191 protein-coding genes, 1 tRNA gene, 1 other RNA gene, 3 pseudogenes and 3 riboswitches (2 of these 199 running past the window's edge) are annotated in these 229,374 nt (G+C 68.9%); of the genes and pseudogenes, 73 read left to right on the top strand and 123 right to left on the bottom strand.

Annotation, left to right across the window (positions count from 1 at the left end):
- Positions 1 to 2,344: the 3' portion of an XVIPCD domain-containing protein gene (locus ASD78_RS05455; RefSeq protein WP_056098926.1), read on the top strand. The gene continues 77 nt to the left of window position 1, outside the view; the window shows 2,344 of its 2,421 coding nt (coding positions 78–2,421); the start codon falls outside the window, past its left edge; the stop codon is at positions 2,342 to 2,344.
- Positions 2,345 to 2,550: 206 nt separating this feature from the next.
- Here the strand turns inward: ASD78_RS05455 and ASD78_RS05450 are convergent, their stop codons facing one another.
- On the bottom strand, positions 2,551 to 5,055 hold the full coding sequence (locus tag ASD78_RS05450; protein WP_056098922.1) for a prolyl oligopeptidase family serine peptidase: 2,505 nt from the start codon (positions 5,053 to 5,055) through the stop codon (positions 2,551 to 2,553).
- 157 nt (positions 5,056 to 5,212) lie between these two features.
- Positions 5,213 to 5,292: riboswitch (S-adenosyl-L-homocysteine riboswitch) on the top strand.
- A gap of 68 nt (positions 5,293 to 5,360) precedes the next feature.
- On the opposite strand from ASD78_RS05450, the gene ahcY reads away from it, so the two are divergent.
- Positions 5,361 to 6,791, top strand: a complete 1,431-nt coding sequence (gene ahcY / locus ASD78_RS05445) for an adenosylhomocysteinase (RefSeq protein WP_056098920.1) — start codon at positions 5,361 to 5,363, stop codon at positions 6,789 to 6,791.
- A gap of 285 nt (positions 6,792 to 7,076) precedes the next feature.
- Here the strand turns inward: ahcY and ASD78_RS05440 are convergent, their stop codons facing one another.
- Positions 7,077 to 7,760 carry a GNAT family N-acetyltransferase gene (locus ASD78_RS05440; RefSeq protein WP_055903674.1) on the bottom strand — a complete coding sequence of 228 codons (684 nt, stop codon included), beginning with the start codon at positions 7,758 to 7,760 and terminating at the stop codon, positions 7,077 to 7,079.
- 144 nt (positions 7,761 to 7,904) lie between these two features.
- On the opposite strand from ASD78_RS05440, the gene metF reads away from it, so the two are divergent.
- The 3 genes from metF (at position 7,905) to ASD78_RS05425 (ending at position 10,479) form a co-directional block, all read left to right on the top strand.
- A complete protein-coding gene (gene metF / locus ASD78_RS05435) occupies positions 7,905 to 8,729 on the top strand; it encodes a methylenetetrahydrofolate reductase [NAD(P)H] (RefSeq protein WP_055903677.1) in 825 nt (274 codons plus the stop codon).
- A gap of 90 nt (positions 8,730 to 8,819) precedes the next feature.
- Positions 8,820 to 9,473 carry a hypothetical protein gene (locus ASD78_RS05430; RefSeq protein ID WP_056098917.1) on the top strand — a complete coding sequence of 218 codons (654 nt, stop codon included), beginning with the start codon at positions 8,820 to 8,822 and terminating at the stop codon, positions 9,471 to 9,473.
- 91 nt (positions 9,474 to 9,564) lie between these two features.
- Positions 9,565 to 10,479: a branched-chain amino acid transaminase gene (locus tag ASD78_RS05425; RefSeq protein ID WP_055903682.1), complete on the top strand. Its 915-nt coding sequence runs from the start codon at positions 9,565 to 9,567 to the stop codon at positions 10,477 to 10,479.
- A 114-nt stretch (positions 10,480 to 10,593) separates the two neighbouring features.
- On the opposite strand, the gene ASD78_RS05420 is transcribed toward ASD78_RS05425, so the two are convergent.
- The 6 genes from ASD78_RS05420 to ASD78_RS05395 all read right to left on the bottom strand — a co-directional run bounded on the left by ASD78_RS05420 (position 10,594) and on the right by ASD78_RS05395 (position 16,532).
- Positions 10,594 to 11,943 (bottom strand): HAMP domain-containing sensor histidine kinase, encoded by a 1,350-nt coding sequence (locus tag ASD78_RS05420; protein WP_055903685.1) that lies wholly within the window; start codon positions 11,941 to 11,943, stop codon positions 10,594 to 10,596.
- 4 nt (positions 11,944 to 11,947) lie between these two features.
- Positions 11,948 to 12,628 (bottom strand): response regulator transcription factor, encoded by a 681-nt coding sequence (locus tag ASD78_RS05415; RefSeq protein ID WP_055903688.1) that lies wholly within the window; start codon positions 12,626 to 12,628, stop codon positions 11,948 to 11,950.
- 488 nt (positions 12,629 to 13,116) lie between these two features.
- Complete coding sequence (rimK, locus tag ASD78_RS05410; RefSeq protein WP_055903690.1) at positions 13,117 to 14,025, bottom strand: 30S ribosomal protein S6--L-glutamate ligase; 909 nt, start codon at positions 14,023 to 14,025, stop codon at positions 13,117 to 13,119.
- The gene (locus tag ASD78_RS05405) at positions 14,022 to 14,477 is read right to left on the bottom strand and encodes a RimK/LysX family protein (RefSeq protein WP_055903692.1); all 456 of its coding nucleotides are present in this window, start codon (positions 14,475 to 14,477) and stop codon (positions 14,022 to 14,024) included. Before ASD78_RS05405 ends, rimK begins: the two co-directional genes overlap by 4 nt.
- 75 nt (positions 14,478 to 14,552) lie before the next feature.
- A tRNA-Gly gene (locus tag ASD78_RS05400) sits at positions 14,553 to 14,626 on the bottom strand.
- Between the two features lie 88 nt (positions 14,627 to 14,714).
- Positions 14,715 to 16,532 carry an autotransporter domain-containing esterase gene (locus ASD78_RS05395; protein ID WP_056098912.1) on the bottom strand — a complete coding sequence of 606 codons (1,818 nt, stop codon included), beginning with the start codon at positions 16,530 to 16,532 and terminating at the stop codon, positions 14,715 to 14,717.
- Between the two features lie 215 nt (positions 16,533 to 16,747).
- Between ASD78_RS05395 and thiS the strand changes: the two genes are divergently transcribed.
- The 4 genes from thiS to ASD78_RS05375 all read left to right on the top strand — a co-directional run bounded on the left by thiS (position 16,748) and on the right by ASD78_RS05375 (position 20,781).
- Positions 16,748 to 16,948, top strand: a complete 201-nt coding sequence (gene thiS / locus ASD78_RS05390; RefSeq protein WP_056098909.1) for a sulfur carrier protein ThiS — start codon at positions 16,748 to 16,750, stop codon at positions 16,946 to 16,948.
- A 436-nt stretch (positions 16,949 to 17,384) separates the two neighbouring features.
- Entirely contained in the window at positions 17,385 to 18,179 is a 795-nt protein-coding gene (locus ASD78_RS05385; protein ID WP_056098907.1) for a thiazole synthase, read from the top strand.
- Complete coding sequence (trmB, locus tag ASD78_RS05380) at positions 18,179 to 18,913, top strand: tRNA (guanosine(46)-N7)-methyltransferase TrmB (RefSeq protein WP_055903704.1); 735 nt, start codon at positions 18,179 to 18,181, stop codon at positions 18,911 to 18,913. Before ASD78_RS05385 ends, trmB begins: the two co-directional genes overlap by 1 nt.
- 20 nt (positions 18,914 to 18,933) lie before the next feature.
- Positions 18,934 to 20,781 (top strand): SLC13 family permease, encoded by a 1,848-nt coding sequence (locus tag ASD78_RS05375; RefSeq protein ID WP_056098903.1) that lies wholly within the window; start codon positions 18,934 to 18,936, stop codon positions 20,779 to 20,781.
- 24 nt (positions 20,782 to 20,805) lie between these two features.
- Here the strand turns inward: ASD78_RS05375 and ASD78_RS05370 are convergent, their stop codons facing one another.
- Positions 20,806 to 21,141, bottom strand: a complete 336-nt coding sequence (locus tag ASD78_RS05370; protein WP_200944136.1) for a Rieske 2Fe-2S domain-containing protein — start codon at positions 21,139 to 21,141, stop codon at positions 20,806 to 20,808.
- 103 nt (positions 21,142 to 21,244) lie between these two features.
- Between ASD78_RS05370 and ASD78_RS05365 the strand changes: the two genes are divergently transcribed.
- From ASD78_RS05365 to ASD78_RS21445, 5 genes and pseudogenes are all read left to right on the top strand, one after another.
- Positions 21,245 to 21,556, top strand: coding sequence for a hypothetical protein (locus ASD78_RS05365; RefSeq protein ID WP_055903714.1), 312 nt, complete (start codon positions 21,245 to 21,247; stop codon positions 21,554 to 21,556).
- Positions 21,557 to 21,564: 8 nt separating this feature from the next.
- Positions 21,565 to 22,278, top strand: coding sequence for a fumarylacetoacetate hydrolase family protein (locus ASD78_RS05360; protein ID WP_056098895.1), 714 nt, complete (start codon positions 21,565 to 21,567; stop codon positions 22,276 to 22,278).
- 45 nt (positions 22,279 to 22,323) lie between these two features.
- Positions 22,324 to 22,725 (top strand): large-conductance mechanosensitive channel protein MscL, encoded by a 402-nt coding sequence (gene mscL / locus ASD78_RS05355; RefSeq protein WP_055903724.1) that lies wholly within the window; start codon positions 22,324 to 22,326, stop codon positions 22,723 to 22,725.
- Between the two features lie 483 nt (positions 22,726 to 23,208).
- Complete coding sequence (locus ASD78_RS05350) at positions 23,209 to 24,633, top strand: M28 family peptidase (protein ID WP_056098891.1); 1,425 nt, start codon at positions 23,209 to 23,211, stop codon at positions 24,631 to 24,633.
- A 276-nt stretch (positions 24,634 to 24,909) separates the two neighbouring features.
- A pseudogene (locus ASD78_RS21445) lies at positions 24,910 to 25,143 on the top strand (RebB family R body protein); the annotation flags it as partial.
- A 563-nt stretch (positions 25,144 to 25,706) separates the two neighbouring features.
- Here ASD78_RS21445 and ASD78_RS21440 read toward each other — a convergent pair.
- The 4 genes and pseudogenes from ASD78_RS21440 to ASD78_RS05325 form a co-directional block, all read right to left on the bottom strand.
- A pseudogene (locus tag ASD78_RS21440) lies at positions 25,707 to 26,444 on the bottom strand (TrmH family RNA methyltransferase); the annotation flags it as partial.
- A gap of 517 nt (positions 26,445 to 26,961) precedes the next feature.
- On the bottom strand, positions 26,962 to 27,522 hold the full coding sequence (locus tag ASD78_RS05335) for a GNAT family N-acetyltransferase (RefSeq protein WP_056098888.1): 561 nt from the start codon (positions 27,520 to 27,522) through the stop codon (positions 26,962 to 26,964).
- Positions 27,523 to 27,612: 90 nt separating this feature from the next.
- Positions 27,613 to 30,738 (bottom strand): efflux RND transporter permease subunit, encoded by a 3,126-nt coding sequence (locus tag ASD78_RS05330; protein ID WP_056098886.1) that lies wholly within the window; start codon positions 30,736 to 30,738, stop codon positions 27,613 to 27,615.
- 49 nt (positions 30,739 to 30,787) lie between these two features.
- The gene (locus ASD78_RS05325) at positions 30,788 to 31,885 is read right to left on the bottom strand and encodes an efflux RND transporter periplasmic adaptor subunit (RefSeq protein ID WP_056098883.1); all 1,098 of its coding nucleotides are present in this window, start codon (positions 31,883 to 31,885) and stop codon (positions 30,788 to 30,790) included.
- Between the two features lie 289 nt (positions 31,886 to 32,174).
- Between ASD78_RS05325 and cysK the strand changes: the two genes are divergently transcribed.
- A complete protein-coding gene (gene cysK / locus ASD78_RS05320) occupies positions 32,175 to 33,131 on the top strand; it encodes a cysteine synthase A (protein ID WP_056098879.1) in 957 nt (318 codons plus the stop codon).
- A 373-nt stretch (positions 33,132 to 33,504) separates the two neighbouring features.
- Here cysK and ASD78_RS05315 read toward each other — a convergent pair whose 3' ends face one another.
- The 3 genes from ASD78_RS05315 to ASD78_RS05305 form a co-directional block, all read right to left on the bottom strand.
- Complete coding sequence (locus ASD78_RS05315; RefSeq protein ID WP_055903743.1) at positions 33,505 to 34,035, bottom strand: hypothetical protein; 531 nt, start codon at positions 34,033 to 34,035, stop codon at positions 33,505 to 33,507.
- A 217-nt stretch (positions 34,036 to 34,252) separates the two neighbouring features.
- A complete protein-coding gene (locus tag ASD78_RS05310) occupies positions 34,253 to 35,263 on the bottom strand; it encodes a class I fructose-bisphosphate aldolase (protein WP_055903746.1) in 1,011 nt (336 codons plus the stop codon).
- 222 nt (positions 35,264 to 35,485) lie between these two features.
- Positions 35,486 to 37,342, bottom strand: coding sequence for a hypothetical protein (locus tag ASD78_RS05305; protein WP_056098876.1), 1,857 nt, complete (start codon positions 37,340 to 37,342; stop codon positions 35,486 to 35,488).
- A gap of 138 nt (positions 37,343 to 37,480) precedes the next feature.
- Between ASD78_RS05305 and ASD78_RS05300 the strand changes: the two genes are divergently transcribed.
- Positions 37,481 to 37,921: a hypothetical protein gene (locus ASD78_RS05300; protein ID WP_056098875.1), complete on the top strand. Its 441-nt coding sequence runs from the start codon at positions 37,481 to 37,483 to the stop codon at positions 37,919 to 37,921.
- A 137-nt stretch (positions 37,922 to 38,058) separates the two neighbouring features.
- Here ASD78_RS05300 and pyk read toward each other — a convergent pair whose 3' ends face one another.
- Positions 38,059 to 39,525, bottom strand: a complete 1,467-nt coding sequence (pyk, locus tag ASD78_RS05295) for a pyruvate kinase (protein ID WP_056098871.1) — start codon at positions 39,523 to 39,525, stop codon at positions 38,059 to 38,061.
- 90 nt (positions 39,526 to 39,615) lie between these two features.
- Between pyk and ASD78_RS05290 the strand changes: the two genes are divergently transcribed.
- Positions 39,616 to 40,200, top strand: coding sequence for a GNAT family N-acetyltransferase (locus ASD78_RS05290; protein WP_055903759.1), 585 nt, complete (start codon positions 39,616 to 39,618; stop codon positions 40,198 to 40,200).
- A gap of 299 nt (positions 40,201 to 40,499) precedes the next feature.
- Here the strand turns inward: ASD78_RS05290 and ASD78_RS05285 are convergent, their stop codons facing one another.
- The 5 genes from ASD78_RS05285 to ASD78_RS05265 all read right to left on the bottom strand — a co-directional run bounded on the left by ASD78_RS05285 (position 40,500) and on the right by ASD78_RS05265 (position 47,050).
- Positions 40,500 to 40,730: a DUF6289 family protein gene (locus ASD78_RS05285; protein ID WP_055903762.1), complete on the bottom strand. Its 231-nt coding sequence runs from the start codon at positions 40,728 to 40,730 to the stop codon at positions 40,500 to 40,502.
- 189 nt (positions 40,731 to 40,919) lie between these two features.
- The gene (locus ASD78_RS05280; protein WP_082575438.1) at positions 40,920 to 41,576 is read right to left on the bottom strand and encodes an HAD hydrolase-like protein; all 657 of its coding nucleotides are present in this window, start codon (positions 41,574 to 41,576) and stop codon (positions 40,920 to 40,922) included.
- Positions 41,573 to 42,748 (bottom strand): phosphoglycerate kinase, encoded by a 1,176-nt coding sequence (locus ASD78_RS05275; RefSeq protein WP_056098865.1) that lies wholly within the window; start codon positions 42,746 to 42,748, stop codon positions 41,573 to 41,575. The genes ASD78_RS05280 and ASD78_RS05275 overlap by 4 nt, the downstream gene beginning before the upstream one ends.
- A 166-nt stretch (positions 42,749 to 42,914) precedes the next feature.
- Complete coding sequence (locus ASD78_RS05270; protein WP_082575437.1) at positions 42,915 to 44,297, bottom strand: DUF3999 domain-containing protein; 1,383 nt, start codon at positions 44,295 to 44,297, stop codon at positions 42,915 to 42,917.
- Complete coding sequence (locus tag ASD78_RS05265; RefSeq protein ID WP_056098859.1) at positions 44,294 to 47,050, bottom strand: DUF2339 domain-containing protein; 2,757 nt, start codon at positions 47,048 to 47,050, stop codon at positions 44,294 to 44,296. Before ASD78_RS05265 ends, ASD78_RS05270 begins: the two co-directional genes overlap by 4 nt.
- Positions 47,051 to 47,177: 127 nt before the next feature.
- A riboswitch (cobalamin riboswitch) is annotated at positions 47,178 to 47,468 on the top strand.
- 376 nt (positions 47,469 to 47,844) lie between these two features.
- Between ASD78_RS05265 and ASD78_RS05260 the strand changes: the two genes are divergently transcribed.
- The 3 genes from ASD78_RS05260 (at position 47,845) to ASD78_RS05250 (ending at position 52,046) form a co-directional block, all read left to right on the top strand.
- On the top strand, positions 47,845 to 50,193 hold the full coding sequence (locus ASD78_RS05260) for a ribonucleoside-diphosphate reductase subunit alpha (RefSeq protein ID WP_056099845.1): 2,349 nt from the start codon (positions 47,845 to 47,847) through the stop codon (positions 50,191 to 50,193).
- Between the two features lie 157 nt (positions 50,194 to 50,350).
- Entirely contained in the window at positions 50,351 to 51,367 is a 1,017-nt protein-coding gene (locus ASD78_RS05255) for a ribonucleotide-diphosphate reductase subunit beta (protein ID WP_056098857.1), read from the top strand.
- 304 nt (positions 51,368 to 51,671) lie between these two features.
- Positions 51,672 to 52,046: an acyl-CoA thioesterase gene (locus ASD78_RS05250; protein WP_055903777.1), complete on the top strand. Its 375-nt coding sequence runs from the start codon at positions 51,672 to 51,674 to the stop codon at positions 52,044 to 52,046.
- Positions 52,047 to 52,278: 232 nt separating this feature from the next.
- Here the strand turns inward: ASD78_RS05250 and gap are convergent, their stop codons facing one another.
- Positions 52,279 to 53,283, bottom strand: coding sequence for a type I glyceraldehyde-3-phosphate dehydrogenase (gap, locus tag ASD78_RS05245; protein WP_055903780.1), 1,005 nt, complete (start codon positions 53,281 to 53,283; stop codon positions 52,279 to 52,281).
- Between the two features lie 271 nt (positions 53,284 to 53,554).
- Between gap and ASD78_RS05240 the strand changes: the two genes are divergently transcribed.
- From ASD78_RS05240 to modC, 7 genes are all read left to right on the top strand, one after another.
- Positions 53,555 to 54,181 carry an OmpW family outer membrane protein gene (locus tag ASD78_RS05240; protein ID WP_055903783.1) on the top strand — a complete coding sequence of 209 codons (627 nt, stop codon included), beginning with the start codon at positions 53,555 to 53,557 and terminating at the stop codon, positions 54,179 to 54,181.
- 132 nt (positions 54,182 to 54,313) lie between these two features.
- Positions 54,314 to 55,108 carry a S1/P1 nuclease gene (locus tag ASD78_RS05235; protein WP_055903786.1) on the top strand — a complete coding sequence of 265 codons (795 nt, stop codon included), beginning with the start codon at positions 54,314 to 54,316 and terminating at the stop codon, positions 55,106 to 55,108.
- Positions 55,109 to 55,183: 75 nt separating this feature from the next.
- Positions 55,184 to 56,047: an MBL fold metallo-hydrolase gene (locus ASD78_RS05230; protein WP_055903789.1), complete on the top strand. Its 864-nt coding sequence runs from the start codon at positions 55,184 to 55,186 to the stop codon at positions 56,045 to 56,047.
- Between the two features lie 7 nt (positions 56,048 to 56,054).
- Positions 56,055 to 56,570 carry a hypothetical protein gene (locus tag ASD78_RS05225; protein ID WP_056098854.1) on the top strand — a complete coding sequence of 172 codons (516 nt, stop codon included), beginning with the start codon at positions 56,055 to 56,057 and terminating at the stop codon, positions 56,568 to 56,570.
- Between the two features lie 82 nt (positions 56,571 to 56,652).
- Entirely contained in the window at positions 56,653 to 57,441 is a 789-nt protein-coding gene (gene modA, locus ASD78_RS05220; RefSeq protein ID WP_056098850.1) for a molybdate ABC transporter substrate-binding protein, read from the top strand.
- 13 nt (positions 57,442 to 57,454) lie between these two features.
- On the top strand, positions 57,455 to 58,147 hold the full coding sequence (gene modB, locus ASD78_RS05215; protein WP_055903798.1) for a molybdate ABC transporter permease subunit: 693 nt from the start codon (positions 57,455 to 57,457) through the stop codon (positions 58,145 to 58,147).
- A complete protein-coding gene (gene modC, locus ASD78_RS05210) occupies positions 58,144 to 58,800 on the top strand; it encodes a molybdenum ABC transporter ATP-binding protein (protein WP_056098845.1) in 657 nt (218 codons plus the stop codon). Before modB ends, modC begins: the two co-directional genes overlap by 4 nt.
- 168 nt (positions 58,801 to 58,968) lie before the next feature.
- Here the strand turns inward: modC and ASD78_RS05205 are convergent, their stop codons facing one another.
- Positions 58,969 to 60,462, bottom strand: coding sequence for a TonB family protein (locus tag ASD78_RS05205; protein WP_056098842.1), 1,494 nt, complete (start codon positions 60,460 to 60,462; stop codon positions 58,969 to 58,971).
- Positions 60,449 to 60,820 (bottom strand): BlaI/MecI/CopY family transcriptional regulator, encoded by a 372-nt coding sequence (locus tag ASD78_RS05200; RefSeq protein WP_055903807.1) that lies wholly within the window; start codon positions 60,818 to 60,820, stop codon positions 60,449 to 60,451. The genes ASD78_RS05205 and ASD78_RS05200 overlap by 14 nt, the downstream gene beginning before the upstream one ends.
- 84 nt (positions 60,821 to 60,904) lie before the next feature.
- On the opposite strand from ASD78_RS05200, the gene ASD78_RS05195 reads away from it, so the two are divergent.
- From ASD78_RS05195 to ASD78_RS05185, 3 genes are all read left to right on the top strand, one after another.
- Positions 60,905 to 62,839 carry an acetyl-CoA hydrolase/transferase C-terminal domain-containing protein gene (locus ASD78_RS05195; protein WP_056098839.1) on the top strand — a complete coding sequence of 645 codons (1,935 nt, stop codon included), beginning with the start codon at positions 60,905 to 60,907 and terminating at the stop codon, positions 62,837 to 62,839.
- A gap of 341 nt (positions 62,840 to 63,180) precedes the next feature.
- Complete coding sequence (locus ASD78_RS05190; protein WP_055903811.1) at positions 63,181 to 63,873, top strand: hypothetical protein; 693 nt, start codon at positions 63,181 to 63,183, stop codon at positions 63,871 to 63,873.
- Between the two features lie 227 nt (positions 63,874 to 64,100).
- Positions 64,101 to 65,213 carry a hypothetical protein gene (locus ASD78_RS05185; RefSeq protein WP_056098835.1) on the top strand — a complete coding sequence of 371 codons (1,113 nt, stop codon included), beginning with the start codon at positions 64,101 to 64,103 and terminating at the stop codon, positions 65,211 to 65,213.
- A gap of 140 nt (positions 65,214 to 65,353) precedes the next feature.
- Here ASD78_RS05185 and ASD78_RS05180 read toward each other — a convergent pair whose 3' ends face one another.
- Positions 65,354 to 65,686 carry a hypothetical protein gene (locus ASD78_RS05180; protein ID WP_055903817.1) on the bottom strand — a complete coding sequence of 111 codons (333 nt, stop codon included), beginning with the start codon at positions 65,684 to 65,686 and terminating at the stop codon, positions 65,354 to 65,356.
- 289 nt (positions 65,687 to 65,975) lie between these two features.
- Here ASD78_RS05180 and ASD78_RS05175 point away from each other — a divergent pair, with 289 nt between their 5' ends.
- Positions 65,976 to 66,455 (top strand): hypothetical protein, encoded by a 480-nt coding sequence (locus ASD78_RS05175; protein ID WP_055903820.1) that lies wholly within the window; start codon positions 65,976 to 65,978, stop codon positions 66,453 to 66,455.
- 9 nt (positions 66,456 to 66,464) lie between these two features.
- On the opposite strand, the gene ASD78_RS05170 is transcribed toward ASD78_RS05175, so the two are convergent.
- The 14 genes from ASD78_RS05170 to ASD78_RS05105 form a co-directional block, all read right to left on the bottom strand.
- Entirely contained in the window at positions 66,465 to 68,603 is a 2,139-nt protein-coding gene (locus ASD78_RS05170; protein WP_156087591.1) for a tetratricopeptide repeat protein, read from the bottom strand.
- A 145-nt stretch (positions 68,604 to 68,748) separates the two neighbouring features.
- A complete protein-coding gene (tkt, locus tag ASD78_RS05165) occupies positions 68,749 to 70,746 on the bottom strand; it encodes a transketolase (RefSeq protein WP_056098827.1) in 1,998 nt (665 codons plus the stop codon).
- A gap of 199 nt (positions 70,747 to 70,945) precedes the next feature.
- Positions 70,946 to 72,253, bottom strand: a complete 1,308-nt coding sequence (locus ASD78_RS05160) for a dicarboxylate/amino acid:cation symporter (RefSeq protein ID WP_055904097.1) — start codon at positions 72,251 to 72,253, stop codon at positions 70,946 to 70,948.
- 224 nt (positions 72,254 to 72,477) lie between these two features.
- On the bottom strand, positions 72,478 to 74,193 hold the full coding sequence (locus tag ASD78_RS05155; protein WP_235566446.1) for a BatD family protein: 1,716 nt from the start codon (positions 74,191 to 74,193) through the stop codon (positions 72,478 to 72,480).
- Positions 74,190 to 75,917: a VWA domain-containing protein gene (locus ASD78_RS05150; RefSeq protein ID WP_056098823.1), complete on the bottom strand. Its 1,728-nt coding sequence runs from the start codon at positions 75,915 to 75,917 to the stop codon at positions 74,190 to 74,192. Before ASD78_RS05150 ends, ASD78_RS05155 begins: the two co-directional genes overlap by 4 nt.
- Complete coding sequence (locus ASD78_RS05145) at positions 75,914 to 76,930, bottom strand: VWA domain-containing protein (protein ID WP_055903828.1); 1,017 nt, start codon at positions 76,928 to 76,930, stop codon at positions 75,914 to 75,916. The genes ASD78_RS05150 and ASD78_RS05145 overlap by 4 nt, the downstream gene beginning before the upstream one ends.
- Positions 76,930 to 77,388, bottom strand: coding sequence for a DUF4381 domain-containing protein (locus ASD78_RS21435; RefSeq protein ID WP_056098821.1), 459 nt, complete (start codon positions 77,386 to 77,388; stop codon positions 76,930 to 76,932). The genes ASD78_RS05145 and ASD78_RS21435 overlap by 1 nt, the downstream gene beginning before the upstream one ends.
- A complete protein-coding gene (locus ASD78_RS05135) occupies positions 77,388 to 78,302 on the bottom strand; it encodes a DUF58 domain-containing protein (RefSeq protein ID WP_056098818.1) in 915 nt (304 codons plus the stop codon). The genes ASD78_RS21435 and ASD78_RS05135 overlap by 1 nt, the downstream gene beginning before the upstream one ends.
- Positions 78,303 to 78,354: 52 nt before the next feature.
- Entirely contained in the window at positions 78,355 to 79,350 is a 996-nt protein-coding gene (locus ASD78_RS05130) for a MoxR family ATPase (RefSeq protein ID WP_156087639.1), read from the bottom strand.
- Between the two features lie 200 nt (positions 79,351 to 79,550).
- The gene (locus ASD78_RS05125) at positions 79,551 to 81,551 is read right to left on the bottom strand and encodes a type IV pilus secretin PilQ family protein (RefSeq protein ID WP_056098811.1); all 2,001 of its coding nucleotides are present in this window, start codon (positions 81,549 to 81,551) and stop codon (positions 79,551 to 79,553) included.
- 15 nt (positions 81,552 to 81,566) lie between these two features.
- Complete coding sequence (locus tag ASD78_RS05120) at positions 81,567 to 82,061, bottom strand: pilus assembly protein PilP (protein WP_055903842.1); 495 nt, start codon at positions 82,059 to 82,061, stop codon at positions 81,567 to 81,569.
- A 53-nt stretch (positions 82,062 to 82,114) separates the two neighbouring features.
- Positions 82,115 to 82,831, bottom strand: a complete 717-nt coding sequence (pilO, locus tag ASD78_RS05115; RefSeq protein ID WP_056098808.1) for a type 4a pilus biogenesis protein PilO — start codon at positions 82,829 to 82,831, stop codon at positions 82,115 to 82,117.
- On the bottom strand, positions 82,828 to 83,664 hold the full coding sequence (locus tag ASD78_RS05110) for a PilN domain-containing protein (RefSeq protein ID WP_056098805.1): 837 nt from the start codon (positions 83,662 to 83,664) through the stop codon (positions 82,828 to 82,830). The genes pilO and ASD78_RS05110 overlap by 4 nt, the downstream gene beginning before the upstream one ends.
- Positions 83,664 to 84,722, bottom strand: coding sequence for a pilus assembly protein PilM (locus ASD78_RS05105; protein WP_055903851.1), 1,059 nt, complete (start codon positions 84,720 to 84,722; stop codon positions 83,664 to 83,666). Before ASD78_RS05105 ends, ASD78_RS05110 begins: the two co-directional genes overlap by 1 nt.
- A gap of 229 nt (positions 84,723 to 84,951) precedes the next feature.
- Between ASD78_RS05105 and ASD78_RS05100 the strand changes: the two genes are divergently transcribed.
- Both ASD78_RS05100 and ASD78_RS05095 read left to right on the top strand, forming a co-directional pair.
- Positions 84,952 to 87,483 carry a penicillin-binding protein 1A gene (locus tag ASD78_RS05100; RefSeq protein ID WP_056098801.1) on the top strand — a complete coding sequence of 844 codons (2,532 nt, stop codon included), beginning with the start codon at positions 84,952 to 84,954 and terminating at the stop codon, positions 87,481 to 87,483.
- 210 nt (positions 87,484 to 87,693) lie between these two features.
- Positions 87,694 to 88,353, top strand: a complete 660-nt coding sequence (locus ASD78_RS05095; protein WP_056098799.1) for a hypothetical protein — start codon at positions 87,694 to 87,696, stop codon at positions 88,351 to 88,353.
- Between the two features lie 199 nt (positions 88,354 to 88,552).
- Here ASD78_RS05095 and ASD78_RS05090 read toward each other — a convergent pair whose 3' ends face one another.
- From ASD78_RS05090 to ASD78_RS05055, 8 genes are all read right to left on the bottom strand, one after another.
- Positions 88,553 to 89,887 (bottom strand): citrate synthase, encoded by a 1,335-nt coding sequence (locus ASD78_RS05090; protein ID WP_082559719.1) that lies wholly within the window; start codon positions 89,885 to 89,887, stop codon positions 88,553 to 88,555.
- Positions 89,888 to 90,345: 458 nt separating this feature from the next.
- Entirely contained in the window at positions 90,346 to 90,588 is a 243-nt protein-coding gene (locus tag ASD78_RS05085; RefSeq protein ID WP_055903860.1) for a type B 50S ribosomal protein L31, read from the bottom strand.
- A 70-nt stretch (positions 90,589 to 90,658) separates the two neighbouring features.
- A complete protein-coding gene (locus ASD78_RS05080) occupies positions 90,659 to 91,594 on the bottom strand; it encodes a nucleoside hydrolase (protein ID WP_055903863.1) in 936 nt (311 codons plus the stop codon).
- Positions 91,591 to 92,187 carry a DUF4166 domain-containing protein gene (locus ASD78_RS05075; protein WP_056098796.1) on the bottom strand — a complete coding sequence of 199 codons (597 nt, stop codon included), beginning with the start codon at positions 92,185 to 92,187 and terminating at the stop codon, positions 91,591 to 91,593. Before ASD78_RS05075 ends, ASD78_RS05080 begins: the two co-directional genes overlap by 4 nt.
- A 274-nt stretch (positions 92,188 to 92,461) precedes the next feature.
- Positions 92,462 to 94,579 (bottom strand): ATP-dependent DNA helicase RecG, encoded by a 2,118-nt coding sequence (gene recG / locus ASD78_RS05070; RefSeq protein WP_056098795.1) that lies wholly within the window; start codon positions 94,577 to 94,579, stop codon positions 92,462 to 92,464.
- Positions 94,580 to 94,679: 100 nt separating this feature from the next.
- Positions 94,680 to 97,115, bottom strand: coding sequence for a TonB-dependent receptor (locus ASD78_RS05065; protein ID WP_056098793.1), 2,436 nt, complete (start codon positions 97,113 to 97,115; stop codon positions 94,680 to 94,682).
- A gap of 95 nt (positions 97,116 to 97,210) precedes the next feature.
- Complete coding sequence (locus ASD78_RS05060) at positions 97,211 to 98,359, bottom strand: SO2930 family diheme c-type cytochrome (protein WP_056098791.1); 1,149 nt, start codon at positions 98,357 to 98,359, stop codon at positions 97,211 to 97,213.
- A 3-nt stretch (positions 98,360 to 98,362) separates the two neighbouring features.
- Positions 98,363 to 99,592, bottom strand: a complete 1,230-nt coding sequence (locus tag ASD78_RS05055) for a parallel beta-helix domain-containing protein (RefSeq protein WP_056098789.1) — start codon at positions 99,590 to 99,592, stop codon at positions 98,363 to 98,365.
- Between the two features lie 181 nt (positions 99,593 to 99,773).
- Between ASD78_RS05055 and ASD78_RS05050 the strand changes: the two genes are divergently transcribed.
- A complete protein-coding gene (locus tag ASD78_RS05050) occupies positions 99,774 to 100,844 on the top strand; it encodes an AraC family transcriptional regulator (RefSeq protein ID WP_056098786.1) in 1,071 nt (356 codons plus the stop codon).
- A gap of 21 nt (positions 100,845 to 100,865) precedes the next feature.
- Here ASD78_RS05050 and ASD78_RS05045 read toward each other — a convergent pair whose 3' ends face one another.
- The 5 genes and pseudogenes from ASD78_RS05045 to sucC form a co-directional block, all read right to left on the bottom strand.
- Positions 100,866 to 101,249, bottom strand: coding sequence for a RidA family protein (locus tag ASD78_RS05045; RefSeq protein ID WP_055903883.1), 384 nt, complete (start codon positions 101,247 to 101,249; stop codon positions 100,866 to 100,868).
- Between the two features lie 68 nt (positions 101,250 to 101,317).
- Complete coding sequence (locus tag ASD78_RS05040) at positions 101,318 to 102,955, bottom strand: NAD+ synthase (RefSeq protein ID WP_055903885.1); 1,638 nt, start codon at positions 102,953 to 102,955, stop codon at positions 101,318 to 101,320.
- A 22-nt stretch (positions 102,956 to 102,977) separates the two neighbouring features.
- A pseudogene (locus ASD78_RS05035) lies at positions 102,978 to 103,347 on the bottom strand (endonuclease domain-containing protein).
- A gap of 532 nt (positions 103,348 to 103,879) precedes the next feature.
- Positions 103,880 to 104,755 (bottom strand): succinate--CoA ligase subunit alpha, encoded by an 876-nt coding sequence (gene sucD, locus ASD78_RS05030; protein ID WP_055903891.1) that lies wholly within the window; start codon positions 104,753 to 104,755, stop codon positions 103,880 to 103,882.
- A 12-nt stretch (positions 104,756 to 104,767) separates the two neighbouring features.
- Positions 104,768 to 105,934: an ADP-forming succinate--CoA ligase subunit beta gene (gene sucC, locus ASD78_RS05025; RefSeq protein WP_055903894.1), complete on the bottom strand. Its 1,167-nt coding sequence runs from the start codon at positions 105,932 to 105,934 to the stop codon at positions 104,768 to 104,770.
- A 273-nt stretch (positions 105,935 to 106,207) separates the two neighbouring features.
- On the opposite strand from sucC, the gene ASD78_RS05020 reads away from it, so the two are divergent.
- The 6 genes from ASD78_RS05020 to ASD78_RS04995 all read left to right on the top strand — a co-directional run bounded on the left by ASD78_RS05020 (position 106,208) and on the right by ASD78_RS04995 (position 113,922).
- Complete coding sequence (locus ASD78_RS05020; RefSeq protein WP_055903897.1) at positions 106,208 to 107,824, top strand: ATP-binding protein; 1,617 nt, start codon at positions 106,208 to 106,210, stop codon at positions 107,822 to 107,824.
- 65 nt (positions 107,825 to 107,889) lie between these two features.
- Positions 107,890 to 109,287 carry a sigma-54 dependent transcriptional regulator gene (locus ASD78_RS05015; protein WP_056098784.1) on the top strand — a complete coding sequence of 466 codons (1,398 nt, stop codon included), beginning with the start codon at positions 107,890 to 107,892 and terminating at the stop codon, positions 109,285 to 109,287.
- A 410-nt stretch (positions 109,288 to 109,697) separates the two neighbouring features.
- Complete coding sequence (locus tag ASD78_RS05010; protein WP_056098781.1) at positions 109,698 to 110,126, top strand: pilin; 429 nt, start codon at positions 109,698 to 109,700, stop codon at positions 110,124 to 110,126.
- A 183-nt stretch (positions 110,127 to 110,309) separates the two neighbouring features.
- Positions 110,310 to 110,726 (top strand): pilin, encoded by a 417-nt coding sequence (locus tag ASD78_RS05005; protein ID WP_056098779.1) that lies wholly within the window; start codon positions 110,310 to 110,312, stop codon positions 110,724 to 110,726.
- 83 nt (positions 110,727 to 110,809) lie between these two features.
- Positions 110,810 to 112,747: a hypothetical protein gene (locus tag ASD78_RS05000; protein WP_056098777.1), complete on the top strand. Its 1,938-nt coding sequence runs from the start codon at positions 110,810 to 110,812 to the stop codon at positions 112,745 to 112,747.
- The gene (locus ASD78_RS04995) at positions 112,744 to 113,922 is read left to right on the top strand and encodes a DegT/DnrJ/EryC1/StrS family aminotransferase (RefSeq protein ID WP_056098775.1); all 1,179 of its coding nucleotides are present in this window, start codon (positions 112,744 to 112,746) and stop codon (positions 113,920 to 113,922) included. Before ASD78_RS05000 ends, ASD78_RS04995 begins: the two co-directional genes overlap by 4 nt.
- 16 nt (positions 113,923 to 113,938) lie before the next feature.
- Here ASD78_RS04995 and ASD78_RS04990 read toward each other — a convergent pair whose 3' ends face one another.
- The 4 genes from ASD78_RS04990 to ASD78_RS04980 all read right to left on the bottom strand — a co-directional run bounded on the left by ASD78_RS04990 (position 113,939) and on the right by ASD78_RS04980 (position 117,630).
- The gene (locus ASD78_RS04990) at positions 113,939 to 114,454 is read right to left on the bottom strand and encodes a DapH/DapD/GlmU-related protein (RefSeq protein ID WP_056098773.1); all 516 of its coding nucleotides are present in this window, start codon (positions 114,452 to 114,454) and stop codon (positions 113,939 to 113,941) included.
- Positions 114,447 to 115,322, bottom strand: coding sequence for a hypothetical protein (locus tag ASD78_RS04985; RefSeq protein WP_056098772.1), 876 nt, complete (start codon positions 115,320 to 115,322; stop codon positions 114,447 to 114,449). Before ASD78_RS04985 ends, ASD78_RS04990 begins: the two co-directional genes overlap by 8 nt.
- A gap of 61 nt (positions 115,323 to 115,383) precedes the next feature.
- The gene (locus ASD78_RS19825; protein WP_343123533.1) at positions 115,384 to 116,070 is read right to left on the bottom strand and encodes a glycosyltransferase; all 687 of its coding nucleotides are present in this window, start codon (positions 116,068 to 116,070) and stop codon (positions 115,384 to 115,386) included.
- A gap of 699 nt (positions 116,071 to 116,769) precedes the next feature.
- The gene (locus ASD78_RS04980) at positions 116,770 to 117,630 is read right to left on the bottom strand and encodes a glycosyltransferase family 2 protein (RefSeq protein WP_056098769.1); all 861 of its coding nucleotides are present in this window, start codon (positions 117,628 to 117,630) and stop codon (positions 116,770 to 116,772) included.
- Between the two features lie 139 nt (positions 117,631 to 117,769).
- Here ASD78_RS04980 and pilB point away from each other — a divergent pair, with 139 nt between their 5' ends.
- The 4 genes from pilB to coaE are packed head-to-tail and all read left to right on the top strand — an operon-like array spanning position 117,770 to position 122,262.
- Positions 117,770 to 119,497 (top strand): type IV-A pilus assembly ATPase PilB, encoded by a 1,728-nt coding sequence (gene pilB, locus ASD78_RS04975; RefSeq protein WP_056098766.1) that lies wholly within the window; start codon positions 117,770 to 117,772, stop codon positions 119,495 to 119,497.
- A 3-nt stretch (positions 119,498 to 119,500) separates the two neighbouring features.
- Complete coding sequence (locus ASD78_RS04970) at positions 119,501 to 120,757, top strand: type II secretion system F family protein (RefSeq protein ID WP_056098764.1); 1,257 nt, start codon at positions 119,501 to 119,503, stop codon at positions 120,755 to 120,757.
- Positions 120,758 to 120,781: 24 nt separating this feature from the next.
- On the top strand, positions 120,782 to 121,645 hold the full coding sequence (locus ASD78_RS04965) for an A24 family peptidase (RefSeq protein ID WP_055908578.1): 864 nt from the start codon (positions 120,782 to 120,784) through the stop codon (positions 121,643 to 121,645).
- 5 nt (positions 121,646 to 121,650) lie between these two features.
- Entirely contained in the window at positions 121,651 to 122,262 is a 612-nt protein-coding gene (gene coaE / locus ASD78_RS04960; RefSeq protein ID WP_056098763.1) for a dephospho-CoA kinase, read from the top strand.
- A gap of 108 nt (positions 122,263 to 122,370) precedes the next feature.
- On the opposite strand, the gene ASD78_RS04955 is transcribed toward coaE, so the two are convergent.
- From ASD78_RS04955 to ASD78_RS04945, 3 genes are all read right to left on the bottom strand, one after another.
- On the bottom strand, positions 122,371 to 123,342 hold the full coding sequence (locus tag ASD78_RS04955) for a Nudix family hydrolase (RefSeq protein ID WP_056099838.1): 972 nt from the start codon (positions 123,340 to 123,342) through the stop codon (positions 122,371 to 122,373).
- A 117-nt stretch (positions 123,343 to 123,459) separates the two neighbouring features.
- Entirely contained in the window at positions 123,460 to 126,180 is a 2,721-nt protein-coding gene (gene secA / locus ASD78_RS04950) for a preprotein translocase subunit SecA (protein WP_056098761.1), read from the bottom strand.
- A gap of 373 nt (positions 126,181 to 126,553) precedes the next feature.
- Entirely contained in the window at positions 126,554 to 127,465 is a 912-nt protein-coding gene (locus ASD78_RS04945; RefSeq protein WP_055908585.1) for a M23 family metallopeptidase, read from the bottom strand.
- A 7-nt stretch (positions 127,466 to 127,472) separates the two neighbouring features.
- Here ASD78_RS04945 and ASD78_RS19820 point away from each other — a divergent pair, with 7 nt between their 5' ends.
- Positions 127,473 to 127,922 (top strand): DUF721 domain-containing protein, encoded by a 450-nt coding sequence (locus ASD78_RS19820; protein WP_156087587.1) that lies wholly within the window; start codon positions 127,473 to 127,475, stop codon positions 127,920 to 127,922.
- Between the two features lie 231 nt (positions 127,923 to 128,153).
- On the opposite strand, the gene lpxC is transcribed toward ASD78_RS19820, so the two are convergent.
- The 16 genes from lpxC to rnpB form a co-directional block, all read right to left on the bottom strand.
- Complete coding sequence (gene lpxC / locus ASD78_RS04940; RefSeq protein WP_055908588.1) at positions 128,154 to 129,062, bottom strand: UDP-3-O-acyl-N-acetylglucosamine deacetylase; 909 nt, start codon at positions 129,060 to 129,062, stop codon at positions 128,154 to 128,156.
- A gap of 377 nt (positions 129,063 to 129,439) precedes the next feature.
- Positions 129,440 to 130,663: a cell division protein FtsZ gene (ftsZ, locus tag ASD78_RS04935; protein WP_055908591.1), complete on the bottom strand. Its 1,224-nt coding sequence runs from the start codon at positions 130,661 to 130,663 to the stop codon at positions 129,440 to 129,442.
- Positions 130,664 to 130,844: 181 nt separating this feature from the next.
- The gene (gene ftsA, locus ASD78_RS04930; protein ID WP_055908594.1) at positions 130,845 to 132,083 is read right to left on the bottom strand and encodes a cell division protein FtsA; all 1,239 of its coding nucleotides are present in this window, start codon (positions 132,081 to 132,083) and stop codon (positions 130,845 to 130,847) included.
- The gene (locus tag ASD78_RS04925; protein WP_082575432.1) at positions 132,080 to 132,835 is read right to left on the bottom strand and encodes a cell division protein FtsQ/DivIB; all 756 of its coding nucleotides are present in this window, start codon (positions 132,833 to 132,835) and stop codon (positions 132,080 to 132,082) included. The genes ftsA and ASD78_RS04925 overlap by 4 nt, the downstream gene beginning before the upstream one ends.
- A complete protein-coding gene (locus ASD78_RS04920; protein ID WP_055908597.1) occupies positions 132,832 to 133,827 on the bottom strand; it encodes a D-alanine--D-alanine ligase in 996 nt (331 codons plus the stop codon). The genes ASD78_RS04925 and ASD78_RS04920 overlap by 4 nt, the downstream gene beginning before the upstream one ends.
- Positions 133,824 to 135,257: a UDP-N-acetylmuramate--L-alanine ligase gene (gene murC / locus ASD78_RS04915; RefSeq protein WP_055909367.1), complete on the bottom strand. Its 1,434-nt coding sequence runs from the start codon at positions 135,255 to 135,257 to the stop codon at positions 133,824 to 133,826. The genes ASD78_RS04920 and murC overlap by 4 nt, the downstream gene beginning before the upstream one ends.
- 8 nt (positions 135,258 to 135,265) lie before the next feature.
- Positions 135,266 to 136,381, bottom strand: a complete 1,116-nt coding sequence (murG, locus tag ASD78_RS04910; RefSeq protein WP_056098758.1) for an undecaprenyldiphospho-muramoylpentapeptide beta-N-acetylglucosaminyltransferase — start codon at positions 136,379 to 136,381, stop codon at positions 135,266 to 135,268.
- Positions 136,378 to 137,679 (bottom strand): putative lipid II flippase FtsW, encoded by a 1,302-nt coding sequence (gene ftsW / locus ASD78_RS04905; protein ID WP_055908601.1) that lies wholly within the window; start codon positions 137,677 to 137,679, stop codon positions 136,378 to 136,380. Before ftsW ends, murG begins: the two co-directional genes overlap by 4 nt.
- The gene (gene mraY / locus ASD78_RS04900; RefSeq protein ID WP_055908605.1) at positions 137,679 to 138,764 is read right to left on the bottom strand and encodes a phospho-N-acetylmuramoyl-pentapeptide-transferase; all 1,086 of its coding nucleotides are present in this window, start codon (positions 138,762 to 138,764) and stop codon (positions 137,679 to 137,681) included. The genes ftsW and mraY overlap by 1 nt, the downstream gene beginning before the upstream one ends.
- Positions 138,754 to 140,160, bottom strand: a complete 1,407-nt coding sequence (gene murF / locus ASD78_RS04895; protein ID WP_056098756.1) for a UDP-N-acetylmuramoyl-tripeptide--D-alanyl-D-alanine ligase — start codon at positions 140,158 to 140,160, stop codon at positions 138,754 to 138,756. The genes mraY and murF overlap by 11 nt, the downstream gene beginning before the upstream one ends.
- Positions 140,157 to 141,617 (bottom strand): UDP-N-acetylmuramoyl-L-alanyl-D-glutamate--2,6-diaminopimelate ligase, encoded by a 1,461-nt coding sequence (locus ASD78_RS04890; RefSeq protein WP_056099834.1) that lies wholly within the window; start codon positions 141,615 to 141,617, stop codon positions 140,157 to 140,159. Before ASD78_RS04890 ends, murF begins: the two co-directional genes overlap by 4 nt.
- A gap of 17 nt (positions 141,618 to 141,634) precedes the next feature.
- On the bottom strand, positions 141,635 to 143,581 hold the full coding sequence (locus tag ASD78_RS04885) for a penicillin-binding protein 2 (RefSeq protein WP_082575431.1): 1,947 nt from the start codon (positions 143,579 to 143,581) through the stop codon (positions 141,635 to 141,637).
- Positions 143,578 to 143,844 carry a cell division protein FtsL gene (gene ftsL / locus ASD78_RS04880; RefSeq protein WP_055908611.1) on the bottom strand — a complete coding sequence of 89 codons (267 nt, stop codon included), beginning with the start codon at positions 143,842 to 143,844 and terminating at the stop codon, positions 143,578 to 143,580. The genes ASD78_RS04885 and ftsL overlap by 4 nt, the downstream gene beginning before the upstream one ends.
- Positions 143,841 to 144,782, bottom strand: coding sequence for a 16S rRNA (cytosine(1402)-N(4))-methyltransferase RsmH (rsmH, locus tag ASD78_RS04875; protein ID WP_056098754.1), 942 nt, complete (start codon positions 144,780 to 144,782; stop codon positions 143,841 to 143,843). The genes ftsL and rsmH overlap by 4 nt, the downstream gene beginning before the upstream one ends.
- 11 nt (positions 144,783 to 144,793) lie before the next feature.
- A complete protein-coding gene (gene mraZ / locus ASD78_RS04870; protein ID WP_055908618.1) occupies positions 144,794 to 145,240 on the bottom strand; it encodes a division/cell wall cluster transcriptional repressor MraZ in 447 nt (148 codons plus the stop codon).
- Positions 145,241 to 146,027: 787 nt separating this feature from the next.
- An RNA gene (gene rnpB / locus ASD78_RS07860) (RNase P RNA component class A) lies at positions 146,028 to 146,388 on the bottom strand.
- A 91-nt stretch (positions 146,389 to 146,479) separates the two neighbouring features.
- Between rnpB and ASD78_RS04865 the strand changes: the two genes are divergently transcribed.
- Positions 146,480 to 146,818: a hypothetical protein gene (locus ASD78_RS04865; RefSeq protein ID WP_056098752.1), complete on the top strand. Its 339-nt coding sequence runs from the start codon at positions 146,480 to 146,482 to the stop codon at positions 146,816 to 146,818.
- A gap of 12 nt (positions 146,819 to 146,830) precedes the next feature.
- On the opposite strand, the gene rsmI is transcribed toward ASD78_RS04865, so the two are convergent.
- Positions 146,831 to 147,655 (bottom strand): 16S rRNA (cytidine(1402)-2'-O)-methyltransferase, encoded by an 825-nt coding sequence (gene rsmI, locus ASD78_RS04860; protein ID WP_056098750.1) that lies wholly within the window; start codon positions 147,653 to 147,655, stop codon positions 146,831 to 146,833.
- A gap of 76 nt (positions 147,656 to 147,731) precedes the next feature.
- Between rsmI and ASD78_RS04855 the strand changes: the two genes are divergently transcribed.
- From ASD78_RS04855 to ASD78_RS04840, 4 genes are read left to right on the top strand one after another with little or no spacing between them, the layout of a single operon-like run.
- Positions 147,732 to 149,180 carry a penicillin-binding protein activator gene (locus ASD78_RS04855; RefSeq protein ID WP_235566443.1) on the top strand — a complete coding sequence of 483 codons (1,449 nt, stop codon included), beginning with the start codon at positions 147,732 to 147,734 and terminating at the stop codon, positions 149,178 to 149,180.
- A 14-nt stretch (positions 149,181 to 149,194) separates the two neighbouring features.
- Entirely contained in the window at positions 149,195 to 149,587 is a 393-nt protein-coding gene (locus ASD78_RS04850) for a YraN family protein (protein WP_056098748.1), read from the top strand.
- 7 nt (positions 149,588 to 149,594) lie between these two features.
- Entirely contained in the window at positions 149,595 to 150,146 is a 552-nt protein-coding gene (locus ASD78_RS04845; protein ID WP_056098746.1) for a metal-dependent hydrolase, read from the top strand.
- Positions 150,143 to 151,525: an FAD-linked oxidase C-terminal domain-containing protein gene (locus tag ASD78_RS04840; RefSeq protein WP_056098743.1), complete on the top strand. Its 1,383-nt coding sequence runs from the start codon at positions 150,143 to 150,145 to the stop codon at positions 151,523 to 151,525. The genes ASD78_RS04845 and ASD78_RS04840 overlap by 4 nt, the downstream gene beginning before the upstream one ends.
- Positions 151,526 to 151,784: 259 nt before the next feature.
- Here the strand turns inward: ASD78_RS04840 and thiL are convergent, their stop codons facing one another.
- From thiL to glyA, 12 genes are all read right to left on the bottom strand, one after another.
- Complete coding sequence (thiL, locus tag ASD78_RS04835; RefSeq protein WP_056098741.1) at positions 151,785 to 152,732, bottom strand: thiamine-phosphate kinase; 948 nt, start codon at positions 152,730 to 152,732, stop codon at positions 151,785 to 151,787.
- 17 nt (positions 152,733 to 152,749) lie between these two features.
- Positions 152,750 to 153,211 carry a transcription antitermination factor NusB gene (nusB, locus tag ASD78_RS04830; protein WP_055908641.1) on the bottom strand — a complete coding sequence of 154 codons (462 nt, stop codon included), beginning with the start codon at positions 153,209 to 153,211 and terminating at the stop codon, positions 152,750 to 152,752.
- The gene (gene ribH / locus ASD78_RS04825; protein WP_056098739.1) at positions 153,208 to 153,705 is read right to left on the bottom strand and encodes a 6,7-dimethyl-8-ribityllumazine synthase; all 498 of its coding nucleotides are present in this window, start codon (positions 153,703 to 153,705) and stop codon (positions 153,208 to 153,210) included. The genes nusB and ribH overlap by 4 nt, the downstream gene beginning before the upstream one ends.
- A 129-nt stretch (positions 153,706 to 153,834) precedes the next feature.
- On the bottom strand, positions 153,835 to 154,968 hold the full coding sequence (ribB, locus tag ASD78_RS04820; RefSeq protein WP_056098737.1) for a 3,4-dihydroxy-2-butanone-4-phosphate synthase: 1,134 nt from the start codon (positions 154,966 to 154,968) through the stop codon (positions 153,835 to 153,837).
- Complete coding sequence (locus tag ASD78_RS04815; protein WP_056098735.1) at positions 154,965 to 155,573, bottom strand: riboflavin synthase; 609 nt, start codon at positions 155,571 to 155,573, stop codon at positions 154,965 to 154,967. The genes ribB and ASD78_RS04815 overlap by 4 nt, the downstream gene beginning before the upstream one ends.
- Positions 155,574 to 155,704: 131 nt before the next feature.
- A riboswitch (FMN riboswitch) is annotated at positions 155,705 to 155,863 on the bottom strand.
- Positions 155,864 to 156,301: 438 nt separating this feature from the next.
- Positions 156,302 to 157,063 (bottom strand): class I SAM-dependent methyltransferase, encoded by a 762-nt coding sequence (locus ASD78_RS04810; protein WP_056098733.1) that lies wholly within the window; start codon positions 157,061 to 157,063, stop codon positions 156,302 to 156,304.
- 10 nt (positions 157,064 to 157,073) lie between these two features.
- Positions 157,074 to 158,174, bottom strand: coding sequence for a bifunctional diaminohydroxyphosphoribosylaminopyrimidine deaminase/5-amino-6-(5-phosphoribosylamino)uracil reductase RibD (ribD, locus tag ASD78_RS04805; RefSeq protein ID WP_056098731.1), 1,101 nt, complete (start codon positions 158,172 to 158,174; stop codon positions 157,074 to 157,076).
- Positions 158,171 to 159,091: a hypothetical protein gene (locus ASD78_RS04800; protein ID WP_162250128.1), complete on the bottom strand. Its 921-nt coding sequence runs from the start codon at positions 159,089 to 159,091 to the stop codon at positions 158,171 to 158,173. The genes ribD and ASD78_RS04800 overlap by 4 nt, the downstream gene beginning before the upstream one ends.
- A gap of 18 nt (positions 159,092 to 159,109) precedes the next feature.
- On the bottom strand, positions 159,110 to 160,309 hold the full coding sequence (locus ASD78_RS04795; protein ID WP_056098727.1) for a hypothetical protein: 1,200 nt from the start codon (positions 160,307 to 160,309) through the stop codon (positions 159,110 to 159,112).
- A 44-nt stretch (positions 160,310 to 160,353) separates the two neighbouring features.
- The gene (nrdR, locus tag ASD78_RS04790) at positions 160,354 to 160,872 is read right to left on the bottom strand and encodes a transcriptional regulator NrdR (protein WP_055908665.1); all 519 of its coding nucleotides are present in this window, start codon (positions 160,870 to 160,872) and stop codon (positions 160,354 to 160,356) included.
- Between the two features lie 52 nt (positions 160,873 to 160,924).
- The gene (locus ASD78_RS04785; protein WP_056098726.1) at positions 160,925 to 161,587 is read right to left on the bottom strand and encodes a TonB family protein; all 663 of its coding nucleotides are present in this window, start codon (positions 161,585 to 161,587) and stop codon (positions 160,925 to 160,927) included.
- Positions 161,580 to 162,833: a serine hydroxymethyltransferase gene (gene glyA / locus ASD78_RS04780; protein WP_055908671.1), complete on the bottom strand. Its 1,254-nt coding sequence runs from the start codon at positions 162,831 to 162,833 to the stop codon at positions 161,580 to 161,582. The genes ASD78_RS04785 and glyA overlap by 8 nt, the downstream gene beginning before the upstream one ends.
- A gap of 210 nt (positions 162,834 to 163,043) precedes the next feature.
- Here glyA and lpxO point away from each other — a divergent pair, with 210 nt between their 5' ends.
- From lpxO to ASD78_RS04760, 4 genes are all read left to right on the top strand, one after another.
- Positions 163,044 to 163,946, top strand: coding sequence for a lipid A hydroxylase LpxO (lpxO, locus tag ASD78_RS04775; protein WP_056099823.1), 903 nt, complete (start codon positions 163,044 to 163,046; stop codon positions 163,944 to 163,946).
- 311 nt (positions 163,947 to 164,257) lie between these two features.
- On the top strand, positions 164,258 to 165,919 hold the full coding sequence (ettA, locus tag ASD78_RS04770; RefSeq protein WP_055908674.1) for an energy-dependent translational throttle protein EttA: 1,662 nt from the start codon (positions 164,258 to 164,260) through the stop codon (positions 165,917 to 165,919).
- Between the two features lie 64 nt (positions 165,920 to 165,983).
- Positions 165,984 to 166,796: an orotidine-5'-phosphate decarboxylase gene (gene pyrF, locus ASD78_RS04765; protein WP_056098724.1), complete on the top strand. Its 813-nt coding sequence runs from the start codon at positions 165,984 to 165,986 to the stop codon at positions 166,794 to 166,796.
- Between the two features lie 97 nt (positions 166,797 to 166,893).
- Positions 166,894 to 167,850 (top strand): MBL fold metallo-hydrolase, encoded by a 957-nt coding sequence (locus tag ASD78_RS04760; RefSeq protein ID WP_056098723.1) that lies wholly within the window; start codon positions 166,894 to 166,896, stop codon positions 167,848 to 167,850.
- Between the two features lie 19 nt (positions 167,851 to 167,869).
- Here ASD78_RS04760 and ASD78_RS04755 read toward each other — a convergent pair whose 3' ends face one another.
- From ASD78_RS04755 to xerD, 19 genes are all read right to left on the bottom strand, one after another.
- Positions 167,870 to 168,754, bottom strand: coding sequence for a glycosyltransferase family 2 protein (locus tag ASD78_RS04755; protein WP_055908684.1), 885 nt, complete (start codon positions 168,752 to 168,754; stop codon positions 167,870 to 167,872).
- Positions 168,738 to 169,574 carry a glycosyltransferase family 2 protein gene (locus tag ASD78_RS04750; RefSeq protein ID WP_055908689.1) on the bottom strand — a complete coding sequence of 279 codons (837 nt, stop codon included), beginning with the start codon at positions 169,572 to 169,574 and terminating at the stop codon, positions 168,738 to 168,740. The genes ASD78_RS04755 and ASD78_RS04750 overlap by 17 nt, the downstream gene beginning before the upstream one ends.
- 52 nt (positions 169,575 to 169,626) lie before the next feature.
- Positions 169,627 to 171,843 carry a type II secretion system secretin GspD gene (gene gspD / locus ASD78_RS04745; protein ID WP_056098721.1) on the bottom strand — a complete coding sequence of 739 codons (2,217 nt, stop codon included), beginning with the start codon at positions 171,841 to 171,843 and terminating at the stop codon, positions 169,627 to 169,629.
- Between the two features lie 10 nt (positions 171,844 to 171,853).
- The gene (locus ASD78_RS04740) at positions 171,854 to 172,675 is read right to left on the bottom strand and encodes a hypothetical protein (RefSeq protein WP_055908695.1); all 822 of its coding nucleotides are present in this window, start codon (positions 172,673 to 172,675) and stop codon (positions 171,854 to 171,856) included.
- Positions 172,665 to 173,333 carry a type II secretion system protein GspM gene (gene gspM, locus ASD78_RS04735; protein WP_235566442.1) on the bottom strand — a complete coding sequence of 223 codons (669 nt, stop codon included), beginning with the start codon at positions 173,331 to 173,333 and terminating at the stop codon, positions 172,665 to 172,667. Before gspM ends, ASD78_RS04740 begins: the two co-directional genes overlap by 11 nt.
- Complete coding sequence (locus ASD78_RS04730; protein ID WP_056099818.1) at positions 173,323 to 174,450, bottom strand: PilN domain-containing protein; 1,128 nt, start codon at positions 174,448 to 174,450, stop codon at positions 173,323 to 173,325. The genes gspM and ASD78_RS04730 overlap by 11 nt, the downstream gene beginning before the upstream one ends.
- Positions 174,451 to 174,521: 71 nt before the next feature.
- The gene (locus ASD78_RS04725; protein WP_055908698.1) at positions 174,522 to 175,436 is read right to left on the bottom strand and encodes a type II secretion system protein GspK; all 915 of its coding nucleotides are present in this window, start codon (positions 175,434 to 175,436) and stop codon (positions 174,522 to 174,524) included.
- Positions 175,433 to 176,107 carry a general secretion pathway protein GspJ gene (locus ASD78_RS04720; RefSeq protein WP_055908700.1) on the bottom strand — a complete coding sequence of 225 codons (675 nt, stop codon included), beginning with the start codon at positions 176,105 to 176,107 and terminating at the stop codon, positions 175,433 to 175,435. The genes ASD78_RS04725 and ASD78_RS04720 overlap by 4 nt, the downstream gene beginning before the upstream one ends.
- Positions 176,104 to 176,565 carry a prepilin-type N-terminal cleavage/methylation domain-containing protein gene (locus ASD78_RS04715; protein ID WP_056098719.1) on the bottom strand — a complete coding sequence of 154 codons (462 nt, stop codon included), beginning with the start codon at positions 176,563 to 176,565 and terminating at the stop codon, positions 176,104 to 176,106. Before ASD78_RS04715 ends, ASD78_RS04720 begins: the two co-directional genes overlap by 4 nt.
- The gene (locus ASD78_RS04710) at positions 176,562 to 177,095 is read right to left on the bottom strand and encodes a GspH/FimT family pseudopilin (protein ID WP_056098717.1); all 534 of its coding nucleotides are present in this window, start codon (positions 177,093 to 177,095) and stop codon (positions 176,562 to 176,564) included. The genes ASD78_RS04715 and ASD78_RS04710 overlap by 4 nt, the downstream gene beginning before the upstream one ends.
- Before the next feature lie 7 nt (positions 177,096 to 177,102).
- Complete coding sequence (gspG, locus tag ASD78_RS04705; protein WP_055909387.1) at positions 177,103 to 177,534, bottom strand: type II secretion system major pseudopilin GspG; 432 nt, start codon at positions 177,532 to 177,534, stop codon at positions 177,103 to 177,105.
- A gap of 267 nt (positions 177,535 to 177,801) precedes the next feature.
- On the bottom strand, positions 177,802 to 179,019 hold the full coding sequence (locus ASD78_RS04700) for a type II secretion system F family protein (RefSeq protein WP_055908708.1): 1,218 nt from the start codon (positions 179,017 to 179,019) through the stop codon (positions 177,802 to 177,804).
- 7 nt (positions 179,020 to 179,026) lie between these two features.
- Positions 179,027 to 179,491 carry a hypothetical protein gene (locus ASD78_RS04695; RefSeq protein WP_156087585.1) on the bottom strand — a complete coding sequence of 155 codons (465 nt, stop codon included), beginning with the start codon at positions 179,489 to 179,491 and terminating at the stop codon, positions 179,027 to 179,029.
- 41 nt (positions 179,492 to 179,532) lie between these two features.
- Positions 179,533 to 181,284 (bottom strand): type II secretion system ATPase GspE, encoded by a 1,752-nt coding sequence (gene gspE, locus ASD78_RS04690; protein WP_082575429.1) that lies wholly within the window; start codon positions 181,282 to 181,284, stop codon positions 179,533 to 179,535.
- Between the two features lie 179 nt (positions 181,285 to 181,463).
- Positions 181,464 to 184,667 (bottom strand): Ig-like domain-containing protein, encoded by a 3,204-nt coding sequence (locus ASD78_RS04685; RefSeq protein ID WP_056098714.1) that lies wholly within the window; start codon positions 184,665 to 184,667, stop codon positions 181,464 to 181,466.
- Positions 184,668 to 184,822: 155 nt separating this feature from the next.
- Positions 184,823 to 187,609 carry an RHS repeat domain-containing protein gene (locus ASD78_RS04680; RefSeq protein WP_162250127.1) on the bottom strand — a complete coding sequence of 929 codons (2,787 nt, stop codon included), beginning with the start codon at positions 187,607 to 187,609 and terminating at the stop codon, positions 184,823 to 184,825.
- Positions 187,610 to 188,010: 401 nt separating this feature from the next.
- Positions 188,011 to 191,985, bottom strand: a complete 3,975-nt coding sequence (gene purL / locus ASD78_RS04675) for a phosphoribosylformylglycinamidine synthase (RefSeq protein ID WP_056098711.1) — start codon at positions 191,983 to 191,985, stop codon at positions 188,011 to 188,013.
- 187 nt (positions 191,986 to 192,172) lie between these two features.
- Complete coding sequence (locus ASD78_RS04670; protein ID WP_056098707.1) at positions 192,173 to 193,048, bottom strand: DsbC family protein; 876 nt, start codon at positions 193,046 to 193,048, stop codon at positions 192,173 to 192,175.
- A 444-nt stretch (positions 193,049 to 193,492) separates the two neighbouring features.
- Positions 193,493 to 194,464 carry a site-specific tyrosine recombinase XerD gene (gene xerD, locus ASD78_RS04665; protein WP_056099813.1) on the bottom strand — a complete coding sequence of 324 codons (972 nt, stop codon included), beginning with the start codon at positions 194,462 to 194,464 and terminating at the stop codon, positions 193,493 to 193,495.
- 119 nt (positions 194,465 to 194,583) lie between these two features.
- Between xerD and ASD78_RS04660 the strand changes: the two genes are divergently transcribed.
- Positions 194,584 to 195,063 (top strand): RDD family protein, encoded by a 480-nt coding sequence (locus ASD78_RS04660; RefSeq protein WP_056098705.1) that lies wholly within the window; start codon positions 194,584 to 194,586, stop codon positions 195,061 to 195,063.
- Between the two features lie 658 nt (positions 195,064 to 195,721).
- Here ASD78_RS04660 and lptG read toward each other — a convergent pair.
- Complete coding sequence (gene lptG / locus ASD78_RS04655) at positions 195,722 to 196,825, bottom strand: LPS export ABC transporter permease LptG (protein ID WP_056098703.1); 1,104 nt, start codon at positions 196,823 to 196,825, stop codon at positions 195,722 to 195,724.
- Positions 196,822 to 197,907, bottom strand: coding sequence for an LPS export ABC transporter permease LptF (lptF, locus tag ASD78_RS04650; protein ID WP_056098701.1), 1,086 nt, complete (start codon positions 197,905 to 197,907; stop codon positions 196,822 to 196,824). Before lptF ends, lptG begins: the two co-directional genes overlap by 4 nt.
- 162 nt (positions 197,908 to 198,069) lie before the next feature.
- Between lptF and ASD78_RS04645 the strand changes: the two genes are divergently transcribed.
- From ASD78_RS04645 to ASD78_RS04635, 3 genes are all read left to right on the top strand, one after another.
- Complete coding sequence (locus ASD78_RS04645; RefSeq protein ID WP_055908733.1) at positions 198,070 to 199,539, top strand: leucyl aminopeptidase; 1,470 nt, start codon at positions 198,070 to 198,072, stop codon at positions 199,537 to 199,539.
- 20 nt (positions 199,540 to 199,559) lie between these two features.
- Positions 199,560 to 199,985 carry a DNA polymerase III subunit chi gene (locus tag ASD78_RS04640; protein ID WP_055908736.1) on the top strand — a complete coding sequence of 142 codons (426 nt, stop codon included), beginning with the start codon at positions 199,560 to 199,562 and terminating at the stop codon, positions 199,983 to 199,985.
- A gap of 105 nt (positions 199,986 to 200,090) precedes the next feature.
- Complete coding sequence (locus ASD78_RS04635; RefSeq protein ID WP_056098699.1) at positions 200,091 to 203,138, top strand: valine--tRNA ligase; 3,048 nt, start codon at positions 200,091 to 200,093, stop codon at positions 203,136 to 203,138.
- A 168-nt stretch (positions 203,139 to 203,306) separates the two neighbouring features.
- Here the strand turns inward: ASD78_RS04635 and rimI are convergent, their stop codons facing one another.
- From rimI to pssA, 3 genes are read right to left on the bottom strand one after another with little or no spacing between them, the layout of a single operon-like run.
- Complete coding sequence (gene rimI, locus ASD78_RS04630; protein ID WP_055908744.1) at positions 203,307 to 203,792, bottom strand: ribosomal protein S18-alanine N-acetyltransferase; 486 nt, start codon at positions 203,790 to 203,792, stop codon at positions 203,307 to 203,309.
- On the bottom strand, positions 203,789 to 204,193 hold the full coding sequence (locus tag ASD78_RS04625) for a hypothetical protein (protein WP_056098696.1): 405 nt from the start codon (positions 204,191 to 204,193) through the stop codon (positions 203,789 to 203,791). Before ASD78_RS04625 ends, rimI begins: the two co-directional genes overlap by 4 nt.
- Positions 204,190 to 204,981: a CDP-diacylglycerol--serine O-phosphatidyltransferase gene (gene pssA, locus ASD78_RS04620; protein WP_056098694.1), complete on the bottom strand. Its 792-nt coding sequence runs from the start codon at positions 204,979 to 204,981 to the stop codon at positions 204,190 to 204,192. Before pssA ends, ASD78_RS04625 begins: the two co-directional genes overlap by 4 nt.
- Positions 204,982 to 205,090: 109 nt before the next feature.
- On the opposite strand from pssA, the gene ASD78_RS04615 reads away from it, so the two are divergent.
- The 4 genes from ASD78_RS04615 to ASD78_RS04600 all read left to right on the top strand — a co-directional run bounded on the left by ASD78_RS04615 (position 205,091) and on the right by ASD78_RS04600 (position 208,103).
- Positions 205,091 to 205,522 (top strand): DUF4124 domain-containing protein, encoded by a 432-nt coding sequence (locus tag ASD78_RS04615; protein ID WP_055908756.1) that lies wholly within the window; start codon positions 205,091 to 205,093, stop codon positions 205,520 to 205,522.
- Positions 205,523 to 205,529: 7 nt separating this feature from the next.
- On the top strand, positions 205,530 to 205,808 hold the full coding sequence (locus tag ASD78_RS04610; RefSeq protein ID WP_056098693.1) for a DUF4124 domain-containing protein: 279 nt from the start codon (positions 205,530 to 205,532) through the stop codon (positions 205,806 to 205,808).
- Positions 205,809 to 205,878: 70 nt separating this feature from the next.
- Positions 205,879 to 207,597, top strand: coding sequence for a proline--tRNA ligase (locus ASD78_RS04605; protein WP_056099809.1), 1,719 nt, complete (start codon positions 205,879 to 205,881; stop codon positions 207,595 to 207,597).
- Between the two features lie 131 nt (positions 207,598 to 207,728).
- Positions 207,729 to 208,103 carry an H-NS histone family protein gene (locus ASD78_RS04600; protein WP_082559901.1) on the top strand — a complete coding sequence of 125 codons (375 nt, stop codon included), beginning with the start codon at positions 207,729 to 207,731 and terminating at the stop codon, positions 208,101 to 208,103.
- A 167-nt stretch (positions 208,104 to 208,270) separates the two neighbouring features.
- Here the strand turns inward: ASD78_RS04600 and ASD78_RS04595 are convergent, their stop codons facing one another.
- Positions 208,271 to 209,542: a threonine/serine exporter family protein gene (locus ASD78_RS04595; RefSeq protein ID WP_055908764.1), complete on the bottom strand. Its 1,272-nt coding sequence runs from the start codon at positions 209,540 to 209,542 to the stop codon at positions 208,271 to 208,273.
- A 101-nt stretch (positions 209,543 to 209,643) separates the two neighbouring features.
- On the opposite strand from ASD78_RS04595, the gene ASD78_RS04590 reads away from it, so the two are divergent.
- The 5 genes from ASD78_RS04590 to ASD78_RS04570 all read left to right on the top strand — a co-directional run bounded on the left by ASD78_RS04590 (position 209,644) and on the right by ASD78_RS04570 (position 214,127).
- Positions 209,644 to 210,762, top strand: a complete 1,119-nt coding sequence (locus ASD78_RS04590) for an MlaE family lipid ABC transporter permease subunit (protein WP_056098691.1) — start codon at positions 209,644 to 209,646, stop codon at positions 210,760 to 210,762.
- On the top strand, positions 210,759 to 211,580 hold the full coding sequence (locus ASD78_RS04585; protein ID WP_235565901.1) for an ABC transporter ATP-binding protein: 822 nt from the start codon (positions 210,759 to 210,761) through the stop codon (positions 211,578 to 211,580). The genes ASD78_RS04590 and ASD78_RS04585 overlap by 4 nt, the downstream gene beginning before the upstream one ends.
- A gap of 27 nt (positions 211,581 to 211,607) precedes the next feature.
- Positions 211,608 to 212,345, top strand: a complete 738-nt coding sequence (locus ASD78_RS21780) for a CPBP family glutamic-type intramembrane protease (RefSeq protein ID WP_200944126.1) — start codon at positions 211,608 to 211,610, stop codon at positions 212,343 to 212,345.
- Positions 212,346 to 212,526: 181 nt separating this feature from the next.
- Positions 212,527 to 213,453, top strand: a complete 927-nt coding sequence (locus ASD78_RS04575; protein WP_056098689.1) for an MlaD family protein — start codon at positions 212,527 to 212,529, stop codon at positions 213,451 to 213,453.
- Complete coding sequence (locus tag ASD78_RS04570; protein WP_056098687.1) at positions 213,450 to 214,127, top strand: ABC-type transport auxiliary lipoprotein family protein; 678 nt, start codon at positions 213,450 to 213,452, stop codon at positions 214,125 to 214,127. Before ASD78_RS04575 ends, ASD78_RS04570 begins: the two co-directional genes overlap by 4 nt.
- Positions 214,128 to 214,134: 7 nt before the next feature.
- Here the strand turns inward: ASD78_RS04570 and ASD78_RS04565 are convergent, their stop codons facing one another.
- Positions 214,135 to 214,932 carry a 4'-phosphopantetheinyl transferase superfamily protein gene (locus ASD78_RS04565; RefSeq protein ID WP_056098685.1) on the bottom strand — a complete coding sequence of 266 codons (798 nt, stop codon included), beginning with the start codon at positions 214,930 to 214,932 and terminating at the stop codon, positions 214,135 to 214,137.
- Positions 214,933 to 215,062: 130 nt separating this feature from the next.
- On the opposite strand from ASD78_RS04565, the gene ASD78_RS04560 reads away from it, so the two are divergent.
- Complete coding sequence (locus ASD78_RS04560; protein ID WP_055908780.1) at positions 215,063 to 216,709, top strand: electron transfer flavoprotein-ubiquinone oxidoreductase; 1,647 nt, start codon at positions 215,063 to 215,065, stop codon at positions 216,707 to 216,709.
- 12 nt (positions 216,710 to 216,721) lie between these two features.
- Positions 216,722 to 217,363, top strand: a complete 642-nt coding sequence (locus ASD78_RS04555) for a hypothetical protein (protein ID WP_056098683.1) — start codon at positions 216,722 to 216,724, stop codon at positions 217,361 to 217,363.
- 43 nt (positions 217,364 to 217,406) lie between these two features.
- Here the strand turns inward: ASD78_RS04555 and ASD78_RS20540 are convergent, their stop codons facing one another.
- The 4 genes from ASD78_RS20540 to ASD78_RS04540 are packed head-to-tail and all read right to left on the bottom strand — an operon-like array spanning position 217,407 to position 220,046.
- The gene (locus ASD78_RS20540) at positions 217,407 to 217,568 is read right to left on the bottom strand and encodes a hypothetical protein (protein ID WP_156087582.1); all 162 of its coding nucleotides are present in this window, start codon (positions 217,566 to 217,568) and stop codon (positions 217,407 to 217,409) included.
- 35 nt (positions 217,569 to 217,603) lie between these two features.
- Positions 217,604 to 218,578 (bottom strand): UDP-glucose 4-epimerase GalE, encoded by a 975-nt coding sequence (galE, locus tag ASD78_RS04550; RefSeq protein ID WP_156087581.1) that lies wholly within the window; start codon positions 218,576 to 218,578, stop codon positions 217,604 to 217,606.
- A 39-nt stretch (positions 218,579 to 218,617) separates the two neighbouring features.
- Positions 218,618 to 219,253, bottom strand: coding sequence for a CoA transferase subunit B (locus ASD78_RS04545; protein WP_055908787.1), 636 nt, complete (start codon positions 219,251 to 219,253; stop codon positions 218,618 to 218,620).
- Between the two features lie 55 nt (positions 219,254 to 219,308).
- Positions 219,309 to 220,046 (bottom strand): CoA transferase subunit A, encoded by a 738-nt coding sequence (locus tag ASD78_RS04540; protein WP_056098679.1) that lies wholly within the window; start codon positions 220,044 to 220,046, stop codon positions 219,309 to 219,311.
- 116 nt (positions 220,047 to 220,162) lie between these two features.
- On the opposite strand from ASD78_RS04540, the gene ASD78_RS04535 reads away from it, so the two are divergent.
- Positions 220,163 to 221,071, top strand: a complete 909-nt coding sequence (locus tag ASD78_RS04535; RefSeq protein WP_056098677.1) for a hypothetical protein — start codon at positions 220,163 to 220,165, stop codon at positions 221,069 to 221,071.
- Positions 221,072 to 221,105: 34 nt separating this feature from the next.
- Here the strand turns inward: ASD78_RS04535 and ASD78_RS04530 are convergent, their stop codons facing one another.
- Positions 221,106 to 222,518, bottom strand: a complete 1,413-nt coding sequence (locus tag ASD78_RS04530) for a mannose-1-phosphate guanylyltransferase/mannose-6-phosphate isomerase (protein ID WP_056098675.1) — start codon at positions 222,516 to 222,518, stop codon at positions 221,106 to 221,108.
- A gap of 134 nt (positions 222,519 to 222,652) precedes the next feature.
- Between ASD78_RS04530 and ASD78_RS04525 the strand changes: the two genes are divergently transcribed.
- The 3 genes from ASD78_RS04525 (at position 222,653) to ASD78_RS04515 (ending at position 225,325) form a co-directional block, all read left to right on the top strand.
- A complete protein-coding gene (locus ASD78_RS04525) occupies positions 222,653 to 223,453 on the top strand; it encodes a D-hexose-6-phosphate mutarotase (protein ID WP_056098674.1) in 801 nt (266 codons plus the stop codon).
- Between the two features lie 187 nt (positions 223,454 to 223,640).
- Positions 223,641 to 224,387 (top strand): electron transfer flavoprotein subunit beta/FixA family protein, encoded by a 747-nt coding sequence (locus ASD78_RS04520; RefSeq protein WP_056098672.1) that lies wholly within the window; start codon positions 223,641 to 223,643, stop codon positions 224,385 to 224,387.
- The gene (locus ASD78_RS04515) at positions 224,387 to 225,325 is read left to right on the top strand and encodes an electron transfer flavoprotein subunit alpha/FixB family protein (protein WP_056098670.1); all 939 of its coding nucleotides are present in this window, start codon (positions 224,387 to 224,389) and stop codon (positions 225,323 to 225,325) included. Before ASD78_RS04520 ends, ASD78_RS04515 begins: the two co-directional genes overlap by 1 nt.
- A 95-nt stretch (positions 225,326 to 225,420) precedes the next feature.
- Here the strand turns inward: ASD78_RS04515 and ASD78_RS04510 are convergent, their stop codons facing one another.
- The 3 genes from ASD78_RS04510 to ASD78_RS21155 all read right to left on the bottom strand — a co-directional run.
- Positions 225,421 to 227,715 carry a reprolysin-like metallopeptidase gene (locus ASD78_RS04510; RefSeq protein WP_055908812.1) on the bottom strand — a complete coding sequence of 765 codons (2,295 nt, stop codon included), beginning with the start codon at positions 227,713 to 227,715 and terminating at the stop codon, positions 225,421 to 225,423.
- 282 nt (positions 227,716 to 227,997) lie between these two features.
- A complete protein-coding gene (locus ASD78_RS04505) occupies positions 227,998 to 228,969 on the bottom strand; it encodes a phytanoyl-CoA dioxygenase family protein (protein ID WP_056098669.1) in 972 nt (323 codons plus the stop codon).
- A gap of 86 nt (positions 228,970 to 229,055) precedes the next feature.
- Positions 229,056 to 229,374, bottom strand: the 3' portion of a protein-coding gene (locus ASD78_RS21155) for a hypothetical protein (RefSeq protein ID WP_056098667.1). Its footprint extends 293 nt past the window's final position; the window shows 319 of its 612 coding nt (coding positions 294–612); its start codon lies off the right edge, out of view — the gene reads right to left on this strand; its stop codon occupies positions 229,056 to 229,058.

Genomic DNA, 229,374 nt, shown 5'->3' with positions numbered 1-229,374 from the left:
CATCGCTCGCGCCAACGAGTTGCAGCGTACTTATCACGACGACCACATGGCCGCATTGGCCAAGGACGTGTACTGGTCTGCGATGGGGAGCTTGGTTCCAGAAGAAGGCAAGCAGCCACCAGCTGGATGGATTCGCGCCAGCGAGAATCTCGACATGCTGCGCCAGGCTGCACCGAAGCTTGCACGCTTGACTGACAAACAATTGCTCGACTATCTCAAGCCCGACGATTCCGGTTTTCGCGCCGAAATCTATCTGCCCGATCCGAAGATCCTGGGCCCTGGCTACATACCCGTGATCGTACCGAAGGGTTCGGCAGGCGAAGTAATGGGCCCGGACGGCAAGTTGCACGCCACCGGCCCCGAAGACTTCATCGCCAATAATTTTCCGCAGTCCATCGGCTTAGAAGCCGACTACTATGATCGCGCGATGCGGCTGGCGTTCGACATGCAAAGCTACGGCCTCATCGCCGAATACGCCGGCCACTCCCTCGGCGGAGGCACGGCCTCTGCCATGTCGGCCATCACCGGTCGTCCGGCCACCACCTTCAACGCCGCCGGCCTGCACCCGGAAACCGCCGCGCGCTTCGCTCGCGAACATCCCGGAGTGCAGGTCCACGACACCCACCGCACCGTCACCGCCTACCAGATCCGCGGCGAGCTGCTCAACGACGGTGTCCAGCACAATATCGACCGTCTCGACGCCTACCATCGCGCGCAGCTGGCCGGCGTGCTCAAGGAAAGTTGCGATCTGTTGCGGAGCGTGCCCGAGGGCCGGCGGCTGCTGAGTTCCAAGCTCTACGCCATGCTGCCGGAGCACGCCCGTCCCGCGGCCCGCGAGTTCGTCAAGGAACTCGCCGAGGGCGACACCCGCCAGATGCTGCGCGACCTGCCGCTCGCAGCGGGCAAGGTGGTGCCCTTGGACGACGTGAAGGTCTGGAACAACGGCCGTCTGGTCGATCGGGAGCAGCAATTGACGCTCACCGAAATCTCCAACTTCGCCAAGCCGGTGCTCGAAACCGCACACCTCACTTTGCTGGGCGCGCACGCGGGCCGCGAAGTCGGCGAACTGACGGCGACCTCCGGGCGCGCCGCCGCGCACGGCCTGGACGGCGCCGGCAACGTCATGCGCATGTCGAGCGCGAACGCGGCCGATTTCGCCGATGTCGTGTCCCACGTCTCGCACGCGACGGCGCAGGGCAGCGTGCACATCGGCGGCGAGGCCGCGGCGCAGGTACGGCTTGCGGCCGGCCACGCCGAGGCGATCGTCGACACGGCGCAGGGCCAGGCGCAACTGCGTGGCGCGCAAGCGGCGGCGGGCGTGCTGCGCCACATCAGCGGCTTGGACGTGCTGCCCGACAACGTCCAGCGCTGGGCGCACGACCACGCCGACGGCATCGAGCGCGGCGGCGTCGAGGCGCACGCGCGCAATCGCGGCGAAGCCGCACAGGCGCGCGCCGAGGCGACTCAGGATGCGAGCTCGATCCGAGCCGCGGCGTCCGCGCGCGTGGTCGATCTGGAGCGGGTGCAGGCAGTGGTCGAAGATACGCAGCGCTCGGTCATCGCCGGGCCCGGTGCTTCAGCGGACCTGGCCTTGGATGCCGGCGGCCGCACGCTGATCGCGGTGACCGCGCGCGCGCCGATGCTTGGCGCCGGCGCGGGCGCCGCCGCCGGCGGCGCGGCCGGCGTGATGAGCCACCTCAATCCGAGCGACCTGGTGCAGACCGAGCGCTTCGCTCGCGGCGCTTATACGCAGGGCGGAGAAGGCATCACCCGCCACCTGATGACCGAAGCCGTGTTGCCGAGCATGGCCTCGCGCGTGCAAGCGCAGGAACGCGCCGTGCGTGCCGAGTTCCCGCAACTGACCGCGCCGGCGCCGGCGCAGGCGGCTGCCAAGCCGGCGCCGGCGGGTCCGGACAACCCCGGCCATCGCGACCATTCGATGCTGCTGCAGATCCGCGATGGCGTGCGCAAGCTCGATGCGCAGATCGGCAAGCCTTACGACGAAGGCAGCGAGCGGATCAGCCGCGCCTTGCTGGCCGAGTCGAAGGACCCTCGCGGCCGGTACCCGGGTGCGAACGTGTCGGCGTCGGCCAATGCGCTCGGCCGCGTGGATCACGTCGTGGCCGCCAACAACGGCAATATCTTCGCGGTCGAGGGCAAGCTCGACGACCCTGCCCACAAACGCGCGTTCGTTGCGTCGGAACAGGCGCTCAAGACGCCGGTGGAACAGTCCGACCAGAAGCTCGCGGCCGCAAACCAGGCGATCGACCAGGAGCTGGAGCGCCAGCGCACGCAAACGCAACAGCAAGCACACAACCCCAACGATCCTGGAAAGATGCGCTGACCATTCCGCTCGTCATTCCACTAGTCGTTCCGCCAGCCATGCCGCTCACGCAAGCCGCCGTGACGGCTCACCATCCCGCCCACGAACCTTGACGCTGCTTCACCGCGACCTCATCGCCAGCGCACGGCGTACGCGGCGATCCGTGCGGCCGTCCGTCGCCTGCGCCGCAAAGCGAACCGGGCGCCGGGAAGGCGCCCGGTTCTATGTCATTTACGGCTTATCGCGGGCTGGACATTCTTCACATACCGCTCCAGCCAGTCGTTCGACTCGGCCAGCATGTGCAGGATCGACTCGCGCGCGCGGTAGCCGTGCGCTTCGTTCGGCAGCATCACCAAGCGCGCATTGCCGCCCAGGCCCTTGATCGCGGCGTACATGCGTTCGCTCTGGATCGGGTAGGTGCCGGAGTTGTTGTCCTGTTCGCCGTGGATCAGCAGGATCGGATCCTTGATCTTGTCGGCGAAGTTGAACGGCGACATGGTGTCGTAGGTGCCCTGCGCCTGCCAGTAGTTGCGCTCCTCGGCCTGGAAACCGAACGGCGTGAGGGTGCGGTTGTAGGCGCCGCTGCGGGCGATGCCGGCCTTGAACAGCCGCGTATGCGCGAGCAGGTTGGCGGTCATGAAGGCGCCGTAGGAATGACCGCCGATCGCGATCCGTTCGCGGTCGGCGACGCCGCGCCGCACGACTTCGTCCACCGCGGCCTGGGCGCTGGCGGTGAGCTGCTGCAGATAGGTGTCGTTGGGTTCCTTGTCGCCCTCGCCGACGATCGGCATCGAGGGGTCGTCGAGCACGGCGTAGCCCATCGCCAGGAACGCCTGCGGGCCCCAGTAGCCGACCGCGTTGAAGCGGTACGGCGAGTCGGTGACCTGGCTGGCGGCGCTGGCGGATTTGAACTCCTGCGGATAGGCCCACATCAGCAGCGGCAGCGGGCCGTCGCGCTTGGGTTCGTACTTGGGCGGCAGATAGAGCGTGCCGGTAAGTTCGACGCCGTCGGCGCGCTTGTAGCGGATCTGCTCCTTCTTGACGTCCTTGAGCTGCGGCGTGGGATGCGGGAAGCGGGTCAGCGCGGTCGGCGCGGCGTCGGCCCGGGCCAGGTCGCGGATGTAGTAGTTGGTCGGCTCGGTCGGCGATTCGCGCGTGGTGACGGCTCGCGTGCCGGTGTTGTCGAGCAGCGCGCGCGGGTACTCGTAGTACGGCGCCTGCGAGTGGAACAGCCGGGTCTTCTTGCCGTCGGCCAGGTTCAGCTTGTCCACGAACGGACGGTCGCCCTCGGACGAGGCGCCGTCGCCGATCAGGAACACGCTGTCGCCGTCCAGGATCAGGCGCGGATTGCCGGCCGCGTCGCTTTCGGTGGCCGGCGTGCCGGGGTCGTTGTAGCGGTCCTCATAGGAACCTTCGAACACCAACTGCGGCTCGCGACCGACGTCGTCCGGCGCCACGCGCCACTGCTTGGTCTGGCGGGTCTTCCACCAGGACTCGCTGATCAGCGCCAGGTCGCCGCGGCCCCATTCGATGTCGGACACGCGCGTGCCCAGCTGCGCCAGGGTCACCGGCGGCTTCTCGAACGGCGCGGCCTGCATCAGCACCGCGTCGCGGATCGCGACCTGCCTGGCCGGATCGCCGCCGTCCTGCGCCTCGGCCCAGACCAGGGTCGCCGGCGCGTCGCCGCGCCAGCCGATGTTACGCACGCCGGTGGGCACGGCGTCGTTGCCGGTGGGCAGGCCCTCGAACAGCGGCAGCTTGGCGATTTCGTGGACCAGCTTGCCGTCCAACGCCAGCACTTCGATCCGGCGCGGGAAATAGAACGACGGCACCACGTAGGAGAACGGCCGCTCGATCCGCTGCGCGAGCAGCAGCTTGCCGTCCGGCGACGGCGCCAGCGATTGGTAGAGATCCGGCAGCCCGACCTTGGCGAGCTTGCCGGTCAGGTCGATCAGGGCCGGCTGCGAGCGCAGGTAATGCGCGAACAGGCGCGCGTCGTTCTCGTTCTTGAGCAGATCCTGGAAGGTGCGCAGTTGGCGCACTGTGCCGCCGCCCAGGGTCTGCTGGGTGGCCGGGCCGGTCGGGATGCCGTCGGATGCCGGCGGCGCGCCCTGGTTTTCGGGCTGCAATTGCACCAGCAGGCGGCGGCTGTCGGGCATCCAGGTGTAACCGCGGCCGCTGACGGTGTTGAGCGGTTGCGCGATCAGCCGGCGCGCGCTGCGCGCGGCCACATCGACCACCCACAGTTCGTTGGCGCCGGTCTTGGCGTCGATGTGGTTGAACGCGATCTGGCTCTGGTCCGGCGACCAGCTGACGCTGGCCAGGGCCAACGGCTGCGGCAGGCCCTGCAGACGGATGTCCTTGCCGGTCGCGATATCCAGCAGCCACAGATCGGTGCCGAAACTGAACCGGCTCTGCGCGTACGTGCGCGGGTTGATGCGCAGGCCGGCGAGCTTGAGCTCGGGCTGCGCGACCACGTCGATGCCGGGCAGGCTGGGCACCTGCATCATCGCCGCCAGGTCGCGGCGCGGGCTCAGCATCAGCTGCGGCGGGCGCGGGGCGTCGACCAGGGCCTGCAGCGCGGGCGGCGGCAGGCGGTAGCCGCTGTCGGCGGCAGCGGCGGGCTTGGCAGGCGCGGCCGCGAACGCGGCGGCAGGCGCGAGCGACACGCCCGCGATCAGGCTGGCAACCAGGGCCAGGGAAACACAACGAGGCCGTAAGGGCTTCTTCATGGGCGATCCGCTTGCGTAGTGATGGCGGAAACGGCCGCGGCCACGGCGTGGATCCCCTGCCGGCGGCGGTCCGTCGATGAACGGGGCCGGGCCGGAGCCCTCCCCAAGGATCGAGGATAGCGGCTTCCGGCGGCGACTACCGGTACAATTCTGCCGGTTCGCCGAGGGGCGCTGCGACCGCGACGCAAGAGCGCGGCCAGGCTTGGCGGATTCCAAACGTAACGGCGCCCGATGTCCGCGGTCACCGCGCTTTCCGGCCCCATGCCGGTCTCGACGCGGCAGACCCCAAAAATCGGAGCTAAACAATGAACGCTGTAGCCAAGACCTTCTCCACCGACGGCGATTACAAGGTCGCCGACATCTCGCTGGCCGATTGGGGCCGCAAGGAACTCGACATCGCCGAGCATGAAATGCCGGGCCTGATGTCGATCCGCAAGAAGTACGCCGCCTCGCAGTCGCTCAAGGGCGTGCGCGTGACCGGTTCGCTGCACATGACCATCCAGACCGCGGTCCTGATCGAGACCCTGAAGGATCTCGGCGCCGACGTGCGCTGGGCCTCGTGCAACATCTTCTCGACCCAGGACCACGCCGCCGCCGCGATCGCGGCCACCGGCACCCCGGTGTTCGCCTGGAAGGGCGAAACCCTGGAGGAATACTGGGACTGCACGCTCGACGCGCTGACCTTCCCGGGCAACAAGGGCCCGGAGCTGGTCGTCGACGACGGCGGCGACGTGACCCTGCTGATCCACAAGGGCTACGAGCTCGAGAACGGCTCCAAGTGGGTCGACGAGCCGGCGTCCTCGCACGAAGAGCAGATCATCAAGAACCTGCTCAAGCGCGTCGCCAAGGAACGTCCGGGCTTCTGGCATACCGTGGTCAAGGACTGGAAGGGCGTCTCGGAAGAGACCACCACCGGCGTGCACCGCCTGTACCAGCTGGCCGAAGCCGGCACCCTGCTGGTCCCGGCGATCAACGTCAACGACTCGGTCACCAAGTCCAAGTTCGACAACCTGTACGGCTGCCGCGAGTCGCTGGCCGACGGCCTCAAGCGCGCGATGGACGTGATGCTGGCCGGCAAGGTCGCGGTCGTGTGCGGCTACGGCGACGTCGGCAAGGGCTCGGCCCATTCGCTGCGCGCTTACGGCGCCCGCGTCGTGGTCACCGAAATCGACCCGATCAACGCCCTGCAGGCGGCGATGGAAGGCTTCGAGGTCAACACCGTCGAGAGCACCCTCGGCCGCGGCGACATCTACGTCACCACCACCGGCAACAAGGACGTGCTGACGCTCGAGCACATGTCGCAGATGAAGGATCAGGCCATCGTCTGCAACATCGGCCACTTCGACAACGAGATCCAGGTCGATGCGCTGAACGCCTCGGGCGCGACCAAGCTCAACATCAAGCCGCAGGTCGACAAGTACACCCTCAAGAACGGCAACTCGATCTTCCTGCTGGCCGAAGGCCGCCTGGTCAACCTGGGCTGCGCCACCGGCCACCCGAGCTTCGTGATGTCGAACTCGTTCTCGAACCAGACCCTGGCCCAGATCGACCTGTGGGCGAACAAGGACAGCTACGAGCCGAAGGTCTACATCCTGCCGAAGAAGCTGGACGAGGAAGTCGCACGCCTGCACCTGGAAAAGATCGGCGTGAAGCTGACCCGTCTGACCGACGAGCAGGCCGCCTACCTCGGCGTCTCGGCCGACGGTCCGTACAAGCCGGATCACTACCGCTACTGATCGGCGGCGGCCGCCAGGCCGCTGCGATGCAAGACGGGAACGGGCGCTACGGCGCCCGTTTTCTTTTGCGGACGGGCTGCGGCATCGGCGCGATGGCGACGGGCGCACAACAGGTGTGCCCGCCTCCTGTGGGAGCGGCGTGAGCCGCGATTGCGCAAGGTGGCATAGCGGCGCGGTCGCGGCTTACGCCGCTCCTACCCCAAAACCTCGGTCCCGTGGGATGCGGCGATGCACCGGCGCGGCGCATCGTCCGTCGCATCAAGACAATGCGCTGACTATCGCGCCCTACCCGTCCGCGCGACGCAGCGACCAGAACGGTATCTCGCGCCGCAGTCGATAGCCGTTCTGCTCGTACAGGGCGATCGCACGCGGATTCTCCTGGCTCACGTGCAGGAACGGGATCCGCCCGCGCGCATGGTTGTCGTTGGACAGGAACACCAGCAGCCGGCGCGCGTAGCCGCGGCCGTTGAAATCCGGATGCGTGCAGACCGCGCTGATCTCGGTGTACGCATCCGTGCCCATGCGCTCGCCGATCATGGCCGCGAGCCGGCCGTCCTGGTAGATGCCGAAGTAGCGGCCCAGGTCCATGGTGCGCGGGCGGAAATAATGCGGATACACCAGGGCGGTCAGGGCCAGCACGTCCTCGCGCCGGCTCTCATCCAGGGGCACGATTTCCGGGCCTTCGACCGCAGCCACCGGGCGGTCGCAGATCATCTGCGCCAGATCGGCCAGATGGGTCAGCTGCCAGGCCGCGGACACCGTCGGCGCGCGCCCCAGCACCAGCGCGGTATCGCCGGCCGGGACCAGCGCCTGCAGCGCGGTATGTGCCTCCAGGCCGGCCTGCGGCACGCCCAGGAACGGCGCCACCTGCGCCGGATAACGCGCGGCCTGCCCCTCGCGCAAGGCCAGCGGCCGGTGCCGGCTGGCCAGGGATTCCCAGATCGGGTTATCGAGCACTTGTTCGGACATGCGGGGTCACCGTGTGCGCTGAGACGGGTCTAAGGAGCAGGTTTGGGTCGGCGGGCGCGGCGATCAAGGGCTGAACGGATTACGTTTTATTTCATCGCGATGAAGCGATACCATGGACGCCACTCCGTCGCGCGTCCCTCGCCCATGCTGCCGATCAGTTTCGAGTTCTACCCGCCCAAGACCGACGAGCAGCGCGCGCAGCTGGACAAGACCGCGGCCAAGCTCAAGGCGCGCAAGCCGCACTACGTGTCCTGCACCTTCGGCGCCGGCGGCTCGACCCTGAGCTACACCCCGGACACCGTGCGCCACCTGCGCGAAACCCACAGCCTGGACGCCGCGCCGCACCTGTCCTGCGTCGGCGGCACCCGCGCCGAGATCCGCCAGCTGCTGAGCCAGTACCGCGATATCGGCTGCCGCCGCCTGGTCACCCTGCGCGGCGACCTGCCCTCGGGCATGGCCAGCGCCGGCGACCTGCGCTACGCCAACGAACTGGTCGAGTTCATCCGCGCCGAAACCGGCGACCACTTCCACATCGAAGTCGCGGCGTATCCGGAAATGCACCCGCAGGCGCGCGACGCCCACAGCGACCTGGAAAACTTCAAGCGCAAGGTCCGCGCCGGCGCCAACGGCGCGATCACCCAGTACTTCTACAACGCCGACGCCTACTTCCGTTTCGTCGACGACGTGCGCGCGGCCGGGATCGACATTCCGATCGTGCCGGGCATCATGCCGATCGCCAATTTCAGCCAGCTGCGCCGCTTCTCCGACCTGTGCGGCGCCGAAATCCCGCGCTGGATCCAGCAGCGCATGATGGCCTACGGCGACGACGCCGACAGCCTGCGCGAGTTCGGCGCCGACGTGGTCGCGCAGCTGTGCCGGCGCCTGATCGAAGGCGGCGCGCCGGGCCTGCACTTCTACACCCTGAATCTGTCCAAGCCGACGCTGAGCGTGGTCTCGCGCCTGGGTTGATGCGCCGCCGTGCGCGCTACGCGTACGGCGGATGAACGGACTGCGACCTTCGCACTGTCGCCCACCCGGCACCGGCGCTACGCTGCGGCGATGCCTTGGTACGTCCGTTTCTGCGCCCTAGTCCTGCTGCTGATCGCGGCGTCGCTGTGGCCGCGGGCGGCGCAGGCGCAGATCCGGCGCTGCGTCGGAGCGGACGGCGCGGCGGTGTTCACCGACCGTCGCTGCGAGGACATCGGCAGCGTCGACAGCCTGCCGCGCACCCCGGCCGCGGCGGCCGCCGGCGCCAAGGGCGGTTACCGCGGCGGCTGCGCGCGCAACCTGCAGGACCTGGTGTTCCAGATGACCAGCGCGATCGAGAGCCACGACGCCAATCGCCTGGCCGGGGTCTACCACTGGACCGGCATGTCCGACAGCACCGGTTATTCGGTGCTGGAGCGGCTGGACGCGATCGCCCGGCGGCCCCTGGTCGACATCGTGCCGGTGATGTCGACACCGGCCGCGCCGTCTGTCCCGCCATCCGAGCCCGCCTGGGTCGTCGCCAGCGACGATGCGGCGCCGGCCGATGCCGAACCCGGCTCGGAGCTCACCCCCGTCCCGCCCGACCCCGACTACTACCCGCAGACCAGCGTCCGCCGCACCCCAGTGGCGCTGCGCGTCGAGCAGACCCTGTCCAACGGCAGCACGCCCTCGCACACCGTGTTCGGGCTGATCCGGCATTTCGGCTGCTGGTGGATCAAGGGCTGAACCGCCGCGGCCCGAGCGTGCCGGAACGTGCGGATGGGTCCGGTCGCGCCTTCAGGGCACAATAGCGGTTTCTCCCCCCACGGAAGCCGGCATGAACTACCCCGAATGGATCTGGCACAACGGCGCGATCAAGCGCTGGGCCGAAGCCACCACCCATGTGATGTCGCATGCGCTGCATTACGGTTCGTCGGTGTTCGAAGGCATCCGCAGCTACGACACCCCGAACGGGCCGATGATCTTCCGCCTGAGCGAGCACAACACGCGTCTGTTCGCCTCGGCCAAGATCTACGACATGCCGATGCCGTACACGCTGGACCAGGTCAACCGGGCCTGCCGCGACGTGCTCAAGGCCAACGACTACACCACCGACTACCTGCGTCCGGTCGCCTATCGCGGCCTGGGCGGTTTCGGCCTGTCCGCCGACACCCCGACCGACATGGCGGTGGCGACCTGGAAGATGGGTCAGTACCTGGGCGCGAGCGTGCTCGAGCAGGGCATCGACGCCTGCGTGTCGAGCTGGCAGCGCTTCGCTCCGAACACCATTCCGGCCGGCGCCAAGGCCGGCGGCAACTACCTGTCGGGCCAGCTGGTCGCGCGCGAAGCGCGTCGCCTGGGCTTCGGCGAAGGCATCGCCCTGGCCTCGACCGGCCTGCTGTCCGAGGGCGCGGGCGAGAACCTGTTCCTGGTCTTCGACGGCGCCCTGCACACCACCCCGGTCAGCGCCGCCCTGCTCAACGGCATCACCCGCAACACCATCATCACCCTGGCCCGCGACGCCGGCTACACGGTGGTCGAGCGCGACCTGCCGCGCGAATACCTGTACCTGTGCGACGAGCTGTTCATGTGCGGCACCGCCGCCGAGATCACCCCGATCCGTTCGGTCGACGGCCGCCAGGTCGGCGCCGGCAAGCCCGGCCCGGTGACCCAGCACATGCAGGAGCTGTTCTTCGGCCTGTTCAACGGCAAGACGCCGGACAAGTACGGCTGGCTCGAACGCGTCGATTGATCGCGCGGCGCGACCGCGCCGGAGTTTCCCCGCTACGCATGAAGCGGGGAAACAGATTCCATTGCAGGAACGAACCCGCGGCGCCAGCGCACAGCCGGCGCCGCCACGCGGCAGTCAGCCCAGCCGGTTCATCGAGCCGTCGAACCGCAGCGTCGCCACCACGCCCTTGCGCTCGCCCGGCTTGACCCGCACGTCCCAGCCGTAGAGCTCGCACAGCCGGCGCACGATCGACAGACCGATGCCGCCGCCCTGCGAATGGCCGGCGTGGGTGCCGCGGTAACCGCGCTCGAACAGCTTGGCCGCGTCCTCGGCGCTGAGGCCGGGACCGGAATCGATCACTTCCACCCAGGTCGGATGCAGGCGCACGATCACTTCGCCCTGGGTCGTGTACTTGACCGCGTTGCCGATCAGGTTGCCCAGCGCCACCGCGACCGCGGCCTCCGGCGCATCCACGGTCAGGCCGCGTTCGCCTTCCACGCGCAGGTCCAGCGGCTTGCCGGCCAGCTGGGCGCGGTGCGCTTCCAGCAGCTGCTCGGACAGGCGCGCGATGTCGGTCGCGCCGTGGCCGCGTTCGTTGCGCGACAACAGCAGCAAGGCGCTGATCAGATCGGTGCACTGCTGTTCGGCGCGCTGGATGCGGGCCAGGCGGATGCGGGTCTTCTCGTCCAGGTCCGAGCGCGTCAGCAACAGCTCGACCGCGCCCTTGATCACCGCCAGCGGCGTGCGCAGTTCGTGGCTGACGTCGGCGTTGAACTCGCGGTCGCGCTGGACCACGTCGGTCAGGCGCTCGGCGTAGTCGTCCAGGGCCTTGGCCAGCTCGCCGACCTCGTCGTCGGGGAAATGCGTGGCCAGGCCTTCCGGCTGGGAGGCGCGGCCGGACAGGCGCAGGCGCCGCGCCAGTTCCGACACCGGGCTCATCACGCGCGAGGCCGCCCACCAGCCGACCAGCAGCGACAGCAGGGTGAACACCAGCACCGAGCCGTAGATCGCGCGGTTGAACTGCATTTCGCCGCGCGTGGTCGAACTCATGTCGTAGGCGAGGAAGAACCAGGCCTTCGGGGTCTTGCGCACCGCGAGCTTGTAGGCGAACGACTCGCCGTTCTCGTCCTGGCCGCGCAGGCCGTGGATGCCGTCCTTGAGTTCGGACCACTCCGGCCGGTTGAGCCGCACCGAATCGAACTTGTCCTGGGTGTAGACGAACGCGCGGATCTGGTCGACCGCGAATTCAGGATTCTTCGGATCCTTCTCGAACTGCAACGCGAACTGGCTGATGTTGCGGTTCATCACGTCTTCGACCAGCGCGTTCTCGACCCGGGTCCGGGTCCAGTTGGTCGCGAACGCGAACAAGGTCGTCAGCCCGAAGCCGAGCAGGACGAAAGACAGGATGATGCGGCTGCGCAGGCGCCGCCGGTAACGAACCCGTTTCTTGCGCCGTTCGGGCGCGGGCGATTCCCCTGTCGCCACGCGATCAACCGTTCTCGGGGGCCGCGATGCGGTAGCCGATGCCGTGACGGGTCTGGATCAGCGGCGTTTCGAAGGGCTTGTCGACCACCGCACGCAGGCCGTGGATGTGCACGCGCAGGCTGTCGGAGTCCGGCAGCTCTTCGCCCCAGACCCGGGTTTCCAGTTCCTGGCGGGTGACCACCGCCGGCGAGGCTTCCATCAGCGCCTGCAGGATCTTCAGCGCGGTCGGGTTGAGCTGCAGCAGCTTGCCCTGGCGACGCACTTCCAACGTGTCCAGGTTGTATTCCAGATCGGCGGCGTTGAGCACGCGCGTCTGCACGCCACGGCCGCGGCGCGAGAGCGCGTTCAGGCGCACCTCGACTTCCTGCAGCGCGAACGGCTTAATCAGATAGTCGTCGGCGCCGGAATCGAAGCCGGCGAGCTTGTTGTCGAGGCTGTCGCGCGCGGTCAGCATCAGCACCGGGGTCTGCTTGCGCGCTTCGTTGCGCAGCTTGCGGCAGACCTCCAGGCCGTCCAGGCCGGGCAGGTTCAGATCGAGCACGATCGCGTCGAAGTCGTGCACCACCGCCAGGTGCAATCCGGTGATGCCGTCGGCGGCGAAGTCCACGGTATGGCCGCGGTCTTCGAGAAAGTCGCCCAGGTTGGCGGCGATGTCCTGATTGTCTTCGATTACGAGTATGCGCATTGGACCTTCCTGTTTGTGCCTTCGACCCTGCGGTCGCTGCAAGGTTCCTGACTCTGTGGCGGCGACCCGCGGCGGCGATAGTGAAGACGAGGCGGCGTAGTTCATGATTCTGCCAGAGCCCGCGCCATGCGCTTCTCACTCGTTCATGACGGGCCGCACCGGGCAAACAAAGGCCCAAGCGCGGGGCCACCGCGCCTGGGCCAAAAGGGTATTGCCCCGATTACCGTAACCTGCTTCGACCAGATCGCTGACTTGGAAGAGCGGCAGTGCTGCGGTCCGGACACGCTACGCGGAAATCGATTAAACAGCTGTTAAAACGCTTGTTATGTTTTTGTTAACAGCAACTCGAAATCGCAGTTTGTTCAGGTCCACGCTGGCGCCGCTGGCAAAGCCCAGGACGTCCGGCAGGGCCCGATGGCCGACGAATCTGCCGATTGGCGGGCGTTCGCGGCAGATCGTGGCAAATCCTCAAAATGAGCGGTCCGTCACTATTTCTTCGCCGCCGCCCGTCGGGCCGCACGCCGCTTCATGCTGGCGGCGACGTAGGCGATGACCTCGCCGGCCACGTCCACGCCGCTGGCCTCCTCGATCCCCTCCAGGCCGGGCGAGGCGTTGACCTCCAGCACCAGCGGCCCTCGATCGGAGCGGATCAGATCGACGCCGGCCACGCCCAGGCCGAGCACGCGCGCGGCGCGGATCGCCACGTCCTGTTCGGCGAAGCTGGCCTTGACGCCCTTGGCGGTGCCGCCGCGATGCAGGTTGGAGCGGAAGTCGCCCTTCGGCGCCTGCCGCTTCATCGTCGCGACCACCTTGCCGCCGACCACGAAGCAGCGCAGATCGGCACCCTTGGCTTCCTCGATGAACTCCTGCACCAGGAAGTTGGCGTACAGGCCGCGCAGCGCCTCGATCACGCCGCGCGAGGCCGACAGCTTCTCGGTCAGCATCACCCCGGCGCCCTGGGTGCCTTCGTTGAGCTTGATCACGTGCGGCGGCGGGCCGAGCATCGACAGCAGGTCGGCGGTGTCGTCGGGGTTATCGCCGAACACCGTCGCCGGCAGGCCGATGCCCTCGGCGGCGAGCAGCTGGTGGCTGCGCAGCTTGTCGCGCGCGCGCAGGATCGCGTCGGACGAATTCGGGGTGTAGGTGCCCATCAGCTCGAACTGGCGCAGCACCGCCGAACCGTAGCGGGTGATCGAGGCGCCGACGCGCGGGATCACCGCGTGGTAGCCGGAGATCTCACGGCCCTTGTAATGCATCTCGAAACCGTCGGAGGCGATGCGCATGTAGCAGCGCAGCGGGTCCAGCACGCGCACGCTGTGGCCGTGCTGGCGCGCGGCCTCGACCAGGCGCCGGGTCGAATAGAGCTTGGTGTTGCGCGACAGGATCGCGAGCTTCATGGCGAGGGGGTATCCGGAATAGGGGCGGCTTTGCCGTGCAGGAACGAGCGTGCGGGGTCGACCGTGAACACGCGCGCCATCGCGGTGCGCCCGAGCAGCATCGGGAATCGCATGCCGCGACGATCCGTGAGGTTTATTTCAATTTCGCGTTCGACCCCGGCCAGGCGCAGGCCGGTGCGCACGAACAGGCGCTGGGTGCGGTGGCCGCCGGAGTCGGTGACGTCGCGGATATCGTGGATCGGGGCCTGGCATTCGACCGTGCCGGCGCCGACCGCGCCCGGGCTGAACCGGAAGCCGACCCAAGGCGTGCCGGCGTCGCTGAACTGCCATTGCGCGTCGACGTGCAGGGACGAACTGCGCGCGCCGCTGTCGATCTTCGCGCGCAGCGCGGCGACGCCCAGGCCGGGCAACGCCACCCACTCCCGCCAACCGAGCACGATACGAGCTGCCATCGCGTCTCCGCTGCGCCGAGGTCGCCCTCAAGAAAAAACAGCGGCCGTCCGCTGGGACGTGCCGCCGTCTCGATATGGAGCGGGTGATGGGAATCGAACCCACGCTAGCAGCTTGGGAAGCTGCAGTTCTACCATTGAACTACACCCGCATGCGGCGAAGTCTATGCGCGCCCTTGCGGGTTGGCAAACCGCGCGGACCCGTTGCGGGCCCGCGCGGCGTGGTGCCTGCGCCGATGCTTAGAAGCCGGCGCCGATGGTCGCGAACACGGTGGCGTGGTTGCCGCCGGCCTGGCCCACGGTGACGCTGGTGCCGAGGTTGGCGTCGAGCCCGAACAGCTGGGTGCGCGCGCCGATCAGCAAGGTGCCGTAGCTCTGGTCGAAGTCGTGGCCGGGAACCGCGTACGGCGCGGTGCCGGGCATCGACTGCAGGCGCGCGAACACTTCCTTGTCGGCGTCCTCGAACTCGTGGTCGTAGGTCAGGCGGGCGTAGGGCTTGAGGTGGTCGTTGATGGCGTAGCTCACCTGCCAGCCGGCGCTGCCGATCAGCGAGTCGTAGTTCTGATCGCCGTAGGCCAGCGAGGTGGCCAGGGCCGGATCGCTTTCCTTGAAGCCGTCGACGTCGATCTGCTGGGCGGTCACGCCGATCACCGGGCCGTGGCGCAGCGCGCCTTCGCCGAATTCCCAGCCGGCGTTGATCGCGGCGGTCAGGTTGCGGCCGTCGGTGGAGCCGCTGTGGACGCGGCTGGTCGGACCGAGCACGACGCGGCGGTCGGTGTCGTAGTCGACCTTGGTCCAGCTCAGCTGGCCGTTGACCCACGCGTTGGCGCCGTACCAGGCCGCGAAGCCGCCCAGGGTGGCGTCGTTTTGGTCGAACTCGCCGCCGTTGCGGCCCCAGTCCAGGCTCTGTCGGCTGTAGCCGGCGAAGGCGCCGAACACCCAGTCGCCGCGGGTCCAGTCGACGCCGCCGCTCAGGCCGGGACCGGCGCCGTCGTAGCTGTCGCCCTTGCCGTAGCGCTGGAAGTCGCCGCGCGCGTCGGCCCACCAGCGCATGCCGTCGCCCTCGGGCTTGGCGCCCAGGTGATTGGCGACGCGATCGGCGCGCGAGCGGCCGACCATGGCTTCGGAATTGGGCAGCAGCGCGATCTGGCGCGGCGCCTCCAGGATCGACACGGCGTAGTCGCCGAGGATCTTGTGCGCGCGCGAGGACGGATGCACGCCGTCGGCGAAGGCGTAGGTGTCCGGCGCGGTCGGGTCGGCGTAGTTGAGCGGGCTGCAGGTCAGCGAGGACGCCGTGATTTGCGGATTGCAGGCGGTGCCGGTGACGTTGGTGATGCCGTACGGCGCCGGGTTGGACGTGATCTCGCGCAGCAGGTTGAAGGTGTCGAGCGGGATCACCCGGTAGCCGGCCGTGGCCAGGCCGCCGAACAGGGCGGTGTTGTAGGTGCTCGACAGCTGGGTGCCCGCCGCCTGCTGGGCGGCGCCGCCGGCGCGGAACTGCGGGGTCAGGCCCAGGTCGGGGATGGTCGGGACCAGGATGTACTTGGCGCCGGCGTTGGTCAGCGCGCCGACCACGCCGATCTGCGAGGCGACGGCGGTGCCGATGGTGCTGGCCGGGGCGCCGCCGGCGACCGCGAACAGGTCGTTGGCGCCGCCCCAGACGGTGTACAGCGCGCGCGAGTCGGCGCGGCCGCCGTTGGCGGCGAGGTAGCCGGTGACCTGGGTGTTCAGCGACGGGATCGGGCCCAGCGCGCCGCTGGTGTTGGTGCCGGTGCGGGCGCCGCCGACGGCGTAATTGGTGCCGCCCTGGTTGTCGCTGACCGCGTTGGTGCCGTAGTAGTCGGCCAGGTACTCCGACCAGACCAGGCCCGGGTTGGTGGTGAAACGACCGAGCAAGGCGCCGTTCGGGCCCACCGCCTGGATCAGCGCGGGGCGGAAATGGCCGGAGTCGGTCAGGCTGTCGCCGAAGAAGACCGTCTGCGAATAGGTCTGGGCGAAGGCCGGCGCGGTCGCCAGCGCCAGGGCGGCGGCGAGCACGGTGCGAACGGGTTTGATCATGGGATTCCCTGCGAGATCGTGAGTAAGCGTTAGGTATCGGGGCGCAACGTCTGCCGCGGTGCGACAGTACGCCCGCGGATGGCTCGGCATCGAAGCATGCGGCGCTGCGACATACAAGGCGCAGTGCGGCAAAACCCCAGCCCGGCGGCCAGCCTCGGCACAGCGGTCGCAGCCCGCCCTGGCCGAGCGCCGGGCGGCGCGGGACAATAGCCGGCATGGACATCACTCTCAATGGCGAGCCGCGCGCGATCGCGGCCGCGACCACAGTCGCGCAACTGCTGCTGGACGAGGGCCTGGGCGAACGCCGGGTCGCGGTCGAGGTCAACGGCGAAATCGTCCCACGCGGCGCGCATGCCGTGCATGCGCTGGGCGCGGGGGACAAGGTCGAGATCGTGCATGCGCTGGGGGGTGGGTGAGCCCGGACGAGCTTTGCGCGGCACTGCCGCGCAGTCCGGGCGAACGCCCGGCCAGGGATGGCCGGGCCGGACGATCCGAAGCTAAGTAAGTAGCGCCAAGGACGGCAACGCGCAGCTCACCGAAGCGACGCCGGAAACAGCGCAACGCCCCAACCCAGACCTACATCGCCCGCGCAGCCCCCATCGCGGCTCACGCCGCTCCCACATGAAGCGGCAACGCGATCACCCGTGTCGCGCCCGCAGGCCCCGGTCGCGGCTTACGCCGCTCCTACCCCAAAGCCAAGGCCCGCAGGTCGCGGTAAGCCAAAGGCGCAGCGCATCGCCCCGCCCCACCCCTCCGCAAAACCGCGCGGCTGCTACCGCATGCCACCGCCCCCATCGCGGCTCACGCCGCTCCAGCCAGGCATTGGAGGGTGCGATCGGCCATAATTGGGCGATGACTGACACCGCCTTCTCCGATCCGCTGGTCATCGCCGGCAAGTCCTACCGTTCCCGCCTGCTGACCGGCACCGGCAAGTTCAAAGACCTGACCGAAACCCGTCTGGCCAGCGAGGCCGCCGCCGCCGAGATCGTCACCGTCGCGATCCGCCGCACCAACATCGGCCAGAACCCCGGCGAGCCCAGCCTGCTCGACGTGCTGCCGCCGGACCGCTACACCCTGCTGCCCAATACCGCCGGTTGCTACAACGTCGACGACGCGGTGCGCACCTGCCGCCTGGCGCGCGAGCTGCTCGACGGCCACACGCTGGTGAAACTGGAGGTGCTGGGCGACCAGCGCACCCTGTTCCCGGACGTGGTCCAGACCCTGGCCGCGGCCGAGATCCTGGTGCGCGACGGTTTCGACGTGATGGTCTACACCTCCGACGATCCGATCCTGGCCAAGCGCCTGGAAGAGATCGGCTGCGTCGCGGTGATGCCGCTGGCCGCGCCGATCGGCTCGGGCCTGGGCGTGCAGAACAAGTACAACCTGCTGGAAATCGTCGAGAACGCGAAGGTGCCGATCATCGTCGACGCCGGCGTCGGCACCGCCTCGGACGCGGCGATCGCGATGGAGCTGGGTTGCGACGGCGTGCTGATGAACACCGCCATCGCCGGCGCCCGCGATCCGATCCTGATGGCGCATGCGATGAAGCTCGCGGTCGAGGCCGGACGCGCCGCGTTCAAGGCCGGACGCATCCCGCGCAAGCGCTACGCCAGCGCGTCCTCGCCGGTCGACGGTTTGATCGGCTGATGACCGATCCGTTCTCCAGCGACGGCGCCAAGACCCCGCCCAAGCCGTTCACGGTCGAGGAAGGCCGGCGCCAGGTGCGCAGCTTCGTGCTGCGCCAGGGCCGCTTCACCCCGGCCCAGCAGCGCGCCTTCGACGAGCTGTGGCCGCGCTTCGGCATCGACTACCAAGGCGCGCCGCGCGACTACGACGCGATCTTCGGCCGCAGCGCCAAGCGCGTCATGGAAATCGGTTTCGGCAACGGCGACGCCCTGCGTTTCGCGGCCCGGCACGACCGGGACCGCGACCTGATCGGCATCGAGGTCCACGCCCCCGGCGTCGGCCGCCTGTTGAACGCGCTGGCCGAAGACGCCAGCGACCACGTCCGCCTCTATCACCACGACGCGGTCGAGGTGCTCAACAACGAAGTCGCCGACGGCGCGCTGGACGAGATCCGGATCTACTTCCCGGACCCCTGGCACAAGAAGCGCCACAACAAGCGCCGTCTGGTCCAACCCGAGTTCGCGCAGCTGCTGGTGCGCAAGCTCGCCGGCGACGGTCGCTTGCACCTCGCCACCGATTGGCAGGACTATGCCGAACAGATGTGGGACGTTCTGGACGCGACCCAGGGCCTCGCCAACCGCGCCGGAGCGCGCGGCGCGGTGCCCCGTCCGGACTGGCGCCCGCAAACGCATTTCGAGACCCGCGGCCAGAAGCTGGGACACGGCGTCTGGGATCTGCTCTACGACCGCACCTGACGAGCCCTGACCGATCCGGCATGGACACCGCGCTGACGCTCACCACCGACATGAAGCTCGTACTCGGGCTGGTGGGCTTCACGATGGCGATGTTCCTGTTCGAGCGCATCCGCGCCGACGTGGTCGCGCTGGTGGTGCTGGTGTTGCTGGGCCTGTCCGGCCTGGTCGAACCCGACGAGCTGTTCAACGGTTTCTCCGGCAACGCGGTGATCAGCATCATCGCGACCATGATCCTGGGCGCCGGCCTGGACCGCACCGGCGCGCTCAACCGGCTCGCCGGCTGGCTGCTGCGGCGCGCGCACGGCGTCGAACAGCGCCTGCTGCTGCTGACCACCGCGGTCGCCGGCCTCAATTCCTCGTTCATGCAGAACCCGTCGGTGATGGCGCTGTACATGCCGGTCGCCTCGCGCCTGTCCTCGCGCACCGGCCTGTCGCTGCCGCGCCTGCTGCTGCCGATCGCCGCGGCGATCGTGATGGGCGGCGCCCTGACCATGGTCGGCAACTCGCCGCTGATCCTGCTCAACGACTTGCTGCTCAACGCCAACAGCAACCTGCCCTCGGGCGCGGCCACGATCGAACCGCTGAAGATGTTCGCGCCGCTGCCGATCGGCCTGGCCCTGCTGGCCGCCTCGCTGGCGTATTTCCACTTCTTCGGCGACAAGCTGCTCAAGGACGACAGCGACAAGGGCGCGACCCCGGCGCGCACCCAGAGCTACTTCGCCAAGGCCTACGGCATCGAGGGCGATGTCTACGAGCTCACCGTCACCGCCGACAGCCCGCTGGTCGGCATGTCGCTGGGCGAGGCCGAAGCGCTGCGCGGCGCGCCGCTGCTGCTGGCGCTGAAAAGCGACAACGAATCGCGGCTGTCGCCGCCGGCCGATACCCGCATCTGGGTCGGCAGCGTGCTCGGCGCGATGGGATCCAAGCAGCACGTCAGCGACTTCGCCCAGAACCATTTCCTGCGCCTGTCCTCGCGCCTGCGCACCTTCGGCGACCTGTTCAATCCCAGCCGCGCCGGCATCTCCGAAGCGGTGATCCCGGCCACTTCGGGCTACATCGGCAAGACCGCCGGCGACCTGCACCTGCGCAAGCAGGCCGGCCTGAGCCTGCTCGCGGTCAATCGCGACAAGCAGGTGCTGCGCGAGAACGTACGCAACGTGCCGCTGCGCGCCGGCGACATGCTGGTACTGCACAGCATCTGGACCGACCTGGCCGATGTCGCGGCGAGCAAGGACCTGGTCGTCGTTACCGACTACCCCAAGGGCGAGCAGCGTCCGCACAAGCTCAAGCTGGCGCTGACCATCTTCGCCGTGGCCATGCTGCTGGCGCTGTCGTCGCGGCTGCCGGTGTCGATCGCGCTGATGACCGGTGTGGCCGGCATGCTGATCGCCGGCGTCATCAACATCGACGAGGCCTACGCGGCGATCAACTGGAAGACCGTATTCCTGATGGCCTGCCTGATCCCGCTGGGCTGGGCCATGGATTCCAGCGGCGCGGCGGCCTGGATCGCCGGCCACACCATCGAGCGATTGCCCACAGGCACGCCGGTGTGGCTGCTGGAGCTGCTGATCGGCCTGCTGACGACGATCTTTTCCCTGGTGATCAGCCACGTCGGCGCGACCATCGTGGTCGTACCGCTGGCGGTCAACCTGGCCCTGGCCGCGGGCGGCAACCCGACCGCGTTCGCCCTGATCGTGGCGCTGTCGGCGTCCAACAATTTCATGACCGCGTCGAACCCGGTGATCTCGATGATCACCGGCCCGGCCGGTTACACCGGTAAGGAATTGTGGAAGATCGGCGCGCCGCTGTCGCTGATCTACACCCTGATCGCGGTGCTGATGGTCAACCTGCTGTTCTGGGGAAAGTAAGCGCGCGGGAGCAAATCCCTGTCCTCAGGCCAACCAGACCGCCCCATCGCGCACCACCACCGCGATCGGGCGCAGCGCTTCGCCGCGACAGGGGCCGGCCACGCATTCGCCGCCGGCCAGCTCGAAACTGGCGCCATGCGCGGCGCACACCAGCAGCCCGTCCTTGCTCCTGAGGAACTGGCCCGGCGCCCAGTCCAGCCGGCGGCCGGCGTGCGGGCAGATGTTGAGCCAGGCGCGCACGGCGTCGCCGTCGCGGTACAGCAGCAGCGATTCGGCGTCCCCGTCGATGGTCGCCTCGGCCTCGGCAAAGCCGCCGACGGCGATGCGCTCCAATGAAATCAAGGGCTGCGCCGCCGAAATGCCGGCTTCGGCATGGTTTAACGAAGTTCTCACACCCTCGTTCATCGCTGGTCCGATACTCGCCTGCCCGGCCTTGTTGCCGCATTGTGTCACGACGCAAGAAATGTTCGCCCACAGCTTCCGCTTCGACCACCACCAGTTCCAGCAGCGCATGCGCCACGCTTTCGAGCCGCGCAAGCCGCGCCACCGGCTGCTGCGCTTCGCCGTCGGCATCGTCGGCCTGGGACTGCTGGCGCTGCTGGTGATGTTCAGCGTCGTGATCGGCACGGCCATGATCGCCGCCGGCATCGTCTACAAACTGTGGAAGCGCCGCGGCCAGCCGATGGCGGCGCGCGACCCGCGCATCGTCGAAGGCGAGTTCCGCGTCGTCGATGCCGCGCGCGTCGAGCGCGCCGATACCACCCGTCCCCTGTAAGGCCAGCAATGACCGACGTGATCGCGGCCGCGCCGCAGCCCCGTATTCCGGTCCGCGGCGGCGGACAGTTCCCGGTCCGCCGCATTTACTGCGTCGGCCGCAATTTCGCCGAGCATGCGCGCGAAATGGGCGCCGCCGTACCGACCTCCGCCGCCGACCGCGGCAACCCGGTGTTCTTCCTCAAGCCCGCCGACGCGATCGTGCTCGACGAGGCCGTGCCCTACCCGCGCGGCACCGAGGACCTGCACCACGAAGTCGAACTGGTGGTGGCGCTGGGCCGCGACGCGCCCGCCGGCGAACTCGACCCGGCCGACGCCACGGCGCTGATCTTCGGCTACGCGGTCGGCCTGGACCTGACCCGCCGCGACCTGCAGACCGCGGCCAAGGCCAAGGGCCTGCCCTGGGACACCGGCAAGGCCTTCGACCATTCCGCGCCGATCAGCCCGATCGTGCCCGCGGCCGAGGTCGGCGAACTCGGCGCACGCGCGCTCACCCTCGAGGTCAACGGCCAAATCCGCCAACGCGGCTCGCTGGACGACCTGGTGTGGAACGTGCCCGAGATCCTGCACGAGTTGTCGCGGCTGTATGCGCTGCGCGCCGGCGACCTGGTGTTCATGGGCACGCCGGCCGGGGTCGCCGCGCTGCAACCGGGCGACCGCTACCACGCCGTGCTCGAAGGCGTGGCCGAGTTGCACGGCCGTATCGCGCCCGCGACGGTATAGTCGGGCGCCAGGCACCCCCGTGCCGCACTTCCAGGGAGATCCGCCATGGGCATGATCAGCGAGTTCAAGGAATTCATTTCGCGCGGCAACGTCGTCGACCTCGCGGTCGGCGTGGTGATCGGCGCCGCGTTCGGCAAGATCGTCACCGCACTGGTCGACGGCATCGTGATGCCGCTGATCGGCTACGCCAGCGGCGGCGTCAGCGTCAGCGACTGGAAATTCGTGCTCAAGCCCTCGCAGCTGGACGCGGCCGGCAAGGAAGTCGCGGCCGAAGTCGCGGTCAAGTACGGCCTGTTCCTGCAGACGGCGATCGATTTCCTGCTGATCGCGCTGGTGATCTTCCTGGTCCTCAAGGCGTACAACAAGCTGCGCAAGCCCGCCGAAGCCCCGGCCACGCCCGAGGACATCGCGCTGCTGCGCGAGATTCGCGATTCGCTGAAGAAGTAAGCGCTCCTCCGCGAAGAGCCCACGACGGCCGCCCAGTGCGGCCGTTGCGCTTTTTGGAGTCCTGCGTCCCGCTTGGGGTAGTGGCGGCGCCAGCCGCGACCGCGCGGCTCCGGCGCCTGCGAAATCGCGGCTCACGCCGCTCCCACAGCGGAATCGCCGGGCCAATGTGGGAGCGGCGTGAGCCGCGATTGCGAATCCATGGCCATTGCGCGGTCGCGGCTTACGCCGCTCCTACCCCAAAGCGCTCAGGCCCCAAGCCACGAGGCCCGAAGCCACGAAGGCCCGAAATCCCGAAGTCCCGAAGCGAAAGGCGCGGCGCGCGCCGAAACGAAAACGCTGCTTCGGCAAACTTTCGCACCAGCCTCAAGCGCGGCGATAGGCAGCGACAAATAAGGCTCAAGTCCGGCGTGACTTGAGGCATGCAGGCGAAGCGCGCCGGCTTGCTAAGCTCGACGCTTCGTCTTTGCAGCCGGGGAGTTGGGAATGCGTGCACCGTTGTGGGCGGCGATCGTCGCCGTCTTGTCCGTCTCGTCGCTGATCGGTCCGGCCCATGCCGCCGAGCGCGAAACCCGCATTCCGGAAGCTGCGATCGCCAATGCCGCGCAATTGCGCGAGCGCGCGCTGGCCAGCGACCTGGGCTACCGCATCACCGAATCGCTGACCACCGAAGTCGGGCCGCGCCTGGCCGGCAGCGAAGCCGATGCGCGCGCGGTCGCCTGGGCCGAAGCCAAGTTCCGCGAACTCGGCTTCGACAAGGTCTGGCTGGAGCCGGTCAGCTTCCCGAAGTGGGAGCGCCGCAGCGAGCGCGCCGAAGTGCTGGGCGCGCACCGCCAGCCGCTGACCCTGACCGCGCTGGGCGGCAGCCCGGGCGGCACGGTCGAGGCCGAAGTCGTGCGCTTCGCCGATCTGGCCGCGCTCGAAGCCGCGCCGGCCGGCTCGCTGGCCGGCAAGATCGCCTTCGTCGACTACCGCATGCAGCGCGCCCGCGACGGCGCCGGCTACGGCCCCGGCTCGCGCGTACGCAGCCGCGCGCCGTCGGCGGCGATCCGCGCCGGCGCCAGCGCGATGCTGATGCGCTCGGCCGGCACCGACTCGCACCGCGCCCCGCACACCGGCATCACCCGTTTCGACGAAGGCCTGACCCCGATCCCGTCGGCCGCGCTGGCCGCGCCCGACGCCGACCAGCTCGCGCGCCTGGTCGCCAAGGGACCGGTCAAGGTCCGCGTGGCCCTGGACTGCGGCTGGAACGGCCAGGTGAGTTCGCACAACGTGATCGGCGAAATCCGCGGCAGCAAGAAGCCCGACGAGGTCGTGGTGATCGGCGGCCACCTGGATTCCTGGGACCTGGGCACCGGCGCGATCGACGACGGCGCCGGCGTCGGCCTGACCATGGCCGCCGGCAAGCTGATCGGCGAGATGAAACAGCGCCCCGCGCGCAGCATCCGCGTGATCGCCTACGCCAACGAAGAGCAGGGCCTGTACGGCGGCAAGGCCTACGCGGCGGCGCACGCCAATGCGGTCGCCAAGCATCAGATCGGCGCCGAGAGCGACTTCGGCGCCGGCCGCATCTACGCCTACTCCAGCTCGGCGCCCGCGCACGCGCAGGCCGCCGACAAGCAGATCGCCGAAGCGCTGGCGCCGCTGGGCATCGAGCACACGCCGGGCAGCGGCGGCCCGGGGCCGGACATCGGTCCGATCGCCGAGCGCGGCATGGCCTGGGCGCGCCTGGCCCAGGACGGCAGCGACTACTTCGACCTGCACCACACGCCCGACGATACCTTCGACAAGATCGATCCCCAGGCGCTGGCGCAGAACGTCGCGGCCTATGCGGTGTTCGCCTACCTGGCCGCGTCCGCCGACGGCGATTTCGGCAGCCAGCCCAAGGCCGCCGCGGTTCCTGAAGAGTAAGTTCCGAAGAGTAAGTTCCGAGGCGCAAGCTCCAACCACGGGGCGCCGGCTGCGGCCGGCGCTCCCTTGCCGAAGTCGCCGTGCGCGTCGTCGCGCCCTCGCCCGCTGATCGCCCGCGGCGTGCCCTAGCCGAGCCCGTCGTCGCCCCGGCAACGACCGTTCGTCGCTCGCGCCGAATCCATTCGTCGTATCGGTTCACGGCCGCCCCCTGGCGTCGTTGCGCGGCCTTAGACTGATCGCGCAAGGAACGCCCACTCACCGACCAGGAACGCCGCCATGTCCTTCCCGACCGCCGTCAACGACCAGATCACCGACTCCATCACCCAGTCCAACGTCAAAGTCATCGGCGAAGCGCCGGCGTTCGCGATGGGCTCGATCTACCAAAGCATGGCCCGCTCCACCGGCATCCTGTTCGAGAACGCGGTGATGCAGCAACAGCAGATGAACATCCTGCTGCAATCCGCGGCCGCTCAGGGCGCGATCCAGATCTACAGCACGGACACGCAGGCGCCGGACGGCCCGCAACAACTGCAGGCCAAGGCCGAACAAAGCGCGGCCGAACTCAAGAACGCGGTCATGGGCGGCGTCAATCCGCAGATCGTCGACGCGGTGAAACTGAGCCTGCACAGCGTGCTCGACAGCGCCGGCGACTTCTCCTACGCGGTGCGCTGCGCGGCCCAGGCCATGCAGGCCGCGCTGGACGACATGAGCAAGAACTCCCACCACGATGCGCTGGACACGGTGAAACTGGCCGCGACCGCGAGCTGCCTGCGCGCGATGATCGCCGACCCGGACAAGGCCGACGCCTATGCGGTGGTGATGGATGCGATCCGGCGCTTGAGCTGAGCCGCGGCGCCGGCTCGGCGTCTACCTGCGGGGCTGTTCGTCTGAGCTGGGACAACAGCCGCAGCAAATCCCCCAGCGCCCGTTGCGCATACGTTTGCCCCCCTTTTTTAAGGGGGCCAGCGAGCTATCGGCAGTATTGAACTTGCCCACAAGTCCCCTTTGTCGAGAGGACTGGTGGGACTTGGTCTTGCTGTGTTGCGGCGACGCGCCGCCGCCTACGAACGCCCTCAGCCCCGCTTTCGCGCAGCCCACGCCGCCAGGAACACCGCCGTAGCCGAGGCGACGTTGAGGCTTTCGACCGCGCCGCTGCCGGGGATCGACAGGCGCAGGTCGCAGGCCGCGGCCAGTTCGCGATCCATGCCCTCGCCTTCCGCGCCGATCACATAGACCAAGCGCTCCGGCAGCGCGGTCGCGAACAGGTCGCCGCCGCCGTGGACCACGGTCGCGGCCAGCGCGAAGCCGGCGCCGTGCAATTGCGCGATCGCGTTGTCCTCGCGCCCCAGGCGCACCATCGGCACCGCCTCCGCGCCGCCCTCGGCGACGCGCGCGGCGGCGCCGGACAGGGCCAGGGGCGAATGCTTGGGCAGCAGCACCGCCGACACGCCGAAATGCGCGGCGGCGCGCAGGATCGCGCCCAGGTTGTGCGGGTTGCCGACGCCGTCCAGCCACAGCGCGGCCTGCGGACCGGCCGGCAGATCGCGCAGCCAGGTCGACAGCGAGCCGACCTCCTCGCGCAGCACGTCGGCGACCACGCCTTCGTGATGGCTGCTGGCGGCGAGCTTGTCGAGATCGCCCTCCTCGACCACGCGATAACCGACGCGATGGGCGACGCACCAGGCCAGCAAGGGCTGCAGGGCTGGAATGCGCGCTTCGGTCAGATACAGCTTGCGGATCGCCTGCGGACGGCGCGCGAACGCCGCGCGCACCGCGTTGAGTCCGTACAGGCGCAGCTCCAGATCGCGCGCGCGACGCGGCGCGGCCTCGGCCTGCAGCTGCGCTTCGTCCAGGCGCTCGCCGACCTGGTAACCCTGAGCGTCGTCGCGCGGCGGACGCGAAGGCCGCGCATGCTCGCTGCGCGGGTGTTCGCTGCGCGGATGCACGGGGCCGCTGCGCTCGGCGCCGCGCGGCGCCTGCGGTGCGCGCTCGCGCCAGGGCGTGTCGCGGCCGCGCGCGGGCTCGCCGCCGCGGTTGCGATCGTCGTTGCGCGGGTTGCGGTCGTCGCCGCGACCGGCCCAGGGACCGGCGTTGCCCGGTTCGCGCGGGCCACGCTCTGGTGTCGCACGCTCTGGTGTCGCACGCTCTGGTGTCGCACGCTCTGGTGTCGCACGCTCTGGTGTCGCACGCTCGGGTGTCGCACGCTCGGGTCTCGCACGCTCGCCAGGGCGATCGTCGGCGCGTTCGCGGCCGGGCCTGCGTTCGTCGCCTGCGCCTTCGCGCCGCCAGGGATCGCCGCCGCCGGGCGGGCGCGGACCACGGGGAGGATCACGGCGCATCTTGCAGACTCCTTCTCACCTTGGCGAACACACGCAGATCGTGCAGTTCGCCGTACTTGACCACGGCGCAGCGTTGCGCGCCCTCTTCGATAAAACCGTTCTTCAGCAACACCCGCGCCGAGGCCGGATTGCTGTCCAGCACCGTCGCGAACAGGCGGTGCAGGCCGAGTTCGTCCATCACCCAGGGCGCGAACGCGCCGACTACCCGCGTCATCAAGCCGCCGTTCCAGTGCGCGCGGCCCAGCCAATAGCCCAGCTCGGCGCCGTAGCCGCGTTCGCCCTGCCCCGGCCGCACGCCGATGCCGCCGCAGGCACGGCCGCCGACCTCGATGGCGTAGACCGGATCGTCGAAGCTCACCACTTCGCCGGCCAGGAAACGTTCGCCGTCGTCGCGCGTGTACGGGTGCGGGAAGCGGTCGCTGACGCCGCGCGCGACCTGGGCGTCGTCGGCGTGCGCGAGCAGGCTGTCGAGGTCGTCGCCGCGCCACCGGCGCAGGATGTAGCCCGCGCCCGTCGGAGGCGGGCCATGGCGGCTGGAGGCGCGGTTCATGCCGCTAGCCTAATACGCCCGCGCTCCGGCGCAAATCGAAATACGCGACGGCGGCGGCGGGAGCGGCGCAAACCGCTCCCGCGCAGCGGATCAGGCGTGACCGCCGGCCTGCGGGGTCTCGCGCTCCAGCTTCTCCAACTCGTGCGCGACCGCTTCCGGCGACTGGGTGTACTTGGCCAGCAGCACGTAGAACGCGGGCACGATGAACAGCGACAGCAGGGTCGAGAACGACACGCCGAAGATCACCACCACGCCGATGGTCGCGCGGCTGGCCGAGCCCGGACCGCCGGCTAGCACCAGCGGCAGCGCACCGACCACGGTCGCGATCGAGGTCATCAGGATCGGACGCAGGCGCACCGCCGCGGACTCGACGATCGCCTCGTGGATCTTGCGGCCCTCGTCGCGCAACTGGTTGGCGAACTCGACGATCAGGATGCCGTTCTTCGCCGCCAGGCCGACCAGCATGACGATGCCGATCTGGCTGAACAGGTTGAGCGTGCCGCCGGTGACGGCCAGGCCGATCAATGCGCCGAGCACGCCCAAGGGCACGGTCAGCATGATCACGAACGGATGAATGAAGCTCTCGAACTGCGCGGCCAGCACCAGGTACACCACCAGCAGGGCCAGGGCGAAAGTCAGCAGCACCGCGCCGCCGGCAGCCTGGTACTCGCGCGATTCGCCCTTCCAGTCGATCTGGGCCTGGTCCGGCAACTCCTCGCGCACGGCCTGGTTGAGCCAGGTGATGGCCTCGCCCATGCGATAGCCCGGCGTCAGGCCCGCGCTGATCGTGATCGAACGCAGGCGGTTGAAGCGGTTGAGGCTGCCGGGTTCGGCCAGTTCCTGCAGCGTGACCAGGTTCGACAGCGGCACCAGCGCGCCGTCGCGCGCGCGCACCTGGATCGCGGCCAGATCGGCCGGCGAAGCGCGCAGGGCCTTGTCGGACTGCACGATCACGTCGTACTCCTCGCCGTTCTGGACGAAGGTGGTGACGCGGCGCGAACCCATCATGGTTTCCAGCGCGTGGCCGATATCGGTCACGCTGACGCCGAGGTCGGCGGCGCGCTGGCGGTCGATCTCGACCCGCATCTGCGGCCGGGTTTCCTTGTAGTCCGAATCGGCGGAGAAGAAACCGGGGTTCTTCTCGATGCGCGCGAGCAGCTTGTCGCGCCACTGCGCCAGCTCGGTGTACTCGGGACCGCCGAGCACGATCTGGATCGGCTGGCCGCGCGTGCGCACCAGGCCGCCGCCGACTTGCGGCAGCGCGCGCACGCCGGTGAGCTGGCCGAGCTCGGCGCGCAGGCTGTCGGCGACGTCGGCGGTGCTGACGTCGCGCTTGTCCCAGTCCTGCAGGAACACCGCGATGCGGCCGGTGTGCATTTCCTCGCTGGCGCCGAAGCCGCCGGGCACGCGCGGGTTGTAGCGCTGGATGGTCTTGTCCGGGCCGACGTGCGCGGCGACGATCTTCTCGACCTGCTGCACCTGCTTGACCGTGTAATCGAAGCCGGCGCCCTCAGGGCCGAGGATCGAGATCTGGAACGCGCCGCGGTCTTCCGGCGGCGCCAGTTCCGAGGGCACGTAACGGAACAGGCCGTAGCTCAGGCCGATCGCGGCCAACATCAGCATGCCGAACAGCCAGGGGCGCTCGACGCTGCGGTCGAGCCAACGCCGGTAACGGACGCTGACGCCGTCCAGGCGCGCGTTGACCCAACGGTTGATCGGGTTGGACTTCTCGTCCTTGTGCGGGCGTACCAGCTTGGACGACATCATCGGCGTCAGGGTCAGGGCGACGAAGGCCGAGATCGCGACCGCGCCGGCCAGCGCCACCGACAACTCGCGGAACAGGCGCCCGGTGTTGCCTTCCATGAAGCCCACCGGCAGGAACACCGCCACCAGCACCGCGGTCGTCGCGATCACCGCGAACGCGACCTGCTTGGTACCGCGCGCGGCCGCGACCAGTTTGGGTTCGCCCAGGTCGGCGCGGCGCTGGATGTTCTCCAGCACCACGATCGCGTCGTCGACCACCAGGCCGATGCACAGCACCAGCGCGAGCAGGGTCAGCAGGTTGATCGAGAAGCCGAACAGGTACAGCGGAATGAACGCGGCGATCAGGCACACCGGCACCGTCACCGCCGGAATCAGCGCGGCGCGGAAACTGCCCAGGAACAGCCAGATCACGATCAGCACCAGCACGATCGCTTCGGCCAGGGTGTGATAGACGCGCTCCACCGCCGATTCGATGAACACCGTGGTGTCGAAGGCGACGAAGATGTCGGTGCCCTGCGGCAGCGACGGACGGATGGTGTCGGCGGCCTTGCGCACCGCCAGCGCCACGTCGAGGCTGTTCGCGGTCGAGGTCTTGACGATGCCCAGGCCGATGTTGGGTTCGCCGTTGCTGCGGTAGTAGGCGCGGCGTTCGGCCGAGTCGAGCTGGATCTTGGCGACGTCGCCCAGGCGCACCACGTAGCCGTCGGCGCCCTTGCGCAGCGGAATCTGGGCGAAGTCCTCGGGCTTCTGGTAGCTGCGCGCCACGCGCAGGGTGAAGTCGCGCGATTCGGATTCGATCCGGCCGGCCGGCAGCTCGACGTTCTCGGCGCGCAGCGCGGCCTCGACCTCGTTGACGGTGATGTCGCGCGCGGCCAGGGCGTCGCGGTCCAGCCAGATCCGCATCGCGTAGCGCTGCTGGCCGCCGATGCGGACCTGGGCCACGCCGTCCACCGACGACAGGCGATCGACGACGTAGCGCTCCGCGTAGTCGGACAGCTGCAGCGTGTCCATCTGCTTGGAGCTCATGTTGAGCCAGATGATCGGGTCGGCGTCGCTCTCGACCTTCTCGATCTGCGGCGGATCGGCTTCTTCGGGCAGGCGATTGGTAACGCGGCTGACCGCGTCGCGCACATCGTTGGCCGCGGCCTCGATCTCGCGCTGCAGGGTGAACTCGATGCTGATCGAGGCGCGTCCGTTGACGCTGCGCGACTCGATGGTCTCGATGCCCTCGATGCCGGCCAGGGCGTCCTCAAGCACCTGGGTGATGCGGGTTTCGACCACCGCCGCCGAGGCGCCGGGATAGGTCACGTCGACCGAGACGATGGGCGGATCGATCGCCGGCAGTTCGCGCAGGGTCAGGCGCGAGAACGCCATCACGCCCAGGGTGATCAGCAGCAGGCTCATCACGGTGGCGAACACCGGACGGCGGATCGAGAGATCGGACAGATTCATCGTCGCTCAGCCCTGCGCTGCGGCGTTGGCGGACAGCCGATGCGCGCGCTCAGCCATTGGCGCCGTCCTTCGCGGCCGCGGCCGGCTTGTTGCCGCCCTCGGCCACCTTGCTGCCGGCGCGCAGCTTGCCGGTGCCGTCGATCACGACACGGTCGCCGGCCTTCAGGCCTTCGACGATCTCGGCCAGGCCTTCGCGGCGAGTGCCGATCTTGACGTCGGCGCGCTCGACCGTGCTGTCGGGCTTGACCCGATACACGAACGAGTCGTTGCCGACCTGGACCACCGCGATCTCCGGGATCAGCAAGGCCTGGCGCTGCGGGCGTTCCAGGGTGATCTGCACCAGCATGCCCGGCCGCAGCGCGCGGTCGCCGTTGGCGAAGTCGCCGCGCACGGTGATCGCGCGCGTGGCCGGATCGACGCGCGCGTCGACGGTGCTGACCTGGCCTTCGAAGGCGCGGCCCGGATACGCGGCGCTGGTGCCGCTCACGCGCTGGCCGACGGCGATGTTGGCCAGCAGGGTTTCCGGCACTGGGAAATCGACGTAGACGCGCGCGGTGTCGTCCAGGGTCGCGATCGGCGTGCCCGGGGTCACCAGCGAACCCGGGCTGACCTGACGGATGCCGAGCACGCCGCTGAACGGTGCGCGGATCACCCGGTTGTCGAGATCGGCGGCCATCTGCGCCACGCGCGCGCGCGCCGCGTCGCGGGTGGCGCGCTGCGTGTCCAGCGCCGAGCGCGCGATCAACTGCTGCGCGGCCAGTTCGGTCTGGCGCTGGTACAGGCTCTCGGCCTCCTTGGCGGTGGCCTGCGCCTGTTCCAGCGACGCCTGCTGCACCTGTCCGGTCAGGGTGATCAGCGGCGCGCCCGCGGCGACCACGTCGCCGCTGTCGAAATGCACGCGCTGCACGGTCTCGCTGACCTTGGCGGTGACGGTCACCGATTCGCGCGCTTTGACGTTGCCCAGCGCCTGCACGGTGTCGTTCCACGGCCGCAGCGCGGCCGCCTGGATCGTGACCGGCACCGGCCGGTCGCCGCCGCCGCCCTGCTGGCGTTCCTCGCCCTTGCTGCAGGCCGCTACGGCCAGAACGACGACGAGCGCGCAGCTGGCGCGGAAGCAAGCTGCACGGAATCCGGGGGCAAGGCGCATGCGGTTCTCTGAACGGGAAACACGGAAGGGAGACTGGACGCGCGGCCGCGACAGGCGCGCAAAGGCCCAGCCGGGCGATTCTAGCGGCCCTGCGTTAACGTTCGCGTGGGCCATTGGTTGACGCCGCGGGCCTGCGTGGCCGGCCCGCGCCGGCCAGCGCGTGTAAGGTTTGCCGAATGTGGCGGGTCGCGAGCCGGACCCGCATCGGGTCGGAGATCGTCCGCGGCGGTCGCCCGCCCCGTTCGCCTCCCCCATCCTCCTCCCGTCCCCCACTCAGGAGCCGCCGAACATGATTTACGACAGCATTCTCGACACGATAGGCCGCACGCCGATCGTGCGGCTGCATCGCATCGCCCCCGCCCACGTCACCCTGTACGCCAAGGTCGAATCCTTCAATCCCGGCGGCTCGGTCAAGGACCGCCTCGCCATCGCGATCATTCTCGACGCCGAGGCGCGCGGCCTGCTCAAGCCCGGCGACACCGTGATCGAAGCGACCTCCGGCAACACCGGCGTGGCCCTGGCGATGGTCTGCGCCTCGCGCGGTTACCACTTCGTGGCGACGATGTCGGAAACCTTCTCGGTCGAGCGCCGCAAATTGATGCGCGCCTACGGCGCCAAGGTGATCTTGACGCCGGCCGCCGAGCGCGGCAGCGGCATGGTCCGGCGCGCCGAGGAACTGGCCAAACAGCACGGCTGGTTCCTGGCCCGCCAGTTCCAGAATCCGGCCAACCCGGCCTACCACCGCCAGACCACCGCCGCGGAAATCCTGCAGGATTTCGCCGGCCGCAGGCTCGACCATTTCGTCACCGGTTGGGGCACCGGCGGCACCCTGACCGGGGTCGGCGAGATGCTCAAGCTGGCGCGGCCGGAGGTGCGCGTGACCGTGTCCGAACCGGCCGGCGCGGCCCTGCTCAGCGGCAAGGAGTGGCAACCGCACAAGATCCAGGGCTGGACCCCCGACTTCGTGCCGGAAGTGCTCAACCCTCAGGCCGCCGACGCGATCCTGCCGGTCGAGGACATGCTCGCGCGCGACACCGCGCGCCGGCTCGCCGCCGAGGAAGGCGTGTTCGTCGGCATTTCCGCAGGCGCGACCGCGGCCGCGGCGCTGGAAGTCGCCAAGACCGCGGCGCCGGGCGCGGTGATCCTGGCGATGCTGCCCGACACCGGCGAGCGCTATCTCAGCACGCTGCTGTTCGAAGGCGTCAACGAAGGTTCCGACGACGAGTGGCTGGCCGGCCTGTCCTGAGCGCGTGAGCCCGTCGGCCCGCAACCTGCTGCTGTCCAACGCCGCGACCCTGGTCGCAGCGTTGGCGCTGCACTGGAGCGTGGGCAGGCTGCTGTGGACGTACTGGATCCAGAGCGTGATCGTCGGCTACTACGCGCGGCGACGCATGCCGTCGCTGCGCGAGTGCAGCGGGCGACGAGGAAACGTGAGCGCGGGTCGCACTGCACGGATCTGCGCTTCGCGACCCCGCACTTCGCAAACTCGCGCTTCATAGGGTGCGGTGAGCGCAACGAGCCGCATCGATAACGGTGTGCCTCGTGGCCAGATGCGGTTCGCTGCGCTCAGTGCATCCTACGGCGAGGGTTGCGGCCGCCGTTGCGCAGCGACGCAGACGTTACAACCAGCCCGCGTCCCAAACGTAGACGATCAGGGCGAGGGCCACCGCCAGCAGCGCGAACACCACCACTCGGCGGTCGCTGTCGTCGTGCTGCACGGTCGGCGGGCGTACGGTCGCAGCTGTGATCGGGCGGGTCGTAGCGGCATTGCCCGAACGCATCGTCGCCGCGGCCTTCGCATGCCCATGGATGTGCGCTTCGACCCGCTCCTTGGCGGTGCGCAGGTCCATGCCGGACTGGTGCAGAACCTTGATCGCCTCGATGGTCTTGCCCTGCGACAGCGCCAGCAACGCGGCCGCGGGCAGGCCGCCGTGCGCCGATGGCGCCGACCCCGGGCTCGACGCGGGCTTGATCACGCTCGCGCTGGGCAGCGGCCGGCTGTCGCGCCAGGCCTCCACCGCTTCCTTGGCCAGACGCAGCTCGATCTTGCCGTTGCTGTCGCGCACCAGTTTGATCGCCGCGATCAGATCGCCGCGCGCGACCGCCGCAGCGGCCTCGGGGGAAATCGCGACCTTCTTCGACTCGGCCATGCGCGCTGCCTCCTGCATCGACTGCGGTCAGTCTACCCGGCTTTGGCGGGCGGCCGATCTAGCTAAATGGCGTTAGCCGGAGGCCGAAACGCTGCCCTCCCCCCACCCCTCTTCCGCTCGGCGGGAGCGGGGTCGGCTAAGGGCCGGCGCGAACCCCGGAAACGAAAACGCCGGCGCAAGGCCGGCGTTTCCGTTGAGTCGAGTCGTGCTGCGCGATTTACGCGGCCGACTGCCACTGGCCGAGCGCGGCAAGGCCGTTGTCGCGGGCGCGCGCGAACACGGTCTGCTGCGCCGACGCGACGTTGTTGACCAGGTCCTGCGACCACAACTTGAGCGCGGCCGACTGCATGGCGCGGCCGTAGGAGAACGACAGCGGCCACGGATTCGGGCCCATGCGGTTCATCGCATCCAGGTGCGCGGTCGCGTCCTCGTCGGACTGGCCGCCCGAGAGGAACACGATGCCCGGCAGGATCGCCGGCACGGTCGACTTCAGGCACTGCAGGGTCGCCGCGGCGACTTCCTCGACGCTGGCCTGCTCGTCGCTGGTGGTGCCCGGCAGCACCATCGAGGCCTTCAGGATCGTGCCCTCGAGCATCACGCTCTGCTCGTACAGCGCGCCGAACAGCGAACGCAGCACGACCTCGGTGACTTCGAAGCAGGCGTCGATGTCGTGGCTGCCGTCCATGATCACTTCCGGCTCGACCATCGGCACCAGGCCCTGCTCCTGGCAGAGCGCGGCGTAGCGCGCCAGGGCGTGGCTGTTGGCTTCGATGCAGGTGCCCGACGGGATGTCGTCGCCGATGTTGATGACCGCGCGCCACTTGGCGAAGCGGGCGCCGAGCTTGTAGTACTCCTCCAGGCGCGCGCGCAGGCCGTCCAGGCCTTCGGTGACCACTTCGCCCGGGAAGCCGGCGAGCGGCTGCGGGCCCTTGTCGACCTTGATGCCCGGAATGATGCCGTTGTCGGCCATCAGCTTGGTGAACGGCACGCCGGACTTGGTCGACTGGCGGATGGTTTCGTCGTACAGGATCGCGCCAGAGATGTAGTCGCCCAGCTTGGGCGTGCTCAGCAGCAGCTCGCGGTAAGCGCGGCGGTTCTCTTCGCTGTTCTCGATGCCCACGCCGGCGAAGCGCTTGGCGATGGTGTTGTTGGACTCATCGATGGCGATGATGCCCTTGCCCGCGGCGACCATGGCCTGGGCGGTTTCGGCAAGCTGTTCGATGCTCATGGAGATCCTGCGGCAGCGGTGGGAAGCCCACGATTATAGCCGCTGACGGTGAACCTTGCCTTGAGCCTTACCCTGTTCAATCAGTGACTTGCGACGCGTTGCGCGGTAATCGGTTACAGGGAGGCACCTTGTCGATCGATACCGATGCCATGGCCCGAAGAAGGCACTGGAGCGAAATCGTGCCGGAGACGGCGGGCGGCCATGCCGCCCGCCGTCTCGCCTTCAGAACGGGATGCTCTCCGGCCAGTAGCAACCGGTCTGGCGGCAGAACACGTCAGCCGATGCTGACCACGGCTCGCCTTCAACCTTGAGCAGTCCGTAGAACGGCTCCGGGCTGGGGAAGTCGGGATCAAAGCCATGTGCGTCGGCCATGCGGAACCAGATCAGATAGGTCAGCCAAGGTAGCGCAGCCTCGAACTGGCCCGGCTCCGTTTCCACGAGCTTGTGGGTGTGATACAGCGTGTTCTTCATCCACAGCGCCAGCTCTGCCGGATCAGCCTTGGCGCAGGACGGATACTGGCCGGTGACTTCATCCGGCGTACCGGTGCAACGCGTACTCGAGTTGCCAGCCTCGGACAGGATCACCGGCAAAGTGTCGTCGTTATAGCCTTCCAGCACATCGTGAATGGCTTCGTTCTTGGCGACCCAGGTGCTGTCGTCGGCATCGCGAAAGATGTACGGATGCCACGACGCCACATCGAAGTACTGGCGCGCATCCGGCGGACCGCGCCGCCCGCTGGCGATACCTTCGTAGAGGGCTTTGATGAACGTCTTGATCGGCTCAAGGTCGTTATGCCCCAGCGGCGACGGCGGCGGCATCACCGCCTTGGCGGCCGGGTTACCTGCCTTGATTCCACGCCGGGCCGCAAACATGAGGTCCAGGGTGATGTTGACCCGATCCATCTCGGTGAATTCCTCGCGTCTGTCCGAACAAGCGTCAGCCTGGCCTACCAAAGGAGGCGCAAGGACTGTGGGGCCGTTGGTCTCATTGGCGATCTGCCACAGCTCGATCTCCGGGAATTCGCGTGCGATCGTGGTCCAGCTGCGCTCATAGCGGGCAAGGAAGGCCCGATAGGCCGCACTGGGCTGCAGAGGCGTATCGACGCACGGTAAAACCCACGAATTATTTCGCGATGCATGGCCGGTCAGCCATTGCGGGAAGCTATTGTCGACGCCCACCAAGGTGATGTTGGCGTCCCTCAGTCCGTCCACTGCCCGCCGATGCAGACCGAGATAGGGACCGAACGTGTTCTCGTCGACCAGCAGATGGGTATTCAGCATCCACATGCGAAAGACACGGGGCCGGAACCCCTTGGCGACCAGCACTTGCCGGTCGACATCCTCGATCTGCTTCGCCGTGTCGTACGGATACCGACTAATCGCATTCGGCACAATCGGCTCGCCCAGGCCCAGGCTGCCCTTGCCGGCCGCCTGAAGATTCGCATTGCGCGGATTGCCGCAGTAGAAGAATTGATAATCGACATTGGGACTCCCCAATGCCGCGTAGCGAGAGTAACCGGAGGGGCAAATGCGAGCGACGCCGGTCGCGGGGTTCGGGTATTCGACCGCACCGAGGCCGGTCATGCCGCCGAAATCCATGCGCAGACCGCCTTCGACATGCGGCCGGTAGCAATAGAACAAGTTGTTATCGACGCTCGGCGTACCCAAGACCTGCCGGGCCTGGTAGCCGTTCGGGCACTCGTGGGTATGCGTGAAAGGATTAACGAAGTAATAGTAGCCGCGCCAGGGCAACGCGCCCTCTTCCGAGCCATTGGCCAGACCGACCATACCGCCGAAGTCGTACAGCGGCGCGCGACCGGCGACATGCGGTCGCGTACACAGGAACATCGACCAATCCACGTTGCCGGTGCCGAATACTTGCCTGGCGTCGTAACCCGCGGGACAGCTGGCCGCTCCGGTCGCGGGATTGTTGTAGTACTTGACCACCCCGCCCTCCGGGTACAGGCCGAACATGCCGCCGAAATCGTAGGCGTCCTCGTCCGCCGCCCAGGCCGACGCCGAAGCCAGCATCGACGCGGCCAGCGCCGCCCGCCATATCCATTTGAATCGCTTGTTCATTCCAACCCCTGCCTTGATGGTCCAGTCGCCGCGGTCGCATTCGCCCGCCGCGAGCGCCGTTGTAACCCGAGCTCATCGCAACAAGCGAGATGTGCCATCCCGACGGGTGGGGACTGGCCGACCGGGATATATACCGCCGTGGCGACCGAGCGCGACCAACAGCTGATCGGTCTGGCCAGCGACGAAACCCTCGGCGCCGGCACCTGTCATCGCGGGAAAGTGAGTGCGGTCGAGCGCCGTGCGGTCGAGCGCGAGCTGCGCGCCCCGTTGGGCCGGCGGCGCCTGGACCGCGCCGCCGTCGACAAGGCACTGCGCCCTTACGACGCCGAAGAGCGCAGCGGCCTGCGCGTGCAAGCGCTCGCCCTCGCCGGCGGCAAGCGCCTGCTGGTCGCCACCGCCATGGCCGCGGTGCCGCCGCGCAGCCCGGACCAGGCCGATGCGACGCTGGATTCGGTGCTGTTGCTGGAGGCCTCGGGCCCCTCAAATGCTCGATACGGCATCATCGGAGTGGCATCTACTGGCTATGCCACTAATAACTCGCTTGATACACGATGCCGATATGTGGCGCGATGCCGCTGAAAGCACTTTAGTCATGAAACTTTGACGACGACGGTCACGGACGCGAACCCTGTATCGTCAACGACCGATAGAAGAAAGGCCCAGCGTGAGCTGGGCCTTGTGCTGATCGGCCGAGGATGAGGCCGCGACGAACAGGCTTACAGCTCGCCCAGGCCCTCGGCGGAGCCGCCGGCGCCGACCTGGAGCAGGCGCAGGGTGTTGGTGGCGCCGTGCTGTTCCATGGTGTCGCCGCTGGTGAAGATCACCCGTTCCTCGATCGCCAGCTTGCCGGTGTCGAACAGCTGCTTGACCGCGCTGCGGGCGGCGTCGCGCGAGGCCAGGCCGCGGCTGTCGAAGTCGATCGGGTAGACGTCGCGCATCAGGGCCATGCGCCGGCGCGCGCCGGGATGACGCGAGAAGGCGTAGATCGGCGAGTTGGAGCGGAACCGCGACAGGAAGCGCGCGGTGCCGCCGGACTCGGTCAGGGCCACGATCGCGCGCACGCCGATGTGCTCGGACAGGAACATCGCCGCCATCGCGATCGCCTGGTCGGCGCGTTCGAGGTTGCGCGGCGCGGCTTCGAAATCGGTGTCGTGGTCGAACTGGCGCTCGGCGCCCAGGCAGATGCGCGCCATCGCCTCCACCGCCTTGATCGGATAGCGGCCGGCGGCGGACTCCTGCGACAGCATCACCGCGTCGGTACCGTCGATCACGGCGTTGGCGACGTCCAGCACTTCGGCGCGGGTCGGGATCGGGCTGTCGACCATCGACTGCAGCATCTGGGTGGCGGTGATGACCACGCGGTTGCGGGCCAGCGACTCGCGGATGATCTTCTTCTGCAGGCCGGGCAGTTCGGCGTCGCCGATCTCCACGCCCAGGTCGCCGCGCGCGACCATGACCACGTCGCTGGCCTCGACGATCTCGGCGAGGTTCTCGATCGCCTCGGCGCGCTCGATCTTGGACACCAGCGCGGCGTCGCTGCCGGCGGCGCGGGCGATGCGGCGGGCCTCGTTCATGTCTGCGGCGTTGCGGCAGAACGAGACCGCGATGAAGTCGGCGCCGAGTTCGGCGGCGACCGCGATCAGTTCCTTGTCGCGCTCGGTCAGCGCGCCCAGCGACAGGCCGCCGCCCTGCTTGTTCAGGCCCTTGCGGTCCGAGAGCACGCCGTCGTTGAGCACGGTGTTGACGATGCGCTGGCCTTCGACCGCGTCCACGCGCAGCTGCAGCAGGCCGTCGTCGAGCAACAGCACGTCGCCGGCCTTCACGTCGTTGGGCAGACCCAGGTAGCTGACCCCGACTTCGCGCAGGCTGCCCGGCGGCGCGTCGGTGCTGGCGACCAGGTCGAAGCGGTCGCCGGCCTTGAGCAGCACCCGGCCTTCGGCGAAACGCTCGATGCGGATCTTCGGACCCGGCAGGTCGGCGAGGATGCCGACCTCGACGCCGACCCGCTGCGCGGCTTCGCGCACCGCGGTCGCGCGGGCGACCTGCGAGGAGGGATCGCCGTGGGAGAAATTGAGGCGGACCACGTCGACGCCTGCGGTCAGCAGCGCATCGAGCACGCCCGGCGGATCGGTGGCCGGGCCGAGGGTGGCGAGGATCTTGGTGCGACGAGGATTGGCGGACATGGCAGACTGCGGTTCCGTGACTGCGGGCCACGCTAGCACAGCTGCCGCGTCCTTCGATCGGTTTCGCGCCCATGTCCTCTCTTGTCCACGATGAATCTTGTCCACGATGAAACGGTCGAGCGCGACGACCTGCCGCTGCTGCGCGGCGAACGCCTGCGCCTGCGCGGCTTCCGCAGCGACGACCTCGGCGACTTCTTCGCCCTGCACGCCGACCCTGCGGTGATGCGCTACTGGAGTTTCCCGGCCTGGACCCAGCGCCATCAGGCCGAGGACCACCTGGCCCGGGCGATCGCGGCGCGCTCGAACGAAGAGATGCTGTGCTGGGCCGTCGTCGGGCGCGACGACGACCGCCTGATCGGCGCGACCACCTTGTTCGACATCCAGCGCGCCCAGGGCCGGGCCGAGATCGGCTATGCGCTGCGATCCGCGCATTGGAGCCGCGGCTACGCCCAGGAAGCGCTGCGGCTGGTGCTGGACTACGCGTATTCGACCCTATCGCTGCGCCGCATCGAGGCCGATATCGACCCGCGCAACCTGCCCTCGTGCCGGCTGGTGGAACGCCTGGGTTTCCGCCGCGAGGGCCTGCTGCGCGAACGCTGGAACGTCGCCGGCGAATGCCAGGATTCGGCGATCTACGGTCTGCTCGCGCGCGAGTGGCGGTCGCAGACGGATTGAAGGACGCGGGTCGCCGCGCTCATCGCATCCTGCGTTGAAGGGCTTGCGCACCGGAACAGCGCGGCATCGTCGTGGCGCCCACGCTCACGGTGGCGCGGGCGGCACGCGACGCCGCGCACGGAAACGCGCGGCGACGGCTTGCGAACAGCGGTGGAACCGTAGGATGCGATGAGCCATGGGCGAACCGCCTCGCCGCGATGCTTCGCTACGCGGCGCCTGTGTCGGTGATCCGCAGCGATGCGTTTCGCTGCGCTCACCGCATCCTACGTCGGGGAGGCCGATGCGGGACCCTGCTGCGCTCAGTCGCAGATCCAGGTGTTGCGGGTGTAATGGGTGGTGCGGATGCCCCAGGACAGATACTGGCCGCCGCAGTTGGCGGTGGCGCCGCCGACCTCGTTGCCGGCGTCGTCGAAATAGATCACCGAATAAGCCTCGCCGGCGCGTCCGGCGACGGCGGCGCCGGCCAGCAGCAGCCCGAGCAGGGCCGCGGCGATCAGCGTGTTCGACAGCAGAAATCCCTTGCGACGCATGATGCGATCTCCGGTTCGACGCGGTCTCCTGACCGCAACCGGACGCTACCCCCCGCCGCCGCCGCAAACCTTGATCCGGTTCACAGGCGGCCGAGCGGAGGCCGCGAATTGGGCGCAGCGGCACATCCGCACGCGCGCCGGCCGACGTGCGGCGCTTGCGGCGCCGCGCGATGCCGCAGTGCGGCAGCCTCAGGCCGCGAGCAGTGCCGGCAGTTGCTCGGGCGCGTCCACCAGGCGTTGCGCGCCGGCCCGACGCAGTTCCTCTTCGCCGCCGAAGCCCCAGAGCACGCCGATGTTGCGCATGCCGTGGTGGCGCGCGCCTTCGATGTCCATACGCCGATCGCCGATCATCCAGCAGTCCTGCGCGGTCAACGACAGGCGCTGCAGCGCCTCGGCGATCAGCTCGGGCTTGTCGCTGAGACGGCCGTCCAGGGTCGAGCCGATCACGTCTTCGAAACGGTGGCCGAACGGCAGGTGATCGATGATCTTGCGCGCATGCGGCTCGTTCTTGGCGGTCACGATCGCCAGCCGGTGTCCGGCCGCATGCAGCGATTCCACGGTCCGCTCGATTCCGGCGTAGACCTCGTGCTCGGCCCAGCCGTGGGTTTCGAAGCGTTCGCGGTAGTGCTCGACCGCGCGCTCGACCTGCTCGGGCTGCGCGAACAGCGGCCCGAAGCTGGTGCGTAGCGAGGGGCCGATCCAGCGCCGCAGTTCGGCCTGCGGCGGCACCGGATGCTGCATCTGGGTCAGCGCATGGGCGACGCAGCGGGTGATGCCGACCGCCGAGTCGATCAGGGTGCCGTCCAGGTCGAAGAACAGCGTCGGCGCGGCCGTGGCCACGCTCACGCGCCCGCCTGCTTGAGCGCGGCGACCGCCGGCAGTTCCTTGCCTTCGAGGAATTCGAGGAAGGCGCCGCCGCCGGTGGAAATGTAGCTGACGTCGTCGGCGATGCCGTACTTGTCGACCGCGGCCAGGGTGTCGCCGCCGCCGGCGATCGAGAACGCCTTGGACGCCGCGATCGCGCGCGCCAGGGCCTGGGTGCCGTGGCCGAAAGCGTCGAACTCGAACACGCCGACCGGGCCGTTCCAGACCACGGTGCCGGCGTTCTTGATCAGCTCGGCGTAGCGCGCGGCGGTGTCCGGACCGATGTCGAGGATCATGTCGTCGGCGCCCACCGCATCGACGGCCTTGACCGTGGCCGGCGCGTCGGCGGCGAAGGCCGGCGCGACCACCACGTCGGTCGGCACCGGAATGTCGGCGCCGCGCGCCTTGGCGTCGGCCATGATCTGCTTCGCGGTGCCGATCAGGTCGGTTTCGACCAGCGACTTGCCGACGCCGTGGCCGAGCGCGGCGATGAAGGTGTTGGCGATGCCGCCGCCGACGATCAGCTGATCGACCTTGCCGACCAGCGAGGACAGCAATTCCAGCTTGGTCGAGACTTTGGAGCCGGCGACGATCGCCAGCAGCGGACGCGCCGGCTGCTCCAGGGCCTTGGCCAAGGCATCGAGTTCGGCCATCAGCAGCGGGCCGCCGGCGGCGAGCTTGGCGTGGCGGATCGCGCCGTGGGTCGAGGCCTGGGCGCGGTGGGCCGTGCCGAAAGCGTCCATGACGAACACGTCGCACAGCGCGGCGTACTTCTTCGACAGGGCGTCGTCGTCCTTGCCCTCGCCGGGGTTCATGCGGCAGTTCTCGAGCAGGACCAGCTGGCCGGGCTGCACATCGACGCCGTCGACCCAGTCCTTGATCAGCGGCACGTCGATGCCGAGCAACTGCGACAGGCGCGCGGCCACCGGCGCCAGCGAATCGGCTTCGCTCCACACGCCTTCCTTGGGCCGGCCCAGGTGCGAGGTCACCATCACCGCGGCGCCTTTTTCCAGCGCCAGCTTCAGGGTCGGCAGCGCGGCCAGGATGCGTTGTTCGGAGGTGATGCGGCCGGCGTCGATCGGCACATTGAGATCTTCTCGAATCAACACGCGTTTACCGGCGAGATCGAGATCGGTCATGCGGACGATGGACACGGAGGCCTCCTGGGCGCGGACAAAGGGGGAAGGCGGCGGCGCGCGCGGGGCCGACTGCCGGAGCCGGACATTGTAAAGGCCGGCATTTGGGATTCGGGATTTGGGATTCGAAAATGCGAAAGGCCCGCGATGGCGGGCCTTGGTCGCTGCGACGAATCCCGACCGTCTACGCCGCCGGCGGCGCGCTGCCGCGCAGCAAGGCGACGGCGAATCCGGCGACCACCACGGCGCCGACCACCAGCACCGCCCACAGCAGCCAGGTGCGCCAGTTGCGCTCGGGTTCGTCCGGCACCAGCGCAGCGGCGCCGGCCAGGGCCTGCATCGGGCCCAGCGCGGCCTCGGCCGGGCGCCAGGTCGGGCCGCGCTCGGCCTGCAGCGCCAGCATCGTCTGCGGCAGCGGCAGGTCTTCGCGCGCCGTGCGCGCACTACCGGCGACCAGGGCGTAGGGCGGTGTGCCCTGGGCGATGAACACCATCATCTCGGGCTGGTAGCCCAGGCGCAGGCTCGGTTCGCCGGGCACCGCCGCGTCGGCGCTCAAGCGCCAATAGCGGTCGTCGCTGCGCACCGGCAGCGCCCGCGACGAGGAGCGGCCGTCGCTGCCGACGCGGTAGGCGGTCCACGGCGCCAGCCGGCGCTGCCAGGGCGCGTCGGTGCGGTCGCGGCTTTCCAGGTTCCAGCCGACCGCGTAATTGCCGGGCAGCGCGACGTCGATGCGCTGGATCGGAAAGCGGCCGTCGAGTTCGAATTCGAAACGCGCGCCCTTCTCGCCGGCGCGCTCGGCGGCGACCCGGCGGCCCTTGAGCTGGCGCCAGCGCAGCGGCGAGGGATCGGCGCTGGCGTCGAGTTCGGCGCTGACCGCGCGGATCGGCGCGACCGCGTCGGGGTTGGTCGGGCTCAGGCGCAGGTAGCGCGCGCGCAGGCCGTCGGGGTCGAACGCGATCCGGCGCTGCAGCAGGCGGCGGCCGCCCTGCTCCAGATCGACCAGACGTCCGCGCGCGACCACATCCCGCCAATGTTCGAGGTCGTCGCTGGCTTCGACGCGGTAGGTGGCGTCCAACGCGGTGCCCGGCGCCCAGTCCAGTTCCAGCGCGCGGATCGGCGCGCGCAAGGTGCTGGCGTCGATCAGCAAGGCGGTCTGCGGCCCGATCGACGCGCCGCGGCCGATGCCGCGCGCCTCGACCCGGCGCAGGCGGCCGTCGGCTTCGACTTCGCTGACCAACTGCCACTCCTGGGCGCCGCTGGCCGGACGCGCCGGCAAGGCGAACCAGGGCAGGCTGGCGCGGACCGCCGCGCGCGCTTCGCCCGGACCGGGCCGGTACAGCGCGGCCGGCACCGGATTGCCGGCGCCGTCGATCACGTCGACATCGCGCAGGCCGGAGCGGCGCGCATGTTGGTAGACGCTGTCGTCGAGCGCGACCCGGTACGCGCCCGCGCCTTCGCTGCCCAGTTGCAGCGGCCATTGCTGGGCGTAATCGTCGCGCGGCCCGGCGCTCGCCAACGCGGGCAAAAGTACGAGAGCGAACGCAGCGACAGTACGGGCCAGGCTCATGCCGGGATCTCCGGTTGGCGGTCTTCGGCGTCGGCGGCCCGGCTCGGCGGCGCCGGCGCGAGGTAACCGACCAGCGTGCACAGCAAGCCGTATGCGATGAACGAGGCGATGCCGAGCAGGTTGCCCAGGTGGGTGCGGTCGACCAACACCAGCTTGGCCAGCACCACCGCCATCAGCACCGCGCCGGCCAGCCACAAGGCGCGCTGGCCACGGCGCGAACCGATCACCCAGCCGAGCACGCCGAGCAGGCTCCAGACCACGGTCAGGCTGGTCTGAACCAGGCCGGTGCCGAACATCGCGCCATCCCAGGGCACGCCGCCCCAGTGATGGGTCGCGCGCAGGGTGACGACGGTGATCAGGGCGAAGCCGGCGGTCGCCAGCAGCGGCACCCGGCGTGCGCGCAGATCGTCCGGGCCCACCGGCGAGGCCAGCCAGAACGCGAACAGCGCCAGCACCGCGAGCTGGCTCAGATCGAGCGGATTGAGCAGCGGCAGCCACGGCAGCGGCGCGCTCGCGCCGGGCTGGCCGAGGGCGACGATCGCGCCCAGCACCAGCGCGAACAGGAACGTGCCCTGGACCGCGCCGCGCCATTGCCCGAAACGCTCGCTCAGCGGCGCCGCGATCGCGGCCGGACGCCATTGCAGCGCCGCCGCCATCGCCAGGAACGGCAGCGCCAGCGCAGCCCAGGTCCAACCGTCGCCGACCGTGTTGCGGCCGACGAACTCGTGCAGCGACAGGCTGGCCGCGAGCGGCCAGGCCCACAGCCAGGCCGCATGCGCGACACCGAGCTCGCCGCCGGCCCGATCGCGCAGGCAGCGCAAGGCGCGCGCACCGGCGATCGCGTAGACCAGCCAGGCCGCCAGGCCATAGCCGCCGAACGGGTGCAGATGCGCCGACTCCTGCGCGAACGCCAGCGGCAGCGCCGCGGCCAGACCGGCCGCGACCGTCCAGGCCAGCGCGCGCGCCGGCAGACGGCGATAGGTCTCGGCCGCGAGCCAGGCGCTGAGCGCGGCGAACGCGAGCACCGCGTCGGCGCGCACGTCCGACATCAGAAAGCGCTCGATCTCGCCCAGCGCGTTGCCGCACCACCAGCCCAGGCCCCACAGGTAATAGGCCAGGGCGAAGCCGCGCCGCTCGGCGCGGCGATAGCTCCAGGCGCTGGCGAAAGCGGCCAGCGCGATCAGCAAGGCGCCCATGAAACGCGCGTTGAGCAGCGCGGTCAGCGGCTCGGGACCGTCGCTGACGCCGATCGCGAAACCGCCCGCGGCGAACAGCTGCAGGGCGAAGCCGGCCAGCTGCGGCAGGATGCGTTGTTGACGCAACCCCAGCCAGACCAGCGCCGCGCCTTCGACCGCGAACACGCAGGCGGTGCTCTGCGCCGACAGCGCCAGCGGCACCGCCAACGTCGCGAAGCCGACCGCGAGCAGCGCATACGGCGTGGCCAGCGCGGCGAAGTGCTCGCGCCGCTGCAGCCACCACGCCAGCGCCGCGTACAGCGCGGCCAGGCCTAGCGCGCAGAATGCCAGCGGCATGCGCTCGCCTTCGAGCAGGCCGGCCTGCAGCATGAACGCGATCAGCGGCGTGCCGAACACCAGGCAGCCGTCGATCAGGTCGCGCTTGCCGGCCGGACGGCGCCAGGCGTACAGGATCGGAATCAGCAGATAGAAGCCGAAGAACAGCAGCAGGAACGGTTCGGTGGTCGCGTAGTCCTGCGCGCGGTAACTCAGTACGCCCCAAGCGGTGCCGATGCCGAAGGTGAAGACGAAACCGAGCAGGTTGAGCGCGCGCCACGGCCGCCACCAGGCGATCGCGAAGATCGCCGCGTTGAGCACCGCGTAATAGCCGAACAGGGCGACGTGGTTGCCCTGCCCGGTCGAGAGCCAGATCGGCGCCATGAAACCAGCGAGGATGCCGAGCAGGGCCAGCGCGATCGCGTTCTGCCGCACCGCCAGCACGCCGGCGCCGGCGACCAGCACGATGCTCAGCCCGAACGCCGGGCCCGCTTCGATCAGGCCGTACAGCTTGAAGGCCGCGAATACCACCAACAGCAGCACGCCGATCGCGCCGCCCTGCAGACTCAGGGCGAAACTGCGCTTGCGCTCGCGCTGGTACCAGCCGAACACCACTCCGCCCAGCGCGGCCAGGGCGATGCCGGCCAGGCGCAGTTCGATCGGAAAGCGCATCCAGCCCTGATCGGTCGCGTACTTGAGCAGGGCCGCGACGCCGGCGAACAGCACCAGCATGCCGACCTTGACCGGCACGTTGCCTTCGGTGAACCAGCGTTTGACCGCACGCACGAATACGGTGGCCGGATCCGGCGGCGGCGGACGACGCACCGCCGCAGGCGCGGCGCGCGCCGGTGCGGCGGCCTGCGGGCTCGGCGGCGGCGTGTCGAACACCGCGCGCGGTGGCGTCGACGGCAGGGGCGGCGGTGCGACCGGCGGCGGAACCGACGATTCGGGCACAGGCGTCCGTGGCGGCGCAATCGGCGTGGCATCGACGCGACTTTCGGGCACCACGGGTGTGGGCGCGCTGCGCATCAGCTCGTCCAGGGTCGGCTCGGCGGCCATCGCGGCCTCGCGCGCATCGACCGGGGCATCGGCCGCACGGGCGGCTCGCGAGCCGAGCTCGTCGACCCTCGCCTCCAACATCGCGACCCGGCCCTTGAGGCCGGAGATCATCACCAGCGCCGCGATCAGCAGCGCCGGTACCGCCAGCAGCACCAGCACCAGCAACGTCACCAGTCCTGCCATCGCGCCGCGCCCCCTGTCCTTGTCGCCCCGCACGTTAACACCAAGCGCGCCGCTGCGAGGGCGCCGGGATTTTATTTCGAATCTGCTGTCGCTCACCACATATCGTGTTGACGGATCGAAGTACCCCTAATATGTTGTGTCCGTCGGTGCCGATCGCGAGATCGGCTTAATAGGGAAGCCGGTGCGGACCCGTCCTTCTGGACGGCGACAAAGCCGGCGCTGCCCCGCAGCGGTATGGGAAACGAACGTGGTCATTGCACTGGGCGCCCGGCGCCTGGGAAGCGACCACCACTAGGAGGAGCCGAGGAGCGAGTAGAGAGGAGTGAGACGCGGGCCGAGGCCTGCCGACCACCGCTCTTAACTCGCCCCTCGCTCCAAGTCCCGAGCCCGAAGACCTGCCGACAGCCGCGCGTCGCACACCGCGCGGTACCGGCTCAGGAGTCTTCGGGGGAAGGCGGCCGGTGTCGTTCCGCCGCCTCGGTCTTCCGTCGCGGCCGCAGCCCGTCTCGGACTGCGCGACACCCTGTCGTCATCCTCGAACACTTCGCGCCCGCGGGGGCGCACGCCGCAACGCCGACTCCACCCGGTGTTGCGTCCTGCGTCCGCGCACGTCGGCCCTCGAGGGAGGCCGGCGACCCGTGCGCCCACGCATCGGAGCCCCCATGACCGCCACCACCGAAGCGCCCGCCGCAGCGAGCACCTCCTCTTCCGCCCCCTCCCCCACCGAAGCGCCCGCGCGCAAGACCGACGCCGCCCCCGGTTTCGCCCTAACCCCGCCGGCCGCCAACCTCACCATGAGCGTGACCAAGCGCAGCGGACGCCGCGAGCCGGTCGACCTCAACAAGATCGTGCGCGCGGTCACCCGCTGCGGCGAGGACCTCTACGCGGTCGATCCGATGCGCGTGGCCACCCGCACCATCTCCGGCCTCTACGACGGCGCGACCACGCGCGAGCTCGACGAGCTGTCGATCCGCACCGCCGCCCTGCTCACCGCCGAGGAACCCGAGTACGGCCGCCTCGCCGCGCGCCTGCTCAGCAACGTGATCGAAAAGGAAGTCGCCGGCATCGAGATCCATGCGTTCTCGCAGTCGGTCGTGCGCGGCCACGAACTGGGCCTGATCAACGACCGCCTGCTGAGCTTCGTGCAGGCCAACGCGCGCAAGCTCAACGACGCCATCGACCGCAGCCTGGACGCGCGCTTCGACTACTTCGGCCTGCGCACTCTGTACGACCGCTACCTGCTGCGCCACCCGACCGCGCGCACCGTGATCGAAACCCCGCAGCAGTTCTTCCTGCGCATCGCCTGCGCGCTCAGCGAAGACGTCGGCGACGCCCTGGCCCTGTACCGGCGCATGGCCCAGCTCGACTACATCCCGTCCTCGCCGACCCTGTTCAACGCCGGCACCACCCACGAGCAACTGTCGAGCTGCTTCCTGCTCGACTCGCCCGAGGATTCGCTGGAGTCGATCTACAAGCGCTACATGGACGTGGCCAAGCTCAGCAAGTTCAGCGGCGGCATCGGCCTGAGCTACACCCGCATCCGTTCGCGCGGCTCGCTGATCCGTTCCACCAACGGCCTGTCCAACGGCATCGTGCCGTGGCTGAAGACGCTCGACGCCTCGGTGGCCGCGGTCAACCAGGGCGGCAAGCGCAAGGGCGCGGCCTGCGTCTACCTGGAGCCGTGGCATGCCGACGTCGAGGAGTTCCTGGAACTGCGCGACAACACCGGCGACGAAGCGCGCCGCACCCACAACCTCAATCTCGCCAACTGGATTCCCGACGAATTCATGCGCCGGGTCGAGGCCGACGCCGACTGGTCGCTGTTCGATCCGGCCAAGGTGCCGCAGCTGACCGACCTGTGGGGCGAAGCTTTCGAGCAAGCCTATGCCGCGGCCGAAGCCGCCGGCCTGGCGGTCAAGAAGGTCAAGGCGCGCGACATCTACGGCCGCATGATGCGGACCCTGGCGCAGACCGGCAACGGCTGGATGAACTTCAAGGACAAGTCCAACCGAGCCTCCAACCAGACCCTGCGCGACGGCAACGTCATCCACTTGTCCAACCTGTGCACCGAAATCCTCGAGGTCACCTCGCAGGACGAGACCGCGGTGTGCAACCTGGGCTCGATCAACCTCTCCCACCACGTCGAGATGTACGAAGACGGCAAGGGCGCTTTCGATTTCGACAAGCTCGCCGAAACCGTGCGCCTGGCCGTGCGCCAGCTCGACCGCGTGATCGACCTGAACTTCTACCCGATCGAGACCGCGCGCCGCGCCAATCTGAAGTGGCGCCCGGTCGGCCTGGGCTCGATGGGCCTGCAGGACGTGTTCTTCAAGCTGCGCCTAGCGTTCGATTCCGAGGCCGCGCGCAAGCTGTCGCAGGACATCGCCGAGGCGATCTACTTCCACGCCCTGTCGGCCTCGAACGAACTCGCGCTGGAACACGGCCGCCATCCCGGCTTCGACGACACCCGCGCCAGCATCGGCGAGCTGCAGTTCGAAGCCTGGGGCGTGACCCCGTCGCAGCCCGAGCGCTGGGACGCGCTGCGCCAGCGCATCGCCGAACACGGCCTGCGCAACTCGCTGCTGATCGCGATCGCGCCGACCGCGACCATCGCCTCGATCGCCGGCTGCTACGAATGCATCGAGCCGCAGGTGTCCAACCTGTTCAAGCGCGAAACGCTGTCCGGCGACTTCCTGGTGGTCAACAAGTACCTGGTCGAGGAGCTCAAGAAGCTCGGCCTGTGGACGGCGGAGATGCGCGACCGGATCAAGATGGCCGAAGGCTCGATCCAGTCCGTGCACGAAGTGCCCGAGTCGCTGCGCCAGGTCTACCGCACCGCCTGGGAACTGCCGATGCGTTCGCTGATCGACATGGCCGCCGAGCGCGGCGCCTACATCGACCAGAGCCAGTCGCTGAACCTGTTCATCGAAAGCCCGAACATCGGCCAGCTCAGCTCGATGTACATGTACGCCTGGAAGAGGGGCCTGAAGACCACCTACTACCTGCGCTCGCGCCCGGCCACCAAGATCGCCAAGAGCACGGTCAGCGCGCCGGTGGCGGCACCGCCGAAGCCGGAATACACCCCGGACGAAGCGATCGCCTGCTCGCTGGAAAACCCCGAGTCCTGCGAAGCCTGTCAGTAATCCCCACCGCTTCGCTTTAGCCCCTCTCCCGCCTGCGGGAGAGGGGTTGGGGTGAGGGCAGCCCGCTCGCGACTTCACCGCCAGCCAAGCGCCCTCATCCGCCCTCCGGGCACCTTCGCCTGCACGCGGGAGAAGGAAAGCAATTCAAGGAAATCCCATGTCCCTCGCCACGCCCCGCCTGCTCGATCCCGGTTTCGATCTCACCCTGCGGCCGATGCGCTATCCGCATTTCTACGAGATGTACCGCGACGCGATCCGCAACACCTGGACCGTCGAAGAGGTCGACTTCTCGCAGGACGTCAACGACCTCAAGCACAAATTCGGCCCGGCCGAGCGCCATCTGGTCGAGCGCCTGGTCGCGTTCTTCGCCACCGGCGACAGCATCGTCGCCAACAACCTGGTGCTGAATCTCTACCAGCACATCAACGCGCCGGAAGCGCGCATGTACCTGTCGCGGCAGCTGTACGAAGAAGCGCTGCACGTGCAGTTCTACCTGACCCTGCTCGACACCTACCTGCCTGATCCGAATGAGCGCGCCAAGGCCTTCGACGCGGTCGAGAACATTCCTTCGATCCGGGCCAAGGCCGAGTTCTGTTTCCGCTGGATCGATTCGGTGCAGGACCTCAAGCGCATCGAGACCCGCGAGCAGCGCCGCCAGTTCCTGCTCAATCTGATCTGCTTCGCCGGCTGCATCGAAGGCCTGTTCTTCTTCGCCGCCTTCGCCTATGTCTACTATCTGCGTTCGCGCGGCCTGCTCAACGGCCTGGCCTCGGGCACCAACTGGGTGTTCCGCGACGAAAGCTGCCACATGGCCTTCGCCTTCGAAGTCATCCGCACCGCGCGCGAAGAGGAGCCCGACCTGTTCGACGCCGATCTGCGCGCGCAGGTGGTGAAGATGTTCGAGGATGCGGTGGATTGCGAGCTGCAGTTCGCCCAGGACGTGCTGTCCGGCGGCGTGGTCGGCCTGTCGCTGAAGGACATGCGCCAGTACCTGGAGTACTGCGCCGACCAGCGCATGGCGCAGCTCGGCATGCCCAAGCATTTCGGCTCGACCAACCCCTTCGGCTTCATGGACCTGCAGGACGTGCAGGAAGTGACCAACTTCTTCGAACGCCGGGTCTCGGCCTACCAGGTTGGCGTGCAGGGCGAAGTGGCGTTCGACGAGACGTTCTGAGGACATCGAAGTGCGCCTCTCCGCTCAAAGCCCCTCTCCCGCCTGCGGGAGAGGGGTTGGGGTGAGGGATGAGAGCCAAAGGCGCGAATGCCTTTGCTCTCGTTCCCCCTATTGAAGATCAAAAGCCCCCTCACCCTAGCCCTCTCCCGCAAGCGGGAGAGGGAACAGTTCGCCGCGGCGCCACTCTCATCGCTAAAGCCCCTCTCCCGCCTGCGGCGCCCGAAGGGTGTGCAAGGCTGAGAGGGGTTGGGGTGAGGGATGCTGCGACGCCACTCTCGTCGCTTATCTCCAACACACAAGCCCCATGACCGAAGCCCGCATCATCGAAATCGTCTTCCCCGACCACACCAACCACCTCGGCACCCTGTTCGGCGGCCAGGCGCTGGCGTGGATGGACAAGGCCGCGTTCGTCGCCGCCTCGCGCTACGCCCGCCGCACCGTGGTGACCGCGCGCTCGGAGCAGATCGACTTCCATACCGCCGTACCCAAGGGCGCGCTGGTCGAACTGATCGCGCGCGTGGTCTCGGTGGGGCGCACCTCGATGCAGGTCGAGGTCGAGATGCACAGCGAGGACCTGCTCAGCGGCGAGTCGCAGCTGGCCACGCGCGGCCGTTTCACCATGATCGCGCTGGACCGCGAGGGCGTGCCGACGCCGGTGCCGCCGTATCCGGAAGATTGACGCGCCTGCGCCGACCAGCATCTTGGTCGAGATCGGCAGGAACTTGCGCAGGTCGTTGAGCTGCGAATCCAGCTCATGATTCAGCGACGGCCGCGACCTGAGCCGACGACGGCTCTTCCTGCGGGCCGGGGAAGACTCGGGACCGCTACGTGCTCGACCTTCCGAAGAAGACGTCACAAAGAAAAAGCCCCGCAACCGCGGGGCTTTCTCGCATCGCCAGGACCGTCGCGGCTTACTTGCCCGCGACCACCTTGACCATTTCCAGGCACTTGTTCGAGTAGCCCCACTCGTTGTCGTACCAGCTCACCAGCTTGACGAAAGTGCCGTCGAGCGCGATGCCGGCGTCGGCGTCGAAGATCGAAGTACGGGTGTCGCCGCGGAAATCGGTGGCGACCACCTTGTCCTCGGTGTAGCCCAGGATGCCCTTGAGCGCGCCTTCGCTCTGCGCCTTCATTTCGGCGCAGATCTCGGCGTAGGTCGCGTCCTTGACCAGTTCGACGGTCAGGTCGACCACCGAGACGTCCGAGGTCGGCACGCGGAACGACATGCCGGTGAGCTTCTTGTTGAGCTCCGGGATCACCACGCCGACCGCCTTGGCCGCGCCGGTGCTGGACGGGATGATGTTCTCGAGGATGCCGCGGCCGCCGCGCCAGTCCTTGTTGGACGGACCGTCGACGGTCTTCTGGGTGGCGGTGGCGGCGTGCACAGTGGTCATCAGGCCGCGCTTGATGCCCCACTTGTCGTTCAGCACCTTGGCCAGCGGGGCCAGGCAGTTGGTGGTGCACGAAGCGTTGGAGATGATCGCCTCGCCCTTATAGGTCTTGTCGTTGACGCCGTAGACGAACATCGGCGTGTCGTCCTTGGACGGCGCCGACAGCACGACCTTCTTGGCGCCGGCGTCGAGGTGCTTCTGCGCGGTGGCCTTGTCCAGGAACAGGCCGGTCGATTCGATCACCACCTCGGCGCCGACCTCGTCCCACTTGAGGTTGGCCGGATCGCGTTCCTGGGTCAGGCGGATCTTCTGGCCGTTGACGATCAGGGTGTTGCCCTCGACCGCGATCTCGCCCTTGAAGCGGCCGTGGACCGAGTCGTACTGGAGCATGTAGGCCAGGTAGTCCGGCTCGAGCAGGTCGTTGATCGCGACGATCTCGATCTCGCCGCCGAAATTCTGCACCGCCGAGCGCAGCACGTTGCGTCCGATGCGGCCGAAGCCGTTGATGCCTACCTTGATCGCCATTTCTGCAAACTCCTGGGCCCGCAACACGCGGCTGGGATGGGAAACCGCCATTGTAGCAAGCGCGGGCCCGACCCCGGCCCGACGCCGCCCCCGGCCCGGGGCGGCCCAGGCGGGCTGGACGCCGGGGCGGCCTCCGGACGGGCGATATTGCAACCAAAGTCAAGGACGGGCAGGATTCGGCGCACATAAAGTGGGTGGCGATCCATGCGGTAACGCACCGAACTACGCCAAGCCCGATCAAATCAGCTCGATCCAACAGGGGATTCAAGGAATGAACAAGCGTACTTACGGTGGCGCGATCGCCGCCCTGGCCCTGGCCTGCCTGTCGCAATCCGCCCTGGCCCAGTCGGCCGGCACCTGGAGCGTCGGCGTCGGGGTCCACCAGGTCTCGCCGACCTCCGACAACGGCAGCGTCCTGGACGGCGAGTTCGACCTGGAGGTCAGCGAAAGCGTCCAGCCGACGGTGACGCTCGAGTATTTCATCAGCAACGACCTGGGCATCGAGGTGCTGGCCTCGCTCCCGTTCGAGCACGACATCGACATCGTCGACGTCGGCCAGGTCGCCACGACCAAGCAGCTGCCGCCGACGGTCACCCTGCAGTACCACTTCAACAGCCGCGGCATGGTTTCGCCGTTCGTCGGCGCCGGCATCAACTACACCCTGTTCTTCAGCGAGAAGACCAGCGGCGCGCTCGAAGGCACCACGATCAAGCTCAAGGACTCCTGGGGCCCGGCCGCGCACGCGGGCGTGGACTTCATGCTCGGCGAGAGCGGCGCGATCCGGGTCGACGTGCGCTGGATGGACATCGACACCGATGTCGAGGTCGACGGAGTCAAGATCGGCACCGCCCAGATCGATCCGCTGACCTACGGCGTCGCCTACATCTACCGGTTCTGAGCCCGCCGACCAAGGCGGCAGCCCCGGCGTTGCGGCGGTACCGCGGCGCCGGGGCGCGAACCGACAGGAGCGGCACCATTCGTGTGCACTGATTACAGCCGGGAACCCTGCCGTCTCCGGTAAAGTGGCGTCATGATCCGCGCCCTCTCCCTCGCCCTACTTCTGCTGCTGCCGATCGACGCCCTGGCCTGGGGCCCGCTCGGCCACCGCCTGGTCGCGTTGCTGGCCCTGGACGAACTCGATCCGGCCGTGCGCCGCGATATCGACGAACTGCTGGCCGGCGAACCCGACCCGACCCTGCCCGGCGTCGCCAACTGGGCCGACGAACTGCGCGCCAACGACCCCGACCTGGGCAAGAAGAGCGCGAAGTGGCACTACGTCAACATCGCCGAGCACGACTGCGTCTACCAGCCCGAGCGCGACTGCCCCGGCGACGCCTGCGTGGTCGCGGCGATCCGCGACCAGAGCCTGATCCTGGCCGACCGCCACCGTCCGCGTGCCGAACGCCTGCAGGCATTGAAGTTCGTGGTCCATTTCGTCGGCGACGTGCACCAGCCGCTGCATGCCGGCTACGCCCGCGACAAGGGCGGCAACGACGTCCAGGTCAACCTCGGCGGGCGCGGCACCAACCTGCACGCGCTGTGGGACAGCGGCATGCTCAACCGCGCCGGCCTGGACGAGGCCGCCTGGCTGCAACGCCTGCGCGCGCTGCCGCTGGCGGTGGCGCTGTCGGAGCCGCCGCTGCCGCCGGATTCGGCGGGCTGGGCCGAGGCCTCCTGCCGGATCGCGCTGCAACCAGGCTTCTATCCGCCGCGGGCGACGATCGACGACGAATACGTGCAGACTTGGCGACCTGAAGCCGAAGCCCAGCTGCGCCGCGGCGGCACCCGCCTCGCCGCCCTGCTCAACGCCGCACTCAAGCGCTGAGCGCGACGCAAAACGCCGCGCGCCGCACACCGCGCGCAGGCTCCATCGCACGGACGCCGCAGTCAGAGGAAGCCGATGTCCCCGCAGGTGCAGTCCTTCCATCATGCCGACACCGGGACCTGGAGCTATCTGGTCGTGGACCCGGCGACGTCGCAGGCCGCGATCGTCGATCCGGTGCTCGACTACGACGCGCGTTCCGGCCGCACCGGCGGCAACTCGGCGCAGGCGATCCTCGATGCTGCGCAAGCCTGCGGCGCGGACGTGCGCTGGCTGCTGGAAACCCATGCCCACGCCGACCACCTCACCGCCGCGCACTGGCTGAAGCAGCGCCTGCCGCAGGCGCGCATCGCGATCGGCCGCCGCATCCGCGAAGTGCAGCGCACCTTCGTACCGGTGCTGGGCCTGGACGCCAAGGTCGAAGCCGACGGCAGCCAGTTCGACCACCTGTTCGAGGACGAGGAAACGTTCGCGATCGGCGAGCTGCGCGCACGCGCCATCGCGGTGCCCGGCCACACCCTCGACAGCCTGGCCTACCTGATCGACGACGCCCTGTTCGCCGGCGACTCGCTGTTCATGCCCGACAGCGGCACCGCGCGCTGCGATTTCCCGGGCGGCGACGCGGCCATGCTGTACGCCTCGATCCGGCACCTGTACGAACTGCCCGACGCCACCCGCGTGTTCGTCTGCCACGACTACGGCCCCGACGGCCGCGCGCCGCGCTGCGAAACCAGCATCGGCGAACAGAAGCGCGCCAACATCCACCTCCGCGACGACACCGTCGAAGCCGAGTTCGTGCGCATGCGCGAGGCCCGTGATGCGACCCTGGCGGTGCCGGCGCTGATCCTGCCGGCCTTGCAGGTCAATCTGCGCGCGGGCGCCCTGCCCGAGGCCGAAGACAACGGCGTGCGCTACCTGAAGATTCCGCTCAATCAGCTCTGAGGCCGCCATGAGCCCGATCCGCCTGCCGCTCGCGATCGCCTGCCTGCTGATCGGGGCCCAGTCGACCGCTGTCGCCGCGGAGCCCGATAAGAACCCGCACGCGCATGCCTCCGATCCGCCGCAGCGCATGGCGCCGATCGACGTGGCCCTGGACGCGGCGAAGATCGCGGGCCTGCCGCGCGTCGTCGCCACCGGCAACGCGCACGGCAAGACCCTGAGCTGCGAAGGCGTGTCGCTGGCGGCGCTGCTGCGCGCGTCCGGCGCCATGCCCGAGGAACCGCTGCGCGGGCCGCAACTGGCGCGCATGGTGGTGGTGTCGGCGCGCGACGGCTATCGCGTCGCCTACTCGCTGGCCGAACTCGACGCCAGCCTGGGCGCACGGGAGGTGGTCCTGACCGACCGTTGCGACGGCGCCGCGCTCGGCGCGGACGACGGTCCCTGGCGCCTGATCGCGCCGGGCGAATCGCGGCCCGCGCGCTGGATCCGCCAGATCGAATCGATCCGCGTGATCGACGCGCCCTGATCTTTCCCGCAGCGCGTCCACGCCTCTGCGCTGCAGCGGTTTCGCGCTACGCTCGCGCCGTGGCCCCTGGAGCTGTCCCCTCATGATCCTGTCGCGTCGCCGCTGGCTCGCCGCGTTCTGCGCCCTCGGCCTGTCCCTGGCGGCCAGCGCCGCTGCCGCTCCGCCCAAAGCCGAGCCGATCACCGTGTTCGCCGCGGCCAGCCTCAAGGAAGCGCTGGACGAAGCCGCGGTGGTCTACGAGGGCCAGACCGGTCAACCGCTGCGGATGTCCTACGCCGCCAGTTCGGCGCTGGCGCGGCAGATCGAACAGGGTGCGCCGGCCGACGTGTTCGTGTCCGCCGACCTGGACTGGATGGATTACCTGCAGCAACGCAAGCTGATCGACGAGGGCAGCCGCCGCAACCTGCTCGGCAACAGCCTGGTGCTGATCGCGCCCAGGACCAGCAGCGCACAGGCGCTGACGCTGAAACCCGGCGTCGATCTGCGCCCCTTGCTCGGCGACGGCCGCCTGGCCTTGGCGCTGACCGCGAGCGTGCCGGCCGGCAAGTACGCGCGCGCCGCGTTCGAATCGCTGGGCGTGTGGCGACAGTTGCAGCCCAGGGTCGCCGAAGCCGAAAACGTGCGCGCGGCCTTGATGCTGGTCGCGCGCGGCGAAGCGCCGCTGGGCGTGGTCTATGCCAGCGACGCGCGCGCCGAGCCGAACGTGCGCGTGCTCGCGACCTTCCCGGCCGACACCCACCCCGCCATCGTCTACCCGGTCGCGCGCATCCGCGCCAGCAAGCGCGCGCAGACGGCCGCGTTCGTGCGCTGGCTCAAGACCCCGGCGGCGGCGACGGTGTTCCGCCGCCACGGCTTCGCGGTCCTGGACTGAGCGCGACCGGCGCATGTTCGACTTCAGCCCAGCCGAACTGACGGCGATCGCACTGAGCCTCAAGGTCGCGACCGTGGCGGTGCTGGCCAGCCTGCCCTTGGGCGTGGCGATGGGCTGGCTGCTCGCGCGCAAACGCTTTCCCGGCAAGCTCTTGCTCGACGCGCTGCTGCATCTGCCGCTGGTGCTGCCGCCCGTGGTGACCGGCTACGTGCTGCTGATCCTGTTCGGCTCGCAGGGGCCGATCGGGCGGTTCCTGTCCGACTGGTTCGGCGTGAGCTTCGCGTTCCGCTGGACCGGCGCGGCGCTGGCCTGCGCGATCATGGGTTTCCCGCTGATGGTGCGCGCGATCCGGCTCTCGATCGAAGCGGTCGACCGCCGCCTAGAGCAGGCCGCCGCGACCCTGGGCGCGAACCCCTGGCGGGTGTTCTTCGGCATGACCCTGCCGCTGGCCCTGCCCGGCGTGATCGCCGGCGCCGTGCTCGGCTTCGCCAAGGCCCTGGGCGAGTTCGGCGCCACCATCACCTTCGTGTCCAACATCCCCGGCGAAACCCAGACCCTGTCGTCGGCGATCTACGGCCTGCTGCAGGTGCCCGGCGCCGAATCCGGGCTGTGGCGGCTGACCGTGGTCGCGGTCGCGATCTCGTTCGGCGCGGTACTGCTGTCGGAATGGCTGGTGCAGCGCCAGCGCCGCGAGACGCAGGCATGAGCGCCGCGCCGACCTATCTGCTCGACTTCAGCCTGCGGCGCGGCGCGTTCGAGCGCAGCGTGAGCATCCGCAGCGAACGCCGGGTGATCGCCCTGGTCGGCGACTCGGGCGCCGGCAAGACCTCGCTGCTGCACGCCATCGCCGGCCTGCTGCGGCCGCAGCGCGGCCGCATCGAGATCGGCGGGCGCTGCCTGTTCGATGCCGCCGCCGGCATCGACCTGCCTGCGCATCGGCGCCGGATCGGCTACGTGTTCCAGGACGCGCGCCTGTTCCCGCACCTGGATGTGCGCCGCAACCTGCTCTACGGCCTGCACGGCGACGCCCGGGCCGCGCCGCGGTTCCAGTTCGACGCCGTCGTCGACCTGCTGGGCATCGATGCCTTGCTGTCGCGTTCCACCGCCGGCCTGTCGGGCGGTGAGATGCAGCGCGTGGCCCTGGGCCGCGCGCTGCTGTCGCAGCCGCAGATCCTGCTGCTGGACGAACCGCTGTCGATGCTGGACATGAATCGCCGCGACGAGCTGCTGCCGTACCTGCAGCGGGTGCGCGACGAGATCGCACTGCCAATGATCTACGTCAGCCACTACCCGGACGAAGTGCGCCGGATCGCCGACGAGGTCCACGTCGTCGGCGATGGATCGCAACGCACTGCCTAGCCTGCACTTGAACGCACCACAGCCGCGCTTGGATCAGCCCTGCCCGACCTGGATCGGATCCAGCGTCGCGGCACCGCCCGACGTACCCGGTTCGGCCGGCTTGGATGTGGCGAAATCCACCGGCACCTGCACCCAGGATTCGACCGGCGCGCCGCCTTCGACGGCGGGTTAGAAGCGCCACGTGCTCGCCGCCGTCACGGTGCTGCTGTCGAGCTCGGCATCGCCGGAACTGCGCGCCAGCTTGACCTCCTGCGCGCTGCCGTCGGCACCGACTTTGATCTGCAGCAGCACACGGCCGCTGACTTTGCGGCCCTTCGGGTACGGCGGCGGCGATAGCGCGCCGTACTGCGCGACCGCGCGGTCGGCAGCGACGGCCGCAACCGGCGTCGACGCTGTCGCGGCGGAGGACGCCGACGCCGGAATAGGCGGCGGCGGCTTCACCGACGCCGTCAGCGTCACCGTGACGTCGATGCCCTGCAGGGTTTCGGTCGGGCCGGAACCGCGCACGCTGCCCAGCGTGATCCGTGCGGGCTCTCCGTTGCGCATCAGCAAACGCGGCTCGCCCAGGGTCTTGCCGTCGCGCTGCAGCGAGGCTTCCAGGCTCAACTGGCCTGCGCGCGTGGGCAGCACTTTGCCTTCGATGCGCCAGGACGAACCGCGCGCCTCGAAAGGCTCGCCGAGGCGCTGGATCAACGAGAAGTTTTCCGGTTGCCCGCCATCGAGGGCGATCGCGAAGTCGGCGCGCACGAAGTCCGTCGGCGCGGCGGGCGCGCGCCGCGGCTGCGCCGACCAGGCCGCGGTGCCGGTGGCGGCGGCGAGCAGTGCGATCAGGACGGCGCCGGCTTTCCAGCGCCGGGACGAAACATCGGGACGCTTCAGCATTTCTATTCTCTCCTTGAGCGGATGACCGTGGCCCCATTGGCACCCCAGAGGCGCGGGGCGCGACGCCAACGAGGTCTTGAGCATGGCTTCGCCGTAGGCGCGTCGTGCCTGCGGGTGGCGCCGGATCACGCGCTGGTCGCAGGACAGTTCCTGATCGTGGCGAAAGCGATGCGCGGCGTAGTGCAGCAAGGGATTGAACCAGTGCAGGCAGCGCAGCAGCGCCACCGCGGCATTGAGCAAGAGGTCGCCGCGCGCGATGTGCTCGCGCTCGTGGGCGCGCAGCAACGCCTGCTGCTGCTCGCTGTAGCGCTGTTCGAAGTCCTGCGGCAGCACGATCGCCGGTCGCAGCACCCCGATCGCGGCCGGCAGGCCCGCGACCGCATCGGCCTGATGCAGTCCGTCGGCGCGCAGGCGCAGCCGCCCCAGCGCGCGCACGAAGCGGCGCTGCTGGACGGCGAAGACCAGCGCGGTCGCGAGCGTGCCGGCCAGCCACAGCATCAGCGCCAGCGTCGGCAGCGATAGCGGCGCCGACCCCGAGGCCGCCGCAGTCGACGGCGACGCGACCACGGCCATGACCGGCACGAGCGACGGCATCGGCGCCGATGCCGCCGGCAGCAACACCGCGAACATCGCCGCCGGCACCAGCGCCCACAGCGCATAGGCCGCGCCGGCGCCGAAGCCGCGCCGCAACGGATGGCGCAGCAACAACACCAGCACGATCGCGCCACTGCCGGCGAGCGCGGTTTCGATCAGCGCGGTCAGCAGCTCAAGCTTGTCCATCGTCCAGCTCCTCCAGCAGCTTGCGCAGTTCGGCGATGTCCTTGCGGCTGAGCTTGCGCTGCTCGCTGAAGTGCGCGACCAGCGGCGCGACCCGGCCGTCGAACAGGCGTTGCAGCAGGCCCTGGCTCTCCTCCAGCACCCAGTCCTCGCGCTTGAGCACCGGCGCATACAGATAACGCCGGCCCTGCTTCTCGGCGCGCACCGCGCCCTTGTTCAAGAGTCGGTTGAGCAGGGTCTTGATGGTCGCCTCCTGCCAGTCCTGGCGCTCGGACAGCGCCGCGACCACGTCCTCGGCGGCGAGCGGATGCCGCCGCCAGAGCACGTCCATCACCACCGATTCGGCTTCGCTGATCTGCATCGATTACATCCGTAATTTTTCTTGAGATTACACCCGTAAACGACGATGTCAAGCGATCCGCCGGGCCGATGCGATACTGCCGCCATGACCGCACCCGCCCGCTTCGAACGCATCGACGACGCCGTCGACTTCCTGCTCGCCCGCACCCAGGGCCCGCTGCACGTGGGTGCCCCGCTCGGCCTGGGCAAGCCGCACCGGCTGTTGAATGCGCTGTACGCGCGGATCGCCGCCGATCCCTCGCGCGCGCTGCATCTGTACACCGCGCTGTCGCTGGATCCGCCCGGCGCCGGCAAGGGCCTGGAGGGCCGCTTCGTCGGGCCGTTCGCGCGCCGCCACTTCGGCGACGACTTCCCGCGCCTGGCCTACGTGGACGCGCTCAAGCGCAATACCCTGCCCGCGCATATCGAGATCGAAGAGTTCTACCTGCAATCCGGCGCGCTGCTGAATTCGCCGCCGGCGCAGCAGCGTTACGCCAGCCTCAACTACACCCACGTCGCCCGCGCGCTCGCCGACCGTGGCGTCAACGCGATCGTGCAGAAGGTCGCGCGCCGCGACGGCGACGCGCGGCTGTCGCTGTCGTGCAATACCGACCTGACCCAGGACGCGGTCGATGCGATCGTCGCCCGCGGCCTGCCGCGGCCGCTGCTGATCGCCGAGGTCGATCCGCAGCTGCCCTGGCTGGGCGGCAGCGCGACGGTCGCCGAGGATTACTTCGACGCGGTGGTGACCCCGCCCGGCCCGCATCCGAAACTGTTCGGCCTGCCGCGCCAGCCGGTGACCGACGCCGACTATGCGATCGGCTTCTACGCCAGCACCCTGGTGCGCGACGGCGGCACCCTGCAGATCGGCATCGGCGCGCTCGCCGACGCGCTCTGCCACGCGCTGGCGCTGCGCCACGCCGACAACGCCGGCTACCGGCGCGTGCTCGCGGCGCTCGACCCGGCCCTGGCCTCGCGCCCGGACCTGGCGCCGTTCGCCGAAGGTCTGTACGGCTGCAGCGAAATGATCAACGAGGGCTTCCGGCGCCTGGTCGAAGTCGGGGTGATCCGGCGCAAGGTGGTCGACGACGAAGCCCTGATGCGCCGCATCGCCGACGGCCGCGCCGACGATGCCGATCGCGCCGTCCTGGAACGCGACGGCGAATATCTGCACGGCGGCTTCTACCTGGGCTCGCCCGAGTTCTACGACTGGTTGCGGCACCTGCCCGAGGACCAGCACCGCGGCATCGGCATGCGCCGCATCAGCGAGGTCAACGAACTCTATGGTGGCCACGAAGCGCTGGAACGCCTGCAGCGCCGCGACGCGCGCTTCTTCAACACCTGCATGATGGCGACCGCGCTGGGCGCGGCGGTGTCGGACGGCCTGGCCGACGGCCGGGTCGTGTCGGGGGTCGGCGGGCAGTACAACTTCGTCGCCATGGCCCACGCCCTGCCCGACGCGCGCTCGGTGCTGATGCTGCGCGCGACCCGCGACGCCGGCGGCGAGAACCGCTCCAACCTGGTGTGGAACTACGGCCACACCACCATCCCGCGCCATCTGCGCGATATCTACATCAGCGAGTACGGCATCGCCGACCTGCGCGGCCGCGCCGACGAGGACTGCGTGCAGGCGATGGCCGCCATCGCCGACGCGCGCTACGGCCGCGGCCTGCTGGACACCGCGCGCCGCGAAGGCAAGCTGCGCGCCGACTTCAGCCTGACTGCCGCGGCCCGCCGCAACACTCCCGAGCATCTGCGCCAGGCCCTGGCGCCGCTGCGCCGCGAGGGCCTGCTGCCCGACTATCCGCTGGGCAGCGACTTCACCCCGGTCGAGGAGCGCCTGGTACGGGCGCTGGGCTGGCTCAAGGCCGCCACCGCGAGCCGGACCGGCAAGCTGGCCACGGTCGCGCGCGCCCTGCTCGGCGGCAGCGGCGACGACGCCGAGGCGCTGGCGCGCATGGACCTGGCCGCCCCGTCCGGCCTCGGCGCCAGGCTGGAGGCCCGGCTGCTGGCGCTGGCGCTGCGCGAAACGCGGAGTTGAGCCGGCCCACTCCAGCTTTCTGTGGGAGCGGCGTAAGCCGCGATCGCGAATTCGCCAGTCGCGGCGCCGCCCCCGCCGGTAGCCATCGCGGCTTACGCCGCTCCCACAGAAAGCTGGGCGCTCCGGTGCAACGGAGCCAGCGCCACGGACCGTGAGACCGCCATCGCGGCTTACGCCGCTCCCACAGAAAGCTGGGCGCTTCGGTGCAACGGAGCCAGCGCCACGGATCGCGAGACCGCGGTCGCGGCCAGCATCGCTCTCTCGGGGGCACGGCACGACACCGATGGCCGGGACGGCGGCCGCTTATACTTCCCGGCTACGAACCCTGGAGCGCGTCGCGGATGTCCGCCGAGAACGTCTACAAGCATTTCTACCGCACCCTGCGCCTGGGCGCGGCCGAACTCAGCGACGGCGGCGGGCCGTTCGGCTTCGACATCACCACTGCGCTGGAATTCGACTACCTGATCGAACGCTACCAGTGCGACGCGATCATCGAGACGGGCTCCAACGTCGGCGACACCACCGACTACCTGGCGCGCACCTACCCGCACCTGAGCATCGTCACCTGCGACGTGGTCGACCGTTACGTGGATCTGGTCAAGCGCCGGGTCGGCTTCATGCCGCATACCCATGTCGAAAAGCTCGATTCGCCCGAGCTGATCGCGAAATTCCGCGACCAGTTCCGCTGCCCGCTGTACTACCTCGACGCCCACTGGTACGACGCCTGGCCGCTGGAGCGCGAACTGGCGCTGATCGACAACGGCGTGGTCTGCGTCGACGACTTCAACATCGGCAACCCCCGCTTCGGCTTCGACAGCTACAAAGACGTCGAATGCGGGCCGGGCATGCTCAGCCGTTTCATCGACAAGGTCCCGGTCTACTACACCAACAATCCCGACGCGCAGTACGAGTTGCCCTGCCTGCAGGACGGCCGGCGCGGCGGCAAGGCCTATTTCGCGATCGGACAGCAGCACGACCACCTGCGCCATCACCGCTACTTCAAGCGCCACGACACGCCGCGCCCAGCGGCCTGAGCGCGATGCCCGGCCGTCGTCGCCCGCGACGACGGCGTCCCGGCAGCGGCGTCCATGCCGTTATCCATGACATGGAAACCGTCGAGCGCGCCCGCGTTCATCCTCGACCCGCGATCATGCTGCAACCGGCGGACGAAACTCGGCGCCGGGCGAGGTCGAAACCAGCGCCGGTTACCGTGGCAGCACAGCCGCGGATGCGGCCGGAACGTAACCAGGACGGGCAAGGCATGTCGAAGAGGTGGTCGTTCGCATCGGGGCTGTTACCGCTGTGCCTGCTGGCCGCGGCCTGCCAGCCGCGGGCGCCCAGCGACGACGCCCAGCCCGCGGCGGTGACTATCGGCGACCAGTCCGGCGACCGTTCCGCGGCGCCCGGCAACGCCGCGCCGGCGCGGGCCGACGTACTCAAGGGCACCTATTGGCCGCCGGCCAGGCTCGACGCCGGCGAAGCCTCGATCAGTTGCGAATACGACTACGCCCGGCATGGCGACGGCGAACCGCTCGCTTCGCTGGAATTCTTCAGCCTGGTCGACGCGCTCAGGGACTGCCAGCCGCGCGGCATGGTCCGGGTCCGCTACCGCGGCAAGATCGGCGCCGGCTTCACCGCCCTGGTCCAGCGCGTGGCGGCGATGGCCGACCGCATGGAAATCCCGACCCGCATCCTCGACCTGGATTCGACCGGCGGTCACGTCGAAGAAGCGATCCGCGCCGGCGACTCGATCGCCGAATCGCATTGGGCGATCTGGATCCGCGAGGATTCGCTGTGCCACAGCGCCTGCGTGCTGGTGCTGGCCGCCGGCGACACCCGCTCGATTTCGGGCAAGGTCGGGATCCACCGCCTGATCCGCGACCGTTCCACCGCGACCTCGCGCGCCGAGCTCAGCGCCGAGCTCAAGGCGATCAATACCCAGGTCCGCGATTACTTGGAACGCAACGGCGTCGCCACCGCGGTCGCCGACCAGATGATGACGGTCGCCAACCGCGACCTGCGCATCCTCAGCGAAGCGGAACTCAAGGAATACGGCCTGGCCGGCAGCAACGCCGCCCAGGACGATCTCGACCGGATACGGGTCGGACGCAAATGCGGCGAAGACTTCATGCGCCGCCGCGACGCCTTCCGGCGCGACTTCGACAAGCAGTGCATGCAGGTCGGCCAGGCCTTCGAAGCCATGGCCGAATGCGGCCTGGCCCTGCGCCAGCGTTACGGCTTCCCGGATGCGCGCTGCGCGCAGGACAGCCCGATGTCGGAATACGACCGCTACCCGGGCCGCTTGGAAACCGATGAGCCGAAACCCGCGCAACAACGCGTGATCAGCGTGGCCGACAAGCCCGCGCGCCGCTGACGGCCGCGCCAGCCGGTTCGATCCGCCGCCTGCGTTCCAGCCTGCGGCGCCCTCAAGGAAAGACATCGGCGCCCCGGGGGAGTCCGGAGCGCCGATGCCGATACGCGACGGCCTGCGATCCCTCGCGGCCGTGGACCGCTTTACATCGGCGAGCAGTCGGTCCAGCCGGACGCGTAGGCGGCGCTCATCTCGGCGATCAGGGCGCTGTGGCAGTTCGCGTACGAAGTGCCGTAGACGTCGTGGCCGGTGCGGAAGGTGGTGCCGACCTCGCCGATGTGTTCGATGCCGTCGCCCCACACGGTGTATTCGGTGTAGTAGCTGCCGCGCCAGGTGCCGGTCTGCGGGCCGCTCGGGTCGCGGTCGTTGATGACCCGGCCCGGCACGCCGTTGGCGGCGCTGGCGGGATCGGAGGCGAGGCCGGCACCGAGCAGCACGGTCGTCATCAGGGCCAGGTTGAACAGCTTGAGCTTCATATCGGTCTCCAGGTGGGACCGCCGTGGCACGGCGGTCGGACGATGCGGGTTCCCGGGCAGCGACGCGATCGCGGGCCGACCGGGCCGGATCACGCTAGGGTCGGTGCCGCCCGCCCACCAGAACGCAGCAGGGACCAAACCGGACCGCGGCGGGAACGAATCCCGGCGATGTTTCGAAGAATCAATCGCTTGGCGTGGATTCGTGCCCCGTTTCGCCCCCGAAACCAATGGAGCCCCGGCGCGGCCGACGCCTACACTGGCCGGGTCATCCACACACCGTGATCGAGCCATGACGCGTCATTGCCTGCCCCGCCTGCTCGGCCTGAGCCTGTTGTTCGCCACCTGCGCCCACGCCCACGACCCCCTGGCCAAGAGCAAGAACTGGTGCCTGGACCCGAACGCCTCGCCGCAGATCGTCAGCACTTTCAGCATCACTCCGGCCGCGCTGGCGCAGTACCGCGCCGAGCACGCCCCGCTGCTGGGCCAGGAGGCATCCGGCTACTGCGTTCCGGAAAAGACCTGCGGCATCGTCGACGAGTGGTATTGGGCCAACCAGGCTGCGCACGACCAGTGCTCGGCGCTGGGCGACAAGTCGATGCAAAGCCCCAGTCAGCAGGCCATGCCCTTCGTCCAGGGGCCGGCCGACTTCAATCCCGACAACGGCAGCCACCACGACCTGTACCGTTTCAAGGACGGCGACCTGCGCGGCGTGTGCGTGGTCTGCGTCGACAACCGGGTGCCGGGCGAAGTGCTCGCGCCCGATAGCTGAGCGCGGCGTTCACACCAGGGCGCGGCGGCGGGTGTAGGCCAGCGCCGCGTCGACCCGGCGCTGCAGTTCCTCGCGCTCCTGCGGCGCCATCGTGCAATGTCCGAGCACGTAGTAGGCCGAACGCAGCACATCGCGCCAGCGCGGTTGCCGCGGCAGCTTGGACAAGACCAGATAGCGCTCCATCGCACGCACGCGCAAGCGGCCTTCGTCGATGGTCACGCGCCAGATGCGGCTGCGTTCGGCCAGTTCCAGCCGGCTGCTGCCGGTGCTGCGTTCCCAGGTGTCGACCACCGCCAGCATCAGTTCCACCAGGGTGCGCCGGAAGTCTTCGCGCATGCGCTCGTCGCGGGCGGGATCGGCGTCGCCCGCGGTCCCGTCCGCGAGCGTCGCCATCGGCGTGGAGGCCGCGGAGGCCTCGCGCAATCCGAGCACGATCAGGCCGTCGCCGCGTTCCCAAGGCGTGAGCTGGGCCTGCAGGCGCACGGCGCCGTCGCGGCGGGCGAATTCGAAGGTCTGCGCGCTCGCATCCTCCATCCGCTCCAAGGCCGCGGCCAGCGACTCGCGATCGGCCTCGCCGACGTAGTCGCCCAGCGCCTGCCCGACCGGCGACTGCGCGACCGGCGACAGCCCGTCCGCGTCGAGCAGGCCGCAGGCGGCGCGATTGGCGGCCAGCACCTGGCCTTCGGCATCGACCAGGCAGACCGCATCCTGGCGGCTGTCGAGCAGGGCCTGGAGCAGGCTGCGGTCTTCGGCCAGGGCATCGGCGGCGTGACGGTAGCGCGCCAGCGCTTCTTCCTGGCGCACCTGGCGCTCGGCTTCGAGCAGGCGCGCGCGCTGACGCCGGCGCATCAGCAGCAGGCCCAGCGCCAAGGCTGCGGCCAGCGTCGCGGCCAGGGTCAGCCACAGCAGCAAGGTGCGCTGGCGCAGTTCGACCCGGCGCAGTCGGTTCTCGGTTTCCAGCGCGGCGATGGTGCGGTCGCGTTCGGCGGTTTCGAAGCGCGTGCGTAGCCAGCCCAGTTGCCGGTCCTGCTGCGCCCGACTGAGTACACGCTCCTGCTCGTGGCTGCGACGCAGGGTGGCGATGGCGGCGCTACGGTCGCCTGCGGCCTCCTCCGCCAGCGACAGTTCCTGCAGCAGCGCGATGCGTTCGACGCCGCCTTCGGGCAGGGCCGCGATCGCTTCGTGCAGGCGTGTCGCCGCCGCGGCGGCGCGGCCTTCCAGGCGCTCGCTGCGTGCGATCTGCAATTGCAGCGACGCCGGCAAGGCCAGATGGTGTTCGGCCGCGATCGCGAACGCGGCCAGGCGCCATTGCCGCGCCTGCGCGATGTCCGCGCGTGCCAGGGCGGCGCGCATCAGGCCCGCGTACACGCGCAGCTCGTAGGCGCGATTGCCGGCCTGGCGGTAGGTCTGCAAGGCCTCCTGCAGCCACTGCTGGGCCTGCGCGGCGTCGCCGCGATCCAGGCTCAGCTCGCTCAGGCTTTCGAGTACGTGCCCGGCTTCGACCCGGTTGCCCTGGGCGCGGAACGCCGCCAGCGCTTCGCGGTAATGCCGGGTGGCCTCGTCGGGGTCGTCGAGTTCCCGGTACACATCGGCGATGTTGTTGAACACCGCGCCGCCGACCTCGCCCCGGGCGCGCTGCATCTGCAGGCTCGCGGTCAGCGTGCGCAAGGCGCCGCGGAAATCGCCGAGCCGGCGCAGCGCGCTGCCGACGTTCCTCAGGTCGCGCGCGATCGCGTCTTTGTCGTCGTGCGCGGTCGACAGCTGCAGCGCGCATTCGAAACGTCCCAGGGCTTCGGGAATCAATTCGCGGCGGTAGGCGAGCACGCCGCGCTGGCGCATCAGTTCGTAACCCAGCTCCCAGTCGGGATCGCGACCGATCGTGGCCTCGGCGCAATCCAAGGCCTGTTCGGCCTGCTCGAAGCGGCCGCTGCCGATTTCGTTGCGCGCCTGTGCGAGCAGGGCTTCACCGGTGCGCGCGACCGTCGACAGGTCGGCGCCCTCGGCCAGACCGACCCGGCGCGGACAGCTCGCCGGATCCGGCAGCGGTCGCGGTGTCGGGCTGGCGTCGCAGCGCGTGGGCGGTGCGGCCGCCAGCGCGCTGCCGGTCGCGATGCACAACAGCATCGTCCCGGACAGCGTCGCTCCCAACAGCCGCACTCCCAACAGCCGCGCCCAGAGCGGGACGGCATTGCGCCGCAAGGTTTGCGGCGGCGATGCCTGCTCCCGCGCCGGGCCCGCGATCAACCGTCGCGCTCCGGCGTTGCGGCCCCGATCATCGCGGGCATCCTAGGAATCAGAGCGCCTTCGCCGCCGCGACCACGCGTTCGACGGTGAAGCCGAAGTGCGGGAACAGGGCTTCGGCCGGAGCCGAGGCGCCGAAGCCGTCGATGCCGATCACGGCGCCGTCCAGGCCGACGTACTTGCGCCAGAAATCGCTGACGCCGGCTTCGATCGCGACGCGCTTGCGCGCCGCGTTGGGCAGCACCGATTCGCGGTAGTCCGCGTCCTGACGGTCGAACACGTCGCTGGACGGCATCGACACCACGCGCACCTTCACGCCTTCGGCGGCGAGCGCGTCGGCGGCCTGGGTGGCCAGGCCGACTTCGGAACCGGTCGCGATCAGGATCAGCTCCGGGGTACCGTCGCTGTCGCGCAGCACGTAGCCGCCGCGGCCGATCTGCTTTAGCTGCTCGTCGCTGCGCGGCTGATGGGCCAGGTTCTGGCGCGAGAAGATCAGGCAGCTGGGGCCGTCCTTGCGTTCGATCGCAGCGCGCCAGGACACCGCCGACTCGACCGCGTCGCAGGGACGCCAGACGTCGTTGTGCGGGATGTAGCGCAGGCTGGCCAGGTGCTCGATCGGCTGGTGGGTCGGGCCGTCCTCGCCCAGGCCGATCGAATCGTGGGTGTAGACGTGGATCGCGTGGGCGCCCATCAGCGCGCTCATGCGCACGGCGTTGCGCGCGTAGTCGCTGAACACCAGGAAGGTGGCGTCGTAGGGAACGAAGCCGCCGTGCAGGCTCAGGCCGTTGCTGATCGCGGTCATCGCGAATTCGCGCACGCCGAAATAGATGTAGTTGGCGTTCGGATCGTCGCTGGCGACCGACTTGCTGCCCTTCCACAGGGTCAGGTTGGAATGGGCGAGGTCGGCCGAACCGCCGATCAGTTCCGGCAGCAGCGGCGCGAAGGTCTCGATCGCCATCTGCGAGGCCTTGCGCGAGGCGATGGTCTGGCCGTCGGCCTGCAGCTTGGCGATGTAGGCATCGGCGTCGGCGGCGAAGGTTTCCGGCAGATCGGCGTGCGAGCGGCGGGTCAGTTCGGCGGCTTCGGCCGGGTACTGCGCGGCGTAGGCGTCGAACAGGCGGTTCCACTGGTCCTCGCGCACCATGCCGGTGCTGCGCGAACGCCAGCCGTCGTAGATCGGTTCCGGAATCTCGAACGCCGGGTGCGGCCAATGCAGCGCTTCGCGGGTGGCGACGACTTCGTCCTTGCCCAGCGGCGCGCCGTGCGAGGATTCCTTGCCGGCCTTGGCCGGCGAGCCGAAACCGATGGTGGTGCGGCAGCAGATCAAGGTCGGCTTGTCGGACTTGGCCATCGCGGTGTCGATGGCGGTCTTGATCTCGACCGGATCGTGGCCGTCGACGTTGCGGATCACGCGCCAGCCGTAGGCCTCGAAGCGGGCCGGGGTGTCGTCGGTGAACCAGCCGTCGGTGTTGCCGTCGATCGAGATCTTGTTGTCGTCCCAGAACGCGACCAGCTTGCCCAGGCCCCAGGTGCCGGCCAGCGAGGCGGCTTCGTGCGAGATGCCTTCCATCAGGCAGCCGTCGCCCATGAACACCCAGGTGCGGTGATCGACCACGGCCAGTTCGGGACGGTTGAAGCGCTGCGCGAGCAGCTTCTCGGCCAGGGCCATGCCGACCGCGTTGGCGAAGCCCTGCCCGAGCGGACCGGTGGTGGTTTCCACGCCCGGGGTCATGAAGTTCTCGGGGTGGCCAGGAGTCTTGGACTCGAGCTGGCGGAAGCGCTTGAGGTCCTCGATCGACAGGTCGTAGCCGGTCAGGTGCAGCAGCGCGTACTGCAGCATCGAGCCGTGGCCGTTGGAGAGGATGAAGCGGTCGCGGTTGAACCACTTCGGATTGTTCGGATTGTGGTTGAGGTAATCGTTCCAGAGCACTTCGGCGATGTCGGCCATGCCCATCGGCATGCCCGGATGACCGGAGTTGGCGGCCTGCACCGCGTCGATGGCGAGGAATCGGATGGCGTTGGCGAGGTCGCGGCGGCTGGGCGTCGTCATGGCGTCGGGCACGGGGTCTTCTGGAGGCGGGAGGCGGCCGCGCGAGCGGCTGGACCAGCCGGGCGGACTCGCCATTGTCCCATCCGCGCGCCGCCCTGTCGCGCCGGATCGGCCGGTCCGGTGCCCGGAAACGGCAAAGCCCGCCGTAGCGGGCTTTGCGGATCGTGCCGGGGCGCCGCGCAGGCGCCACGGGCCGGGCTCAGTCGGCCAGGCGCTCGATCGGCGGGTCGCTCTCGCCGCGCGAGACCACCGCGGCCACGGCCAGGTCGCCGGTGACGTTGAGCGTGGTCCGGCACATGTCGAGGAAGTGGTTCACGCCCAGGATCAGGCCGATGCCTTCCGGCGGCACCCCGACCATGCCGCAGATCAGCGCGATCACCGGCAGCGAGCCCGAGGGCACGCCGGCGGTACCGATGCCGCCGAGGATGCAGACGAACATCACCGTGACCTGCTGCGCCAGGCTCAGCTCGACGCCGAAGAACTGCGCCAGGAAGATCACCGTCACGCCCTCGAACAGCGCGGTGCCGTTCTGGTTGGCGGTCGCGCCCACGGTCAGCACGAAGCGCGACACCCGTCGCGGCAGGCCGATCTCGTCGGCCACGCGCAGCGCGGTGGGCAGGCTGGCGTTGCTGGAGGCGGTGGAGAACGCCAGCAGCATCAGCTCCTGCGCGCCGCGGAAGAACTTCAGCGGCGACCAGCCGCCGAGGAAGCGCAGCGCCAGCGAATAGGTCACGAACAGGTGCAGCGCCAGCGCCAGCACCACCACCACGACGTAGCTGGCGAGCTTGGCCAGCAAGTCGGCGCCGAACACCACGGTCATGTTGAACATCAGGCAGAACACCGCGTACGGCGCCATGCGGATGACCAGGCCGATCAGGGTCATCGACACTTCGAACAGGCCCTGGATGCCGCGCTTGAGCGTGTCCACGGCCTCCGAGCGGGTCAGCACCATGCCGATACCGACCATCAGCGCGAAGAACATCACTGCCAGGATGGTGTTCTCGGCCGCGGCCTTGACCACGTTGTCGGGCACGATCGACAACAGCATGTCCATGCCCTTGGGCTGGCTGCCGACGTCGCTGACGATGGCCTTGGCGCGTTCGGCGTTTTCGGCCAGCAACTGCTTCGCCAAGGCCGGATCGACGCCGGCGCCGGGCTGGATCCAGTTCACCAGCACCAGGCCGATCGCGACCGCGATCGCCGACATCAGCACCGTGAAGGCCAGCGTGCGCCAGCCGATGCGGCCGAAGGCGCGCACGTCGCCCATTTCCGACACGCCGATCACCAGCGCCGAGAACAGCAGCGGGATCACCAGCATGAAGATCAGGCGCAGGAAGATCGTCGCCAACGGCTGGGTGACATAGGTCGTGAGGGTCTTGACCCAGCCCGCGTCGCCGCCGACGAGGTAGTGCACGAGCAGGCCGAGCACCATGCCGGCCGCGAAACCGATCGCCATCTTCCAGTGCAACGGCAGCTTCTTGGGCTTGGCGCCGTCGGCCCCGGTCATCGCTTCGGTCATTTGCGTACTCCCCGACTTGAACCCGCGGAGCTTAGCAAACCTGCCCGATCCGGCCTGCCCTGCGCCCCAGGCTGAACGAAGGGGATCGCTACCGTAAACACGCCAAGCCTCCGCAGCAGCCGTGCTGTGGGGTAGGAGCGGCGTAAGCCGCGACCCGTGTGCCCATCGGAGTTGCGCGGTCGCGGCTTACGCCGCTCCTACCCCAGGGCCGGCTAGCCCGGCGGATACAGCGGCGGCAGCGGCGAGGCCGCCACCGCGGCGACAGCGCGCCAGCGCGGCCCCTGCGCGAACGCGGAGCGCAATTGCGCGCGCGCGGCCGGGCCATCGCCACCGGCCCATCGCGCACGCTGCATCGCCTGCAGAGCCTCGCGCTGGGCGGGGTCGTCCAGGCGCGCGATGACCTCATCGATATCCGCCGCCGGCGGGTTCGCCAGGGCGCACAGCGCGGCCGCGACCTCGCCGAAGTCGCCGCTGTCCAGCACCTGCCTGAGCGCGCCGCGACGGCCCGACGGCGGCGCCGCAGGCGGTTCGCCCGCCACCGGCAGCGGCGGCGCTGCGCCGGCGCGGACGGCCGCCGGATGCGCGCGCAGCTGCAGCGCCCAGACCAGGGTCGCCAGCCACAGCGCCGCGAACACCAACGTCGCCAGCGCCCACCAGCGCGCGGCCGGATCCTGCGCGATCGCCGCGATCGGCGAAGCGTTCGCGCCGGCCTTGGCCTCGTCCGCAGCGGGCGCCGGCAACGGCGCCGGGGCCGATCCGTCGGCGGCGGCGATCTTCCAGGTCAGCGCTGGTAGCTGGGTGCTGCGCGCCGTGCCCGAGCCCACGTCCCACCAGCCCAGGCGCAGCCCGTCCAGACGCGCCTCGCCGGTGCGCGAAGGCACCAGCGAGAACTTGCGCGTGAGCTTGACCCGCGGCCGGCCGTTGGCGAAGTTTTCGTCGGATTGGACCGGTTCGGCGAACACCTGCACGCCGTCGATCGGCGGCAGCTGCAGTTCCGGAATCTGCGCCGCGGTGGCGCCGTCGGCGGTGACCTCGACGGTCAGGGTCGCGGCGCTGCCCGCGCGCAGGTCCTGCGGCGCGGACTGGTAGCGCAGCTGCAGATCGCGCAGCGGCAGCCAGGGCTGCGGTGCGTTGGCCGGCATCGCGCGTACCTGCAGGCGCCGCGGCGTGGCCGCGACGCGCAGGGTGTCGCCGTTGCCGCCGAACATGTCCTCGAAGAAATTGGGCGCGCTGCGGCCTTCGAAACGCGCGCCCGGCACCTGCACCACGCCGCTGCGCTCGGGCACCAGCAGGTAGCGGCGCTCGACCACGTTGTAGCGGCGCCCGCCGAGTTCGCGGGTGTACTGCGCGTCGTCGCCGATGCGCTGGAACGAGGCGCCTTCGGGCGCCGGCTGGTCGAGCTGACCGGCCACGATCGGCACCGCCGAATACAGCCGCACCACCCAGCCCACCGCCTGCTGCACATAGGGATCGGTCGCGTCGGCTTCGCTCTCGATGAAGACGTCGTCGCCGGCGTGCGCCGGCGCGCGCGCGGCCACCGGCGCGACCACCAGGGTCAGCGCCGCCGTGCGTTCGCCGCCCACGCTCAGCGACGGCACCGTCAGGCGTCCGTCGCGGCGCGGGCGCAGGGCCACGCCGTACAGCGAGCGGGTGACGAACTGGCCGTTGCTGCGTTCGAACGAACGCCGGCTGGTGTTGTTGCTGACCTCGAAGTCCTTGGCCAGCGGCGAGTAGTCGGGACCGGCGCCGCTGAGCGAGGTGGTCTCGATGTTGAGGGTCACGGTTTCGCCGGCGTTGACGGCGTCGCGGTCCAGCCACGCGCGCGGCTGCGCGAGCGCGCCGAAACTGGCGGCGCACAGCACCAGCCACAAGACGAACAGACCGGCGGTGCGGGCGTGGACGGACGGCATGCGCGGCATCGCGGTCATTCTCCTTGCTCGCCCAGAACCTGGCGGCGTTCGTGCTCAATACGGAATTTCTCGCGCAGCAGACCGCCCGGATCGTCCGGCACGCGCCTGAGCCAGGCTTCGTTGGCGACCCGGATTTCGCGCTGCTGGGCGGTTTCCTTGCCGCGCGCGCGCGCCTGCGCCGGCTGCTCGGCGCGCGGCTGTTGCTGCAAGGCGCGCTGCATGCGCTCGCGCTGGGCGCGGTCGGCCTGTTCCTGCGCCTTGGCCGCGGCGGAGGGATCGGATTCGGATTTGGAACCGGATTCCTCGCGCTCGGGCTTGGGCTGATCCTGGGCCGGCTTCTGCTGTTTCTGCTGGCCCTGCTGCGGCTTCTGCGGTTGGTTCTGCTGGCCTTGCCCGCCCTGCGACGACTGGTTCTGCTGCGACTTGTCCTTGGGCGGCGGCTTGCGCTTCATCGCCGCTTCGACCGCGCGCTTGTTGGCCAGCGCATCGGGCATGCCGGGTTGCAGGCTCAAGGCGCGGTCGTAGGCGGCGATCGCCTGCGGGTACTGCCCGGCCTTGGCCAGCGCGTTGCCGAGGTTGTATTGGGCATCGGCGCTGTCCGAGCTGCGGTACAGCTGCGCGGCGCGCGGGTAGTCGCCGCGGCGGTAGGCCTGGGTCGCGTCCTGCATGCGCTCGTGGACGAGCTGGTCGGGACGACGCCATAGCTCGGCCGCCCGCGCGGGTTGCCAGGGCAGCCAGGCGCACAGCAGCAGTGCGGCGAGCGCGCCGCTGCGGCGACGAAACGCGAACAGCGCCAACAGCAGCAGCGGCGGCAACAGCCAATAGCCTTCGTCCTGCCAGGTACGACCCTTGCTGCCCTTGGCCGCGGTGGCATCGGTGGCCTTGGGTTCGAGCACGCCCAGCGCGCGCAGATCTTCGTCGTCGCCGCTCATGGCCGCGTAGCTGCCGCCGCCAGCGCCGGCGAGATCGCGCAAGGTGGCCGGTTCGAGCTTGACTCCGACGATGCTGCCGTCGCTGCGGCGGATCGCGGCCCCGGCGGCGCTGCCCAGGCCCAGCGCGGACACGCGGTAGCCGTCGGCCGCGGCTGCGGCCGCCGCGGCGCGGGTGCGCGCATCGCTATGATCGGTCAGCAACAGGATGTCGCCGCGCTCGAAGCCGGCGCGGCGCAGCAAGCGCGTCGACCAGACGATGGCGCGATCGCCGCGCTGGCCGTCGACCGGCATCACGTCGGGATTGAGCGCGTCCAGGAACAAGGCGACATTGGCCGCGTCGTCGGTCAGCGGCGCGACGGTGAACGCATCGCCCGCGTAAGCCACCAGCCCGACCTGACCGCCGTCGCGCTCGCGCAGCAGGGTCGCGATCTTGGCCCGCGCCTGCGCCAGGCGCGTAGGCGGCAAGTCGGTGGCGAGCACGGCGCTGGACAGATCGAGCGCGATCACCAGCGGCGCCCGGCTCTGCCACAGGGCCTGCTCGGTCTGGCGCCAACTCGGGCCGGCCAGCGCGAACACCGCGAGCACGCCGGCGAGCATCGCCAACCAGGCGCCGTAACGCGTGCGCTTGTCCTGCCCGGCTTCGAGCAGGTGCGGCAGCAGGTGCGGATCGACCACATCGCGCCAGGCGCTGGCGCGACGCCGGCGCGCGCGCCACCACAATGCGATCAAGGGCAAGGCCAGCAGCGCCCACAGCCAGTGCGGACGCAACAGGTGCAATTGCGAGAACGTCCCCATCCAATCGCCGCTCATGCGCGTCGCCTCCCTTGCAGGGCGAACGCCAACAGCGCCAGCACGAACGCGGCCGCGAGCGGCCAGACGTAGCGCTCGATGCGCGGGCGCACGGTCTCGCCTGGGCGCTGGATAGGCTCCAGCCGATCGATCTCGGCGTAGATACCGGCCAGTTCGGAGGTGTCGCGGGCGCGGAAGAAACGCCCGCCGGTCTGCTTGGCCACCGCGCGCAGGGTGGTCTCGTCGATGTCGTCGCCGCCACCGGGTATCGGCAACTTGATGCCGAGCACCGACAGCGTGCCGTCGCCGCCGAAGGCGATGGTGTGCACGCGCACGTGATCGGCGCTGGCCAGTTCGGCTGCCTTCTTGGGCTCGATCGCACCGGCGGTGTTGACGCCGTCGGTCAGCAGGATCAGCACGCGCTGCTCGGCGGGCTGCGAGCGCAGGCGCTTCACCGCCAGCGCGATCGCGTCGCCGATCGCGGTTTCCTGGCCGGCCAGTCCGACCACGCTGTCGGCGAGCTGATCGCGCACGGTCGCGCGGTCCAGGGTCAGCGGTGCCAACGCATAAGCGCGACGGCCGAACACCAGCAGGCCGACACGGTCGCCGACCCGGCGTTCGAGGAAGTCGTTGAGCACCGCCTTGGCCGCGGTCAGGCGATCCACCGGGCGATCGCCGAGTTCCATGTCCGGCTCGCGCATGCTGCCCGATAGATCCAGGGCCAGCATCAGATCGCGGCCGACCTGGGGCGGCTGCACCGCGTCGCCGAGCTGTTGCGGCCGCGCGGCGGCGATGCAGAGCAGGATCCACGCCGCCCAGATCAGCCAGCCCGGGCCACGCCCGCGCACGCCGTGCCCGCCGACGGCCGCGACCGCATCCAGGCGTTCGCCGAACGGTACTTTCAGCGCCGCCGAGCCGTCGCGCGCGGCCGGCAGCAGCCAGCGCGCCAGCCACGGCAAGGGCAGCGCGAGCAGCCACCAAGGCCACGCGAACAGGTCGCGCGCATCGGCCAGGGCGCGGGCGAGCGCGTCCATCATCGGCCTGCGCCCATCAGTTCGAGGAAGCGCGTGCGCACCAGCTCGCGCAAGGTCTCCGCCTGCAGAGGATCGACGTCGCGGCGGTAACCGCCGTCGAGCAGCAGACGGCCCGCGGCCTCGACGAACTGCGGCGACTTCGCGCTGCGATCGAGAAAGGCCAGCCAGTCTTCGCCCTGCAGGCGGTCCGCCGTCGCGTCGCGGCGGCGCGCGGCACGGCGCAATAGTTCCGACATCGCCGCGACCTGCGCCGACGGCGTAGCCGCTTCGGCCAGCGCATCGTCGAACACACGCTCGATCGCGCGCCGCCGGCGCTGCCGGCGCGCGCGCCAGAACCACACCGCGGCCACGACCAGCAGCGCGGCCGCGAACACCATCCACCAGCCCGGCGCCGGCGGCCACCAGGACGGCGCCACGCTCTCGTGCACGTCGCGCAGGAGCAGGGTCGGATCGGCCATCACGCCACCAGCGGCCGTGCCCGGCCCAGCAAGGGCAACCAGGATTCACTGGGCGCATCGGTGGACAGGGCCTGCACACGCACGCCGCGCGAGGGCAGTTTTTCCAATGCGGCCGCGACTGGTGCGGTGAATTCCTGGGCCCAGCGCCGGCGCTGCGCGGGCACGCCGAGATCGACTTCGATCCGGCGCTCGCCGCTGCGGAACGGCAGCGCGGATTGCGGCGGCGCGTTTTCCAAGGGATCGGTCAGCAGCAGCACGATCACTTCGTGGTGCTGGGCCAGTGCCGGCCAGCGCCGCTCGGGCACCTGCTCCAGGCTGCGCGGATCGGCCAGCACGACCAGGCGCGAGCCCGGCCGCAGCAGACGCGTGGCGTGGTCGAGCGCGACCGCGAGACCGGCGTCGTCCGCGGGCGGTTGCGCGTACCAGCGCACCAGCGCGTCGAGCGCGCGTAAGGCGCCGCGCGGTCCCGACGCCGGCGCCACCGGCGCTTCGCGCAGGCTGCCGCGCAACGCGGCGATGCGGTCGCCGTCGCGCGCTGCCGCCCAGGCGGCGATCGCGCCGGCACGCGCGGCCTGGACCGACTTGAAACGCACGCGGGTGCCGAAATACAGCGCCGGCGAGGTGTCGGCGACGATCAGGCTCAAGCGCTCGCGTTCGGCCTGGAACAATTTGGTGTGGGCGCGGCCGGTTCGGGCGGTCAGGCGCCAGTCGATGTGGCGCGCATCGTCGCCGTTCGAATATTCGCGCGATTCGGCGTACTCCATGCCGCGTCCGCGCAAGGGCGACAGCGCATGGCCGCTGACCCCGTGACGGCCCAGGCGCGCATTGCGGCGGCCGCCGACGGCGGCGCGCAGCGCGACCAGTTCCGCCAATTGCGGACGCAAGCCGTTGGATTCGGTGGACGCAGCGCTCATGGCGATCCTGGACCGGGGCCGCGCGCCACCAGCGGCGACGCGTCGCGCCGGCTCACGGCAGCGGCACCCGCTGCAGCAGTTCGGCGACCAGGCGGTCGCCGTCCCAACCCTCGGCGGTGGCTTCGTAGCTGGGCAGGATGCGATGGCGCAGCACCTCGGGCGCGATCGCGCGCACGTCGTCCGGGGTCACGTAGTCGCGACCGGCCAGCCAGGCATGCGCGCGCGCGCAGCGCTCCAGCGCGATCGAGCCGCGCGGGCTGGCGCCCCAGGCGATCCGGCGCGCGAGCGCGGCGTCGTAGCGCGCGGCATCGCGCGAGGCCAGCACCAGTTCAATCAGATAGCGCTCGACCGCGGGCGCGACGTGCAGCGACAGCACCGCGGCGCGCGCCGCGAACACGTCGGCCAGCGGCATCTTGGTCACGACCGGCGCCACCGTACGCAGCGAGTCGCGTGCGCGTTCGCGCGCCAGGCGCAGGATCTCGGCTTCCGCGGCCGCTTCCGGGTAGCCGATGCGCACGTGCATCAGGAAACGGTCGAGCTGGGCCTCGGGCAGCGGGAAGGTACCCTCCTGCTCGATCGGGTTCTGGGTCGCCATGACCAGGAACAACGGCGGCAGCGCATACGTAGCCCGGCCGACCGTGACCTGGCGTTCGCCCATCGCCTCCAGCAGCGCCGACTGGACCTTGGCCGGGGCGCGATTGATTTCGTCGGCGAGCAGGATGGGATGGAAGATCGGCCCGGCCTGGAACTCGAAGCGGCCGTCCTGCGGACGCCAGACCTCGGTACCGGTTAGATCGGCCGGCAGCAGGTCGGGGGTGAACTGGACGCGGGCGAAGTCGGCCTCCAGGCGCGCCGCCAGCGCACGCACCGCGCTGGTCTTGGCCAGGCCGGGCGCGCCTTCGACCAGCAAATGGCCGTCGCCGAGCAGGGCGATCAACAGACGCTCGATCAGCGCCGCCTGGCCGACGATCTCGGTCGAGAGCGCCTCACGCAGTCCGCGGAAGGCATCGTGCAGGCGCGCCAGTTCGGCATCCGGCAGGGCGGGCATACGGACCGGCGCGGTGCCGGCGAGGATTTCGGGGGTTTCCATCGGCGTTCCGACGCGGGGCGAGGTCCGATTTTGACCGAACTTGGCGGCCGGGGTTCACCCAACCAATGGCACGTTCAGCTCATCGCTCCCTTTCCGACCCCGAAAACGCGAAGAGGGCCCGAAGGCCCTCTTGCGTACCACGTCCGGATCGGCCGCGCTTAGCGCTGCGCGACCTTGAGCACTTTCGGCGTCACGAAGATCAGCAGCTCGGCCTTTTCCTTGGAGCGGCCCTTCTTCTTGAACAGGTTGCCCAGGAAGGGGATGTCGCCCAGGAACGGCACCTTGGTGACGTCGCTGCGGTCGCGGAACTCGTACACGCCGCCGATCACCACGGTCTGACCGTCCTCGACCAGCACCGCGGTGTTGACCGAGCGCTTGGCGATGATCGGCACCTGGCCGATCGAGGTGTTCAGGGTGCCGTCGACCTCGTCCTTCTTGACCGCCATGTTCAGGAACACGCGGCCGTCGTTGGTGATGGTCGGGGTGACCTTGAGCTCCAGCAGCACGTCCTTGAACTGGACGTTCGGGATCGGCGTGCTGTTGCCGCCCTGCTGCGGGGAGATCGTCACGTAGCCCACTTCCTGGCCCTGGCTGATCACCGCTTCGCGCTGGTTGCTGGTGACGACGCGCGGGTTGGAGATGACTTCGCCGCGGCCTTCTTCCTGGATCGCCGAGAGCTCGATATCGAGCAAGTAACCGGCGTTGAGGATCGACAGCGCCAGCGAGCCGGCCGGGTTGTCGACGCCCAGGTTGGTCATCAGGCCGCGGGTGATCGAGCCCAGCGTACGCACCGGCGGCGAGCCGACCGAACCGCCGTTGAGCCAGTCGCGGAAGGCGTTGGCATAGGCCGTATCGGCGGCGACCTGCGAATTGCGGGTCGCGGTGTTGGCGTCGAGGTTGCCGCTGAAGTAGGAATTGTCCTTGTTGCCGCTGATCCCGAACTTGGCGCCGAGTTCGCGCGAGACCGATTCGGTCGCGATCACGATGCGGGCCTCGATCACGACCTGGTCGACCGGGCGATCGATCACCCGAACCAGTTCGCGCATCTGCTGAACCTTCTTCGGGATGTCGCTGATCATCAGCGTGTTGGTGCGCTCGTCGGCGACCAGTCGGCCGCGCTGCGAGAGGAAGCCGTTCTCGTTCTGGCTCTGACCGCCGCTACCGCCGCCGCCACTGCCGCTGCTGCCGACGCCCTTGGCCTCGGTCAGCGCTTTGTAGATGGCCGTTGCGTTGTGGTAGTTGATCTGGATGTACTCGGTGACCAGGTCGACGCGGTTGTCGAGCGCGATGCGCGCGTCTTCCTTGTCCTGCTCGTACTTGGCGACTTCGGCCTGCGGCGCGATCCACACCACGTTGCCGCTGCGGCGCTTGTCCAGGCCCTTGGCCTGCAGGACCAGATCCAGCGCCTGATCCCAGGGCACATTGACCAGACGCAGGGTCACGTTGCCCTGGACCGTGTCGGCGGCGACCACGTTGAGGTTGGACTCCTCGGCGATCAGCTGCAGCACGGTGCGCACCGGCACGTCCTGGAAGTTGAAGGTCACCGGGCGGCCGCTGTAGCCGCGCTTGGCCGAGTCGGTCGCACCGCCGCCGGCGGCGCCGACTGCGCGGCTGCCGACGGCCGAGGCGGCCTTGGGCACGATCTCGACGATGTACTCGCGACCGGTCTGGTAGGCCAGCGATTCGAAACCGCCGTTGGTGTTGAGCACCAGCTGCGTGCCGTTACCGCTGGCGCGCGCGTCGATGCGCTGGACCGGGGTCGCGAAGTCGGTGACGTTCAGCGGACGCTGCAGCGCAGCCGGCAACTGGGCGTTGCCGACGTTGATGATCACGCTCGAGCCCTGGCTGCGCAGGTCCGGCGCGGCGCCGTCGCCGCTGAACTTCAGGATCAGCTTGCCGGAGCCGCCGTCGCCGCGCTTGAAATCGATGTTCGCGACCGAGATCGCGCCCGGCAGCTGCTTGGCCGGATCGAGGCTGTGCGCGGGAGCGACCACAGGCGCGGCGGGAGCCGCGACCGGTGCCGCGGCCCCGGACGCCGGCGTCGCGGCGTGCGCGGCGCTGAGTCCGGCGAGCAAACCGACCACCAGGCCGGCGCTGCGCGTGCTGAAAGCCAAGGGGCGCCGGGCCGGCCGCGAGCATTTGGCGTTGAATACGGTCATCGTGCTATCCCCCAATCAATTGTCTTCTAACGCCACGGTGGCGGGACGTTCCAGCCAGCCACCGGCGCCGTCCGGCACCAGTTCCACCAACTCGATCCGGTCTTCGGACACGCTGGTCACCCGACCGTCGTTCTGCCCCATGTACGCGCCTGGCCGCACCCGGTAGGTCACCTTGTCGGGCGCCATCACCAGGGCGATCACACCGGGACCACGGCCGAGCGTGCCGACCATGTCCAGGCTGTCGAGCGGGAACTGTTCCAAGGTCTGCTTGCGGCGCGTGGCGTCCGGACGCGGACCGTTGCCGCCGCCCTGGTCGGTGAACGCGTTGCTGAACGGATCGCGCATCGCCTGCGCGGCGTATTCGAAGGTTTCGAACTGCTGCATCACCGGCAGCGGATCCAGCGGCGGAGCCGGACGCGCCTTCACTTCGGCGACCCACTTTTCCAGGTTCGGCGCATCGCCCGGCGTACTGGTGATGCCGCGCGAGCAGGCGGTGGCCGCCAGCAGCATCGTCGCGGCGATCAGGACGCGACCGCGAGCGCCTGCGTTGAATGTCGTACGCATCAGCCGCCCTCCTTCTTGTCGCCAGTGGGCGCGGCAGGCGCGGCCGCGGCGGCGTTAGGATCGCCGTTGGCCTTTTCCTGCGCCGACACTTCTTCTTCGTCCAGGTAACGGTAGGTCTTGACCGTGCCGGCCAATTCCAGCGGACTGTTGGGCGTGATGACCGCGGACTTGTCGCCGGCCGCAGCGCCGCGCGGACGCAGCGAGATGTCGTGCATGGTCATGATGACCACGCGCGGCAGCGAGGCGACGCCGCTGACGAAACCGCCGAACTGGTGATAGGTACCCACCATGCGCAGCGCGATCGGCTTCTCGGCGTAGAAGTCCTTGGGCTGCTCCGGACCGGGCTGGAACAGTTCGTTGGTGATGCCGGTGGCGAGCGCGGTCTGCGAAATGTCGACGATCAGGTCGGGCATTTCGGTCTTGCTCGGCAGCTGGCGCAGCATCTGCTGCAACTGCTGCTCCATCTGCACGAGCTGCTGCTTCAGCGGCTCCAGATTGGCGGCGCGGCCCTGCTTGGTCTCGAACTCGGTGCGCAGTTCCGTCTCGGTGCGCTCCAGGCCTTCGAGCTGGGTGCGCTTGTCGCTGACGAACAGGTACCAGGCCAGGCCCACGATCACCAGGCCGACGATCACGCAGAAGCCGATTTTGGCCTGCTGCGGCCACGACCCCATGTTGTTGAAGTCGAGGTCCTTGAGCGACATCTTCTTCTGGCTCACGATTCGGCCCCCTTGTTGTTGCCAGCGGCCGGCGCCGTTTCCGGCGGAGCCTGGGCGGGCGTCGGAACGCTGCCCGGGGTGGTAGCGGGCTTCGGTGCGGCGGCGGGCGCCGCGGCCGGAGCCACCGGAGCGATCGCGGCCGGAGCGGTCGCGCCTGCCGGAGCGTTGGCGGCCGCAGGTGCAGCAGCGGCCGGAGCGGCGGCGTTGGCGGCGGCGGCCTCGGCCACTGCAGCCTCGGCGCCAGCGGCCGGCACATCGGGCTGGCCGTCGCCGTCCTCGTCCTTGGGCGCGTTCGGGTTGGCCAGCTTGACCTGCAGCTTGAACTCGTACGGCAGGCCCTTGTCGGTGCCCTTGGCCTCGATGATCGACAGGTCGGGGCTGGTCATCCAGCCCGAGCCTTCCAGGTTGCGCATGTAGGTACTGACGCGGGCGTTGGACTGCGCGCGGCCTTCCAGGGTGAGGGTGTCGGCGTCCTGCTTGATCGCCGTCAGCACCGCGCCGTCGGGAATGGTGCGCACCAGCGAGTCGAACAGGTGCACCATCTGCGAACGGTTCGACTGCAGCTGCTCGATCACTTCCTTGCGCGCCAGAAGCTTCGACTTCTTCTTGTCGAGCTCCTCGATTTCCTTGATCTGCCGGTCGACCTCGGCGATGCGATCCTTGAGGAAGTTGTTGCGCTTGTTCTGACCGTCGATCTGACCGCTGTAGAACATCACGATCAGGCCCGACAGCACGAGCGCGCCCAGAACCGCCATCACGATCATGGTGACGAATTCTTTCTGCCGCTGTTTACGGCGTTCGGCTCGCCACGGGAGCAGATTGATCCGTGCCATCAGTCGAAGCTCCTCAATGCGAGGCCGCAAGCGATCATCAACGCCGGCGCATCCTGCGCGAGCGCGTGCGCCTGCACGCGCGGACCGAGCGTCATGTGCGCCAGCGGGTTGGCGATGATGGTGGGCACGCCCAACTGCTCTTCGACCATCTCGGCGATGCCGGGGATCGAGGCGCAGCCGCCGGCGAGCACGATCTGGTCGACGCGGTTGAACTCGCTGCCGGCATAGAAGAACTGCAGCAGGCGGCTGACCTGCTGCACCATCGCTTCCTTGAACGGCTCCAGCACTTCGGCCGAGTAGCTCTCGGGCAGGCCGCCCTGGCGCTTGGCCAGGCCCGCCTCCTCGTAGCTCAGGCCGTAGCGGCGCATCACCTCGTCGGTGAGCTGCTTGCCGCCGAAGACCTGCTCGCGGCTGTAGAGGCTGCGGCCGTTGCGCAGCACGTTGAGCGTGGTCATGGTCGCGCCCGAGTCGATCAGGGCGACGATGCCGTCTCGCGGCGTGCTGAGGTGGTCGGCGATCAGCGCGAACGCGTTCTCGATCGCGAAGGCCTCGACGTCCATGACCTTGGGGGTCAGGCCGCCGAGCTCCAGCGCCGAGGCGCGGACTTCGACGTTTTCCGAGCGCGACGCGGCCAGCAGCACCTGGATCATGTCCGGGCTGTTGGGCATCGGGCCGAGCACCTCGAAGTCGTGATTCACTTCTTCGATCGGATACGGCACGTAGTTCACCGCCTCCAGCTCGACCTGCGACTCGAGTTCCTCGCCGTCCAGGTCTCCCGGCATCGGGATCACCTTGGTGATCACCGAGGACCCGGCGACCGCCGCGGCGGCGTGCTTGGACCGGGTGCCGGACCGTGCGACCGCCCGCTTGATCGCCTCGCCCACCGCCTCGACCTCGACGATGTTCTTCTCGACGACGGCGTTCGGCGGCAGCGGCTCGACAGCGTAATGCTCGACCCGGTAGCGGTTGCCGGCTCGGGAGAGCTGCAACAGCTTCACTGCGGTCGAACTGATATCCACACCGACGAGGGCCGGCTGGCTTTTTGTGATGACGCCCACTGTTTTCTCCCCATGCCACAAGCGCTTACGCGCACTTCGTGTGGCCCCGCCTTAGATAACGGACTTTTCACAGGCTGGCAACCATTTCTTTCTGGAATGCCAACCGAGAACGCCTTTTTTGCGTAACGGCCTTAGCGGAAACCACCGGCCGCCCGCCCCCTGGGGCGGTCCCTGTCCCGGCTCCTCTATACTCCACGCCCACTACAACCCGCAATCGGAACCCGCTTCGATGCCCCGTTTCCGCCGTCTTTTGCGCTGGGCGCTCTATGCGTTCGCCGGCCTGGCCCTGCTCGGGGTGATCGCCGCCGGCACCCTGTACTACCTGATCGCCCCCAAACTGCCGGACGTGGAAACCCTGCGCAACGTCGAGTTGCAGGAGCCGATGTACGTCTATGCCGCCGACGGCCGCCTGATGGCCCTGTTCGGCGAGACCCGGCGCTACCCGGTGGCGATCGAGGACGTGCCGACCCGGCTCAAGCAGGCCTTCATCGCGATCGAGGACGCCCGCTTCTACAAGCACCACGGCATCGACTACAAGGGCGTCGCGCGCGCGGTCTGGCTGCTGGCGACCACCGACGACAAGCGCGTCCCGGGCGGCTCGACCATCACCCAGCAGGTCGCGCGCCAGTTCTTCCTGAGCTCGGAATACAGCTACAAGCGCAAGCTCGGCGAAATGCTGCTGGCGATGCGGATGGAGCGCGAGCTGAGCAAGGAAGAGATCTTCGAGCTGTACTTGAACAAGAGCTTCTTCGGCAACCGCGCCTACGGCGTCGGCGCCGCCGCCGAGTTCTACTACGGCAAGAAGATGAACGAGCTTGCGCTCGACGAAATGGCTTCCTTAGCCGGCATTCCCAAGTTCCCGTCCAGCGGCAACCCGCTGAGCAATCCGGAGCGCGCCAAGGTCCGCCGCGACTACATCCTCGATCGCATGGCCGAACAGCGCTTCATCAGCGCCGCCGAGGCCGCCGCGGCCAAGGCCGTGCCGATGCACGCCACCCCGCACGAGCGCCCGGTCGAGGTCTACGCGCCGTACGTGGCCGAGATGGTCCGCCAGCAGATGATCGAGCGCTACGGCGCCGAGGCCCTGACCAAGGGCTACCACGTCACCACCACCATCGACCCGACCCTGCAGATGGCGGCCGACAAGGCCGTGCGCGACGGCCTCAAGGTCTACGACCGCCGCCACGGCTGGCACGGCGTCGAGCAGCACTTCGACCTGGCCGCCAACGAAGACGCCACGACCGCCAAGCAGCGCCTGCGCTCGATCCCGGCCCAGGCCGGCCTGCTGCCGGCGATTGTGCTCGGCAACGACGCCGGCGGCGGCGCCCGCCTGGCCCTGGCCGACGGCAGCGAAATCAGCCTCAACGCCAGCCAGGGCTGGGGCGGCCGCAGCCCGGGCAGCCTGGTCAAGCGCGGCGACCTGGTCCGGATCGAGCGGATCGAGCCGCCTGCGCCCAAGGCCGATCCGAAGAAGCCCGACGCCCCGCTCGCCGAGGCGCCGCCGATGGTCGGCGCGCCGCTGGGCTACCGTCTGGAGCAGCTGCCGCAGGCGCAGGCCGCGCTGGTCTCGCTGGAACCGTCCAACGGCGCCCTGCGCGCCCTGTCCGGCGGTTTCAGCTTCGCCGGCGCCAAGTTCAACCGCGCCACCCAGGCCCGGCGCCAGCCCGGCTCCAGCTTCAAGCCGTTCGTGTATGCGGCCTCGTTCGAGCGCGGCTACAACCCGGCCTCGATCGTGCTCGACGCGCCGGTGGTGTTCCGCGACCGCCGCGGCCACATCTGGCGCCCGCAGAACGACAGCGGCAATTTCGCCGGCCCGATGCGGGTGCGCGAGGCGATGGTGCAGTCGCGCAACCTGGTCTCGGTGCGCCTGCTCGACGCGATGGGCGTGGACTTCGCCCGCAAGTACATCAGCAACTTCGGCTTCGACATCGAGCAGCTGCCGCCGAACCTGTCGATGTCTCTGGGCACCGCCTCGCTGACCCCGCTGTCGGTCGCGCGCGGCTACGCCACCTTCGCCAACGGCGGTTTCCGCATCACGCCCTGGTTCATCGACGAGATCAAGGACCGCGCCGGCGCGGTGGTGTTCAAGGAAAAGCCGGCCACCGCCTGTCCCGAATGCGGCGGCCGCGGCCCGGGTACCACGGTGCGCTCCGGCGGCCTGGTCGACGGCTTCAACTTCGGCCCGGAAGGCGGCGCCAAGCCCGATCCCAAGGCCGGCGCCACCGCCTCCGAGCCGGCCAAACCCGCGACCAAGCCGCCTGCCGACCTGGTCGTCGCGCCGCGCGCGATCGACGACCGCATCGCCTACCAGATCGTGTCGATGCTGCGCGACGTGGTCCTGCGCGGCACCGGCACCGCGGCCAAGGTGCTCGGCCGCGAGGACGTCGGCGGCAAGACCGGCTCCACCAACGACCACCGCGATGCCTGGTTCTCCGGCTTCGGCGGCCCGCTGGTGACCACGGTCTGGGTCGGCCGCGACAACTACAAGTCGCTGGGCTACCGCGAATACGGCGGCAAGGCCGCGCTGCCGATCTGGATCGACTACATGCGGGTCGCGCTGAAGGACAAGCCGATCGCCGCCAACGAGCCGCCGCAGGGCATGGTCAAGGTCTCGGTCGGCGCCAACGGCGCACTGATCCCGGACGGCGGCGGCGGTATCGTCGAATGGGTCAAGGCCGAGGACCTAGACAAGATGCAGTCCTACGTCGACTACGGCCCGGCCGAAGCGGCGCCGACGGAAGATTCGTTCGACATTTTCTGAGCCGAGCCCTATTGAGCCGGAGCCCCTGCTGAGCCGGAGTTGCTTCCGGCCTCGAACCCCGCCGACGCCCGCCTCGCCGCGGGCGTCGGCCGTTCCGGCGCCGATGTGATGAGAAAAGCCGCATCGGCGTGTTAGCGTTGAAACCGCCGGCGCGGGCCGCCGGCCGCGGCGAGCCCCCTCGCCGTCGCCGTGCCAGCCGCGGAGGTCGTCATGCCACACCACGCCCGTCAGCACGCACAGCAGCATGCCGAGACCCGCACCCGCGAACGACGCCACCGCCTCGCCCACGAGGCCGCACGGCTGATGGCCGAAGGCGGCATCCGCGACTACCACCAAGCCAAGCTCAAGGCAGCCGAACGCCTGGGCATCTACGACGACGCCTCGCTACCGCGAAATCGCGAGATCGAGGATGCGCTGCGCGAGTACCAGCGCCTGTTCCAGCGCGACAACCTGGTCGGCCTGCGCCAGCGCCGCGAAGCCGCGTTGCGCGCGATGGAATTCTTCAGCGCCTTCGAGCCGCGCCTGGTCGGCCCGGTCCTGGACGGCACCGCCGATGCCCGCAGCCCGGTCGCCCTGCACCTGTACAGCGACGACCCCGACGCCGCATCGCGCTTCCTCGACCAGCACGGCATTCCCGCCGAGGCCCGCAGCCGCCACCTGCGCCTGGACCGCGAACGCAGCGACGACTTCCCTGTCTGGATATTCAGCGCCGAGGAGCTGAGCTTCGACCTGACCGTGCTGCCTCTGGACGTGCTGCGCCAGGCCCCTCTGTCGGGCGTCGACGAGAAGCCGATGAAGCGCGCCTCGGCGGCGCAGTTGCGGCAATTGCTGGCGGACGAGGAAATCGCCGGTTACGAAAGCGGCGGCTGATTGCGGGCGCGGCGATGAGCCGCGGCGCGGGCGGGAGATGTCCGCGCGAGCGATCGCGGCTTACGCCGCTCTCACAGTCGGCACAGTCCCGACGGCATCCGACGGCCGCGACTCAGCCGTAACCCCCGGCTCGATCCGGCCGCCGGAAACGAAAACGCCCCGCACTGGGCGGGGCGTTCGATGACGCGGTGACGACGGCTCAGCGCTTGTCGGTGGGCACGTAGTCGCGCACGCCGTGACCGGTGTAGATCTGGCGCGGGCGGCCGATCTTGTTCTCCGGATCGTTCTGCTGCTCCAGCCAATGCGACACCCAGCCCGCGGTGCGCGCGATCGCGAACATCACGGTGAACATCTCCACCGGAATGCCCAGCGCCTTGTAGATGATGCCCGAGTAGAAATCGACGTTCGGGTAGAGCTTGCGCTGGACGAAGTAGTCGTCCTGCAGCGCCGCCTCTTCCAGCTTCATCGCCACTTCCAGCAGCGGATCGTTGACGCCGAGCTCGCCGAGCACGTCGTGGGTCATCTTGCGCACCAATGCCGCACGCGGGTCGTAGTTCTTGTAGACGCGGTGGCCGAAGCCCATCAGGCGGAAGCCCGATTCCTTGTCCTTGGCCTTGTCGACCGCCGCCTTGACGTTCTCGGGACGGCCGATCTCGTTGAGCATCTTGAGCACGGCTTCGTTGGCGCCGCCGTGCGCCGGACCCCACAGCGCCGCGACGCCCGAGGCGACGCTGACGTAGGGGTTGGCGCCGGTCGAACCGACCAGACGCACGGTCGAGGTCGAGGCGTTCTGCTCGTGGTCGGCGTGCAGGATGAACAACAGGTCCATCGCCTTGGCCGCGACCGGGCTCAGCTCGAGCGGCTCGCTCGGCACTTCGAACAGCATGTGCAGGAAGCGCGTGGTGTAGTCGAGGTTGTTCTTCGGATAGCGCATCGGCCAGCCGATCGAATAACGATGGCAGGCCGCGGCGATCGTCGGCACCTTGGCGATCAGGCGGATCGCGGTCAGGCGGCGCTGCTCCGGATCGTCCAGGTCCAATTCGTTGTGATAGAAGCTCGCCATCGAGCCGAGCATGCCGACCAGCATCGCCATCGGATGGGCGTCGTGGCGGAAGCCGTACAGGAAGGTGCGGAAGGCCTCGTGCATCATCGTGTGATGCGTGACCTCGTGCTCGAATTTGTCGAACTCGCTGGCGGTCGGCAGTTCGCCGTTCATCAGCAGATAGGCGACTTCGAGGAAGCTCGACTTCTCGGCCAACTGTTCGATCGGATAGCCGCGGTACAGCAGCACGCCCTCGTCGCCGTCGATGTAGGTGATCGCCGACTTGCAGCTGGCGGTCGCGGTGAAGCCCGGGTCGTAGGTGAACAGACCGGTTTCCTTCGGCATCTTGGCGATGTCGATGCAGGAAGCGCCGAGCACCGGGTGCTGGACCGGAAGGGTCACGCTCTTGTCGCCGGCGGCCAGGGTCACCTGGTCGAAGCCGGGTTTATTCGGGACAGCTTTCTCAGCAGCGGATTTATCAGAAGCGGACACGAACAGCTCCTCATGTCTGCGCACCGCAGGGATGGCCGCGGGCGAGGTGGGGACAGGGAATCGCGGACATGCCGCGTCCACAAATTATCGCATACCGACGTGGAGCACCGGCTCGGACTTTGGTCGCGGGGACGGGCCGGGCTGTTCCGTTGACGGGGTCGATGCGGCGTCGGCGATGCGCTGCGCATACGGTGGATGGGCAGGACGAACGGAGCGCCGACCGGCACGGAACGCGGCCGCCGGGCGATCGGCCGCGCAAGCGCCGGCCGCGATCGCGAACGACCGTCAGGACGATTGATGGAGCGCACCGGGACCGACGCGAACGATCCGCCGCATCGGGATGCCCGCAAGCCGGCGGAAGCGAACGGCCGCTTCAGGCCGGTTCCTGTCGGCGGACCGCAAACGCAAAAACGGCCGCCTCGGAAGGCAGCCGTTCTGCGTGCAACTTTGCGCCGCGATTACTTCTGCGCGTAACGCTTGCGGAACTTGTCGACGCGACCGCTGGTGTCCATGATCTTGTGCTTGCCCGTGTAGAACGGGTGCGAAGCCGACGAGATATCGACCTTGATCAGCGGGTACTCAGTGCCGTCGACCTTGACCGTTTCCTTGCTCGACAGGGTCGAACGGGTCACGATCTGGAAATCGGTGGTGACGTCCTGGAAAACGACGTCGCGGTACTCGGGATGGATACCTGCCTTCATGGCACTCACAAATTGATGCGGGAAAGAGCGGCATTATAGCGGCCCCTTCCCGCCCGAGGCAAGTCCTGGGCTAAACGGCCGCCAGGGCAGCCCGGATCAGGCCCTGGAAGCGCTCCTGGTCGTAGCGCATCAGGATCGCGACCCGGGCCGGAGCCCCGCCCTCGCCGCGCCAGTCGACCACGGTCGCGCCGCGGCCGTGCTGCCCCTCCAGCTCGATCGCCAGGGCCCGGTCCAGGACCTCGACGGCGCCCTCGGGCTCCAGCGCGAAGGCCATCGCCAGGGCGTCGGCGGCATGCCAGTGGGCGCCGCGGCGGTCGGCCGACCACAGCCGGGTCTTCTCCGAGATGCGCTCGTAGAAGCGCGCGCGCGGGCTGTCGGCCCGCAGCCACTGGACCACGTCGTCGTGCAGGAAGCCGTGCGCGATCACCGCCTCCCAGTCCGCCAGTTCGATGCGCGGGAAGGCCTCGAACACGATGTGCGCGGCCTCCGGGTCGAAGTAGATGTTGAACTCGGCCGCCGGGGTGATGTTGCCGCGGCAGGTGACCGCCCCGCCCATGACCACGAAGCGCGCGACGCGCTCGGGCAGGGTCGGATCGAGCTTGAGCGCCAGCGCGATGTTGGTCAGCGGGCCCAGCGCGACCAGCAGGAGCTTGCCGGCATGCTCGTGCGACAGGCGCAGGATCGCCAGCGCGGCGTGCTCGGCCTCGACCTGGCGCCGGGCGGCCTCGTAGCCGACGTCGCCGAAGCCGTCCTGGCCGTGCACGTAGCCCGCGTCCGGCGAAGGATGCAGCAACGGCGCGGCGGCGCCGGCGAACACCGGCACGTCGACCCCGGACACTTCGCACAGCTTCAGCGCATTGGCGACGGTGTGCTTGAGGCCGACGTTGCCGGCGGCGATGGTCAGACCGACCAGCTCATGGCGCGGATCGTTGAACGCCATCAGCAGTGCGAGCGCGTCGTCCACGCCCGGGTCGGTATCGATAAGCAGGGGAATGCGGTCGGTCATGTAACCACTCTTTCGACAGTAACGGCCGGATCGGCCGGGATGGCGTGCAGCGCGCCTTCGTAGCGCAGCAGTTCGCCGAGGGGAAACAGGGAGAAGGCGACGGCAAAGCGATAGCGGTCGCCGTCCTCGATGCGTTTGTAGGCGTCGGTGCGCGGGAACAGGACGCGCGGCAGCGGCAGGCCGCGCAGCGCGACCGAGAGCAGGTGCCAGCGCCAGCCGCCGCCGTCGAGGTCCACGCCCAGGCGCAGGCGCGCCGGGCCGGTGCTTTCCAGCCAATGCCCGTCGGGGTAACGGCCGACGGGATGGAAGATCGAGACCAGTTCGCTGCCGTCGTCGAAGCGGCGCCGCCAGTGCATGGCTTCGCCGTCGTGGACGATGCGGACCTGAAACCCGCGCCGCGGACGATCCAGGGGAATGCCCAGGCGTCGCGCCAGGCGCTTGCCGAGGCGCCCGGCCAGGCCGGTACCGGTGGAGATCGCGACTTCGCCGCTCAGAGTGCCGCCGCTGCGGTGCAGCGCTTGCAGCAGAGGGTGCAGCCGCTCGAAAGCCGGGCCGAACCATTGCGTAGCCGCGTTGTGAGGGGCTCCCGGCATCCGGGGGGTGCGCTCCTGGCGGCGGGACACTATAGCCAGAGTTTCGGCGGTTTGTGTGGCGGGGGCTGCGAAAGTCAGGGCCCGGGCGTTTGCGGCGCGCGGCGGATTCCGGATCGACGCCAGACCGGGCCTCCCCCTAACCGCTACTCCAGGGAGAGGGCTTCAGACCCTCAAGCCTGCGATCCTGCCTGCTCCCGCTTGCGGGGGAAGGTGTCCGCAGGGCGAATGAGGACCCGGAACGAGCCCGCAACCACGCGCTCGCGTCCCCTCCCGATCAAGCCGACGCGTACCGCACCGCCCCGCCGACCCAGCGGGCGACGATGCGCTCGGCCAGTTCGGGCGATTGCGCGAGCAGTTTTTCGCCGACCTCCTGCACCAGCGGCAGCAGGTCGGCGTCGCGCGCGAGATCGGCGACGCGGAAGCCGGCCAGGCCGGTCTGGCGCGTGCCCAGCAGTTCGCCGGGACCGCGTAGTTCCAGGTCCTTTTCGGCGATCAAGAAACCGTCGTGAGTCTGGCGCATGGTCTCCAGGCGCTGCCGCGCCAGGCCCGACAAGGGCGAGCGGTACAGCAGCACGCAGCTCGACGCCGCGCGGCCGCGGCCGACCCGGCCACGCAGCTGGTGCAGTTGCGCCAGGCCCAGGCGCTCGGCGTTCTCGATGATCATCAGCGAGGCGTTGGGCACGTCGACGCCGACTTCGATCACGGTGGTCGCGACCAGCAGATCGACCGCGCCGTCCTTGAATGCGCGCATCGTCGCCTGTTTCTCGCTGGCCTTCATGCGGCCGTGGACCAGGCCGATGCGCAGTTCGGTGAGTTGCCGGGACAGCTCCTCATACGTGGTCTGCGCGGCCTGGGCCACGACCTCGTCGGAGTCGTCGATCAAGGTGCAGACCCAATACGCCTGGCGACCCTCGGCGCAGGCGCTGCGGATACGCTGCACCAACTCGGGCCGGCGCTCGTCGCTGAGCGCCACGGTCTGCACCGGCGTGCGGCCGGGCGGCAGCTCGTCGATCGCCGAGACGTCGAGGTCGGCGTAGGCCGCCATCGCCAGGGTGCGCGGAATCGGCGTCGCGGTCATCACCAGTTGGTGCGGCACGATCGCGTCGGCGCCGACGCTGCCGCCGGCGCCCTTGTCGCGCAGCGCCAGGCGCTGGTGCACGCCGAAGCGGTGCTGCTCGTCGACGATCGCCAGGGCCAGATCGCGGAAAGCCACGCCCTCCTGCATCAAGGCATGGGTGCCGACCACGACCTGGGCCTGTCCGTTGGCGACTTCCTCCAGCACCTTGGCGCGGGCACGGCCGGTGACCTTGCCGGCCAGCCAGGCCACGCGCACGTCCAGCGGTTCCAGCCAGGCGCGCAGATTGTTGAGGTGCTGCTCGGCCAGCAGTTCGGTAGGCGCCATCAGCGCGGCCTGGCGACCGGCATGCACGGCGATCATCGCCGCCATCGCCGCGACCACGGTCTTGCCGCTGCCGACGTCGCCCTGGACCAGGCGCAGCATCGGCGAAGGCTTGGCGAGGTCGGCACGGATCTGCGCGAACACGCGCTGCTGGGCGCCGGTCAGGGCGAACGGCAACGCCTTGCGCAGGCGCTCGGCCAGGGCCATCCCCTTCAGCGCGCGCGCCTTGTGCGCCTGCTGGGCGATGCGCTGGCGGCGCAGGCTCAGGTGATGCGCGAGCAATTCCTCCAGCGCGAGCCGACGCTGCGCCGGGTGGGTGCCGGCGATCAATGCGGCGACGTCGGCGTCCTGCGGCGGCCGGTGTACGGTCAGCAGGGCCTCGCGCAGGGTCGGCAGCTGCAGGCGCTCGCGCAGCTCGTGCGGCAGCAGCTCCAGCGCGTCCTCGTCGGGCAGGCGGTCCAGGGCCAGGCCGATCAGCCGGCGCAGCGAGACCGGGCCGATGCCTTCGACGGCGGGATAGACCGGATCGAGCTGGTCGCCGAGCGCGCTGCCGTCGTTATCGTCGAGCACGCGATAGCTGGGATGCACGATCTCCAGCCCGATCTGCCCGGGCTTGGGCGTGCCGTAGCAGCGCACGCGTGCGCCGACCCGGAACTGCGCGACCTGGGCGGCGCGGAAATGGAAGAAACGCAGCACCAGGGTGCCGCGGCTGTCGTCGCCGATCGCCACGCGCAGCACCGGCCGATAACGGAAGCCGCGCTCGACCGCTTCGACGCGGCCTTCGACCTGCGCCGCCACGCCCGGCTGCAACAGCTGGATCGGGGTGATCGAGGTGCGGTCTTCGTACTGGCGCGGCAGCTGCAGCCACAGGTCCTGCAGGGTGGTCAGGCCCCGCGCGGCGAGTTTCTCGGCCACGCGCGGGCCGACCCCGGGCAGGCTGGAGAGCGGCAGCAATTGGAGATCGACGGATGCCCCGCCCTTGCGCTTCGGCATCGGCTAAGCATGCCGGTAACGCGCGCAAACCAAAACCCCGGCGCCTCGCGGCGTCGGGGTCCGGTGTCGTCGCCCGGCGCGCGGCCGGGCTGCGGCGCCCTCAGAACTTCGCGTTGAACTCCACACCGTAGGTGCGCGGTTCGCTCACGCGCGCGCCGACGGTGCCGAGCACGCCCATGCCGTAGGTGCCCAGCGCGTTGATGTACTGATTGTCGAACACGTTGTTGCCGTATAGCGCCAGGCCCCAATGGCCGCTGTTGGCGGTCCAGGCCAGACGCAGGTCGGTGCGGTTGCGCGCCTCGCCCAGGTCCAGCGCCGGGCTGATGCCGCAGCTGCCCTGCGACTGCGATTCGGCGGTGCAGCGGTTCTTGCCGCGGTAGGCATGACGCAGCGAGAAGCGCAGATCGCCGGCGTCCTGGAAGTACCACTGGTAGGTCAAGCCGCCGGCGAAGGACCAATGCGGCACGCCGGTGGGCTTGCCGCCCAGGTCCACGCCCTCGGGGGTGACGTAGTTCTTGTAGGTCGAATCGATGTACGAGGCGTTGAAGTCCAGGCCCAGCGCGTCGGTGGCCTGCCAGCGCGCGTCGAAGTCCAGGCCGTAGGCCTCCAGGTCGGAGGTGTCGACCACGAAACGCGGGATGCTGGTGGTGGTGTCCAGACGCACCGCCTGGCGGTTGTCGTAGACGTAGTAGTAGGCCGAGGCGTTGAACTGCAGGCGCTGGTCGGGGAAGGCCTGCTTGATGCCGGCCTCCAGGTTCCAGACGTCCTCGTTGTCGAAGCGGCTGCCGATCTGCAGCGAGTTGAAGCCGCCGGCCTTGTAGCCCTTGGCCAAGGAAGCGAAGGCCATGGTGTCGTCGCTGAAGTGGTAGTCGACCACGAAGCGCGGGCTCAAGTCGGTCCAGGCACGCTTGGTGCGGTTGGTCAGGCCCTTGTTGAGCAGCGCCGGCGGGTCGATGAAGGCGACATCGAAGACGAAGGCCTCGCGCGGAATGCCGGCCAGACTGAAGAAACCCATCGCCTCCAGCTGGTCCAGCGCGGCGTCCAGGGTCGGCGCGTAGCGCGGATCGTTGCGCCAGCTGAACTCCTTCTCGTCGCGGGTGTAGCGCAGGCCGAAGGTCAGGTTGAGCTTGTCGGTGGCGTGCCAGATCACGTCGCCGAACACCGCATAGGACTTGGTGTCGAGGGTGTTGTTGAACTTCTCGTTCCAGCGATGGCCGAGCAGGCGGACCGGAATGCCGAAGGCTTCGAGCTGCTGATCGACGTAGCCGAACAAGTAACCGGTCGGCGTCGGCGCCATGCCCAGATTGTGGACGATGGTGTCGACCGAGTCGGTCATCGCGTTGACTTCGCTGGTCTGGCGCGCCTCTTCCTCGAAGTAGCTCGCTCCGGCGACCCAGTCGATGCGGTCGGTGCTGCCGGCGAACTTGAACTCCTGGTACAGGCTGCGGTTGCTCTCGGTATTGGTCGAGTCGACGTAGAGGTACTTGCGGTCGGTGCCGTCCTCTTCGACCCGGTTGACCGAGTCGTAGTCGCGCCAGGAAGTGGTCGCGGTCAGCGAACCCCAGTCGAAGCCGTGGTCGAGGATGAAGGTGATGCCGTCGAAACGGCGCGACTCTTCGTTACCTTCGACATCGACCGCGGTCGGGATCTTGCGCGGATCGAGGTAGCCGGCCTCGTCCACCGGCAGCGTCGGCAGGCCCGGTGCGGGCGGCAGCGGCACGATGCCGGTGGTGGCCTGGCCGAGCTGGTCGAGGTTCTCGTGGTCCCAGCTGATCAGGGCGCTGGTGCGCTCGCCCAGGCCGAGCTTGAACGCGGCGCGCGTGGCCCAGTTGTTCTCCGGGTTCAGGTCGCGGCCGGTGTTGGCGTCCTGGATCCAGCCGTCGCTGTGGTTGAACAGCGCGTTGACGCGCAGCGCCGAGTCCTCGCCGGTGGGCAGGTTGACCATGGCGTCGGTGTAGATCTTGCCTTCGTTGCCCAGGCGCAGGCGCGCCCGCGCCTCGGTTTCGCTGCCGGGTTTACGGGTCACGATCGATACCGCGCCGGCGGCGGTGTTGCGGCCGAACAAGGTGCCCTGCGGGCCCTTCAGCACTTCGATGCGCTCGACGTCGGTGAACGGCAGCAGCACGCCGCCGCCGCGACCGGCATAGACGCCGTCGACGTAGATGCCGACCGCCGGATCGGTGCCGATGCCGAAGTCGTCGGTGCTGATGCCGCGCAACTGGAAGCTGGGCTGGGTCGGCTGCTGACTGTTGACCACCAGTCCCGGCACGAAGCTGTCGATATCGCCCAGGTCCTCGGCGGCGACATCGTCGATCAGCTGCTCGGTCACGACCTGCAGCGCGATCGGCACGTCCTGCAGTTCCTGCTCGCGGCTCTGCGCGGTGACGGTGATGGTGTCGAGGTCCTTGGCCTCGGCGCGCGGCTGCGGCTCGGGCGCGGTCTGCGCGCGCGCCGGCGCGGGCGCGCCGAAGGTGAGGACGGCGCCGCCGCAGAGTGCGGCGATCGCGGTGACCAGCTTGTGTTTACGCAAGAGCATCGGGATCTTCCTTCACGCTCGTTTTCGACATGGGCGACGCGTTCCCCCGAACACGCCCGTCGCCCTCCCCACGCAGCGCACGCCCTCGCCGGGCGCTAGCCGCAATCTCCCTGCTGCGCCGCGATCCATTCCCGGATCAGCGTCACGCCTTCGCGATGCACCACACTGCGGCCGACCTCCGGCATCATCGCCGACGGGTCGTCGCTGCCCATGCGGTAGACCAGGATCGACCCATCCGGATCGCCCGGCACGATGTCGTGGCGGCGGTCGCCGGTGCCCTTGCCCGCCGCGATCGGCAGCTTGCAGCGGCCCAGGCGCAGCGGTTCGTCGGTCGCCGCGTCCAGCCACAGGCCCGAGGTGTTGCCCGGTCCTTTGGGGCTGTGGCAATGGCCGCAATTGATGTCGAGGTAGGCGCGCGCCCGCGCGTCCAGGCTGGCGCGGGCGCTGTCGCGCCAGTCGGCCGCGTGCGGCGCGGCGTCCGGCGCCGGCGCATCGCGCAGATAGCCCAATTGCTGCCAATGTGCGAGCTGGTTGGCGGGGCCGCCGGCGTAGCCGAAGTCGCGATTGAGATGGCGCGCCTTCAGCCCGATCGGCTGCAGCGCCTTGCTCTTGATGTCGGTGCCGTGGCAGCCGCCGCACTGGTTCTGATCCGGCACCTGGTAGGTCGCGCTTTCGCGGCTGCCGTCGGCGGCCTGCAGGCTCAGCGCCACCAGTTCGCCGCCGCGCATCAGCCTGGCTTCGGTCTGCTCGGCGTTCCAGACGTAAGGCAGCGCAATCCAGCCTTCCTGGCGGCGCACCAGCAGCCGGGTTTCGATCAGCCGCACCTTCGCCAGATCCAGCGCGCCGTCATGGAACTCGCCATCGGCGCTGCCGCTGCGCGCGACCACGTCGCTATCGGCGGCCTCGCCGGGCACGCGCGGGTAGTAGAAGGTCTTGCTGACCACGGTGCCGACCGGGAAATCGAAGGCGCCGTCGGCGACGTAGCGCGCCGCATCGCCCTTGGGCATCCAGACCGTGCGCAGCTTGTGCGCGTAGTCGCTGAACAGCGGCGTGTTGAGTTCGTAGGGCACCACGCCGTCGTTGAGACGCAAATGGTGGTCGGCCACGCGCAGCACGCCCCAGTCGCTGAGCAGGGCCGGCTGGCCCTGGGCGTGGAAGCGCACCGGCGCCGGTGCGCGATCGCAGGCGGCCAGCCACGACAACAGCAGCAACAACAAGCAGGTGCGCGATCGCGATCCCGTCATCGCTTAGCCGCGCTTGAGATCGATGGCCGGCAGCTTCGGCAGGGTGCAGCCGTAGCCCGCCATGTCCTTGCTCGGATTCTTGTAGCCGCCGGGACCGTCGGCATTGAGCACGCCGGACACGTCGCGCAGGCACAAGTGCGGATCGCCCGGCTTGGCCGGCCTGGGGTTGCGGTAACCGTCCCAGAGCACGTCGGGCAGGCTTCCGCTGAGGCCGTAGCTGGCGACCTTGAGGGCCTTGAGATCGAAGCCGTCGGGGGCGTCGCCGCCGCCGGAAAGGCGGTTGCCGTAGACCGAGATGCGCTCCGGATACGGGTCGAAATCCTTGGCCGCCTGCTCGTCCTTGTAACCGGTGGAGTAGACGCTGGAGATGATGATGTTGGCGGTGGCGTTGTCGCTGATGTCGTTGTCGAAGATCTCGACGTCGTCGTTGGAGTTGACGACCATGCCGCTGCCCGCCGGCACGCTCGACACAGGCGTGCCCTTTGCGCCGAAGTTGGCGGTGTTGTTCTTGTACACCTTGTTCTTGAACACCCGGATCGCCCCGCCCTGCTGCGACAGCGCCGGCATGTTGAACACCAGGATGCCGCCAGTGTTGTTGGTGGCGACGTTGTCGTAGACGTCGGCGTTGATCGTGTTCTCGATCTCGATGCCGGCGACGTTGAACTCGGCGCGGCTGTTGCGCACGATCACGTCGCGCGACTGGCCGACGTAGATGCCGGCGTCGGAAGCGCCGATCGCGACCGAATTCTCGATCAGCACGTTGCGGGTCTTGACCGGGTACAGGCCGTAGGCGCCGTTCTTGGTGCTGGGGCCGCCGGTCCATTCCACGCGCACGTTGCGGATGGTGATGTGCTCGCCTTCGTTGACCTTGAGGCCGTCGCCCTTGCTGTCCTCGATGGCGATGTTCTCGATGGTGAAGTTGCTGGCGTTGACCAGCAGGCCTTCGGCGCCGGCCTTCTGGCCCTTGAAGCTCAACACCGACTTGTCCGGCCCCGCACCGCGCAGGGTCACCCCGTCCACGCGCAGGCTGAGGCTGCGGTCGAAGCTGTAGCGGCCGGCCGGCACTTCGATCACGTCGCCGGGTTTGGCGTCGAGCAGGCGGGTGCGCAGGGTGTCGGCAAAGGCCGGATCGCCGGCCGCGACCTGTGCGCTGGGCACGTGCGCCGGTCCGGCGTCGCGGCCGCAGGCGGCCAGGACGATCACGATCGACAATGCCAGGATCAGTCTGCTCATCGAGTTTTGCGCTCCCCGTGTGGTCGTGGCCGGCGCGCTCGCGCGCCGCTGCGTTCGGGCTGCGCCGCATCCCCCATGCCGGCGCCGCCGCTCCATCCACGAGTCTCGGCCGCGGTCGCGAGCACGCGTGAGGGCAGTTGCGGCACACTAAGGGGGGATTAACGGCCAAGTTGCGAGAACGATGCCGCATCGGATCCAGGAGACGCCGCGCGCCGACATCGCCCTGATGTCGCCGAATCTGCTGTGGGGACTGTTCCGCAGCGCGGAGGAGCTCGGCGTGTCCAGCGCCGACTGGCTGCAGGGCACCGGCCTCAGCCGCGCCCAGATCGACGACCCCGGCGTGCGCCTGCCCGACCGCCAGACCGCGATCGTGGTCGAACGCGCGCTGCGGGTGCTGCCGCCGTCGATCGGCCTGGACCTGGGGGCGCAGCAGAACGTCGGCAACTTCGGCCTGCTCGGCCTGGCGATGACCACCGCCGCCAACTTCGGCGAGGCGATCGCGCTGGGCCTGCGCTTCACGCCCGTGGTCGGCAGCCTGATGCGCTTCGTCGAAAGCGCGGCCGCACCGGGCGAGATCGCCCTGGCCGGCGAGATGATCGTGGCGATCCCGGCGATCCATCGCTTCGTCTGCGAGGAGTTCTTCGCCAGCTGCCTGGCCTTGGCGCGCGGACTGGTCGGCACGGAGCTGCGGCCTCTGCGCCTGGAGTTCAACTATCCGGCGCCCGACTACGCCGAGCGCTACGCCCAGGTGTTCGAATGCCCGGTCGCGTTCGACCAGCCGCAGGACCGCTTGGTGCTGGACGAGCGCTGGCTGGCGCATCCGCTGAGCACCCACAACCCGATCGCGGCACGCCAGGTGCTGGAGCTGCTGCGCGCACAGATGCCGGCGACCCAGTCCCCCGGCGAAACCACCGCCGCGGTCGAGCGCCTGCTGCGCGCGCAACTGGCGAGCGACCCCAAGCTGGCCGACATCGCCGCGCAGTTGCACGTCAGCGAGCGCACCCTGCGCCGCCAGCTCAGCGCCGAGGGCACGCGTTACAACGCGCTGCACGACCGGCTACGGATCGATCAGGCCTATGCGCTGTTGCGCGACCGCGAACGGCCGATCGCCGGCGTCGCCGCGGCGATCGGCTACAAGGACCCGCGCGAATTCCGTCGCGCGTTCAAGCGCCTGACCGGCAGCACGCCGCGCGAGGCGCGCGAGCGGCTGCTGGACGAAGCGATGCCGCGCAAAGCGCTGCCGCCCGCCTGAGCGCGGCGCGGCGGCGGTCGTTCAGTCGAGCACCATGATCGCGTCGACCTCGAAGCCGACGCCGCGCGGCAGCGCCGAGACCTGCACGGTCGAACGCGCGGGGTACGGCGCGTTGAAGTACTCGCCCATCACCGCATTGACCTGGCCGAAGTGCCCCAGGTCGGTGAGGAACAGGCCCAGGCGGACGACGTTCTCGAGCGAACCGCCGGCGGCTTCGCAGACGGCCTTGAGGTTGCTGAAGGCGCGGTGCGCCTGCGCCTCGATGTCGCCTTCGATGACCAGGCCGGTGGCAGGGTCCAGCGGAATCTGGCCGGAGAGATAGACGGTGTCGCCGACGCGCACGGCCTGCGAGTACGGGCCGATCGCGGCGGGAGCCTTGTCGGTGTGGACGATCTGTCGGGACATGGGCGGAATCCTGTAGGGAGAGCCAGGGGGGAAAGCAGGAATGCTAAGGCGTTTGCGCCGACCGCGTCTCAGCCGCGGTAGCCGCTGCTGATCGGATAACGGCGCTCGCGGCCGAAGGCGCGGTGCGAGACCTTGGGCCCGGGCGCGGCCTGGTGCCGCTTCCACTCGCTGATCCGCACCAGACGCAGCACCCGGTCGACGGTGTCGGCGGCGAAACCCGCGGCGACGATCTCGTCGCGCGACTGCTCCTGGTCGACGTGGCGCAGCAGGATCGCGTCGAGCACGTCGTAGGGCGGCAGCGAGTCCTGATCCTTCTGGTTGTCGCGCAATTCGGCCGAGGGCGGACGGTCGATCACGCCCGGCGGAATCAGCGGCTCGCCGGCGACCGCGTTGCGCCAGCGCGCCAGGTCGTAGATCTCGGTCTTGTACAGATCCTTGATCGGCGCGTATCCGCCGCACATGTCGCCGTAGATGGTGGCGTAGCCGACCGCGTACTCGCTCTTGTTGCCGGTGGTCAGCAGCAGCCCGCCGAACTTGTTGCTCAGCGCCATCAGCAGCGCGCCGCGGGTGCGCGACTGCAGGTTTTCCTCGGTCACATCGACCGGTTTGCCGGCGAATACCTCGGCCAGGGCATCCAGATAGCCCTGGAACGGCTTCTCGATCGGCAGCGCGATCAGGCGTACGCCCTGCGCCCGGCACTGCTCGGCGGCGAGATCGTTGGACAGGCCGGCGGTGTAGCGCGAAGGCATGCGCACCGCGGTGACCTTGTCGGCGCCCAGCGCATCGACCGCGATCGCCAGCACCAGCGAGGAGTCGATGCCGCCGGACAGGCCCAGCCAGACCGAGTCGAAGCCGTTCTTGCGGCAGTAGTCGCGGGTGCCGCGCACCACCGCGCGCCAGGCCAGGGAATCGCGGCCGTCGTCGCCCTCTTCCGGCCAGGCCACCGGCGCGAACGCGCGCGTGGCGGCGTCGTAGTCGGCGACCAGCCAATGGTCCTCGAACGCGCGCGCGGCGTTGTGCACGCGCCCGCCGCCGTCGGCGAGCACCGAGGCGCCGTCGAACACCAGCGCGTCCTGGCCGCCGACCACGTTGAGATAGGCCAGCGCGCAACCGCTTTCGCGCACGCGCTGGGCGATCAGGGCATCGCGCTGGGCGTGCTTGTCGCGCTCGAACGGCGAAGCGTTGGGCACCAGCACCAGTTCGGCGCCGGCCGCGGCGGTCGCGGCCAGCGGCTCGGGGAACCACAGGTCCTCGCAGATCACCAGCCCGACCGGCACGCCCTTGACCTCGAATACGCAGCTTTCGCCGTCGGGGTCGACATCGAAGTACCGGCGCTCGTCGAACACCGCGTAGTTGGGCAACTCGCGCTTGCGGTAGGTGGCGTGGACGCGTCCGTCGCGCAGCACGCTGGCGGCGTTGTAGACCACCGCACCGGCCGCCTGCGGCCAGCCGATCACGGCGGTGATGCCGTTGGTGGTGGCGGCGATGCGCAACAAGGCGGCCTCGCAGTCGGCCAGGAAGCTCGGGCGCAGCAGCAGGTCTTCGGGCGGATAGCCGCTGATCGCCAGTTCCGGGAACAGCACCACGTCGGCGCGATGCTCGTCGCGCGCCTGCGCGATCATCTGCGCGATGCGTTCGGCGTTGCGCTCGACGGCGCCGACCGGAAAGTCGAATTGGGCCAGGGCGATGCGGAGAATCTGGGACATGGGGGCTCGGTCGGCAGGAAGGTCAGCGCGGGCTCACGGCGGCGCGGCTCAAAGCGGCGTGGCTCAAAGCGGCGTGGATCTGCTCCAGCACCGCATCGGTCCGCGCCAGGACGTCATTGTTCCAGAATCTGAGGACACGGTAGCCGCAGGCGGCGAGGAAGCGGGTCCGCCCCGGGTCGGCGCCGGAATCCGTGCTGGCCGCCATCGACTTCGACGACCATGCTGCGTTCGATGCAGGCGAAATCGGCGACGTAGGGGCCGACCGGGTGCTGGCGGCGGAACTTGCAGCCCATCAGCGCCCGGTTGCGCAGATGGAACCACAGGCGATGCTCGGCGTCGGTCATGCTCCGGCGCAGGCGGCGTGCGCGGTCGCGCTTCTGGGCTGGGCGCATCTTTGCTCTCTTTGGGGTGGGTTGGGGTTACAGCTTCTTGGTTTGGGGGCTGGGGTTGTATCGGAAAGGGCCGCCCTCACCCCAACCCCTCTCCCGCGAACGGGAGAGGGGCTAAGCCGCAGCGGTGGGTAGGAATTTGGGAAGGCGACGCGCATGTACAGCAGACGATGCGCTAGAAGCCAACCCTCACCCCAACCCCTCTCCCGCGAGCGGGAGAGGGGCTAAGCTGCAGCGATAGGTGGGGGCTTCGGGAAGCCGGCGCGCATGTACGGCAGACGATGCGCTAGAAGCCGACCCTCACCCCAACCCCTCTCCCGCGAGCGGGAGAGGGGCTAAGCCGCAGCGGTGGGTGGGATTTCGGGAAGGCGGCGCGCGCGCGCGGCAGACGATGCGCTAAAACCAAGCCCAGCGCCCTGAGCCCCTCTCCCGCTCGCGGGAGAGGGGTTGGGGTGAGGGCCGCCCGCCGACACACCCCCAGAAAGCGAAAAGGCCGCCCGAAGGCGGCCTTTCCACAACAGCGTAGCGTCCCGGCTTACTTCGCCAGACGCTTCGCGATCGCCGCACCCAGGTCGCCCGGCGACTTGACCGTGGTGATGCCGGCCTTTTCCATCGCCGCGAACTTGCCCGCGGCCGTGCCCTGGCCACCGGACGCGATCGCGCCGGCGTGGCCCATGCGCTTGCCGGCCGGAGCCGAGGCGCCGGCGATGAAGCCGACCACCGGCTTGGTCACGTGCTTGGCGATGTACTCGGACGCTTCTTCCTCGGCCGAACCGCCGATTTCGCCGACCATGATGATGCCCTCGGTCTGCGGATCTTCCTGGAACAGCTTCAGCGCGTCGATGAAGTTGGTGCCGTTGATCGGGTCGCCGCCGATGCCGATGCAGGTCGACTGGCCGAGGCCGGCGTCGGTGGTCTGCTTGACGGCTTCGTACGTGAGCGTGCCCGAACGCGAGACGATGCCGATCTTGCCCGGCAGGTGGATGTGGCCCGGCATGATGCCGATCTTGCACTCGCCCGGCGTGATCACGCCCGGGCAGTTCGGACCGATCAGGACCGCGTCCGGGTAGCCGGCAAGGGTGTTCTTGACCCGCAGCATGTCCAGCACCGGGATGCCTTCGGTGATGCAGACGATGACCTTGATGCCGGCCTCGGCCGCTTCCAGGATCGCGTCGGCCGCGAACGGCGGCGGCACGTAGATCACCGACGCGTCGGCGCCGGTTTCGGCGACCGCGTCGCGCACGGTGTTGAAGACCGGCAGGCCCAGGTGCTGGGTGCCGCCCTTGCCCGGGGTCACGCCACCGACGACCTTGGTGCCGTAATCGAGCATCTGCTCGGCGTGGAAGCTGCCCTGGGTACCGGTGAAGCCCTGGACGATGACCTTGGTGTTCTTGTTGATCAAAACGGACATGTCATTGGCCCCTTACTTGCCGGCGACGGCGGCAACCGCCTTCTTCGCGCCGTCGTTGATGTCGTCCGCCGGGGTAATGGCCAGACCCGAATTCTTCAGCAGTTCCTTGCCGGCTTCGACGTTGGTGCCTTCCAGGCGCACGATCACCGGCACCTTGACGTCGACTTCCTTGACCGCGGCGATGATGCCGTCGGCGATCATGTCGCAGCGGACGATGCCGCCGAAGATGTTGACGAAGATCGCCTTGACCTTGTCCGAGCTGAGGATCAGCTTGAACGCCTCGGTCACGCGTTCCTTGGTGGCGCCGCCGCCGACGTCGAGGAAGTTGGCCGGCGAACCGCCGTTGAGCGCGATCACGTCCATGGTCGCCATCGCCAGACCGGCGCCGTTGACCATGCAGCCGATGTTGCCGTCCATGGTGACGTAGTTGAGGTCGTGCTGGCTGGCCAGCACCTCGGTCTCGTCTTCCTGGCGGATGTCGCGCATCGCGGCCAGGTCCTTGTGACGGAACGTGGCGTTGTCGTCGCTGTTGATCTTGCCGTCGAGCACGGCGAGGTCGCCGTTGGTGAGGATGGCCAGCGGGTTCAGTTCGACCAGCGCCAGGTCCTTCTCGTTGAACAGCTTGTACAGGCCCAGCATGATCTTGGTCAGCTGGCCGACCTGCTTGGCGTTCAGGCCCAGGTCGAAGCCCAGATCGCGGCACTGGTAGGGCTGCAGGCCCTGGATGTAGTTCACGTGCAGGGTCTTGATCAGGTCCGGCGTCTCGGCCGCGACCTTCTCGATCTCGACGCCGCCTTCGGCGGAGGCGATGAAGGTGATCGACTTGGTGGAGCGGTCGACCAACACCGACAGGTACAGCTCCTTGGCGATGTCGGTGCCTTCGGAGATCAGCACCGTGTCGATCGGCAGGGCGACGCCGGCGGACTGGTAGGTCTCCATCTTGGTGCCGAGCATGGCGGTGGCGTACTGCTTCACTTCGTCATAGCTCTTGGCCAGCTTGACGCCGCCGGCCTTGCCGCGGCCGCCGGCGTGGATCTGGGCCTTGACCACCCAAAGGTCGCCGGGGATGGCCTTCGCGGCCGCAACGGCCTCATCCGGCGTGCGCGCGACGCGCCCGGCCGGCACTGCAATGCCGTAGTCGGCAAACAGCTGCTTTGCCTGATATTCGTGAAAATTCATGCGTCACCGAGGGGAGTGAAAGACGTCCCGCGCGAACAGCGGACCGTTGGACGGGCCAGCGCGAGGGGGCCGCATTGTCGCCCATCGCGGCTGGGCGAGCAAAACCGGCTCCGGCCGCGGCCCGCCCGGCCAGACCCGGCAAAGCCCGCCGCGCCGACCCCGGAGCGCTCCCGGCGCGACCCGCGGCTGGCCGGCGCGAGGCCCCGGCGCGTGGGCGATCCGTGCACTTTCGCGCATACTCGGTGCCATCCAGGTCCGAACAGGGACAGCCGCTTGCCGTCAGGTCTCGCCCCCGTCGCCGCCACCGATGCCGACCACGCGCTGCGCCGCGAGCTGTACTTCTTCACCCTGTACCGGCTGCTGGAAGCCGCCCTGCTGGCGCTGCTGGTGTTCGGACCGGCCCAGGTCCTGATCCGCGCCCCGACCCTGCCCCTGCTGGCCCGCGGCGTGGTCCTGGGCTACATGCTGGCGGCGATGCTGCTGTTCGTGTCCGGCCGCCGCGGCGACCTCCACACCCAGGCCCTGATCGGCATCATCGTCGACCTGGCGGCCGGCATCCTGGCCCTGCACGCCCTGCCCGCGGCCGGCACCGGCATCGCCCTGATGCTGGTGTTCAACGTCGGCGCGGCGGCGCTGCTGCTGCGCATGCGCTACGGGCTGGGCATGGCCGCGGTCGCGGTGGCCCTGATCCTGGGCGAATACGCGCTCAGCGAGTACGCCGGCGGCAGCGAACGCGTGGTCGGCGAGCCAGCGATGTTCGCCCTGGGCTTCATGGCCATCGCCACCCTGACCAGCCTGCTCGGACGCGAGATGCGCGCCAGCTCGGACCTGGCCGAACGCCGCGGCGCCGAAGCCGCCAATTACGCCGAAATCAACGAGCTGATCATCCGCCGCATGCGCACCGGCGTGCTGCTGGTGGACGGCGAAGGCCGCCTGCGCCTGGCCAACGAGGCCGCGATGCTGCTGCTGGGCGACCCCGGCGAGCACTCCGAGCACAGTCACCGCAACCTGGCGATCGCGTCCCCGGAGCTGGCGCGCCGGCTCGGCCGCTGGCGCGCCGACGCCATCCCCGACGAGACCCCGCTGCAGATGGCGGCCGACCAGCCCGAGGTGGTACCGCGCTTCACCCGCCTGCTCGCCGGCAGCGACCAGACCCTGATCTTCCTCGACGACACCTCGCTGGTCTCGCGCCGCGCCGAATCGATCACCCTGGCCGCGCTGGGCCGGTTCTCGGCCAGCCTGGCCCACGAAATCCGCAACCCGCTGGCGGCGATCAGCTATGCCGTGCAACTGCTGGAGGAGTCGCGCGACATCGCGGTGGCCGACCGCCGCCTGCTCGAGATCGTGCGCCAGCAGGGCACGCGCATGAACGGCATCGTCGAGAACGTGCTCGGCATGGCCCGGCGCGAACCGGCCAAGCCCGAGCATGTGGAACTGGTCGGTTTCAACCGCCAGTTCGTCGACGAATACAACAGCAGCCACCCGATCGAACTCGACAGCCTGCGCGCGACCTCGACCCAGCCGCGGATCGCGGCCCTGGTCGACCCGCGCCAGCTGCACCAGGCCCTGACCGTGCTGGTGCACAACGCCCTGACCTACGGCCGCATGCCCGGCGAACCGGCGCGGGTGACCGTGCATGCGTACCTGGACGCGAACGCGGTGCCGGTGATCGACGTGCTCGACCGCGGCCCCGGCATCCCCGAATCGGTGGCCGCGCGGCTGTTCCGGCCGTTCTTCACCACCTCCAGCCATGGCACCGGATTGGGGCTGTATATCGCCCGGGAACTGTGCCGGGCGAACCAGGCCTCGCTCGACTACGTACCCATGCCCGGCGGCGGCGGCTGCTTCCGGATCCACCTCTCAGGCACCAATGCCATGCTCCCGGCGTGATCTGGAGCACGCTTCCGGCTTGGCCGTGACGCACCCTTAAGCTATCGTGTCGGGCGGAGGACGCAATGGCTGAAACTCGTAGTGCACTGGTGATCGACGACGAGCGCGATATTCGCGAGTTGCTGGTCATGACCTTGGGCCGCATGGGCCTGCGTTGCGACACCGCCTCCAGCGTTTCGGAGGCGCGCAGCCAGCTGTCCCGCAATCGCTACGATCTGTGCCTGACCGACATGCGCCTGCCCGACGGCTCGGGCCTGGAGTTGATCGCCGAGATCAGCCACAAGCATCCGGACACCCCCGTCGCCATGATCACCGCCTTCGGCAACGTCGAAGCCGCGGTCGAGGCGCTCAAGGCCGGCGCCTTCGATTTCGTCGCCAAGCCGGTCGAGCTGACCGTGCTGCGCGACCTGGTCCGGCACGCCCTGGAACTGAACGAGGGCCGCCGCAGCACCGCCGAGACCGTGGCCTCGCGCCTGTACGGCGAGTCGCCGGCGATGGCGAAACTGCGCCAGACCATCGGCAAGGTCGCGCGCAGCCAGGCCCCCGTCTACATCGCCGGCGAGTCCGGCGTGGGCAAGGAGCTGGTCGCCCGCACCATCCACGCCGAGGGCGGCCGCGCCAGCGGCCCGTTCGTGCCGGTCAACTGCGGCGCGATCCCGGCCGAGCTGATGGAAAGCGAGTTCTTCGGCCACAAGAAGGGCAGCTTCACCGGCGCCCACGCCGACAAGCCCGGCCTGTTCCAGGCCGCCGACGGCGGCACCCTGTTCCTGGACGAAGTCGCCGAGCTGCCGCTGCCGATGCAGGTCAAGCTGCTGCGCGCGATCCAGGAGAAGTCGATCCGCCCGGTCGGCGCCCAGGCCGAAGTCGTGGTCGACGTGCGCATCCTCTCGGCCACCCACAAAGACCTGGCTGCACTGGTCGCCGACGGCCGCTTCCGCCAGGACCTGTACTACCGCATCAACGTGATCGAGCTGCGCGTGCCGCCGCTGCGCGAGCGCCTGGACGACCTGCCCGGCCTGGCCAGCAAGGTGCTCGAGCGCCTCGCCAACGCCCAGGGCCGCCCGATCCCGCGCCTGGGCGACGACGCCCTCGAAGCGCTGCGCGCCTACGCCTTCCCGGGCAACGTGCGCGAGCTGGAAAACATCCTCGAACGCGCCCTGGCCCTGGCCGAAGGCGAACTGCTCAACGCCAGCGATCTGCGCCTGCCGCGCCTGTCGACCCAGGCCCCCGCACCGGTCGCCGGCGCGGCTGCGGCCGCGACGCCCGCGGGCGCCGACCCGCGCACGCTCAACCCGCGCGACACCTCGACCAGCGCCCTGCCCTCGTACATCGAGGAAATCGAACGCGCCGCGATCCAGCAGGCTTTGCAGGAAAACCGCTACAACAAGACCCGCACCGCCGCGGCGCTGGGCATCACCTTCCGCGCGCTGCGCTACAAGCTCAAGAAGCTCGGGATCGACTGAGCGGGCCGCTACGGCGTAAAGCCATTTTCATGCAGATATGAAGCGGGCTTTTAGGCCCGCTTCGCATTTCCGGCCGCAGCTGGCCGCGCTTGGCACATGCCCGACCAACGCAGCGGAAACAGCCATCCACTTGCTCGATTCGGCCTCGCATTAAGCGACCGCACGCCCACAATGTGACGCTTAGCGTCATAGCCAATCGCGCAGGATGACCAAATGCGTCACCCCATCACGACCGACACCCCACGTCTTGCGTGATCGTCTTGTCAGTTTCGATCCAAAGACCTGCGATGGCCGCTGTTGGCATGGGTTATGCGTATTCTTACGTGCACGTGCGGCATGCACGGCTGCCAAAGGACCGAGTAGTCGGGCCTGCAGGTACGTGAAGTTCACCACTCCTAGGGGAAACACCAATGAAGAAGAACCAGCAAGGCTTCACCCTCATCGAACTGATGATCGTGATCGCGATCCTCGGCATCCTGATCGCCATTGCTCTGCCGGCGTACCAGAACTACACCATCCGCACCAAGAACGCCGAGTGCCTGAACGTCTCTGCCGGCGCCAAGCTGGCTGTGGCCGAAACTGCGCAGGACCGTGGCTCGCTGGCCGCGATCACCGCCACCAACACCGGCTTCGCCTTCACCCAGAGCGACTACTGCGACACCATCGCCATCACCGCTGGCACCGGCGTCATCACCGCCACCACCCGTAACACCACGGGCGGCCCGATTGTGCAATTCCAGCTGACCCCGACGATGCCGGCGGGCAGCGGCCGCATCGAATGGCGTTGCACCGCTTCCGGCCAGGCCAACGACGCGCAGATTCCGGCCGAGTGCCGCTAATCGCTTAGCGTAGTTCGTGGTTGCTGTATCGCTAGTGCGACACCCGAGAAACCCCGGCGAATGCGCCGGGGTTTCTCTTGAGGCCACCAGCCCAGTGCTGAGAGCCGAGCCATATGGTCTTTCCCCCGGGACCCGATCCGATGCCCACGCAGGCGCATCGCCTACTATCGCCGGGAAACTGTTATGACCAGCCAACGTGGTTTCACCCTGATCGAACTGATGATCATCATCGCGATCATCGGCATCCTGACCGCGATTGCGCTGCCGCTGTATCTCGACTACACCGCGCGCACCAAGAACAGCGAATGCCTCAGCATCTCAGCCGGTGCCAAGCTGTCAGTCTCCGAAACCGCCCAGGATCGCGGCTCGCTTTCCCTTGTGTCTGCGACCAACACTGGATTCGAATTCACCGGTTCCGATCATTGCGCCAGCATCGTTGTAGGCAACGGCGGCGTGATCACGGCCACAACAGCGACCGGCACCGGTACGGTAGTGTTCACCCTGAGACCGACGTCGCGACTGGGCGGTCTGGATTGGACTTGCACGGTGCCCAACGGGACGAATATGGTTCTGGTGCCGGCCGAATGCCGAGGCTTATGACCGGAAGCACCGCGATCGGGCCTCGAAGCCCGATACAGCGGCAGATAATCCGGTCAACGGTCGACCTCAACTAGGAATCAAAAGTGCTACCAAGGCTGTTTCTCTATGCGGCCTTGGCCGCCTCGTTCCTGCTGTACGGGATCGGGCTGTCGGGCCCCTTCCTGTTCGACGACGCCATCAATCTCGCTCCGCTCGGCCCTTGGCTGACGGGCGATGTCGGCTGGCAGTCGGTAGTGTTCGGAAACGGTTCCGGCCTGCTCGGCCGCTCCGTATCGATGGCCTCGTTCCTTCTCAGCGCAATGATCGGGGGCGCAAACCCTTATTACTTCAAACTGGGCAACTTGCTGGTTCACCTAGCCTGCGGCCTGCTCGCGTATGCGTTGCTACGACGCATGATGGCGAAAGATTCGAGCCTGGCCCCGCGCGCCGCAGCTATGGCGGCGGCGGCCACCGCATTGTGGCTGTTGCATCCGCTGCACGTGAGCACGGTGCTGTACGTCATCCAACGCATGGCGCAACTGAGCACATTGTTTGTACTGGCCTCGTTGCTGGTCTATGTGCACGGTCGCAATAAACTAGCCAACGATCAACGTCGTCAGGCTCTGTTCTGGCTGTTCGGGGCATTTCCGGCGCTGGTCGTACTGGGACTGTTGAGCAAGGAGAACGCTGCCGTCGCACCCGCCCTGTGCCTGGTGCTGGAACTGGCCTATTTCTCGAGAGAGTCCGCGCAACGCCGGTTGCTCGGCACATTCTACGGGCTAGGCCTACTGTTACCGGCGATGCTCGGAGTCTTGACGATCTTGCTGCGCCCCAACCTGTTGCTGGTCGGTTACGAAATCCGCGACTTCAATATGTACGAGCGGTTGCTGTCGCAAAGTCGGGCGCTGGTCGCGTATCTCGGCATGCTGATATTTCCGCGCGGTCCGCAAATGGGCGTTTACACGGATGGTTTCGCGACTTCGACGGGATTGTTCGCCCCGTTGACGACGTTCTTCTCGATCCTGACGCTTGCGGCTATAAGCGTCGTCGCGATCCGGCTACGTCGCCGAGCGCCCAGCGTGTTCGCTGGTTGGTTCTTCTTCCTGGTCGCTCATGCTATCGAGTCCAGCGTATTGCCGCTGGAGCTCTACTACGAACATCGCAACTATCTGCCCTCGATAGGCCTGTTGCTCATGCTGGCCGGTTTGTTGGCAATGCTCCCCGGCTTCGCCGACCCACGCCGAAGCTTTCGCGCTGCGCTTGGCGTCGCTGTAGGACTAGCCGCCCTAGGTCTAAGCGCGATCACCTGGCAACAGGTTCTGGTGTGGCGCAGCAAAGACGCCATCGTCGACCAAGCCATCGCGAATCAGCCGAATTCGGTACGCGCCGTCCAAGCCAAGGTGGTGGATGAGATCAATCGCGGCCAGTACGAAACGGCGATGCGCCTACTGGCGCCGCTGGCGGCCGACTCGGAGCCCCGTACGCGCCTGTTGGCCCACCTGGATATGGTTTCGATCAGCTGTTTGAGTGGTAGCGAAACCGACCCGGAATGGCTGAATGCGGCAATCGCGGACGCGCGTCGGAAAATGACGGTAGGCGAGATCCAGGCAGTGGGCCTGCTGGTCCAAGTCAGTAAAGAGGGGCGCTGCCATGGGTTGGACGATGAACGTATCGCCGGCGCCATCGTCGCGATCGCCGACGCCGCGACCGCGCAGCGCGACGACATTCTGCCGAAGTGGCAACTCCGCTATGCCGCCGCGCTGGTCTACGCCCGCTCCGAAAACTGGCCACAGGCTCTCAGCCAAGCCCGGCTCGCATGGCAACCGCAATCGGCACCGGAGATCGGAGGTCTCCTAGTACAGGCGCTTGCACGCAATGGACGTAGCGCGGAAGCCGAGCGCCTGCTGGAGCAGCTCGCGAAGCGTATCGATGCCCGCGACAAGGGTGGACAGGTCGTATTGTCGACCGCTCGGGCTGCGATTGATGCGTCGCGTGCAGCAGCTGAAGTCGCACCCTTATCAGCAGACGGCACACTCCCATGAGCCCGGTCGACGCCCGAACCCCCTTCTTAGTCTTCGCTGCCCCGGACATTCAGGAAGAGGAAATCGCCGAGGTCGAAGCCTGCCTGCGTTCTGGTTGGCTGGGAACCGGGCCGCGAGTGGCGCGATTCGAAGCCGATTTCGCCGTCTACCAAGGCCTGACGCCGAGCCAAGTAGCCGGCGTGAACTCCTGTACGGCAGCGCTGCACGTAAGCATGGTCGCTGCAGACCTGGAGCCGGGTAGCGAAGTCATCACCACACCCCTCACCTTCTGCGCGACCGTGAATGCCATCCTGCATGCGGGGTTGGTGCCGGTACTGGCCGATGTCGATCCGCTTACCCAAAACATCGATCCCGAGGCCATTGAGGCGGCTATCACGCCGCGGACCCGCGCCATCCTGCCTGTGCATTTCGCTGGACGCCCCTGCGAAATGGATCGGATCATGGCTATCGCGCGCAAACATGATCTGGTCGTCATCGAGGACTGCGCGCACGCGATCGAAACGGAGTTCCGCGGGCGCAAGGCTGGAACTTTCGGCGATTTCGGCTGTTTTAGCTTTTACGTCACCAAGAACGTCGTGACCGGCGAAGGCGGCATGGTGATCGGCCAAGACGCGGCGAAGATTGCCCGCGCCCGTACGCTGGCGCTCCACGGCATGAACAAGGACGCTTGGCATCGCTTCAGCGACAAAGGTTATCGGCACTATCAGGTCGTGGAATGCGGATTCAAGTACAACATGATGGACCTGCAGGCGGCGATCGGGTTGCACCAACTGGCTCGCGTGGAAAGCGCTTGGCGCCGACGTCGTGAAATCTGGCAACGCTACGACCTCGAACTAGACCCTACCGCGCTGGGCCTACCGGCGTCCGCGAACGCTGACATGCGCCATGCTTATCATCTCTATACCGTTATGGTGAATGGAACCCGCGCCGGCATCAATCGCGATACATTCCTGGATCGAATGAACCAGCTCGGCGTCGGCACCGGCGTGCACTACCTTTCGCTGCCGGAGCATCCCTATTACCAGCAACGATTGGGCTGGCACCCGGAGCACTACCCGAACGCGACTCGCATAGGTCGAGAGACGGTTAGTTTGCCGCTCTCCCCAAAGCTGACCGATGCCGATGTGGACCGAGTAATCGCCACCGTAGGTCGCGCGCTCGAACCGGCCGCTTAATCGACTGTACGCGTGTTCACTCGGCCCCATTTCTCCATTGCGCCGGCACGCCCAGCAACAAGCCCGCAGACTCCGGACTGTCGACCACCACGGCTCCCGCACCGACAACCGATCGGTCCGGCATGCGAATGCCGTCCAACAGTGTGGCGCCAGCTCCGATCCAACAACCGGCCCCGATGGTGACTCCAACGCGAGTGGGCGGGTAACGCGAGATCAGCGGCGCATCATGCGACGCGCCGACATCAGAATGGGTTAACACGATCGACCGCGCAGAGAGCGTGGACTTTTCACCTATTCGCAATGGACCGGCCAGGTCCAGCAAACAATCGACGCCGATGAAAACATCCCGCTCCACGACCAGATGCCTAAAACCGAGCTCGTAGTTCATGAACCGACACTCGTGCACACGAACGTTCGCGCCAATGCTCGCCCCGAGCAGACGCAAGGCCGCGGCGCGCCAACGAGGATGCGGCATCCATCTCAGCACTCGCTCGGCGAGCACGAACCAGACCATGCTCAAGGTTTCAGCCATGCCGCTTCCTCTGCCTCTTCATGAGAGCCAATCCGGCGGTCGCGAAGGTCACAGAGGCGATATCCACCGCGATCAACCAAATACGCGACCACAACGTTAACGCCAGTAGCTGCCCATCAGGCGCCAGAGCCTGAAAATCTGCCAGCCAAACGAAAACAGCTTCGCGCACCCCCAGCCCGCCGGGCAAGACCGAAGCGAATCCGGCGACCACCGAAATACCGGAAACGGCGACCAAACCCAAGGCCGCATCGCGCGGCTGACCCAAACTGCCCTGATAAAAGGACCACCATGCCGCATTGGCGAACACGGTGGTCGCAAGAAACGCAACCGTGCTGGCTCCCGCATGCCGTTTTAGCCAGTTGCCGAGGAGGAGAAATCTTGGCGAGAAAATCGCTATCACGCGGCCGCTGGCGAGCAATGCCAGCCAGAGCATCAGGCTCAGCACGCCGACAGCGGCGGCAGCGGCGAACGCCCCTTGCCGCAGGATCACCAGAGCTGCGGCTGCGGACGCACATTGCGCCGACGAGATGATCGCCATCAGGAACAGGTTCACCCACAACACGTCCTTCCATGAGGTCGAACCGCCCAGCATCAAGCGTTGCTGCGTTACGCCCCAGATCTTTCCGGGTACGTACTTCGCCGCTTGCGAGGCCATGAACACCAGTCGGCCCTTCCATTGGTGCGACGGCGTGACGCACCGCGCGAAAAGCCATGCCAGCGGCACGAGGTGTAGGACCGCCAGTAACACTGAAACGGCCGCCCAACCCGGGTGAATGCCAACGGGCCGGAATCCCTGACTCAGGAACACTTCGCGTGTCGAATGCAGTAAGAAGCCGATCGCAGATAAGGTCAACGCCAGCAGAGCCACACGCGCGCTCCATGTTGGCGCTAAACGTGTCCCCATAGGTTTCGCATCAGTTCCTTGTCTATCAGGTTGCATCGGGACTCCGAAACGTCGTTTCCAGGCGTGCGGCCACGTCAGGTAGCGAGAACGTACGAGCCAGCTCGGTGATTGCTGGCGCGTAGCTGGATGCCGATGCATGCATGGCTATGCTGATGGAACGCGCGAACGCTTCGGCGGTCGCTGCTTCAGCGATGAAACCTTCAGCAGGCGTCAATAAATCTGGGAGATCACCTACCGGATTGGCGATGATAGGCAAACCGAACTTCAGAGCATCCGAGAACACCAAGGGGATGCTCTCTACCCGCGAAGGCAATAGCAGGTAGTCCGCTTCAGCCAACATATGCTCGGCCTCGATGCGCCCTAAGAAACCGCTCAATCGTACCGGCCTGCCCTGGGCGACGAGACATTCACATCCAGTGCGTACTCTCTCCTCGAGTGGACCACCGCCGGCGATGTGCACAGCTCCGATCCGTGACCAGGTCTCTTCATCGAGCATACCTAGCGCCTGGAGCAGTAAATCCACCCCTTTGTTCTCGTGCCATCGGCCTAGAAACATCAATCTGTACGGCGGCGCGTCGTTAAGCGGCCGAATCCGCCGACCACTACGGATTCGGGAGCTCGGCAAGAATTCCACAGCTGTTCCTGCGACACGTTCGGCCTCGCGCGCCAACCCCACACCGTCCGCATAGCGATGCGTGGCGCCCCGAATCACGCCCCCCAGAACTCCGCGCACGATAGGCAGCCGCCCCAACGACCAGATATCGCTGCCCAACGCCCAGACCGAATAGGGGACTGCGTGCTTTCGCTGTACGCTCCGAGCAGCCCACCCTGAAGGCAAAGCCCAAAACGCCAGACTATGGCGCAACTGCCCATCCTCCGCAGCTCTCAGGCTCTGCCTGCGCAGCGACGCTAAAGTGGAGGCTATCGACAGCCAATGCCCGGGATTGCCGGGTGAGAGCAACGACAGCGGCCGACCTGGTGCGGCGAACGTCCGTACCTCCACCCCTTCTCGAGCGGCAAGCACGGCCTCGGTTCGTCCAGGAGCGACAACCCGCACTGGTCGCCGTCTCGCAAGCTCGGCCGCGAGATCCGCCACGAATGCGCCGGCAGCCTCGCTACCGTCATCGGTCTGTGGATAGGAAGTGGTGATGAGCAGAACCGCTTCCGCGCTCACGGCTTGGCAGCCTTCGCGCTAAGAATTGTCATGTCAGGCCGGGCAGTGCTAGATGCCATGGCAGCCATCCGAATCAAATTGCAGCATGCCGGCCAGGTCGGTCGATCCAACACGAGTTGAATTCGCTCGACCAAGATGGCATCGGTGACCCGCTGCGCATGCGCCAGGACTGCGCCGAACGGTCTCCACGACCCGGCCTGCCGGCATAGGACGAAATCGCCGGCGATCTGCACGACATCACGGCCGATCCGGCCGAGTATAGGTCAGCGCCGTGATCTGCTCGGAGACCAGGCCGATCAGGAAGATGATCACCGACGCACTGAGCAGCAGCAAGCTCATGTTCGTAAAGCGCCCCATGGTGCTGTATGTGAACCCGTAGTATCCGAGACCGACCAGGAAGAAAAGCAACCCTGCTGGAGCGAACAGCTTTAGCGGAGAATACAAGGTAGCAATCTTGAAAATGATCAAAAGAAAACGAACGCCATCGCGCAAAGGCCGAATATGGCTACCGTTTCCGATGCGCTTGACCACGTCCACCGACACGAACGCAACTGGATAGGCGCTGCGGAAAAAGGCCATCGTGCTGGTCGTCGGATAGCTGAATCCGTTAGGCAGCAGGTGCAGGAACTCGCGAAAGCGGTCGGCGCGGACCACCCGAAAACCAGATGTCAGGTCGAGCACTCGATGACCGGTCATCCAGGTCGCCAACCGGTTGTAGAAGGCATTGGCCAGCCCCCGGCCAGTACTGGCCTGGCCGCTGGCCCCGCGCGCACCTACTACCATGTCGAAACCGGCCTCGATCCTCGCCAATAGTAGGGGGATGTCGGCGGGGTTGTGCTGACCGTCCGCGTCCATGAACACCAACAATTCCCCGTTTGCAGCCCGAGCCCCCCGCTTGATCGCAGCCCCATTTCCCATCGAATAGGGGGATGACAATACCCGCGCGCCGGCCGCTGCGGCCACCTCCGCGGTATCGTCGGTGGAGCCGTCATCGACTACGACTATCTCGGCTTCGGGCAAAACCGAGCGCAGGAGGGGTAACACGCGCCCCAGCCCCTCGGATTCATTTTTTGCCGGCAAGATCACTGATACGCGCATACACTCCTCCCTTCTCAGCCCAGAATACCCTGATCCCTGATCCAGCCAGAACCCGCCTAGTCCGGAAAAGCGACGGCGGTCCGTTCGCCTTGAGCGAGGTTTGGGGTAAAGTCGGTCTGGGGAAAAACCGAGGACTGCGATGTCTAGCGTCGCTACCGCCAATTTGGTGGGGATCACCGGCATTGCCCGGCGTCTGGTGCTGGACGGCGCTCTGGAAGAGTCCGCGGCCCGCGAAGCCATGGCCGCCGCCAGCAGCGAACGCAAGCCGATCGCGACCTACCTGTCCGACAAGCGCCTGGTTTCGGCCGGCCAGCTCGCCGCCGCCAACTCGATCGAGTTCGGCGTGCCGCTGTTCGATGCCTCCACGCTCGACTCCTCGCAATCGGCGATCAAGCTGGTCAGCGAGGAACTGGTCCGCAAGCATGCCGTGCTGCCGCTGTTCAAGCGCGGCAACAAGCTGTTCGTGGGCCTGGCCGATCCGACCAACACCCGTGCCCTGGACGAGGTCAAGTTCCAGACCAACCTCGTGGTCGAGGCCATCCTGGTCGACGAGGACACCATCCGTCGCAGCCTGGACCAGTGGTTGGAATCGGCCGATGCGCTCGGCGACGGCGTCAACGAGGAAGGGCTGGAGACGCTCGACGTCGGCAGCGGCGACGACGACCTGACCGCCGCCGGCGACAGCGGCGTCGACGCCAAGGGCGACGACACCCCGGTGGTGAAGTTCGTCAACAAGGTGCTGGTCGACGCGATCCGCCGCGGCGCCTCGGACATCCACTTCGAGCCCTACGAAACCGAATACCGGGTGCGCCTGCGTATCGACGGCATCCTCAAGCAGGTCGCCAAGGTACCGATCAAGCTCAGCCCGCGCATCGCCGCGCGCCTGAAGGTGATGGCGCAGCTGGACATCGCCGAAAAGCGCGTGCCGCAGGACGGCCGCATCAAGCTCAACCTGTCCAAGACCAAGCAGATCGACTTCCGCGTCAGCACCCTGCCGACCCTGTTCGGCGAGAAGATCGTGCTGCGTATCCTCGACGGCAGCGCTGCGCGCCTGGGCGTGGACAAGCTCGGCTACGAGGAAGATCAGAAAGAACTGTTCGTCGGCGCCGTGGTCAAGCCTTACGGCATGGTCCTGGTGACCGGCCCGACCGGCTCGGGCAAGACGGTGTCGCTGTACACCGCGCTCAATATCCTCAACGACGACATGCGCAACATCTCCACCGTCGAGGATCCGGTCGAAATCCGCGTACCGGGCATCAACCAGGTGCAGATGAACGTGAAGCGCGGCATGACCTTCGCCGCCGCGCTGCGCAGCTTCCTGCGCCAGGATCCGGACGTGATCATGGTCGGCGAAATCCGCGACCTTGAGACCGCCGAAATCGCGATCAAGGCCGCCCAGACCGGCCACATGGTGCTGTCGACCCTGCACACCAACGACGCCCCGCAGACCATCGCGCGCCTGATGAACATGGGCGTGGCACCGTACAACATCACCTCGTCGGTGACCCTGGTCATCGCTCAGCGCCTGGCCCGGCGCCTGCACGACTGCAAACGCGAGGTCCACCTGCCCGAGCACGCGCTGCTGGCCGAGGGCTTCAGCCACGACGAGATCGTCGGCGGCCTCAAGATCTACGAGCCCGCCGGCTGTCCGGACTGCACCGAGGGCTATAAGGGCCGTACCGGCATCTACCAGGTCATGCCCATGACCGAACAGATCCAGGCGATCGTGCTCGAAGGCGGCAACGCGATGCAGATCGCCGCCGCCGCATTGAAATCCGGCGTCCGCGACCTGCGCCAATCGGCGTTAATGAAGGTCAGGAACGGCGTCACCAGCCTCTCCGAAATCAACCGCGTTACCAAGGACTAAACCATGTCCGCGACCCGCACCGCGACCAAGCAGCAGACCCCCGTCCGCCGCCCCAATCCGCTCGAAACCTTTGTCTGGGAAGGCAAGGACAAGCGCGGCATCGTCATGAAAGGCGAACAGTCGGCGAAGAACGCCAACATGCTGCGCGCCGAGCTGCGCCGCCAGGGCATCACGCCCGGCACGGTCAAGCCCAAGGGCAAGCCCTTGTTCGGCAGCGCCGGCAAGCGCATCACGCCGCGCGACATCGCCATCTTCAGCCGCCAGATCGCCACCATGATGAAATCCGGCGTGCCGATCGTGACCTCGCTGGAGATCATGGCCGGCGGCCAGAAGAATCCGAAGATGAAGGCGCTGATCAATACGGTCCGCGCCGACCTGGAAAGCGGCTCCTCGATGCACGAGGCGCTGAGCAAGCACCCGGTCCAGTTCGACGAGCTCTACCGCAACCTGGTCAAGGCCGGCGAATCGGCGGGTGTGCTGGAAACGGTGCTCGACACCGTCGCCAGCTACAAGGAAAACATCGAAAGCCTGAAGGGCAAGATCAAGAAGGCGCTGTTCTACCCGGCCACGGTCGTGGCGGTGGCGATCCTGGTCAGCGCGATCCTGCTGATCTTCGTGGTGCCGCAGTTCCAGAAGACCTTCGAGAGCTTCGGCGCCGAACTGCCGGCGTTCACCCTGATGATCATCGGCGCCAGCGATTTCATGATCGCGTACTGGTGGGCGGTGCTGCTGCTGGTGATAGGCATCGGCGTGGGCTTCATCATGGCCAAGAACCGCTCGCCCGCGTTCGCGCACTTCCTCGACCGCATGATGCTGAAGATCCCGGTGGTCGGGCAGATCCTGCACAACTCGGCGATCGCGCGCTTCGCCCGCACCCTGGCGGTGACCTTCAAGGCCGGCGTGCCGCTGGTGGAGGCCCTGGACACCGTCGCCGGCGCTACCGGCAACGTGGTCTACGAAACGGCCGTGCGCCGCGTCCGCGACGACGTCTCCGTGGGCTACCAGCTCAACATGTCGATGAAGCAGGTCAACCTGTTCCCGCACATGGTGATCCAGATGACCGCGATCGGCGAAGAGGCCGGCGCGCTCGACACCATGCTGTTCAAGGTCGCGGAGTTCTACGAGGAAGAGGTCAACAACGCGGTCGACGCGCTGTCCAGCCTGCTCGAACCGCTGATCATGATGGTGCTGGGCGTGATCGTGGGCAGCATGGTCATCGGCATGTACCTGCCGATCTTCAAGCTCGCCGCGACGATCTGACCGACCTGGGGTTATCCTTCTCGCATGGCATTCCTGGATCAGAACCCCGGCCTCGGGTTTCCGCTCGCGGCCGGTTTCGGGCTGTTGGTCGGTAGTTTTCTCAACGTGGTCATCCTGCGCCTGCCCAAGCGGCTGGAATGGCAGTGGAACCGCGACGCGCGCGAGATCCTGGAACTGCCGGAGATCTACGACCCGCCGCCGCCCGGCATCGTGGTCGAGCGCTCGCATTGCCCGCACTGCAAGCATCAGCTGAGCTGGTACGAGAACATCCCGGTCTTCAGCTACCTGTTCCTGCGCGGGCGCTGCCGCAATTGCAAGGCGCCGATCTCGCCGCAGTACCCGCTGGTCGAGGCGCTGACCATGCTGGTGACGCTGGCCTGCGTCTGGCGCTTCGGCTTCGGCTGGCAGGGCTTCGGCGCGATCGTGTTCAGCACTTTCCTGATCGCGATGTCGGGCATCGATTTCCGCACCAAGCTGCTGCCCGATCAGCTGACGTTGCCGTTGATGTGGTTGGGCCTGGTCGCCAGTTCCGACAATCTGTATTTCCCGACCAAGCCGGCCCTGCTCGGCGCGATGGCCGGCTATCTGAGCCTGTGGTCGGTGTGGTGGGTGTTCAAACAGCTCACCGGCAAGGAAGGCATGGGCCACGGCGACTTCAAGCTGCTGGCCGCGATCGGCGCCTGGGTCGGGCTCAAGGGCGTCCTGCCGACCATCCTGCTGTCGTCGCTGGTCGGCGCCATCATCGGCTCGATCTGGCTGACCGCACGCGGACGCGACAAGGCCACCCCGATCCCGTTCGGTCCTTACCTCGCGGTCGCGGGCTGGATCGTGTTCTTCTGGGGCGAGCAACTGGTCGGCGCATACATGCGCTACGCCGGGCTGCGCTGACCGCCATGGCCGCGTTCTGCGTCGGGGTGACCGGCGGCGTGGCCTCGGGCAAGAGCGAAGTGACGCGCCGTTTCGAGGCGCTGGGCGTGATCGTGGCCGATGCCGACGTGGCCGCACGCGCGGCCGTCGAGGCCGGTTCGGACGGCTTGGCCGAGGTCGTGAGCGCGTTCGGCAACGAAGTGTTGGCCCCCGAGGGTGGCCTGGACCGCGCGGCGATGCGGCGGCGGGTGTTCGCCGATCCCGACGCGCGCCGCCGCCTGGAAGCCATCGTCCACCCGCGCGTGCGCGCGCTGCTGCGCGCGCAGTGCGAGGCCGCGCCCGGCGCTTACGCGATCGCGGCGATCCCGCTGCTGACCGAGGGCGGCGGCCGCGAGGCCTATCCCTGGCTGCAACGCATCTTATTGGTCGACGTGCCGGTCGAGGTCCAGCGCGCGCGGGTGATGGCGCGCGACCGGGTCGAGGCCGAGCTGGCCGAACGCATGATCGCGGCCCAGGCCACGCGTGCGGAGCGGTTGGCGATCGCCGACGACGTGATCGTCAACGATGGGCCGCTGGATGCGCTGGAGCGTCAGATCGCGGCGCTGGATCGGCGCTACCGGGCGCTGGCCGCGGCTTAGGCCTCCTGCTCCCTGTGGGAGCGGCGTAAGCCGCGATCGCGCCCAGACGGTAGCGGCGCAGGCAGTCGAATCGCGGCTTACGCCGCTCCCACAGACGGAGACCCGCTCTCAGGCGGCGGGCGCAGCCGGCCAGAAACCGCGAATCGCCGCCACGCCCTGGGCGCCATGCGAGCGCGCCTCGGCCACATCGTCCGCGGCAAGGCCGCCGATGGCGTAGATCGGCAGCGACACCGCCTCGCGCAGCGCGGCGAAACCGTCCCAGCCGATCCCGGCCACACCGGGGTGACTGGGCGTGGCCCGGACCGCGCCGACCACGGCGAAATCGCAGCCCAGCGCCTGCGCTGCATGCAATTCGTCGGCGTCGTGGCAGGACGCCGCCATGGACAGACCCTGCGCCAGCGGCCGCTGCGTCCATAACCGCAGTTGTGCGGCGCGCAGGTGCAGGCCGACGCCCAGGCTCGCGGCGAGTTCGGCGTCGCCGTTGATCAATACGTCCGCGCGCGCCTCCCGGCAACGCGCCACCGCGGCGGTCGCCAGCGCACGCCAGCGCTCGGGCGCGGTCGCGGGCGCGCGCAGCTGGATCCGACGCAGGCCGGCGGCCAGGGCCCGCTCCAATGCGGACAGCCAGGCCGCGTCGTCGGCACCGGGCTCGGGCGTCACCAGATAACGGTCGGGCTGCAGCAGGGCCGCGACCACGGGGCGGTCGGCGGGCGGCATCGCATAGCGCGCGAGTTTGTCCGGCGGCACCCAGGCCAGCGCCTGGCCCTCGCGGCCGCGCACGCTGCCGCGCCAGTGCTTGAGTTCGCGCACATCCAGGCGCAGACGCTTGTCCGGGTAGGCCTGCGGCACGTCGATCAGGGCCGCGCCGACCTCGCAGTCGATGCCGAGCTCTTCATGCAGCTCGCGCCGCAGGGCAGCCTCGGGCGATTCGCCGAGCTCGCGCTTGCCGCCGGGGAATTCCCACAGCCCGGCCAGGTCGCGGCCTTCGGTGCGGCGGGTCAGCAGGATCCGGCCGCGGGCGTCGCGGATCACGCCGGCGACCACCTCGACCACGCGCTCGGAGCGGACCAGCTGCGGCACGGCGATCGGATCGCTCATGGTCATGAAAGGGGTGGCGACCGGCGCGGCTTCGGCGGCGGTCGCGGAGATTCGACCCTCAGCCCACCCTCTCCCGCAGACGGGAGAGGGCGGTCAGTGTCAGGCCAGCTGCCCATGGCAGTGCTTGTACTTCTTGCCGCTGCCGCAGGGACAGGGATCGTTGCGGCCGACGTTGGCGAAGGCTTCCTCGGAGACCTCGGCGGCCTCCTCGTCGGCGCCGAAACCACCGGCGGAGGCGTGCTGGAACTGCATCTGCCGGGCCTGGGCCTCGGCCTGCGCGCGTTCCTGCGCTTCCATCGCCGCGATCTCTTCCTCGTTGCGGATGCGCACGCGCGACAACAGCGTGACCACTTCGCGCTTGACCTTCTCCAGCATGTCCGAGAACAGCTCGAAGGCTTCCTTCTTGTATTCCTGCTTGGGCTGCTTCTGGGCGTAGCCGCGCAGGTGGATGCCCTGGCGCAGGTAGTCCATGCGCGCCAAGTGCTCCTTCCAGTTCTGGTCGAGCACGTTGAGCATGATGTGCTTCTCCAGCATGCGCATGGTCTCCGCGCCGAGCTGGTTTTCGCGATCGGCGAAATGCTGATTGACCGCCTCGACCACGCGCGCGGCTACGCCCTCGGCGTCGAGCTCGTCGTGCTGGCGCGCGAAATCGACCAGCGCCACCTGCACGCCGAATTCTTCGGCGATGCTGGCTTCCAGGCCCGGCAGGTCCCACTGCTCGTCGACCGAATTCGGCGGCACGTAACGCGCGACCAGGTCGGCGACCACGTCTTCGCGGATGCCGTCGACGTTGTCCTGCACGCTCTCGGCTTCCAGCAGCTCGTCGCGCTGGCCGTAGATCACCTTGCGCTGATCGTTGTTGACGTCGTCGAAGTCGAGCAGGTTCTTGCGGATGTCGAAGTTGTGGGCCTCGACCTTGCGCTGCGCGTTGGCGATCTGCTTGGTCACCAGCGGGCTTTCGATGATGTCGTCTTCCTTCAGGCCCATGCGCGCCATCACGCGCTGCACCCAGTCGGCCGCGAAGATGCGCATCAGGTTGTCTTCGAGCGACAGATAGAAGCGCGAGGAACCCGGGTCGCCCTGGCGACCGGCGCGGCCGCGCAGCTGGTTGTCGATACGGCGCGACTCGTGCCGCTCGGTGCCGACGATGTGCAGGCCGCCGGAGGCCTTGACCGCGTCGTGGCGGCGCTGCCATTCGGCCTTCAGGCGCGCATGGGTCACCTCGTCGACCGGCTGACCGTCGTTCTGCGCCACCAGGTCCGCCAGTTCGCTCTCCAGCGAGCCGCCGAGCACGATGTCGGTACCGCGGCCGGCCATGTTGGTGGCGATGGTGATCGCGCCGGGGCGGCCCGCCTGGGCGACGATGTTGGCTTCGCGCTCGTGCTGCTTGGCGTTGAGCACTTCATGCGCGACGTTGGCCTCGCGCAGCTGCTGGCTGAGCATTTCCGAGACTTCGATGGAGGTCGTGCCGACCAGCACCGGCTGGCCGCGGCTGTGCGCGTCCTTGATCTCGTTGAGCACCGCGCGGTACTTGCCGGCGCGGTTGAGGAACACCTGGTCCGGATGGTCCTTGCGCACCATGGTCCGGTGGGTCGGGATCACGATCACTTCCAGGCCGTAGATGCTCTGGAATTCGTAAGCCTCGGTGTCCGCCGTACCGGTCATGCCGGCCAGCTTCTTGTACATGCGGAACAGGTTCTGGAAGGTGATCGAGGCCAGCGTCTGGTTCTCGCGCTGGACCGGCACGCCTTCCTTCGCCTCGACCGCCTGGTGCAGGCCGTCCGACCAGCGTCGGCCGGCCAGGGTGCGGCCGGTGAATTCGTCGACGATCACCACTTCGCCGTCGCGCACGATGTAGTCGACGTCGCGCTGGTAGATCGCATGCGCGCGCAGCGCCGCGTTGAGATGGTGGACGACGCTGAGATTGTTGGCGCCGTACAGGCTGTCTTCCTCGCCCTGCAGGATGCCGGCGCGGCGCAGCAGGTCCTCGGCGTGCTCCTGGCCGGACTCGGACAGGTGCACCTGCTTGCCCTTCTCGTCGACCCAGTAATCGCCCTCGCCGTCTTCCTTCTCCTGACGGATCAGCGACGGCACGATGCGGTTGACCTTGATGTACAGCTCCGGCGACTCGTCGGCGGGGCCGGAAATGATCAGCGGGGTACGCGCCTCGTCGATCAGGATCGAGTCGACTTCGTCGACGATCGCGTAATGCAGGCCGCGCTGGAAGCGGTCTTCCTTCGACAGCGCCATGTTGTCGCGCAGGTAGTCGAAGCCGAATTCGTTGTTGGTGCCGTAGGTGATGTCGGCGGCGTAGGCGGCGTGCTTGTCGCTATGCGCCATACCGGGGTAGACCACGTCGACGCTCAGGCCCAGCCAATTGTACAGACGACCCATCCAGGCCGAGTCGCGGCGCGCCAGGTAGTCGTTGACGGTGACCACGTGCACGCCCTTGCCTTCGAGCGCGTTGAGGTAGACCGGCAGCGTGCCGACCAGGGTCTTGCCCTCGCCCGTGCGCATCTCGGCGATCTTGCCCAGGTGCAGGACCATGCCGCCGATCAGCTGCACATCGTAATGACGCATGCCGAGCACGCGCTTGGAGGCCTCGCGGCAAACCGCGAACGCTTCCGGCAGCAGCTTGTCCAGGCTCTCGCCGTCGGCGATGCGCTGCTGGAACTCGGGGGTCTTGGCCTGCAGCTGCGCGTCGGAGAGCTTCTCCATCTCCGGTTCGAGGGCGTTGATCTTGACGACGGAGCGTTGCAGTTGGCGCAGCAGGCGATCGTTGCGGCTGCCGAAAACGCGGGTAAGCAGGCTGTTGAGCATGAACGGGTCCGTGAAGCGAAACAGGAATCCGGGGGCGGAACGCGTTAAGAACGCTTAACCGCCGACGAGTTCCCGATTGAGAAGGTCCAGAGACGGAATCGGAGCGCGTGGCGCCCCGATCGCATCGAGCCTGGTCTTAAGCCAACGCTCATTCTAGCTTGGGCCGGAGTCTGGTGCTTGCAAGGGGGAATGGCGGGCGGCTGAGGGCGTATTCATGCGTTGCGGGGGCCTGGAAATGCGAACGGCGCCCGGATGGGGCGCCGTTGGGCGGTGCTTCGGGCTAAGGAGGTGAGCTGATGGGCGCTTCCGGCCCGCCGCAGCGCGGCGGGCGTTCGTCAGGCCCGCGAGCCGGTGGCTCGCAAGCGGGCTCGCCTCAGCCCCGCAGCGGCGACTGCTGGTTCAAGAACTTGACCGGGTTCACGACCCGACCGTTCTCCCAGACCTCGAAATGCACGTGGGCGCCGGTCGAACGGCCGGTGGAGCCGGCCTTGGCGACTTCCTGGCCCGCGCGGACCAGCTCGCCGACCTTGAGCAGCAGGCGCGAGTTGTGCGCGTAGCGGGTCACGTAGCCGTTGCCGTGGTCGACCTCGACCACGTTGCCGTAGCCCGAACGCACGCCGGAATAGCTGACCACGCCGTCGGCCACGGCCAGCACCGGGTCGCCGACGTCGGCTTCGAAGTCGATGCCCTTGTGGAAGGCGCTACCGCCGTTGAACGGATCGGCGCGGCCGCCGAAGCCGGAGGTGATATAGCTGTTGGCGATCGGGGCGCGCGAAGGCACCGCGTTCATGTCGAGCTGGCGGTTGAACAGCAGCGACTCCAGCACCGAGAGCTGCTCGCCGGAAGCCTTGAACTGGCCGTCCAGCTTGGCCATGCCCATCGATAATTCCGCCTTGGGCATGTCGCGGACCGGGCCCGCGCCACCTTGACCGACCGGCTTGTTGAAATCGAACTCACCGTCCTGCAGCTGGCCGATCCGGGTCAGCCGCTCGCCGAGGGCATTGAGGCGGTTGGCCTCGGCCTGCAGCTCGCCCATGCGTGCGGCCAGGGCGTTGATCTCGCGCTGGGCGTCGCGCCGGGTGGCGTCGATCTGGGCCTGCTGCTCGCGCACCTGGGCGCGCAGCATGACGTTGTCGGCGATGCCGGCGCCGGCGCCCAGCGCCACGCCGGTACCCAGGAGCAGGGCGACCGCTACGGCAGGACGGCGTCCGCCGAAGTGGCCGACGTGCTGGAAGAACGTCCCCAGCTGCGCCCGCGATTTGTTTACGATGGTTTGATAGGTCATTAGCTCTATGTCTGATTCCAAGTCCAAACCACCAACGCGCCCCCCCTCGACCCCTCGCGACGCGCTCGAAGCGCTGCTCGCGGAGCCGGCGGGGAACCCGATCCGTCGAGCGCTCTGGCTGGACGGTCTGGACCGACGGTTACGCCCCCTCTTGCCGCCTTCGCTGGCCGCGCACGCGCGGCTGGCTAACTTCGAGAACGGCAAGCTCGTATTTGTCGTCGATGCTCCGGTGTGGCGGGCCAAGCTGCGGCTCGCGGCTCCGGAACTACTCGACGCGGCCCGTTCCGTCGGGCTGGATGCAGCTGAACTGATCGTCAAAACGACAGCGCCGGTTCCCCTGCCTGTGCAGCCGAACCGGAAAGCCTTACCCATGTCGGCGTACGCGCAAAAAGCTTTGGCGGACGCCCTGGCATCGTTGAAGGAACCCGATCCTTCGGGCTCGGATGATGCCGCCTGACCCCCGTTCGACGACTGGCACGGTCTGTGCACGCCGCCGGCAACAGGCCGGGTCGGGGCATGCTAACGGCCTAAATCCTTGAATTTGTTAAAGACGCACTAAAGATTCGGTAAGAAACCGTTAAAATTTAGTTAAAGCGTCACCGGACGTTCACGTCTGTGATCCGTCGCACGTTGGGGTCATGCTTTGTGCACCCTGTGTCCCCAGGCTGTGCCAGGGCGGGTGGCAGGCTCAGGCCGTGACCGGGTCGCCGTAGGCCACCGGCGGCGCATCCACGTCGGTGTAGGTGACTTCTTCCCAAGCCGAACGCTCGGCCAGCAGGGCGCGCACGAGCTGGTTGTTGAGCGCGTGACCGGACTTGTAGCCCTCGTAGGCGCCGATGATCGGGCGCCCGGCCAGGTACAGGTCGCCGACCGCGTCGAGGATCTTGTGGCGCACGAACTCGTCGGCGTAGCGCAGGCCGTCGTCGTTCAGGACCCGGAACTCGTCCAGCACGATCGCGTTGTCCATCGAGCCGCCCAGGCCGAGGTTGCGCTCGCGCATGTACTCCAGGTCGCGCATGAAACCGAAGGTACGGGCGCGGCTGACCTCGCGGATGTAATTCTCGGTCGAGAACTCCACTTCCGCGCGCGACTGCGAGGCCGGGATCGCCGGATGGTCGAAGACCACGGTGAAGCCCAGGCGGAAGCCGTCGTAGGGCTCGAACCGGGCGACCTTGTCGCCGTGGCTGACCTCGATCGGGCGCTTGATGCGGATGAAGCGCTTCGGCGCCTCCTGCTCGGCGATGCCCGCCGACTGCAGCAGGAACACGAAGGGACCGGCGGAACCGTCCATGATCGGCACTTCGGCCGCGGACAGCTCAATAAAGATGTTGTCGATACCCAGGCCGGCCAGGGCCGACAGCAGGTGTTCGACGGTCATGACCTTGCCCAGGCCCTGGGTCAGGCCGGTGCACAGCACGGTCTCGGTGACCAGCTGCGCGGCCGCGGGAATCTCCACCACGGGATCCAGGTCGACGCGACGGAACACGACGCCGGCGTCCACCGGGGCCGGACGCAGGGTGAGAAAAACCTTCTCGCCGCTGTGCAGGCCCACGCCGGTGGCGCGGATCACGTTCTTGAGGGTGCGCTGACGCAACATGGATCGGTGGATACCTGGCTCTTGGCGGGAACGGCCGGTCTTGAAGGTATTGGAGCTTGGGGCCTGCGACCGACTCCATCTCTATGGGGCCGGGTCGAAACCGCGCAAGATTAGCACGCAGGCAGCTGAACCTGAACGGAAAGGACGCACTGTCCTACCGGTGGTCCAGCACCGAGAAACCGACCGGCCGACCCGCCTAGGGACGGGTCGACCGGTCCAAACGCCACGCGCCGGAGCGGGCGGCGGGGTGCTGCCGCTGGCCGGGGGACGAAGCCGGCCAGCGTTTCGGGCGGGCCGCGGCGCCGCGCTACGGCCGCGGGAACGGGAATGCGATCCCGTCCCCACCGCCGCGGCGCCGTGCCGCGACCGTCTTGCGATCAGTCCGCCTGGCGGCGCAGGAACGCCGGGATGTCCAGGTAGCTGCTGTCGTTGCCGAAGTCGGCCACGGCCGGGGCCGAGGTCTCGATCGGACGCGAGCCGCCGCGCAGGCTGCCGCCGAAGCTGGGCATCGGCGAGGACGGCATTTCGTCCATGGCCGAGAACTCCGGCTGACCGGTGGTCGCGTTGCGCACCAGCTGGATCGGCGCGCGCTGCGATTCGCGGTCGTAGCCCTGGCCGCGCACCGACTGCTTGGCGGCGACGCGGTTGAGGCCGGTGGCGACCACGGTGACCTTGACCTCGTCCTGCATGTCCGGATCGAGCACGGTGCCGATGACCACGGTCGCGTCTTCGGAGGCGAAGCCCTCGATCGTGCGGCCGACCTCGTCGAACTCGGCCATGGTGAAGTCCGGACCGGCGGTGATGTTGACCAGGATGCCGTTGGCGCCGGACAGGTTGACGTCGTCGAGCAGCGGGTTCTGGATCGCCGATTCGGCCGCGGCCTGGGCACGGTCGTCGCCGCGCGCCGAACCGGTGCCCATCATCGCCAGGCCCATTTCGGACATCACGGTGCGCACGTCGGCGAAGTCGACGTTGATCAGGCCCGGACGCACGATCAGGTCGGCGATGCCCTGCACGGCGCCCAGCAGCACGTCGTTGGCGGCGCGGAAGGCCTGGATCATGGTCGCGTTGCGGCCGAGCACGGTGATCAGCTTCTCGTTCGGGATCGTGATCAGCGAATCGCAGTGGTGCGACAGCTCCTCGATGCCCTTGAGCGCGACCTGCATGCGGCGGCGGCCTTCGAACGGGAACGGCTTGGTGACCACTGCCACGGTCAGGATGCCCATTTCCTTGGCGAGCTGGGCCACGACCGGCGCCGCGCCGGTGCCGGTGCCGCCGCCCATGCCGGCGGTAATGAAGACCATGTCGGCGCCGGTCAGCGCGTCCATGATGCGTTCGCGATCTTCCAGCGCAGCCTGACGGCCGACTTCCGGATTCGCGCCTGCGCCCAGGCCCTTGGTGACGTTGCTGCCCAACTGCAGCTGCAGCTTGGCGCCGCAGTTCTTGATCGCCTGGGCGTCGGTGTTGGCGGTGATGAACTCCACCCCGTCGACGTTGCCGCTGACCATGTGCGCCACGGCGTTACCGCCGCCGCCGCCCACGCCGACGACCTTGATGACCGCGTTCGGGGCCATTTTTTCAACCAATTCGAAATGTGCCATGTCCTCGTCCTCGTTATGTGTTGCTAGTTATGGATAGTTCGCTGATACCGCTTAAAACGTTTCGCCTTCGCCGCCCTCGCCTGCCCGCTTGATCCGGACCTGCGTCCGGATCGGGAATCGGCGCCGCTGTCGCCCGGCTCGATTCCTTGAAACCCGCGTCGCTCACGACCGTTCGCATCGGTCAGAACTCGCCGCGGTACCAGTTCTTGATCTTGTTGAAGAAGCTGCCGGCGCGACCGGTCGGGATCACCGAGCTGCGCCGGGGGTGCTCGATCTGGCTGCCCATCAGCAGCAGCCCGACGCCGGTGGCGTGGACCGGGTTGCCGACCACTTCGCCCAGGCCGGTCACGTGCTGCGGAATGCCCACGCGCACCGGCATCTGCAGCATTTCCTCGGCCAGCTCGACCACGCCTTCCATCTTCGCGGCGCCGCCGGTCAGGACCATGCCGGCGCGCACGTGCTGTTCGAAGCCCGAACGGCGCAGCTCGGCCTGGATCATTTCGAAGATTTCCTCGTAGCGCGCCTGCACCGCCTGCGCCAGCGAGTGGCGCGGCATGCGCCGCGGCGGCCGGTCGCCGACGCTGGGCACCTGGATCGATTCCTCGGCGGTCGCCATCTGCGCCAGCGCGCAGGCGTAGCGGACCTTGATCTGCTCGGCCTCGGGTGTGGGCGTGCGCAGCATGTGCGCGATGTCCTCGGTGACCTTGTCGCCGGCGATCGCCAGGCTCGCGCTGTGCGCGATCGCGCCCTGCACGAACACCGCGATGTCGGTGGTGCCGGCGCCGATGTCGACCAGGACCACGCCCAGTTCGCGCTCGTCGCTGGTCAGCACCGCGGTGCTGGAGGCGAGCACGCTCAGGATCAGGTCGTCGACCTGCAACCCGCAGCGCTGCACGCACTTGCTGATGTTGGCCGCGGCCGACTGCGCGCACACCACCAGGTGCGCGTGCACCTCCAGGCGCACGCCGGTCATGCCGACAGGATTGCGGATGCCTTCCTGCGAATCGTCGAGCACGTAGTCGCGCGGGATCGCATGCAGGATCTTCTGGTCGGCCGGGATCGCCACCGCCTTGGCCGCCTCCAGCACCCGGTCGAGGTCGCCGTAGGTGACCTCGCCGTCGCGGATCGGGGCGATGCCCTGCGAGTTGCGGCACTGCACGTGATTGCCGGAGATCGAGGCGTAGACCGAGCGGATCTCGCAGCCGGCCATCAGCTCGGCCTCTTCGATCGCGCGCTGGATCGACTGCACTGTCGACTCGATATCGACCACCACGCCGCGCTTGAGACCGCGCGATTCGTGCGAGCCGATGCCGATGACCTCGATCGGATTGCCCGGCGAGTACTCGCCCACCAGCGCGACCACCTTCGAGGTGCCGATGTCGAGACCGACGATCAGCGATTTGTCGCCTTTGCGATTCATGACTTTTCCTGCTGTTGCTGCGTTGCCGCCGTGGGCGCCGTGATCGGCGCCCAGGACAGCGCGAAACCGTTGGTGTAACGAAGATCGGCGCGGGCGAGGATCTGCACCCGCTGCGCCAGCAGTCGCGGCATCAGCCGCACGAAGCGCGCCAGCCGCGCGCGCGCCTGATCGCGCCCGACCACCACCTCGGTGCCTTCCGGCGCGGCGCCGTTGACCAGGCCGAGCGTGCAGCTGCCGCGCTGGTCGATCTCGACCCGCTGCACGTCCATTCCGATCGGCGCGAACATCGCGCGCGACTCGTTGTAAAGCGCGACCACTTCGGCCACGCGCGTATCAGGCCCGGCGAACTGCGGCAGCCCCTTGGGCACCTCGACGCCCTGCGACGGGAACAGCCGGCCCTGCTCGGACAGCAAGCGGTCCTTGCCCCAGCGCGCGAACGGACGGTGCTCGGCTACGCTCACTTCCAGCACGTCCGGCCAGCGCTTGCGCACTTCGGCGTGTTCGACCCACGGCAGCCTGGCGACCGCGCCCTGCGCCGAAGCCAGATCGACCGCGAAGAAGCCGCGCTGCGCGTACGGCAGCAGCGTGCGTCGCAGCAGCGCCTCGTCGACCCGATCGAACTGCCCGGTCACGCGCAGCTTGCGCAGCGGCCATTGGCCGGCGCCGATCCAACCGTTGAGCACGGCGACCACCGGCAGCGCGACCAGTGCCAGCGCGAGCAGCCAACCGATGAGGCGCAGCATGGCGTTCACGCCGGCGCACCTCCTCGCACGGTCGCTTCCAGCACGCGCCAGCACAGCTCGTCGTATTCGATCCCGACCTGGCGCGCGCCCTTGGGCACCAGCGAATGGCTGGTCATGCCCGGCGCGGTGTTGACCTCGATCAGGTACAGCTGACCGCTGTCGCGGTCGCGCATCACGTCGACCCGGCCCCAGCCCTTGCAGCCGGCCGCGACGAAGGCGCGCATCGCCAGGTCGCGGATTTCGTCCTCGGCCGCGCCCTCCAGGCCCGGGCACAGGTACTGGGTGTCGTCGGCGATGTACTTGGCGTGGTAGTCGTACCACAGCCCCTTGGGCACGATCCGGATCGACGGCAGCGCGGTATAGCCGTCGCCGTTGATCAGCACCGCCACGGTCAGCTCGTCGCCGACCACCATCTGCTCCATCAGCATCTCGCCGGGGTAGCGCGCGGCCAGGGCCACGGCCTCGTCGATGTCGGCGTCGTTGAGCACGCGCGACACGCCGACGCTGGAACCTTCGCTGGACGGCTTGATGATCACCGGCAGGCCGATTTCGCGCGCCGCCGCATGCACGTCGTCGCCCTTGGCGATTCGCTTGTAGCGCGGGGTCGGCAGGCCTTCGGCCATCCACACCTGCTTGGTTCGGATCTTGTCCATGGCCAGCGCCGAGCCGAGTACGTCCGAGCCGGTGTAGGGCACGCCGAGCGCTTCGAGCAGGCCCTGCAGCACGCCGTCTTCGCCGCCGCCCTTGTTGCCGTGCAGGATGTTGAACACGCGGTCGACGCGGCCGGCGCCGGATCGTTGACCGGCGATCACCGCTTCGATCAGCGCCGGGATGCCGTCGACCGCGAATGCGTCGACGCCGCGCGAGCGCAGCGCTTCGAGTACGCCGCGGCCGGAATCCAGCGATACCTCGCGCTCGGCGCTGGTGCCGCCCATGAGCACGGCAACGCGTCCGAACACGGCCGGATCGGTGACGCGGAGCGGAGCGAACTGCGAACTCACTTGGATTCTCCCTGGAAACCTTGGCTGGCGATCTGCTGCGCGGCATGACCGATATCGCCGGCCCCCATCATCAGCAGCAGGTCGCCGTCGTTGAGGACGTCGGGCAGTACCGCGGCCAACTCGGCGGCACCGCCGACCACGACCGGATCGATGCGGCCGCGCGCGCGGATCGCGCGCGCCAGCGACTTGGCGTCGGCGCCGGCGATCGGCGCTTCGCCGGCCGGATAGATCTCGGTGAGCACCAGCGCGTCGACGCTGGACAGCACCGCGGCGAATTCGTCGAACAGATCGCGGGTGCGGCTGTAACGGTGCGGCTGGAACGCCACCACCAGGCGCTTGTCCGGCCAACCGCCGCGGGCGGCGGCGAACACCGCCTCGAGTTCCTTCGGGTGATGGCCGTAGTCGTCGACCAGCTGCACGGTCGCGCCCTTGGCGGTGCGCAACTGTGCGAGCAGGTTGAAGCGGCGGCCGATGCCGGCGAAGTTCTGCAGCGCACGCGCGATCGCGTCCGGCTGCACGCCCAGCTGCCAGCCCACCGCGGCCGCGGCCAGGGCGTTCTGGACGTTGTGCCGGCCCGGCAGGGCCAGCGTCACCTCGGTGCGGGTCGCGTCCGGCAGGCATAGGGTGAAACGCATGTTCGGACCGTGCTGCTCGACATCCTCGGCGCGCACGTCGGCGGCCTCGTCGAAGCCGTAGGTCATCACGTGGCGCGGCGTTTCCGCGGCCAGCGCGGCGACCTTGGGGTCGTCGATGCACAGCACCGCCAGGCCGTAGAACGGCAGGCGGTGCAGGAATTCCTCGAACGCGGCCAGCACCTTGGCGAAGTCGCCGCCGTAGTTCTCCAGGTGATCGGCGTCGATGTTGGTGACGATCGCGATCTGCGGGTTCAGGCGCAGGAAGCTGCCGTCGCTCTCGTCGGCCTCGGCCACCAGCCACTGACCGCCGCCCAGGCGCGCGTTGGCGCCGGCGGCGAGCAGCTGTCCGCCGATCACGAAGGTCGGATCGATGCCGCCCTCGCCGAGCACGCTCGCGGCCAGCGAGGTGGTCGTGGTCTTGCCGTGGGTACCGGCGACGGCGATGCCTCGGCGGAAGCGCATCAGCTCGGCCAGCATCTCGGCGCGCGGCACCACCGGAATGCGCTGAGCGCGCGCTTCCATCAGTTCCGGGTTGTCGCGCTTGATCGCGCTGGACACGACCACGCAGTCGCTGCCGAGCACGTTGGCGGCGGCATGGCCGCGGTGCACGGCGATGCCCAGCGAGGCCAGGCGGCGGGTGACCGCGTTGTCGGCCATGTCCGAGCCGGACACCTGATAGCCCAGCGTGCACATCACCTCGGCGATACCGCTCATGCCGGTGCCGCCGATGCCGACGAAGTGCACGCGCGGAAAGGCCTTGGCCAGATCGCCCGTGTGCTGCAGCCGGCGGCGCAGGGCCGTACTCATGCCGGCTTCCTCATGTTCGATTGCTCCAGGACGATGTCGGCGACCCGTTCGGCCGCGTCGGGTTTGGCCAGGGCGCGCGCGGCGATGGCCATCTGCAGCAGGCCCTCGCGCTCGCCGAGAATTTCGATGGTGGCCGAGATGCGTTCGGCCAGATCGGTGCTCTGCGGCAGCAGCTGGGCCGCGCCGCGATCGACCAGGTACTGCGCGTTCTTGGTCTGGTGGTCGTCGACCGCCTGCGGGAACGGCACCAGCACGCTGCCGACGCCGACGGCGCACAGCTCGGCCAGGGTCAGCGCGCCGGCCCGGCAGATCACCAGATCGGCCCAGGCGTAGGCGGCGGCCATGTCTGCGATGAACGGTTCGACCGAAGCGGTCACGCCGGCGTCGGCATAGGCGCGCACCGCGTCGTCGCGCAGCTTCTCGCCGCACTGATGACGCACCTCGCAGCTCAGGCGGCCATGCAGACCGGCGATCGCCTTGGGCACGGCGGCGTTGAGCGCGCGCGCGCCCTGGCTGCCGCCCAGCACCAGCAGGCGCAGCGGCCCGCTGCGTCCGCCGAAGCGTTCGGCCGGAGGCGCGACCGCGGCGATCTCGGCGCGTACCGGATTGCCGACGACTTCTTCGTTGCGGTTCGTGAAGGTGTCCGGGAAACCGGTCAGCACGTGGCGGGCGAAACGCGCGAGCACGCGGTTGGTCATGCCGGGGGCGCGGTTTTGTTCGTGCACGATCAACGGAATGCCGGCCAGGCGCGCAGCGATGCCGCCGGGCCCGGCGGCGTAACCGCCGAAGCTGATCACCGCGCACGGCTGACGCTCGCGCAGGGTTTGCGCCGCTGCACGCACCGCCGATAGCACCTTGAACGGCGCCGCCAGCAGAGCGGCCACGCCCTTGCCGCGGATGCCGCGCACCGCGATGGTGTCGATGGCGATGCCGTGCTGCGGCACCAGCCGCGTTTCCATGCCGCCGTCGGCGCCCAGCCACAGCACCGGCGCGCCGCGCGCGATCAGCGCATGCGCGACCGCGAGCCCCGGGAAGATATGCCCGCCGGTGCCGCCGGCGAGGATCATCACCGGATGCAGGTCGGAGTCGGTGGCAGCGCTGTGCACGCTCATGCCGTCGTCCTCCCCAGGCTGGGTTCGGCGCGCTGGCGCAGGCGGCTGGTGCCGCGCGCGGGATCGCCAGCGACGCCCGGCAGCGGATTGGCGGTCGCCGGCACGCCGGCCGAAGGCTGCGCGGCCTCGTTGCGCAGGCGCGCGACCTGACGCTGGGCGCGGTCGAGCTCGTAGGACACCCGCAGCAGCACGCCCAGCGCGGCGCAGGTCATGATCACGCTGGAGCCGCCGTAGGAAATCATCGGCAGGGTCAGGCCCTTGGTCGGCAGCAAGCCCAGGTTCACGCCGATCGAGACGAAGCTCTGCAGGCTCATCCACAGGGCGATACCGAAGGCGATGTAGCCGGAGAAGTGGCGGCGCATCTCGACGCACTTCAATCCGATCCAGAACGCGCGCCCGGCCAGCAGCGCGTACAGGCCGACCACCAGGCATACGCCGAGGAAACCGAACTCCTCGGCGATCACCGCCAGGATGAAGTCGGTATGCGCCTCGGGCAGGTACGACAGCTTCTGCACCGACGCGCCCAGGCCCACGCCCAGCCATTCGCCGCGGCCGACCGCCATCAGCGCGTTGGTGAGCTGGTAGCCGGTCTTGAACGGATCCGCCCAGGGATTCAGGAACGAGGTCAGACGGCTCACGCGGTAGGGCTCGGCGATCGCGACGATCGCCAGCACCGGCAGGCCGATCAGCACCGGGCCGAACATGCGCGGCATGTTCACGCCGCCCAGCACCAGCATGCCGGCAGTGATCGCCAGGATCAGCGACGAGGAACCGAAGTCCGGCTGCATCAGCAGCATCGCCACCAGCACCACGGCCACGCCGATCGGCTTGAGCATCGCCAGCCAGGTCGCCGAGATATCCTCGCTGAAGCGCTTCAGATAGCTCGCCAGCCACAGGATGTAGAGCAGCTTGACCGCTTCCACGGCCTGAAAATTCGACACGCCCAGGTTGAGCCAGCGGCGCGCGCCGTTGACGCTCTTGCCGATGCCGGGCACGAACACCGCCAGCAGCAGGGCCAGGCACACCAGCAACAGCAGCTGGTTGTGCTGCTCGATGGTCTTGAGTTCGGTGCGCATCAGCCACACCGCCGCGACCAGGCCGATCGCCAGGAACACCGCGTGCCGGGTCAGGAAGTAGAACGGCCCGACGTCGTGGCCGTCGGCCACGCCGATGGAAGCCGAGCCGACCATGACCAGACCGACGCAGGCCAGCGCGCACGACACCGCCAGCAGCCACGGATCGTAGCGTCCGTGGATGGCGTCCAGTCGTGTTGCCTGGCGAGCGGCGGAGTCGTTCATCAGCGCACCTTCAAGGTCGCCAGGCCGACGAGGACGAGCACCACCGAGATGATCCAGAAGCGCACGATCACGCGCGGCTCGGGCCAGCCCTTAAGCTCGAAGTGGTGATGGATCGGCGCCATCCGGAACACGCGCTTGCCGGTGAGCTTGAACGAGGCGACCTGGATCATCACCGACAGCGTTTCGATCACGAACACGCCGCCCATGACCACCAGCACCAGTTCCTGGCGCACGATCACCGCGACGGTGCCGAGCACCGCGCCCAGCGCCAGCGCACCGATGTCGCCCATGAACACCATCGCCGGATAGGTGTTGAACCACAGGAAGCCCAGGCCGGCGCCCGCGATCGCGGCGCAGATGATCACCAGCTCGCCCGCGCCCGGTACCTGCGGGATCTGCAGGTAGTTGGAGAACACCGCGTTGCCCGAGGCGTAGGCGAACACGCCCAGCGCGCAGGCGACCAGCACGGTCGGCATGATCGCCAGACCATCCAGGCCATCGGTCAGGTTGACCGCGTTGGAGAAGCCGACGATCCAGAAGTAGGCGATCGCGATGAAGCTCACGCCCACCAGCGGCAGCGCGACCGACTTCAGCATCGGGATGTAGAAGGTGGTCGCGGCCGGGGCATCGGCGGTGTAGTACAAGAACACGCCCGCGGCCAGGCCGAAGATCGACTGCAGCAGATACTTCCAGCGCGACTTCAGGCCGTTGGGATCGCGGTGCACGATCTTGATCCAGTCGTCGTACCAGCCGATCGCGCCGAACGCGAGCATCACCGCGATCACCAGCCAGACGTAGCGGTTGCGCAGGTCGCCCCACAGCAGCACCGAGGCCAGCACGGTCATCAGGATCAGCGCCCCGCCCATGGTCGGCGTGCCGGCCTTGGAGAAGTGCGACTGCGGGCCGTCCTTGCGGATCGGCTGGCCGCCCTTGTACTGGGCGAGCTTGCGGATCACCGCCGGCCCCCACCACAACGACAGCCCGAGCGCGGTCAGCGCGCTGAGGATGCCGCGGAACGTCAGGTATCCGAACAGACCGAACAGGCTCTGCAGTTGTTCCAGCCAGCGCGTCAGTTCAAGCAGCATGCGTCGATTCCTCCCCATCCGGCGACGCGTCGCTGGCCAGCAGCGCAGTCACGATCCGATCCATCGCGCTACCGCGCGACCCCTTCACCAGCGCGCGCACACCCTCGCGCAGCTCCGCCGCGAGCGCCTGCGACAGCGCCTCATGGCTTTGGTAATGCGTGGCGCCTTCGCCGAATGCGCGCGCCGCTTCGACGCTGAGCGGACCCAGCGCGAACAGGCGCTTGAGGCCGGCGCCCTTGGCACGTCGGCCGGCCTCGGCGTGCATCGCCGCACCGTCCGGGCCGAGCTCGCGCATGTCGCCCAGCACCAGCCAGCCCTCGCCCGCGCGGCCGTGCGCGGTGGCATCGGCGAGCGTGTCGATGGCCGCGGCCACCGAACCGGGATTGGCGTTGTAGCTGTCGTCGATCAGCACCGCGCCGCTACGCAGGCGATGCGTGACCAGGCGCCCGGACACCGGACGCGCGGCGTTCAGGCCCTCGGCGATGGTCGCCAGGGCCACGCCTGCGCCCAGCGCCAGCGATGCGGCCGCGAGCGCGTTGCGCACGTTGTGGCGGCCGGGGATGGCGAGCGCGATCGCGGCCTCGCCCTGCGGCGTGGTCAGCACGAACTGCGAACCTTCCTCGCCCAGGCGGATGTCGCGCGCGCTCACGTCGGCGCTGGTGTCCAGGCCGAAACGGATCAGGCGACGGCCGTGCGCGCGTTCGGCGAAGAACGGCGCGAACGCATCGTCGGCGTTGATCACCGCGACCCCGTCCGGCGGCAGCGTGTCGTAGACCGCGGCCTTGGTATCGGCGATCGCGAGCAGGCTGCCCATGCGCTCCAGGTGCGCGGGCGCGACGTTGTTGACCACGGCCACGCGCGGCGGCGCGATCGCGGTCAGGTAGGCGATATCGCCGGGCGCGCCGGTGCCCATCTCGTAGACCGCGAACTGCGCGTCCTCGGGCGCGGCCAGCACCGCCAGCGGCATGCCGATCTCGTTGTTGCGGTTGCCCGGCGTCGCGTAGGCGCGGCCGGCGCGTTCGAGGATCGCGATGGTCAGGTTCTTGACGCTGGTCTTGCCGCTGCTGCCGGTGATCGCCAGCGTGGTCGTGGCCGTGCGCTCGCGCTGCACCGCGGTGGCGAAGGCGGCCAGCGCGCGCTCGGTGTCGGCGACGATCACCTGCGGCAGCGCCGTATCGAGCTGGCGCGACACCAATGCGCCGGCCACGCCGGCGGCGGCCGCGGCGCCGACATGGTCGTGACCGTCGAAGCGCTCGCCCTTGAGCGCGACGAACAGGGCGTCGCCCGCCTCGGCCAGGGCGCGGGTATCGGTGACGACTGCGGCGACCACGGCGTCCTCGCCGTGCAGGCGGCCGCCGGTCATGCGCGCGATCTCGGACAGGCGCAGCCGCTTCATGGCCTCGCCTCCAGCGCCGCATGCGCGATGCGAGTGTCGTCGAAGGGATGCTGCACGCCGTCTATTTCCTGGTAAGGCTCGTGGCCCTTGCCGGCGACCAGCACGATGTCGTCCGGACCGGCATCGGCGATCGCGCGCGCGATCGCCGCGGCACGGTCGCGCAGCACGATCGCGCGCTCGGGATGGGCGAAGCCGGCGACGATGTCGGCGACGATGGCATCGCCGTCTTCGCGGCGCGGGTTGTCGTCGGTGACCACGACCGTGTCGGCGCGGGCCTCGGCGATCGCCGCCATCTGCGGACGCTTGCCGCGGTCGCGCTCGCCGCCGCAGCCGAACACGCAGATCAGGCGCGCGCGCGCGTGGCCGCGCAGCGAGGTCAGCGCCTGCTCCAGCGCATCGGGGGTGTGGGCGTAGTCGATCACCACCAACGGACGGCCGGCGTCGCCGCCGAGGCGGTTCATGCGGCCGTGGATCGGCTGCAGCTGCGACAGGGTCGCGGCGATCTGCGCCGGCGCGTCGCCGAGCGCATACAGCGCGCCGGCCACGGCCAGCAGGTTGTCGACGTTGAAGCGGCCCAGCAGCGGCGAGACCACCGCATGGGCCTGGCCGTCGACCACCAGATCGAAGCCGATACCGCGGTTATCGAAGCTCAGCCGCTCGGCACGCAGCTGCGCCTGGTCCGCGCCGCGCGAGCTCAGGCCGATCGCGCGCACCGTCGCCGGCAGGCTCGCGTGCAAACCGCGGCCGAACTCGTCGTCGAGGTTGATCGCGCCGGCCTTCAGGCCCGGCCACGCGAACAGGCGCGCCTTGGCCGCGCCGTAGCTGGCCATGTCGCCGTGGTAGTCGAGGTGATCGCGGGTGAGATTGGTGAACACGCCGACATCGAAATGGGTGCCGTCGACGCGGCCCTGGTCGAGCGCGTGCGAGCTGACTTCCATCGCCACGGCCTGGGCGCCGGCGTCGTGCATTTCGGCGAGCAGCTCGTGCAACTGCAACACCAAAGGCGTGGTGAAGCCGGTCGGCACGACCTCGCCGTAAAGTCCGGCACCGAGCGTGCCGATGGTGCCGCAGCGCAGGCCGCGCAAGGTCCAGGCCTGCGCCAGCAGCTGCACGGTCGAGGTCTTGCCGTTGGTGCCGGTCACCCCGACCACGGTCATCGCCTCGCTGGCCCGGCCGTGGAAGCGGTCGCCCATCTCGCCCAGGCGCGCGCGCAAACCGGGCACGGCGATGGCGTCGGCGGGCGCCGGCAGGTCGGCGGGCGCCGGCGGTTCGAACAGGATCGCGCTCGCGCCCGCGGCGCGCGCCTGGGCGACGAACTTCAGCCCGTGCGCGCCGAAACCGGCGATCGCGACGAAGGCGTTGCCGGCGCGCACGCTGCGGCTGTCCAGGGTAAGCCCGGTGATTTCCAGGTCCGCGGGAACGCCGGCCACGTCGGGCAGCAGTTCGCGCAAGGGCATGCGGCGGCGGACGGCGCTCATCGCCCGGCTCCGATCGGCGCGACCGCGCCGGCCGCCACCGGCGGCAGGTCGGCCGGCAGTTCCTCGAAGCCCTCGGCGACCGCGTCGGCGTCGACCGGCAGCACCGGGCCGCTGGGCTTGCCGCCGTTGGCCCTGAGGCGCTTGGCCTCGGCCGCCGACTGCGCCGCGAGCCAGGTGTCGATATCGTCGGGCGCCACGTCCATCAGGCGCAGCGCACCGTCCATGACGTTGCGGAACACCGGACCGGACACCGAGCCGCCGTAGTAACCGCGCATCGACGGATCCGGCTCGCTGATGACCACGGTCATGGCGAAGCGCGGGCGCTTGACCGGCACCACGCCGGCGAACAGCGAGATGTACTTGTTGGAATAGCCGCCCGTGCCGCTGAACTTGCGCGCGGTGCCGGTCTTGCCGGCGACGTGATAGCCCAGGATCGCCGCGGCCTTGGCGGTGCCGCCGGGCTCGGTCACGGTCTGCATCATGCTCATGACTTCCGCCGCGATCTTCGGTTCCAGCGCCTGGCGCGGCTCGTTGCGCTGGCCGCGCACGAAGGTCGGCGCGATCAGCTTGCCGCCGTTGGCCATCGCCGCGTAGGCCATCGCGATCTGCAACGGCGTCGCCGACAGGCCGTAGCCGTAGGACATGGTCGCCTTGGTGGTGCCGCTCCAGCGGTCCGGCGCCATCAGCACGCCCGAGGACTCGCCCGGGAAGCCGCTTTCGGGCTTGCTGCCGTAACCGAAGCCCTTCACGAACTGGTAGTAGTAGTCGTTCGGCAGCGGCAGCGCGAGCTTGGCCGCGCCGACGTTGGAACTCTTGGTGATCACGCCGGTGACCGTCAGCACACCATAGTTATGGGTGTCGTTGATGCGGTAGCGGCCGTTGGCCATCGAACCGGGCGTGGTGTCGACGATGGTGTTGGGCGTGACCCGGCCCGACTGCAGGGCCGCCGCGATGGTGATCGGCTTCATGGTCGAGCCCGGCTCGACCACGTCGGTGACGGCGCGGTTGCGGTGCGTGTCCGGGTTGCCCGAGCCGAGCAGGTTCGGGTTGTAGGTCGGCAGGTTGGCCATCGCCAGCACTTCGCCGGTGTCCACGTCCAGGACCACCGCCGAACCGCTGCTGGCGCCGGTTTCGAGCAGGGCGCGGCGCAGTTCGCGGTAGGTCAGGTACTGGATGCGGCGGTCGATCGTGAGCGTCAGGTCGTGGCCGGGCTCGGCCGACTTGAGCAGATCGACGTTCTCGATGATGCGGCCGGCGCCGTCGCGGATCACGCGCTTGGCGCCGGGCTTGCCGCGCAGCCAGTCGTCGAAGGCCAGCTCCAGCCCTTCCTGGCCGCGGTCGTCGATATTGGTGAAGCCCAGCACGTGCGCCATCGCTTCGCCCTGGGGGTAGAAGCGGCGGAATTCGCGCTGCGAGAACACGCCCGGGATCTTGCGGGCGAGGATGCGGTGCGCCTCGTCCGGATTGATCCGGCGCTTGAGGTACAGGAATTCCTTGCCCGAGCGCTGGCTGAGCTTGCGGGTCAGGTAGTCGGTCGGCACGCCCAGCGCGGCCGCGAGTTCCGGCAGGCGGGCCGGATTCTTCAGCAGTTCCTTGGGGTTGCCCCAGATCGATTCGACCGGCGTCGACACCGCCAGCGGCTCGCCGTTGCGATCGGTGATCATGCCGCGCGAAGTCGGGATCGGAATCTCGCGCAGCGCGCGCGCGTCGCCCTGCTGGCGGTAGAAGTCGTTGCCGAGCACCTGCAGATAGAACGCACGCCCGACCAGCGCCACCGCGCACAGGCCCAGGACGCCGCCGACGATCAGCAGACGATTGCGCAGGTCGAAGCGGGCGCGGCCGCGCGGCTTGCCGCCGCCGCGGTCGGGGCTGCCGCGCTTGCCGCGCTCGCCCAGCAGGCGATCCAGCGGGCCGCTGCGATGGTCGTCGCGACGGCCGCTCATGGCTTGATCACCACGGTTTCGGCGCCTTCCGGGAACTTCATGCCGAGGCGGTCGCGCGCGACCTGGTCGATGCGGTTGCTCTCGGCCCAGGTCGCCTGCTCCAACTGCAGGCGGCCGAACTCGATGTTGAGTTCGTCGCGCTCGCGGTCGAGCTTGTTGAGCTGGATGAAGTACTGGCGGTGCTGATGGCGCGCGTAGACCACGGCCAGGGCCGAGGCCAGGTTCGCCACCACCAGCACGGTCAGGAGCAGGCGCAGGGTCATGCCGCCTCCCCCAGTTTCTCGGCCACGCGCAGCACCGCGCTGCGCGCGCGCGGGTTGTCGAAGGTCTCGTCGTGGTCGGCCTTCTGGGCGCCGCCGATCGCCAGCAGGGTCGGGGTGAATGCGATCTCGACCGGCATGCGTCGGTTGGCCGGCGGAGCCTTGCTGTGGCGCGCGATGAACTGCTTGACGATGCGGTCTTCCAGCGAATGGAAACTGATCACGGCCAGCCGGCCGCCGGGCTTGAGCCGCGCCAATACCGCGTCCAGGCCGATTTCCAGATCGGCCAGCTCGCGATTGATGAAGATGCGGATGGCCTGGAAGCTGCGGGTGGCCGGGTGGATCTTCTGGTCGCCGCGCGGGATCACCGAGGCGATCAGGTCGGCCAGCTGCGCGGTGCGCAGCAGCGGCTGCTCGCCGCGGCGGGCGACGATGGTGCGCGCGATCTTGCGGCTCTGGCGCTCCTCGCCGTAGGTCCACAGCACGTCGGCGATCTCGCGCTCGTCCGCGCGCGCCAGCCACTGTGCCGCGCTTTCGCCGCTGTCGGGGTCCATGCGCATGTCGAGCGGACCGTCCTTGCCGAAGCTGAAGCCGCGCTCGGCCACGTCCAGCTGCGGCGAGGACACGCCCAGGTCCAGCAGCACGCCGTCCAGACCGGACGCGGTCGCGTCCCACTGCGCCAGTTCGGCGAAGCTGCCGCGGAAGATCGCCACGCGCGGATCGGCGCCGAACTCGCGTTCGGCGACGGCGATCGCTTCGGGATCCTTGTCCATCAGCAGCAGCCGGCCTCCGGCGCCGAGTTGATCGAGTACGCCGCGCGCGTGACCGCCACGGCCGAACGTCCCATCCAGGTACGTCCCACTCCCGTTGACCTGCAGGCCTTCCAGTACCTGCCGATACATGACGGGGAGGTGGCCGGACCGCGCACCCGGGCGCTCCATGCCACCGCCCGTCACAGCTGCAGGTCGAGCAGCTCGTCGCTCAGATCGTCGTCGGTAATGGTCTGACGGATCTGGGCGTGATGCGCCTGCTCGCTCCACAACTCGAATTTGTCGCCCATGCCCAGCAGCACGGCCTTCTTCTCTATGCCCACGGCGGCGCGATGGCTGGCCGGCACAGTGATGCGGCCGTTGCCGTCGAGCTCGACGAACGACGCCGCACCGACCAGCTTGAGCTGGATGTTGCGGTTGACCTTCTTGGCCTTGGGCAGGGCGTTGACCTGATCGCGCACGCGCTCCCAGACCGTCAGCGGATAGAGATAGAGGCTGCCGGCCTCGAACGGGTTGTAGGTGATGACCAGGCGGTTGCCGCAATCGCGCGCGACAAGATCGCGGTAGGCGGTGGGCACCGCCAGCCGGCCCTTGTCGTCGATCGTGATGGCGGTTTCGCCCTGGAACATTGCCCACCTTGTGCGGCGCCCCTCTCTACCGGACGGGTCGCCTGGTTAGGTCCGCCTTGTGGGCGGATTACCTGCGTTCTGGCCGCCAACCGGCGGCCAAGGCCTCTGAAAAACCACAAAAAACCCGGTTTTCCCTCAGATGCCCACCTTAGCACTGCGCACAAGGTTGTCAACAACTTTTGAGACGGAATTTCGCTAGGCGCATCAATGGCTTGCGGCACTCTTCAGAGTTTTATTCAAGACTTATCCACTAACCTTTGTTTCGTCTCATGTTTTGAGATTCTGGCGATTAGTTTGACCGTCGTCGCAATCCTGAACCGGAGCCGAGCGGGCATGCTGCGGTGCAACAATAAATCTCAGCGTGTCGTGAGCCGGCGGAATGGACAGGGAAGCGGTCAGAGTGGGTCAGAAATAGGGGGAATCTCACCGATTGACGCGACTAGGTCGTCTCAACGTCGTCGATCTTGTGCGTTTGCGCCTTCGGCGCGCCCTCACCCCAGCCCTCTCCCGCAAGCAGGAGAGGGAGCGAAAAGCGCGTTCGACATAAATGCACGCATCGCATGCAACTCGTCAGAGGCCCAATGCAGGAACGCGAGAAAACTGGCGCCCGTTTCACCCTCTCAATCTGAAACGCCCAGACCACAAACGGAGCGCTGCCCCGCTTATGGAGAGCCCCCTTAGTAAGGGGGCGCGGCGACAGCCGCGGGGATTGGAGAAGTGGCCCGGGGCCCAAAGTTTGCTCCGCAAACTTTGGGGCTTTTTTAGACGCCCTCGGCGTCTAAAAAAGCGGCGGAGCCGGCCATAAGCCGGGTTCTGTCGTGAGCAGTCATTCCTCTAGGCGCAGCGTCACCGCTACGCTCAAGCAGCCTACCCGGAGACACCGCGGGCCGCGGCATAGTCTCCCTATTTGGCCTTGCTCCCGGTGGGGTTTGCCGTGCCGGTCCGTTGCCGGACTCGCGGTGCGCTCTTACCGCACCGTTTCACCCTTACCACGCACGTCTTGCGACGCCGTTCGGCGGTCTGCTCTCTGTTGCACTTTCCGTCGGCTCGCGCCGCCCAGGCGTTACCTGGCACCGTGCCCTGTGGAGCCCGGACTTTCCTCGGCACCCGATCTTGCGATCCGATGACGCGACTGCCTGGCCGACTCCGCCGCGCGCATTGTCGCACGTGCGACGCCGCGGCACGGCTAAATTGACGAGTACGACGCAGCCCGCGCTCAGGCGAGGATCAGTTGGCCCCATGCAAAGCGACGACCCGGAAGACCATTACCCGCTGTATCCGCTGGGCATGCTGCGCCGTCATGGCCTGATCGGCGCTCAGGATCTGGCCGAGCGCCTGCCCGACTGGACCGAACAGCAACTGCGCGACGCCTTCTGGCCCGCCTATCGCTCGATCCGCGAGACCGAAGCCGAACTGGAGCAGGCGTCCGGCATCGACGGCGGCGAGCGGGTGATGCTGCTTAACGGCCTGCCGCTCTTCGTGTCCGAAGATATCTGGAACTTCCAGGTACTGGCCGGCCCGGAATTGATGGATCGACTGGTCGCCGCGCTTGCGCACCCACGTCCGCCGCGAACATAGGCGCGGGACGTTTCAATCGCCGCCGTACAGCGCCTTGCGCGGCGCACCGCTGAGTTCGGCAGCGAGCTTGGCCGCCTGCGAGGGCTTCAGGTACTCGACCAGTTTCGCGTACAGCCTGCGCCCCTCGACTACCTGGGCGTCGGCGTCTTCGCCCGCTCCTTCGATCATCACCACGAACTCGCCCTTGCGCTGGTTCGGATCGGCGGCGACGCGTTCGCGCAATTGCGCCAGGGTTCCGTCGAGCACGGTTTCGAACAGCTTGGTCAGTTCGCGCGCGATCACCGCCGGGCGCTCATCGCCGAACGCCGCGGCCATGTCGGCCAGCGCCTCCTCGATGCGGTGCGCGGATTCGTAGAACAGCAGGGTCCGAGGTTCCGCGGCCAGCCGCGCCAGGCGCTCGCGGCGCGCGGAGGCCTTGGCCGGCAGGAAGCCCTCGAACGCGAACCGGTCCGAGGCCAGCCCGGCCACGCTCAGCGCGGCGATCGCGGCGCAGGCGCCGGGCACCGGCGAAACCCGGATGCCGGCGGCGCGCGCGGCCCGCACCAGGCGGAAGCCGGGGTCGCTGACCAGCGGGGTGCCGGCGTCGGAGACCAGCGCCAGCGAATCGCCCGCCTGCAGGCGTGCGACCAGCTGCGCCGCCTGCGCGTCTTCGTTGTGCTGGTGCAGGGCCAGCAGCGGCCGCTCCAGGCCGAAGTGGGCGAGCAGCTGACGGGTGTGGCGGGTGTCCTCGGCGCAGATCGCGGCGACGCCTCGCAGGGTCTCGAGCGCGCGCGGCGAGAGGTCGCCGAGGTTGCCGATCGGGGTCGCAACGATGTGGAGGGTACCGGGGCTTTGCATCGTGCTTCCGTGTCGGGGCCGGGTAGAATCGTACCCGGTCCCCCAAGGAACGCCGCGTCGCGGCGAAATCATGCCGATGCGCCTTCAGCCCGAGATCACCGGATCCCACCCCACGCGCCCCCACCCCACGCGCTCCGCCGCGCGCGCCGGTTGGCGCGGCGCCCGGATCGCGCTCGCCGCCCTGGCCCTCGGCCTGACCCTGGCCGGCTGCGGCACGGTGACCACCCACACCGGTCCGGCGCCGGCACGCACCGCCGGGCATCCGCTGGTGGTCCAGGCCAGCGAACTCGCGCGCAACGGCGCAGCCCTCAGCGGCGCCGCGCGCACCGAGAACGACAGCCAAATCGAGCGCCTGCTGACCCAGCTGGACAACGACAGCCTGGCGCGCGAAGCCGCCGCGCTGCCGCCGGGCGACCCGCTCTACAACTACGCCGGCCGCGCCCTGCTGCGCCGCGGCCTGCCGCTGCCGCGTCCGTTCGACCGCGGCGAAGGCTGGCGCTTCGACGCCAAGCGTCCGCCGGCCGACAGCGACGGCTACCGTCCGCCGACCAAGATCGCGGTGCTGCTGCCCTTGTCCGGCGCCATGGCCACTGCGGCCTCGCCGGTGCGCGACGGCTTCCTGGCCGGCTACTACGGCGAAAACCGCCGGCGCCCGGACGTGGTGTTCTACGACACGCTCGGCACCGCCGGCGGCACCCTCGCCGCCTACGACAAGGCCGCCGCCGAGGGCAACGATTTCGTGGTCGGCCCGCTCGGCCGCGACGAAGTCAGCGCGCTGTTCGGCAAGGGCGCGCTGCCGGTGCCGGTGCTCGCGCTCAACCGCGGCTCGGTCGCACCGCCGTCGGGCAATGCCAGCTTCTCGCTGTCGCCGGAAGACGAAGGTATCGCCGCGGCCGATTACCTGCTGAGCCAGGGCGCGCGTCGCGTGCTGGTGGTCGGCGGCGCCGACGACGGCCAGAACCGCGCGGTGGCCGCGTTGCGCGCGCGCCTGGGCGACCGCGGCGGCAGCGTCACCGACACGGTCGGCGAAGGCACCGCGGACTTCGCGCCGTTCGCCAGCAAGGACGGCGGCGTCGATGCGGTCTTCCTCGCGGTCAAGGGCGCCTCGGCGCGCACGCTGATGCCGAAACTGGCCCTGGCCGGCCTGGGCGGCAAGCCGCGCGTGGCGACCTCCTACGTGCTCTCGGGCACCGGCAAGCCGGAACAGGACCGCGTCCTCGACGGCGTCGTGTTCCCGTCCGAAGCCTGGACCACGCGCGGCGTGCGCGGCCTGCCGGCGGCGGCGTCGGCCGGTCAGACCCTGCCGACCGCACGCGGGCCGGCCGCGCGCCTGTTCGCGTTCGGCTACGACGCCTGGCTGCTGTCGGCGTATCTGGAACGCCTGGCGACCGCCGCCGACGGCCAGGTCGCCGGCGCGACCGGCACCCTGCGCGTCGACGGCTTCGGCAATGTGATGCGCACGCCGGCCTGGTCGGTCTTCAGCAGCGGCGTGGCCGTCTCGTTGAGCGACGTCGCGCGCCATTAAGCGGGCCTGAGCGCATGCCCGCGCCACTGGACCGACGCAGCCGCGGCGCGGCGGTCGAGGCGGCCGCGCGTGCGCACCTGCTCGCACACGGGCTGCGCGAGATCGCGGCAAACGCCAGCTTCCGTTTCGGCGAACTCGATCTGGTGATGCTCGACCCGGGCCCGCGCGAGCCGTGCGTGGTGTTCGTCGAAGTGCGTTACCGCCGCAGCGCAGCCTTCGGCGGCGGTGCGGTCTCGGTCGATGCCGGCAAGCGCCGGCGCCTGGTGCAGGCGGCGCTTGCCTTCCTCGCCGCGCACCGCCAGTACAGCAACGCGCCCTGCCGCTTCGACGTGATCGAAGCCGACGGCGATCCCGACGCGCCGCGCCTGCATTGGCTGCGCGATGCCTTCCGTGCCGACGAGATCTGAATCCGCCATGCCGACCGTCATTAGCCATGCCGTGGTCCCGCTCGCCCTGGGCTGGGCCCTGGGCCCGCGCCGGGTCGATCGCCGGTTGCTGATCGCCGGCGCGCTCGCGGCCATGCTGCCGGACGCCGACGTGGTCGCCTTCAAGCTCGGCATCGCCTACGCCGACGATTTCGGCCATCGCGGCGCCAGCCATTCCTTCGCGTTCGCCGCCGCGGTCGGCGCGCTGGGCGCGCTCGCCAGCCGCTGGCTGCGCGCGCCGCCGCTGTGGGCGGCGCTGTGGCTGGCGCTGTGCGTGGCCTCGCATCCGCTGTTGGACGCGTTCACCGACGGCGGGCTCGGCGTCGCCCTGCTGTGGCCGTGGTCGGATGCGCGCCTGTTCGCGCCGTGGCGGCCGATCGCGGTGTCGCCGATCGGCGCCGGCTTCTTCAGTCTGCGCGGATTGCAGGTGCTGTGGTCGGAAGTGCAATGGGTGTGGTTGCCGGCGTTGTTGCTGGCCGCACCGCTGGCCCTGATCGCGCGTCGGCGCCCAGGCCGCGGCGGCATGAACGCGCCGGTATGAGCGCGCTGCCGGCCGATCTCGCGCGCACGCTCGCCGGGCTGCTCGGCGACGGCTGGCTGACCGATCCCGGCGAACGCCTGGCCTACGCCTACGACAACTCGCGCCGGCAGGCGCTGCCCGATGCGGTCGCGCTGCCGCGCACGCGCGAGCAGGTGCAGGCGCTGGTGCGCGCCTGCCGCGCGCATCGGGTGGCGGTGGTCGCGCGCGGACGCGGCACCAACACCACCGGCGCCTCGGTGCCGGTCGCGGCCGGCGTGGTGGTGTCGTTCGAACGCATGAACCGCATCCTCGACATCCGCCCCGGCGACCGCTGCGCGGTGGTCGAGCCCGGAGTGATCAACGGCGATCTGCAGACCGCGCTCAAACCGCACGGCCTGTTCTGGCCGCCGGACCCGACCAGCGCCGCCTTCAGCACCGTCGGCGGCAACCTCGCCTGCAACGCCGGCGGGCCGCGCGCGGTGAAGTACGGCGCCAGCCGCGACAACGTGCTCGCGATCACCGCGGTCACCGGCGCCGGCGAACTGATCGTCTGCGGCACCGCCACCACCAAGGGTTCGACCGGCTACGACCTGCACCGCTTGCTGGTCGGCAGCGAAGGCACCCTGGCGCTGATCGTCGAGGCCAGCCTGCGGCTCACGCCCTCGGCGCCGCAACGGCGCGCCGTGCGCGCGATCTACCGCGACGTCTCGTCCGCGGCGCAAGCGGTGGCCCGGCTGATGGCGCAGCCGGTCACCCCGTCGATGCTGGAATTCATGGACGGCGACGCGCTGCGGCTGGCGCGCGATGTCGGTGGCGCGGATCTGCCGCACGAGGCCGGCGCCCTGCTGATGATCGAAGCCGACGGCGATGGCGACACCCTGCCGCAGGCGATCGCGGCCTTGAAACGCGCGGCCGCCGGCGATGGCCTGCTGGCGCTGGACGATGCCGCCGACGAGGCCGCCAGCGAAAAACTGTGGGCGGCGCGCAAGGCGCTGTCGCCGGCATTGCGCACGCTGGCGCCGGGCAAGATCAACGAAGACGTGGTGGTGCCGGTATCGCGCATTCCGCAACTGGTCGACGGCGTGCAGGCGCTGTCGCGCGAGTTCGCGCTGCCCATCGTCTGCTTCGGCCATGCCGGCAACGGCAACCTGCACGTGAATCTGCTGTACGACCCCGCCGACGTTTCCCAGAGCGAACGCGCGAACGCGGCGATGGCGCGCGTGTTCGGCTTGGCCCTGGCTTTGGGCGGCACGCTCTCGGGCGAGCACGGCATCGGGCTGGCGAAACGCGACTTCATGCCGCAGGCCATCGACGCGGCGACGCTGGCGCTGATGCGGCAGCTGAAGACGGTGTTCGATCCGGACGGGATATTGAATCCGGGGAAGCTGTTGCCGCAGTGACGTGGCGACGATTCGATCGGCTTGTGAGCACACTGCCGATCGTAGGATCGCAGCTTCGTCGATCGCGACTTACGTCGCTCCCACAGGGAGCAAGTGGACGGCCTCGTACCTGTGGGAGCGGCGTAAGCCGCGATCGCGTGACTCGGCAGCTGCGAACCAGCACAACACCCTCAGGATGCGGTGAGCCGCAGGCAAACCGCGTCGTCGCGGGGCCGCGCGCAGGCGCGTACCACCGACGCGAAACGCGCCCCATGAACGCCTACGCGGCGAAGTGGTCGTAACCGGTGTTCTGGGCTTGCCAGGGCGAACCGTCCGCGCGGAGCGCCGATACGCCCTCACCCGCCACCACGCGACCGATCGCCGTCACCGCTACGCCCGCGTCGGCCGCAGCGCGCGCGATCGCCTCGCGCGCCGACTCCGGCGCGGTGAAGCACAGTTCGTAGTCGTCGCCCCCGGTTGCCTGCAATCTGCGCCGGGTTTCGGCATCGAAGCTGGCGCGTAAGGCCGCAGAGGCCGGCAAGGCATCGATATCGACCTGCGCGGCGACGCCGCTGGCCGCGCACACGTGCCCCAGGTCGGCCAACAGGCCGTCGGACACGTCGATGCAGGCGTGCGCCTGCCGCAACGCCGGCAGCAAGGCCAGGCGCGGCGTCGGCCGGTCCAGGCGCGCGCGCAGATAAGCATCCATCGCCGCTCCGGCGCGCCACTGCGCCAGTGCGCCGGCCGCGTCGCCGAGACTGCCGCTGATCCAGACCGTGTCGCCGACGCGCGCGCCGTCGCGGCGCGCCGCGCGGCCCGGTTCGACCAGACCGTGCGCGGTCACGCAGACCGACAGCGGGCCGCGGGTGGTGTCGCCGCCGACCAGGGCGACGCCGTGCTGTTCGGCCAGGCCGAGGAAACCGTCCAGGAACGCGTCCAGCCAGGCCGCATCGGCCTGGGGCAGCGACAAGGACAAGGTGCACCACGCCGGCTCGGCGGCCATCGCGGCCAGGTCGGACAGGTTGACCGCCAGCGCCTTCCAGCCGATGTCGGCCGGTGCGGTGTCGTCGGGGAAATGCACGCCCGCGTTGAGCGTGTCCATCGCCACCACCAGCTCGCGACCGGCGGGCACGCGCAGCAGCGCGGCGTCGTCGCCGATGCCGAGCGCGACGTCGTCGCGCGTGGCGACGCGTCGGCGGATGCGCGCGATCAGGTCGAATTCGGCCATCGCGGCGGCGGCGCGCCTTATTTGGCGCGCGGCGACTGCACTTCGACCGGGCGCCAGGCCGCGGCTGCGTGGTCGAGCACGCCGTTGACGTAGGTATGGCCGTGCTCGGCGCCGAAACGCTTCACCGTTTCGATGGCCTCGTTGAGGACCACGCGATACGGCACGTCGGGGCGGCGGCGCAACTCGTAGGCGGCGATGCGCAGCACCGCGCGCTCGATCGGATCGACCTGCTCGATGTCGCGGTCCAGGTACGGCGCCAGGGCGACGTCGAGTTCTTCCTGGAACTTGTCGACGCCGCGCACCAGATCCTCGAAGTACATGAGGTCGGCGACTTCGTGCGCCTGCTCGTGGGCGAACTGCGAGATCACGTCCTCGACGCGCGCCCCCGACAGCTGCCAGGCGTACACGGCCTGCAGCGCGCGGCGGCGGGCGCGCGAACGCGCGACCGGGTCTATGCCATCGTGGCGGCGGCGGTTCATCGCGTCGGCTCCCGTGATTCGTGCTTGAGCGGCGCCTGCACCAGCAGGTGCGCCATTTCCAGTGCGGCCAGTGCGCACTCCTCGCCCTTGTTGCCGTGGCTGCCGCCGGCGCGGGCCTCGGCATCCTCGTGGCGTTCCACCGCGAGCACGCCGTTGGCGATCGGCAGGCCGTAGTCCAGCGCGACCCGCATCAGGCCGTCGGAGCAGCCGTCGGCGACCTGCTCGTAATGGCGGGTGTCGCCACGCACCACGCAGCCCAGCGCGACCACGGCGGCATGCGCGCCGGAGCGGGCCAGGCGCGCGGCGACCACCGGCAGCTCCCATGCGCCGGGCACGCGGATCACGTCGATCGCGTCCTCGGCGACGCCGTGTTCGGCGAAGGTGCGGCGCGCGCCGGCGACCAGCGTATCGGTGATGCGCGGGTTCCAGCGGCTGGCGATGATGGCGTAGCGCGCGCCTTCGGGGCTGCGCAGATCGCCTTCGTAATGGGGCATGGGAGAACCGTCTGGACGAAAGGGGTAGTTTAGCGGCTGGGGCGGCCAGTGCCGACGAATCGGCGCCGCCGCGGCCACCGTAACGCACGAAGACGACCACCGAAGGTCGCCTTCGTCCATGGCCCGGACTCAGGCCAGCGAGGCGGGATCGACGTATTCGACGACTTCCAGCCCGAACCCGGCCAGGCCGACCTGGCGCCGCGGCGTGCCCAGCACGCGCAGCCGGGCCAGGCCGAGATCGGCCAGGATCTGGCCGCCGGCGCCGTTTCGACGCCATTCGGCCAGGGCGTGGCCGCGGCTGGGCGCTGCGGCGACGGCTTCGGCCTCGTGCGCGGCCGCTTGCTCGCGCACCCGCGCCAGCAGGGCCTCGGCGTCGGGAGCGTCGCCCAGCAGCACCAGCGCGCCGCGCTCCTCGCGCGCGATCGCCGCCAGCACGTCGCCAACCGCCGGGCCGAAGTCGGCGCGCCGCCAATGCAGGCTGTCGGCCAGCGGGTTCTGCACGTGCACGCGCACCAGGGTCGGGACGCTCGCGTCGGCCTGGCCGCGCAGCATCGCGAAATGCAGGCCGTGGCTGAGGCGGTCGCGATAACTGATCAGGCGGAACGGACCGTACTCGGTGTCGATCTCGCGCTCGTCGACGCGCTCGACCGTGTGCTCGGTCGCCAGGCGGTAGCGGATCAGCTCTTCGATCGAACCGATCTTGAGACCGTGCTCGGCCGCGAACGCTTCCAGCTGCGGACGCCGCGCCATGCTGCCGTCGGGGTTGAGGATCTCGACCAGCACGCCAGCCGGTTCCAGACCGGCCAGCATCGCCAGATCGCTCGCCGCCTCGGTGTGGCCGGCGCGGTTGAGCACGCCGCCGGGCTGCGACATCAGCGGGAAGATATGGCCGGGCTGGGCCAGATCGGCCGGCTTGGCGTCCGGACGCACCGCGGTGCGTACCGTGTGGGCGCGGTCGTAGGCCGAAATGCCGGTGGTGACGCCCTCGGCGGCCTCGATGCTGACGGTGAAGTTGGTGTGGTGCGAGGAGGTGTTGTCGCGCACCATCGGCCCCAGGCCCAGCTGCAGGCAACGTTCGCGCATCAGCGACAGGCAGACCAGGCCGCGCGCGTGCGTGACCATGAAGTTGATGTCGGACGGCCGCACCAGCTCGGCGGCCATGATCAGGTCGCCTTCGTTCTCGCGGTCTTCGTCGTCGACGATCACGACCATGCGGCCGTTGCGGATTTCTTCCAACAGCTCGGGAATGCTGGCGAAATTCATGCGCCGGTCTCCGCTTGGGCGCCGAGCAGGCGTTCGACGTAACGCGCCACCAGGTCGATTTCGAGATTGACCGCCGCGCCGACCGCAGTCTGCGCGAACGCGGTGTGGGCGACGGTGTGCGGAATCAGCGCGACTTCGAAACTGCGCGCATCGGCTTCGTTGACCGTGAGGCTGACGCCGTCGACGCAGATCGAGCCCTTCTTGGCGATGTAGCGCGCCAGCGCGGCCGGCACTTCGAAGCGCCAGCGCTGGGCGCGCGCGTCCTCGCGCACGTCGAGCACGCGGCCGACGCCGTCGACGTGGCCGCTGACCAGGTGCCCGCCGAGGCGGTCGCTGGGCCGCATCGCCCGCTCCAGGTTGAGCATGGCGCCGTCGTGCAGGCCGCCCAGGGTGGTCAGGGACAGGGTTTCGGTGGACGCGTCGGCTTCGAACCAGTCGCCGCCGAAGCCGATCACGGTCAGGCAGACGCCGTTGACCGCGATGCTCTCGCCCAGCTTGGGCTGGTCGAAGTCGAGACTGCCGGTGGCGACGCGCAGCCGCACGTCGCCGCCCAGGTTTTGGCGACCGGCGAGCGCGCCGACGCCTTCGATGATGCCGGTGAACATCAGCGCGTCTCCCCCAGGGTGAGCGCGCAATGGCAAAGGTGGAGCTTGGACATGAAACGTTTCCCGCATGATGGTGAGCGAAAAACGCCTCAAGGCACGAGGCAAGCGCACGGCGACGCGCGCCATGCGAAAGCCGTCTTCTTTCATCCGGACTGTGACCGTCGGCTCCGGCGTCGGACCGGATCTGCTGACCCTCCGGCGTGGCCGGAGGCGCTCGCGGGCTCGCGCGGGGACCCTTCGGCCCTGCGCCTACCGCCGGTGGGGAATCTCACCCCGCCCTGAAGACGTTACGTTGTGGTGCCGGAAACCGGCGCGGGCATTCTAGCATCGGGGGTGGAGGGGGCCGGTCGGACGCAGTGTTCTGGGGGGCGTTTAAGAGCAAATCCCCCCTAGCCCCCCTTTTTCAAAGGGGGGGGAACAGCAAAAAGCGGCGCCGCGTCGTCGGAGCTGCTGGCCCTCAGTAGAGAGGGCGCTTGCCGGTCTTCCTATTTGGAAAAAGGCGCCTGCTGATCCTCCCCCTTGGAAAGGTGGCGCCTGCTGCCCCCTTGGAAAGATGGCGCCTGCTGATCCTCCCCTTGGAAAGATGGCGCCTGCTGATCCTCCCCTTGGAAGGTGGCGCCCGCTGGCCTTTCCCTTTGGAAAGGTGGCGCCTGCTGGTCTCCCCCCTGGAAAGGTGGCGCCCGCTGGTCTTCCCCCTTTGAAAAAGGGGGATCGAGGGGGAGTTGCTTCTAAGCCTTACGCCGCAAATGCAGAAACAGCGGCCACTGCAAGGTCCGCACATCCTCCGCCGCCCCCCAGGCCGCGGCCAGTGCCGGGGCATGGCGCGCGACCGGGTCGTCGCCGGTGGCGGCCAGGCAGCGCGCGCTGGCCGACATGCTGGCCAGGTAGCCCAGGAACCGCGACAGGGTCCATTCGGCCTCCAGCCACAGCGCCGGCGCCGGCAGCGCCGGGAACGGCCAGGCGTAACCGGCGTAGGCGGCGTCGATCTGGGCCCGCTCCGGCGGCCAGTACTCCTCGATCTGGGCGCGGAACGCGGCCACCGGGTCCTGCATGCCTTCCGGGGCCAGGAAGTCCTGATAGCCCCAGGCCGCCAGCACGCCGCCGGGCGCAAGCACACGTTCGCATTCGCCAAAGAACGCCTCGCGATCGAACCAATGCAGGGCCTGCGCCACCGCGATCAACCCGACGCTGGCATCGGCCAGAGCGGTGCGCTCGCCGGGTTCGACCGCGAGCGTGATCCGCTCGGCGCCCGCGTTCGCCCAATGCTGGGCAATCTGCTGCGCGCTGGGATCGCTGGCGTAGACCCAGGCGAAGCGCGCGGCCAGGCCGCGCGTGGCCTGGCCGCTGCCGCAGCCGGGTTCCCAGACCCGCGCCGAAGCCGGCACCACCGCGCGCAGCGCATCGAACAGCGCATCGGGATACTCCGGGCGCGCGGCCGCGTAAGCACCGGCGACGCCGGAGAAATGGTCTTTGAATCCGGGCTCGCTCATGCGCGGCTCCTCAGGTGCTGCTTTCCGGTCGCAGCAGCAGGCGCATGTCGTCGCCGATGCGCCGCGACTCGACGATGTTCAACCGCAGCTTCTGGGTCATATCGTCGATCTGCAAGCCGTCGAACAGCGGACGCGCATTCGCCCCCAGCAACACCGGCGCCACGTACAGCAACACCTCGTCGACCAAACCCGCGGCGAGGAAGGCGCCGGCGAGGGTGGCACCGGCTTCGAGCTGGATCTCGTTGACGTCGCGCTCCGCGAGCAGGCGCAGCACCGCCTCCAGGTCGAAGCAGCCGTCGCGCACCGCCACCGCGGCGTGCTGGGCGCTGAACTCGCGCGGCGGCTTGGCGTCGGGCGCGTGCAGGTACAGCGTCGGCGCATCGCCCTCGCGCACGCGGCCGCGTGCGACCGTGGCCAGACCAGGGTCCAGCACCACCCGCAGCGGCGCCACGAACGCAGTGTCGTCGCCCAGGCGCACGGTCAGCGAGGGGTCGTCGGCGAGCACGGTGCCGGCGCCGGTGACGATCGCGCCCGCGCGCGCGCGCCAGCGCTGCACGTCCAGGCGCGAGGCTTCGCCGCTGATCCACTTCGATTCGCCGCTGGCCAGCGCGCTGCGGCCGTCGATGCTGGTCGCCAGCTTGACCCGCAGCCACGGCCGACCGCGTTCGATCCGCGACAGAAAGCCGCGATTGAGCGCACGCGCCTGCGTTTCCATCAGTCCGCTGGCCACCTCGATGCCGGCCGCCTGCAGCTTCGCAAAACCGGCGCCATCGACCTGCGGGAACGGATCGCGCATCGCCGCGACCACGCGCGTCACGCCGGCCGCGATCAGCGCCTCGCTGCAGGGGCCGGTGCGGCCGGTGTGGGCGCAGGGTTCCAGCGTCACGTAGGCGGTCGCGCCGCGCGCGCGCTCGCCGGCCGCGCGCAGGGCATCCACTTCCGCATGCGGCTCGCCGGCGCGCTCATGCCAGCCTTCGCCGACGACTACGTCGCCGTGCGCGATCACGCAGCCGACCATGGGATTGGGCTTGGTGGTGTAGGCGCCCTTCTCGGCCAGGCGCAGCGCGCGGGCCATGTGGACGTGGTCGGTGGCGGTGAAGGACGTGGTCATGGCGCGCGCTTGAAATGGGTGGCGTCGGGAAAATCGGAGACCAAGCTGCCATCGGCCTGCACGGTCAAGGTCATCGCGCCGCCCTCGGTGGCGCCGCCCTTGGTAGCGCCGATCGCATTGGCGTCGAATTCGATCAGGTACAAGAGCTTGGTCGCATCGTCCACGCTTAGCCAGCGCGGTCGGTCGGGCTGCTCGGGGAAGCGTACGCCGACGGCTTTCACCGCGGCATCGGCCGGCAAGGCAGCGAACTCGAACTCGCCATCGCCGCCTTGCTTCGCGGTTTGTTCGATCACCCGACCGTCGGCCAGACGCAACATGGCCTTGGCGTCGCCTACCGCCAGACCGATACGCGGCTCGTACACTTTGACCCACACGGTCTCGCCGGCGCGACGCGGCCGATGCGCCCACCAGCTGCCGACCGGCAACAGTCCCGCGTCCACCGCCTGCTGCAGGGTGTCGATACCGTCGCCGCGCACTGCGTTCAGATCGGCCTCGGTCAAGGGCGGCGGCAGTGCGCGCCTGATGCCGTCCACGCTGTCGGGCGCGCGCTCCACCAGCGTCACGCTGCGCTCGCCGCCTTGCCAGCAGCCGCTCACGTCCATGCCTGGCATCGGCACGTCGCGCATGCGGAAGCTGCCGTCCGGATTCAATTGCAGGCTCGGCTTCGTGTCCCCGGCGGTTGCGGCATAACGCCCCGCCAGCGCCGTGTCGCCGGATGCGCAGCCCGCGACGGCGGGCAATGCGAGCAGCCAGGCGCACACGATCGCCAGGACCGGCCACGCACCGGCCGCGCGCGCAACGCGTGATGCTAGGGACGTCATGCGGCCCGCACTCCCGAAGTCGAGATCCGGAGCGCCCGCCCGCCGGCTGCGGCGAAGAGCGCGATCAGGGCACGCGCTTGGGAGTTCATCGCGCACTGCGTGCTCTGCAAGCCGTCAATGCCGCACATAGCGCCCGGGCACCCGCGGTGCGATCAGAGCCCCGTCGTCCTGGCTCAGGATGATCTGATCGAACGGCACCGGCGTCGCCGCCGCGCTGTCCAGGCCGATCGCGAAAATACGGCCCCGGCTTTCGTCCAGCGCCAGAGCTTGAGCCGGAATGTCGGGGGCCTGCAGGATCACCTGCTGCAAGCGCGCGCCCGGACGCCGTACGGCCAGGGCCCAGCCGCTGGGACCGGTTTCGGTGCGCTCCGTGCGCCCGTCCGAATACACGAAGCCCACGCCGATTCCCTCGGCGCGCTGACCGCGCTGCGGATCGCCGATGACGACCGCGTAACCCTCGCCTTGCATGTCCGCCTCGGACGGCGGCAGACAGCGCCGCGAATCGAAGGTCGCGGGGCGCAGCTCGAGCGTGCGGCGATCGGCCATCGCATGCAGGCGCCAGACCTCGTGCAGTCGCTGCAGGTAGGTTTGCGCCGCACGCTCCGCCGCTTCCATCTCGTCGACGGGGACGACGTCGGCCGGCGCTTGCCCTTGCAGAGCGGCTTCGTTCGCGGCGGCGGTCGCGGCGGCAGCGGCGGCCTCGGCCGCCGACAGGAGCGGCGGCGGCCGGCGCTCGGGTTGCGCGGCCCTCGCCTCGATCGCCGCGGCGCCCGCCGTTTCCAGCGCCCGCCGCGCCTGTTCGAGCGCAGCCAGCGCCGGCGCCAGGGCTGCCTCGGCTTCGCCGCGGCGCGCGGCATCGGTCGCAGCGCTTACGTCCGCGATGGCGGCCAGTTCGCCCAGCTCCAGCCCGAGCCGATAGGTCTTCACGAAACCGCAGGCCTCTTCGATCAGCGCCTCGCGCCGCTCCTCCGCGAACTCGCCGAGCCGCTTCTGCGCATCCGGATTCCACGGCAGGGTCTGGTCGAGCGAGAACGCGGGCTTGCTGGGCACCGGCGCCTGCGTGGTCAGCACGATGCGGTCCCCGCCCACGTTCCATCGGCCGCTGGCGGATTCGACCATCAAGCCGTAGCTGAGGCTCCATTCGAAACGCCCGTCGGGTTCGAGCAGCAACTCCGAGGCCGCGTCGGCCGCGCCTTCCAGGACGTAGCGGCCGGCCAAGGCCGCGCGCTGCCGGTCCTCTATCGGGTCGGCGGCCTGCGCCGCGCCGGCGAGCAGGCCCAGGACGAGCAGCGAAAATCTCAATGCATTCGACATGCGCGAATTCCTTTCGGCGCGTAACGGGGGGTTCGCGCCCGGGCTCAGCGCTTCTTCTTGTCCGGCCGCGGCTCGTCCTCGCCCAGCAGAGGCAATTGCGCGTCGCCCGGGATGTCGCGTTCCAGACGGTCGAGCTCCTCGCGGAAATCGGCCACGTCTTCGAAGGAGCGGTAAACCGAGGCGAAGCGCACGTAGCCGACGTGGTCCAGCTTGCGCAGTTCGGCCATCACGAACTCGCCGACCCGGCGCGAAGGCAGTTCGCGTTCGGCGGTCATGCGCAGCTGGTGCACCACCGCGCGCACCGCCGCTTCGATCTGTTCTTCGGCCACCGGCCGCTTCTGCAGCGCGCGGTCGAAGCCCACCCGCAGCTTGCGCGCGTCGAAGGCCTCGCGGCGGCCGTCGCCCTTGATGATCATCGGCAGTTTCAGCTCGATCGTCTCGAGCGTGCTGAAGCGCTCTCCGCAGGCCTCGCAGACGCGGCGCCGACGGATGGTGGCGCCGTCGTCGGACACGCGCGAATCGATCACGCGGGTGTCCTGGTGCTGACAGAAGGGGCAATGCATCAGGGCACCATAGGCTTGTACGGAAGCGAGGAACGCCAGCGCCCGGAGTCGATCATTTGTGCCGCCGGAACCCGTATTTCGGCCCGTCCGGGTAAAAACGCATGCTCACATTGCCATAGTCGGCAACCGGTCGGCCATCGCGCAGCGCCGGCACGAAGGTCACCTGCCTGGCGAACGCCAGCGCGGGCGCGTGGAATACCGGGTCGTTGCTGCAGATCACCATCGCGTCGCGAGTGCGGCCCTTGGCGTCGATGATGACCTTGACCACCACCTCGCCGACCTTGTCGCCGGCGGCGACTGGGTAGACCGCCTCGGGGCGGTTGTTGGGCTCCGGCGCGCGGCTGCCGTCTTGGGTATAGGCGGCCTGCGATCGGCCGCGATCCGCCTCCGACAACCAGGCCACGCGGTTGCGCGCATGGAAATCCGAGATCTCGCGCCAGGTAGTCCGGTACGGCCCCGCCCCCGCCGACATCTCGCACATCGGGACGTAGTAGGTCTCGGTCATGCCGATGCTTTCGCGCAAGGCGGGCGACAGCGGCGGCGGCGCGGGCGCGTTGATCTCGACGGCTGTCGCCTGGGCAGCTTCGGCCGGCGTCAGCGTCTTGTACTCGATCGCCGGCGGCGGGTCGTTTCCGGCCGGCGGAGCCGCGGCCGCCTGCGCGCTCAGGCACGCAAGCCAGCCGATGGCCGCCAGCCGTAAACCGGCCTTAGCCATACACCGGGAACTGAGCGCACTGCTTGGTCACGTTCTCGCGCACGCCGGCGATGACCTTGTCGTCGTTCGGGTGATCGAGCACGTCGCAGATCCACTCGGCCAGGGCCACGCAGTCGGCTTCCTTGTAGCCGCGGGTGGTGACGGCCGGGGTGCCGATGCGCAGGCCCGAGGTCACGAACGGCTTCTGCGGGTCGTTCGGCACCGCGTTCTTGTTGACCGTGATGTGGGCCTTGCCCAGCGCTTCCTCGGCGGCCTTGCCGGTGATGCCCTTGCCGATCATGTCGACCAGCATCAGGTGGTTCTGGGTACCGCCGGAGACGATCTTGTAGCCGCGCGCGACGATGGTCTTGGCCATGGCCTGGGCGTTCTTGACCACCTGGGCCTGGTAGTCCTTGAACTCCGGCTCCAGCGCTTCCTTGAACGCGACCGCCTTGGCCGCGATCACGTGCATCAGCGGACCGCCCTGGATGCCCGGGAAGACGATGCTCTGCAGCTTCTTGACCAGGTCCTCGGACGCGTCCTTGGCGACGATGATGCCGCCGCGCGGGCCGCGCAGGGTCTTGTGGGTGGTCGAGGTGACCACGTGCGCGTGCGGGACCGGGTTCGGGTAGACGCCGGCGGCGATCAGGCCGGCGACGTGGGCCATGTCCACGAACAGGTAGGCGCCGATCTTGTCGGCGATGGCGCGGAAGCGCGCCCAGTCGACCACCTGCGAGTACGCGGAGAAGCCGGCCACGACCATCTTCGGCTTGTGCTCCAGGGCCAGGCGCTCGACTTCGTCGTAATCGATCAGGCCCTGGTCGTCGACGCCGTACTGGATGGCGTTGAGCAGCTTGCCGGAGATGTTGACCTTGGCGCCGTGGGTGAGGTGGCCGCCGTGGGCCAGGCTCATGCCCAGGATGGTATCGCCCGGGTTGAGCAGGGCGAAGTACACCGCCTGGTTGGCCTGCGAGCCCGAATGCGGCTGGACGTTGGCATAGTCGGCGCCGAACAGCTGCTTGACCCGGTCGATCGCCAGCTGCTCGGCGATGTCGACGTACTCGCAGCCGCCGTAATAGCGCTTGCCCGGGTAACCCTCGGCGTACTTGTTGGTCAGCACGCTGCCCTGGGCTTCGAGCACGCGCGGGCTGGCGTAGTTTTCCGAGGCGATCAGTTCGACGTGGTCTTCCTGGCGGCGCGCTTCGGCGGCGATGGCCTGGGCGAGCTCGTCGTCGAATCCGGCAATACGGGTCTGGCTGGGGAACATTCGCGGCCTCGGAGGGAAAAACGGACGGGGGGAGGGAGAGCGGCGCGTCGGGCCTGAGCCGGCGTTAACCTTCGAGCAGGCTTGACGGAAGACCTGAAATGTTAGCCTAGGGGCGTATGGCGGCCAACCGCCCTGTTGGGCTCGCAGGCCCCCGGGACGCCCGAAAGCGCTCCCGCACCCCACCCCACCGCTTTGCTGGATGTCCCGACCGTGAAATGGGTCTTCGTCTTCCTGTTCCTGGCCAGCGCCGTGTACGTGCATCTGCGCGGCAAGGTACGCCACCGTCTGGGGCGGCAGCTGCTGGACCATTCGACCTTCATGGCGCCGATCAACGTGCTGATGTACGCCTGTTCGCGGGTGCCGACCAGCCCCTTCATCGAGCCCGACCGCCATTTCCCCGAGCTCGAGCCCCTGCGCGCGCGCTGGCGCGAGATCCGCGAGGAAGCGCTGCACCTGCGCGAGTTGCAGCACATCAAGGCCGCCGACGGCTACAACGACGTCGGCTTCAACTCGTTCTTCCGGCGCGGCTGGAAGCGCTTCTACCTGAAGTGGTACGACGAGGCACACCCCTCGGCCGCCGAGCTGTGCCCGCGCACCACCGAGCTGCTGCGGCAGATCCCGGCGGTCAAGGCCGCGATGTTCGCCGAGCTGCCGCCCGGCGGCGAGCTGCGCCCGCACCGCGACCCGTTCGCGGGCTCGCTGCGCCTGCACCTGGGCCTGGACACGCCCAACGACGACGCCTGCTTCATCGACGTCGACGGCCAGCGCTACAGCTGGCGCGACGGCGAGTGGACCATGTTCGACGAGACCTACATCCACTGGGCCCAGAACGGCTCGCAGGCCAACCGCATCATCCTGTTCTGCGATATCGAGCGGCCGATGCGCTTCGCCTGGGCGCGCGCCATCAACCGCTTCGTGGCCAAGCATTTCATCGCCGCCGGCGCCTCGCCGAACATGGAAGGCGACAAGACCGGCGGCATCAACCGCCTGTTCAAGTACTTCTACGCTCTGCGCCTGAAGGCCAAGGGCCTGCGCGAGCGCAACAAGACCCTGTACTACGCCCTCAAGTACGCCCTGGTGCTGGCCGCGATCGGCTTCGTGATCTGGCTGTAGGCCCCACCGGCGCCCCTGTGGGAGCGGCGTGAGCCGCGATCGGGTCCGACCGACCCAGCCCTAGCCAGCGCCGCCCATGGTGCCCACCGCCTCCCCAGGGAGCGGCCTGCGCGGGTATCGGGAGCGGCGCGAATCGCGGCTCACGCCGCTCCCACAGAAGGCGGCTCGCGTCGCCTCGGACCCGACCGGATGAACGCCGGCGACCTCCGCGCTGGAACCCCGCCCGCGCCTGCGGGATAATTGCCGCTTCCCGCCCCGCCCCCTCCGGCCATTCCCGGCCTGGCTAGGCGCGCCCATGCTTCGGAGTCCGCATGCAATACATCTACACCATGAACGGCGTCAGCAAGACCGTGCCGCCGAAGCGTCAGATCATCAAGGACATCTCGCTGTCGTTCTTCCCCGGCGCCAAGATCGGCCTGCTCGGCCTGAACGGCGCCGGCAAGTCGACGGTGCTGAAGATCATGGCCGGCGTCGACCAGGACTTCACCGGCGAAGCGCGCCCGGCCAACGGCATCAAGGTCGGCTACCTGGCCCAGGAACCGCAGCTGGACCCGGCCCATACCGTGCGCCAGGCCGTGGAAGTCGGCCTGGGCGAGATCATCAACGCGCAGGCCGCGCTGGACGCGGTCTACGCCGCCTACGCCGAGGAAGGCGCCGACTTCGACAAGCTCGCCGCCGAACAGCAGCGCCTCGAGTCGATCCTCGCCGCCGGCGATGCGCACACGCTGGAGAACCAGCTCGAAGTCGCCGCCGATGCGCTGCGCCTGCCGCCGTGGGAAGCCGTCGTCGGCAACCTCTCCGGCGGCGAGAAGCGCCGCGTCGCGCTGTGCCAGCTGCTGCTGCAGAAGCCCGACATGCTGCTGCTCGACGAACCGACCAACCACCTCGACGCCGAATCGGTCGAATGGCTGGAACAGTTCCTCGCCCGCTACACCGGCACCGTGGTGGCCGTCACCCACGATCGCTACTTCCTCGACAACGCCGCCGAGTGGATCCTCGAACTCGACCGCGGCCGCGGCATTCCGTGGAAGGGCAACTACACCGACTGGCTGGTGCAGAAGGACGAGCGCCTGAAGCAGGAAGAGAACCAGGAAAAGTCGCGCCAGAAGGCGATCCAGAAGGAACTCGAATGGGCGCGCAGCAACGCCAAGGGCGGCCGCAGCAAGGGCAAGGCGCGTCTTGCGCGCATCGATGAGCTGCAGTCGGTCGATTACCAGAAGCGCCAGGAAACCAACGAGATCTTCATTCCGCCGGGCGAGCGCCTGGGCAACAAGGTCATCGAGTTCAAGAACGTCACCAAGAAGTTCGGCGACCGCCTGCTGATCGAGGACCTGAGCTTCAGCGTTCCGCCGGGCGCGATCGTCGGCATCATCGGCCCCAACGGCGCCGGCAAGTCGACCCTGTTCAAGATGATCATCGGCAAGGAACTGCCGGACTCGGGCACCATCGAGACCGGCCCGACCGTCAAGCTGGCCTACGTCGACCAGAGCCGCGAGGCCCTGACCGGCAACCACAACGTGTTCCAGGAAGTCTCCGGCGGTCTCGACATCCTCAACATCAACGGCATCGAGATCCAGTCGCGCGCCTACATCGGCCGCTTCAACTTCAAGGGCCAGGACCAGCAGAAGATGGTCGGCTCGCTGTCGGGCGGCGAGCGCGGCCGTCTGCACATGGCCAAGACCCTGCTGCAGGGCGGCAACGTACTGCTGCTCGACGAACCGTCCAACGACCTCGACATCGAAACCCTGCGCGCGCTCGAAGACGCCCTGCTCGAATTCCCGGGCAACACCTTCGTGATCTCGCACGACCGCTGGTTCCTGGACCGCATCGCCACCCACATCCTGGCCTTCGAAGGCGACTCGCACGTCGAGTTCTTCCAGGGCAACTACCGCGAGTACGAGGAAGACAAGAAGCGCCGCATGGGCGAGGAAGGCGCCAAGCCGCATCGCCTGCGCTTCAAGGCGCTCAAGTAAGCCGCAGCACCCGGCGCCCACCCGAAACGGTGGGCGTCTTCGCAAAGACCGACAGGACACCCCCATGAGCTTCATGCAGGCGCTGCGCACCCGCTGGACCCAGTCCGACTCCCTGGTCTGCGTCGGACTGGACCCGGAACCGGCCAAATTCCCGGCAGCGTTCGCCGCCGATCCCGACGCAGTGTTCGCGTTCTGCCGCGACATCGCCGACGCCACCGCGCAGTACGCCTGCGCGTTCAAGCCGCAGATCGCGCACTTCGCCGCGCTCGGCGCCGAGGATGCGCTGGCGCGGCTGATCGCGCACATTCATGCCGCGCACCCGGGCGTGCCGGTGATCCTGGACAGCAAGCGCGGCGATATCGGCAGCACCGCCGAGCACTACGCCAGCGAAGCTTTCGATCGCTACGGCGCCGACGCAGTCACCGCCAACCCCTACCTCGGCCGCGATTCGGTGCAGCCCTTCCTCGACCGCGCCGAACGCGGCGTGATCGTGCTCTGCCGCACCTCCAACCCGGGCGCCGGCGACCTGCAGGACCTCGTCGTCGACGGCCGTCCGCTGTACCAGCACGTCGCCCACAAGGTCGCGCACGAGTGGAACGCGCACGGCAACTGCGCGCTGGTGGTCGGCGCGACCTGGCCGGAACAGTTGCGCGAAGTGCGCGCGATCGTCGGCGACGTGCCGTTCCTGGTGCCCGGCGTCGGCGCCCAGGGCGGCGACGTCGAAGCGGTGGTCAGGAACGCCAAGACCGCCGACGGCACCGGCCTGATGGTGAGTTCCTCGCGCGCGATCCTGTACGCGTCCGGCGGCGCCGACTACGCCGAGGCCGCGGCGCAGGCCGCGAAGTCGCTGCGCGACGAGATCAACCGCCACCGTTGAAGCAGTGCGCCGGCCTCGTCCGGCGCAAGCCACGCGGCAGGCGGGCCATCGCGGTTCGTCATGAGCGGCGCGGCGCGTTCGCGCTAGGCTTGCCGGCATGGACCACCCCGCCGATGCCGCTCGTCGCCGCCTGCTCGCCGCCGCCCCGTTCGCGCTCGCCGCAGGCGCCTGGCCCGTCGCTCCCGCGCTGGCCGCTTCCATCGCCCGCAAACGCACGCGCCTGATCCTGCTCGGCACCGCCGGCGGACCGACGCCCAAAGCGCTGCGCGCCGCGCCCGCCAACGCGGTCGTGATCGACGATGCGGTCTACGTGATCGACTGCGGCAACGGCGTGGCCCGGCAGCTGGCCTTGGCCGGACTGTCGCTGGGCGCGATCCGCGACGTCTTCATCACCCACCACCATTCCGATCACAACGCCGACTACGGCAACTTGCTGTGGCTGGCCTGGGCCGCCGACCTGCGCCGTCCGGTCGATGCCTGGGGGCCGCCGCCGCTCAAGCGCATGACCCGGCAGTTCCTGCAGCTCAACGACAGCGACATCCGCACCCGCATCGCCGACGAAGGCCGGCCGCCGCTGGCACCGCTGATCCGCGCGCACGAGCTCAAGCGCAGCGGCGTGGTGATGCAGGACGAACGGGTGAAAGTGACCGCCGCGCTGGTCGAGCATCCGCCGGTCGCGCCGGCGTTCGCGTATCGCTTCGACGGACCGGACCGCTCCATCGTGTTTTCCGGCGACACCCGCCCCAGCGCGGCCCTGATCGAACTGGCGCGCGGCGCCGACGTGCTGGTGCACGAGGTCATGTATCTGCCGGCGCTGGAGAAGCTGATCGCCAGCGAGCCCAACGCGCAGCGCCTGCGCCAACATTTGCTGGACAGCCACACCACCACCGAACAAGTCGGGCGCCTGGCCAGCGAGGCCGGCGTGAAGACTCTGGTGCTGAGCCACTTCGTGCCGGGCGGCGATGCCTCGCTGACCGATCAGGTCTGGCGCGACGCGGTGTCGCCTCACTTCCAGGGCGAGCTGGTGATCGGCCGGGATTTGCTCGAACTCTGAGCGGCTGCGACCGCCGCGCTCAGCGCAGCCAGGCGCGCGCGGCCGCGATCGGAAACCGCAGCCAGATCGCGGCGAACACGCCGAGGCGGGTCCACACGCCGCGGCGGCCGGCTTCGAACTTGCTGAAGTAGCGCCACAGGCCGCGGTGCTTGTGCCACTCCACGAACAGCGGCCGCGAGCGGCTGGAAACGCCGCGCACGTGCAGCACGCGCACGCGGTTGGCGACCGCGACCACGGCGCCGGCTTCGCGCGCGCGCCGGCACAGGTCCAGGTCCTCGGCATGCAGGCGATAGCCGGGGTCGAAACCGCCGATGCGCGCGAACAGCGCGCGCGGCATCAGCATCAGGGCGCCGGATACGGCCTGCACGCGTTGCAGCGGCTGGCTGTCGTCGGCGGCGAGATTGAGCGCGGCGCGCGGCGCTCGGCCCAGCGCGCCAGCCAGCATGCCGGCGAAATCGGGGTCGTTGCGCCGCGCCGCGCCGTCGCGCACGCCGTCGTCGTCGACCAGGTCCGCACCCAGCAGCGCATCGCCGAGCGGCGCCGCCAGCGCGCGCAGGCGCGCGAGCGCGTCGGCTTCGAGCAGGCAGTCGGGATTCACGAACGCCAGCCACGCTGCCGGCGCATCGCCCAGATCGTCCACGCCCTGATTGCAGCCCACGCCGAAGCCGGGATTGTCCGGGTTGTCGATGAAACGCACGCGCGCGTCGCCGGCCGCGTGGCGCTGGACGATTTCCAGGGTGCCGTCGCTGGAATGGTTGTCGACCACGCGGATCGCGCTCACGCCCTGCGCGGCGCGCAGGCGGCTGAGGCAGTCGTCGATGGTCGCCGCGCTTTGGTAGCTCACGACGATCGCGGCGATGCCGTCGTCGCTCGCGCGCGGTTGGGAGTCAGGTGAAGAGGTCACGTTGCGGATCCGGTGGGCCGACGCCGTCGAGCAGGCCGGTCAGTCGTTCGCGCGATCCGTGCAGCGGATCGCTCATCAAGAATCCCGCCAGGCGCGCGTGCCAGTCCGGCCAGCGCACCGCGAGGTGGTCCATGTCGCCGTCGTAAGGGCCGCCCTCGCCGCGGCGGGCGACGAAGGCGGTATCGCACAAGGCATTACGCCAGCCCAGCCCGGACAGGCGCAGCGACAGATCGATCAGCGCCGCGTACCAGGAGCCGTAGCTGGCGCCGTCCAGGCCGCCCGCGCGCTTGCGCGCGCTGCCGCGCAGGGCGACGGCATGGCCGATCGCGGCCGGCAGTTCGGGATACAGCGCGGGCATGCCGGCCGCGGCGCGCGACAGGCGTTCGAGGTCGGCGGGCACCGCGGCGATCTCGCCGATGCGCGGCCAGGACGCGGCCTCGCCGGCGTTGCTCCACGGGGTCGCGGTCGCGATCGCGCCGTCGCTGGCCAGGCAGCCGCTCAAGCGCGTCAGCCAACCCGGCGCGGGGATCGCGTCGGGCGCCAGCACCGCGACGTCGGCGTCGCCGCAGGCGGCCAGCACCTCGCTGACGTGGGCGGCCTCGCCGATCGGGCGCTGGCGGCGGGTGCAGTCGGCCTTGAGCGGGGTGCGCGCCATCCAGCGTTCGATGATGGCGTAGCCGCGCGGCCCGGCCTGGGCGTCGTCGGCCAGCCAGACGCGGGTGCCCGGCGGCGTGCACGCGTCCAGCGCGGCCAGGCAGGCGTCCAGCGCGTCGTCGTCGACGCCGACCGGGACCACGACGATGGGCAGTTCGGGCGGCATGCGCAGACGATCCGCGATCGCTCGCGGATCCGTCAAGCCGGGGCCTGCGCGGTCACTTGTTGCGGCGCGGCTTGTTCTGCAGCGGCTCCAGGGCGCGGAAGCGACGGCCGTACTCGTCGGTCAGGTCGCGCGCTTCCTGCGGATTGCGCACGATGGTCGGCGTCAGCAGGATGATGGTCTCCTCGCGCGCGTTGTTCGAGTTCTGACGCCCGAACAGGCCGCCGATCACCGGAATCCGGCTCAAGCCGGGGAAGCCGGACGAGCCGCGGGTGACGCCGTCGCTGATCAGGCCCGCCATCAGCACCGTGTCGCCGCTCTGGATCGCGGCTTCGGTCTTGAGCTTGCGGGTGTCGATGCGGACGTTGCCGTTGCGGTCGGCCTGGCCGGTCGGGCTGCTGACCTCCTGAACGATGTCCAGGAACACCATGCCGTCCTTGCTGACGCGCGGACGCACCTTGAGGATGATGCCGGTGTCCAGGTACTGCACCTGGCTGTAGGTGTTGTCGTTGTTGGAGCCCGGGTTGACCGTGACCGAGGCGATCGGAATGCGGCTGCCGACGTTGAGGGTGGCCTCGGCGTTGTTGCGCACCAGGACCGATGGCGATTGCAGCAGCTGTACGTCGGTGACCGCGTCCAGGGCGCTGATCACCGCGGCGGCGTTGCGGCCGAGGAAAGTCCAGCCCAGACCGCCGGTGCCGGACGCGGTATCCACCGGCTTGATGCTGCCGGCCAGGGTGCTCCAGGTGGTGCGGCCGACCGCGTCGGGCAGGCCGTTGTCGGTGACCGCGCGCTCGAAGAACCAGTTCACGCCGTAGGACAGGTCGCCCTTGAGCTGCACGGTCGCGACCTGGGCCTCGATGTGCACCTGCATCGGCATGACGTCGAGCTTGTCGATCACGTCGCGGATCGAACGCCAGGCGCCGGGGCTGCTGCGTACCAGCAGCGAGTTGGTTTCCTCGACCGCGGCCACGCCCACGCGGGCGCCGTCGATTTCCAGGGTCACGGCACCGTTGCCGCTCTGGCGCGAGCCCAGCGACATCTCGCCGCCGCTACCGCCGGTGCCGCCGGTACCGCTGTCCTTGCCGCCGATGTTGGCGGTGGAGCCGTTGGCGCCGTCCTGCAGTTCGACCGGCTCCAGCCCGGGCATCAGCGAGGGCGCGCCGGCGCCGGAATCGCCACCGCCGCTGCGGCCGCCGCCGAACACTTCCGACAGGCGCTGGGCCAGTTCCTTGGCCTTGATGTACTTGAGTTCGTAGGTGAACAGCTGCATTTCGCCGCCGGCGCCGTCGATGCGCTCCAGCCACTGCTGGATGTCGTCGAGGTAGTCGGGCTGGGTGCTGATCACCAGCACCGCGTTGGCGCCTTCCAGCGGCATGAAGCGGAACATGCCGGCGACCGGCGACTTGCTCTGCTCGCCGAACACCTTCTCCAGATCGGCCACGACCTTGGCGGCCTTGCCCGACTGCAGCGGGAACACGCCCACCGACATGCCCGACAACCAGTCGACGTCGAAGATCTCGATCGTGCGCAGGTAGTTCTCCAGCTCGGCGCGGCTGCCGCCGATGCTGATCACGTTGCGCGCGCCGTCGACGTTGACGATCGCGTTCGGGCGCGCGTACGGCTTGAGGATCTTCTCCATCTCGGTGGCCGAGATGTAGCGCAGCGGCACGGTGCGCACTTCGAAGCCGCGCGCGGTCGAGGCCGAGCCGGTGCGCGGCGCGACGTTGCCGGCCAGGGCCTGGTCGGCGGGCACGATGTTGTAACGGCCGCCGCTGTAGACCAGGCGCGCGTTGTTCCAGCCCAGCACCATTTCCAGCAGGTTCATCGCCGCGGCCGGGCTGACCGGCTTGGGCGTGGACAGGGTCACGGTGCCCTGCACGCCCGGCGCGATCACGTAGTTCTGGCCGAGCATGTCGCCGAGGATGGCCTTGACCACCGCGTGCAGCGATTCGCCTTCGAAGTTGAAGGTCGCCGAGCCGCTGGTGGCGCCGATGCCGGGCGGCGCTTCGGCGGCGGCACTGCGGTTGATGACCTGGCCGCTGCCGCGACGGATCTGCGGCCGCGGCCCCCGGCTCTTGTCGTCCAGCGGCTGCGATGAGACCTGGTCGGCGGCGGCGGTGCCGGCGGTACCGGCCTTGCCGCGCAGCGCCGCCGGATCGGCGTCGCGGCGTATGTCGGCGACCGGCGCGCTGGCGCAGGCCGCCAGCAGGCTGGCGATGGTGAGGCCGACGAGGGCACGGGACGCGGTTGGGTTGTGACGTAGCTTCATGCGTTCACTCTCACGGCGTCTTGGCCGGGGGTTGCTGGGCTTGCTGTTGCCGCAATTGGGCGCGACGCGCCTCGATCCTTTTGCGGATGGCTTCCATCTGTGCCTGCTCGGTCATCGGTTCGGTGCCGGAGGTATTCGGGTTGGTGCTCGTGGCCGGTTTGGGCGGGCCGGGATTGAGCTGCTGCGGCATCGGCGCGGCGGCGTTGCGGCCCGGCGGCTGCGGCTGCGGTTGCGGCTGCACCTGCGGCGGTTGCGGCGCGCGCGCGCCGGGCGAGGCCGCGCCGGGGACCGGCGGCGGCACGGCGATCGCGGTCGGCGCTTGTCCGCCCTGGCCGTCGTACACGCGCAGGTCCATCTCGCGCCGGCCTTCGGGGCCTTCGAACACGGCCTTGCGCGGCTCCAGCGCGGTCAGGCGCCAGGCCGGATGCGATTCGGGCACGTCGCCGAGCTTGACCCGTACCGACTCGCTGCCGTCGGCCGGCTGCAGGATCGCCATCTTCAGGTCCGGCGTGATCAGCACGCTGCTCAGCACGTAATCGAAGGTGTTGGCCTGCGCGGCCTCGTCGCCCTTGCCCTGGACGAAGAAGGCGCGCGGGCGGCGGTCGTCCATCAACAGCGGACGCGCGCCGATCTCGGCGTACTGGGTCAGCGGCCCGACCCGTGGCTTGGCCGGCGCGCGCGATTGCGGCAAGGCCGCGACCAGGCTGGCGTCGTCGTCAAGCAACTGCGCGTTGCGGCCCATGCCGGCCAGGGCCAGCAGCCAGACCAGCACGGCCCAGCCGGCGACGGTGGCGAGCAGCCAGGTGCGGGGGCTGGCGGCATCAAGACGCATCGACGGCCCCCGGGACGTTGGCGGCCTTGGGTGCGGCGGGCGCGGCGGGGCTGGGACGCAGGTAACCGTAGAGGTCGAAGCTCACGTCGATGCCGCCATCGGACGAAGGCCGGCCGGTGCCGGGCACGAAGTAGCCGCGCGCCGACAGCAGATTGAGGTTGCCGACGAACAGCCGCGGCGATCCGCTTTCCAGCGAATGCAGCACGGCCGCGGTCTCGCTGGTGCCGCAACGCAGGCGCACCTGCACCACCACGCGCGTATAGCGGTCGCGGCGCGAGTTGTCGGCCAGCGGCGAGCGGTTGTCGATGCGGCAGCTGCGGTTGCCCGGGCTGGCCTGGGCGACCACGTTTTCCAGACGCTGCACCAGCGCGGCGCTGGCGAGTTCGGCGCTGGCCTCGGGCAGGAACCCCGGCTGGCCGGCCTGTTGCTGGCGCACCTGCTGCAGGCGTTGCTGCACCTGCGGCGCCTGCTGCAGTTGCATGCGCTGGCGCAGTTCGCGTTCCTTGAGGCTGTCGAGGCGTTCGTTGGCCTCGATCATCGGCACGGTCCACCACGGATGCACCAGCACCGCGTAGGCCAGCGCCAGCGCGGCCAGCAACAGGCCCAGCGCGACCCAGCGGTCACGTTCGATGCCGCCGACTTTGAGGTCATTGGCCACGGGCGGCCTCCGCTCGCGGCGGACCGATCTCGGCGGTCAGGGTGAAACGGTCGCGGCCGCTGGTCGGATCGGGCTGGACCGCGCCGGTCAGCGCCGGCGAGCGCCACAGCGGCGTGCCCTGCAGGCGCGCGATCAGCGACGAAGCCTCGCGGCTGAGGCCGATCAGCAGCAGGCTGTTGTCCTCGATCGCGAGTTTTTCCAGATAGGTGCTGTCGGGCAGGCGCTTGCTGAGTTCGTCGATGAGCTCGACCGTGCTCGGGCGCTCGGCGGCGGTGCGGTCGAGGAAGGCCTGGCCTTCGATCAAGCCGATCAGCTCCTGACGCTGCGCGGCGGCGTCGCGCGCGGCGGCGGCATGGCTGGCGATGGTCTGCTCCAGGGTGTCGGCGGCGCTGCGGCGATTGGCCAGCAGCTGCCACAGGGTCGCGGCGATCGCGATCAGCGCGACCGCGACCAGCACCAGGTTCCACAGCCGGAACGGATCGCTGTGACTGCGCCGCTGCGAGGGCGGCAGCAGATTCACCGACAGCGGCGCGCCGTCGGCGCCGGCGACATCGACGCCGGCCAGGCTGTCGGCGAGCGGACCGATCGCGGCCAATTGCGGGTTCAGGGCCTGGCGCGGCACCGCGACCAGTTCGGCGTCGAGCTGGCCGTCGCCGTCGCGGCGCGCGAGCACGCGCGCATCGAACGCGACCGCGTCGGCGGTGAACGGGGTCTGGCGGTCGATTTCGAAACCCACCACATCGCGCAGGCGTTCGGCCGCGGCGGCGGGCAGGGTCAGACGGCGGCGCAGGCTGCTCGCCGCCGGCAGCAGCAGCCAGCGCGGCAGATCGGCCAGACCGGACGGCAGCAGCGGCGCCAGCGGATCGTTGCTGCGTGCGCCGACGGCGTGCGGCGCGGTCAGCGCGCCGAGGTCGGCCACGGCGAAGTCGGCCAGGCCGGGCAATACGCCCAGTTCGCGCAGTTCGGCGCCGCGCTGCAAACGCAGCGACAGCGATTCGCCCTGCACCTGCAGCAGCAGACGGCCGCGGTCCATGCCCAGCGCCTGGCGCGCGCGCAGCGGCAGCCAGGCGGCGAGGTTGCGTCCCCACCACGACAGGAAACCGCCCGCGCCGGGCATCAAACGGCCGCCCAGGCGTCGCAACGGATTGTCCGTCTGCCAGCTTCCAGGCCGGCTTTCGACTTGCGAGTTCATCGTGGCGAAGCTCCCTCCTCCCAACGCAACGGCGTATAGGCCATGCCTGGCACGGCACCGCCTCCCGCGCGCACGACTGCTCGCAATACCGACTCGCGGCCATCGGAGAGCCGCGCGCGGCTGTCGATACTATAGGTGCCACTGCCTTCGCCGACGAGCCCGGGCAATTGCCCGGGCACGCCCCCACCCGGCATCGGTGTGCCATCTGGGTTACGGCGGCCACGCTGCGCGATCACATCGGCACCATTCAGACCCATCGCATCCAATACCGGTGCCGCAGCGAACGCGGGATCGGGCTGGGAACGGCCGCTGTAGACCGTCAGGTAGGGCTCCAGCTTGGCGTACAGCGCCGGAGTGAAGCCCAGCACCTGTTCCAGTTCGGCCACGCTTTCGAATTCGGCGTCCTTGGCCCCGTAGGGCAGGCCCGCGGAGGCGTAATCGGGGTCTTCGGCGCCGCCGGAGACCTGGGTCAGCGGATCGGGATCGCGCCAATCGGCGATCGCCGAAGCCAGCCGCGCCGCGTCGGCCTGCTGTTCGATGCCGCCGGCGCCCTGTATCAATGCGGTCAACAGCGCCGGATCGGCCTGGTTGAGATCGATTTTGCCGTTCTCGTCGATCAGCTTCACTTCGACCTCGGCACCGGCATAGGCCCAGCGATACGGCGTGCCGTCGGGGCGCCATTGCAGGCGCGGATCGCTCTGGGCGACGCGAGTCAGTGCATATTCCATGCCAGCGCGCGCAGCGTTTTGCGCAACCATGCCACGCACCAACAGCCGGCCCTGCAGGTTCTCGACCCGCGCCATCAGCGCGAAGCTGCCGATCAGCGCGGTCAGCATCGCGATCAGCCACATCACCAGCAGCAGCGCGGCACCGCGCTGGCGCAGGAACGCGGGCGTGCGCGGCGCGCTCATATCTGCCCCGGCACGATGCCGCGCGCGGCGCTGGCGGCCAGCGGCAGCGACACCACCAGCGGCGGCCAGTCGTGGCCGTCGGCATCGGTGAACGTGACCTCGACCATCAGCGGCAATTGCTCGACCGCCTGCCAACGCTCCTGCCATTCGCCGAGCTTGCCGGTCTCGTCCAGCGCGCGGTAACGGAAGCGCGCCGACTTCAGCCCTTCCACCAGCAATTCGGGCGGACGCTCCTGCTCTTCCTCGACGGTCTGGCCGGCGAGCACCATCGACAGCGACAGCATGATGCGCGTCCGGTCGCCGTCGCTTTCGATCGCGAAATCGTGCAGATACGGGCCGCCGCGGCCGAGATAGTCCGGCAGGTCGGCGACGAAACGCATGCGGTCGGGATCGCCGATGAAACGCTGCGGCAGCGCGCTGGCCTGGTCGAAACCGAACGGCACCGGCCGGGTCGCGGTCAGGCGCTTGCGCATGAAACCTTCGACCGCGCGCTGGCGTTCGCTGCGTTGGGCCATGGCTTCGCCGCGGGTCGCGGTCTGGGTCGCGGCCGACAGGGTCGCGAATGCCAGCGCCAGGCCCGCGGCCAGCAGCACGGTCGCGAGCAGTATCTCGATCAGGGTGAAACCGGCGACGGCCTGCCGGCGCGGCAAGGAACGCGGCGCGCGGATCATGGCAGCGCCGCCTCGGCGCCGGGCAGCGCGCTGCGCAGGCTGCGCAACTGGAAGCGCTGCGCGGGACCGCCGTCGCCCCACTCCACCGCCAGGGTCACCTCGAACAGCTGCGGGCCGTTCACGTCCACCGGCTGCGCCGCCGCGGCCACGGCGCGGTCGCGCCAGGGCGCGACGCCCAGGGTCCAGCGGTAGCGGCCTTCCTCGAAATCGCCGCTTTGCTGACCCGGCGTCAGCGGCGCGGCCACGCCGACCTGGTCCAGCAGCGATTGCGCATGCAGCGCCGCGCGCCCGGCGTCGCCGGACCAGCGCACCTGCCGAGCCGCGCCGGTCAGCGTGCCCAGCAACAGCGTCATCGCCAGCGCCAGCAGCGCAAAGGCGATGATGACTTCGATCAAGGTGTAGCCGCGCGTCGCACGCGGCGCGCTCCAGCCGGACCGACGCAGCGGCGCGGCGCTCATGGGCGTGCCTCGGTGCGCTTGAGCCGCACTTCGCCGGTGAGCCAGGTCACGTCGACATTCCAGGCGGCGCGCTTGGCGCTGATCTGGATGCGGCCGCCGGTGGAAGCGCCGTCGTTGAAGAACGCGATCGCGCCCTCGCCATCGCGCGGCTGCACCTGGCGCGCGCCGAGGAAGGACACTTTCAGGGATTTCGGAATCTCGCCCGAGCGCCCGTTCGGCGCCGTCCAGGTATGCGCGCCCGGGTCGATGGTGAAGGTCTGCTTGTTGCCGGTCGCAATCGCCTGGGTGCGGGTGTAGCGCAACTGCGCGGCGATCTCCTTGGCATTGCTGCGCAACTGCATGCCGGCGATGCCGCCGGTGAACGCGAACGCCGCCAACAGGCCGATCGCGGCGATCAGCGCGATCACCAGCAGCATTTCCAGCAGAGTGAAACCGCGCGCCGCGCGCGGCGGCGCCGCGGCCGCCCGCGCCGCGGCAGGGCCCCGGTCTCCCCTCGCGGGAGCGGAAGGGCGATGCCGCAACAGCTTCATCGGCGGCTTACTCGAACTTGATGTCGCCGTCGACGCTGGTGCCGCCGGGCTTGCCGTCCTTGCCCAGGATCACCACGTCGAAGTCGCGGCCTTCGCCCGGCGAACGGTATTCGATCGGATGGCCCCAGGGGTCCTTGAGGTCGCTTTCCTTGACGTAGGGGCCGAGCCAGCCGCTGGCGTCGGACGGCGCCTTGACCAGTTCCTCCAGCGATCCGGGCAGGCGGCCGGTGTCCATCTGGAAGGACTCGACCTTGCCGGCCAGGGTCTGGACCTGGGTCTTGGCGAGCTTGAACTTGGCGTTGTCGTTGGCGCCGAACACCTTGGCTCCGACCACCGTCATCACCGCGCCGATCAGCACGATCACGATGATGATTTCGATCAGGCTCATGCCGCGCTGCAGGGCGGCGGACGGGCGACGCAGGGAACGGGGGTTTCGCATTTCGTTCATCCGTAGGTGGTTGGGTACACAGAAGAGGCGGCCGTGCTAGGAACGATTCCGCTGCCCCCGGGCTCCGATTCGACCGCCGCTCGCCGGAACGGTTCCGGCGCGGCGAGGTCCAGCTCGATTCTGTGCCGCGATCCCGGCGCCGGAACAGCCGCGCGGGAAGCGGTACAGCTTGCGTTCAAAACGGCGGAATCGCGCCGATCCGGACCGCCAGGCGCGAGCCTGAACGGGGCAATCCGTCGCAGTTCCGCGGCCCCGCGTTCAGCCGATCGCATTGGTCAGATCGTACAGCGGGGTCAGCACCGCCAGCACCACGGTGCCGACCACGCCGGCCAGGACCACCGTGATCACCGGCACCATCGCCGCCAGCATGCGGTCCAGGGCCAGGCTGGTTTCGTGCTCGAAGGTCTCGGCGGTCTTGACCAGCATGGTGTCGAGCGCGCCGGATTCCTCGCCGACCTGGATCATCTGCAGGGCCAGGCGCGGGAAGCGCTTGCCCTTGCCCAGCGCGGTCGACAGGGCGACGCCGTTCTTGACCTCCTCGGCCGCGGCCTCGACATCGGCCGCGAGCACGCGGTTGTCCAGCACGTTGCGGCCGATCCCCAGCGCGGTCATCAGCGGCACGCCGTTGCGCACCAGGGTGCCGAGCGTGCGCGCCAGGCGCGCGGTTTCGATCTTGGCGACCAGGGCGCCGGCGAACTTGCGCTTCAGCAGCCAGCCGTCCAGCGCCTCGCGGAACACCGGATCGCGGCGCTTGCGGTCGAACCACCACACGCCCAGCGCCGGCGTGGCGATCAGCAGCACCCACCAATCGCGCACGAACAGACCGATGCTGAGCACGATCTTGGTGAAGAACGGCAGCGGCGCGTCCAGGCTTTCGTACATGGCCGCGAACTGCGGCACCACGTAGCCGAGCAGGAACAGCAGACTCGCGCCGACCATCACCACCAGGATCGCGGGATAGATCAACGCGTTGATGACGCGGCCCTGCAAGGCGCGGCTGCGCTCCAGATAGTCGGCCAAGCGCGACAGCGTCTCGTGCATGCTGCCGCCGGCCTCGCCGGCACGGATCATGTTGATGTATAGCCGCGAAAACGTGCCGTGCTGGCGCTCCAGCGCCGCCGACAGCGAGGCGCCGCTGCGCACCGCGTCGCGCACATCGGTGATCGTGCGCTGGGCCGCCTCGTCCTCGGGCAGTTCCAGCAGGATCGTCAGCGCACGGTCCAGCGGCTGGCCGGCGCCGAGCAGGGTCGCCAACTGCTGGGTGAACTGGACCAGGCGCGCACCGGCGAAGGGCTTGGGCTTGAACAGCCCCTTCCACACCGACGCGCCGCCGGATTCGCTGGCGAGCTTGGCTTCGACCGGCAGATGGCCCTGCTCCTGCAGGCGCTGCACGACCTCGGCGTTGGTCGCCGCCTCCATCTGCCCGTCGAGCATTTCGCCGCGGGCGTTTAGGGCCTTGTAGTGGTACAGGGGCATCGGCGGCTCAGTCGCAGGCCATGCGCCCGGCCGGCACCACGCGCGGGTTGCCCAGCGCGAAGGCCCGGATCGGACGCGACCACATCTCGAAACTGGAAATGCCCGGCGTCACCGCACAGGAACTGGTGTACTCGAAGCGCTCGCCGTCGGACGACACGTACAGATCGAACTTGAGCGCGACCGCGAGATCGTGGCGGATCGTCAGCATGGTCTCGCCGCCGTCGGCGCTGCCGCTGGCGGTGACGTTGGCCTGGGCGGCGTCGCTCACCACCGTGCTCCTGGCCTGGCCGTCGGCGAGTTCGACCTTCAGCGCCAGCGGCGGCTGGCCCTTGCCGATCGCAAAGCCGGCCGGCAGCGCGGCCTTGTCCAGCGATTTCGCCGCGGGCTTGCCCGCCGCCTGGGCGGCGCCGGCCAAGGCCAGCGCAGCGGCCAGCAGACACACGCCCGATATCCTTACCGTTGCGATCTTCATACGCTCTGCCTCTGTGGATGTTGCGCGCGGCCGCGATGCGGTCACGCGTCCTCGGTGACGCGCAGCACTTCCTCGATCGTGGTGTAACCGGCCAGCGCCTTGGCGATGCCGTCCTCGTACATGGTGCGCATGCCGGCCTCGCGCGCGAGCTGCTCGATCTCGCCCATGCCGGCATGACGCATCACCGCGCGCCGCAGCTCGTCGTTCATGACCAGAAATTCCATGATCGTGGTGCGGCCGTGGTAGCCGGTCGGCGCCAGCGCCGAACCGCGCGGGCGGTACAGGAAGATCTCGCCCTGCGGCTGGTACTTGCGCAGATCGAACTTGTCGATTTCCTCCGGCGAGGCCGGGTACTTCTCGGCGTGGGTCGGCTCCAGCCGGCGCACCAGACGCTGGGCCAGGATGCCGTTGATGGTCGAGGTCAGCAGATAGTCCTCGACGCCCATGTCGAGCAGGCGGGTGATGCCGCCGGCGGCGTTGTTGGTATGCAGCGTGCTCAGCACCAGGTGACCGGTCAGCGCGGACTGGATCGCGATGCGCGCGGTTTCCAGATCGCGCATTTCGCCGATCATGATGATGTCCGGATCCTGTCGCACGATCGAGCGCAGCGCGTGGGCGAAGTCCAGGCCGATCTGCGGCTTGGCCTGGATCTGGTTGATGCCCTCGATCTGATATTCGACCGGGTCTTCGACGGTGATGATCTTGACGTCGCTGGTGTTGAGCTTGCTCAGCGCGGTGTACAGCGTGGTGGTCTTGCCCGAGCCGGTCGGGCCGGTCACCAGCAAGATGCCATGCGGCTGGTCCAGCACCTTCTGGAACTGCGGCAGGAAGTTGTCGGTGAAGCCCAGCTTGTGGAAATCGAACACCACCGTCTCGCGGTCCAGCAGTCGCATCACCACCGACTCGCCGTGCGCGGTCGGCACCGTGCTCACGCGCAGGTCCAGCTCCTTGCCCTGCACGCGCAGCATGATGCGGCCGTCCTGCGGCAGGCGGCGCTCGGCGATGTTGAGCTTGGCCATGATCTTGATGCGGCTGATCACCGCCGCGGTCAGGTTGGCCGGCGGGCTCTCGCCCTCGGCCAGAACGCCGTCGACGCGATAGCGCACCTTCAGGCGGTTCTCGAACGGCTCGATATGGATGTCAGAGGCGCGCAGCTCGACCGCGCGCTGGATCACCAGGTTCACCAGCCGGATCACCGGCGCCTCGGAGGCGAGGTCGCGCAGGTGCTCGACATCGTCCAGATCGCCGCTGCCCTCGCCTTCGGCGGTCTCGACTATCGCGCCCATCGCGCTGCGGCCCTGGCCGTGCCAGCGCTCGATCAGGTCGCCGATCTCCGAGCGCAGCGCCACGTACGGGCGGACATCGCGCTGGGTGGCCAGGCGCAGGGCGTCCAGGGTGTAGACGTCCTGCGGGTCGGCCATCAGCACTTCGACCGCCTGCTCGGTCTCGCGGACCGGGCAAACCGCGAATTGCTTCATGAATTTGGGTGTCAGGGCGACACCTTCAGGAGGTAATTCCGGTGCGTCCTTGACGCTGACCAGGGGCAGGTCCAGCACCGCGGCCACGGTTTCGGCGTGGTCGCGCTCCGATACCAGGCCCAGCCGGGCCAGCAGCGCCAGCAGGCTGCCGCCGGTTTCCTCCTGCAGGCGGCGCGCGCGCGCCAGGTCCGGCTCCTTGAGCCGGCCCTTGGCCAGCAGGGCCTCGACGATGGCCGCGTCGACGGCGGCCTGCGGGCCTCCGGCCCCGGCCTCGGCGGTGGACGGCCCGGGTTCCGGAGCCCCGGGCGATCCCATATTGGTGGCTACTGCGTTCACGTCACCCTCCTGCGCGTGAACCCGGACTTTAGCAGTTTCGGTTGGCAAATCTGCCCGAACCTAGCCCCCGGCCGACAGTGGTGGCGGCGAGTTCACGACGGGCTCTCGCAGCTGAACGCATCCATGGCATCGAATCCTCGCGAATGTTTGGGAGGAACTCACTCGGAGGTCTTCTTATCCTCTTCAATCTCCTCCCCTAATCCTTTCGATTTCAGGAACATGATGCTGGGCGCTTGCTTACTCGATACGCCCCAGCCAATCCCGATCTTCGGCACCAGCTCCGCTGAACCACCCGCATTAACAGAGCCTTCTGCGCTTACAAAAAGACCGTCCCCCGCGCTCACTTCCGCATTGAAGCCGACAGGCGCGTCCACGGCATTATCCAGTTCGATGGAGTAGCCGTCTCTGGGCTGCAGCGCGACACCTACAGATGCGCCCTGCCCCACCGTCACCATGCCCAACTCGCCATCAAAACGCATCAGGCTAATCGAACCTTCTATACCAATGCCGTACGCGACCATGAACTCAAGGCGCACATCCGTCCTATTCAGGACCTCGGAGCCAATTTTTTCGGCGAACTTGGCCGGGGTTTCCATTATCTCGTGGGCGGCGCACATCGGACAGCGTCCGTCGGGGTCGGTAAACGTATATGGACTGTTGTACGCGTAGCTGTACCGATTGAAATGCTTCGGACCTTTGTCGTAAACCGTAACCGGATCGACGCTCAAGAACCTGCCCACGCTCTGGTCGTAATAGCGCTGCTGCATGTAGGTCAGCCCGGTCGCGCCGTCCATCACATGGCCGGTATAGCCCACGCCGTTGTAGTTCGGCTTGCCGATCGCCGCGCCGTAAGGCTCCCAATCGGTGCGATCGATCACCGCGCCAGCGGCATTCGTGACCGCGATCGGGCTGCCCAACGCATCGGTGTGGTGGTACTTGAGCTGACCGTTGCCCGCCGCCCGGTTCCATTCGATCGTCGCCAGCAGACTGCCGTTCAAATAGACGTGCGGCACGGTGAGTTCGGGATGGCTGTCGTTCTGCGCTTCGCCGGTGTGGTGGTCCTCGCTCATAAGCAGCTGGCCGTCGAGGCTGTAGAACGACCGCGAGTACGTGGTGTCGGGGCGCCCGATCGTGGCTACGCGCCGGCCCTGGGCGTCGTACAGGTAAGCCTCCTTGCCGATCACCGTGCGCAGACGGTTGCCGTAGTCGAACTGATAGGTCTGGCCGTTCTTGTTCTCCAGATTGCCCTGTGCGTCGTAGCCCAGGCCGACCACCGCTGCGCCCGCGGTATTGCGGATATTGGTCAGGCGATTGCGATCGTCGTAGTAGTAGGTTGCGTAATCCTTGACGCCGCCCAGGCTCCAGCTCTTGAGATTGTCGAGCGGATCGTAGGTGAAGCGATGCCAGCAATCGCCCAGGAAGCTGCACGAACCCGCGGCGGTCAGACGGTCTCGATGGTCGTAGGTCATCCAGCGGCTGTAGGTGTCGCCGCGCACCCGATCCAGGATGCCGTTGACGTTGCCGTTGGGGTCGTAGGTGTAGTCCAGTCGGGTCACGCCCGCATCGGCGCTGGAACTGGGCAGCTGACGAGCGTTCTGGGTCAGGGTGTGGACGACGCCATTGCCGTAGGTGAACTGCTTGATCGCACCGTTGGGGTAATAGCTGATGCCGGTGGCGTGATTGCCCCAGTTCGAGCTGACAGCGACCGGCTGACCCAGCGCGTTATTGGCGTAATCGATCGGCTGGCCGTCGGGCGTGGTGTAGCGGCTGCGATTGCCGTAGGCGTCGTACGCATAGGCGATGAGGCCGGTGTCTGCGCCCGGCTGGGCCTGCGTTTCGGCGCTCAGCAGACGACGTTTGTTGTAGGCATAGGTGTTGACGACCACCCCCAGATCCGGCCCATCGTTGCTGGTGCTTACCTCTTTCGCCAGGCCGTCGGGCGTATAGATCCAGGTCTGGTTGCCGCGACCGTCGGGGAACGCAAGGGTGTGCAGACGATTGCGCTGGTCGTAGCCGCGATCGACGCGACGGCCGGACGCATAGCCTTCGTTGGTATTGCAATTGTTCGGATCCGGCAGATCCAGGCCGGCGGCCGACCAGACCAGGTTGCCGGCTGCGTCGTAGCCCATCACGGTGGCGCCCGTTTCGGGTTCGATCACCTTGCACAGCTGCTGATACGTGTCGTACACGTAGCGACGCGCAACGCCGGTCGGTCCGGACGGCGGCTGAGTGACGGTGACCGTCACCGCCGCGGACGTGGTCTGACTGCCGCGACCGTCGGTCGCCACCGCGTGGACCGAGTGCGTTCCGACGCCCACGCCGGACCACTGGAACTCATAGGGTGCGACGGTGTCGCTGCTCACCACGACACTGTTGGCGACGAACTCGACCCGCGCGATGCCGTCGGGATCGCTCGCATTGGCCTTCAGCAGGAAGCTGCCGGGCAGGACCGACGTGGCGCCGTTGGCCGGAGCGGTCAGCACGACCGACGGCGGACCGTTGCCGATGATGTTCACCGCCGCCGAAGTGGTCTGCGCACCGCGCGTGTCGAAGGCGCGCGCGGTCACCGCGTGACTGCCTTCGAGCATGGTCCAATGCAGTTCGTAGGGCGCGCTGGTGTCCTCGCCCATCTTGATCCCGTCGACCAGGAACTCCACGCGCTGCACACCGTCGTCGGCGTCGCTGGCGTTCGCGGTGAGCGCGATGGCGCTGCCGGCCAGGAAGACCTGGTTCTGCGCCGGTGCGGTCAGGGCCACCGAGGGCGCGGCATTATTGGTCGGCACCGCGCTTACATCGACCGTCGCCAGGGTCAGATCGCCGCTCTTCAGGTAGAGGCGCAGCCCTCGGCTGTCTATGCCGCCGGTGGCCGAGCCGTTCTGCCCACTGGCCCAGCGGGTCATGATGCTGCCGTCCGGCAACGAGTACCAGACCTCGGCGTTGGCCGCGTTCGAGTTCCAGTTGATCGTGGTGTAGCAGGCGTTGCCGCCCCAGGGAATGGTGCAGGTCTGCGGCGACGCCGTGATCGAACCGCCGAGCACGTTGAAGGCGCGCCCGTTGCTCACCGGCGTTTCGAGCCAACGCCGGTCGCACATTTCGAAGTAGGCATCGATGAAATAGCGGCCGGGCGGCAGATTGCTGAGCGTGTCGCCGTTGTTGATCGAGGTATCCAACCCTGGACCGGTGACAAAGATGTTGATCGGGCCGCAGCCCGCCGTGGCGTTCAGCAACACCTTGACGTTGGCCGGAGCGGCGAAGTTCATCTCCGGCGCGGCGGGGTAGCTGAAACTCAGCGTCGGCCCCGCGGCGGCGACGGCCAGCCCCGGCAGCAACGTCGCCAGCAGCAGCCATAACCACATCGCCATCCGCAGCGGCGCCTTCGACGCCCGCTCTCGGGGCGCCATCACATTGCGTGTCTTGCACATAAACCGACCTGTTGGCCGAACCCGGCCTGCTGTCCTATGCCGTTACCGCGCTCCGCGCTGACGCGCGGGCTGCGGTCCCCTGAGCTAACGCCGGATCAACCGCCCGGTCCGCGCACGATCTCTTTGGTGTTGCCCAGCACATCGCGAACGATCGTGGTGCGGGCCTTGTCGACCGTGTTTTCGGCTGCGTCGATCTGTCTGGGCGCATCGTAGCTCGGCGTTCCGTAGACATCGAAGCTCTCGCTGGTGGCGATGCCGCGCGGGTCGGTGGTGCGACGCTTGAAGCCGGCCAGATAGTCGATCGCCGTGGTCAAGGGGCCTTCCTCGCCGTCCTGCACGGTCCGCGTCGGCCGACCCAGCGCGTCGTAGCTGGTCTTCGTACCCTTGAGCGCGGCATCGGAGAAGCTCGTCTCGCCATCGACGAACGGATTGCGCGGGTAGGACGCGAACACCGTTCGACCGTCCTCGTCGTAGCGCTTCGCGTTCCAGCGACGGGTGCCGCTCGGGTTCGACGCATCCTCTTCGAGCTCGACGACCGGGCGCCACAAGGCATCGAAGACGACGACCTTCTTGCGGTTGCCGGTGGTCACCACCTGTCGCCAATGACCGGGCTCGACACCGTACTCGGCCTGGGCGACGGGCTCGAACTGCAGCACGGTATCCAGCCAGGCCACATCGTCGCCCGCGGGCGGCGTGACACGGGCGATCCGGCCCATCGAATCGTAGGCGTAGCCGGTGCTGTAGCCGTTCTCGTCGGTGACCGATCCGATCCAGCCATTGCCATCCACGGTCACCAGCTTCTGGCTGCCGTCGTGGAAACGCACCGTCTGCGGCATGCCGCGTTTCCAGTCGCTGACCGCGGTGGCCAGCCCGCGCCCGTCGGCGACGGAAGCCAGCGTGCCGTCGGCGTTGTAGGCCAAGGTCTGCTGCGGCTTCTCGTAGGCGAAGGTGCGCACCGGCAATGCGGTGGCAGGGTCGAACTCGGTGCGCGACGGGATCGCAGCGGTGTTGAAGTTGGTCTCGCGTTGAACCTGCCCGATCATCCACTTCGCCTTGTCGTTGAAGTATTCGGTGAGGTCGGTGCGGCTGTAGCCCAGGGTGCTCGACTGCCCGGTGCGCGTTACCTGGGCGAACTCGTCGAAGGTTTCGTAGGCGATATCGAAGCGCACGCTGTCCTGCTGCACCGAATTGAACACCTTCGGCCGCTGACGTTCGGACGAGAACGAATCCAGACGGATCTGCGGACTGATACCCATCCGGTCGGCGAACGCCTGCTGCGACGCCGCTGCGTTGCCGAGATAGGAGGTGGTCGAGCTGCGTAGCAAGCTGCTGCCGGCGTAGACGTCGACCTTCAGGAGCTGGCCTTCGTTGTCGTTGTAGACCACGCCATAGGTATTCACCGTGCGATCGCCGTCGGGATCGGTGACGGTGGTGGTCTTGGTGGTGGCGCAGCTCGGGCACTCGCCTTCCCAGCTTCCGATCGGCGTGGTGTAGCTGTAACTCCAGACATGGCCCGGCAGCCCAGGCCCGGTGACGCGTTTGGTCTGCAGGGCGAGCACGTCGAAGCGCGCCGGGATCATGGCGCTCAAGGTGTCGTCGCCAGGCTGGAAATCGGGCTCGGGACGCGGCCCCATGATCGGCGGAATGATGCAGTCGAACGGCACGTCCTTACGCCCATGACGCACCGTCTGAAACACGAACTCGCCGCTGGCCCCGGACGGATGGCGAATGGTCGCGGTCCGCGTCAAGGGCCTGAGCTTGCGCATCCAGGAGCAATAGACGGCCTTGTCCTGCAGAGGCACGCGACGACCATCGGTCATGGTCTCTTCTTCGATCTCGTAGTACGGGTTTCCCCAAAGCGCGCTGAAATTGATCGCCCACTGGCTACTGTCGGGCAGCGTTACCGCCGTGAGCTGCGAGTACGGCGAGTAGCTGTAGTTCCACTCGCGCCCGGTATTAGTCGCCACCTTGGTGACGCGGTCGTAGCCGTTGACGTTCTCCCAGGTCAGGCTGAGCTGACGCCCATCGCTGGAGGTGATCGTCAGCAGCTTGTTGCCGCTCCAGCCGTAGGCGACCCAGTTGCCGAAACGATCCTCGATGCGGGTCGGATACAAACGAATTTCGTCGCGCGGCACCGGGCGCTGGACCACGACGCCTCCACTGACGACCGGCTTCAACAGATCGTCCGAGGGGCGCGCGACCATCCAGTCGAAGCGATAGCGAGTACCGTCCGGCGAACGCGCCATGAAGCCCTCGCCGGCCTGGCCGCTTTGCAGGCTGGGCACGCAGGACAGATGCCAATGCTTGTTGGTGACCCAGGGATAGACGCCGCCGTCGGTGGGTCGCGGCCGCGTCTCCGCCGTCGCGATCAGCAGTTCCTGACTGCCGCCGGCGACCGACATGTTGTAGCCGCTCCAGTACTCCCAGGGCTGCACCGCCGGCGCGCTGGCCGGCGTCGAACTTTGCACCTTCACCAACGGCGGGCGCGCCGTTTCCGGACTGGTGGGATACGAGCAGCGATTTACGCTGGCAGTGGCAGCCGAGGTCCCCAGCACCCAGCCTTCAGCACGGCTGAAGTTGCCGCTGATGTAGGGCACGTCCCAATCCCAATCGCCGAACGGGCGGCTGCGCGCGTCGCTCGCCGAAGAGAAGCGTCTCCCCAGCGCGACCGGAATCGGGAAATTGCCGGGTATCGACACGTCCACGGTCGCGAACGAAGTCGCGCCCGTATAGAGATTTACCGAATCGCCGAACAAGGTCGGCCCTTCGGACTTGATGGTCTGCGCCGACTTGATGAGCTTGTCGTATTCCTCCCACGGCGCCTTTTGCGCGTAAACCGCGCATGACGTTAGCGTGAGCAATGCCCCGATCAGATATCGCACGGTCTTCCCCTCGACCCTGGGCCCATGGCCCGCTGTGAGACCGGTTTTTGATCGCCCGGTCGTGTGTGATGCATTGTCGGCGCGAAGCATGCGCAAGTGCGTTCGCTTCGGCGCAGTGCGCGCACGCTTGATCGCACGCTCGCATCGTCGAAAAATCGAACATCCATTTGCGATGCGCGACGAGAGTGCGAACGGATTCGCATGCATCCACGGCTCGGCGCAGCGCAGGCACGACTCGGCGCAGGCGATGCCCGCCTGCGGTTGGACCGAAGGAAATCCCCGACGCGTGGCGCTACCGGCGTTGTCGAGCCTCAACCTGCAGTGGACGAGCCTCGCCCATCAAAAAAAGAAGGGCGCCCTTGCGGACGCCCTTCTCTTGCATCGCAGCTTTCCGCCCGCGCTTATCCCACCCACACCCGCGCATTGCGGAACATGCGCATCCACGGCGAGTCGCCGCTCCAGTCGCGCGGCGCCCAGCTCAGGTTGGCGCTGCGCAGGGTGCGCTCGGGGTGCGGCATCAGGATGGTCGCGCGACCGTCGCGCGAGGTCAGGCCGGCGATGCCGTCGGGCGAGCCGTTCGGGTTCAGCGGATAGCGCTCGGCGACGCGGCCTTCGCCGTCGATATAGCGCAGCGAGATGTCCGCGGCGCTCTGATCGAGATTGCTGTCGAAGCTGGCGCGGCCTTCGCCGTGCGCCACCGACACCGGGATGCGCGAGCCGGCCATGCCGCGGAAGAACAGCGACGGCGACTCGGCCACTTCCAGCAAGCCCAGGCGCGCTTCGAACTGCTCGCTGCGGTTGCGCAGGAAGCGCGGCCAATGCTCGGCGCCGGGGATGATCGGCTTGAGCTGGGCCAGCATCTGGCAGCCGTTGCAGACGCCGAGCGAGAAGCTGTCCTCGCGCGCGAAGAACGCGGCGAAGGCATCGCGCAGCGCGCTGCGTTCGAGCACGCTGGTGGCCCAGCCGCGGCCGGCGCCGAGCACGTCGCCGTAGCTGAAACCGCCGCAGGCGGCGAAGCCCTTGTAGTCCTGCAGCGAGACGCGGCCGGAGATCAGGTCGCTCATGTGCACGTCGAAGGCTTCGAAACCGGCGCGATCGAACGCCGCGGCCATCTCGATCTGGCCGTTGACGCCCTGCTCGCGCAGGATCGCGACCTTGGGGCGCACGCCCAGGTTGACGAACGGCGCGGCGACGTCGTCGGCCGGATCGAAGCTGAGCTTGGTCTTCAGGCCCGGCGCGGTGAAGTCGCGCGCGATCGCGCGCTCCTCGTCGGCGCAGTCGGGGTTGTCGCGCAGCTTCTGCATGGCGTGGCTGACCGACCACCAGGCATCGAACAGCTCGTCCCAGCGCCATTCGGCCAAGGTCTCGCCGTCCTCGCGCACGCGGATCGCGGGCGCGGCGGCCGCGCCTTCGACCCGGCTCAGCACCGGCTTGGCGATGCGCTGGGCGCAGTCGATCAGGCCGTGGCGCGCGACCAGGTCGGCGAACTCGGCGCGGTCCTCGGAGGATATCTGCACGATCGCGCCGAGTTCCTCGTTGAACAGGGTGCGGAACGGATCCTCGCCCCAGCCGTCGAGGCTGATGTCCAGGCCCAGGCGCGAGCAGAACGCCATTTCGCACAGCGCGGCGAAGGCGCCGCCGTCGCTGCGGTCGTGATAGGCCAGCAGCAGGCCGGCTTCGCGCGCGTCGCGGATCAGCTCGAAGAAATCGCGCAGGCGCTGCGGATGATCCAGATCGGGCACGCCCAGATCGTCGCGGTCGCCGTCGGCGGACAGGCCGGCGAATGCCGGCAGGCCGTTGCCGTTGGCGTTGCCCGCGGCGTGCGGATGGCATTGCGCCAGCACCGAACCGCCGAGGCGCTGCTTGCCGGCGCCCAGGCCGATCAGCCACAGCTCGCTCTCGGGCTCGCGCGCGAGCAGCGGAGTGAGTTGCTGGCGCACGTCGACCACCGGCGCGAACGCGCTGACGATCAGCGACACCGGCGACACCGATTTGTGGGCGACGCCGTCGGCCTGCCATTGCGCCTGCATCGACAGCGAATCCTTGCCGACCGGGATGCTCAGTTCGAGTTCCGGGCACAGCTCCAGGCCCACGGCCTTGACCGCGTCGAACAGCAGCGCATCTTCGCCCGGGTGGCCGGCCGCGGCCATCCAGTTCGCCGACAGCTTGATCCGGTTCAAGGATTCCACCGGCGCGGCGCACAGGTTGGTGATCGCCTCGCCCACGGCCATGCGCGCGGCGGCGCCGGCATCGAGCAGCGCCAGCGGCGTGCGCTCGCCGATCGCCATCGCTTCGCCGACATAGCCGTCGAAGCCCGACAGGGTGATCGCGCAATCGGCCAGCGGCAGCTGCCAGGGGCCGATCATCTGGTCACGCGCGGTCAGGCCGCCGACGCTGCGGTCGCCGATGGTGACCAGGAACTGCTTGGACGCGACCGTCGGATGCGCGAGCACGCGCAGCGCGGCCTGATGCAGGTCCAGGCCGTTCCACTGCAGCGCCGGCCACGGTGCGGGCGGCGGGCGACGGGTGTCGCGGTGCATCTTCGGCGGCTTGCCGAACAGCAGGTCCATGGGCAGGTCGATCGACCAGTCCGCGTCGGCCTCGGCGCCGGCGCCGTAGACCGCTTCGACGGTCGCGCCGTAACCCACCACCAGGCGTTCTTCCGCGGTCGCGTAACCGACCACCGCGAACGGGCAGCGCTCGCGCTCGCAGATCGCGGCGAAATCGGCGACGCGGTCGGCCGGCAGGCCGAGCACGTAGCGCTCCTGCGATTCGTTGCACCACAGCTGCATCGGCGACAGCGAGGGATCGTCGCTGGGCACGCGCGCCAGGTCGATCACGCCGCCGAGGCCGGAGTCGTGCAGCAGTTCCGGGATCGCGTTGGACAGGCCGCCGGCGCCGACGTCGTGGGCGCTGTCGATCGGATTGTCGGGGCCGAGCGCGACGCAGCGGTCGATCACTTCCTGGCAGCGACGCTCCATCTCCGGGTTGTCGCGCTGGACGCTGGCGAAATCCAGGTCCTCGGCGCTATCGCCGGACGCGACCGAGCTGGCGGCACCGCCGCCCAGGCCGATCAGCATCGCCGGGCCGCCGAGCACGATCACCGCGTGGCCGGGCTTGAGGCCGAGCTTGGCGACCTGGATGCGGTCCATCGCGCCGAGGCCGCCGGCGAGCATGATCGGCTTGTCGTAGGCGCGCGCGTGGCCGCCTTCGGACAGCTCGAAGCTGCGGAAATAGCCGACCAGGTTGGGGCGGCCGAACTCGTTGTTGAACGCGGCCGCGCCGATCGGGCCGTCGAGCATGATTTCCAGGGCCGGGGCCATGCGCGGATTGAGCGCGCGCTCGCCTTCCCAGGGCTGCGGCAGGGTCGGGATGCGCAGGTGCGAGACGCTGAAACCGCACAGGCCGGCCTTGGGACGCCCGCCGCGGCCGGTCGCGCCTTCGTCGCGGATCTCGCCGCCGTTGCCGGTGCTGGCGCCGGGGAACGGCGCGATCGCGGTCGGGTGGTTGTGCGTTTCGACCTTGATGCAGAACGCCGACGGCGTTTCGGCTTCGGCCAGGTAGGCGCCGCTGCCCGGCTGCGGGCGGAAGCGCCGGCTCGGATAGCCTTCGACCACCGCGGCGTTGTCGCTGTACGCCGACAGCGTGTTCTCCGGCGTCTGCGCGTGGGTGTGCTTGATCATCTTGAACAGCGAGCTGGTCTGCTCGCGGCCGTCGATGGTCCAGGAGGCGTTGAAGATCTTGTGCCGGCAGTGCTCGGAGTTGGCCTGGGCGAACATCATCAGTTCGACGTCGGCCGGTGCGCGGCCGAGCGCGGCGTAGCGCTCGCGCAGGTAGGCGATCTCGTCCTCGGCCAGGGCCAGGCCGAGGCGCGCGTTGGCGTTCTCCAGCTGATCCAGGGCGATGCGCTCGAGCTCGCCGCGCGCGGGCACGGCGAACAGCGCCGCGGCGTCGTCGCGCGCTTCCAGCAGCGATTGCGTCATCGGATCGTGCAGGGCCTTGGCCAGCGCGCCCTGAGTGGCGGCGTCGGCCGGCCAGCCGGCGAGGTCGTAGCGGGTGCCGCGCTCCACGCGCGCGACCGGTTGCCCGGCGCCGCGCAGCAGTTCGGTGGCCTTGCTGGCCCAGGGCGACAGCGTGCCCAGGCGCGGGGTGACGTAGCGCGAGACCGCACCATCGGCGCGCGCGGCGGCGTCCGGCTCGGCCTGCAGGATACGGCGCAGGGTCTCGCCGTCGGGCTGCGCGCCGTCGTCGGGCCGGACCCAGTACACGGGCCAGGCGTCGATCAGGCGGACTTCGGGGTGGATGGCTTGCAGGCGGGCTTGGAGCCGTTCGCGGCGGAACGGAGACAGGGCCGAAAGGCCCTCGAGGACGATCATGTCCGGGGAACCGTGCAACGTCGGGCCCGGTATTGTATCCAAGCGCCCCCCTCTGCGCCGTTTTCGCTGTTCAGGACGCGGTTCGAGGCGTTCGGACGCCCGCCGCACGGGGCCCGGAAACGACGATGCCGCCTTGCGGCGGCATCGTTGGCGGCCTCGCCCGGCCTGGCCGGGCGGGCTGCGGGGCTCAGGCTCCGCCTGCCGTGGTCGCCGCCGGCACGGCGTCGACCGGACCGGTCGCGGTCGGCTTGGCGCTGCCGTCGGCGGCCATCTTGTCCAGGGTCTCGCGCAGCGCCGCCGGGGGCACGTAGCCGCCGAGCTGGGTGCCGTCGGCGGCCAGGATCATCGGCGTGCCAGTCAGGCCCACGCGCTGGCCGACGTCGTACTGCTGAGTGACGGAGTTCTTGCAGTTCTTGTTCGGGATCGCGTGGTCGTTCTTGGCGTCGGTCAGGGCCTTGCGGCGGTCCGGCGCGCACCACACCGACACCATCTTGGTGAAGTCCTGGCTGCCGATGCCGGCGCGCGGGAAGGCGAGATATTCGATCGCGATGCCCTGGCGGTTGTACTCGGCGATTTCGCTGTGCAGCTTGCGGCAGTAGCCGCATTCGACATCGGTGAACACCGACACCGTGTACTTCGGATTGGCCGGCGCGAACACGATGCGCTCGCCCGCCGGGATCGCCTTGAGGGCTTCCTTGCGCATGCCGGCCAGGGCGACTTCGCTGAGGTTCTTCTTGGCGGTGGTGTCGAACAGGGCGCCGCCGGAGCCGGGCAGGAACAGGTAGCGGCCGTCGTCGCTGACGTAGACCACCTGGCCGGACACGATCGCCTCGCGGAAGCCCGGCATCGGCGCCGCGCCGATGCGCTCGACGGTGACGCGCGAGTTCAGCACGCGGATCGCCTCGATCGCGCGCGCATCCGGCGTGCCGGCGGCGGCCTTGACCGCGGAGGGCTTGGCGGCGGTCGCCTGGGCCGTAGCGGCGGTATCGGCGGCGGGCTTGGGGGCCTCGGCGCAGGCCGACAGGCTGAGCGCTCCGAGCACGGCGAATAGGGCGTACTTCATCGATCGGGTCCTTGTCTGGTTCACCGGGCGTTGGACCGCGCGGGGACGGAGTGGTTCACGGATTGTCGCACGGCTGCGGAACCGGGGCGGATCGCGGGCCGGGGCCGGACCGCGCGAGCGCGACGGGGTTCGCGGTTTGGGGAATCAGGGAACACGGGGAAACGGGGCGGGAGCGGCCGTTGCGGGCTCGGGGTTGGTTTGGCTTGGAGGGGCTCCTCCGGCCTGGCGCAGCGCGCCAGGCGTTCACCAAACCTGTGCGGCAGTGCCGCACAAACAGGCTTGGTTCACCCAGCCTGGCGCAGCGCGCCGGGCGTTCGAGCAGGCCACGCGGCGGTGCGCGGAAGGATGTGGCAATGCGAGCGCTCGGAGGGGCTCTTCCGGCCTGGCGCAGCGCGCCAGGCGTTCAAGCAGGCCACGCGGCGGTGCCGCGTAAGCGGCCTGCTTTCACCCACGCGGGTGGTGTTTGGCGTGCAGCTGCTTGAGCTGCTCGCGTGCCACCAGGGTGTAGATCTSGGTGGTCGACAGCGAGCTGTGGCCCAGCAGCATCTGCAGCGCGCGCAGGTCGGCGCCGTGGTTGAGCAGGTGGGTGGCGAAGCTGTGGCGCAGGCCGTGCGGGCTGATCCGGGCCGGGTCGATGCCGGCGACGGCGGCATAGCGCTTCACCAGCAGCCAGAACTGCTGGCGGGTCGGCGCCCCCTCCTCGCCCGCGCCGCCGATGAACAGCGACTTCCAGGCCTGCTTGCCGGCCAGCGCCGGACGCGCTTCGGCCAGGTAGCGCTCCAGCCAGTGCTGGGCTTCTTCGCCCAGCGGCACCAGGCGCTCCTTGCCGCCCTTGCCGGTCACGCGCAGCACGCCCTGGCGCAGGTTAACCGCGGTCGCGGGCAGGTTGACCAGCTCGCTTACGCGCAGGCCGGCGGCGTACATCAACTCGAGCATGGCGCGGTCGCGCAGGCCCTGCGGGGTGGCGATTTCGGGCGCGGCCAGCAGCGCTTCGATCTGGCTTTCCGCCAGCGCCTTGGGCAGCGAACGCGGCAGCCGCGGCGGTTCCAGCAACGCGGTCGGATCGTCGGCGCGCTCGCCGCGGCGCAGGCGCAGGGCGTAGAAGGCGCGCAGCGCCGACAGCAGGCGGGCGTTGCTGCGCGGCGAATAACCTTCCTGGGTGCGCCAGGCCAGGTAATCGAACAGGGCCGCGCGATCCGCGCCGGCCAGGCCGCCGTTGCGGCCGCCGCGCCAGCGCGCCAGGCCTTCGAGGTCGCGGCGGTAACTGTCCAGGGTCTGCTGGGCGAGGCCGCTCTCGGCCCAGATCGCGTCGAGGAAGACCCGGATCGCCGCCTCGTCGGCGTCGGGCAGCGGCGGCAGCGACATCGCCAAGCTGCGGCGCTCGGCAGGCGTGGTCTTGCGGGATTTCGGCGACATCATCGCGGCAGCGTCCCTCAGCCGGGCGCGGCGATGCAAGCCCGATCCGCATACGCGAACGCTCGCGCATGCGCGCACTCGCGCTACGACCGCGACCGCGCGACGGCTATCCTGTTGCGATGAGCACCGAACACGCCGCCGCGAACACGCCCGCCCGACCCGCCGCCCTGATGCCCTGGCGCCTGTTCGCGCTGTTCTACGATTTCTGGCCGGCGCTGGCGCTGTGGATGCTCGCGTCGGCGCTGTTCTCGGTCGGCTACACCGTGTCCGGGCACGACGTGCACGAGAACATCGCGCCCTTCAGCGCGCTGCAATGGCTGCTATGGCTGGTGTGCTGGGCGCTCACCGGCGCCTACGCCACGATCAGCTGGCGCCGCGGCGGCCAGACCCTGGGCATGCGGCCCTGGCGCCTGCGCCTGATCGCCGCCGACGGCGGCCGCCCCGGCTGGACGGCGTTGCTGATCCGCTACGGCGTCGGCACCTTGTCCCTGCTCGCCGCCGGAGCGGGCTTCTGGTGGGCCTGGCTGGACCGCGACCGCCTGACCTGGCACGACCGCGCCAGCGGGACGCGTTTGATTCGGGCGCCGAAGCCGGCCTGATCCGGGGATGCGCGGCGGCGGGGCCGCACGGCGATGCGGTTCGCCTACGGCTCACCGCATCCTACGGAGCCACCGACCTTCGTCCGAACGCTGAGGCGAACTAGCCCGTTGCAATTGCAATTCGCCTTGCGGTTGCCGTTGCCGTTGCCGTTGCCGTTGCCCCGGCATTGAAATCCAACGCACCGCACTCGCCCAATCCCACCCAGACCCGAAGGGCGGCGCGCAGGACGCGCGCCGTTTTTCGAGGAACAGGATGTTCCTTCGAAAAATCCCCGCGCCACTTCCGATCTCGCAAGGGAGGGTTGTCTAGGCAAGCCCTTCTCTTTGGTTACTTTCTCTTGGGCTAGCAAGAGAAAGTGACCCGCATGCGCAGCAGGCGGAAGCTGTTGCTTAAGAACGAAACCAACACAGCAAACGGAGTTCGCAATCGCGGCTTACGCCGCTCCCACAGAAAGCAGAAAGCGAAGCCAATCCGAATCGAAGCCAGCGCGGTAGCCGAAGGTCGCGGTCGCGGCTTACGCCGCTCCTACCCCAAGGCCAGAGCGGAACAGGCGCGGCCGCCGGACTGGCGGTCGCGGCTTACGCCGCTCCTGACAGAAGGCAGAAGCCGAAGCGGCAAGCGGACCGAGCAATCGCCACGCGCTCCAGCGCTACTCCCCTACCCCGAGCGTTTCTTGAACAAGAACGCCGACACCCCGACCATGATCACCGTAGGCGTCAGATACGCCAGCCGGAAATCGAACTTGTAGACGCTGGCCAGCTTCACGAACTGCGTCTGCAGCAGCCAGAAACCCAAGGCGAACACGATGCCGATGAACAAACGCTTGCCCATGCCGCCGCTACGCAGCGCGCCGAACGAGAACGGAATCGCCGCCAGGCACAGGGCGAGCACGTTGATCGGGTAGAACCAGCGGCCCCAGTAGTGTTCTTCGAACTCGGTCGCTTCCAGGCCGTTGCGCTCGCGGTAGTCGATCGCCGCCGCCAGCGCGGTCGAGCTGAGGTAGCGCGGGCGATCGGAGCCGGCCATCAGCGCGGCGCCGTCGAGCTTGGACTCCCAGCGCTCCTGGGCGACATGGGTCTGGACCACCGATTTGGCGCCGAACGTGGTGCGGGTGACGTCGCGCAGCGTCCAGCCGCCGGGGCGGTGTTCGGCGATGTGCGCGATCGCGGCCGACTTCAGGCGGCCGTCGTCGGCGAATTCGTAGAAGAACACGTCGCGCAGTTCCAGCCAGGTGTCCGTGCCGTTGCTGCGGTCCTGGCCGCTGCCGGCGTTGAGGATGAACTCGCCTTCGCGCGCCCACAGGCCCGAGTACTGGGCCACGATCATGTTCTTGGACTTGGCCGAGGCCTTGAGCGCTTCGGCGCTGCGTTGCGCCCACGGCGACAGGGTTTCGCCGTTGACCACCATCAGCAGGGTCAGGGTCGCCAGCGCGCCGGCCACGGCCAGGCTCAGGCGCCGGCGCGACAGGCCGACCGCGCGCAGCGCGGTGAGCTCGGAGGTCGCCGCGAGCTGGCCCAGCGCCATCAGCGCGCCGATCACCGCCGAGGTCGGGAACAGGGTGTAGGCGCGGCGCGGAATCGTATAGACCATATAGGTCAGGGCCTGGGGCAGGCCGTAATTGCCTTTGCCGATGTCGCTGAGTTCGCTGCTGACGAAGTTCAGCATCACGTCCAGGCCCATCAGCACCGTCCAGGTCAGCAGCACCGTGCCCAGCACGACGCGGCCGACGTAGAGGTCGTGGATCTTCGGGAAGGGCTTCATGCCAGGGCCTTCGCGCGGCCCAGGCGGCCGTCGCCGAAGTACAGCCACAGCGCCAGCGCCAGCATGGGCAGCACCAGCCACCACAGCCCCAGGCTCATCGAGAGCTTGCCGCTTTCCAGCCAACCGGTGCCAGCGATCATCAAATTGATGCCAATCAAATAGGTCAGGAAGCCGATCAGGATGCGCCCGTAGCGCGCCTGGCGCGGCATGCTGCGCGCCAGCGGGACCGCCATCAGGGCGAAGGCGAAGGTCAGCAGCAGCGGCGCCAGGCGGTAGTGCAGCTGGGCACCGGCCTCACGGCGGCCGTCGCCGAGCAGGGCCAGGGTCGACATCAGTTCGGGATCGTTCGGATCGAACTTGGTCGCGCCGGCCGGCAGCAGCAGCTCGTTGCTGGCGTAATTCATCATGCGGAAGTCCAGGCCGTTGTCGCGCGGGCCTTCGACCTGGAAGCCCTTGTTGAGGGTCAGATAGCGGTTGCCCTGGTCGTCGACCTTGAGCTCGCCGTCGTTGGAGGTGGTGATCTCGCGCCGGTCCTCGCTTTGGCGGTAGACGAACACGCGCTGGAAGCGGCTGCCGTCGTTGGACATGGCGCCGACGTAGATCACCCCGCCCTTGCCTCCCGGCAGTTCGGTGAAGCTGCCCGGCTCCAGCCCGGCCACGATCAGGTTGCGGTTGGCTTCGCTGATCATCTGTTTGGACAGGCGCTCGGCCCAGGGGCCCAGCCACAGCGAGCAGGCGCCCACCACCAGCACGATCGGCAGCACCAGCATCAGCAGCGGCTTGAGCAAGCGGCGCGGGCCGACGCCGATCGAGGCGATCACCGGCATTTCCGAGTCGCGGTAAAGCCTGCCGACGCCCAGCATCAGGCCCAGCATCAGCGCCAGCGGCAGGATCAGCGGCAGCCACTTCAGCAACACCAGCCCCAGCTGGGCCAGCATCATCCCGGCCGGCACCCGGCCGCGGGCGATGTCCCCGAGCACGTCCGTGAAGGCCCCGCCCACCGCGACGATCAGCAGCACCACCAGGGTGGCGAAGGTGGCCTGGGCGAATTCGCTCAGCAGGTAGCGGTCAAGCTTGGGCATCGGGCTTCGGCATCGGGGTAGGCTTGCGTTAAACTCGGGGGTTCGTTCGACGGCATGGGACGGCTGCAGCTCGCGCAGCGTGCGCAAGTCCAGCCCCCGCAAGCCGCCCGATTGTACGGAACTCATCTTCCTTAGCTGCACTTCTACCTGGGAATCTGTTGGATGACCCTCGAATTCGACCTGAACCGCGATGCGCCCGCCTCTGTCAAAACCGATTGCATCGTGGTCGGCGCCTATGCCGACAAGACCCTGACCGCCGCCGCCCAGGCGCTGGACGCCGCCAGCGGCGGCCGCCTGAGCGCCCTGGTGGAGCGCGGCGACGTCGGCGGCAAGACCGGCAAGACCACCCTGCTGCACGACCTGGCCGGCGTGGTGGCGCCGCGCGTGCTGGTGATCGGGCTGGGCGAAGCCGGCAAGTTCGGCGTGCCGCAGTACCTCAAGGCCGCCGCCGACGCGGCGCGCGCGCTCAAGGCCGGCCCGGTCGAACACGCGGTCTTCACCTTGTCGGACGAGCCGGTCGCCGGCCGCGACGCCGCCTGGGCGATCCGCCAGGCCGCGATCGCCGCCGACCACGCCTGCTACCGCTACACCGCCACGCTGGGCAAGAAGAAAGACGAGCCGGGCCTGCGCAAGCTGTCGATCAACGGCAGCGATGCCGCCGCCCTGGCCCAGGGCCAGGCGATCGCCGCCGGCGTCGCGTTCGCGCGCGAGCTGGGCAACCTGCCGCCGAACGTGTGCAATCCGTCCTACCTGGCCGAGCAGGCCCAGACCTTCGCCGCGCGCTTCCCGACCACCAGCTGCGAGGTCCTGGACCGCGCGCAGATGCAGGAACTGGGCATGGGCTCGCTGCTCGCGGTCGCGCGCGGCTCGGCCAATCCGCCCAAGCTGATCGTGCTCAAGTACAGCAACGGCGGCGACGCCAAGCCCTACGTGATGGTCGGCAAGGGCATCACCTTCGACACCGGCGGCATCAACCTCAAGGTCCAGGGCGGCATCGAGGAGATGAAGTTCGACATGTGCGGCGCCGCCACGGTGATGGGCAGCTTCGTGTCCGCGGTCGGCATGCAGCTGCCGATCAACCTGGTGGTGGTGGTGCCGGCGGTCGAGAACATGCCCGATGCCGACGCCTACCGACCGTCCGACGTGCTCACCAGCATGTCCGGCAAGACCATCGAAGTCGGCAACACCGACGCCGAGGGCCGCCTGATCCTGTGCGACGCGCTGACCTACGCGCAGCGTTTCGAGCCGCAGGCCCTGCTCGACGTGGCCACCCTCACCGGCGCCTGCGTGGTCGCCCTGGGCAAGTACGCCACCGGCCTGATGAGCAAGGACGACGACCTCGCCGCCGAGCTGCTCGGCGCCGGCGAGCAAGTGTTCGACCGCGCCTGGCGCCTGCCGCTGTGGGACGAATACCAGACCCAGCTCGAATCGACCTTCGCCGACGTCTACAACATCGGCGGCCGCTGGGCCGGCGCGATCACCGCCGGCTGCTTCCTGGCCCGCTTCACCGAAGGCCAGCGCTGGGCCCACCTGGACATCGCCGGCGTCGCCAACGACGAAGGCAAGCGCGGCCTGGCCACCGGCCGTCCGGTCGGCCTGCTGAGCCAGTGGCTGCTCGAGCGCGCGGCCTGAGCCCCGACGGACCGCATCGGGTGCCCCGCGCCGACTTTTATCTGATCACCACCGCGCGTTTCCGCGAGGAACCGCTGCGGCTGGTGGGCGAGCTGGCGCGCAAGGCCTTCGATGCCGGCCTGCCGACCCTAATCCTGGCCCGCGACGCGGCCCAGGCCGAGGCGCTGGACGACCTGCTGTGGGACATGGGCGACGACGTCTACATCCCGCACCAGATCGCCGGCTCCGACGTCGACGAGGAAGAAGCCGACGTGCTGATCAGCGCGCCGGAGATCGACGCGCCGATGCGCGCGCTGGTCATCAACCTGCGCACCGACGCGGTCCAGGGCAGCTTCGACCGCGTGCTGGAAGTGGTACCGGCCGACGCCGAGGCGCGCGGCCCCTTGCGCGAGCGCTGGAAGCACTACCAGTCGCTCGGTTTCGAGCTGAAGAAACACGACATGTGATCAAGGCCGGGATTCGGGATTGGGGATTCGAGATTCGAAAAAGCCCTACCGAGTCCTAGCCTGCTCTTCCTAATCCCGAATCCCTTATCCCGAATCCCGGCTCTTATGTCCCTCGCCCCCAGCTACGACCCCAAGCAGTTCGAAGCCCGTCTGTACGAGCAATGGGAGAGCAGCGGCGTATTCCAGCCGCGCGGCGAGGGCCAGCCTTATACGATCCTGCTGCCGCCGCCCAACGTCACCGGCACCCTGCACATGGGCCATGCGTTCCAGCACACGCTGCAGGACGCGCTGATCCGCTATCACCGCATGCGCGGCTATCGCACCCTGTGGCAGATGGGCACCGACCATGCCGGCATCGCCACGGAAATGGTGGTCGGCCGCAACCTCGCCATCGAAGGCAAGGGCGAGACCCGCGACTCGCTGGGCCGCGACAAGTTCATCGAAAAGGTCTGGGCCTGGAAGCAGCAGTCCGGCGGCACCATCGAACGCCAGATGCGCCGCCTCGGCGCCAGCGGCGACTGGTCGCGCAGCGTGTTCACCATGGACCCGATGGCCTCGGACGCGATCACCGAAGCCTTCGTGCGCCTGCATGAGAAGGGACTGATTTACCGCGGCCAGCGCCTGGTCAACTGGGACCCGGTGCTGAAGACCGCGATCTCCGACCTGGAGGTGGCCAACGAGGAAGAGAACGGCCACATGTGGTCGATCCGCTATCCCTTGGCCGACGGCGAGAGCTACGAATACGTCGAACGCGACGCCGACGGCAACGAAATCCTGCGCGAGACCCGCGATTACGTCGTGGTCGCCACCACCCGCCCGGAAACCATGCTGGGCGATACCGCGGTGATGGTGCACCCCGAGGACGAACGCTACACCGCGATCCACGGCAAGTTCGTCGATCTGCCGCTGACCGGCCGCCGCATTCCCGTCATCACCGACAGCTACGTCGACCGCAGCTTCGGCACCGGCGTGGTCAAGGTCACGCCCGCCCACGACGCCAACGACTACGCGGTGGGCCAGCGTCATTCTCTGCTGTCGATCAACATCTTCGCGCCCGACGCATCGGTGTGGACGACCTCGGGCCCGGCCGCACTCAAGCACGTCCTGTCGTCCGCCGACCCGAATTTCACCAAGATCGAACCTGATCACTGCACGCCGCAGCAGGCTCAGTACATGGACGATTTCTCCTTGTTCGACGAACAAGGCATGGCGGCGATCGTCGAGAAGTACATCCCGGCCACGTATCGGGGCCTCGACCGCTTCGAGGCGCGCAAGATGATCGTCGCGGATCTGGACGTCGCGGAACTGCTGGTCGAGGTCAAACCGCATCGCCTGCAGGTGCCGCGCGGCGACCGCAGCGGCCAGGTGATCGAACCCTATCTGACCGACCAGTGGTTCGTGAAGATGGACGGCTTGGCCCAGCGCGGCCTCGAACTCGTCGAATCCGGCGAAGTGAAGTTCGTTCCGTCGAACTGGATCAACACCTACCGCCATTGGCTGGAGAACATCCAGGACTGGACGATTTCGCGCCAGCTCTGGTGGGGCCACCGCATCCCCGCCTGGACCGTGCGCTCGGAAGATTCGGATTTCACGCCGCTCGTCGGGGAGATCGTCGCCCGCACGGAAGCCGAGGCCGAAGTTGCCGCTCACGCCAAGCTGCTTGGCGCGCTCGGCCGAGACAACTACGAGCAGGTCAAGGATCGGATCGAACTGGTTCAAGACCCGGACGTGCTGGAAACCTGGTTCTCCTCGGCGATGTTCCCGTTCAGCACGCAAGGCTGGCCGAACGAAGACAAGATGGGCGAGCTCGGCTTCGACATCGCGCTGCCGACCAGCGTGCTGGTGACCGGGTTCGACATCATCTTCTTCTGGGTCGCGCGCATGATCATGATGACCGACGAGCTGGTCGGCCGCGTGCCGTTCCGCGACGTCTACATCACCGGCCTGGTCCGCGACAAGGACGGCCAGAAGATGTCGAAGTCGAAGGGCAACATCCTCGACCCGCTGGACATCATCGACGGCATCACCGCCGAGGCCCTGGTCGCCAAGCGCACCACCGGCCTGATGAAGCCGCAGGACGCGCCGAAGATCGAAAAGGCCACGCGCAAGGAATTCCCCGACGGCATCCCCGCCTTCGGCGCCGACGCGCTGCGCTTCACCATGACCGCGCTGGCCGGCCCCGGCCGCGACATCAAGTTCGACCTGGGTCGCGCCGAGGGCTACAAGAACTTCTGCAACAAGCTCTGGAACGCGACGCGTTTCGTGCTGATGAACACCGAGGACGCGAACTTCGCCGGCACACCGGACCCGCAGACCGACGCCGAGCGCTGGATTCTGTCGCGCCTGGCGCGGGTCTCGGCCGAGGCCGAAACCCAGTTCGCCGCCTACCGCTTCGACCTGCTCGCGCAGGCGCTGTACGAATTCGCCTGGAACGAGTTCTGCGACTGGTTCGTCGAGCTGGCCAAGCCGGCGCTGCTGGGCGAGGACCTCGCCGCCGCACAGAGCACCCGCCACACCCTGCTGTACGTGCTCGAGCGCCTGCTGTCGCTGCTGCACCCGCTGATCCCGTTCGTGACCGAGGAACTGTGGCAGCAGGTGGCGCCGCGCCTGGGCATCGCCGACACCACGATCATGCTGCGGCCCTATCCGCAGGCGGCGGATTTCGGTGCCGACTACGCCGGCGCCGAGGCCGACGTCGAGTGGCTCAAGGCGATGGTCACCGCGCTGCGCAAGATCCGCAGCGAGCTCAACGTGGCCCCGTCCAAGACCGTCGTGCTGCTGCTCTCGGGCGGCGACGCCGACCGCGCGCGCGCCGCGCGGTTCGACTCGCAGTTGCGGTTCCTCAATCGCCTGGAGCGCGTCGAAGCGCTCGCCGCCGGCGCCGCATCGCCGGCCGCCGCGACCGGCGTGGTCGGCGACCTGACCCTGCTGGTGCCGCTGGAGGGCCTGGTCGACCTGGGCGCCGAACGCGTGCGCCTGGACAAGGAGATCAAGCGCGTCGAAACCGAGATCGGCAAGTGCGAGAACAAGCTGGCCAGCGAAACCTTCGTCCAGAACGCCCCGCCGGCGGTGGTCGAGCAGGAGCGCAAGCGCCTGAGCGACTGGCGCGCGCAGCTCGAAGCCTTGCAGGCGCAGCGCGCGAAGCTGGGCTGAGCGACGCTCGACGCCAGGTAGGCTGCGGTAAGCCGTAGGCGTACCGCACCGATGCGGACAGGCGGCGATTGCGAGGGTGCGGTTGGCACCGCATCCCATTCTTGTAAGCGATCGCGGCTTACGCCGCTCCCACAGGAAGCCCGCTTACTGCGCGCCCGCCAATAGCGCTTATTCCGGCGGCAGCAGTTCGATCGCCATTACCAGCGCGTCCTCGCGGCCGTCGCGGGCCGGGTAGTAGCGCGGGCGGCGGCCGATCTCGTTGAAGCCTTCGGCGTGATAGAGCGCGATCGCGCCCGGGTTGGACGGACGCACTTCCAGGAACACGCGCTCGGCGCCGCGGCCGCGCGCGATCTGCATCAGCGCGTGCAGCATGCGGCGGCCGTAGCCGTGGCCCTGCTGCTCGGGGGCGACGCAGACGTTGAGCACGTGGGCCTCGCCGGCGGCCAGGCTCAGCAGGAAATAGCCGAGGATGCGCTCGCCGCTGTACAGCACCCAGGACGGGTAATCCGCGCGCAGGCAGTCGCGGAAGATGCCCAGGGTCCAGGGGAATTCGTAGGCGCGTATCTCGATCGCATGGACCGCGTCGAGATCGTCCTCGCGCATCGGCCGCAGGGCCGCGGCCGGCGATTCGCGTTCGACGGCCTGCGCGCTCATGGGCGCGGACCCCGGCGCAGGCTGCGCAGCAACGGCCACAGCGCGCGCTTGGCGGCCGGAGAGCCGCGCAGGGCCGCGGCGTCGTACAGGGCCAGCACGGCTTCATCGGGCGCGTCGCCGGGGCGACGGCCGGCCGCCCGCAGCACCGCGCGCAGCAGGGCGTCATCGCCGCCACGCGCCGCGGGCGCGGGCCGTGCGCGCTCGGGCGCGGGCGCGGGCGCGTCCGCGGGCATGCGCTCGTGGGCGGCGCGCGGGCCAGGTGCGCGCTCATGCCCGGGAACGCGCGCGGGCGCGACCTCAGGCGCCGCGGGCGCCGCCTCGGGCGCGGCGCCGGCCAGCGCCAGCGCCGGATGCCCCAGCGCCTGCAGCCATTCGCGCTGCTGCGCGCTCCACAGGCTCACGTGCCGGTCCCCGCGCCGGACCCCACGTCGGTCGGCGGCAGTCGGCGCGCACGCCGGTACAGGGAGTACACCGGTCCGGACAGGGCGTACGGGGCGAAGATCAGCAGCAGCACGCTGGGCGGATCGATCGCGATCGCGATCACCACCACCACCACGATCAGAATCGCCAGGAACGGCACCCGGTCGTGCTTGGGACCGCCGCCCTTGAAGCTGAAATAGCGCAGCCGGCTGACCATCAGCAGGCCGGCGATCACGGTCACCGCGAGCGCGGCGTAGCGCAGCTCCTCGCCGGTCCAGCCCAGTTCGTCGCAGGTCCAGACGAAGCTGGCGACCAGTCCGGCCGCGGCCGGGCTGGCCAGGCCGATGAACCAGCGCTTGTCGACCTGGCCGACCTGGGAATTGAAGCGCGCCAGCCGCAGCGCGGCGCAGGCCGCGTACAGGAAGGCGGCGATCCAGCCGATCTTGCCCAGCATCGGGCCATCGTGCTTCATCGACTCCAGCGCCCAGTGGTACATCACCAGCGACGGCGCCAGGCCGAAGCTGATCAGGTCGGCCAGCGAGTCGTACTGGACCCCGAACTCGCTCTGGGTATTGGTCAGGCGCGCGACCCGGCCGTCGATCCCGTCCAGGATCGCGGCGATGAAGATCGCGATGCAGGCGTCGCCGTAGCGGCCCTGGGTGGCGGAGATGATGGCGTAGAAGCCGGCAAACAGGCCGCCGGTGGTGAACAGATTCGGCAGCAGATAGATGCCGCGTCCGCGCGGTCGGGGCGTAGGCGTAGGTTCCATAACGGAAGTGTAGCGCTTGCCTGCACGCCGTCGCGGTGCTGCAATCGGCATTCCCCCTGGTTTTGCCCTACCCACCACCGTCCAGCACCGACCCTGCCCGGAGCCGACCATGTCCTGCCCGTCCCGTATTTCCCCCCTCCGCCCGTCGCTCCGCGCGTGGCTAGGCGTCGCGCTGCTGGCGCTGGCCCTGCCCGCGGCCGCCGGCGAGGTCTACCAGTGGAAGGACGCCAACGGCGTCACCCACTACTCCGATTCGCCGCCGCCGAACCAGAGCAACGTCAAGGGCCGCCAGATCCAGAACAAGACCGGCGCGCCCTCGGTGACCCAGGCCAAGCCGGCCGAAAGCGCCGAATGCACCACCGCGCGCAACAACCTCAAGCAGCTCCAGGGCAGCGCCCCGATCGGGCTGGACACCGACAAGGACGGCAAGGCCGACACCGCTTTCACCCCGGAGCAGCGCGCCGCCCAGGTCAAGCTGGCCGAGGCCTCGATCGGCGCCTACTGCAAGCCGGCCGCCGCCGCGGTCGCGACCCAGCCGTAAGCGCGCTTTGAAACTGGGCTGGGCCATCGTCGCGGGCATCGTGCTCGGCGCTGGCCTGGCCTGGTGGACCGCACGCGACACCCCGGCCGAGGCCGCTCGCGCCCAGGCTGCTCACGCCCAGGCCGGCGCCGATGCCCGCGCCGAGGCCGCCGAGCCGCCGCTGTACCGCTGGCGCGACGCCGCCGGCCGGCTCCAGATCACCGAACGCCCGCCCAAGGGCCGCCCCTACGAGCGCCTGCAGCGCCAGCCGCGGGACGGGATCGAGGTCCACGGCGACCGCGATTGACCCCCCGCATTCGCGCGCCGGTCGCGCGCACGGCAGAATGTCGGTCTCCCTCAGGTTCGAATGCCCGCCGATGCGTCTGTCGCAGTTCCACCTCCATACCAGCAAGGAAACTCCCGCCGAAGCCGAAATCGTCAGCCATAAGCTGATGCTCAAGGCCGGCATGATCCGCAAGCTCGCCGCCGGCCTGTACACCTGGTCGCCGCTGGGCCTGCGCGTGTTGCGCAAGGTCGAGCGCGCGGTGCGCGAAGAAATGGACGCCGCCGGCGCGATCGAAGTGCTGATGCCGACCGTGCAGCCGCGCGAGCTGTGGGAAGAGACCGGGCGCTGGGAGAAATTCGGCGGCCAGCTGCTCAAGCTCAAGGACCGCAAGGAAGCCGAGTACTGCTACGCCCCGACCGCCGAGGAGGTCATCACCGACTTCGCCCGCAACGAGCTGTCCAGCTACAAACAGCTGCCGGTCAATTTCTATCAGGTCCAGACCAAGTTCCGCGACGAGATCCGCCCGCGTTTCGGCGTGATGCGCGCGCGCGAGTTCCTGATGAAGGACGCCTACTCGTTCCATCTCAGCGACGAGGACCTGGGCCGCGAGTACCGCAACATGTACGACGCCTACGGCCGCATCTTTACCCGCCTGGGCCTGCAGTTCCGCGCCGTGTTCGCCGACACCGGCGCGATCGGCGGCAGCGCCTCGCACGAATTCCACGTCGTCGCCGATTCGGGCGAGGACGCGATCGCGTTCTCCGACGGTTCCGATTACGCGGCCAACGTCGAACTGGCCGAAGCGCTGGCGCCGGGCGCGCGCGCCGCGGCCAGCGAAACGATGCGCAAGATCGACACCCCGACCCAGAAGACCTGCGAGGACGTGGCCGCGCTGATGGGCGTGGCGCTGGCGCGCACGGTCAAGTCGGTGGCCGTCCTCGGCGCCGACGCCGACGGCCAGCCCCAGTTCGCGCTGGCGCTGGTGCGCGGCGACCACGCCGTCAACGAAATCAAACTGCGCAAACTCGCCGGCCTGGGCGAATACCGCCTGGCCAGCGAGGCCGAGATACTCGAACACCTCGGCGCGAATCCCGGCTTCCTCGGTCCGGCGAATACCGCGAAGAAAATCCGCGTGATCGCCGATCGCAGCGTCGCGGCCATGGCCGACTTCGTGGTCGGCGCCAACGAGAACGGCTACCACCTGGCCGGCGTCAATTGGGGCCGCGACCTGGCCGAGCCCGACGAGGTCGCCGACATCCGCAACGCGGTCGAAGGCGACCCCTCGCCGGACGGCAAGGGCACGCTGCGGATCGGGCGCGGCATCGAGGTCGGCCATGTGTTCCAGCTGGGCCGCAAGTACGCCGCGGCGATGAAGCTCAGCGTGCTCGACGAGACCGGCAAGGCCGCGGTCCCGGCCATGGGCTGCTACGGCATCGGCGTGTCGCGCATCGTCGCCGCGGCGATCGAGCAGAACCACGACGAAGCCGGTATCTGCTGGCCCGAGGCGATGGCGCCGTGGGCGGCGGTGGTGTGCGTGATCAATCCCAAGAACGACGCGGCCGTGGCCGACGCCGCCGCGGCGCTGTACCGCGACCTCAACGCGGCCGGCATCGAAACCGCGCTGGACGACCGCGGCCTGCGCCCGGGCGCGATGTTCGCGGACATGGAACTGATCGGCATCCCGCACCGGATCGTGGTGTCCGAGCGCGGCCTGGCCGCCGGCACCTACGAGTACCGCCAGCGCCGCGCCGCCGAGGCCGAGAACCTCGACCGCGAGCGCCTGTTCGCGCGTCTGCTGCCGGCCGCCTGAGCCGGATTATCGGGTCTTGAAACTCCCGGGATACTCCCGGGAGATTTACGCGGACTGCCTGGCCGATTAACATGGCCGGGCGTGCCATGGACCGGCTCATAATCCAACCCGATATTCAACCGGAGCCATCCATGTCGATCGATCTGAACTCGCTGTCCGCGAAAGAACTCGAATCGCTGATCGCGCAGGCGAAAAAGCGCAAGACCACGCTCAACAAGCGCAAGCCGATCACGGTCGTGCGCAAGAAGCTGACCCAGCTCGCTAAGGCCGAGGGTTACGACATCGCCGAGCTGTTCGGCGGCGCCCCGGCGCCGCGCGCGGCCAAGTCGGCCGCAGCCAAGCCGGCCGCCGCGCGCAAGGCGCGCAAGCCCCTGGGCAAGGTCGCGCCGAAGTACCGCAACCCGGCCAATACCGGCGAAACCTGGACCGGCCGCGGCAAGCAGCCGCGCTGGCTGGCCGCCTATACCGGCAACGGCCGCAAGCTCGACGAGTTCCTGATCAAGTAAGTCTGGCGCGGCCATCCGCACCGCGGCAACGAAAACGCCGGCCTCGCGCCGGCGTTTTCCGTTATCGGTCCCGCGATATCCATCACGATTATCGGCCAGGTAATCGCAGGAATCTGAACCGTATATCGCGCCGATTATCCGGTGCCCGCGCCGCGCCGATCCGACGGTTACAGATTGCGCCGCGCCGGCAGCAGCAGGTTGCCGAACAGCAGGCCGGCGATCAGCGCCAGCAGGATGTTGATCACCGCCAGCACCGCGTCCTGGCCGACCTCCATGTCCTGCTGCTGGATCAGGGTCAGCAGGCCGCGCAGGCTGGCGCTGCCTGGCACCAGCATGATGATCCCGGGTACGCGCACGATCGCGCCGGGGCGGTTGCCCCAGCGCGCGTAGGCGTTGCCGACCGCGGTCAGGGTCAGCGCGGCCAGGAAGATGCCGGCCGGGTTGCCCCAGGCCTCGCCGGCGAAGCGCGAGATCAGATAACCGGTCGCCGCGGCCGCCATCACCTTGGGGTAATCGCTGCGGTGGGCGCGGAATAGCACCGCGAACGCATACGACGCCACCGCCAGTCCGCACCATTCGACCCAAGCCGGCTGCGGCCGCGAGGCCCGGATCGCCGGCTCCAGGCCGACCAGGTCGGCCAGGTACAGGGCGATGATGGTGCCGACCGCGAGCTTGACCACCGTGGTGACCGCGCCGGCGAAGCGCGCCGTGCCCGAGACCAGATGCTGGCTGGTGAGTTCGTTGACCGCATTGGTCAGCGCCATGCCCGGCAGCAGCACGATCAGTGAGGCAATGATCACCGTGTTCTGGTTCAGCGGCACCAGGAACGCCGCGACCAGCACGGCGACCATCGCCGCGACCATCGCCGCGACCGCGTCCACCGCTTCCTTGAAGCGCGGCCGCGCACCCGACCATTCGATCAGCAGGCCGGTCAGCAGGCCGTTGACCCCGGCCGTGGCGATGTCCGGCCAGGGCAGCCGCAGCAAGCCGCCGACCGCGGCCGCGGCCAGACCGAACGCGATCACCTGCATCGCCCGCCAGCGCGCGCTGCGCGGCCGGTCCAGCGCCTGCAGCGCGGCATGGCCGGCGGCGAGGTCGAGCCGCCCGGCCATCACGTCCTCGGCGATGCGGTCGGTTTCGCTGAGCTTGTACAGGTCGTTCTCGCCCGGCGGCATCCGGATCACGCGCGTGGTGTCGCTTTCCCCGGGCGGGCGGTTGGGGTCGCTGAAGGTCAGGATCAGGCCGGTCGGATTCGACCAGGGCTCGCACTCCAGCCGCAGCCGCTGCGCCACCGCCGACACCGCGCCCTCCAGGCGCTGCGCGGTGGTGCCGTAGGCATGCAGGCGTTCGGCCAGTTCGACCACGAAGCCGATGCGTGCGGCGTAACTGGTCGCGCTCAAGGGGGCGGGCGGCGCGCTCGAGGAGGCTGATGTCGACATGCGCGGAAGGATCGCATGCGGACCCCTGACTTGGGCAGAACGATGTGCCTACAGGACACTCACCTCGCTGTGCCTAGCCTGTATCCTCCGCCCGAGGCCCTATGACCGCACCGTCCACGCACACGCCGCAGATCGCCGCCGACGCCCGGACGCCGTCGCGATTGCGGCTATCCGGACGCTGGACGCTGGAGAACGCCAACGCGATCTCGGCCGCGCTGCACGGCGCGCCGCACGAGGCGACCACGGTCGACGCCGGCGCGGTCGAGCGGCTGGATTCGCTCGGCGTGCTGCAGCTGATGCGCTTCGCGCGCCGGCGCGGACTCGACTTCGACGCCTTCGCCTTCCACGACAACCATCGCGCCCTGGTCAACGCGATCGAGGACGTTTCCGACGAGCGCCCGAAGAAGAAGCGCGAATACGGCGTCTACGCCGCGCTCGCGCGCCTGGGCTACGCGGTCACCGACAACTGGAAGGAAGTGCTGGCGCTGATCGCCTTCTTCGGCGAAACGCTGGTGAAGATGCTGCGCCTGTTCAAGGAGCCAAGCCGCTTCCGCCCGACCGCGACCGTGCACCACATGGAGCAGGTCGGCCTGGACGCGGTGCCGCTGGTCGCCCTGCTGTGCTACCTGGTCGGCGCGGTGGTGGCGTTCCTGGGCGCGACCATCCTGCGTGACTTCGGCGCGACCATCTTCGTGGTCGAACTGGTCAGCATCTCGTTCCTGCGCGAGTTCGGCGTGCTGCTGACCGCGATCGTGCTGGCCGGCCGCACCGCCAGCGCGTTCACCGCCCAGATCGGCGCCATGGTCAGCCGCGAGGAAGTCGACGCGATCCGCACCCTGGGCATGGATCCGATCGACCTGCTGGTGATCCCGCGGGTGCTGGCGCTGCTGGTGATGCTGCCGCTGCTGACCTTCGTGGCGATGATCTTCGGCCTGCTCGGCGGCCTGACCGTCGGCGCCTACAACCTCGACATCCCGCCGCAGCAGTACCTGGCGCGCATGCACGAGACCATGGAGCTGCGCCATTTCCTGGTCGGCCTGTCGAAGGCACCGGTGTTCGCCCTGCTGATCAGCCTGATCGGCTGCCTGGAAGGCCTGCAGGTCGAAGGCACCGCGCAGTCGGTCGGCGAACGCACGACCTCCAGCGTGGTCCAGGCCATCTCGCTGGTGATCATCATCGACGCCTTCGCCGCGATCTGGTTCATGGAGATCGGATTTTGAACCAGACCATCGACGACCCGCGCGAACACATCGGCGCCGACACCCCGATCATCCGCGTGCGCGGCCTGGTCAACCGCTTCGGCGAGCAGGTCGTGCACGACGGCCTGGACCTGGACGTGAAGCCCGGCGAGATCCTCGGCGTGGTCGGCGGCTCGGGCACCGGTAAATCGGTGCTGATGCGCTCGATCCTGGGCCTGCGCCGGCCCGACGAGGGCCGTATCGACGTGCTGGGCATCGACGCGCGCACCGAGGACCCGGCGCGCCGGCGCGAGATCGAGCGCAACACCGGGGTGCTGTTCCAGGACGGCGCGCTGTTCTCCTCGCTGACCGTGGGCGAGAACGTGCAGGTGCCGCTGAAGGAGTACCACAGCGACCTGCCCGATTCGTTGCGCTACGAGCTGTCGCTGCTCAAGGTCAAACTCGCCGGCCTGCCCGCGGACGCGATCAACAAACTGCCCTCGCAGTTGTCCGGCGGCATGCGCAAGCGCGCCGGGCTGGCGCGCGCGCTGGCGCTGGACCCGCCGCTGCTGTTCCTGGACGAGCCCACGGCCGGGCTGGACCCGATCGGCGCGGCCGCGTTCGACCGCCTGATCCGCACCCTGCAGCAGGCGCTGGGCCTGACCGTGTTCCTGATCACCCACGACCTCGACACCCTGTACGCGATCTGCGACCGCATCGCCGTGCTCGCCGACCGCAAGGTGATCGCCTGCGCGCCGATGGCCGAGATCGAACGGCTCGATCACCCCTGGGCGCACGAATACTTCCACGGCCCGCGCGCGCGCGCCGCCCAGGTCGCGCGCGACAAGAACACCGCCTGACACCGGGCCACGCAAGGACGCACAGGTTTGCTCTCCGCACTCTCCCCCCATATCGCCGCCATCGACCACCTGCCCTGGGCCGCGCTCGCGCTGGCCGCGCTGCTGCTGTGGTGGCCGCGCCTGCGCGTCGCCAGCCTGGTCCTGCTCGCGCTCGCCGGCGCGGCCGGTTTCGCGCTCGGCCAACTCGACGTCCGGGCGCTGATCGCACTGGCGCTGCTGGCGCTGGCCGGCTGGATGATCCTGCCGGCGCGAGCGCAGGCCGCGCGCATCGCCGGGCACGTACTTTTCGTACTGGTCGCGCTCGCGCTGGGTTTTCATGCCGCGCCGGGCTTCCACAATCCGCTCGCGATCCCGCCGACCCGGATCACGCCCGACGCGATCGAATTCAGCATGTACCTCAATCTCGACAAGCCGCTGGTCGGGTTCTGGTTGCTGCTGGCCTGGGGCGGCGTACAGCGCGAGCGTGCGCCGCTCGATTGGTTCAAGGCCGCCTTGCCGGCCTGCCTGGCCGCGGCGGCGCTGTGCCTGGGCCTGGCCTATGCGCTGGGCCAGATCGCCTGGGCGCCGAAGTGGCCGGCCTGGGGCCTGCTGTGGGCGTTCAACAACCTGCTGCTGGTGACCCTGGCCGAAGAGGCGCTGTTCCGCGGCTACCTGCAGGAAGGCCTGATGCGGCGCTGGCGCGAACGGCGCTGGGGCGACGCGGCCGCGATCGCGGTCGCCGCCGTCGCGTTCGGCCTGGTCCATCTGGCCGGCGGCTGGGCCTGAGCGCTGCTGGCCACGGTAGCCGGCGCCGGCTACGGCGTGGCCTATCGCCGGGGCGGATTGCAGGCCGCGATGCTGACGCACTTCGGCTTCAACCTGCTGCACTTCACCGCGTTCACTTACCCCATGCTGGCATGATGTCCGCCACGAACCGCCCCCAGGGGCTCATCGTTTCAGGTGCCTGATGGAAACCAAGGCCAACTACGTCCTCATCGGCGCGTTCACGATCATCGCGACGCTGTTCCTGCTGCTGTTCGCGCTGTGGGCGGCCAAGTATTCGTCGGAGAAGAGCTGGCGCGAGTACGCGGTGATCTTCAACGAGCCCGTCACCGGCCTGTCCGAAGGCAGCACGGTGCAATACAACGGCATCTCGGTCGGCACCGTGAAGCTGCTGCGGCTGGCGCCGGACGACCCGCGCCGGGTGATCGCGCAGCTGCGCCTGCAGGCCGACGCGCCGATCAAGGCCGACACCCGCGCCAAGCTGTCGCTGACCGGCATCACCGGCAGCCCGATCATCCAGCTCACCGGCGGCAGCCCCGGCAGCCCGGCGCTGGCCGACGTCGACCGCCGCGAAATCCCGGTGATCCAGACCGAAGCCTCGGCCCTGCAGAACATCGCCGACACCGCCAATCGCCTGGTCGCGCGCCTGGATCAGGTGCTCAGCGACGAGAACGTCAAGCGCGTGTCGAACACGCTGTCGAACATCGAGGCCATGACCGGCTCGATCGCCGACCAGCGCGAGGACCTGCGCGCGCTGATCGTCAACGCGCGCAAGTCCAGCGAACAGCTGTCGGCGACCTTGGACACCACCAACCAGGCGGTCAAGAACGTCGACCGCGAACTGGTCGCCAAGCTGCCCGGCCTGATCTCCAAGCTCGACAGCACCCTGACCCGCCTCGACTCGGCCGCCAACGGCGCCAACGGCATCCTCAACGACAACCGCGCCGCGATCAGCAGCTTCGCCAACGACGGCCTGGCCCAGCTCGGCCCCACTCTGGCCGAACTGCGCGTGCTGGTGCGCGACCTGCGCCGCATCAGCGACCGCATCGACAGCAATCCGACCCGTTACCTGCTCGGCCGCGACGCCCAGAAGGAGTTCGAGCCGCAATGACCTCCCATGCCCTGCCCCGCCCTTATGCCTTGCTGCGTGCCGCCGCCGGCCTGAGCCTGCTGCTGACGCTGAGCGCCTGTTCGATCCTGGGCGACAAGCCCAAAGAGCGCTCGACCCTGTACGCGCCCGACCCGCGCGTGCAGGCCGACGCCTCCTGGCCGAACGCCGACTGGCAGCTGTCGCTGACCCCGCCGACCTCCGCGCGCATGATCGACAGCCTGCGCATCGCGGTGCGGCCGGCACCGAACGAGCTGCAGGTCTACAAGGGCGCCGGCTGGGCCAAGCCGCCCGGCGAGATGCTGCAGGACGCGTTGCTGCGCGCGCTCGAGGACTCGGGCCGGATCGGCGCGGTCGCGCGCCAGGGCAGCGGCGTCGCCGCCGACTACAAGCTGGTGCTGGACCTGCGCCGCTTCGAATCCGACTACGGCAACGGCGAAGCGCTGCCCTCGGCGACCATCGAAGTCAGCGCCAAGCTGCTGCACAACAGCGACCAGAAGATCGCCGCCGCGCGCACCTTCGTGCAGAGCCAGCGCGCGTCCACCACCGCGGTGCCGGACGTGGTCGCCGCGTTCGACGGCGCCCTGGCCGCGATCACCCGCGACCTCGGCGGCTGGATCCTGAGCAGCGGCAACGCCCACGAGCAGGCCGAGCACCCGCGCAGCGCGCACCGCTGAGGCGCGCTCACACCTCGAAGGTATCCGTCGGCCGCAGCACGCGGCCGGCCGCCGCGCCGCGATAGGGTAGAGCCGGCAGGGTTTCGACCACGATCGCTTCGTCTCCGACGCGCCGGCTGCGCAAGGCGATCGCGCCGACGTGGCCGCTGTCGACGCCGAAACTCCAGAAGCGCCAGGCCGGCGACGCCGCGCCGTTGCGCTGCAGCCGCGGCGCGCCGTCGGCGCCGGGCGCGAACGCGATCCGGCCGAACGGCAGCCGCAAGCCGCGCCCGCTGGCCTTGGCGTAGGCCTCCTTCAAGGTCCAACTGCGCAGGAAGGCATCGCCGCGACGTTCCGGCGCCAGCGCCAGCAGCGCGGCCAGTTCGTCCGCCGCCAGGGTGTACGTCGTCCACAGCTCGCTGGTTTCGCGGCCGCGCACTTCCAGATCCAGACCGGCGCGGCCGCCCGGCGCGACCAGGCAGCCGACCAGGCCGGCGCAATGCGACAGGCTGAACGCCAGTCCCGGCGCCGCCAGCGCGCGCGGACGCCCGTACGCGCCGCGCGCGTAACGCCAGTCCTGCGGCGGCCGCGGCCGGCACGCCGACAGCGCGTGCCGCACCAGCAGGCGCGCGACCAGGCCCTCGCGCCGTACCGCGTCGATCCGCAGCCGATCCAGGCGCGCGCGCTCGTCGTCGCCCAGCAAGCCGCGCTGGGCCTCGTAGAGGGCATCGTGGGCGGCGTCGACCTCGGCCAGGAACAGCCGCGGCGCGGCGTCGCCGCCGGGCGTGCGCGGTTCCAGTGCGGGTCGATCGGCAGGGCTGGCCATGCGCAGGCACCGGGGTGGGAACGTCGCCGAGCATACTGCCGCCGCCGCGCGTGCGGGCCCGGGCGACGCCCGGCTTTGAGCTGAGGGCGCAAACCCGCGACAATTCAGCCTCAGCAAGCGGAGAGCCAGCATGAGCGAACACAGCCCCAACCCCGCGCAGGTCGAACGCGACGTCATGGAGTACGACGTCGTCACCGTCGGCGCCGGTCCGGCCGGCCTGTCGTTCGCGATCCGCCTCAAGCAGCTCAACCCGGAGATCTCGGTCTGCGTGATCGAGAAGTCCAGCACCATCGGCGCCCACATCATCTCCGGCGCGGTGATCGAGACCGGCCCCCTGGACGCGTTGCTGCCGAACTGGCGCGACAACCCGCCGCCGATCTGCGTGCCGGTCACCCAGGACGAGTTCTGGCTGCTGACCAAGGAAGGCGCGCACCGCCTGCCGGTGCCGCCGGGCATGAACAACCACCACGGCAACGTGATCGTCAGCCTGGGCGCGACCTGTGCCTGGCTGGCGCCGCAGGCCGAGGCCCTGGGCGTGGAGATCTATGCCGGCTTCGCCGCCTCCGAGACCCTGCACGACGACGAGGGCCGCGTGGCCGGCGTGCGGATCGGCGACATGGGCGTGGCCAAGGACGAATCGCACAAGCCCGGCTATACCCCCGGCATCGACATCCGCGCCAAGGTCACCGTGTTCGCCGAGGGCGCGCGCGGGCACCTGACCAAGCGCCTGATCAAGCGTTTCGGCCTGGACGCGGACAGCGATCCGCAGGGCTATTCGATCGGCATCAAGGAACTGTGGCAGGTACCGGAAGACCGCGTCACGCCGGGCAAGGTCGTGCACAGCTTCGGTTGGCCGGCCGACAACCGCACTTACGGCGGCAGCTTCCTGTACCACCTGGACAAGGGCCGCATCGCCCTGGGCTACGTCAGCGGCCTCGACTACCGCGATCCCGAGTACAAGCCCTGGGAAGCCTTCCAGCAGTGGAAGAACCACCCGACGGTGAAGCCCCTGCTCGAAGGCGGCAACCTGGTCTCGGCCGGCGCGCGCGCGATCGTCACCGGCGGCTGGCAGTCGCTGCCCAAGGTCGAGATGCCCGGCGCGCTGCTGATCGGCGACACCGCCGGCCTGCTCAACGTGCCCAAGATCAAGGGCACCCACCAGGCGATCCGCAGCGGCATGCTCGCCGCCGAACACCTGGCCGCCTCCGAGCTCGCGCCGGAAGGCTACGACGCCAAGCTGCGCGCCTCGCCGGCGATGGACGAGCTCAAGAAGGTCCGCAACATCAAGCCCGCCTTCAAGCGCGGCCTGTGGTTCGGCATGCTCAACGCGGCCTGGGAAACCGTCACCGGCGGACTCTCTCCGTGGACGCTGAAGAACAAGCCCGACTGGTCCTCGCTGCAGAAGCTCAGCGAAGCCGAAAAGCCCAAGCGCGACTACGTCGACCGCACGCTGGCGCCGCGCGACCGCCTGGCCGGCGTCTACTTCGCCGCCACCGAGCACGACGAAGACCAGCCGGTGCACCTCAAGGTCGCCGACACTTCGATCTGCGTGACCCGCTGCGTCGAGGAATACGACAACCCCTGCACCCGCTTCTGCCCGGCCGGCGTCTACGAGATCGTCGAGGAAGCCGCGGCCGACGGAAGCAGCGCCAAGCGCCTGCAGATCAACGCCGCCAACTGCGTGCACTGCAAGACCTGCGACATCAAGGACCCCTACGAGATCATCACCTGGGTCACGCCGGAAGGCGGCTCGGGGCCGAATTACCAGAATCTCTAGCGCAGCATTCCGATGGCCATCCGAACAGAGCGTGTCCTGCTGACAGTCTGCACGCTCTTGGCCGTCGGCATTATTGTCATCGCCGTCTGGGCCAGCCGCCAGGCGCTTCCGACGCAGCCTCGCAAAGCGCCATGGGTTTCCATTCCAGCTGAGAGCGAGTTCAGCGGCGACCAGTCTTCCAGGGCGGCCCTATTGTCTGTCGCAGGCATGGGACGAGAGTCGACGGATACGAGGGAACTCGCATACTTTTGCGGAGACGCCAGTTATCGGCACATAGAAGAGCGCTACGTCGCCATCTTCGATGTCGGCGCATTCGAGCCCGCATATCGCGTGTCTTTCAATATTCAGGGTATGAACGCTCTGGTCGAGGTAAATCGAGCGCCGCGGTGGCTGGCCACGGGCCAGTCCGGATTCCACCGTACGTATAGTGCGGATATCCACGAGCTGGCCAAGATCCAGGAGGCCTGGAGCGACCCGGCAGTCTGGCTATCGCCGCAAACGGATCAGATCTGTATCCCGGGCGGCAACAGCGTTCTCCAGTCTTGCGTGCATGGTCGATACACATTGTCCAAGCAGGACTGCACCAACACGGCCGTCCAGAAACTCCAGCGCGCAATCGCATCGCAGTTTCCGCTGCAGCCAAACGACCGCTGAGAGGGCGCCGACCGGCTTCGCTAGAAGCGTCATCGATGTCCCACTAACGAAAGAGCCGCCATAAGCCGGTTTGTTCGATGCAGATGCGGCCCCGACCTGTCATAGCGCGCTTGAGCGCCGCGCCGGCCTTCTCTTGCAGCTCGCCCGCGCTGGCGCGCAGCGTGGCTTCAACCCGCGCGAAACCATCGGCAACGATGTGCATCATCGGCATTCGTATCGGAACGGACTCCTAGCCCGGCCCTAGTACGCCGGAGCGCGATGCCAGTTCCAGGCGCTGGCGATGATGGCTTCGATATCGGTATGCTGTGGCGACCAGCCCAGCTGCTCGCGCGCCTTGCGGCTGGAGGCCACCAGCACCGCCGGATCGCCGGCGCGGCGCGGCGCGGTTTCGTAGTCGATCTTGGCGCCGGCGACGCGCGCGGCGGCGTCCAGCACTTCCAGCACGCTGAAGCCCTGGCCGTTGCCGAGATTGAACAGATGCGCGCCGGCGGTCTCGCCCATGAACCTCAGCGCGGCCAGGTGCGCCTCGCACAAATCGTCCACGTGCACATAGTCGCGCACACAGGTGCCGTCGCGGGTCGGGTAGTCGGTGCCGAACACCTTGAGCGCAGGCCCCCGCCCCAGCGCGCTGCGCAGCACGTTCGGGATCAGATGCGTTTCCGGCTCGTGCGCCTCGCCGATGCCGCCCTCGGTCGCGGCGCCGGCCGCGTTGAAGTAGCGCAGACTTACCGAGCGCAGCCCGTAGGCCTGCGCGGCGTCGGCGAGCAGGCGCTCGACCATCAGCTTGCTGGCGCCGTAGGGATTGATCGGGCGGGTCGGATGATCCTCGTCGATCGGCTCGCATTCCGGATGGCCGAACACCGCGGCGGTGGACGAGAACACGATGCGCTCGACGCCGGCCTCGCGCATCGCGCGCAGCAGGTTGAGCGAGCCGACGACGTTGTTCTCGTAGTACAGATACGGCTGCGCCACCGATTCGCCGACCAGCGAACGCGCGGCGAAATGCACCACAGCATCGAAGCGGCGCTGGCCGAACAGCTGCGCCAGCGCCGACGGATCGAGCAGGTCGCCCACCACCAGCTCCGCACCGGCGACCGCTTCGCGATGCCCGGTGGACAGGTTGTCGAACACCGTGACTTGGTGACCGGCCGCCGCAAGGCGCCGGACCATGTGCGAACCGATATAGCCCGCGCCACCGCAGACCAGCACGTTCATGGATTCAACCATCGCGGCGACACGACGCGAGCGTGATAGTCATGCCGCGCGCTTGAACGCCACGCCGGTCTTCTCGCGCAGCTCGTCCTCGCTTACGCCCGGCGCGGATTCCACCAGCACCAGGCCGTCGGCGGTGACGTCCATCACCGCCAGCTCGGTGATGATGCGGTTGACCACGCCCAGGCCGGTCAGCGGCAGCGTGCATTCGGGCAGGATCTTGTGCTCGCCGTTCTTGGCGCTGTGCTCCATCAGCACCACCACGCGCTTGACGCCGGCGACCAGGTCCATCGCGCCGCCCATGCCCTTGACCATCTTGCCGGGCACCATCCAGTTGGCCAGGTCGCCCTTGTCGGTGACCTGCATCGCGCCCAGGATCGCCAGATCGATGTGACCGCCGCGGATCATCGCGAAGCTGTCGTGGCTGCCGAAATAGCTGGCGCCGGCGCGCGCGGTCACGGTCTGCTTGCCGGCGTTGATCAGGTCGGCGTCGACCTCGGCCTCGGTCGGAAACGGGCCGATGCCGAGCAGGCCGTTCTCGGACTGCAGCCACACGTCCATGCCCTCGGGAATGAAGTTGGCCACCAGCGTCGGCAGGCCGATGCCGAGGTTGACGTAGGCGCCGTCGGTGAGTTCCTGCGCGGCGCGCTGCGCCATTTGATCGCGGGTCCAAGCCATGTCGAATTCCTTGAAAGTGTCGTAAGCGTCGAGTCGTCGGAATACCGGGCGCCGCTCAGGCGCGCACGGTGCGCTGCTCGATCCGCTTCTCGGGCGTCGCGTTGAGCACGATGCGGTCGACGTAGATGCCGGGCAGATGGACGTGGTCGGGATCGATCGCGCCGATCTCGACGATTTCCTCGACTTCGGCCACGCAGACCTGGCCGGCCATCGCGCAGGCCGGATTGAAGTTGCGCGCGGTCTTGCGGAACACCAGGTTGCCGGCCTTGTCGGCCTTCCAGGCCTTGACCAGCGAGACGTCGGCCTTGAGCGCGGTTTCCATTACGTAATGGTGACCGTCGAACTCACGCGTCTCCTTGCCGTCGGCGACCACGGTGCCGTAACCGGTGCGGGTGAAGAAGGCCGGGATGCCGGCGCCGCCGGCGCGCAGGCGTTCGGCCAAGGTGCCCTGCGGGTTGAATTCGAGTTCGAGTTCGCCGGACAGGAACTGGCGTTCGAATTCCTTGTTCTCGCCGACGTAGGACGAAATCATCTTGCGGATCTGGCGCGTCTCCAGCAGCAGGCCGAGGCCGAAACCGTCGACGCCGGCGTTGTTGGAGATCGCGGTCAGGCCCTTGACGCCGCTGTCGCGCAGGGCCGCGATCAGCGCCTCGGGAATGCCGCACAGGCCGAAGCCACCGACCGCGAGCGTCTGACCGTCGGCGACCAGTCCCTGCAGCGCTGCCTCGGCATTGGGGAACACCTTGTTCTTCGCGTCGCCGGCGCTGCGCGTCGCGGCAATGGCCTCGGCCATGGGGGAAACTCCTTTGCGGGATAGGCGCAGTTTAGCGCGCCCGGCCGCCGGCCCCCACCGGACCTTAGGGCAATGGTCACTCGTCCCGCGGTGTGGCCCGACGTTAGACTCGGCCCATGAGCAAAATCGCCCTCGTCACCGCCATCGCCGCGACCGGAACGGACACGGATATGGTGCCGTTGATCGAAGCCTGCGCCCGCGCCGGGCTGGCCGCCGAGGTCCGCGCCTGGGACGACCCCAGCGTGGCCTGGACCCGTTACGACGCCGCGCTGCTGCGTTCGCCCTGGGATTACACCGAACGCCTGCCGGAGTTTCTGGCCTGGTGCGAGCGCGTGGCCGCGCAGTCGCGCCTGCTCAATCCGCTGCCGGTGGTGCGCTGGAACACCGACAAACACTACCTCGCCGCGCTGGCCGAGCGCGGCGTGGCGGTGGTGCCCAGCGCCTTCGTCGAACCCGAGGCCGAACCGCTGCCGGCGCTGCAGGCCTTCCTCTCGATGCACGCCGACGCCGCCGAGTTCGTGGTCAAGCCCACGGTCAGCGCCGGCTCGCGCGATACGCAACGGTATGCGCGCGCCCAGGAATTCGCCGCCGCCAACCATATCGCGCGCCTGCTCGACGCCGGCCGCAGCGTGCTGTTGCAGCCCTACCTGGCCTCGGTCGATCGCGACGGCGAGACCGCCCTGCTCTATTTCGACGGCGTCTACAGCCACGCGATCCGCAAGGGCGCGCTGCTGCGCCCCGACACCGGCGCCACCGAAGCGCTGTTCGCGCCCGAGCAGATCGTCGCGCGCGAGCCCGGCGAGGACGAACGCGCGCTCGCGCAGGCCGTACTCGCCGCCGCACACGACGCGCTGCAACTGGATGCGCCCCTGCCCTACGCGCGCGTCGACCTGATCCGCGACGGCGACGGCAGGCCGCAGCTGCTGGAACTGGAGCTGTGCGAGCCTTCGCTGTTCTTCCCGTATGCGCAGGGCAGCGCCGACCGTTTCGTCGCGAGCCTGCAGGCCCGGCTCTCCGCGCATTGAGCGCGACGACGCATCGGCGATCCGAGCGGGCGCCTCAGGAGCGCCCGTACACGTCCTCGAGGCGGACGATATCGTCCTCGCCCAGATAGCCGCCGGACTGCACTTCGATCAGTTCGACCGGCTCGCTGCCGAGGTTGCGCAGACGGTGCACGCTGCCGCGCGGAATATAGGTGCTCTCGTTCTCGCGCAGCTCGAACACCTTGTCGTCGCAGGTGACTTCGGCCACGCCCGAGACCACGACCCAATGCTCGGCGCGGTGCTGGTGCTTCTGCAGGCTGAGCGCGGCGCCGGGCTTGACCACGATCTTCTTGACCTGGAAACGCTCGCCGACGCCGATCGAATCGTAGCTGCCCCACGGCCGATAGACCTTGCGGTGGAACAGGTGCTCCTGACGGCCGGCCGCCTTGAGCTGGTCGACGATGACCTTGACGTCCTGCACGCGGTCCTTGCGCGCGACCAGGGTCGCGTCGGCGGTGTCGACGATCACCAGGTCCTCGACGCCGATGGTCGCGATCATGCGCCGGTCGGACGCCCGCACCAGGCTGTCGCGGGTATCGAGCGAGATCACGTCGCCTTCGTGGCGGTTGCCGTCGGCGTCGCGTTCGGCCACCGACCATAGCGACGACCAGGAACCGATGTCGCTCCAGCCGCAGCTCACCGGCACCACCGCGGCGCGATCGGTCTTCTCCATCACCGCGTAGTCGATCGAATCGCTGGGGCTGGCCGCGAACGCGTCCTGGCCCAGGCGCAGGAAATCCAGATCGGTGCCGGCGCTGGCGAACGCGGCGACCGCGGCGGCGTGGATCGCCGGCGCCAGCCGCAACAGTTCGTCCAGATAGCTGCGCGCGCGGAACAGGAACATGCCCGAATTCCAGGCGTAGGTGCCTTCGGCCAGGTAACGCTCGGCGGTGGCCTGGTCGGGTTTCTCGACGAAACGCTCGATGCGGTAGCCGTCGGCGCCCAGGGCCTCGCCGCGCAGGATGTAGCCGTAGCCGGTTTCGGCGTAGTCCGGACGGATGCCGAACGCGACCAGCCAGCGCTCGTCGCCCAGGCGCATCGCCGCGGCGACCGCATCGCGGAACGCCGCCTCGTCCTCGATCAGATGGTCGGCCGGCATCACCAGCAGCAGCGCTTCGGGGTCGCCGGCCAGCGCATGCAGCGCCGCGGCCGCGATCGCCGGCGCGGTGCTGCGCGCGACCGGCTCCAGCAGGATGCCGCCGCTGCGCACGCCGATCGCCTGCAACTGCTCGCCGACCATGAAACGGTGGTCGTCGGCGCAGACCGTGATCGGCGGCTGCGCGTCGGGCAGCGCATTGGCGCGCAATACGGTTTCCTGAAACAGCGAATGGTCCCCGACCAGCGACAGGAACTGCTTGGGTTGGTTCTGTCGCGAAAGCGGCCACAATCGGGTTCCGCTACCGCCGCTGAGGATGACCGGGTGAAGCATTTCGACTCCGCACTGGGGTTACGCCGTGAAGGGTACCGGATCGCGGACGTGCGTCGGCCGGTCGCCGCCGTCGCCGATGCCCACCGCGCTCAGGCGGCAGTCACGCAGCCTCGGCGCGGCGACGCGGAGGCGGCGTGAACGGCCACGGCGAGCCGGTGCGGCTGCGCGGCGCGGACGGGGCCAGCGCGCTGGTCAGCCGCTACGGCGGCCAGGTCCTGTCGTGGATCTGCGGCGGCCGCGAACGGCTGTACTTGAGCCCGCGTGCGAGCTACGCGCCCGGCCAGGCGATCCGCGGCGGCGTGCCGGTGATCTTTCCGCAGTTTTCCGATCGCGGCCCCGGCCCGCGCCACGGCTTCGCGCGCCTGCGCGAGTGGACGCATGCGGGCGACGGGCGCTTCGGGTTGCGCGACGACGCGGCCGACCACGCGGCGTGGCCGCATCGGTTTCGGGCCGAACTGACGGTCGAGCTGGGCGCGGACTCGCTGGCGATCGCCCTGCGCGTGGACAACACCGGCGCCGAGCCGTTCGCGTTCACCGCCGCGCTGCACACCTACCTGGGCGTGGACGACCTGGCCGCGGTCCGGCTGCAAGGACTGGGCGGCCGTGAGTATTCCGACGCCACTCGCGATGGCGAATCCGGCGTCCAACACGAGGCCGCCCTGCGCTTCGACAGCGAACTCGACCGGCTCTATCCCGGCGTCGCCGGCGGGCTACGGCTGGACGAAGCCGGTCGCCGTCTGCGCATCGACGCCGAGGGCTTCCCCGACACCGTGGTCTGGAACCCGGGCGCCGCGCTCGCCGCCCGCCTGGCCGACCTCGGCGCCGGCGAGCACGCCCGCTTCGTCTGCGTGGAAGCGGCCGCCGCCGCGAGGCCGGTGTCGCTGGCGGCGGGCGCGAGCTGGAGCGGGCGCCAGATCCTGACCGTCGAGGACTAGACGCCGACGCCTCGATCCGTATGGATGGCCGCACGTTGGCTGCAAGCTGAGCGCCGTTCGACCTCGCCCGGCCCTGCCGCGGACATCGGCCCCTCCTGCGCCCACTCACGGTCTCCGTTAGAATTGGCGGTTCTCGGCCCCCGGGCCGCGCACCTCCCAACGGGCACCCCCAAGGAACCCCCGCACGATGAAGATCCTCGTCGGCTACAAGCGCGTGGTGGACTACAACGTCCGCATTCAGGTCAAGCCGGATGGCTCCGGCGTGGTCACCGACGGCGTCAAGCTGTCGGCCAATCCCTTCGACGAAATCGCCCTGGAAGAAGCGCTGCGGCTGCGCGACAAGGGCATCGCGACCGAGGTCGTGGTCGCCACGATCGCCCCCGCCGACGCCCAGGCGCACCTGCGCAACGGCCTGGCGATGGGCGCGAACCGCGCCATCCACGTCGTCAGCGACCAGCCGATCCAGCCGCTGACCGCCGCGCGCGCCCTGCTCAAGCTGATCGAGAAGGAACAGCCGGACCTGGTGATCCTGGGCAAGCAGGCGATCGACGACGACGCCAACCAGACCGGCCAGATGCTGGCCACGCTGTGGGGCCGCCCGCAGGCGACCTTCGCCTCCAAGCTCGAAGTGGAAGGCGGCAAGGCCACGGTGACGCGCGAAGTCGACGCCGGCCTGGAAACGCTGGAAGTCGACCTGCCGGCGGTGGTCACCACCGACCTGCGCCTCAATGAGCCGCGCTTCATCAAGCTGCCGGACATCATGAAGGCCAAGAGCAAGCCGATGGAGTCGATCCCGTTCGCCGACCTCGGCGTCGACACCGGCGACACCCTCAAGACCACCCACTACGCGCCGCCGCCGAAGCGCAGCCGCGGCGTGATGGTCAAGGACGCGGCCGAACTGGTCGCCGCACTGAAGCAGAAGGGGTTGCTGTGATGAGCAAGGTTCTGATCGTTGCCGAACACCTGGGCGGCAAGCTCAACGCCTCGACCGCCAAGTGCGTGTCCGCAGCGCAGGCGTTGGAGCCCGACGCCATCGACGTGGTGGTGCTGGCCGCCGACCCGGCCGGGGTCGCCGCCGAGGCCGCGCAGATCGCCGGCGTCGCGCGCGTGCTGACCGTGGCTAACCCCGCCAACGCCGACGCGATCGCGCAAGTGCTGGCGCCGCAGGTGGCCGCGCTCGCTTCCGGCTACAGCCACGTGTTCGGCCCTTCGACCACCTTCGGCAAGGATCTGCTGCCCTGCGTCGCCGCCCTGCTGGGCGTGGCCCAGGTCTCCGACGTCATGGCCGTCGAAGGCAGCCACACCTTCAAGCGTCCGATCTACGCCGGCAACGCCATCATCACCGTCGAGGCCCCGGCCGATCACACCGTGGTCGCCACCGTGCGCACCGCGTCCTGGCCGGAAGCCGGCAAGGGCGGCAGCGCAGCGGTCGAAGCGGCCACCGCCGAGGCGACCCTGCCGAGCCACACCCGCTTCGTCGGCCTGGCCGCCGGCAAGTCCGACCGCCCCGACCTGCAAAGCGCCAAGCGCGTCGTCTCCGGCGGCCGCGGCGTCGGCTCGGCCGAGAACTTCAAGATCATCTACGACTTCGCCGACAAGCTCGGCGCCGCCGTCGGCGCCTCGCGCGCCGCGGTCGACGCCGGCTACGTGCCCAACGAGCTCCAGGTCGGCCAGACCGGCAAGATCATCGCCCCGGAGCTGTACGTCGCGATCGGCATCAGCGGCGCGATCCAGCACCTGACCGGCATCAAGGACGCGGGCACCATCGTCGCGATCAACAAGGACGGCGACGCGCCGATCTTCGAGATCGCCGACATCGGTCTGGTCGGCGATCTGTTCGCGTTGTTGCCGGAGCTCGAAAAGGCGCTGTGATCGCTAACGCCTGAGCTACGAAAAAGGCCGCCCGAGGGCGGCCTTTTTTGTTGCACCGGTTGCGCGCCATGGACGGCGCGGAACGCGAGCGCGGATCAAGGCTGCAAGGTCCAGTCCGCGGCGTACTGGCCGACCTGGGCCTGATTGAAGCCGGTGCCGGTGCCGATCCACATGAACAAGCCGCGGTCGCTCGGACGCAGCCAGATCAGGTCGCCGAAACCATCGCCGTTGTAGTCGCCGCTGGTCGCGAAGGTAAAGTTGGTCGGCGTGCCCTGGGCGAAGGAACCCATATAGCTGGCACCGTCCATGCGCCAGTAAGCCATGTAGGTATTGGCGGCATTGCGCCAGATCAGATCGGCCTTGCCGTCGCCGGTCACGTCGACCGCGCTGACCAGCGTCCAATCCGCGCTGTACTGACCGATCTGGGCGACGGTGAATCCGGAGCCCGCGCTCAGCCACATCGACATGGTGCGCGTGCTCGGCGAGTTCCAGATGATGTCGACCTTGCCGTCGGCGTTGAAGTCGGCGATCGCGGCGATCAGGTAGTCCGCGGGCGGCGTGTAGCTCTGGCCGCCCTTGTAGGTCGGGCCGTCCATCAGCCAGTACGCGAAATAACCGGCCTGCGGCTGACGCCAGAAAATGTCGTCCTTGCCGTCGCCGTCGATGTCGCCCTGCCCGGCCACCACCCAGCCGTCCGGATACTGGCCGATGGTGAACGGAACGAAGCCCGCCGCCTGCGACTGATACGAGAACAGCATGCGGTCGGAACTGCGCCGCATCAGGATGTCGGCTCGGCCGCTGGCCGTCGAACGGCCGATCGTGGCCGGCGTCAGGGTCGGGCTCAATCCCTGGTTGTAGCCGCTGGCGATCGTGGTGCCGTTCATGCTCCAGTAGGCGAGCGCGCCCAGCGATTGGTTCCACCACACCAGATCCGACTTGCCGTTGCCGTCCATGTCGTTGCGCGCACGGCTCGGATTGCTCGGGATCACGCTGGCGCGGAATCCGGCGACGATCGGCATCGTGAGCGTCATGCTGCGCACATTGTCGGACTGGTTGGCGACGCCGGTGGGACGTCCCTGGTAGCTGATGTTCGGGTTGGCGAAGTAGCGGATCGCGACCTGGCTGCTGCCGGGCAGGCGGTAGGCCATGACGGTGTAGAAACCGCTAGTCGAAGTCTCGCGATAGCCGTAGGAATAGACGTGCGCACCGGTGCTGCTGCTGTCTTCCTGGTTGTGCGCCTGGCCCATGTTGTGGCCCAGCTCGTGGGCCAGGGTTTCGTCGCGGCAGAAGTAGGTCTTGTTGTCGCCTTCGTCGAGGTCGTTGCCGTCGCTGACCACCGAATAGCCGAACGGGCTGTCGCTGTTGTCGATGCCGGTACCGCCGCCGCCGATCAACCAGGCGATGCCGCAGCCGTCGTTTTCGGGGGTGCGGAACTTGCGCACCAGCGACACCAGGTCGGCGCCGATCTGGTCGCGCAGCGTGCGCAAGGTAGTAAAGGCCGGGTCGACCGGAATCGTACCGGTGCCGCCCTTGTAGCCGGTCAGCTTCTCCAGCGCGTCGCCGTTGTCGGTCGCGTCCGGATAGTTGACCTGCAAGGTGCCGACCAGACGCAGGGTCGCCGGGACCTGGCTGTTGATATAGGCCTGGTTGGTGACGTCGACCACGTTGTTCAGACGGGTGACCGCCTGCGACTCGCCGCCCAGCGATGCCGCCAGGCCGGTGGTATAGCCGAGCAGCACGTCGACGGTGGTGGCGGCCGTGGCGGCCGGCTCGGCGCCCGCGGCTGCGGTCATGGGGCCGGAGCTGGTGCCGATCGAACTGGCCAAGGACGGCGGGACGAAGTAGTCCGGCTCGGCGCCGGCGACGTCGTGCGAACCGGGCAGCTTGCTGCGGTCGGTGCTGACGAACCAGGAGCGGCCCTGGGCCATGGTCAGGCGCAGGTTGTTGCCGTTGCCTTCCGGGACCACGCCGAACACGGCCTTTTCGCCGAAGGTGATGATGGCTTCGTCGCCGACGCCGGCGCCGTCCAGACGGCCGACCCAGGTCCAGTTGCCGTCGGCATGTTCGATGTGGCGTTCGTAGTTCAGCTGCAGCTTGCGGCCATCGGGCGCGGTAACGACCATCTGGCCGTCGGCGATCGCCCGCATCGCGTGATCTTCGCTGATGCTGACCGGGTAGGAGGTGTAGGCGCCTTCGCGACGAATCGCGCTGCGGCGGTCGTAGCCCAGCAGCACGCCGGTATCGGCGAGCTTGGCGTAGCCGGCGCGCGCCGGTTGCGGGGCGAAGCGCACGGTCCGCGCGACCTGGGCGCGCTGCGGCTGCGATCCGGTATTTCGAGCATCGCTGCGCGCGCCGCTCGACGTGTCCTTGCCGGTCTCGGCGGGGTCCATGCTGCAGGCCGCAAGGCCAAGCAGGGTGACGGCCAATACTAGATGTCGCACGGTGTTTACCCCGAGGTTTGGCCCGCGCGCCGTGTGCGCCGGGCTTCGGCACAAGAATAGCGCCAAAATCCGCGGGTCAATGCGACGGAAGCAGCAAACCGCGCCGATACGGGGGTCCGGTCGACGGGCCGTTTCCGAGCGCGCCAGCTATCTGAATGGCCCTGGCTACCGTCGAGAGGCAGGGGCCGGCCCAGGGTCTCTCAGCGAGCCCCGGGAACCGGTTACAGCGCCTCAGCGGCGCAATGCGATGCTCGGCAACTGCTGGAGCTGATCCTGCCAGGAATACTCGAAGATATAGCCGCCGTTCTCCGCGCAGATCACGCCCTGCTCGGGAGCGCCCGGCTTGAGGAAAGCCTGCGGGTAGGCGCCCAGCGAGGTGTAGTGGGTCACGTACGACATCCGCGTCAGCGCCTGGTTGCGGATCGCGGTGCCCTCGTGCGCGAGGTTGCCGTGCCAGATCAGGGCATCGCCCTTGCGCGGCAGGAACACCCGCGGCTCCACCTTCATCTCGCGCATCCGCGCGTACAGGTACTCGGCGAACTGGCCGGGGTCCTTGACGCTGTCGGCCTCGAGCAGGATCGAGCCGTCGCCCCAGTCGAAGAAGTCCGACACTTCGACCTGATGCGAGCCCGGGTAGTAGGCCAACGGCCCGGAATCGGGGCTGATGTCTTCCAGCGGAATCCAGCTCGCCGCCAGATGCGCGAGCTTGGTCTGCGTGCGCACGTACGGGTAATCGATGTGGATCGGCTGCTGACTGCCTTTATAGAAAGTCAGCGACTGGGTCGCGCAGGGCGCATCGTCGAACACCGCGCTCAAGAACTGCATCAGCTCGCGGGTCAGGCTGAGCTTGGCGGCGGCGTAGGAAATGGTATGGATGCTGTTGAACTTGACGCCGTCCGACTCGAGTTCGGCGGCGCTGAAATCGCGAACGTGCCCCTGCTTGGCCTTGAACTCGGCGAGCAGATCGAAATCCAGGTGATGCTTGCGCAGATAATCGATATCGCCGAAGAACGCGTCGATCAGCTGCGGATCCACAACGTTCTCGAAAATAACGATGCCGTCGCGCTTCCAATCCTTTAGCTTCTGCTCGAGGTCGAAATCGCAAGCCTCGGAATGCTTGTCGAGAAAACGCTTGAAATCGGGATCGTCCTGATCGATCCACGGTCGCGACGCCATCCACTCGTTCTTTCCGATCACCGCCATTACAAACTCCGTATATCCATAGTCACGGGAGGGAAGCCCGCCCGATCGAACCGGCGCCGCCGCTTACGACGGCGCCCATGACGCTGTTACTTGACGTTTACGATGCCGACGCCGAACCAATCGCAATAAGGCACACCGTTGCCCTCGTCCGCCTCGATCTTCAGTCGCGAAGCCTTGCTGACATCGACGTTGATCGTCGCAGCGTAGGTGCGATCGACGGCGACGTCGTTGCTCGCACCGCCGTCCAGGCTCCAGCGCATGCGCACCACGCCCGCTTGCGGATTGCCGTCGCAGTCGGCGACGCTGCTGAAATCGGCCATGTAGGGCGACAGGGTCAGCGACTGCAGTCCCTTGACGTCGAACTCGATGCTAGCGCTCTTGCCGGCGTCCGGATGCATGGCGAAA

This window comes from Lysobacter sp. Root667 (assembly GCF_001427715.1).
Taxonomy (GTDB): domain Bacteria; phylum Pseudomonadota; class Gammaproteobacteria; order Xanthomonadales; family Xanthomonadaceae; genus Lysobacter.
The sequence above is the reverse complement of the archived record's forward strand: the minus strand, read 5'-3'. Positions and strand labels throughout refer to the sequence as shown.

Coding starts and splice junctions, on each gene's coding strand:
- ASD78_RS04575 (WP_056098689.1), top strand. CDS start 212,527: ATGGAAACCAAGGCCAACTACGTCCTCATCGGCGCGTTCACGATCATC.
- ASD78_RS05185 (WP_056098835.1), top strand. CDS start 64,101: ATGTCGAAGAGGTGGTCGTTCGCATCGGGGCTGTTACCGCTGTGCCTG.
- ASD78_RS05065 (WP_056098793.1), bottom strand. CDS start 97,115: ATGCTCTTGCGTAAACACAAGCTGGTCACCGCGATCGCCGCACTCTGC.
- ASD78_RS04725 (WP_055908698.1), bottom strand. CDS start 175,436: ATGAGCGCGCCGCGCACGCCCGCGTTCCTGCGCCAGCGCGGTGCCGCG.
- ASD78_RS05045 (WP_055903883.1), bottom strand. CDS start 101,249: ATGTCCCGACAGATCGTCCACACCGACAAGGCTCCCGCCGCGATCGGC.
- ASD78_RS04600 (WP_082559901.1), top strand. CDS start 207,729: ATGTCGATCGATCTGAACTCGCTGTCCGCGAAAGAACTCGAATCGCTG.
- ASD78_RS05055 (WP_056098789.1), bottom strand. CDS start 99,592: ATGAGCAGACTGATCCTGGCATTGTCGATCGTGATCGTCCTGGCCGCC.
- ASD78_RS04995 (WP_056098775.1), top strand. CDS start 112,744: ATGAGCCCGGTCGACGCCCGAACCCCCTTCTTAGTCTTCGCTGCCCCG.
- trmB (WP_055903704.1), top strand. CDS start 18,179: ATGACCGATCCGTTCTCCAGCGACGGCGCCAAGACCCCGCCCAAGCCG.
- rsmH (WP_056098754.1), bottom strand. CDS start 144,782: ATGGAGCGCCCGGGTGCGCGGTCCGGCCACCTCCCCGTCATGTATCGG.
- ftsA (WP_055908594.1), bottom strand. CDS start 132,083: ATGAATCGCAAAGGCGACAAATCGCTGATCGTCGGTCTCGACATCGGC.
- ASD78_RS04520 (WP_056098672.1), top strand. CDS start 223,641: ATGAAGATCCTCGTCGGCTACAAGCGCGTGGTGGACTACAACGTCCGC.
- ASD78_RS04750 (WP_055908689.1), bottom strand. CDS start 169,574: ATGCCGCCCGAACTGCCCATCGTCGTGGTCCCGGTCGGCGTCGACGAC.
- ASD78_RS05290 (WP_055903759.1), top strand. CDS start 39,616: ATGAATCTTGTCCACGATGAAACGGTCGAGCGCGACGACCTGCCGCTG.
- ASD78_RS04570 (WP_056098687.1), top strand. CDS start 213,450: ATGACCTCCCATGCCCTGCCCCGCCCTTATGCCTTGCTGCGTGCCGCC.
- ASD78_RS04740 (WP_055908695.1), bottom strand. CDS start 172,675: ATGCGTCTTGATGCCGCCAGCCCCCGCACCTGGCTGCTCGCCACCGTC.
- ASD78_RS05425 (WP_055903682.1), top strand. CDS start 9,565: ATGAACTACCCCGAATGGATCTGGCACAACGGCGCGATCAAGCGCTGG.
- ASD78_RS04555 (WP_056098683.1), top strand. CDS start 216,722: ATGGCCATCCGAACAGAGCGTGTCCTGCTGACAGTCTGCACGCTCTTG.
- ettA (WP_055908674.1), top strand. CDS start 164,258: ATGCAATACATCTACACCATGAACGGCGTCAGCAAGACCGTGCCGCCG.
- ASD78_RS05130 (WP_156087639.1), bottom strand. CDS start 79,350: ATGCCCGCCCTGCCGGATGCCGAACTGGCGCGCCTGCACGATGCCTTC.
- lptG (WP_056098703.1), bottom strand. CDS start 196,825: ATGAAGCCCTTCCCGAAGATCCACGACCTCTACGTCGGCCGCGTCGTG.
- secA (WP_056098761.1), bottom strand. CDS start 126,180: ATGCTCAACAGCCTGCTTACCCGCGTTTTCGGCAGCCGCAACGATCGC.
- ASD78_RS05415 (WP_055903688.1), bottom strand. CDS start 12,628: ATGCGCATACTCGTAATCGAAGACAATCAGGACATCGCCGCCAACCTG.
- ASD78_RS05225 (WP_056098854.1), top strand. CDS start 56,055: ATGAGCCCGATCCGCCTGCCGCTCGCGATCGCCTGCCTGCTGATCGGG.
- ASD78_RS05450 (WP_056098922.1), bottom strand. CDS start 5,055: ATGAAGAAGCCCTTACGGCCTCGTTGTGTTTCCCTGGCCCTGGTTGCC.
- nusB (WP_055908641.1), bottom strand. CDS start 153,211: ATGAACCGCCGCCGCCACGATGGCATAGACCCGGTCGCGCGTTCGCGC.
- ASD78_RS05110 (WP_056098805.1), bottom strand. CDS start 83,664: ATGGCACGGATCAATCTGCTCCCGTGGCGAGCCGAACGCCGTAAACAG.
- ASD78_RS04760 (WP_056098723.1), top strand. CDS start 166,894: ATGGACCACCCCGCCGATGCCGCTCGTCGCCGCCTGCTCGCCGCCGCC.
- lpxC (WP_055908588.1), bottom strand. CDS start 129,062: ATGTTGCGTCAGCGCACCCTCAAGAACGTGATCCGCGCCACCGGCGTG.
- rsmI (WP_056098750.1), bottom strand. CDS start 147,655: ATGCAAAGCCCCGGTACCCTCCACATCGTTGCGACCCCGATCGGCAAC.
- ASD78_RS05395 (WP_056098912.1), bottom strand. CDS start 16,532: ATGATCAAACCCGTTCGCACCGTGCTCGCCGCCGCCCTGGCGCTGGCG.
- ASD78_RS04795 (WP_056098727.1), bottom strand. CDS start 160,309: ATGTCGAATGCATTGAGATTTTCGCTGCTCGTCCTGGGCCTGCTCGCC.
- ASD78_RS04840 (WP_056098743.1), top strand. CDS start 150,143: ATGAGCGCGCTGCCGGCCGATCTCGCGCGCACGCTCGCCGGGCTGCTC.
- ASD78_RS05310 (WP_055903746.1), bottom strand. CDS start 35,263: ATGAGCATCGAACAGCTTGCCGAAACCGCCCAGGCCATGGTCGCCGCG.
- ASD78_RS05095 (WP_056098799.1), top strand. CDS start 87,694: ATGCCACACCACGCCCGTCAGCACGCACAGCAGCATGCCGAGACCCGC.
- lptF (WP_056098701.1), bottom strand. CDS start 197,907: ATGCCCAAGCTTGACCGCTACCTGCTGAGCGAATTCGCCCAGGCCACC.
- ASD78_RS04645 (WP_055908733.1), top strand. CDS start 198,070: ATGACCCTCGAATTCGACCTGAACCGCGATGCGCCCGCCTCTGTCAAA.
- cysK (WP_056098879.1), top strand. CDS start 32,175: ATGATTTACGACAGCATTCTCGACACGATAGGCCGCACGCCGATCGTG.
- mraY (WP_055908605.1), bottom strand. CDS start 138,764: ATGCTGCTTGAACTGACGCGCTGGCTGGAACAACTGCAGAGCCTGTTC.
- recG (WP_056098795.1), bottom strand. CDS start 94,579: ATGCCGAAGCGCAAGGGCGGGGCATCCGTCGATCTCCAATTGCTGCCG.
- ASD78_RS04785 (WP_056098726.1), bottom strand. CDS start 161,587: ATGGCTAAGGCCGGTTTACGGCTGGCGGCCATCGGCTGGCTTGCGTGC.
- ASD78_RS05205 (WP_056098842.1), bottom strand. CDS start 60,462: ATGGACAAGCTTGAGCTGCTGACCGCGCTGATCGAAACCGCGCTCGCC.
- ASD78_RS04540 (WP_056098679.1), bottom strand. CDS start 220,046: ATGGCCGAGGCCATTGCCGCGACGCGCAGCGCCGGCGACGCGAAGAAC.
- gspE (WP_082575429.1), bottom strand. CDS start 181,284: ATGGGATCGCCCGGGGCTCCGGAACCCGGGCCGTCCACCGCCGAGGCC.
- ASD78_RS05250 (WP_055903777.1), top strand. CDS start 51,672: ATGACCGAAGCCCGCATCATCGAAATCGTCTTCCCCGACCACACCAAC.
- ASD78_RS05155 (WP_235566446.1), bottom strand. CDS start 74,193: ATGACCGCGATGCCGCGCATGCCGTCCGTCCACGCCCGCACCGCCGGT.
- ASD78_RS19820 (WP_156087587.1), top strand. CDS start 127,473: ATGTCTGATTCCAAGTCCAAACCACCAACGCGCCCCCCCTCGACCCCT.
- ASD78_RS05080 (WP_055903863.1), bottom strand. CDS start 91,594: ATGACCGACCGCATTCCCCTGCTTATCGATACCGACCCGGGCGTGGAC.
- ASD78_RS05335 (WP_056098888.1), bottom strand. CDS start 27,522: ATGAACCGCGCCTCCAGCCGCCATGGCCCGCCTCCGACGGGCGCGGGC.
- ASD78_RS04885 (WP_082575431.1), bottom strand. CDS start 143,581: ATGAGCGGCCGTCGCGACGACCATCGCAGCGGCCCGCTGGATCGCCTG.
- ASD78_RS04615 (WP_055908756.1), top strand. CDS start 205,091: ATGTCCTGCCCGTCCCGTATTTCCCCCCTCCGCCCGTCGCTCCGCGCG.
- nrdR (WP_055908665.1), bottom strand. CDS start 160,872: ATGCATTGCCCCTTCTGTCAGCACCAGGACACCCGCGTGATCGATTCG.
- ASD78_RS04990 (WP_056098773.1), bottom strand. CDS start 114,454: ATGGCTGAAACCTTGAGCATGGTCTGGTTCGTGCTCGCCGAGCGAGTG.
- ASD78_RS05285 (WP_055903762.1), bottom strand. CDS start 40,730: ATGCGTCGCAAGGGATTTCTGCTGTCGAACACGCTGATCGCCGCGGCC.
- ASD78_RS04710 (WP_056098717.1), bottom strand. CDS start 177,095: ATGAAGCTGTTGCGGCATCGCCCTTCCGCTCCCGCGAGGGGAGACCGG.
- ASD78_RS04980 (WP_056098769.1), bottom strand. CDS start 117,630: ATGCGCGTATCAGTGATCTTGCCGGCAAAAAATGAATCCGAGGGGCTG.
- ASD78_RS05270 (WP_082575437.1), bottom strand. CDS start 44,297: ATGAGCCTGGCCCGTACTGTCGCTGCGTTCGCTCTCGTACTTTTGCCC.
- ASD78_RS05145 (WP_055903828.1), bottom strand. CDS start 76,930: ATGGACGCGCTCGCCCGCGCCCTGGCCGATGCGCGCGACCTGTTCGCG.
- ASD78_RS04590 (WP_056098691.1), top strand. CDS start 209,644: ATGACCGCACCGTCCACGCACACGCCGCAGATCGCCGCCGACGCCCGG.
- pyk (WP_056098871.1), bottom strand. CDS start 39,525: ATGTCCGCCAATCCTCGTCGCACCAAGATCCTCGCCACCCTCGGCCCG.
- ASD78_RS04890 (WP_056099834.1), bottom strand. CDS start 141,617: ATGCCCTTGCGCGAACTGCTGCCCGACGTGGCCGGCGTTCCCGCGGAC.
- metF (WP_055903677.1), top strand. CDS start 7,905: ATGCTGCCGATCAGTTTCGAGTTCTACCCGCCCAAGACCGACGAGCAG.
- thiS (WP_056098909.1), top strand. CDS start 16,748: ATGGACATCACTCTCAATGGCGAGCCGCGCGCGATCGCGGCCGCGACC.
- murF (WP_056098756.1), bottom strand. CDS start 140,160: ATGAAGCGGCTGCGCCTGTCCGAGATCGCGCGCATGACCGGCGGCCGC.
- ASD78_RS04965 (WP_055908578.1), top strand. CDS start 120,782: ATGGCATTCCTGGATCAGAACCCCGGCCTCGGGTTTCCGCTCGCGGCC.
- ASD78_RS05305 (WP_056098876.1), bottom strand. CDS start 37,342: ATGAACAAGCGATTCAAATGGATATGGCGGGCGGCGCTGGCCGCGTCG.
- ASD78_RS05200 (WP_055903807.1), bottom strand. CDS start 60,820: ATGCAGATCAGCGAAGCCGAATCGGTGGTGATGGACGTGCTCTGGCGG.
- ASD78_RS05385 (WP_056098907.1), top strand. CDS start 17,385: ATGACTGACACCGCCTTCTCCGATCCGCTGGTCATCGCCGGCAAGTCC.
- ASD78_RS05365 (WP_055903714.1), top strand. CDS start 21,245: ATGTTCGCCCACAGCTTCCGCTTCGACCACCACCAGTTCCAGCAGCGC.
- ribD (WP_056098731.1), bottom strand. CDS start 158,174: ATGACCACGTCCTTCACCGCCACCGACCACGTCCACATGGCCCGCGCG.
- ASD78_RS04660 (WP_056098705.1), top strand. CDS start 194,584: ATGAGCACCGAACACGCCGCCGCGAACACGCCCGCCCGACCCGCCGCC.
- ASD78_RS05060 (WP_056098791.1), bottom strand. CDS start 98,359: ATGACGGGATCGCGATCGCGCACCTGCTTGTTGTTGCTGCTGTTGTCG.
- ASD78_RS04565 (WP_056098685.1), bottom strand. CDS start 214,932: ATGGCCAGCCCTGCCGATCGACCCGCACTGGAACCGCGCACGCCCGGC.
- ASD78_RS04945 (WP_055908585.1), bottom strand. CDS start 127,465: ATGACCTATCAAACCATCGTAAACAAATCGCGGGCGCAGCTGGGGACG.
- ASD78_RS05050 (WP_056098786.1), top strand. CDS start 99,774: ATGCCGCATCGGATCCAGGAGACGCCGCGCGCCGACATCGCCCTGATG.
- ASD78_RS05360 (WP_056098895.1), top strand. CDS start 21,565: ATGACCGACGTGATCGCGGCCGCGCCGCAGCCCCGTATTCCGGTCCGC.
- ASD78_RS05150 (WP_056098823.1), bottom strand. CDS start 75,917: ATGAGCGGCGATTGGATGGGGACGTTCTCGCAATTGCACCTGTTGCGT.
- ASD78_RS04685 (WP_056098714.1), bottom strand. CDS start 184,667: ATGGCGATGTGGTTATGGCTGCTGCTGGCGACGTTGCTGCCGGGGCTG.
- ASD78_RS04530 (WP_056098675.1), bottom strand. CDS start 222,518: ATGCTTCACCCGGTCATCCTCAGCGGCGGTAGCGGAACCCGATTGTGG.
- ASD78_RS05375 (WP_056098903.1), top strand. CDS start 18,934: ATGGACACCGCGCTGACGCTCACCACCGACATGAAGCTCGTACTCGGG.
- ASD78_RS04855 (WP_235566443.1), top strand. CDS start 147,732: ATGCGCCTTCAGCCCGAGATCACCGGATCCCACCCCACGCGCCCCCAC.
- rimK (WP_055903690.1), bottom strand. CDS start 14,025: ATGAAGCTCGCGATCCTGTCGCGCAACACCAAGCTCTATTCGACCCGG.
- ASD78_RS05180 (WP_055903817.1), bottom strand. CDS start 65,686: ATGAAGCTCAAGCTGTTCAACCTGGCCCTGATGACGACCGTGCTGCTC.
- ribH (WP_056098739.1), bottom strand. CDS start 153,705: ATGCCCCATTACGAAGGCGATCTGCGCAGCCCCGAAGGCGCGCGCTAC.
- ASD78_RS05015 (WP_056098784.1), top strand. CDS start 107,890: ATGGCTGAAACTCGTAGTGCACTGGTGATCGACGACGAGCGCGATATT.
- thiL (WP_056098741.1), bottom strand. CDS start 152,732: ATGGCCGAATTCGACCTGATCGCGCGCATCCGCCGACGCGTCGCCACG.
- modA (WP_056098850.1), top strand. CDS start 56,653: ATGATCCTGTCGCGTCGCCGCTGGCTCGCCGCGTTCTGCGCCCTCGGC.
- ASD78_RS05230 (WP_055903789.1), top strand. CDS start 55,184: ATGTCCCCGCAGGTGCAGTCCTTCCATCATGCCGACACCGGGACCTGG.
- ASD78_RS05190 (WP_055903811.1), top strand. CDS start 63,181: ATGTCCGCCGAGAACGTCTACAAGCATTTCTACCGCACCCTGCGCCTG.
- ASD78_RS05325 (WP_056098883.1), bottom strand. CDS start 31,885: ATGCGCCTTGCCCCCGGATTCCGTGCAGCTTGCTTCCGCGCCAGCTGC.
- ASD78_RS21435 (WP_056098821.1), bottom strand. CDS start 77,388: ATGGCCGATCCGACCCTGCTCCTGCGCGACGTGCACGAGAGCGTGGCG.
- ASD78_RS04730 (WP_056099818.1), bottom strand. CDS start 174,450: ATGCCCGGCGCGGGCGGTTTCCTGTCGTGGTGGGGACGCAACCTCGCC.
- modC (WP_056098845.1), top strand. CDS start 58,144: ATGAGCGCCGCGCCGACCTATCTGCTCGACTTCAGCCTGCGGCGCGGC.
- ASD78_RS04515 (WP_056098670.1), top strand. CDS start 224,387: ATGAGCAAGGTTCTGATCGTTGCCGAACACCTGGGCGGCAAGCTCAAC.
- ASD78_RS04865 (WP_056098752.1), top strand. CDS start 146,480: ATGCAAAGCGACGACCCGGAAGACCATTACCCGCTGTATCCGCTGGGC.
- ASD78_RS05125 (WP_056098811.1), bottom strand. CDS start 81,551: ATGACCGTATTCAACGCCAAATGCTCGCGGCCGGCCCGGCGCCCCTTG.
- ASD78_RS05255 (WP_056098857.1), top strand. CDS start 50,351: ATGTCCCTCGCCACGCCCCGCCTGCTCGATCCCGGTTTCGATCTCACC.
- ASD78_RS05135 (WP_056098818.1), bottom strand. CDS start 78,302: ATGAGCGCTGCGTCCACCGAATCCAACGGCTTGCGTCCGCAATTGGCG.
- ASD78_RS05265 (WP_056098859.1), bottom strand. CDS start 47,050: ATGGCAGGACTGGTGACGTTGCTGGTGCTGGTGCTGCTGGCGGTACCG.
- gspD (WP_056098721.1), bottom strand. CDS start 171,843: ATGAAGCTACGTCACAACCCAACCGCGTCCCGTGCCCTCGTCGGCCTC.
- ASD78_RS05075 (WP_056098796.1), bottom strand. CDS start 92,187: ATGCCGGGAGCCCCTCACAACGCGGCTACGCAATGGTTCGGCCCGGCT.
- sucC (WP_055903894.1), bottom strand. CDS start 105,934: ATGAATTTTCACGAATATCAGGCAAAGCAGCTGTTTGCCGACTACGGC.
- ftsW (WP_055908601.1), bottom strand. CDS start 137,679: ATGAACGACTCCGCCGCTCGCCAGGCAACACGACTGGACGCCATCCAC.
- ASD78_RS04695 (WP_156087585.1), bottom strand. CDS start 179,491: ATGAAGATCGCAACGGTAAGGATATCGGGCGTGTGTCTGCTGGCCGCT.
- ftsL (WP_055908611.1), bottom strand. CDS start 143,844: ATGACCCTGCGCCTGCTCCTGACCGTGCTGGTGGTGGCGAACCTGGCC.
- ASD78_RS05175 (WP_055903820.1), top strand. CDS start 65,976: ATGACGCGTCATTGCCTGCCCCGCCTGCTCGGCCTGAGCCTGTTGTTC.
- ASD78_RS05040 (WP_055903885.1), bottom strand. CDS start 102,955: ATGTCCCAGATTCTCCGCATCGCCCTGGCCCAATTCGACTTTCCGGTC.
- ASD78_RS04545 (WP_055908787.1), bottom strand. CDS start 219,253: ATGGCTTGGACCCGCGATCAAATGGCGCAGCGCGCCGCGCAGGAACTC.
- ASD78_RS04560 (WP_055908780.1), top strand. CDS start 215,063: ATGAGCGAACACAGCCCCAACCCCGCGCAGGTCGAACGCGACGTCATG.
- ASD78_RS04595 (WP_055908764.1), bottom strand. CDS start 209,542: ATGTCGACATCAGCCTCCTCGAGCGCGCCGCCCGCCCCCTTGAGCGCG.
- gspG (WP_055909387.1), bottom strand. CDS start 177,534: ATGCGAAACCCCCGTTCCCTGCGTCGCCCGTCCGCCGCCCTGCAGCGC.
- ASD78_RS05440 (WP_055903674.1), bottom strand. CDS start 7,760: ATGTCCGAACAAGTGCTCGATAACCCGATCTGGGAATCCCTGGCCAGC.
- mraZ (WP_055908618.1), bottom strand. CDS start 145,240: ATGTTCCAGGGCGAAACCGCCATCACGATCGACGACAAGGGCCGGCTG.
- ASD78_RS05260 (WP_056099845.1), top strand. CDS start 47,845: ATGAGCGTGACCAAGCGCAGCGGACGCCGCGAGCCGGTCGACCTCAAC.
- ASD78_RS05235 (WP_055903786.1), top strand. CDS start 54,314: ATGATCCGCGCCCTCTCCCTCGCCCTACTTCTGCTGCTGCCGATCGAC.
- ASD78_RS05195 (WP_056098839.1), top strand. CDS start 60,905: ATGACCGCACCCGCCCGCTTCGAACGCATCGACGACGCCGTCGACTTC.
- ASD78_RS04535 (WP_056098677.1), top strand. CDS start 220,163: ATGAGCAAAATCGCCCTCGTCACCGCCATCGCCGCGACCGGAACGGAC.
- ASD78_RS05100 (WP_056098801.1), top strand. CDS start 84,952: ATGCCCCGTTTCCGCCGTCTTTTGCGCTGGGCGCTCTATGCGTTCGCC.
- ASD78_RS05350 (WP_056098891.1), top strand. CDS start 23,209: ATGCGTGCACCGTTGTGGGCGGCGATCGTCGCCGTCTTGTCCGTCTCG.
- rimI (WP_055908744.1), bottom strand. CDS start 203,792: ATGAGCGCGCAGGCCGTCGAACGCGAATCGCCGGCCGCGGCCCTGCGG.
- purL (WP_056098711.1), bottom strand. CDS start 191,985: ATGATCGTCCTCGAGGGCCTTTCGGCCCTGTCTCCGTTCCGCCGCGAA.
- sucD (WP_055903891.1), bottom strand. CDS start 104,755: ATGTCCGTTTTGATCAACAAGAACACCAAGGTCATCGTCCAGGGCTTC.
- ASD78_RS05160 (WP_055904097.1), bottom strand. CDS start 72,253: ATGACCGGGGCCGACGGCGCCAAGCCCAAGAAGCTGCCGTTGCACTGG.
- ASD78_RS05240 (WP_055903783.1), top strand. CDS start 53,555: ATGAACAAGCGTACTTACGGTGGCGCGATCGCCGCCCTGGCCCTGGCC.
- ASD78_RS05085 (WP_055903860.1), bottom strand. CDS start 90,588: ATGAAGGCAGGTATCCATCCCGAGTACCGCGACGTCGTTTTCCAGGAC.
- gap (WP_055903780.1), bottom strand. CDS start 53,283: ATGGCGATCAAGGTAGGCATCAACGGCTTCGGCCGCATCGGACGCAAC.
- ASD78_RS05120 (WP_055903842.1), bottom strand. CDS start 82,061: ATGCTGCTGGCGGCCACCGCCTGCTCGCGCGGCATCACCAGTACGCCG.
- ASD78_RS05330 (WP_056098886.1), bottom strand. CDS start 30,738: ATGAATCTGTCCGATCTCTCGATCCGCCGTCCGGTGTTCGCCACCGTG.
- ASD78_RS04670 (WP_056098707.1), bottom strand. CDS start 193,048: ATGAAGTACGCCCTATTCGCCGTGCTCGGAGCGCTCAGCCTGTCGGCC.
- murG (WP_056098758.1), bottom strand. CDS start 136,381: ATGAGCGTGCACAGCGCTGCCACCGACTCCGACCTGCATCCGGTGATG.
- pilB (WP_056098766.1), top strand. CDS start 117,770: ATGTCTAGCGTCGCTACCGCCAATTTGGTGGGGATCACCGGCATTGCC.
- mscL (WP_055903724.1), top strand. CDS start 22,324: ATGGGCATGATCAGCGAGTTCAAGGAATTCATTTCGCGCGGCAACGTC.
- ASD78_RS20540 (WP_156087582.1), bottom strand. CDS start 217,568: ATGATGCACATCGTTGCCGATGGTTTCGCGCGGGTTGAAGCCACGCTG.
- ribB (WP_056098737.1), bottom strand. CDS start 154,968: ATGAATTTCGCCAGCATTCCCGAGCTGTTGGAAGAAATCCGCAACGGC.
- ASD78_RS04810 (WP_056098733.1), bottom strand. CDS start 157,063: ATGAGCGAGCCCGGATTCAAAGACCATTTCTCCGGCGTCGCCGGTGCT.
- ASD78_RS04510 (WP_055908812.1), bottom strand. CDS start 227,715: ATGGACCCCGCCGAGACCGGCAAGGACACGTCGAGCGGCGCGCGCAGC.
- ASD78_RS04970 (WP_056098764.1), top strand. CDS start 119,501: ATGTCCGCGACCCGCACCGCGACCAAGCAGCAGACCCCCGTCCGCCGC.
- galE (WP_156087581.1), bottom strand. CDS start 218,578: ATGAACGTGCTGGTCTGCGGTGGCGCGGGCTATATCGGTTCGCACATG.
- modB (WP_055903798.1), top strand. CDS start 57,455: ATGTTCGACTTCAGCCCAGCCGAACTGACGGCGATCGCACTGAGCCTC.
- ASD78_RS04700 (WP_055908708.1), bottom strand. CDS start 179,019: ATGCCCCTGTACCACTACAAGGCCCTAAACGCCCGCGGCGAAATGCTC.
- coaE (WP_056098763.1), top strand. CDS start 121,651: ATGGCCGCGTTCTGCGTCGGGGTGACCGGCGGCGTGGCCTCGGGCAAG.
- ASD78_RS04605 (WP_056099809.1), top strand. CDS start 205,879: ATGCGTCTGTCGCAGTTCCACCTCCATACCAGCAAGGAAACTCCCGCC.
- ASD78_RS05005 (WP_056098779.1), top strand. CDS start 110,310: ATGACCAGCCAACGTGGTTTCACCCTGATCGAACTGATGATCATCATC.
- ftsZ (WP_055908591.1), bottom strand. CDS start 130,663: ATGGCACATTTCGAATTGGTTGAAAAAATGGCCCCGAACGCGGTCATC.
- glyA (WP_055908671.1), bottom strand. CDS start 162,833: ATGTTCCCCAGCCAGACCCGTATTGCCGGATTCGACGACGAGCTCGCC.
- ASD78_RS04635 (WP_056098699.1), top strand. CDS start 200,091: ATGTCCCTCGCCCCCAGCTACGACCCCAAGCAGTTCGAAGCCCGTCTG.
- ASD78_RS05010 (WP_056098781.1), top strand. CDS start 109,698: ATGAAGAAGAACCAGCAAGGCTTCACCCTCATCGAACTGATGATCGTG.
- ASD78_RS04845 (WP_056098746.1), top strand. CDS start 149,595: ATGCCGACCGTCATTAGCCATGCCGTGGTCCCGCTCGCCCTGGGCTGG.
- ASD78_RS04850 (WP_056098748.1), top strand. CDS start 149,195: ATGCCCGCGCCACTGGACCGACGCAGCCGCGGCGCGGCGGTCGAGGCG.
- ASD78_RS05430 (WP_056098917.1), top strand. CDS start 8,820: ATGCCTTGGTACGTCCGTTTCTGCGCCCTAGTCCTGCTGCTGATCGCG.
- ASD78_RS04815 (WP_056098735.1), bottom strand. CDS start 155,573: ATGTTCACCGGCATCATCGAAGGCGTCGGCGCGCTCGCCGGTCGCCAA.
- ASD78_RS05315 (WP_055903743.1), bottom strand. CDS start 34,035: ATGGCCGAGTCGAAGAAGGTCGCGATTTCCCCCGAGGCCGCTGCGGCG.
- ahcY (WP_056098920.1), top strand. CDS start 5,361: ATGAACGCTGTAGCCAAGACCTTCTCCACCGACGGCGATTACAAGGTC.
- pssA (WP_056098694.1), bottom strand. CDS start 204,981: ATGGAACCTACGCCTACGCCCCGACCGCGCGGACGCGGCATCTATCTG.
- pyrF (WP_056098724.1), top strand. CDS start 165,984: ATGAGCTTCATGCAGGCGCTGCGCACCCGCTGGACCCAGTCCGACTCC.
- ASD78_RS04720 (WP_055908700.1), bottom strand. CDS start 176,107: ATGATCCGCGCGCCGCGTTCCTTGCCGCGCCGGCAGGCCGTCGCCGGT.
- ASD78_RS04715 (WP_056098719.1), bottom strand. CDS start 176,565: ATGAGCGCCGCGCCGCTGCGTCGGTCCGGCTGGAGCGCGCCGCGTGCG.
- ASD78_RS05405 (WP_055903692.1), bottom strand. CDS start 14,477: ATGGCAGCTCGTATCGTGCTCGGTTGGCGGGAGTGGGTGGCGTTGCCC.
- tkt (WP_056098827.1), bottom strand. CDS start 70,746: ATGACGACGCCCAGCCGCCGCGACCTCGCCAACGCCATCCGATTCCTC.
- ASD78_RS04505 (WP_056098669.1), bottom strand. CDS start 228,969: ATGGCGGTGATCGGAAAGAACGAGTGGATGGCGTCGCGACCGTGGATC.